211 protein-coding genes, 1 tRNA gene, 2 pseudogenes and 1 riboswitch (2 of these 215 cut by a window edge) are annotated in these 226,869 nt (G+C 63.4%); of the genes and pseudogenes, 121 read left to right on the top strand and 93 right to left on the bottom strand.

Features of this window, described 5'->3' with window-relative positions; all coding sequences use genetic code 11:
• Both SJY18_RS08555 and SJY18_RS08550 read right to left on the bottom strand, forming a co-directional pair.
• Positions 1-82, bottom strand: partial view of a biliverdin-producing heme oxygenase gene (locus tag SJY18_RS08555; RefSeq protein WP_337336628.1) — the 5' portion only. It extends 572 nt beyond the left edge of the window; the window shows 82 of its 654 coding nt (coding positions 1-82); its start codon is at positions 80-82; its stop codon lies off the left edge, out of view.
• Positions 83-126: 44 nt separating this feature from the next.
• The gene (locus SJY18_RS08550; protein ID WP_337336627.1) at positions 127-438 is read right to left on the bottom strand and encodes a DUF2470 domain-containing protein; all 312 of its coding nucleotides are present in this window, start codon (positions 436-438) and stop codon (positions 127-129) included.
• A gap of 79 nt (positions 439-517) precedes the next feature.
• On the opposite strand from SJY18_RS08550, the gene SJY18_RS08545 reads away from it, so the two are divergent.
• Positions 518-1,780 (top strand): serine hydrolase domain-containing protein, encoded by a 1,263-nt coding sequence (locus tag SJY18_RS08545; protein ID WP_396667251.1) that lies wholly within the window; start codon positions 518-520, stop codon positions 1,778-1,780.
• Between the two features lie 38 nt (positions 1,781-1,818).
• The gene (locus tag SJY18_RS08540; RefSeq protein ID WP_396667250.1) at positions 1,819-2,691 is read left to right on the top strand and encodes an EamA family transporter; all 873 of its coding nucleotides are present in this window, start codon (positions 1,819-1,821) and stop codon (positions 2,689-2,691) included.
• Between the two features lie 9 nt (positions 2,692-2,700).
• Here the strand turns inward: SJY18_RS08540 and SJY18_RS08535 are convergent, their stop codons facing one another.
• From SJY18_RS08535 to SJY18_RS08525, 3 genes are read right to left on the bottom strand one after another with little or no spacing between them, the layout of a single operon-like run.
• Positions 2,701-4,068, bottom strand: coding sequence for an aminotransferase class V-fold PLP-dependent enzyme (locus SJY18_RS08535; protein WP_337336624.1), 1,368 nt, complete (start codon positions 4,066-4,068; stop codon positions 2,701-2,703).
• Entirely contained in the window at positions 4,065-5,783 is a 1,719-nt protein-coding gene (locus tag SJY18_RS08530) for an amidase (protein ID WP_396667249.1), read from the bottom strand. The genes SJY18_RS08535 and SJY18_RS08530 overlap by 4 nt, the downstream gene beginning before the upstream one ends.
• A complete protein-coding gene (locus tag SJY18_RS08525) occupies positions 5,780-6,823 on the bottom strand; it encodes an agmatine/peptidylarginine deiminase (protein WP_396667248.1) in 1,044 nt (347 codons plus the stop codon). Before SJY18_RS08525 ends, SJY18_RS08530 begins: the two co-directional genes overlap by 4 nt.
• A 146-nt stretch (positions 6,824-6,969) precedes the next feature.
• Between SJY18_RS08525 and SJY18_RS08520 the strand changes: the two genes are divergently transcribed.
• Positions 6,970-7,641, top strand: a complete 672-nt coding sequence (locus tag SJY18_RS08520) for a GAP family protein (RefSeq protein ID WP_337336621.1) — start codon at positions 6,970-6,972, stop codon at positions 7,639-7,641.
• Between the two features lie 58 nt (positions 7,642-7,699).
• Positions 7,700-8,314 (top strand): TetR/AcrR family transcriptional regulator, encoded by a 615-nt coding sequence (locus SJY18_RS08515; RefSeq protein ID WP_396667247.1) that lies wholly within the window; start codon positions 7,700-7,702, stop codon positions 8,312-8,314.
• Here SJY18_RS08515 and SJY18_RS08510 read toward each other — a convergent pair whose 3' ends face one another.
• Entirely contained in the window at positions 8,315-8,758 is a 444-nt protein-coding gene (locus SJY18_RS08510; protein ID WP_396667246.1) for a MarR family winged helix-turn-helix transcriptional regulator, read from the bottom strand.
• A gap of 53 nt (positions 8,759-8,811) precedes the next feature.
• On the opposite strand from SJY18_RS08510, the gene SJY18_RS08505 reads away from it, so the two are divergent.
• The 3 genes from SJY18_RS08505 to add all read left to right on the top strand — a co-directional run bounded on the left by SJY18_RS08505 (position 8,812) and on the right by add (position 12,469).
• Positions 8,812-10,032 (top strand): multidrug effflux MFS transporter, encoded by a 1,221-nt coding sequence (locus SJY18_RS08505; protein WP_396667245.1) that lies wholly within the window; start codon positions 8,812-8,814, stop codon positions 10,030-10,032.
• A 99-nt stretch (positions 10,033-10,131) separates the two neighbouring features.
• A complete protein-coding gene (locus SJY18_RS08500) occupies positions 10,132-11,319 on the top strand; it encodes a serine hydrolase domain-containing protein (protein WP_396667244.1) in 1,188 nt (395 codons plus the stop codon).
• Positions 11,320-11,416: 97 nt separating this feature from the next.
• Positions 11,417-12,469 carry an adenosine deaminase gene (add, locus tag SJY18_RS08495; RefSeq protein ID WP_396667243.1) on the top strand — a complete coding sequence of 351 codons (1,053 nt, stop codon included), beginning with the start codon at positions 11,417-11,419 and terminating at the stop codon, positions 12,467-12,469.
• A gap of 109 nt (positions 12,470-12,578) precedes the next feature.
• On the opposite strand, the gene SJY18_RS08490 is transcribed toward add, so the two are convergent.
• The 3 genes and pseudogenes from SJY18_RS08490 to SJY18_RS08480 form a co-directional block, all read right to left on the bottom strand.
• Positions 12,579-13,097 (bottom strand): DUF1269 domain-containing protein, encoded by a 519-nt coding sequence (locus tag SJY18_RS08490; protein WP_337336615.1) that lies wholly within the window; start codon positions 13,095-13,097, stop codon positions 12,579-12,581.
• Between the two features lie 526 nt (positions 13,098-13,623).
• A pseudogene (locus SJY18_RS08485) lies at positions 13,624-13,896 on the bottom strand (recombinase family protein); the annotation flags it as partial.
• Between the two features lie 56 nt (positions 13,897-13,952).
• The gene (locus SJY18_RS08480; protein ID WP_396667242.1) at positions 13,953-14,837 is read right to left on the bottom strand and encodes a dihydrodipicolinate synthase family protein; all 885 of its coding nucleotides are present in this window, start codon (positions 14,835-14,837) and stop codon (positions 13,953-13,955) included.
• Positions 14,838-14,968: 131 nt separating this feature from the next.
• Here SJY18_RS08480 and SJY18_RS08475 point away from each other — a divergent pair, with 131 nt between their 5' ends.
• Positions 14,969-15,127: a hypothetical protein gene (locus tag SJY18_RS08475; RefSeq protein ID WP_396667241.1), complete on the top strand. Its 159-nt coding sequence runs from the start codon at positions 14,969-14,971 to the stop codon at positions 15,125-15,127.
• A gap of 53 nt (positions 15,128-15,180) precedes the next feature.
• Here SJY18_RS08475 and SJY18_RS08470 read toward each other — a convergent pair whose 3' ends face one another.
• Positions 15,181-15,666: a tetratricopeptide repeat protein gene (locus SJY18_RS08470; protein ID WP_396667240.1), complete on the bottom strand. Its 486-nt coding sequence runs from the start codon at positions 15,664-15,666 to the stop codon at positions 15,181-15,183.
• A 135-nt stretch (positions 15,667-15,801) separates the two neighbouring features.
• On the opposite strand from SJY18_RS08470, the gene SJY18_RS08465 reads away from it, so the two are divergent.
• Positions 15,802-15,969: a hypothetical protein gene (locus SJY18_RS08465; protein ID WP_396667239.1), complete on the top strand. Its 168-nt coding sequence runs from the start codon at positions 15,802-15,804 to the stop codon at positions 15,967-15,969.
• Positions 15,970-15,988: 19 nt separating this feature from the next.
• Positions 15,989-16,090 (top strand): annotated as a pseudogene (locus SJY18_RS08460) (VOC family protein); the annotation flags it as partial.
• 407 nt (positions 16,091-16,497) lie between these two features.
• Here the strand turns inward: SJY18_RS08460 and SJY18_RS08455 are convergent.
• A tRNA-Gly gene (locus SJY18_RS08455) sits at positions 16,498-16,571 on the bottom strand.
• A 67-nt stretch (positions 16,572-16,638) separates the two neighbouring features.
• Between SJY18_RS08455 and dcd the strand changes: the two genes are divergently transcribed.
• Entirely contained in the window at positions 16,639-17,244 is a 606-nt protein-coding gene (gene dcd, locus SJY18_RS08450) for a dCTP deaminase (RefSeq protein ID WP_363583404.1), read from the top strand.
• A gap of 105 nt (positions 17,245-17,349) precedes the next feature.
• On the opposite strand, the gene SJY18_RS08445 is transcribed toward dcd, so the two are convergent.
• Both SJY18_RS08445 and SJY18_RS08440 read right to left on the bottom strand, forming a co-directional pair.
• Entirely contained in the window at positions 17,350-18,108 is a 759-nt protein-coding gene (locus tag SJY18_RS08445; protein ID WP_396667238.1) for an SDR family NAD(P)-dependent oxidoreductase, read from the bottom strand.
• Positions 18,105-18,956 carry a fumarylacetoacetate hydrolase family protein gene (locus SJY18_RS08440; protein ID WP_396667237.1) on the bottom strand — a complete coding sequence of 284 codons (852 nt, stop codon included), beginning with the start codon at positions 18,954-18,956 and terminating at the stop codon, positions 18,105-18,107. The genes SJY18_RS08445 and SJY18_RS08440 overlap by 4 nt, the downstream gene beginning before the upstream one ends.
• A gap of 196 nt (positions 18,957-19,152) precedes the next feature.
• Here SJY18_RS08440 and SJY18_RS08435 point away from each other — a divergent pair, with 196 nt between their 5' ends.
• From SJY18_RS08435 to SJY18_RS08425, 3 genes are all read left to right on the top strand, one after another.
• Positions 19,153-20,130 carry an aldo/keto reductase gene (locus SJY18_RS08435; protein ID WP_396667236.1) on the top strand — a complete coding sequence of 326 codons (978 nt, stop codon included), beginning with the start codon at positions 19,153-19,155 and terminating at the stop codon, positions 20,128-20,130.
• A gap of 186 nt (positions 20,131-20,316) precedes the next feature.
• On the top strand, positions 20,317-21,210 hold the full coding sequence (locus tag SJY18_RS08430) for an amidohydrolase family protein (RefSeq protein ID WP_396667235.1): 894 nt from the start codon (positions 20,317-20,319) through the stop codon (positions 21,208-21,210).
• Positions 21,207-21,530 (top strand): L-rhamnose mutarotase, encoded by a 324-nt coding sequence (locus SJY18_RS08425; RefSeq protein WP_396667234.1) that lies wholly within the window; start codon positions 21,207-21,209, stop codon positions 21,528-21,530. Before SJY18_RS08430 ends, SJY18_RS08425 begins: the two co-directional genes overlap by 4 nt.
• Positions 21,531-21,532: 2 nt before the next feature.
• Here SJY18_RS08425 and SJY18_RS08420 read toward each other — a convergent pair whose 3' ends face one another.
• From SJY18_RS08420 to SJY18_RS08385, 8 genes are all read right to left on the bottom strand, one after another.
• Positions 21,533-22,951: an FAD-dependent oxidoreductase gene (locus SJY18_RS08420; protein ID WP_396667233.1), complete on the bottom strand. Its 1,419-nt coding sequence runs from the start codon at positions 22,949-22,951 to the stop codon at positions 21,533-21,535.
• Positions 22,948-23,763, bottom strand: coding sequence for a uroporphyrinogen-III C-methyltransferase (gene cobA, locus SJY18_RS08415; RefSeq protein WP_396667232.1), 816 nt, complete (start codon positions 23,761-23,763; stop codon positions 22,948-22,950). Before cobA ends, SJY18_RS08420 begins: the two co-directional genes overlap by 4 nt.
• Positions 23,764-23,793: 30 nt before the next feature.
• On the bottom strand, positions 23,794-25,107 hold the full coding sequence (locus SJY18_RS08410) for a GTP-binding protein (RefSeq protein ID WP_337336600.1): 1,314 nt from the start codon (positions 25,105-25,107) through the stop codon (positions 23,794-23,796).
• Positions 25,107-26,030: a sulfate adenylyltransferase subunit CysD gene (cysD, locus tag SJY18_RS08405; protein WP_396667231.1), complete on the bottom strand. Its 924-nt coding sequence runs from the start codon at positions 26,028-26,030 to the stop codon at positions 25,107-25,109. Before cysD ends, SJY18_RS08410 begins: the two co-directional genes overlap by 1 nt.
• The gene (locus SJY18_RS08400) at positions 26,027-26,770 is read right to left on the bottom strand and encodes a phosphoadenylyl-sulfate reductase (protein ID WP_396667230.1); all 744 of its coding nucleotides are present in this window, start codon (positions 26,768-26,770) and stop codon (positions 26,027-26,029) included. The genes cysD and SJY18_RS08400 overlap by 4 nt, the downstream gene beginning before the upstream one ends.
• Positions 26,767-28,470, bottom strand: coding sequence for a nitrite/sulfite reductase (locus tag SJY18_RS08395; protein ID WP_396667229.1), 1,704 nt, complete (start codon positions 28,468-28,470; stop codon positions 26,767-26,769). The genes SJY18_RS08400 and SJY18_RS08395 overlap by 4 nt, the downstream gene beginning before the upstream one ends.
• A gap of 135 nt (positions 28,471-28,605) precedes the next feature.
• On the bottom strand, positions 28,606-29,307 hold the full coding sequence (locus tag SJY18_RS08390) for a sirohydrochlorin chelatase (protein WP_396667228.1): 702 nt from the start codon (positions 29,305-29,307) through the stop codon (positions 28,606-28,608).
• A 300-nt stretch (positions 29,308-29,607) separates the two neighbouring features.
• Complete coding sequence (locus SJY18_RS08385) at positions 29,608-30,342, bottom strand: MarR family winged helix-turn-helix transcriptional regulator (protein ID WP_396667227.1); 735 nt, start codon at positions 30,340-30,342, stop codon at positions 29,608-29,610.
• A gap of 113 nt (positions 30,343-30,455) precedes the next feature.
• Here SJY18_RS08385 and SJY18_RS08380 point away from each other — a divergent pair, with 113 nt between their 5' ends.
• Together SJY18_RS08380 and SJY18_RS08375 are read left to right on the top strand one after the other, a co-directional pair.
• The gene (locus SJY18_RS08380; protein WP_396667226.1) at positions 30,456-31,004 is read left to right on the top strand and encodes a MarR family winged helix-turn-helix transcriptional regulator; all 549 of its coding nucleotides are present in this window, start codon (positions 30,456-30,458) and stop codon (positions 31,002-31,004) included.
• A 133-nt stretch (positions 31,005-31,137) separates the two neighbouring features.
• Entirely contained in the window at positions 31,138-32,928 is a 1,791-nt protein-coding gene (locus SJY18_RS08375) for a BCCT family transporter (RefSeq protein WP_396667225.1), read from the top strand.
• A gap of 5 nt (positions 32,929-32,933) precedes the next feature.
• Here the strand turns inward: SJY18_RS08375 and SJY18_RS08370 are convergent, their stop codons facing one another.
• Positions 32,934-34,310 (bottom strand): MFS transporter, encoded by a 1,377-nt coding sequence (locus SJY18_RS08370; protein ID WP_396667224.1) that lies wholly within the window; start codon positions 34,308-34,310, stop codon positions 32,934-32,936.
• A gap of 222 nt (positions 34,311-34,532) precedes the next feature.
• Here SJY18_RS08370 and dnaK point away from each other — a divergent pair, with 222 nt between their 5' ends.
• The 8 genes from dnaK (at position 34,533) to cls (ending at position 43,177) form a co-directional block, all read left to right on the top strand.
• Positions 34,533-36,404: a molecular chaperone DnaK gene (gene dnaK / locus SJY18_RS08365; RefSeq protein ID WP_396667223.1), complete on the top strand. Its 1,872-nt coding sequence runs from the start codon at positions 34,533-34,535 to the stop codon at positions 36,402-36,404.
• Between the two features lie 2 nt (positions 36,405-36,406).
• Positions 36,407-37,006 (top strand): nucleotide exchange factor GrpE, encoded by a 600-nt coding sequence (locus SJY18_RS08360; protein WP_396667222.1) that lies wholly within the window; start codon positions 36,407-36,409, stop codon positions 37,004-37,006.
• Positions 37,007-37,024: 18 nt separating this feature from the next.
• A complete protein-coding gene (locus tag SJY18_RS08355) occupies positions 37,025-38,020 on the top strand; it encodes a DnaJ C-terminal domain-containing protein (RefSeq protein ID WP_337336589.1) in 996 nt (331 codons plus the stop codon).
• A 37-nt stretch (positions 38,021-38,057) separates the two neighbouring features.
• Positions 38,058-38,504, top strand: a complete 447-nt coding sequence (locus SJY18_RS08350; protein ID WP_337336588.1) for a heat shock protein transcriptional repressor HspR — start codon at positions 38,058-38,060, stop codon at positions 38,502-38,504.
• A gap of 84 nt (positions 38,505-38,588) precedes the next feature.
• A complete protein-coding gene (locus tag SJY18_RS08345) occupies positions 38,589-39,656 on the top strand; it encodes a hypothetical protein (RefSeq protein WP_396667221.1) in 1,068 nt (355 codons plus the stop codon).
• Between the two features lie 3 nt (positions 39,657-39,659).
• The gene (locus tag SJY18_RS08340; RefSeq protein WP_396667220.1) at positions 39,660-40,451 is read left to right on the top strand and encodes a potassium channel family protein; all 792 of its coding nucleotides are present in this window, start codon (positions 39,660-39,662) and stop codon (positions 40,449-40,451) included.
• An 84-nt stretch (positions 40,452-40,535) separates the two neighbouring features.
• The gene (locus SJY18_RS08335) at positions 40,536-41,621 is read left to right on the top strand and encodes an AI-2E family transporter (protein WP_337336585.1); all 1,086 of its coding nucleotides are present in this window, start codon (positions 40,536-40,538) and stop codon (positions 41,619-41,621) included.
• Positions 41,622-41,707: 86 nt separating this feature from the next.
• A complete protein-coding gene (gene cls, locus SJY18_RS08330; protein ID WP_396667219.1) occupies positions 41,708-43,177 on the top strand; it encodes a cardiolipin synthase in 1,470 nt (489 codons plus the stop codon).
• A gap of 120 nt (positions 43,178-43,297) precedes the next feature.
• Here the strand turns inward: cls and SJY18_RS08325 are convergent, their stop codons facing one another.
• The 3 genes from SJY18_RS08325 to SJY18_RS08315 all read right to left on the bottom strand — a co-directional run bounded on the left by SJY18_RS08325 (position 43,298) and on the right by SJY18_RS08315 (position 44,790).
• Positions 43,298-43,657, bottom strand: coding sequence for an SHOCT domain-containing protein (locus tag SJY18_RS08325; RefSeq protein WP_396667218.1), 360 nt, complete (start codon positions 43,655-43,657; stop codon positions 43,298-43,300).
• Between the two features lie 2 nt (positions 43,658-43,659).
• On the bottom strand, positions 43,660-44,091 hold the full coding sequence (locus tag SJY18_RS08320; RefSeq protein ID WP_396667217.1) for a DUF6325 family protein: 432 nt from the start codon (positions 44,089-44,091) through the stop codon (positions 43,660-43,662).
• Between the two features lie 105 nt (positions 44,092-44,196).
• On the bottom strand, positions 44,197-44,790 hold the full coding sequence (locus tag SJY18_RS08315; RefSeq protein ID WP_337336581.1) for a hypothetical protein: 594 nt from the start codon (positions 44,788-44,790) through the stop codon (positions 44,197-44,199).
• Positions 44,791-44,908: 118 nt separating this feature from the next.
• Between SJY18_RS08315 and SJY18_RS08310 the strand changes: the two genes are divergently transcribed.
• The 4 genes from SJY18_RS08310 to SJY18_RS08295 all read left to right on the top strand — a co-directional run bounded on the left by SJY18_RS08310 (position 44,909) and on the right by SJY18_RS08295 (position 50,666).
• On the top strand, positions 44,909-46,126 hold the full coding sequence (locus SJY18_RS08310; protein ID WP_396667216.1) for a glycosyltransferase: 1,218 nt from the start codon (positions 44,909-44,911) through the stop codon (positions 46,124-46,126).
• 3 nt (positions 46,127-46,129) lie between these two features.
• Positions 46,130-47,383, top strand: a complete 1,254-nt coding sequence (locus SJY18_RS08305) for a glycosyltransferase (RefSeq protein ID WP_396667215.1) — start codon at positions 46,130-46,132, stop codon at positions 47,381-47,383.
• Between the two features lie 452 nt (positions 47,384-47,835).
• Positions 47,836-48,810, top strand: a complete 975-nt coding sequence (locus SJY18_RS08300; RefSeq protein ID WP_337336578.1) for a helix-turn-helix domain-containing protein — start codon at positions 47,836-47,838, stop codon at positions 48,808-48,810.
• Positions 48,811-49,001: 191 nt separating this feature from the next.
• Positions 49,002-50,666, top strand: a complete 1,665-nt coding sequence (locus SJY18_RS08295; protein WP_337336577.1) for a SulP family inorganic anion transporter — start codon at positions 49,002-49,004, stop codon at positions 50,664-50,666.
• Between the two features lie 11 nt (positions 50,667-50,677).
• Here the strand turns inward: SJY18_RS08295 and SJY18_RS08290 are convergent, their stop codons facing one another.
• Positions 50,678-51,910: a DUF2254 domain-containing protein gene (locus SJY18_RS08290; RefSeq protein WP_337337629.1), complete on the bottom strand. Its 1,233-nt coding sequence runs from the start codon at positions 51,908-51,910 to the stop codon at positions 50,678-50,680.
• Between the two features lie 131 nt (positions 51,911-52,041).
• Here SJY18_RS08290 and SJY18_RS08285 point away from each other — a divergent pair, with 131 nt between their 5' ends.
• Positions 52,042-54,192 (top strand): ATP-dependent Clp protease ATP-binding subunit, encoded by a 2,151-nt coding sequence (locus SJY18_RS08285; RefSeq protein WP_396667214.1) that lies wholly within the window; start codon positions 52,042-52,044, stop codon positions 54,190-54,192.
• A gap of 3 nt (positions 54,193-54,195) precedes the next feature.
• Here the strand turns inward: SJY18_RS08285 and SJY18_RS08280 are convergent, their stop codons facing one another.
• Positions 54,196-55,026, bottom strand: a complete 831-nt coding sequence (locus SJY18_RS08280) for an LLM class F420-dependent oxidoreductase (RefSeq protein WP_396667213.1) — start codon at positions 55,024-55,026, stop codon at positions 54,196-54,198.
• Positions 55,027-55,070: 44 nt separating this feature from the next.
• Between SJY18_RS08280 and SJY18_RS08275 the strand changes: the two genes are divergently transcribed.
• Positions 55,071-55,922, top strand: coding sequence for a UbiA family prenyltransferase (locus tag SJY18_RS08275; RefSeq protein WP_396667212.1), 852 nt, complete (start codon positions 55,071-55,073; stop codon positions 55,920-55,922).
• A 53-nt stretch (positions 55,923-55,975) separates the two neighbouring features.
• On the opposite strand, the gene SJY18_RS08270 is transcribed toward SJY18_RS08275, so the two are convergent.
• Genes SJY18_RS08270 through SJY18_RS08260 form a run of 3 tightly spaced genes read right to left on the bottom strand, consistent with a single transcriptional unit; the run spans position 55,976 to position 58,942 of the window.
• Entirely contained in the window at positions 55,976-57,112 is a 1,137-nt protein-coding gene (locus SJY18_RS08270) for an NAD(P)/FAD-dependent oxidoreductase (protein ID WP_363583499.1), read from the bottom strand.
• Positions 57,105-57,818 (bottom strand): methyltransferase domain-containing protein, encoded by a 714-nt coding sequence (locus SJY18_RS08265; protein WP_363583501.1) that lies wholly within the window; start codon positions 57,816-57,818, stop codon positions 57,105-57,107. The genes SJY18_RS08270 and SJY18_RS08265 overlap by 8 nt, the downstream gene beginning before the upstream one ends.
• On the bottom strand, positions 57,815-58,942 hold the full coding sequence (locus SJY18_RS08260) for a type III polyketide synthase (RefSeq protein ID WP_396667211.1): 1,128 nt from the start codon (positions 58,940-58,942) through the stop codon (positions 57,815-57,817). The genes SJY18_RS08265 and SJY18_RS08260 overlap by 4 nt, the downstream gene beginning before the upstream one ends.
• A 149-nt stretch (positions 58,943-59,091) precedes the next feature.
• Between SJY18_RS08260 and rraA the strand changes: the two genes are divergently transcribed.
• A complete protein-coding gene (gene rraA, locus SJY18_RS08255) occupies positions 59,092-59,559 on the top strand; it encodes a ribonuclease E activity regulator RraA (protein WP_363583505.1) in 468 nt (155 codons plus the stop codon).
• On the opposite strand, the gene SJY18_RS08250 is transcribed toward rraA, so the two are convergent.
• Positions 59,556-60,149 (bottom strand): nitroreductase family protein, encoded by a 594-nt coding sequence (locus SJY18_RS08250; protein WP_396667210.1) that lies wholly within the window; start codon positions 60,147-60,149, stop codon positions 59,556-59,558. The two genes, rraA and SJY18_RS08250, sit on opposite strands and share 4 nt — an antisense overlap.
• Before the next feature lie 171 nt (positions 60,150-60,320).
• Between SJY18_RS08250 and SJY18_RS08245 the strand changes: the two genes are divergently transcribed.
• Entirely contained in the window at positions 60,321-60,716 is a 396-nt protein-coding gene (locus SJY18_RS08245) for a VOC family protein (RefSeq protein WP_337336569.1), read from the top strand.
• Here the strand turns inward: SJY18_RS08245 and SJY18_RS08240 are convergent.
• On the bottom strand, positions 60,713-62,086 hold the full coding sequence (locus SJY18_RS08240; RefSeq protein WP_396667209.1) for a glucose-6-phosphate dehydrogenase: 1,374 nt from the start codon (positions 62,084-62,086) through the stop codon (positions 60,713-60,715). The two genes, SJY18_RS08245 and SJY18_RS08240, sit on opposite strands and share 4 nt — an antisense overlap.
• A 77-nt stretch (positions 62,087-62,163) precedes the next feature.
• Here SJY18_RS08240 and SJY18_RS08235 point away from each other — a divergent pair, with 77 nt between their 5' ends.
• Complete coding sequence (locus SJY18_RS08235) at positions 62,164-63,963, top strand: glycoside hydrolase family 15 protein (RefSeq protein ID WP_396667208.1); 1,800 nt, start codon at positions 62,164-62,166, stop codon at positions 63,961-63,963.
• 61 nt (positions 63,964-64,024) lie between these two features.
• Here the strand turns inward: SJY18_RS08235 and dhaM are convergent, their stop codons facing one another.
• Genes dhaM through SJY18_RS08215 form a run of 4 tightly spaced genes read right to left on the bottom strand, consistent with a single transcriptional unit; the run spans position 64,025 to position 67,234 of the window.
• The gene (gene dhaM / locus SJY18_RS08230; protein ID WP_396667207.1) at positions 64,025-64,783 is read right to left on the bottom strand and encodes a dihydroxyacetone kinase phosphoryl donor subunit DhaM; all 759 of its coding nucleotides are present in this window, start codon (positions 64,781-64,783) and stop codon (positions 64,025-64,027) included.
• A gap of 1 nt (position 64,784) precedes the next feature.
• On the bottom strand, positions 64,785-65,420 hold the full coding sequence (gene dhaL, locus SJY18_RS08225; RefSeq protein ID WP_337336565.1) for a dihydroxyacetone kinase subunit DhaL: 636 nt from the start codon (positions 65,418-65,420) through the stop codon (positions 64,785-64,787).
• Positions 65,421-65,448: 28 nt separating this feature from the next.
• On the bottom strand, positions 65,449-66,441 hold the full coding sequence (gene dhaK / locus SJY18_RS08220; RefSeq protein WP_337336564.1) for a dihydroxyacetone kinase subunit DhaK: 993 nt from the start codon (positions 66,439-66,441) through the stop codon (positions 65,449-65,451).
• A 28-nt stretch (positions 66,442-66,469) separates the two neighbouring features.
• The gene (locus SJY18_RS08215) at positions 66,470-67,234 is read right to left on the bottom strand and encodes an MIP/aquaporin family protein (protein WP_337336563.1); all 765 of its coding nucleotides are present in this window, start codon (positions 67,232-67,234) and stop codon (positions 66,470-66,472) included.
• A gap of 139 nt (positions 67,235-67,373) precedes the next feature.
• Between SJY18_RS08215 and SJY18_RS08210 the strand changes: the two genes are divergently transcribed.
• On the top strand, positions 67,374-68,147 hold the full coding sequence (locus SJY18_RS08210; RefSeq protein WP_337336562.1) for an IclR family transcriptional regulator: 774 nt from the start codon (positions 67,374-67,376) through the stop codon (positions 68,145-68,147).
• Positions 68,148-68,165: 18 nt separating this feature from the next.
• Here the strand turns inward: SJY18_RS08210 and SJY18_RS08205 are convergent, their stop codons facing one another.
• The 4 genes from SJY18_RS08205 to SJY18_RS08190 all read right to left on the bottom strand — a co-directional run bounded on the left by SJY18_RS08205 (position 68,166) and on the right by SJY18_RS08190 (position 72,172).
• Entirely contained in the window at positions 68,166-69,266 is a 1,101-nt protein-coding gene (locus tag SJY18_RS08205) for an ABC transporter permease (RefSeq protein ID WP_396667206.1), read from the bottom strand.
• Positions 69,263-70,147 (bottom strand): ATP-binding cassette domain-containing protein, encoded by an 885-nt coding sequence (locus SJY18_RS08200; RefSeq protein WP_337336560.1) that lies wholly within the window; start codon positions 70,145-70,147, stop codon positions 69,263-69,265. Before SJY18_RS08200 ends, SJY18_RS08205 begins: the two co-directional genes overlap by 4 nt.
• Positions 70,148-70,241: 94 nt before the next feature.
• Entirely contained in the window at positions 70,242-70,910 is a 669-nt protein-coding gene (locus SJY18_RS08195; protein ID WP_396667205.1) for a response regulator, read from the bottom strand.
• Positions 70,907-72,172, bottom strand: coding sequence for a sensor histidine kinase (locus SJY18_RS08190; RefSeq protein WP_396667204.1), 1,266 nt, complete (start codon positions 72,170-72,172; stop codon positions 70,907-70,909). The genes SJY18_RS08195 and SJY18_RS08190 overlap by 4 nt, the downstream gene beginning before the upstream one ends.
• A gap of 86 nt (positions 72,173-72,258) precedes the next feature.
• On the opposite strand from SJY18_RS08190, the gene SJY18_RS08185 reads away from it, so the two are divergent.
• Positions 72,259-72,825, top strand: a complete 567-nt coding sequence (locus SJY18_RS08185; RefSeq protein WP_337336557.1) for a hypothetical protein — start codon at positions 72,259-72,261, stop codon at positions 72,823-72,825.
• 3 nt (positions 72,826-72,828) lie between these two features.
• On the opposite strand, the gene SJY18_RS08180 is transcribed toward SJY18_RS08185, so the two are convergent.
• Positions 72,829-73,668: an exodeoxyribonuclease III gene (locus SJY18_RS08180; RefSeq protein ID WP_396667203.1), complete on the bottom strand. Its 840-nt coding sequence runs from the start codon at positions 73,666-73,668 to the stop codon at positions 72,829-72,831.
• A gap of 77 nt (positions 73,669-73,745) precedes the next feature.
• On the opposite strand from SJY18_RS08180, the gene pyrE reads away from it, so the two are divergent.
• Entirely contained in the window at positions 73,746-74,324 is a 579-nt protein-coding gene (pyrE, locus tag SJY18_RS08175) for an orotate phosphoribosyltransferase (protein WP_337336555.1), read from the top strand.
• 135 nt (positions 74,325-74,459) lie between these two features.
• On the opposite strand, the gene SJY18_RS08170 is transcribed toward pyrE, so the two are convergent.
• Both SJY18_RS08170 and SJY18_RS08165 read right to left on the bottom strand, forming a co-directional pair.
• Positions 74,460-75,035: a YdeI family protein gene (locus SJY18_RS08170; RefSeq protein ID WP_396667202.1), complete on the bottom strand. Its 576-nt coding sequence runs from the start codon at positions 75,033-75,035 to the stop codon at positions 74,460-74,462.
• Between the two features lie 32 nt (positions 75,036-75,067).
• Entirely contained in the window at positions 75,068-75,877 is an 810-nt protein-coding gene (locus SJY18_RS08165) for an HAD-IIA family hydrolase (RefSeq protein ID WP_337336553.1), read from the bottom strand.
• A gap of 41 nt (positions 75,878-75,918) precedes the next feature.
• Between SJY18_RS08165 and SJY18_RS08160 the strand changes: the two genes are divergently transcribed.
• Complete coding sequence (locus tag SJY18_RS08160) at positions 75,919-76,872, top strand: SDR family NAD(P)-dependent oxidoreductase (protein WP_396667201.1); 954 nt, start codon at positions 75,919-75,921, stop codon at positions 76,870-76,872.
• A 52-nt stretch (positions 76,873-76,924) separates the two neighbouring features.
• On the opposite strand, the gene SJY18_RS08155 is transcribed toward SJY18_RS08160, so the two are convergent.
• The 3 genes from SJY18_RS08155 to SJY18_RS08145 all read right to left on the bottom strand — a co-directional run bounded on the left by SJY18_RS08155 (position 76,925) and on the right by SJY18_RS08145 (position 80,022).
• Positions 76,925-77,566, bottom strand: a complete 642-nt coding sequence (locus tag SJY18_RS08155; protein WP_337336551.1) for a metal-dependent transcriptional regulator — start codon at positions 77,564-77,566, stop codon at positions 76,925-76,927.
• A 4-nt stretch (positions 77,567-77,570) separates the two neighbouring features.
• Entirely contained in the window at positions 77,571-78,638 is a 1,068-nt protein-coding gene (locus SJY18_RS08150) for a hypothetical protein (RefSeq protein ID WP_396667200.1), read from the bottom strand.
• Between the two features lie 121 nt (positions 78,639-78,759).
• Positions 78,760-80,022 carry an Nramp family divalent metal transporter gene (locus tag SJY18_RS08145; RefSeq protein WP_396668898.1) on the bottom strand — a complete coding sequence of 421 codons (1,263 nt, stop codon included), beginning with the start codon at positions 80,020-80,022 and terminating at the stop codon, positions 78,760-78,762.
• A 322-nt stretch (positions 80,023-80,344) separates the two neighbouring features.
• Between SJY18_RS08145 and SJY18_RS08140 the strand changes: the two genes are divergently transcribed.
• Positions 80,345-80,947 (top strand): RNA methyltransferase, encoded by a 603-nt coding sequence (locus SJY18_RS08140; RefSeq protein WP_337337627.1) that lies wholly within the window; start codon positions 80,345-80,347, stop codon positions 80,945-80,947.
• An 18-nt stretch (positions 80,948-80,965) separates the two neighbouring features.
• On the opposite strand, the gene SJY18_RS08135 is transcribed toward SJY18_RS08140, so the two are convergent.
• The gene (locus SJY18_RS08135; RefSeq protein WP_396667199.1) at positions 80,966-82,291 is read right to left on the bottom strand and encodes an MATE family efflux transporter; all 1,326 of its coding nucleotides are present in this window, start codon (positions 82,289-82,291) and stop codon (positions 80,966-80,968) included.
• 158 nt (positions 82,292-82,449) lie between these two features.
• Between SJY18_RS08135 and SJY18_RS08130 the strand changes: the two genes are divergently transcribed.
• Together SJY18_RS08130 and SJY18_RS08125 are read left to right on the top strand one after the other, a co-directional pair.
• Positions 82,450-84,414, top strand: a complete 1,965-nt coding sequence (locus SJY18_RS08130) for a M13 family metallopeptidase (RefSeq protein WP_396667198.1) — start codon at positions 82,450-82,452, stop codon at positions 84,412-84,414.
• Between the two features lie 47 nt (positions 84,415-84,461).
• Positions 84,462-85,415 carry a serine hydrolase gene (locus SJY18_RS08125; protein ID WP_396667197.1) on the top strand — a complete coding sequence of 318 codons (954 nt, stop codon included), beginning with the start codon at positions 84,462-84,464 and terminating at the stop codon, positions 85,413-85,415.
• Positions 85,416-85,445: 30 nt separating this feature from the next.
• Here the strand turns inward: SJY18_RS08125 and SJY18_RS08120 are convergent, their stop codons facing one another.
• Entirely contained in the window at positions 85,446-86,108 is a 663-nt protein-coding gene (locus tag SJY18_RS08120) for a hypothetical protein (RefSeq protein WP_396667196.1), read from the bottom strand.
• Between the two features lie 68 nt (positions 86,109-86,176).
• Entirely contained in the window at positions 86,177-87,058 is an 882-nt protein-coding gene (gene purU, locus SJY18_RS08115; protein ID WP_396667195.1) for a formyltetrahydrofolate deformylase, read from the bottom strand.
• A 158-nt stretch (positions 87,059-87,216) separates the two neighbouring features.
• Between purU and SJY18_RS08110 the strand changes: the two genes are divergently transcribed.
• The 11 genes from SJY18_RS08110 to SJY18_RS08060 all read left to right on the top strand — a co-directional run bounded on the left by SJY18_RS08110 (position 87,217) and on the right by SJY18_RS08060 (position 99,072).
• On the top strand, positions 87,217-88,722 hold the full coding sequence (locus SJY18_RS08110) for a xylulokinase (protein ID WP_396667194.1): 1,506 nt from the start codon (positions 87,217-87,219) through the stop codon (positions 88,720-88,722).
• Positions 88,723-88,860: 138 nt separating this feature from the next.
• Positions 88,861-90,336, top strand: coding sequence for an FAD-binding oxidoreductase (locus SJY18_RS08105; protein WP_396667193.1), 1,476 nt, complete (start codon positions 88,861-88,863; stop codon positions 90,334-90,336).
• 51 nt (positions 90,337-90,387) lie between these two features.
• Positions 90,388-91,281, top strand: a complete 894-nt coding sequence (locus SJY18_RS08100) for a sugar phosphate isomerase/epimerase family protein (protein ID WP_396667192.1) — start codon at positions 90,388-90,390, stop codon at positions 91,279-91,281.
• A 35-nt stretch (positions 91,282-91,316) separates the two neighbouring features.
• On the top strand, positions 91,317-92,549 hold the full coding sequence (locus SJY18_RS08095; RefSeq protein WP_396667191.1) for a Tm-1-like ATP-binding domain-containing protein: 1,233 nt from the start codon (positions 91,317-91,319) through the stop codon (positions 92,547-92,549).
• Positions 92,546-93,463 (top strand): creatininase family protein, encoded by a 918-nt coding sequence (locus SJY18_RS08090; protein ID WP_396667190.1) that lies wholly within the window; start codon positions 92,546-92,548, stop codon positions 93,461-93,463. Before SJY18_RS08095 ends, SJY18_RS08090 begins: the two co-directional genes overlap by 4 nt.
• Before the next feature lie 37 nt (positions 93,464-93,500).
• Positions 93,501-94,172, top strand: a complete 672-nt coding sequence (locus tag SJY18_RS08085; protein ID WP_396667189.1) for a GntR family transcriptional regulator — start codon at positions 93,501-93,503, stop codon at positions 94,170-94,172.
• Between the two features lie 109 nt (positions 94,173-94,281).
• Positions 94,282-95,145, top strand: a complete 864-nt coding sequence (locus tag SJY18_RS08080) for a branched-chain amino acid ABC transporter permease (protein ID WP_396667188.1) — start codon at positions 94,282-94,284, stop codon at positions 95,143-95,145.
• Positions 95,142-96,275, top strand: coding sequence for a branched-chain amino acid ABC transporter permease (locus SJY18_RS08075; RefSeq protein WP_396667187.1), 1,134 nt, complete (start codon positions 95,142-95,144; stop codon positions 96,273-96,275). Before SJY18_RS08080 ends, SJY18_RS08075 begins: the two co-directional genes overlap by 4 nt.
• Entirely contained in the window at positions 96,253-97,527 is a 1,275-nt protein-coding gene (locus tag SJY18_RS08070) for an ABC transporter substrate-binding protein (RefSeq protein WP_396667186.1), read from the top strand. Before SJY18_RS08075 ends, SJY18_RS08070 begins: the two co-directional genes overlap by 23 nt.
• A 68-nt stretch (positions 97,528-97,595) precedes the next feature.
• Positions 97,596-98,360: an ABC transporter ATP-binding protein gene (locus tag SJY18_RS08065; protein WP_396667185.1), complete on the top strand. Its 765-nt coding sequence runs from the start codon at positions 97,596-97,598 to the stop codon at positions 98,358-98,360.
• Positions 98,347-99,072: an ABC transporter ATP-binding protein gene (locus SJY18_RS08060; protein ID WP_396667184.1), complete on the top strand. Its 726-nt coding sequence runs from the start codon at positions 98,347-98,349 to the stop codon at positions 99,070-99,072. Before SJY18_RS08065 ends, SJY18_RS08060 begins: the two co-directional genes overlap by 14 nt.
• A gap of 32 nt (positions 99,073-99,104) precedes the next feature.
• On the opposite strand, the gene glsA is transcribed toward SJY18_RS08060, so the two are convergent.
• Positions 99,105-100,403, bottom strand: coding sequence for a glutaminase A (gene glsA / locus SJY18_RS08055; RefSeq protein ID WP_396667183.1), 1,299 nt, complete (start codon positions 100,401-100,403; stop codon positions 99,105-99,107).
• A gap of 49 nt (positions 100,404-100,452) precedes the next feature.
• Here glsA and SJY18_RS08050 point away from each other — a divergent pair, with 49 nt between their 5' ends.
• Positions 100,453-101,451, top strand: coding sequence for a mechanosensitive ion channel domain-containing protein (locus SJY18_RS08050; protein ID WP_337336543.1), 999 nt, complete (start codon positions 100,453-100,455; stop codon positions 101,449-101,451).
• Positions 101,452-101,525: 74 nt separating this feature from the next.
• On the opposite strand, the gene SJY18_RS08045 is transcribed toward SJY18_RS08050, so the two are convergent.
• Positions 101,526-102,035, bottom strand: a complete 510-nt coding sequence (locus tag SJY18_RS08045; protein WP_396667182.1) for a MarR family winged helix-turn-helix transcriptional regulator — start codon at positions 102,033-102,035, stop codon at positions 101,526-101,528.
• Between the two features lie 95 nt (positions 102,036-102,130).
• Between SJY18_RS08045 and SJY18_RS08040 the strand changes: the two genes are divergently transcribed.
• Together SJY18_RS08040 and SJY18_RS08035 are read left to right on the top strand one after the other, a co-directional pair.
• Entirely contained in the window at positions 102,131-102,478 is a 348-nt protein-coding gene (locus SJY18_RS08040) for a hypothetical protein (protein ID WP_396667181.1), read from the top strand.
• A gap of 34 nt (positions 102,479-102,512) precedes the next feature.
• Positions 102,513-103,124: a GyrI-like domain-containing protein gene (locus SJY18_RS08035; RefSeq protein ID WP_396667180.1), complete on the top strand. Its 612-nt coding sequence runs from the start codon at positions 102,513-102,515 to the stop codon at positions 103,122-103,124.
• 27 nt (positions 103,125-103,151) lie between these two features.
• Here SJY18_RS08035 and SJY18_RS08030 read toward each other — a convergent pair whose 3' ends face one another.
• Both SJY18_RS08030 and SJY18_RS08025 read right to left on the bottom strand, forming a co-directional pair.
• On the bottom strand, positions 103,152-104,552 hold the full coding sequence (locus tag SJY18_RS08030) for an MFS transporter (protein ID WP_396668897.1): 1,401 nt from the start codon (positions 104,550-104,552) through the stop codon (positions 103,152-103,154).
• A 58-nt stretch (positions 104,553-104,610) separates the two neighbouring features.
• Positions 104,611-105,915, bottom strand: a complete 1,305-nt coding sequence (locus SJY18_RS08025) for a peptide synthetase (RefSeq protein WP_396667179.1) — start codon at positions 105,913-105,915, stop codon at positions 104,611-104,613.
• A gap of 61 nt (positions 105,916-105,976) precedes the next feature.
• On the opposite strand from SJY18_RS08025, the gene SJY18_RS08020 reads away from it, so the two are divergent.
• From SJY18_RS08020 to SJY18_RS08000, 5 genes are all read left to right on the top strand, one after another.
• The gene (locus SJY18_RS08020) at positions 105,977-106,771 is read left to right on the top strand and encodes an alpha/beta fold hydrolase (protein ID WP_396667178.1); all 795 of its coding nucleotides are present in this window, start codon (positions 105,977-105,979) and stop codon (positions 106,769-106,771) included.
• Between the two features lie 15 nt (positions 106,772-106,786).
• The gene (locus SJY18_RS08015; protein ID WP_396667177.1) at positions 106,787-107,479 is read left to right on the top strand and encodes a GNAT family N-acetyltransferase; all 693 of its coding nucleotides are present in this window, start codon (positions 106,787-106,789) and stop codon (positions 107,477-107,479) included.
• A gap of 366 nt (positions 107,480-107,845) precedes the next feature.
• Positions 107,846-108,979, top strand: a complete 1,134-nt coding sequence (gene menC / locus SJY18_RS08010) for an o-succinylbenzoate synthase (protein ID WP_396667176.1) — start codon at positions 107,846-107,848, stop codon at positions 108,977-108,979.
• Positions 108,980-109,030: 51 nt separating this feature from the next.
• Positions 109,031-109,495 (top strand): DUF4870 domain-containing protein, encoded by a 465-nt coding sequence (locus tag SJY18_RS08005; protein ID WP_337336535.1) that lies wholly within the window; start codon positions 109,031-109,033, stop codon positions 109,493-109,495.
• Between the two features lie 108 nt (positions 109,496-109,603).
• Positions 109,604-110,074, top strand: coding sequence for a hypothetical protein (locus SJY18_RS08000; protein ID WP_337336534.1), 471 nt, complete (start codon positions 109,604-109,606; stop codon positions 110,072-110,074).
• Positions 110,075-110,084: 10 nt separating this feature from the next.
• Here SJY18_RS08000 and SJY18_RS07995 read toward each other — a convergent pair whose 3' ends face one another.
• Entirely contained in the window at positions 110,085-112,781 is a 2,697-nt protein-coding gene (locus SJY18_RS07995; protein WP_396667175.1) for an MMPL family transporter, read from the bottom strand.
• Between the two features lie 167 nt (positions 112,782-112,948).
• Between SJY18_RS07995 and SJY18_RS07990 the strand changes: the two genes are divergently transcribed.
• Positions 112,949-114,337 carry a glycine--tRNA ligase gene (locus SJY18_RS07990; RefSeq protein WP_337336532.1) on the top strand — a complete coding sequence of 463 codons (1,389 nt, stop codon included), beginning with the start codon at positions 112,949-112,951 and terminating at the stop codon, positions 114,335-114,337.
• Positions 114,338-114,434: 97 nt separating this feature from the next.
• Here the strand turns inward: SJY18_RS07990 and SJY18_RS07985 are convergent, their stop codons facing one another.
• From SJY18_RS07985 to SJY18_RS07970, 4 genes are all read right to left on the bottom strand, one after another.
• Positions 114,435-115,856 carry an SPFH domain-containing protein gene (locus SJY18_RS07985; RefSeq protein WP_396667174.1) on the bottom strand — a complete coding sequence of 474 codons (1,422 nt, stop codon included), beginning with the start codon at positions 115,854-115,856 and terminating at the stop codon, positions 114,435-114,437.
• A 151-nt stretch (positions 115,857-116,007) separates the two neighbouring features.
• Positions 116,008-118,884 carry an amidase gene (locus SJY18_RS07980; RefSeq protein WP_396667173.1) on the bottom strand — a complete coding sequence of 959 codons (2,877 nt, stop codon included), beginning with the start codon at positions 118,882-118,884 and terminating at the stop codon, positions 116,008-116,010.
• A 245-nt stretch (positions 118,885-119,129) separates the two neighbouring features.
• Positions 119,130-119,552 (bottom strand): DUF1801 domain-containing protein, encoded by a 423-nt coding sequence (locus SJY18_RS07975; RefSeq protein ID WP_396667172.1) that lies wholly within the window; start codon positions 119,550-119,552, stop codon positions 119,130-119,132.
• A gap of 1 nt (position 119,553) precedes the next feature.
• Entirely contained in the window at positions 119,554-120,147 is a 594-nt protein-coding gene (locus SJY18_RS07970) for an HhH-GPD-type base excision DNA repair protein (RefSeq protein ID WP_396667171.1), read from the bottom strand.
• A gap of 37 nt (positions 120,148-120,184) precedes the next feature.
• On the opposite strand from SJY18_RS07970, the gene SJY18_RS07965 reads away from it, so the two are divergent.
• From SJY18_RS07965 to SJY18_RS07935, 7 genes are all read left to right on the top strand, one after another.
• Positions 120,185-121,663: a protoporphyrinogen/coproporphyrinogen oxidase gene (locus tag SJY18_RS07965; RefSeq protein ID WP_396667170.1), complete on the top strand. Its 1,479-nt coding sequence runs from the start codon at positions 120,185-120,187 to the stop codon at positions 121,661-121,663.
• A 100-nt stretch (positions 121,664-121,763) separates the two neighbouring features.
• Positions 121,764-122,192 (top strand): hypothetical protein, encoded by a 429-nt coding sequence (locus SJY18_RS07960; RefSeq protein WP_396667169.1) that lies wholly within the window; start codon positions 121,764-121,766, stop codon positions 122,190-122,192.
• A gap of 1 nt (position 122,193) precedes the next feature.
• Complete coding sequence (locus tag SJY18_RS07955; RefSeq protein WP_396667168.1) at positions 122,194-122,595, top strand: phage holin family protein; 402 nt, start codon at positions 122,194-122,196, stop codon at positions 122,593-122,595.
• Complete coding sequence (locus SJY18_RS07950; protein WP_337336524.1) at positions 122,585-122,863, top strand: hypothetical protein; 279 nt, start codon at positions 122,585-122,587, stop codon at positions 122,861-122,863. The genes SJY18_RS07955 and SJY18_RS07950 overlap by 11 nt, the downstream gene beginning before the upstream one ends.
• A gap of 183 nt (positions 122,864-123,046) precedes the next feature.
• Complete coding sequence (locus tag SJY18_RS07945) at positions 123,047-123,847, top strand: uroporphyrinogen-III synthase (protein ID WP_337336523.1); 801 nt, start codon at positions 123,047-123,049, stop codon at positions 123,845-123,847.
• A complete protein-coding gene (gene cofD, locus SJY18_RS07940; protein ID WP_396667167.1) occupies positions 123,844-124,827 on the top strand; it encodes a 2-phospho-L-lactate transferase in 984 nt (327 codons plus the stop codon). Before SJY18_RS07945 ends, cofD begins: the two co-directional genes overlap by 4 nt.
• Position 124,828: 1 nt before the next feature.
• Complete coding sequence (locus SJY18_RS07935) at positions 124,829-125,575, top strand: sulfite exporter TauE/SafE family protein (RefSeq protein ID WP_396667166.1); 747 nt, start codon at positions 124,829-124,831, stop codon at positions 125,573-125,575.
• On the opposite strand, the gene cofC is transcribed toward SJY18_RS07935, so the two are convergent.
• From cofC to cofG, 4 genes are read right to left on the bottom strand one after another with little or no spacing between them, the layout of a single operon-like run.
• Positions 125,554-126,210, bottom strand: coding sequence for a 2-phospho-L-lactate guanylyltransferase (cofC, locus tag SJY18_RS07930; RefSeq protein ID WP_396667165.1), 657 nt, complete (start codon positions 126,208-126,210; stop codon positions 125,554-125,556). The genes SJY18_RS07935 and cofC overlap by 22 nt on opposite strands.
• Positions 126,207-127,226 (bottom strand): glucose-6-phosphate dehydrogenase (coenzyme-F420), encoded by a 1,020-nt coding sequence (gene fgd / locus SJY18_RS07925; RefSeq protein WP_396667164.1) that lies wholly within the window; start codon positions 127,224-127,226, stop codon positions 126,207-126,209. The genes cofC and fgd overlap by 4 nt, the downstream gene beginning before the upstream one ends.
• Positions 127,223-128,710 carry a flavin-containing monooxygenase gene (locus SJY18_RS07920; RefSeq protein ID WP_396667163.1) on the bottom strand — a complete coding sequence of 496 codons (1,488 nt, stop codon included), beginning with the start codon at positions 128,708-128,710 and terminating at the stop codon, positions 127,223-127,225. Before SJY18_RS07920 ends, fgd begins: the two co-directional genes overlap by 4 nt.
• The gene (gene cofG / locus SJY18_RS07915) at positions 128,707-131,082 is read right to left on the bottom strand and encodes a 7,8-didemethyl-8-hydroxy-5-deazariboflavin synthase CofG (RefSeq protein ID WP_396667162.1); all 2,376 of its coding nucleotides are present in this window, start codon (positions 131,080-131,082) and stop codon (positions 128,707-128,709) included. The genes SJY18_RS07920 and cofG overlap by 4 nt, the downstream gene beginning before the upstream one ends.
• Before the next feature lie 104 nt (positions 131,083-131,186).
• On the opposite strand from cofG, the gene SJY18_RS07910 reads away from it, so the two are divergent.
• Positions 131,187-131,657: a hypothetical protein gene (locus SJY18_RS07910; RefSeq protein ID WP_396667161.1), complete on the top strand. Its 471-nt coding sequence runs from the start codon at positions 131,187-131,189 to the stop codon at positions 131,655-131,657.
• A gap of 33 nt (positions 131,658-131,690) precedes the next feature.
• Here SJY18_RS07910 and SJY18_RS07905 read toward each other — a convergent pair whose 3' ends face one another.
• Together SJY18_RS07905 and SJY18_RS07900 are read right to left on the bottom strand one after the other, a co-directional pair.
• Positions 131,691-132,509, bottom strand: coding sequence for an ABC transporter permease (locus SJY18_RS07905; protein ID WP_396667160.1), 819 nt, complete (start codon positions 132,507-132,509; stop codon positions 131,691-131,693).
• Complete coding sequence (locus SJY18_RS07900) at positions 132,506-133,846, bottom strand: ABC transporter ATP-binding protein (RefSeq protein WP_396667159.1); 1,341 nt, start codon at positions 133,844-133,846, stop codon at positions 132,506-132,508. The genes SJY18_RS07905 and SJY18_RS07900 overlap by 4 nt, the downstream gene beginning before the upstream one ends.
• Before the next feature lie 160 nt (positions 133,847-134,006).
• Between SJY18_RS07900 and SJY18_RS07895 the strand changes: the two genes are divergently transcribed.
• The gene (locus tag SJY18_RS07895; RefSeq protein ID WP_396667158.1) at positions 134,007-135,068 is read left to right on the top strand and encodes an enoyl-CoA hydratase/isomerase family protein; all 1,062 of its coding nucleotides are present in this window, start codon (positions 134,007-134,009) and stop codon (positions 135,066-135,068) included.
• Position 135,069: 1 nt separating this feature from the next.
• Positions 135,070-135,999: a DnaJ domain-containing protein gene (locus SJY18_RS07890; protein WP_337336512.1), complete on the top strand. Its 930-nt coding sequence runs from the start codon at positions 135,070-135,072 to the stop codon at positions 135,997-135,999.
• A gap of 5 nt (positions 136,000-136,004) precedes the next feature.
• On the opposite strand, the gene SJY18_RS07885 is transcribed toward SJY18_RS07890, so the two are convergent.
• The gene (locus SJY18_RS07885) at positions 136,005-137,564 is read right to left on the bottom strand and encodes a D-alanyl-D-alanine carboxypeptidase family protein (RefSeq protein WP_396667157.1); all 1,560 of its coding nucleotides are present in this window, start codon (positions 137,562-137,564) and stop codon (positions 136,005-136,007) included.
• A 38-nt stretch (positions 137,565-137,602) separates the two neighbouring features.
• Positions 137,603-137,712, top strand: a riboswitch (TPP riboswitch).
• Here SJY18_RS07885 and SJY18_RS07880 point away from each other — a divergent pair.
• From SJY18_RS07880 to SJY18_RS07860, 5 genes are all read left to right on the top strand, one after another.
• Positions 137,706-138,362: an ECF transporter S component gene (locus tag SJY18_RS07880; RefSeq protein WP_337336510.1), complete on the top strand. Its 657-nt coding sequence runs from the start codon at positions 137,706-137,708 to the stop codon at positions 138,360-138,362. It overlaps the preceding riboswitch by 7 nt.
• A 4-nt stretch (positions 138,363-138,366) precedes the next feature.
• Positions 138,367-139,833 (top strand): ABC transporter ATP-binding protein, encoded by a 1,467-nt coding sequence (locus SJY18_RS07875; protein WP_396667156.1) that lies wholly within the window; start codon positions 138,367-138,369, stop codon positions 139,831-139,833.
• On the top strand, positions 139,830-140,618 hold the full coding sequence (locus SJY18_RS07870) for an energy-coupling factor transporter transmembrane component T (RefSeq protein ID WP_337336508.1): 789 nt from the start codon (positions 139,830-139,832) through the stop codon (positions 140,616-140,618). Before SJY18_RS07875 ends, SJY18_RS07870 begins: the two co-directional genes overlap by 4 nt.
• Positions 140,619-140,784: 166 nt before the next feature.
• On the top strand, positions 140,785-141,546 hold the full coding sequence (locus SJY18_RS07865) for an SDR family NAD(P)-dependent oxidoreductase (protein ID WP_396668896.1): 762 nt from the start codon (positions 140,785-140,787) through the stop codon (positions 141,544-141,546).
• A gap of 8 nt (positions 141,547-141,554) precedes the next feature.
• Positions 141,555-142,352 (top strand): enoyl-CoA hydratase/isomerase family protein, encoded by a 798-nt coding sequence (locus SJY18_RS07860; RefSeq protein ID WP_396667155.1) that lies wholly within the window; start codon positions 141,555-141,557, stop codon positions 142,350-142,352.
• A 28-nt stretch (positions 142,353-142,380) separates the two neighbouring features.
• Here the strand turns inward: SJY18_RS07860 and SJY18_RS07855 are convergent, their stop codons facing one another.
• Positions 142,381-143,013: a LysE family translocator gene (locus SJY18_RS07855; RefSeq protein ID WP_396667154.1), complete on the bottom strand. Its 633-nt coding sequence runs from the start codon at positions 143,011-143,013 to the stop codon at positions 142,381-142,383.
• Between the two features lie 187 nt (positions 143,014-143,200).
• Here SJY18_RS07855 and rlmN point away from each other — a divergent pair, with 187 nt between their 5' ends.
• Entirely contained in the window at positions 143,201-144,463 is a 1,263-nt protein-coding gene (gene rlmN / locus SJY18_RS07850) for a 23S rRNA (adenine(2503)-C(2))-methyltransferase RlmN (protein ID WP_396667153.1), read from the top strand.
• Positions 144,464-144,465: 2 nt separating this feature from the next.
• Here the strand turns inward: rlmN and SJY18_RS07845 are convergent, their stop codons facing one another.
• Positions 144,466-146,100, bottom strand: coding sequence for an L-lactate permease (locus tag SJY18_RS07845; protein WP_396667152.1), 1,635 nt, complete (start codon positions 146,098-146,100; stop codon positions 144,466-144,468).
• 90 nt (positions 146,101-146,190) lie between these two features.
• Here SJY18_RS07845 and SJY18_RS07840 point away from each other — a divergent pair, with 90 nt between their 5' ends.
• The gene (locus tag SJY18_RS07840; protein ID WP_337336502.1) at positions 146,191-147,201 is read left to right on the top strand and encodes an aldo/keto reductase family protein; all 1,011 of its coding nucleotides are present in this window, start codon (positions 146,191-146,193) and stop codon (positions 147,199-147,201) included.
• Positions 147,202-147,229: 28 nt separating this feature from the next.
• On the opposite strand, the gene SJY18_RS07835 is transcribed toward SJY18_RS07840, so the two are convergent.
• The 3 genes from SJY18_RS07835 to SJY18_RS07825 form a co-directional block, all read right to left on the bottom strand.
• Positions 147,230-148,207 (bottom strand): zinc-binding dehydrogenase, encoded by a 978-nt coding sequence (locus tag SJY18_RS07835; RefSeq protein WP_337336501.1) that lies wholly within the window; start codon positions 148,205-148,207, stop codon positions 147,230-147,232.
• A gap of 85 nt (positions 148,208-148,292) precedes the next feature.
• On the bottom strand, positions 148,293-149,903 hold the full coding sequence (locus tag SJY18_RS07830; protein WP_396667151.1) for an ABC transporter permease: 1,611 nt from the start codon (positions 149,901-149,903) through the stop codon (positions 148,293-148,295).
• Positions 149,903-150,838, bottom strand: a complete 936-nt coding sequence (locus tag SJY18_RS07825; RefSeq protein ID WP_396667150.1) for an ATP-binding cassette domain-containing protein — start codon at positions 150,836-150,838, stop codon at positions 149,903-149,905. Before SJY18_RS07825 ends, SJY18_RS07830 begins: the two co-directional genes overlap by 1 nt.
• Positions 150,839-150,995: 157 nt before the next feature.
• Between SJY18_RS07825 and SJY18_RS07820 the strand changes: the two genes are divergently transcribed.
• Genes SJY18_RS07820 through SJY18_RS07805 form a run of 4 tightly spaced genes read left to right on the top strand, consistent with a single transcriptional unit; the run spans position 150,996 to position 155,281 of the window.
• The gene (locus SJY18_RS07820) at positions 150,996-151,673 is read left to right on the top strand and encodes a GntR family transcriptional regulator (RefSeq protein ID WP_396667149.1); all 678 of its coding nucleotides are present in this window, start codon (positions 150,996-150,998) and stop codon (positions 151,671-151,673) included.
• Entirely contained in the window at positions 151,670-153,196 is a 1,527-nt protein-coding gene (locus SJY18_RS07815; protein ID WP_337336497.1) for an MmgE/PrpD family protein, read from the top strand. The genes SJY18_RS07820 and SJY18_RS07815 overlap by 4 nt, the downstream gene beginning before the upstream one ends.
• Entirely contained in the window at positions 153,196-154,098 is a 903-nt protein-coding gene (prpB, locus tag SJY18_RS07810) for a methylisocitrate lyase (RefSeq protein ID WP_337336496.1), read from the top strand. The genes SJY18_RS07815 and prpB overlap by 1 nt, the downstream gene beginning before the upstream one ends.
• Position 154,099: 1 nt before the next feature.
• A complete protein-coding gene (locus SJY18_RS07805) occupies positions 154,100-155,281 on the top strand; it encodes a bifunctional 2-methylcitrate synthase/citrate synthase (RefSeq protein WP_396667148.1) in 1,182 nt (393 codons plus the stop codon).
• Positions 155,282-155,459: 178 nt separating this feature from the next.
• Here SJY18_RS07805 and SJY18_RS07800 read toward each other — a convergent pair whose 3' ends face one another.
• The gene (locus SJY18_RS07800; protein WP_396667147.1) at positions 155,460-156,938 is read right to left on the bottom strand and encodes a DUF222 domain-containing protein; all 1,479 of its coding nucleotides are present in this window, start codon (positions 156,936-156,938) and stop codon (positions 155,460-155,462) included.
• 302 nt (positions 156,939-157,240) lie between these two features.
• Complete coding sequence (gene map / locus SJY18_RS07795) at positions 157,241-158,017, bottom strand: type I methionyl aminopeptidase (protein ID WP_396667146.1); 777 nt, start codon at positions 158,015-158,017, stop codon at positions 157,241-157,243.
• Between the two features lie 70 nt (positions 158,018-158,087).
• Here map and SJY18_RS07790 point away from each other — a divergent pair, with 70 nt between their 5' ends.
• The 9 genes from SJY18_RS07790 (at position 158,088) to SJY18_RS07750 (ending at position 167,481) form a co-directional block, all read left to right on the top strand.
• Positions 158,088-158,342: a helix-turn-helix domain-containing protein gene (locus tag SJY18_RS07790; protein WP_396668895.1), complete on the top strand. Its 255-nt coding sequence runs from the start codon at positions 158,088-158,090 to the stop codon at positions 158,340-158,342.
• A 298-nt stretch (positions 158,343-158,640) separates the two neighbouring features.
• Positions 158,641-159,210 carry a dihydrofolate reductase family protein gene (locus SJY18_RS07785; protein WP_396667145.1) on the top strand — a complete coding sequence of 190 codons (570 nt, stop codon included), beginning with the start codon at positions 158,641-158,643 and terminating at the stop codon, positions 159,208-159,210.
• A gap of 74 nt (positions 159,211-159,284) precedes the next feature.
• The gene (locus SJY18_RS07780; protein WP_396667144.1) at positions 159,285-159,689 is read left to right on the top strand and encodes a hypothetical protein; all 405 of its coding nucleotides are present in this window, start codon (positions 159,285-159,287) and stop codon (positions 159,687-159,689) included.
• A gap of 41 nt (positions 159,690-159,730) precedes the next feature.
• Positions 159,731-160,285, top strand: coding sequence for an AAA family ATPase (locus SJY18_RS07775; RefSeq protein ID WP_396667143.1), 555 nt, complete (start codon positions 159,731-159,733; stop codon positions 160,283-160,285).
• A gap of 30 nt (positions 160,286-160,315) precedes the next feature.
• Complete coding sequence (locus tag SJY18_RS07770; RefSeq protein WP_396667142.1) at positions 160,316-160,453, top strand: hypothetical protein; 138 nt, start codon at positions 160,316-160,318, stop codon at positions 160,451-160,453.
• Positions 160,454-160,496: 43 nt separating this feature from the next.
• Positions 160,497-161,660 (top strand): thiolase family protein, encoded by a 1,164-nt coding sequence (locus SJY18_RS07765; RefSeq protein ID WP_396667141.1) that lies wholly within the window; start codon positions 160,497-160,499, stop codon positions 161,658-161,660.
• A 217-nt stretch (positions 161,661-161,877) separates the two neighbouring features.
• The gene (locus SJY18_RS07760) at positions 161,878-164,049 is read left to right on the top strand and encodes a YhgE/Pip domain-containing protein (protein WP_396667140.1); all 2,172 of its coding nucleotides are present in this window, start codon (positions 161,878-161,880) and stop codon (positions 164,047-164,049) included.
• Positions 164,046-166,292 (top strand): YhgE/Pip domain-containing protein, encoded by a 2,247-nt coding sequence (locus tag SJY18_RS07755; RefSeq protein WP_396667139.1) that lies wholly within the window; start codon positions 164,046-164,048, stop codon positions 166,290-166,292. The genes SJY18_RS07760 and SJY18_RS07755 overlap by 4 nt, the downstream gene beginning before the upstream one ends.
• A 100-nt stretch (positions 166,293-166,392) precedes the next feature.
• On the top strand, positions 166,393-167,481 hold the full coding sequence (locus SJY18_RS07750) for an FUSC family protein (RefSeq protein WP_396667138.1): 1,089 nt from the start codon (positions 166,393-166,395) through the stop codon (positions 167,479-167,481).
• A gap of 68 nt (positions 167,482-167,549) precedes the next feature.
• On the opposite strand, the gene SJY18_RS07745 is transcribed toward SJY18_RS07750, so the two are convergent.
• Positions 167,550-171,245, bottom strand: coding sequence for a choice-of-anchor I family protein (locus tag SJY18_RS07745; RefSeq protein ID WP_396667137.1), 3,696 nt, complete (start codon positions 171,243-171,245; stop codon positions 167,550-167,552).
• 157 nt (positions 171,246-171,402) lie between these two features.
• On the opposite strand from SJY18_RS07745, the gene SJY18_RS07740 reads away from it, so the two are divergent.
• From SJY18_RS07740 to SJY18_RS07725, 4 genes are all read left to right on the top strand, one after another.
• Positions 171,403-172,182: an enoyl-CoA hydratase gene (locus tag SJY18_RS07740; RefSeq protein ID WP_396667136.1), complete on the top strand. Its 780-nt coding sequence runs from the start codon at positions 171,403-171,405 to the stop codon at positions 172,180-172,182.
• Positions 172,183-172,287: 105 nt separating this feature from the next.
• Positions 172,288-173,064 carry an electron transfer flavoprotein subunit beta/FixA family protein gene (locus SJY18_RS07735; RefSeq protein ID WP_337336488.1) on the top strand — a complete coding sequence of 259 codons (777 nt, stop codon included), beginning with the start codon at positions 172,288-172,290 and terminating at the stop codon, positions 173,062-173,064.
• A 9-nt stretch (positions 173,065-173,073) separates the two neighbouring features.
• A complete protein-coding gene (locus tag SJY18_RS07730) occupies positions 173,074-174,042 on the top strand; it encodes an electron transfer flavoprotein subunit alpha/FixB family protein (RefSeq protein WP_396667135.1) in 969 nt (322 codons plus the stop codon).
• A gap of 6 nt (positions 174,043-174,048) precedes the next feature.
• Positions 174,049-175,758, top strand: coding sequence for a cytochrome b/b6 domain-containing protein (locus SJY18_RS07725; protein WP_396667134.1), 1,710 nt, complete (start codon positions 174,049-174,051; stop codon positions 175,756-175,758).
• Between the two features lie 71 nt (positions 175,759-175,829).
• Here the strand turns inward: SJY18_RS07725 and cofE are convergent, their stop codons facing one another.
• Positions 175,830-176,639 carry a coenzyme F420-0:L-glutamate ligase gene (gene cofE, locus SJY18_RS07720; RefSeq protein WP_396667133.1) on the bottom strand — a complete coding sequence of 270 codons (810 nt, stop codon included), beginning with the start codon at positions 176,637-176,639 and terminating at the stop codon, positions 175,830-175,832.
• Between the two features lie 6 nt (positions 176,640-176,645).
• A complete protein-coding gene (locus SJY18_RS07715) occupies positions 176,646-177,152 on the bottom strand; it encodes a GNAT family N-acetyltransferase (RefSeq protein ID WP_337336484.1) in 507 nt (168 codons plus the stop codon).
• Positions 177,153-177,361: 209 nt separating this feature from the next.
• Here SJY18_RS07715 and SJY18_RS07710 point away from each other — a divergent pair, with 209 nt between their 5' ends.
• From SJY18_RS07710 to SJY18_RS07690, 5 genes are read left to right on the top strand one after another with little or no spacing between them, the layout of a single operon-like run.
• The gene (locus SJY18_RS07710; RefSeq protein WP_396667132.1) at positions 177,362-177,922 is read left to right on the top strand and encodes a thioesterase family protein; all 561 of its coding nucleotides are present in this window, start codon (positions 177,362-177,364) and stop codon (positions 177,920-177,922) included.
• Between the two features lie 57 nt (positions 177,923-177,979).
• On the top strand, positions 177,980-181,798 hold the full coding sequence (locus SJY18_RS07705; RefSeq protein ID WP_396667131.1) for a proline dehydrogenase family protein: 3,819 nt from the start codon (positions 177,980-177,982) through the stop codon (positions 181,796-181,798).
• A 55-nt stretch (positions 181,799-181,853) separates the two neighbouring features.
• A complete protein-coding gene (locus SJY18_RS07700; protein WP_396667130.1) occupies positions 181,854-182,321 on the top strand; it encodes a hypothetical protein in 468 nt (155 codons plus the stop codon).
• Positions 182,321-182,545: a helix-turn-helix transcriptional regulator gene (locus SJY18_RS07695; protein ID WP_396667129.1), complete on the top strand. Its 225-nt coding sequence runs from the start codon at positions 182,321-182,323 to the stop codon at positions 182,543-182,545. Before SJY18_RS07700 ends, SJY18_RS07695 begins: the two co-directional genes overlap by 1 nt.
• On the top strand, positions 182,542-183,543 hold the full coding sequence (locus SJY18_RS07690; RefSeq protein WP_396667128.1) for an NAD(P)-dependent alcohol dehydrogenase: 1,002 nt from the start codon (positions 182,542-182,544) through the stop codon (positions 183,541-183,543). The genes SJY18_RS07695 and SJY18_RS07690 overlap by 4 nt, the downstream gene beginning before the upstream one ends.
• Here SJY18_RS07690 and SJY18_RS07685 read toward each other — a convergent pair whose 3' ends face one another.
• Genes SJY18_RS07685 through SJY18_RS07665 form a run of 5 tightly spaced genes read right to left on the bottom strand, consistent with a single transcriptional unit; the run spans position 183,544 to position 187,843 of the window.
• The gene (locus SJY18_RS07685; protein WP_396667127.1) at positions 183,544-184,878 is read right to left on the bottom strand and encodes a DUF6716 putative glycosyltransferase; all 1,335 of its coding nucleotides are present in this window, start codon (positions 184,876-184,878) and stop codon (positions 183,544-183,546) included. It lies immediately after the preceding gene.
• Positions 184,875-185,747 (bottom strand): N-acetylneuraminate synthase family protein, encoded by an 873-nt coding sequence (locus SJY18_RS07680; protein ID WP_337336477.1) that lies wholly within the window; start codon positions 185,745-185,747, stop codon positions 184,875-184,877. The genes SJY18_RS07685 and SJY18_RS07680 overlap by 4 nt, the downstream gene beginning before the upstream one ends.
• Entirely contained in the window at positions 185,744-186,397 is a 654-nt protein-coding gene (locus SJY18_RS07675) for an HAD hydrolase family protein (protein ID WP_396667126.1), read from the bottom strand. The genes SJY18_RS07680 and SJY18_RS07675 overlap by 4 nt, the downstream gene beginning before the upstream one ends.
• A complete protein-coding gene (locus SJY18_RS07670) occupies positions 186,327-186,935 on the bottom strand; it encodes a cytidylyltransferase domain-containing protein (RefSeq protein ID WP_396667125.1) in 609 nt (202 codons plus the stop codon). Before SJY18_RS07670 ends, SJY18_RS07675 begins: the two co-directional genes overlap by 71 nt.
• On the bottom strand, positions 186,932-187,843 hold the full coding sequence (locus tag SJY18_RS07665; protein ID WP_396667124.1) for a hypothetical protein: 912 nt from the start codon (positions 187,841-187,843) through the stop codon (positions 186,932-186,934). The genes SJY18_RS07670 and SJY18_RS07665 overlap by 4 nt, the downstream gene beginning before the upstream one ends.
• 267 nt (positions 187,844-188,110) lie before the next feature.
• Here SJY18_RS07665 and ddaH point away from each other — a divergent pair, with 267 nt between their 5' ends.
• Together ddaH and rocD are read left to right on the top strand one after the other, a co-directional pair.
• Complete coding sequence (gene ddaH / locus SJY18_RS07660; RefSeq protein ID WP_337336474.1) at positions 188,111-188,989, top strand: dimethylargininase; 879 nt, start codon at positions 188,111-188,113, stop codon at positions 188,987-188,989.
• 11 nt (positions 188,990-189,000) lie between these two features.
• Positions 189,001-190,221, top strand: coding sequence for an ornithine--oxo-acid transaminase (gene rocD / locus SJY18_RS07655; protein WP_396667123.1), 1,221 nt, complete (start codon positions 189,001-189,003; stop codon positions 190,219-190,221).
• A 20-nt stretch (positions 190,222-190,241) separates the two neighbouring features.
• On the opposite strand, the gene SJY18_RS07650 is transcribed toward rocD, so the two are convergent.
• The gene (locus SJY18_RS07650; protein WP_396667122.1) at positions 190,242-191,861 is read right to left on the bottom strand and encodes a molybdopterin-dependent oxidoreductase; all 1,620 of its coding nucleotides are present in this window, start codon (positions 191,859-191,861) and stop codon (positions 190,242-190,244) included.
• Between the two features lie 138 nt (positions 191,862-191,999).
• Between SJY18_RS07650 and SJY18_RS07645 the strand changes: the two genes are divergently transcribed.
• The 3 genes from SJY18_RS07645 to SJY18_RS07635 are packed head-to-tail and all read left to right on the top strand — an operon-like array spanning position 192,000 to position 195,516.
• A complete protein-coding gene (locus SJY18_RS07645) occupies positions 192,000-193,748 on the top strand; it encodes a circularly permuted type 2 ATP-grasp protein (protein WP_396667121.1) in 1,749 nt (582 codons plus the stop codon).
• A complete protein-coding gene (locus SJY18_RS07640) occupies positions 193,742-194,674 on the top strand; it encodes an alpha-E domain-containing protein (protein ID WP_363583741.1) in 933 nt (310 codons plus the stop codon). Before SJY18_RS07645 ends, SJY18_RS07640 begins: the two co-directional genes overlap by 7 nt.
• Positions 194,671-195,516, top strand: coding sequence for a transglutaminase family protein (locus tag SJY18_RS07635; protein ID WP_337336469.1), 846 nt, complete (start codon positions 194,671-194,673; stop codon positions 195,514-195,516). The genes SJY18_RS07640 and SJY18_RS07635 overlap by 4 nt, the downstream gene beginning before the upstream one ends.
• Before the next feature lie 14 nt (positions 195,517-195,530).
• Here the strand turns inward: SJY18_RS07635 and SJY18_RS07630 are convergent, their stop codons facing one another.
• Positions 195,531-195,677, bottom strand: coding sequence for a hypothetical protein (locus SJY18_RS07630; RefSeq protein ID WP_396667120.1), 147 nt, complete (start codon positions 195,675-195,677; stop codon positions 195,531-195,533).
• A gap of 50 nt (positions 195,678-195,727) precedes the next feature.
• On the bottom strand, positions 195,728-196,291 hold the full coding sequence (locus tag SJY18_RS07625; protein ID WP_396667119.1) for a TetR/AcrR family transcriptional regulator: 564 nt from the start codon (positions 196,289-196,291) through the stop codon (positions 195,728-195,730).
• 81 nt (positions 196,292-196,372) lie between these two features.
• On the opposite strand from SJY18_RS07625, the gene SJY18_RS07620 reads away from it, so the two are divergent.
• The gene (locus tag SJY18_RS07620) at positions 196,373-196,732 is read left to right on the top strand and encodes a DsrE family protein (protein ID WP_337336466.1); all 360 of its coding nucleotides are present in this window, start codon (positions 196,373-196,375) and stop codon (positions 196,730-196,732) included.
• A 129-nt stretch (positions 196,733-196,861) separates the two neighbouring features.
• On the opposite strand, the gene SJY18_RS07615 is transcribed toward SJY18_RS07620, so the two are convergent.
• Positions 196,862-197,734, bottom strand: a complete 873-nt coding sequence (locus tag SJY18_RS07615) for an aldo/keto reductase (RefSeq protein WP_396667118.1) — start codon at positions 197,732-197,734, stop codon at positions 196,862-196,864.
• 32 nt (positions 197,735-197,766) lie between these two features.
• Positions 197,767-199,269 (bottom strand): sulfatase, encoded by a 1,503-nt coding sequence (locus SJY18_RS07610; RefSeq protein WP_396667117.1) that lies wholly within the window; start codon positions 199,267-199,269, stop codon positions 197,767-197,769.
• Positions 199,270-199,453: 184 nt separating this feature from the next.
• Here SJY18_RS07610 and SJY18_RS07605 point away from each other — a divergent pair, with 184 nt between their 5' ends.
• From SJY18_RS07605 to SJY18_RS07585, 5 genes are all read left to right on the top strand, one after another.
• Positions 199,454-200,785, top strand: a complete 1,332-nt coding sequence (locus tag SJY18_RS07605) for an ABC transporter substrate-binding protein (RefSeq protein ID WP_396667116.1) — start codon at positions 199,454-199,456, stop codon at positions 200,783-200,785.
• Positions 200,785-201,729, top strand: a complete 945-nt coding sequence (locus SJY18_RS07600; RefSeq protein WP_337336462.1) for a sugar ABC transporter permease — start codon at positions 200,785-200,787, stop codon at positions 201,727-201,729. Before SJY18_RS07605 ends, SJY18_RS07600 begins: the two co-directional genes overlap by 1 nt.
• A complete protein-coding gene (locus tag SJY18_RS07595) occupies positions 201,726-202,550 on the top strand; it encodes a carbohydrate ABC transporter permease (RefSeq protein WP_337336461.1) in 825 nt (274 codons plus the stop codon). Before SJY18_RS07600 ends, SJY18_RS07595 begins: the two co-directional genes overlap by 4 nt.
• Before the next feature lie 63 nt (positions 202,551-202,613).
• Positions 202,614-204,131, top strand: a complete 1,518-nt coding sequence (locus SJY18_RS07590) for a sulfatase (RefSeq protein WP_396667115.1) — start codon at positions 202,614-202,616, stop codon at positions 204,129-204,131.
• Positions 204,106-206,508: a family 78 glycoside hydrolase catalytic domain gene (locus SJY18_RS07585; RefSeq protein ID WP_396667114.1), complete on the top strand. Its 2,403-nt coding sequence runs from the start codon at positions 204,106-204,108 to the stop codon at positions 206,506-206,508. The genes SJY18_RS07590 and SJY18_RS07585 overlap by 26 nt, the downstream gene beginning before the upstream one ends.
• On the opposite strand, the gene SJY18_RS07580 is transcribed toward SJY18_RS07585, so the two are convergent.
• Positions 206,499-207,530: a LacI family DNA-binding transcriptional regulator gene (locus SJY18_RS07580; protein ID WP_337336458.1), complete on the bottom strand. Its 1,032-nt coding sequence runs from the start codon at positions 207,528-207,530 to the stop codon at positions 206,499-206,501. The two genes, SJY18_RS07585 and SJY18_RS07580, sit on opposite strands and share 10 nt — an antisense overlap.
• Positions 207,531-207,695: 165 nt before the next feature.
• Between SJY18_RS07580 and SJY18_RS07575 the strand changes: the two genes are divergently transcribed.
• The 3 genes from SJY18_RS07575 to SJY18_RS07565 are packed head-to-tail and all read left to right on the top strand — an operon-like array spanning position 207,696 to position 210,337.
• Positions 207,696-209,138, top strand: a complete 1,443-nt coding sequence (locus SJY18_RS07575; RefSeq protein WP_396667113.1) for an arabinose isomerase — start codon at positions 207,696-207,698, stop codon at positions 209,136-209,138.
• A gap of 3 nt (positions 209,139-209,141) precedes the next feature.
• A complete protein-coding gene (locus SJY18_RS07570) occupies positions 209,142-209,285 on the top strand; it encodes a hypothetical protein (protein WP_396667112.1) in 144 nt (47 codons plus the stop codon).
• Positions 209,282-210,337: a Gfo/Idh/MocA family protein gene (locus tag SJY18_RS07565; protein ID WP_396667111.1), complete on the top strand. Its 1,056-nt coding sequence runs from the start codon at positions 209,282-209,284 to the stop codon at positions 210,335-210,337. The genes SJY18_RS07570 and SJY18_RS07565 overlap by 4 nt, the downstream gene beginning before the upstream one ends.
• Positions 210,338-210,358: 21 nt before the next feature.
• Here the strand turns inward: SJY18_RS07565 and SJY18_RS07560 are convergent, their stop codons facing one another.
• The 4 genes from SJY18_RS07560 to SJY18_RS07545 form a co-directional block, all read right to left on the bottom strand.
• Positions 210,359-211,789 carry a rhamnulokinase family protein gene (locus SJY18_RS07560; protein ID WP_396667110.1) on the bottom strand — a complete coding sequence of 477 codons (1,431 nt, stop codon included), beginning with the start codon at positions 211,787-211,789 and terminating at the stop codon, positions 210,359-210,361.
• Entirely contained in the window at positions 211,786-213,822 is a 2,037-nt protein-coding gene (locus tag SJY18_RS07555; protein WP_396667109.1) for a bifunctional aldolase/short-chain dehydrogenase, read from the bottom strand. Before SJY18_RS07555 ends, SJY18_RS07560 begins: the two co-directional genes overlap by 4 nt.
• An 84-nt stretch (positions 213,823-213,906) precedes the next feature.
• Complete coding sequence (gene rhaI / locus SJY18_RS07550) at positions 213,907-215,073, bottom strand: L-rhamnose isomerase (RefSeq protein WP_337336452.1); 1,167 nt, start codon at positions 215,071-215,073, stop codon at positions 213,907-213,909.
• A complete protein-coding gene (locus tag SJY18_RS07545; protein WP_396667108.1) occupies positions 215,070-215,468 on the bottom strand; it encodes an L-rhamnose mutarotase in 399 nt (132 codons plus the stop codon). Before SJY18_RS07545 ends, rhaI begins: the two co-directional genes overlap by 4 nt.
• Before the next feature lie 103 nt (positions 215,469-215,571).
• On the opposite strand from SJY18_RS07545, the gene SJY18_RS07540 reads away from it, so the two are divergent.
• The 4 genes from SJY18_RS07540 to SJY18_RS07525 are packed head-to-tail and all read left to right on the top strand — an operon-like array spanning position 215,572 to position 219,648.
• A complete protein-coding gene (locus SJY18_RS07540) occupies positions 215,572-216,579 on the top strand; it encodes a LacI family DNA-binding transcriptional regulator (protein WP_396667107.1) in 1,008 nt (335 codons plus the stop codon).
• A gap of 29 nt (positions 216,580-216,608) precedes the next feature.
• Complete coding sequence (locus SJY18_RS07535) at positions 216,609-217,313, top strand: ThuA domain-containing protein (RefSeq protein ID WP_396667106.1); 705 nt, start codon at positions 216,609-216,611, stop codon at positions 217,311-217,313.
• On the top strand, positions 217,292-218,410 hold the full coding sequence (locus SJY18_RS07530; protein WP_337336448.1) for a Gfo/Idh/MocA family oxidoreductase: 1,119 nt from the start codon (positions 217,292-217,294) through the stop codon (positions 218,408-218,410). The genes SJY18_RS07535 and SJY18_RS07530 overlap by 22 nt, the downstream gene beginning before the upstream one ends.
• A gap of 2 nt (positions 218,411-218,412) precedes the next feature.
• Complete coding sequence (locus SJY18_RS07525; RefSeq protein ID WP_396667105.1) at positions 218,413-219,648, top strand: D-arabinono-1,4-lactone oxidase; 1,236 nt, start codon at positions 218,413-218,415, stop codon at positions 219,646-219,648.
• On the opposite strand, the gene SJY18_RS07520 is transcribed toward SJY18_RS07525, so the two are convergent.
• Genes SJY18_RS07520 through SJY18_RS07510 form a run of 3 tightly spaced genes read right to left on the bottom strand, consistent with a single transcriptional unit; the run spans position 219,645 to position 223,151 of the window.
• Complete coding sequence (locus tag SJY18_RS07520; protein WP_396668894.1) at positions 219,645-220,988, bottom strand: MFS transporter; 1,344 nt, start codon at positions 220,986-220,988, stop codon at positions 219,645-219,647. The two genes, SJY18_RS07525 and SJY18_RS07520, sit on opposite strands and share 4 nt — an antisense overlap.
• A gap of 44 nt (positions 220,989-221,032) precedes the next feature.
• Positions 221,033-221,488 carry a MarR family winged helix-turn-helix transcriptional regulator gene (locus SJY18_RS07515; protein ID WP_396667104.1) on the bottom strand — a complete coding sequence of 152 codons (456 nt, stop codon included), beginning with the start codon at positions 221,486-221,488 and terminating at the stop codon, positions 221,033-221,035.
• A 40-nt stretch (positions 221,489-221,528) separates the two neighbouring features.
• Positions 221,529-223,151, bottom strand: a complete 1,623-nt coding sequence (locus SJY18_RS07510; RefSeq protein ID WP_396667103.1) for a DHA2 family efflux MFS transporter permease subunit — start codon at positions 223,149-223,151, stop codon at positions 221,529-221,531.
• A gap of 67 nt (positions 223,152-223,218) precedes the next feature.
• On the opposite strand from SJY18_RS07510, the gene SJY18_RS07505 reads away from it, so the two are divergent.
• The 4 genes in view from SJY18_RS07505 to SJY18_RS07490 are tightly spaced (at most 46 nt apart) and all read left to right on the top strand, a layout consistent with a single transcriptional unit that may run on beyond the window.
• On the top strand, positions 223,219-224,070 hold the full coding sequence (locus SJY18_RS07505; RefSeq protein ID WP_396667102.1) for an alpha/beta hydrolase: 852 nt from the start codon (positions 223,219-223,221) through the stop codon (positions 224,068-224,070).
• A gap of 46 nt (positions 224,071-224,116) precedes the next feature.
• The gene (locus SJY18_RS07500) at positions 224,117-225,166 is read left to right on the top strand and encodes a biotin/lipoate A/B protein ligase family protein (RefSeq protein ID WP_396667101.1); all 1,050 of its coding nucleotides are present in this window, start codon (positions 224,117-224,119) and stop codon (positions 225,164-225,166) included.
• Complete coding sequence (locus tag SJY18_RS07495) at positions 225,145-226,116, top strand: DNA-methyltransferase (RefSeq protein WP_396667100.1); 972 nt, start codon at positions 225,145-225,147, stop codon at positions 226,114-226,116. The genes SJY18_RS07500 and SJY18_RS07495 overlap by 22 nt, the downstream gene beginning before the upstream one ends.
• On the top strand, positions 226,077-226,869 hold the 5' portion of the coding sequence (locus tag SJY18_RS07490; RefSeq protein WP_396667099.1) for an LLM class F420-dependent oxidoreductase. 194 nt of this gene lie beyond the right edge of the window; only the first 793 of its 987 coding nucleotides appear in the window; it begins with the start codon at positions 226,077-226,079; its stop codon lies beyond the right edge, outside the window. The genes SJY18_RS07495 and SJY18_RS07490 overlap by 40 nt, the downstream gene beginning before the upstream one ends.

Here is a 226,869-nt window from a genome sequence, read left to right as displayed (position 1 = left end):
TGAAACCCGCGTGCTCGCTTGATGAGTGTGCCTTGCTCGAGCGGTCGCGTAGCGCAGCGGAGAACGGGATCGGGTCGGTCATGAGTCCCATAGTAGGGGTTTAGGGTCGCCTAACCCAGACCTGTTTCAGTCGTGAGGTCGCGGCACAACATCGAGCCTGCGGCACGCCTCGTCATACAGCGCCACGATCTCTCGTCTCACTTCGGGCCGCTCAGAGATGGGACCTGATGGCCACGCTGCGCTGACCGCCAGCTGCTCGCCGCTCGCCAGTTGCGCCATCCAGCGGCCGCCGTTGCCGTCGAAGCCCACCATGGACGCTGAAACGATGTCCGAATCGGGGGCGAACGCACGACTGATGAGCAGATTGTCGTCGGCGTGGTCGCCATTCATATGAGCCAGCACGCCCGCGACAGTGGAATCGTCGAAAAGAAGGGTCATGCAATGAGACTACGCATGGGGCGCCCAACAATCGCGGTTAGGCTGGAGGGTAAAAGTCCCAGGGGTGTATTCAGTGAGCATGACCAAAGCTCGACGTCGAGTCGCAGGTGCGACGGCTGCTGCTTTCGCACTGTCGGCCGCTCTCGTGGGATGCTCGGGTGGCGCGCAGACGACCATCGATGTTCCTGAGCAGGTAGACCAGTCACTGCCGGCTGAAACCATCGCCAGCCTCGAAGAAGCTGTCACCTCGGCCATGATCGGTTCCGGTTCACCCGGCGCCATTGCTGGCGTGTGGGCGCCGTGGAGTGGCAGTTGGGTCGCAGGACTCGGCACCCAAGAGGTGGGTGGCGGGGCAGCTGTAACCACCGATATGCAGTTTCGGGCGGGACTTGTCACGCGTGAGATGACCTGTGATGCGCTGTTTGTTGCGCAGGCTGAGGGCAAGCTCGATGTCGACGACAGCGTTGTGGACTATGTCGCCGGTGTGCCAGATCTTGAAGATGTGACGCTTCGCCAGCTCTGCGACAGCACTTCGGGGATCGGCTCGCATGAAAGCACGCTGTTCGAGATGTGGTTGCAGAACCCGGAGCGGGTGTGGAACGCCCAAGAGTTGGCTAGCTTCGGCCTCGGCCAGGAGCGTGCAACCGATCCTGGTGAGGTCTACTCCAGTTCGGATTCCGGCTACGTGCTGTTGGGAATGGCGCTGGAACGTGCCACCCAACTGAGCGCCGCCGACTACTTCGCGCAGTACATCACGCAGCCTCTTGACCTCCCGGCGACCGGGCTGGGCAGCGCGTTTTACGGCGATGCGGTGCTAGAGGGTCATCTCTCACGCAAAGTCGACGGCGCGTACGACTGCGTAGAGCCCGTCAACGTCACCTCGCTTTCGACAAGTTCAGGCTTCACCGATTCGGGTGCTGTGACCGATATCAATGATCTGGGCCGGTATGCGCAGGCGTTGGCGGCAGAGTCGCTCATGCCGGACGACACGGATCGCTTCGATGATCCCAAACCGCCTTCGCCACAGTCTCCGTCTTGGCACACGACAATCGGAGGGGCGTTTCAGGCAGGGTCTCTCGTGGGTCAGAACGGCGCTGTCCCGGGGTATCTCACCGCGGCGTTCGCCGACCCTGACACTGGCTTGACAGTTGCGGTCGTGCTGAACAACTCGGCGGCCGGATCGAGCTTCATTCGCAACCTCGCATGGCAGCTGGCCGCGATCGCTTCGAAGGCCCCTGCGGCTGCAGACCAGACGACTCCAGAAGCCGGTCTGCCCTGGACAGCCGAACAGTACCAAACCGATCTCGCAAAGCGTGCGATCTGTGCTGCTCCCGCTGAATGACCGCCGGTGACTGACCGCGCGGCCTTTCGAGCACCTCGGTGACCGGACGGGCGCAGACCACCGCGATTGTGTTCGTGGTGGTCGGGCTGGCCTGCCAAGAGGTTGGCGCCTCGCTCGCGGTGCTGCTCTTCCCCGAAGTAGGGCCGCTCGGCATGGTGATGCTGCGGCTGGTCTTCTCGGCGGTCGTTCTGCTGTTGATCGCTCGACCAAAGCTCACCGGACACGCCCGCGCAGACTGGACGGCCGTGTTGTGGTTCGGTGTCGTGCTTGCAGTCATGAACGGCCTGTTCTACCTGGCACTTGAGCGGCTCCCTCTCGGGGTGACGGTCACCATCGAAGTGCTCGGGCCGCTGGTGTTGTCCATCGTCGCCAGCAGACGTGCTTCGGCATGGCTGTGGGCGCTGCTCGCCTTCGCGGGGGTGCTGGCCCTCGGCAGCGGCGGCTGGGATCGACTCGACCCGCTCGGGGTGCTTTTCGCGCTCGGGGCTGCGGCGAGTTGGGCGTTCTACATTCTCGCGTCGGCCAAGGTCGGTCAAGCGTTCCCCAAGCTCGACGGACTCGCGCTCGCGATGGCTGTGGGCGCGATCATCGCGCTGCCGTTCGGGATTGTCGATGCAGGCCCCGCGCTGATGCGACCCGAGCTCATCGCCATGGGTGCCGCGGTGGCCATGCTCTCGTCAACGATCCCCTACGCGCTCGAGCTCGTCGCGCTGCGTCGATTGCCCGCCGCGGTGTTTGCCATCCTGATGGCGTCGTCACCGGCAACGGCGACGCTGGCGGGCTTTGTTCTTCTTGGGCAGCACCTGACATGGCTTGAACTGCTCGGCATCGCACTGGTTGTGGTCGCGAGCATCGGCGCCGTGCGCTCTTCGAATCGCGCCGCGCGAGAGACGGCCGAACCCCTCGCGTGACGATGGCGCTCACATCGTGTCGAGAATCGCGGTCAGATGCTCAAGCGTGGTGCGCGGGTTGAGAATCGCGAAACGCGCGTTCGTGCGCCCGCGGTGGCTGCTTGGTGTCACGAACGCATGCTGCTGGTCGAGCAGCCGGCTCGACCACACGCTGTAGTCGGATTTCTGCCAGCCGTTGCGTTCGAATACGACCGCAGACAGCTGCGGGCGCCTCACGAGGGTGAACTCGTCGCGCTCGTCGATCTCGTCGGCGATCCGTTGAGCAAGTTCCAGTGAGGCTGTGATGGCGTCGCGGTAGGCGGCTGCCCCGTATGTCGCGAGCGAGAACCAGAGGGGCAGACCGCGCGGCCGTCGAGTGAGATGCACGGCGTAGTCGGACGGACTCCAGTCACCGGTCTCGGTGAGCGTGTCGAGGTACTCGGCGTGTTGGGTGTGCGCACGCTTGCCCTGTTCGGGGTTGCGATAGATCAGCGCGCACGCGTCGAAAGGGGCGAAGAGCCACTTGTGCGGATCGACTACCAGCGAATCGGCGCTCTCGACACCGGCAAAGCGGTGCCGGGCGAGGGGCGAGAGCATGGCGGCAAGGCCGTAGGCACCGTCAACGTGCAACCAGACGCCGAACTCGGCCGTGACCTCGGCGATCGAAGCGATGTCATCGACGATGCCGAAGTTCGTTGAGCCAGCGGTCGCGACCACCGCAAAAACGCTGTCGCCGTGGGTAGAGAGCGCGTCGCGCACGGCGGTGCCGCGCAGCATCCCATCGTCTCCTGAGGGCACACTGACGATCTCGACATCCATTACGCGAGCCGCCGACGCAATCGACGAGTGTGCTTCGACACTGCACACGATGCGCCAGCGGTCGGGGCGAACGCCCCGTTCACGTGCGGCTTCGCGGGCAGCGACCAGTGCCGATAGGTTGCCGAGAGTTCCGCCCTGCACGAACACGCCACCGGCGGTTGCGGGCAGACCGAACTCGCCGGCAAGCCAGCGAAGCACTTCGTTCTCGGCGTGCACTGCGCCGGCGCCCTCGAGCCACGAACCGCCGTAGAGGGCGCTTGCCGAGACGACCACGTCGAAGGCCGCAGACGCTTTCGTCGGCGCAGATGGAATGAACGACAGGTACTGCGGGTCATCGGTGGTGATGCACGAGGGTGCGAGCACATGCTCGAACGTCGACAGGGCTTTGCGCGCGCCGATGCCGTGCTCGCTGATCGTGCGCCCGGCCAGGCGTGCGAGCTCAGCGGGGGGTAGGGGCTTGTCGAGCGGGTTCTCGGTGGCGAGCAGTCGCTCGCGCGAGTACGCGAGAACGAGGTCGACGATCGCGGTCGTCTCGTCGCTGATCTCGTGCATGCGGGCGGGGTTTGCGCCGTGGGTCATGACGGATCTCCAGACAGGGGTGGGGTGCGGGGTGGTGCCATTCGGCGGCTGCCGGTAGCTTCGAACGCCGCCGCGATGCTCAGCAAAGCGGAGTCGTCGTAGGCGCGACCCGCAAAAGTGAGACCGACCGGCATTCCGATATCTCCCATGATGCCCATCGGCACGGTCACCGTGGGGATTCCCAGGTGACGAATTGTCAGATTGCCATTGGCGATCCACACTCCGTTGCGCCACCCTGCCTCGGCTGAGACGGGGTTGACGTCCATATCGGCGCGGCCGACATCAGCGACCGCCGGAAAGACGACGGCATCGAGACGGTGTGAATCCATCCACTGTTCGAGATCTAGTCGACGTGTTTCTTCGAGCCCCCGCAGACCGTCTGCGAGCTCGGGCATGTCTTCGAATCGGGCACCTGGGTGCTCGCGAACCCAGTCGGGATACTCGGCGATGTCGTCGTCGAAGCCGGTATAGCGGTCGGCAAGCGCGCCTTCGGGGTGGGGGAAGATGGTGGCGCCATCGATGTGGGCCAGGGTATTCACGGTCGGGTCGTTGTTCGCGCTGAGAAAGTCTTCCCACCCCCACGCCGAAAGATCGACGATCTCGCGCTGCAGAAACTGCGCACTCACGAGTCCGCGAGTTGCGATCGTCGGCGCCCCTGGGCGATCACCCTCGTAGTTCGAAACGACGGGAAAGTCGACCTCAATGACTGTCGCCCCCGCGGCTTCGAGGCTTCGTCGGGCTGACTGCCACAGCGCGACAACAGATTCTCGCGTGTGGATGGCCTGCCCCGTGGGTCCGCCGATTCCCGGGGCCTTGGCCGTCCCAGCGAGCGGGTCGGCGTTGATGTAGAGGCGTGGGATGCCGAAGCGTGCGCCGGCCAGCATCCCCCGTTCCGCGGCAAGAGCGGGGTAGGAATCGGGGCGAATAGTGGATGCTGCGGGTAGCGAAACCCACGGCTGCGCGCGCCAGAAGTCGCCGCGTGTGTCTGCGTCGTCAGCGACGATCACGTCGAGTACTTCGAGGAGGTCAGCCATTGTTCGCGTCTGGGGCACTACGACATCCATCGTGGGAACGAGCGGCCAGTTGCCTCGGGTGGAGATCACGCCGCGCGACGGTGTGTACGCACACAGCGCGTTGTGTGAGGCCGGGCCTCGCCCGCTCGACCACGTCTCTTCGCCCAGCCCGAATGCGGCAAAGCTCGCGGCGGTCGCTGTTCCCGAGCCGTTCGACGAGCCTGAGGCGAACGGAGCAGTCAAGTATTCGCCGTTGTAAGGGCTCTCTGCGCGTCCGTACAGGCCGCGCTGCATGCCGCCGTTCGCCATCGGGGGCATGTTCGTCAGACCGAGGCAGATCGCGCCGCCCGCCCGCAATCGCGCGATTGTGAACGCATCGTGTTGAGCGACGAGCTCAGCGAATGCCGGGCTGCCAGCTGCCGCGGTGAGCCCCGCGACCAGGTAGCTGTCTTTCGCGGTGTAGGGAATGCCGTCAAGCGCACCGCGCGTCTCGCCCGCTGCTCGCCGTGCGTCAGAGGCGGCAGCTTCGGTGCGCGCGTCGGGGTTTCGCACCACGACGGCGTTGAGGGCTGTGGTCGTATCTGGTGCGTCGTAGGCGTCGATGCGTGCCAGGTAGGCGTCAACGAGTTGCACTGCCGTCGTGTTGCCAGACTCAAGCGCAGCCCGTAGGTCAGCGATGGATGCTTCGACGACGTCGATCATGCGGCACCTTCCGTGAGCGCGGGTTCTTGCTGGGTGATGCAGTGAATGCCGCCGCCCCGCGCGAAGATGTCGCGTGCGTCAACGGTGACGACCTCGCGCCCAGGGTAGACCGCTTCGAGCGTGGCGCGCGCCGCAGCATCCGCCCGGTCTTCCTCGAATCCGCAGGCGATCACGCCGTCGTTGACGACAAGATGATTGACGTAGCTCCAGTCGACGAAATCTTCGTCGTCGCGCAGAGTTTCGGGTGCGACGATGTTGACGATCTCAAGACGTCGACCTGCGGCATCTGTCTGCTCGCTGAGTGCGGCGCGGATCTCTTGCATGACCGCGTGGTCGGGGTGGCCGGGGTTCGGCTGATCATGGAGCAACAGCGTTCCCGGAGAGGTGAGCGTGGCGACGATATCGACGTGGCCGTTGGTGCCGAAGTCGTCGTAGTCACGAGTAAGGCCGCGAGGAAGCCAGACCGCGCGCGTCGCGCCGAGGGCGCGCAGCATCTCTGCTTCGACGCGAGCGCGATCGGCGAAGGGGTTTCGGCGAGGGTCGAGTTGCACGGTTTCTGTCAGCAGCACGGTGCCTTCACCATCAACGTGAATGCCGCCGCCCTCGTTGACGAGCAAAGAGCTCACAAGCTCTGCGCCGCGGGCCGCGGCCACGAAGCGGCCGATCTCGGCAGAGAGCCGCCACTCCGCCCATTCCGGAGCACCCCAGCCGTTGAAAGTCCAGTCCACAGCGCCGAGCACTCCGGGGCGGTCATCGTCGACCACGAAGGTGGGCCCCATGTCGCGCATCCAGAATTCGTCGAGGGGCGCTTCGAGGATTGTGATGTCTTCGCTCAGCATGCGTCGGGCGCGAACCAACTCGGTCGGATCGACGACCATGGTGACGGGTTCGAACTGGGCGGTGGCGTGGGCCACGGCAGCCCATGCGGCGTAGCCTGCCTCGCGCTCTGCAGCAGACTCGCCGAGGGTGACACCCTCACGAGGAAACGCCATCCAGGTGCGGGCGTGGGGTGCGGTTTCTGCGGGCATGCGCCAGTTCATAGCATCCTCTTCTTGTATTGATCGCCTGATCAATTAGCCCCGAGAATACTCAGATCGTGCCGCGGCGTCAATGCTCGTGCGCGCCGCGAAGTGAGCGACCACGCGGTGGCCCTAGGCTGGCGGTGATCGACGAATGGGGTTTCGGCATGAACAGTGTCATTGGCGACGTTTTACCGCTCGCGCTGGGGGTGGCGATCAGCGTTGTGCCCATCATTGCGGCAATCCTGATGCTGCTCTCACCCAAAGCGAAAGTGACGAGTGTCGGGTTTCTGCTGGGGTGGATCGTCGGCATCGTGGTGGCGGTGACCGCGTTCACGCTGTTGTCGTCGGTGGTTCCTACCGACAGTTCCAGCGGATCGAGCCCGGTGGTAGGCACGATTCAGCTGGTGCTGGGTCTGCTGCTGTTGGTGGTGGCGGTTCGTCAGTGGAAGAGCCGGCCAAAGGCCGGCGAGACGCCGAAGCTGCCGAAGTGGATGAAGGCGATCGACAACGTGACCTTCTTCAGCGCTTTTGGCCTCGCCTTCTTGCTTTCGGCCGTCAACCCGAAGAACCTGCTGTTGGCGGTGTCGGCCGGCGTCAGCATCGGCACGGCGGGCCTCGACGCGGGGTCAACGGTCATCGTGATCGTCATCTTCGTCGTGATCGCTGCCTCGACGGTCGCGGTTCCTGTGATCGCCTACTTGATCGCACCGACCAAGCTGCGCGCACCCCTCGACAAGATGCGGGAGTGGCTCGCTCACGAGAACGCGCTCATCATGGCGCTGCTCATGCTCGTAATCGGAGTCAATCTCATCGGAAAGGGCATCGGCAGCTTCTAATCGCCTCGTGCATGTTGATCACTTGATCAATCGCATCTGACGCGACAGAATCGCTGTCATGCCCGCACCACGCACTCGCCGATCGGCCGATCAGCGCCGAGCCGAGATCACCGATGCGGCCCGCGAACTTGCGCTCGCCGAGGGTCTCTCGGCCGTCACCCTGCGCGCAGTCGCCGCGCGAGTGGGTGTCGCTTCTGGGTTGGTTGCGCACTATGCGCCCAGCATGGACGAGTTGGTGGCATCGACTTTCGGCGACATTGTCGGTGGCGAGCTCGCTGAGCTGGCGATGCTACTTAGCGGGATCGCCGACCCTGCAGCGCAAGTAGCGACGTTGTTGGCGACCGTGCTCGACGGATCGAGAACCGATGTGACGTTGGTCTGGGTGCAGTCGTGGGGGATGGGAGAGCGCAACGAAGCGCTCGCCGCCGAGGTGCGCAGACGCATGGATGAGTGGCAGCAGTTCATCGCGGCATTGCTGCACACCGGCGCCGCTTCGGGGGACTTTCGAGTCGAAGACACTCAGGGCGTCGCTTGGTTGCTCCTGGGCATGATCGATGGCCTCAGCGCTCACACGCTGGTGCGGTGGGGCGAGCCCGAGGGGCGACGCGAGCTGCTCGAGCGAGCCGTTGAGCCGCTGCTCGGGTTGGAGTCGGGCCGGCTCAGGTCTCGTTGATCAGCGGTGGCGGTGGCGGTGGCGCTCGACAAGTGCGTGCTCGATGCGTTCCAGGCCCGCGATCATAGTGTCGCGCATGTTGTCATCGACGATGCCCTGAAGCATTGCTGTCCAGGTGGCATCGAGTATCTCGAGGTTCTTCGCAGCGAGATCGGTGGGGTGCAGGCGAACCGCTCGGGCATCCTGAGTGTCTTGCTCTCGGCGGACATAGCCCTTGGTCTCAAGGCTGCGTAGGGCGCGGCTGAAGTTGCTCGGCTGGAGCGACACTGCTTTCGCGGCCGCGCCGGCTGCGGTGCCGGGGTGGCGGTCTACATAGCGCAGCACGGTGGTCTCGAGAGGCGTGAGAACCGGCTTTCCGCTGTCGTCGTTGAAGTTCATCTGCCTCGAGACGGCATGGATCAGATCGGCGAGAGCGAACAGCGATGGTGAGCGGGGCTGATCCATGAAGCAATGCTATATCCTTATCTGTGGATAGTTAACCTTTGATAAGGAGTTTCATGACTCGCACCTCGCGATCGACCGGCCTGGGGCCGCTGCTCCTGGTCACTTTGGCCCTGTTGGCAAGTGTGGCGCCGTTCTCGACCGACTTGTATCTTTCGGCGTTTCCGGTCATGGCGGAGGAACTGAACACCTCGGCGGCAACGATTCAGCTGACCCTGACGAGCTTCTTGATCGGGCTCGCGATCGGTCAGCTTGTCTTCGGACCCATTTCTGATCGAGTGGGCAGGCGCGGGCCGCTTCTCATTGGCTCTACGGTGTTTGTACTCGCGAGCATTGCGGTGATGCTCGCACCGTCGGTCGAGTTGCTGATCGCCGCGCGACTGTTGCAGGGCGTCAGCGGGGCGGCAGGCATGGTGCTCGGCCGCGCCGTGGTTGCGGACCGCGAGAAGGGCGACGCGGCGGCGAGAGCCTTCAGCCTGATGATGATCGTGGGCGGGATCGCCCCCGTGATCGCGCCGCTTGCCGGAAGCCTCGTGCTCGATCAGTTGGGCTGGCGAGGCGTGCTCGGAGTGCTCGTCGCGCTCTCAGTCGTGATGCTTTTGGGCTCGTGGTTTGTCGTGAAAGAGACCTTGCCCCGCGAGCAGCGTTCGCCGGCAGGGACCGGCCGTTTTCGCCTGTTGCTTTCTGCGCAGTATCTGACACCGGCGGCAACTTTCGTGTTCGGGTTCTCGGTGATGATGGCTTACATCTCAGCATCCCCTTTTCTCTATCAAGACGTGATTGGGCTGGAGCCGACGGTCTACGGACTGTTCTTCGGGCTCAACGCCCTCGGGCTGGCGGGGTGCAGTTTCATCGGCAGTCGGATGCTGCGTCGCTTCACTTCGCGCACAGTGCTCGGCTGGGGTGTGATCGGGCTTGTCGGCTCGACGACCGCAGTGTTGGCGCTCGCGCTCTCGGCTCTTCCCGCGGCGTGGATGATGGTTCCCATCTTCGTGTCGGTTGCGTCGCTTGGATTTGTCATGGGGCCGGCGACGGCTCTCGCGCTTTCAGCGGTTCCCGGTGCATCTGGCACGGGCTCTGCGGTGCTGGGGGCATCGCAATTCGGGTTTGCTGCGATTGTTTCGCCGCTTGTCGGGCTGGGGGGCAGCGAAGCGACTCTTCCGCTCGCGGTGGTCATGTTCACGATGGCGCTTCTGGCCGCGGTGGCCCACGTCAGCGGTCGGTTCACCGCAGTGGTGCAGAAGCCGAGCAATCCTGTCGAGTTCACGAAACAGTGACGCCCCAGAGTCAAGCGTGACCTGGGTCTATGGCCGCGCGCACCTGGCGCTGAGATTATGGGAACCGCAGCCCCGTGTACAACAGCAGGAGAGACGAGCATGCCGACGAGTTTTAGCAGTTCACGCCGCCAGCGAGCACTTGCTCTTTCCGTCATCGCGCTGACGGGCGTTTCCCTCGGTGCTTGCACGTCTGCTGGCGGTGGTGAAGCCGAAGAGACCTCCGCGGCCGAAGCCGTCTTGCGCCCGGCCGCGCCGGAGGGACAGTTGCCGGAGTTGCTTCAGTCAGAACTGCAGGCAACACTCGACGAGAAGATGGCGGAGTATGACGTGCCGGGGGCTGTAGCCGGCGTGTGGATACCGGGCGAAGGGTCATGGATGACCGCGGCGGGGCTTGCTGACGTCGAAGGCGGCGTCGATGCGACCACCGACATGGTGTGGCCGATCCGCAGCATCACCAAGTCGTACACGGTCACCCTGCTGCTGCAACTGGCAGACGAGGGCACGTTGAGTCTCGACGACACTCTGGATCAGTACGTTGATGGCGTGCCGAACGGCGACGAGATCACCCTGCTCGAACTGGCGAACATGTCGAGCGGCAATGCTGACTATGTGAATGAGGGGTTCATCGAGGAGTTTGTCGCCGATCCCACGCGAGTCTTCACGCTCGATGAACTGAATGCGGCTGCGATCGGGCAGCCAGCGCGGTTCGCGCCGGGTAGTGAGTACCTATACACGAACTCGAATATCAACTTTCTGGGTTCGGTGATCGAAGAGGCCACCGGGCAGCGGTTCACCGAGGTGCTCACCGAGCGCATTCTTGAGCCACTCGAGCAAACCGGAACGAGCTACATCACCGACGTTGATGACTGGTCTGAGCCGCATGCGGTGGGCTACATCGTCGAAGACGGTGTTCCGATTGCACAGCAAGAGAACGCTTCGATCTTCGGCCCGGCGGGTTCGATGTTCTCGACCCTTGATGACGGTCGCGTGTGGGCTGAGATGCTCGGAACCGGAGCGCTCGTGACGCCCGAGATGCAGGAGATCCGCGAGGTCGGCCACGAGATTCCCAGCCCGCCGTACGATCTCTACGCGGTGGGCATTGGCACCACCGACGGGTGGTGGGGACACAACGGCGAGGGCATCGGGTTCACCGCCGCCACCTTCTATGAGCCCGAGACTGGCGCGAGCATCGTCGTCTACATGAACGAGTCGAACGTGGCAGATGGAGCGCACCCCGCAGACCAAACCTTCCGTGCGATGGCAGCCGCTATTGAAGCGAGCATGTGACGTCTGCTCGCCGCCGTGGCTCAGTGCGGTGCGCCGGGTTGGCTAGGCTTTAGGCTCCGCGCCAGCGTGCAGCACATCAATCTCCGGGAGACACACCATGTTGAGCCTCACTGACTACCTGCGGCTCTTGCCCAAGGCGGAGTTGCACTGCCACTTCGTTTCTGTGATGCGGCTCACTACGTTGCGCGAGCTCGCAACGGCCCATGACGTGCCTTTGAAGACCGATGATCTTGATGCGCTGCTTGACTACGACGGCCTTCCGGACTTTCTGGATGTGTTCAACGCCGCGCATAACGTTCTCACCACGGGTGATGAGATCGCACGCGTCGCCTACGAAGGTGTTCACGATGCCGTGCGCGATGGCAATCTGCGCTATCGCGAGTACTTCGTGAACCCCGACAACTTCACCTCGCTGGGGTTCAAATACCCGTCGCTCATCGACGCGATGACGGATGGGCTCACACAGGCCAAACGCGACTTCGGCGTCGGATTTCGGATCGTGGCCGCCATCAACCGCTCGTTGCCCCCGGCGACCGCCGTCGAAATGGTGCGGACCGTCATTGCCCATCCGCGCGACGCTGTGGTCGGTATCGGACAAGACGACCTCACGCCCGAGCTGACCGAAGACCCGCTGCGGTTTCGTGAGGCGTACGCTTTGGCCGAACGGCATGGCTTGCGTCGCAGCGCCCATGCGGGCGAAACCATGAACGCATCCGCGCAGAACGTCGTCGACGCCGTTGAAGTTCTCAACGTCGATCGCGTCGATCATGGGTACCGCGTCGTGGATGATGCCGTGGCGCTCGAGAAGGTCGCAGCCAGCGGAGTCGCGTTCACGTGCACTCCCCATTCGACAGACATGCTCTCGAGCTGGCAGTTCACGCCCGATCACCGCATTGCACAGATGATTCGTGCTGGCCTGCCGGTGACGTTTGCCACCGACGATGCGGTCTTCTTCAAGACCGATATCGGCAAGGAATACACCGTGGCATTGCCGGCCATGGGCTTTGGTGGAGACGAAGGTGCTCGAATCGCGCGTGCGGGATTCGAAGCGGCATGGTGCAACGACGATGAGAAGCACGAACTTCTCGGCGAGGTGGATGGCGCCATCGCTGCTCTCAACGCCGCCTGGAAGGGCGACGAGGCGCGATAGTGGAATTGCACGAGAAGGGCCTCCTTCGAGGAATGCAGTCGATGAAGACTGTGCTCGACGAAGAAGGCCCCTTCACAACACGGCGTGGTTTCGCGCGCGTGAGGTGCTGCTAGGAAGCGATCGCCTCGGCGATCTTCTCGTCTCCCTTTTCGACTTCTTTCACCACGGCATCGAAGTCGCCCTTGTCGATGGCCTTGTTGGTCTTCTTAGTCGACTTCTCGACGGCGGCATCGATGCGGTCCAGGTACTTGTCATCGATCACCGCGACGATCGCTGAAGAGCCGGCGGGCAGCCACTCTTTGGCGTCTACGCCGATCTTCTTCTGCTCGTGGTGCTTCACGATGCCCGCGACTGCGGCTCCGATACCGGCGCCGACTGCTCCCGAAAGCAGAAGCGGCGGCGCGAACAGGCCCACGACGAGCCCGGCGACCGCACCGATTCCGGTGCCCTTGCCGACGACCTTGCCGCCGTGCTCCTTTGCCGAGACTTTACCCTCTTCGTCGCGCGACAGCACGATTGCGGCCACGACTGAGACGTCGTCGAGAGCCTTGACTGTAGCGAAGTCTTCTTGCGCTGCTGTCTCGTCGTCGTATGCTCCGATGAAAAGTGAGTAGTTGGGATCGGTCATGAGGATTCTCCTTGGTGCTCGTCTTACTCGACTTCGCTCATCGATAGTGGGCGAAGAGCTCGTGCGGGTTGTCGGCACTCGAGCGGCTCCATATCGCAGGCACTCGCGGTGCTGACAGTCCGAAATCTACTCCCGGCAGATAGCGCATTCATCATGCGAATCGTGTGAGTGCGCTATGGATGCTTCGATGCGTTCCTGCGCGGGCACGAGTGACTTGACCGACAGCAAAGAAGGCGGGCCGCAGGCCTGAGGAGTCCCTCGGAACGGACACCGCGAGGTCGGTGGTTTAGTGGGGTGGAGGGGACGGCGGAAATCGGCCCCACCTCCCCTCCACCCGAACGTTTCTGCGCGACGAACTGTCGTGGGCCTGCCGGCGTTTGATCGGCGTGGATCGGATCGTGGGCATGCACGCACTCAACCCGCGGCAGGCTAGTAGATGTGTGCCTCGCATGAGGCAAGGAATGCCTGACGCCGATGCTGAAGCTCGCGGTAGACGGTCGCACGCGAGATGCCGAAGAGTTCGGCGACTCAGCGCGACGCCTTTCGCCGTGAGCTCGTCGGCGATTTCGCGCGCATCACGCAGGGAGCGCGCAAGCCGATCCAACTTGGTGACCACCAATGTGTCCCCGCTTCGTGTCGCGGCGAGCGCTTCCCTGAGACCTGGGCGGCTACGGTTCGTGCTAGTCATTCCGTGGTCGACATAGATGTCCGCATCGCGAACGCCCAGCCGCAACAATCCGTCGCGTTGAGCAGTGAGGTCTTGATCTGTTGTTGAGACCCTGGCGTATCCAATCTGCATTGCATCCATGCGCCCAGCATTGCGCTGTCAATATCAGCTCGCACGGCTCGGATCGGTCAGCGTGCAGCGAGCTGCGGCAGTATCGCTTCAAGTTCGGTGGCCGCCGCGCCGGGGAGCGGCCGCACCGGGCGAGGGAGGGTCACGGCATCGGTCAGTCCAAGGATCACGCCGAGCTGCGTCACGACGCGATAGCCGCCGTAGCGAGACATGAGGTCCCAGAGCGGAGCGAACCGGGCTTCGAGACCGTCCACAGTTGAGCGGTCGCCGCGTTGCGCCGCACGTGTGAGCTCCAGCGCCGGCACTGGCAGAACTCCGCCGATGACGGAGTACCAGACGTCCGCGCCGTCGAGCAGAGCGTCGGCCGCGAAGGCGTCGCCGCTGACTCCAAAGGTGGTCGTGTCGGGAAGCGCAGTGCGTAGCGCGTCGACCCGGTCGGTGAACTCTGGCACTGGGGTACCCGGCAGCTTGATTGAGCGCACTCTCGGCAGACCAGAGAGCCGGATGAACATCTCGTCGGTGAATGTCACGTGTGTGGTGCGCGGGTTGTCGTAGATGCAGATGGATGTCGAGGAGTGTGCCGCGACGTCTTCGATGAAACCGATCACTTCTTCGTCGGTGAGCGGCTGGTACGTCATCACCGACAACAGCAGGCCGGCTGCGCCTGCTTTCTGAGCCGACTCCACGTTGCGCAACACGTCGGACAGTGTCAGCGCCCCGACCCCGACCATGATCGGGACCTCGCCCGCTGCGGCGACAGCCGCCCTAGCTGCTCGGGCCCGCTCAGCGGTGGAGAGGTACGGGTACGAACCGGTCGAGCCAAGAGCGCCAATCGAGTCGACGTGTGCGTCGGCGAGCCGCTCGACGATGCGTCCGTATGCCGCGACATCGACCGATTCACCTGAAAGAGGGGTGATCGGAAAAGCACTCAGCCCGTAGAACATACGGCTAAAACTACCCGGTCGCTCCTCCACGACCGGCGAATCTGCAGCCATCGCCCGCTGAGGGATCGGCGTCAGCCTCACTCGATGCGATCCACAGAGTTCTGGCTGGGGCCTCGCGGTAACCTCGGCACATGAGCATCATTCCGAAGTCGCGCGACGGCCGCACAGCGTTGCTGATAGTCGTGGGGTCCTTCGTCACTGCGATCACTTTGTGGGTCGGGTTCTTCGCGTTTACTGGCTACCTGGTTGATGCCGGCGACCGAGCCGTCAGCCAAACCCAGACTGACTAGGCCGACGTCGACCGCGACGGACACGCCGCTGAGGGATCTTCGACGGCCACGGACTATACGTCGGGCGCCAGTTCCGCGGCATAGTCGCTAGCAGCGCGACCATACATCGGCAGATGCGGGGCAAGGGCTGTCAGCGCGGTCCGCAACGCCTCGTTGGGTTGACCCGCGCTGTGAAGCGCGAGAGCGAGGAATGCGGCAGGTGCATCACCGAGCTCGGGAGCATCGAGCTGCTCGAGCAGGCCGATCGACTCGTCGACGAAGCCGAGGTTTCGCAGCGTGCTCGCGAGTTGGAGCGTGACTTGATGTTGTTCCTCAAGGCCCAAACCAGCCTCCAGCGCACGGCGATAGGGCTCGACAGCTTGGGCGCCGAGATCGAGTGCATCGTGAACGCCGCCCCACTCGGCCAGCGCTCGCGCGTCTCCCTCGGGGCGCTCTTCAACGAGCGCGCGCATGCCGGTCAGCATGTCCTGAGGCTTGCTGTCATCGAAAGACTCCCAGAACGCCGCAACCCGGGACTCCCACTCAGCCTTCTCGCCCATGCGGCAACGATAGTTGACCGCACTCACTCAGGCCGGCGCGTGATTGCAGTGTTCACGCGCACAATGCCGCCCCACCGCCACTGCCCCTACGCGGATCGGCATACGCTATCGGTGATACCGACCGAAGGATTCGCCGTGTCCCACGAGAACACTCCCGACCACCACATCCCGGCTACGGATGAGCCGAGCGTTCCTGAGCTCGAGGCTGACGAGACCGTCCCGCCGCGGCCGGAGGAGGAGATCGCCGACGTGCTGCGCACCCAGCCCGACCTCGAGGACCACAGCCGACATCCTGAGGCCTGAGCCGCGTTCAGAAGAGGGTGGCCACACGATCGTCTCAGCTCCGCTTGATGGCCCGTTCGGTCGCACCTTCACCTTCGCCGATCCCGACGGCTACCAGATCACCCTCCACGACCGGGTCTAAGGCGCAGACGCCCCCGCCCGCAGGGCGGTCCCGGCCGCGCAACGGGGCCGAAATCGTTCGACGCAGCTGCTGGGACTCGTGTGACCACGGTGACTTCTCACAAGACCGGCCCGAAATTCTGCGCGATGGAGCCACCCTAAACGGTGTGTAAATGGGTTCATCCGCGGAAGGATCAGTCCGACATAGATCTGGAAGGTCCAGAATAGCTCTGGAAGTGACAACGACCTTCGGCCGCACGTGAGGACATTGGAGGGGATGACGGGAATCGTCCCCACCGCCTCTCCACACGCTGGCTTCGCCGTCGCGCGGAGCCTCTGGCGGCGTGGGCCCACCCGCGGGCAGGTCGATCCCTACGGCATCCAACACAAATGTCCTCCCGCACGACCTTCGGCCGCACGTGAGGACATTGGAGGGGATGACGGGAATCGAACCCGCGCTATCAGCTTGGGAAGCTGAAGTTCTGCCATTGAACTACATCCCCGTAGGCCGGGTAAAAGGCGTTTCGCCAGCATAACAAACCCCACCGGTCACGCCGATAGGCTGAACCCGTGCTGCTCTCAGACCGCGACATCCGACTCGAGCTCGACGCTGGCCGCATCGGCCTTGACCCGTGGGATCCCGCCATGGTGCAACCCTCGAGCGTTGACGTTCGCCTCGACCGCTACTTTCGGCTGTTCGACAACCACAAGTACCCCTTCATCGACCCGGCAGTCGACCAGCCTGAACTGACCCACTTGATCGAGACGGCGCCGAACGAGCCGTTCATTCTGCACCCCGGTGAGTTCGTGCTCGGCAGCACCTTTGAACAGATCACCCTGCCCGATGACATCGCCGCACGCCTCGAGGGCAAATCTTCGCTCGGCCGGCTTGGCTTGCTAACCCACTCGACGGCCGGCTTCATCGACCCGGGCTTCTCGGGTCACGTGACGCTCGAACTGTCAAACGTTGCGACGCTTCCGATCAAGCTCTGGCCCGGCATGAAGATCGGACAGGTCTGCTACTTCCGGCTGTCGTCGCCGACCGAGACACCATACGGCTCGGGTCCGTACGGCAATCGATACCAGGGCCAACGCGGACCGACAGCATCCCGATCGTTCCAGAACTTCCACATCACCAACGTCGGAACGACTGACGCGGGTTCGCTCGGCGGTTAGTCTGCGAGCGCGCACGGCACCGCGACCCACCGGGCCCAACGACATCAGGCCCAGAGCAAACCCAGCGATTGCCGGTTGCTCTGAGCCTGACAGCCTTCGTTGGCGCTACGACTTGGGGCGCACGCGAAGGTGCGTCACGCCACCATCAACGTCAAGCGCGATGCCGGTAGTCGAGCCCGACAGCGGGCTTGCGAGGTAGACGACGCCACCGGCGACTTCTTCGGGTGTGACCATGCGACCGGTAGCCTGGCGGGCGTCGAGCGCGGCGCGCTCTTTCACCGGGTCGTCGAACTTCTGCAGCATTCGGTCGACAAACGGAGTCGACACGGTGCCGGGGCTCACGCAGTTGACGCGCACACCCTCGGCGACATGGTCGGTCGCCATCGCAAACGTCAGCGCGAGAATCGCGCCCTTCGAAGCAGAGTAGACCGCACGCTGCGGAAGGCCGTTGAGCGCCGCGATCGAGCAGATGTTGACGATGACCGCGTGATCTGACTTGCGCAGCCACGGCAACGCCGACGCGCTGACGCGAGCGGTGCCGGTGACGTTGATGTCGAGCACGCGACTCCAGTCGCTTTCGGTTGCTTCTTCGACGGTGCCGACCGAGCTGATACCCGCGCTATTGACGACAATGTCGATGCCGCCAAACTTGTCAGCGATGGCAGCCATCGCAGCATCCACTGACTCGCGATCGGTAACGTTTCCGGCGAACCCCGTGAGGTTCTCAGGCAGGTCTGCCGGGTTCAGGTCAAGTACGGCAACTTGCGCGCCCCGCTCAGCGAGCGCCAGCGCCGATGCCAGGCCGATTCCTGACGCGCCGCCCGTGACGACAGCAACGAGGCCGTCGAACTCGCCGGCGCTCATGCCTGCACCATCGTCTGACGTGAGCGGCCGAGGCCGTCGATCTCGAGCTCGACCACATCGCCTTCTCGCAGATACGGCTGGCCTTCGATTCCGAGCGCGACACCAGCGGGGGTGCCGGTGTTGATGACATCGCCGGGGCGAAGCACCATGTACTGCGAGAGGTACCAAATGACATGCGCGATCGAGAAGATCTGCGCCGAGGTGTTGCCGTTCTGGTGCTGCACACCGTTCACCCAGAGGCGCAGACCGAGATTCTGCGGGTCTTCGACCATGTCAGCCGGCACCAGGTCGGGCCCGAGGGGGTTGAAGGTCTCGCAGCTCTTGCCGAGATCCCACTGGCCGCTCTTCTCGAGCTGAAACTCGCGCTCCGAGACGTCGTGAGAAAGCAGATAGCCAGCAACGTGGGCGAGGGCTGACTCGGGTGAATCGACGTAGCGTGCCTCAGTGCCGATAACGACGCCCAGCTCAACCTCCCAGTCGGTCTTGAGTGACTTGCGAGGAATAAGTACGTCGTCGAAAGGGCCGCTGACGGTCGAAGCATCTTTCATGAAGACGACGGGCTCGGCAGGAATGGCTGCGCCGGTCTCTTCTGCGTGGTCGTGGTAGTTCAGGCCGATGCAGACAACTTTGCCGGGGCGGGCGATCGGTGTGCCCACGCGCATGTCTGCTGCGCCAGCCAGCTCTGCGAGCTCGCCCGCAGCCGCGGCCGCGCGAGCACGGGCGATGCCGTCGCTGGCGAGGAAAGCACCGTCGATGTCGGTGGTCAACGAACGCAGGTCGAGCACGCGTCCTTCGTGGCGGATGACGGGAATCTCTTCACCGACGTCTCCGAGGCGTCCTAGTGTCACGGGTGTCTCCTTTGGATCAGGGTGTTTAACGGTGGGCCGCTTAGCAACCCGCATTCTGCGCTGACGCATCCGCTAAAGATCGGATGATTCTACCCTAGTTGCACTGGCTTCGCGGAAGTGGGCCAGCCAGCTCCTGCCGGCGATGACATTCAACGCACGAACCACTTAGAGTGGTGTGACTGACGGAGGGATCACCATGCGTACTCGCGCAACGCCGCGCGGCTTACAGCTCACCGAGCTGGGTCTTGGCGCCGCACAACTGGGCAATTTGTTCCGAGTTACCACCGAGCAAGAGACTGTTGAGACCGTTGATACCGCGTGGAACGCCGGCATACGCTACTTCGACACGGCCCCGCACTACGGCCTGGGTCTGTCTGAGCGACGACTCGGCGAACAGCTGCGCTCGCGACCGCGAGATGAATACGTCGTCTCCACAAAAGTCGGACGGCTGCTGGTGCCGACACCCGAGACTGCGCATCTGCGCGACACAGAGGGCTATGACGTTCCTGCCGACCCGACGCGGGTGTGGGACTTCAGCCGAGACGGCATTCTGCGCTCGGTCGAAGCGTCGCTCGAGCGCACGGGGCTTGACCGCTTCGACATCCTTTATCTTCACGATCCAGAAAACCATTTCGAGCAGGCTTCTACCGAAGGCATCGGCGCGCTCATCGAATTGCGCGAGCAGGGCGTCGTTTCGGCGGTGGGTGCCGGAATGAACTTCGCCGAACCGCTGGCTGAGCTGATTCGGCGCGCTGACATTGATCTGGTGATGTGCGCGGGCCGGTTCACCCTGCTTGATGACACCGCAGTGTCAGACCTGTTGCCGCTGGCACAGGAACGCGGAGTCGGCATTGTCGTTGCGGGCGTTTACAACTCGGGGCTGTTGAGCAAGCCGCGCCCCGCCGCCGATGCCATGTTCGACTACGAGCCCGCCCCCGAGCCTCTCTTGGCTCGAACGAATGCAGTTGCCGACATCTGTGAACGCCACGGGGTGACGTTGCCCGAAGCGGCGATCGCCTATGTGTTCCGTCATCCCACCGTCGTCAGCGTGGTGCTCGGCGCTCGTGGTGAGCGCCAGGTGCAGTCGAACATCGAGCGCGCCGCGACTGAGATTCCTGACGCGGTCTGGCGTGAGCTCGCTGACGCCGGCCTTATTCCCGCGGCGTTCGCGTGAGCGCGCACCGCGTGTCTGTTTAGGACGCCTCAGGGCCGTGTTCGGCACCCGCAGCGAGGAACTCTTCTACGCGAGCGGGCACTCCCACGGCGTCGTCTGTCAGTGTACGGTTTTCCCGAAGTCATCCGATGTTCCCCCATGCTCGAGGGTCGAAGTCGACCGTGAGCCCCCCCATCAAGGAGAAGCATGACCTTTCCGGTGATCGATGCCCACCAGCACGTCTGGGATCCTGCCCGCGCCGAGTACGCGTGGCTGGGCCCCGAACTCGCCCCAATCAACACGGCGATGAGCTTCGAAGGCGTCGCTCCCGAACTTCAGGCGTGTGGCGTCGGCTACACGGTGCAGGTGCAGTCCGCCGATAACGCACAAGACACCGCGCTCATGCGGGCGTCGGCGGCTGCCCACCCCGAAGTCGTTGGAGTGGTGGGCTACGCGCCACTCGACGATGCCGCGGCGGCAGAGGCCACGCTGAACTCCTGGGCAGATGACTCGCTCATGGTGGGGGTGCGCATCTTGATCCACAACAAACCAGACCCGGACTGGCTGTTGCGAAGCGACGTGGCAGACGGGCTGGCAATGCTGCAGGAGCGCAACCTCACCTTCGACGTGGTGGCTGAACTGCCGCGTCACCTCGAAATCGTGCCGATTCTCGCCGAGCGTTTTCCCGACTTGCGAATGGTGATCGACCACCTGGGCAAGCCGCCCGTCGGGCTCGATGGCAGTGAGCCCTGGCACACCCTCATTGCTGAAGCCGCCGCCTGCCCGAACGTATACGGCAAGGTCAGCGGCCTCTACTCTGCGACGGGTGAACTCAGCTCATGGACGACCGATACGATACGCCCGTCGTTCGAGCGTGCTGTCGAAGTCTTCGGCGCTCGGCGACTGATGTACGGCGGCGATTGGCCGGTGTCGATTCTCGCCGGCGGATACACCCGGGTGTGGAACGGGCTCAAGCCGCTGTTCGACTCGGTAAGCGAACAAGAGCGTGAATGGATGCTGGGACGCACCGCCGCGCACTTCTACCGGCTCGACCCGCAGCGATTCGCTGCTGGCCAAGATGCGACGAAGGAGAACCGATGAAGCGTGTCGCTTCGGTGATTGGCCTGCCCGCCGAAAACCGCGAAGAGTATGAGCGCTACCACGCTGCGGTGTGGCCGACGATTCTGGCCCGGCTGACGGCGAGCAACGTGCACAACTACTCGATTTACCGGCATGGCGAGCTGCTGTTCTCGTACTTCGAGTACACCGGCGATGACTATGAAGCCGACATGGCCGCCGTTGCCGCCGACCCCGAGACCCAACGCTGGTGGGCAGTGCAAGAGCCGTTGCAGCAGCCGCTCGATGATCGCGCTGAGGGCGAATGGTGGAAGGAGCTACCCGAGGTGTTCCACCACGACTGACGTCAGGAGTCGATCAGGGCGCCGTTGCGCGAGATGGCAACCTGCTCTTCGCGCGGAACGACCTTGACGCGCTCGCGCGAGTGCTGGTGGTTCTCGCCGAGGGCACGCTCGTGGGCGTCAAGCGCGCGCCAGCCGTCCCACGTGGTGAACGCGACGTCGCGCGAGGCGAGCAGATCGAGCACGTCTTCGCTCTGGGCGGGCGACTCGAGCAGACCCGCCTGAGCGTCAGATACCAGGTGTGCGATGGTCTCCATCGCGTCTGACTTGGTGTGGCCGATGAGCCCGACGGGACCGCGCTTGATCCAGCCGGTGGCGTAGAGGCCGCGCACCGCGGTGCCGCCGTCTTCAGCATCCAGTGCCGATGCGATATCGGTCACTCGTCCCTCAACGTTTGGAATGACGCCACGCACCTCGTCGAACGGAACTCCCAAGACGGGCGAGCCGAAGTAGCCGACGGCGCGATAGACCTGATCGATGTCGAAGTCGCGGAACTCGCCGGTGCCGACCACGCTGCCATCGCCAGTCGGTGTGGTGCGCTCAAAGCGCAGGCCCTCAACCTTGGTCTCTCCGACGACTTCGACGGGGGCGTGATAGAAGTGCAGGTGCAGGCGGCGTGACGCTCCGGTTGATTCGCGGGTGCGCCAGCTGTTGAGCACGCGCAGCATGACCTTCATCTGGTTGTTGGCGGGCACAACGCCTTCGAGATGAGCGAAGTCTTCGTCAGAGACGATGATGTCGACGTTGGGCACTTCGCCGAGTTCGCGTAGCTCGATGGGAGTGAACTTGATGTCGGCCGGGCCACGACGGCCGAACACGTGCACGTCGGTGACCTTCGATGCTTCGAGACCAGCGAGCACGTTGTCGGCGATCTCGGTGGAACGCAGATCTTCGGCGTGCTTGGCAAGCACACGCGCAACGTCGAGCGCGACGTTGCCGTTGCCGATGACCGCCACCTGGGCTCCATCGAGAGTCCAGTTGCGGGGTACGTCGGGGTGTCCGTCGAACCACGCCACGAAGTCGGCGGCGCCGAAGGAGCCTGGCAGGTCGATTCCGGGAATGTTGAGCGCAGCATCCCGAATCGCGCCGGTGGCGAAGACCACAGCGTCGTAGCGCTGCTGCAGTTCTTCGAGTGACACATCGCGACCGACTTCAACGTTGCCGATGAAGCGGATGGTGCGACCCGAGCCTGACTCGTGCTGTGCGTCGAGCATCTCGTGCAGTGAATTGACGATGCCCTTGATGCGGGGGTGATCTGGGGCGACACCGTAACGGATGAGCCCGTAGGGGGCAGGAAGGGATTCGAGCAGGTCGATCGCGACGGTGCCGCCGGCATCGCGCACGGCGTTCGAGAGAATGTTGCCCGCATAGATGCCGGCGGGCCCGGCGCCGATGATCGCGACGCGCAGATTGAGATCAGTCACTGCTTGATGCCTTTCAGGGAGTGCTCCGCGGTGAGACGCGCGGAAAAGTCTTGTGACACCTCGAGTGAGCTGACTGCCCACTCGGCAGGAGCAAGAGGACTCACCCGAACGACGTCGCCGACAACGACGACCGCGGGTGAGCGAATACCTCGCTCGGCGGCTTGTGCCGCGATGGTGCCTAGGGTTCCAATGGTAATCCGCTCGCGCGGACCGTGCGCGTCTTCGATTACCGCAACCGGGCAATCGCTGCCGCGCTCGCCGCGAGCGAGCGTAAGGGCCGAGTGTGCGAGAGTGCCCACGCCCATCAGCAGCAGCACGGTGTGATCGCGTCCGCCAGAGAGCTGTGCGATCTGGTCGTGGCCCGTGATCACGGTGAAGGCAGTGGCAAGGCCACGGTGAGTCACAGGGATGCTGGCCACTGCGGGCGCTGCAATGGCAGAGGTGATTCCCGGAACGACTTCTACCTCGATGCCGGCCCGGCGGCACGCGTCGATCTCTTCACTGCCGCGCCCGAACACGTAGGGATCGCCGCCCTTGAGGCGAACCACGTTCTTGCCCTGCACGGCAAGCGTGACGAGCAGCTCGTTGATGTTGTCTTGCGGCACCACGTGGTTGCCGGGGCTCTTGCCCACGTCGATGATCTCGGCGGCGATGACGGTGCCCAGCGCCACGATGCCCTCGAGTACGCTGCGTGCGCCAAGGCGATCGGCAACGATCACGTCGGCTCGCTGCAGTGCGCGCAGACCCTTGAGCGTGAGCAGTTCCGGGTCGCCAGGGCCTGCGCCAACGAGCGATACCTTTCCGTGCGACATGGTGGCTCCTTAGATAAGCGGTGAGCAGAACTAGTTGCGGGTGATGCCAGCGGCGAGCGTCGCGCCCGATGACGGGTGAATCACGAGGAACGATCCGCCATGGCGGCTCGTTGCGTACGGCTCGAGCGGCAGCTCAGCGGCGAGCCGCAACGTCACCCGTCCGATGTCGTTCGTCTGCAGTGATTCGGTGGGCTGATGGGTGAGCGCGTCCAGGTCGTAGCGGGAGTCAATCTGCGCTACGAGTGCCTGCACGGTCGCGGTGCCGTGCTTGACCAACACACGGGATCCGACGGTGAGCGCGCGTGAATCTAGTTGAAAGAGCTCGGCTTCTACCTCGCGACGGCCCGCGGGCAATGATCCGGATGCTGCGATCAGCGCGCCGCGCGCGCTGTCAACGTCGTCGGCGAGCTCGATCGACACCGACTGTGGCGCTGCGGCGTGATCAACCGAGACTCCCGCGACGCGAATACCGGTGACTGTCGTCTTCGCCCCGGCCGGAAAGACTTCAACCTCATCGCCGACGTGCACTTCACCCGAGGCGATGCGACCGGCTGACGCGCGGTAGTCGCGCAACCGCTCAGCTTCGGCAGCATCCGTCACGAGATTCGGTGCGAGCCCGCCCTGTGGTCGCAACACCATCTGCACCGGAAGGCGAAAAGAGTCCTTCTTCTGGTTGGTGGTGTCAGCCGCCGGCAGGCTCTCTAGCAACTCGAGTAGCGCTGGCCCGGTGTACCAGGGGGTGCGCTCGGAACGATCGACGATGTTGTCGCCCTCAAGTGCAGACACCGGAAGCACATGCAGGTTCAAAATACCCAGCTCGAAGGCGACGCGCTCCGCTTGCGCGGCAACCAGTTCGAAACGCTGCTGCGAGTACTCAACGAGGTCGATCTTGTTGACCGCGATGATCACGTTCGGCACGCGCAGCAACGCGACGACTGCGAGGTGGCGAATCGTCTGTTCGAGCACTCCCTTGCGGCCATCGACAAGCACAATCACGGCGTCAGCGGTGGTGGCGCCGGTGACCATGTTGCGGGTGTACTGCACGTGACCGGGGCAGTCCGCGAGGATGAAGCTGCGATTGCCGGTGGAGAAGTAGCGGTACGCCACGTCGATCGTGATGCCCTGCTCGCGCTCGGCACGGAGGCCATCGGTGAGCAGGGCGAAGTCGAACTCGCCATGAGCGAAGCCTCGGTCGCTCGACGTGCGCGCAACCTGCTCGAGCTGGTCGGCGAGGATCGCCTTCGAGTCGTGCAGCAACCGTCCGACGAGCGTCGATTTGCCGTCGTCGACTGAGCCTGCCGTCGCGAAACGAAACAGCGTTGAGTCTGCGAGTGCGTCAGCCATCAGAAGTACCCATCCTTTTTGCGATCCTCCATGGCGGCCTCGCTGAGGCGGTCATCGGCACGAGTGGCCCCGCGCTCGGTGATGGTCGAGCGCGCGACCTCACCCACGATGGCCGCGAGGTCGGCAGCATCCGATTCCACTGCCCCAGTGCAACTCATATCGCCCACGGTGCGGTAGCGAACCGTGCGCAGCTCGACCCGCTCGTCGGCGCGCGGCGGTGAGAATTCTCCGACCGGGCGCCACATGCCGTCGCGCTGGTAAACCTCGCGAGCGTGGGCGAAGTACAGCGGCGGCAGCTCGATGTTCTCGCGTTCGATATAGCGCCAGATGTCGAGTTCGGTCCAGTTCGAAATGGGAAACGCGCGCACGTGTTGGCCAGGGGTGTGGCGCCCGTTGTAGAGGCTCCACAGTTCGGGTCGCTGGTTGCGAGGATCCCACTGCCCGAACTCATCGCGCAGCGAGATGATGCGCTCCTTGGCCCGCGCCTTGTCTTCGTCGCGTCGCGCTCCGCCGAAGACAGCGTCGTGTCGGCCAGCGGCGATCGCGTCGAGCAGCGGAACCGTCTGCAAGGGGTTGCGGGTGCCGTCGGAACGCTCGTGCAAGCGGCCGTCGTCGATGTAGTCCTGCACGCGGGCGACCTCGAGCTTGACGCCGAGCCGCTCGACCGTGCGATCGCGAAACGCGAGCACCTCGGGAAAGTTGTGCCCGGTGTCTACGTGCAGCACCGGAAAAGGCACGCGGCCCGGGGCGAACGCTTTGGCAGCCAGGTGAAGCACGACCACGGAATCTTTGCCGCCCGAGAACAGCAGTACGGGTCGCTCGAATTCGGCGACGACCTCGCGGATGATGTGGATGGCCTCGGCTTCGAGCAGGTCGAGCGTCGACAGGTGAACGGACCCGGGGGCCAGAGTGTCAATAGTCATACGTGCAACCCGCATTCCGTTTTCGAAAGGCCAGCCCAGCGGCCAGACCGAGGATCTTCACCAGGGGCAACCGCCTTGGTGCATGGCGCGCAGCCGATGGAGGGATAGCCGTTGGTCACCAGCAGATTCACCGGCACCTTGTGCCCGCCGGCGTAATCGAGCAGGTCGTCAAACGTCCACGAGGCAACCGGGTTGATCTTCACAAGGCCGTTGCGCTCATCCCACTGCACGAGAGGGGTGTTCGCTCGGGTGGGGGCTTCGTCACGGCGCACGCCCGTGAACCAGACTTCGTAGCCGCGCAGCGCATCTTTCAGCGGGGCGACTTTGCGTCGATCGCAGCACAGCGCCGGGTCACGGTCGTGCAGTTTCTCGCCGAACTCAGCATCTTGCTCGGCGACCGTCTGCTCGGGCAGCACATCCACGATGCGCACATCGAGCTCACGACCGACTTCGTCACGGGTGAAGCGCGTTTCGGCGAAGTGGTAGCCGGTGTCCAAGAACAGCACGTCGACGCCGGGGAGGTGCTCTGCAACGAGATGGGGGAGCGCGGCGTCAGCCATCGAGCACGCGACGGCGGCAGCATCCGTGCCGAAATTCTCGGCTACCCACTGCACGACCTGTGCTGGCGTCGCTTCGTCGTCGGCACCGCTGCGGAGTTCTTCGGCGCCTCGCTCGGCGATGGCCTTGAGCTCTTCGCGCGAACGTTTCGCCTCGATGCGTGGCGCGAGTGAGACGGTCATTGCAGTGCCTCTTCTTCGGCGCGGTGAGCCCACTGTGCGAACGTTTCGTCGCTGTCGGCGTCGCGGTCTTGAAGGAAGCGCTTGACGACACGGTCGACGTAGTCAGCGATGCCGTCTGCGGCAACCTTGAGTCCGCGCACGGTGCGGCCAAGGCCAGCCTCGTCGCGGTTGTCAGAGGCGAGACCGCCACCGAGGTGCACCTGGTAGCCGGGAACCTGCTCGCCGTCGATCGTGACGAGCTGGCCCTTCAGCCCGATGTCGGCGGTCTGAATGCGGGCGCATGAGTTGGGGCAGCCGTTGACGTGCAGGCTGATGGGATGGGGCAGGTCGAAAGCGTCGAGGCGCTCTTCAAGGTCGAGCACCGCTGCCGTCGCGAACGCCTTGGTCTCGACGATCGCGAGCTTGCAGAACTCGATTCCGGTGCACGCGATCGTGCCGCGGCGAATCAGACTCGGGCGCGCCTGCAGGCCGAGGTCGTCGAGGCCCTTGATCAGCGACTCCACACGGTCCTCAGGAATGTCGAGAATGACGATCTTCTGGTGAGGAGTGGTGCGGATGCGGCTTGAGCCGTGGCCTTCGACCAGCTCAGCGAGCTGCGTGAGCATGGGCCCAGAAATACGACCCACGATGGGGGTAGCGCCGACATAGAAGCGGCCGTCTTTCTGGCGGTGCACACCGACATGGTCGCCCGCGGTCAGGGGCTTGGGAGCGGCCGGTCCATCGGGAAGCGCGTAGCCGAGGTATTCGTCTTGCAGAATCTGCCGGAACTTCTCGGGACCCCACTCCGCGAGCAGGAACTTGAGGCGGGCCTTGTTGCGAAGTCGGCGGTAGCCATAGTCGCGAAAGATCTGTGCCACGCCGTGCCATACCTCGGTGACCTCGTTGGGGGTGACGAAGGCGCCGAGGCGCTCGCCGAGACGGGGCGACGCAGAGAGCCCGCCGCCGACCCACAGGTCGTAGCCGATGCCGAGGGTGGGGTGCTCGACCGCCACGAATGCTACGTCGTTGATCTCGTGCACCACGTCTTGGCTGGGGTGGCCGGTGATCGCGGTTTTGAACTTGCGGGGCAGGTTGGCGAGCGTCTCATCGCCGATGAAACGTGAGGTGATGTCGTTGATCTGCGGGGTGGGGTCGATCAGCTCGTCGGCAGCGATGCCGGCAACAGGAGAACCCAGCACCACGCGCGGAACGTCTCCGCACGCCTCGGTGGTGCCCAAGCCGATGGCTTCGAGGCGGCGCCAGATCTCTGGCATCGACTCGACTTCAACCCAGTGCAGCTGCACGTTCTGGCGGTCAGTGAGATCTGCAGTGCCACGCCCGAACTCGGTGGATATCTCACCGATGACCCGCACTTGTTCAGTAGTGAGCTGGCCGCCGTCGATGCGCACGCGCAACATGAAGTACTCGTCTTCGAGCTCGTGCGGTTCAAGAGTCGCGGTGCGGCCACCATCGATGCCCGGCTTGCGTTGAGTGTAAAGACCCCACACGCGAAAGCGCCCGTGAAGATCGGTGGGGTCGATCGATTTGAACCCGCCTTTGGAATAGACGTTCTCGATGCGCTCGCGAACGGCGAGCCCGTTGTCGACCTGCTTCCACTCTTCGTTGGCGTTGAGTGGTGCTTTGCCGTCGATGTTCCACTGACCGTTCGGCTTCGACGAGGGGCGTCGCGGGGTGCGGGTCTCGGTGTTGCTGGTAGTCATGATGGCCTCCGATGTCCGGGCGTCCCCGGGCGTGAGCATCGATCTGCCCACTCACCGAGAGTAAGAGCGGCCGGGCGAGGTCGTCACAAGTGACGTCAAGCAGCGTTAAGCGGCGTAATGCGGAGACACAGAAGGTCAGTCGAGAGGCAGCATGCTTCGGTAGCGATCCGCGACAACGGCCACGATCTGGTGAGCGGGCTCGTCGTCGTCGAGCAGCGGCCGAGCGACGGGTGCGCCTTTGGCGAGGCGGGTTGCGAGATCGTGAAAGTACCCGGGCGCGAGCAGATAGTTGGCCACCACGATGCGTGCGGCGCCCGCCTCGCGTGCGGCTTCGATTGCTGTACCGAGACGTGGCTCGGTGGCGGCCAAGAAGCCGACCGTCACATCTTGGTCGAGTCGCTCGCTCAGCATCCGCCCGATGGTTCTGCAGTCATCGTTGGCGCGCTCATCGCTCGAGCCCGCGACGGCAAGCACGATTGCGTCTGCGTGCTGGGGGTTCAGGGGTGCGAGGCGCGCGATAAGAGCGTCGACGAGGCGCTCGTCTGGTCCGAGCGCTGCAGAGATGGTGACGTTGTCGCGATGCGCCGACTGTTCTTTCAGGTCGATTCGCACGTGGTAGCCAGCCGAGAGCAACAGGGGAACGATGACGATCGGCTGCTTCTCGTCAAGCCCGGCGAGGGATGCAGCCACGTCGGGCTGCTGCACATCGACGTGCCCCAAGCGCACCGTGACGTCAGGCAGCTGTGCAACAACGGCAGCAGCGAGGGCCTCAACTGCGGCTTGGCCGGCAGCCGACGCGGTGCCGTGCGAGATCGCAACCAGTGCAGGGGTCGTCACTCCTCCATTGTGCCGTGTGTGGTGTGTGGTGCGTGCGGTGTGCGGTGTGCGGTGCGTGCGGGAGGAGCGTGGGTGTGCGTGCGTGCGTGCGGGCGTGCGCTTCGTGGCGCATGGTGCGGAGGCGGGTGCGAAACGGCCGGGGGTTTGCGCGACGCGCCGTGTTTCGGGTGCCCTGGGTGGGTTGTCGGGGAAGTCCCCGGCCGTTTGGGTGGCCTGCATGACGGCATGACGGCGTGGCCTGCATGGCTGCGTGGCCTGCATGGCTGTGTGGCGGCGTGGCTGGGTGGGGAACTGCTCGTTCTAGACCTCGCCGGTGCCGGGTTTGAACCCGCGGTGCATGTTCGGGCCGTGGTCGTGGTGGATGTTGTGATCGAGCGGCTCGGGGCCGTGGTGGTGGCATGGGCGGTCATCGTGCGACTGCTCACCTTCGCGGTCGGCCTGGTCGCTCGGCGAGTCTGCGCCCTGGGGGCCGGCTTGTCCGCAGCCTGCGCCACCGTGTCCGTGATGGTGCTCACCGTGCCAGCCGTGTCCGTGTTGCCCGTGGCGGCCGTGTCCACGACGGTGTCCGCGGCGTCGCCCGAATCCTCGGCCTCGGAAACCGCGCGATGAGTTTTCGTCCCACCCGAGTTCGCGGGCGATGGATTCCAGCGATGTCAGGGTGGTGGCGAAGTCTTCGGGCGAGACTGAGCCCGCGACGCGGGCGCGGACGCCGCGAACGAGTTCGTCGAGTCGTGCCTTCGTGGCAAGCCCTTCGTCGGTGAGCGACCAGGTGCCGTCACCGCTTTCGTCGGCCCATCCGCGCTTGCGGAGCCGTTGCAGATGCTTGCCCTTTCGAGCGAGGCGCTCTGCAAGTCCGGGCATGTCAATGTCACCAGAGAGGGCATTGAGCAGCATCCACTCACGGCGTGAAACGCCCTCGGCATCAAGGGTGCTCGCGAACTCATCAGTGATGAGACGGTCGACGATGCGCAGCCAGAAGCCGAGGGGTCGAGGGGCCGGTACTGCCCCTTTGGTCGTGTCGTTTTCGGTATTCATGGGGAGTCCTTTCGGGGGCGGCCGTACCGCCGAATATTTACATGTCAGAACGCATGTATATGTACAGTGACATACGAATGTAAAGTATGTCAAGTTGCATGTAAATTAGACGGATGCCGAACAGTCCCGCCGAATCCGCGCAGCACGCCGACGAAATCGCCGCCGCGCTGGCCCGCGTGCGTGGTCGTCGGATGCCACGGCCGCCGTGGGCCAAAGAAGGGCCCGCGCGACACGCAGAGCACGATCACACCGGCCGCGGTCACCCGCATTCACACGGACGCGGCCACGGCGGACCCCCATGGGCAGAGGGGGCCGGGCGATTCGGCGGACCGGCTCGGATGCGCCTGCTCGAGGCGCTCGCCGCAGCATCCCACCCCCTCACTATCGGCGAGATCGCCGAAGCCGTCAGCGTGGATCAGCCCCGCGCATCCCGATTGGTGCAGCAGGGCGTCGAGCATGAACTTGTGCGTCGAGAGATAGACCCTCACGACGCACGGCGCAGCCGCGTTGCACTCACCGAACGTGGACGCCGCATCGTGCAGGACTTCACCGGAAACCGGCGAGAGGCGATCGACTCGGCGCTTTCGACCTTCACCGACGCTGAGCGCGCTGACCTCGCCCGGTTGCTGACCAAGCTGGCCGACGGATGGCCGCAGTCTTAGCCACACGCGGGGCGCACGTCCTCACCTGCAGGACAACCCGCAATCGCAGCGCACTCTCAACCACAGTGCACGCCACAACACAAGTTTTCACCTACACCTCCCGCTGGTGAGCGCCAGTCGATAGCGTGTCACCGTGACGGATACCCACACTGATACTGCTCCACCCAGAAATACGACCAGTTCCAGCGGCATTCTGCGCTGGGTGTTCTGGCCCGCGGCCGCCGTCGTATTCGCCTTCAGCGCCTTCGCCTTGATCGCACCCTCGGCCGCGGAAGCGATGTTCGGCGCAATCCAGTCGTCAATCGTCAATGCGTTCAACTGGTACTACGTTGTGCTCGCGGCGTTTTTCGTTGTGTTCGCCCTGACCATGGGTTTCTCTCGCTTCGGCGACATCAAGCTCGGCAAGGATGACGACAAGCCGGAGTTCTCGGTGGGGGCGTGGTTCTCACTGCTCTTCGCCGCCGGAATGGGTATCGGGCTGGTCTTTTACGGAGTGAGCGAGCCACTCAGTCACTATGTGAACCCGCGCCCGGGCGTCTCGGGTCCACCCGACGTGCTCGCGCAGTCTGCGCTCACCCAGACTTACCTGCACTGGGGGGTTCAAGCCTGGTCGATCTATGTTGTCGTCGGCCTTGCTCTTGCCTACGCGATTCATCGCCGTGGTCGGCCGATCTCGATTCGCTGGACGCTCGAGCCGATTCTCGGCGAGAAGCGAGTGCTCGGGGGCTGGGGTCACGCGATCGATGTGATCGCGCTCGTCGGCACGCTCTTCGGTGTTGCCACCTCGCTTGGACTCGGCGTGATGCAGATCAGCGCCGGCCTTGAGTCCGCCGGCCTTGCTGAGCCATCGACGGGACTGCAAGTCGCGATCATTGGCGTGATCACCTTCTTCGTGCTCATGTCGGTGCTGTCGGGCGTCACAAAGGGCATGAAATGGCTTTCGTCGACCAACCTCATCTTGGCTGGGCTGCTGCTTGCCTACATTCTGATCTTCGGTCAGACCGAGTTCTTGTTGCGCGAGTGGGTGCAGTCGATCGGCGGATACATTCAGAACTTCGTCGGCTTGTCGTTCAATACGAGCGCCTTCCAGGGCGAAGAGGGCGAAGCGTGGCAAGCCGCGTGGACCTCGTTCTACTGGGGTTGGTGGATCTCGTGGGCGCCCTTCGTCGGAATCTTCATCGCCCGCATCTCAAAGGGCCGCTCGGTGCGAGAGTTCGTGCTCGGCGTGATCATCGTTCCCACCTTGCTGGGAATTTTGTGGTTCGCCGTGCTTGGCGGCTCGGCGCTCTACCTGGAAATGAACGACCCAGGCTCGATGACCTTGCCCGACGGATCGGTCGATCTTGAGGGCTCGATCTTTCAGCTGCTGACATTCTTCCCCGGCGCCTCGGTGCTCACCATCGGTGTGATTCTGCTGATCTCGATCTTCTTCATCACTTCGTCAGACTCTGGAGCGCTCGTGATGGGAATGATCGCCACCGGTGGCAATCAAGAACCAGCCAAGTGGGTGCGCACATTCTTCACGCTGGTCACCGCCATCCTCGCGGTGTCGCTGCTGATCACGGGAGGTCTGACCGCCATCCAGACGGCGGCAATCACGATTGCGCTGCCATTCAGCGTGGTCATGCTGCTGATCTGCTGGGCGACGGTGGTTGCCTTCCGCCGTGAGCGGCATGCGTACGACCTCGCCAAACGCGCGGCCTTCGTTGAACGCATCGGCGACTACTACGGGCTCGAGGTCGAAGAGGCCGACCGGCAGGGCATTCGCTTTCCGAAGTGGCTCGGCCGGCGCCCGCTCAGGCCCCGAGACCTCGAGGTTGACGAGGCGTCGAAGGTAGTCGCTGCCACCGATTCCAATGAGGCAGTTCCCGGCTCAGCGCCCGAGCCCACGGCCTCTTCGAAGGATCAACCCGGCGACCTCTGAGTGGGCTAGGCGCGCAGTTTGTTCTGTGTTGCCTTGACCGGCAGCAGCATGAGCAGGCCCGCCAAGAGCACCAGCATGATGCCCAAGATGCCGAAGTAGGCCTCTCCTGAGATGCCCACGAACAGCGCAAACATGGCGGGCGCGAGGAACGACACCGCGCGGCCCGTGGTCGCGTAGAGGCCGAACACTTCTCCCTCGCGCCCCGGCGGAATGAGTCGCGCAAGAAAGGTTCGGGATGCTGACTGTGCCGGCCCGACGAAGAGAGTGAGCGCCAAGCCGGCGGTCCAGAACACGATGGCTCCACCGTCGTGCAGGAAGAACACGAGCGATCCCGACACGATCAGACCGATGAGTGCGGCAACGATGACCGGTTTCGCGCCGAGGCGATCGTCGAGCGCGCCAACGGCAATGGTGGAGATGCCCGCGACGACGTTGGCAGCAATGGCGAAGATGATTACTTCACCGGGAGAGAATCCGAAGACAGATGCCGCGAGCACACCGCCGAAGGTGAACACGCCGGCGAGCCCGTCGCGAAATACTGCGCTCGCGAGCAGGAACCACACCGTCTGGCGGCTCTCACGCCAAAGGCGCGCGATGTCTCGACCTAGTCGCGCGTATGAAGCGAAGAAGCTTACTTTCTCGCGCTTGACGCCCACGCCCTTGTACTCGGGAACGAACAGGAGCACGGGAATCGCGAAGATGCCGAACCAGATCGCAGAGGTCAGCACGGTTGCGCGAACGTCCATGCCGTTCTCGCTTGTGATGCCCAACAGGCCCACCTCAGGCGAGATGAAGCCGAAGTAGACGATGAGAAGCAGGACGATGCCGCCGACGTAGCCCAGGCCCCAACCGAACCCGCTCACTCGTCCGATCGACCGCGGGGTCGAAACCTGTAGGAGCATCGCGTTGTAGTTGACGCCCGCGAATTCGAAGAAGACGTTGCCGACGGCCAACAGCGCGAGACCGAGCCAGAGGAAAGAGGGATCGGGCTGAACGAAGAACATTGCCGCGGTCAGTGCCACCACTATGTACGTATTGACGGCGAGCCAGAGCTTGCGACGCCCGGAAGTGTCGGAGCGTTGCCCGGTGACCGGCGCGAGCACGGCAATCAGCAGACCGGCGCCCGCGAGCGCCCAGCCGAGCTGCGCTTCGATTGTTCCGGCCGGCCCGAAGCTCGAGCTTGTCAGATAGACGGTGAAGACGAACGAGGTGACGACGGCGTTGAAAGCGGCCGAGCCCCAGTCCCACAGGCCCCAGGAGAACACCATCTTCTTGCTCGTTCGAGCCGGCCCCTCGGTGGCGACGGCCGCGGCCATTGCGTCAGTAGGGGTCACGCCCTTGAAATCGGGCAGTGACGAATTGGGGCGTTCGGGCGCACTCATGTGCACACGCTATTGCTCCGTGGTGAACAAGCGGTAGCCTGCGGAACACTTTCGTGACCATTTCTGAAAAGTTGATATGAGTCGTATCAAGTTCATTTGACACCTTGGGGTACCCCGGCTAGCCTTGAGCCATCACGACTCAACTATTTACAGAGTCGCCCAATACTTCCCGTATACGCACGGTCGCAGCATCCGCTCGGCCAAAATGAAGGAGAAACACACATGGCACGTGCTGTAGGAATCGACCTCGGAACGACCAACTCGGTCGTCAGCGTCCTCGAGGGTGGCGAGCCCAAGGTCATCGCCAACGCAGAGGGCTTCCGCACCACCCCTTCGGTGGTCGCCTACACGAAAGACGGCGAGGTGCTCGTCGGTGAGACCGCGAAGCGCCAGGCTGTCACCAACGTCGACCGCACCGTCGCCAGCGTCAAGCGCCACATCGGCACCGATTGGAGCTTCGAGGTTGACGGAAAGAAGTGGACGCCGCAGGAGATCTCGGCTCGCATTCTGATGAAGCTGAAGCGCGACGCCGAGGAGTACCTCGGTGACACCGTGACCGACGCAGTTATCACCGTTCCCGCCTACTTCAACGACGCTGAGCGTCAGGCAACGAAAGAAGCTGGCGAAGTTGCAGGCCTCAACGTTCTTCGCATCATCAACGAGCCCACGGCCGCGGCTCTCGCGTACGGCCTAGACAAGGGCAAAGAAGACGAACTGATTCTCGTGTTCGACCTCGGTGGCGGAACGTTCGACGTCTCGCTGCTCGAAGTGGGCAAGGACGACGACTTCTCGACCATCCAGGTTCGGGCAACTTCTGGTGACAACCGCCTCGGTGGTGACGACTGGGATCAACGCGTCGTCGAGTACCTGATCAAGCAGTTCAAGGAGACCACCGGAGTGGACGTCTCGGGCGACAAGATCGCTCTGCAGCGTCTCAAGGAGGCGGCGGAGCAGGCGAAGAAGGAGCTGTCGAGCTCGAACTCGACCAGCATCAACCTGCCTTACCTGTCGCTGACTGACTCGGGCCCCGTATCGCTGAGCGAGACGCTCTCGCGGGCGAAGTTCGAAGATCTCACCAAGGACCTTCTGGACCGCACCAAGAAGCCCTTCGAAGACGTCATTCGCGAAGCGGGCATCAAGGTTGCCGACATCGATCACGTTGTGCTCGTCGGTGGCTCCACGCGTATGCCTGCCGTAGCTGAGCTCGTCAAGAAAGAGGCGGGCAAGGAAGCGAACAAGGGCGTCAACCCTGATGAGGTCGTCGCCGTCGGCGCTGCCCTGCAGGCTGGCGTTCTCAAGGGCGAGCGCAAGGATGTGCTGCTCATCGATGTCACCCCCCTGAGCCTCGGCATCGAGACCAAGGGCGGCATTATGACCAAGCTCATCGAGCGCAACACGGCCATCCCGACCAAGCGCAGCGAGACCTTCACCACGGCTGACGACAACCAGCCGTCAGTGGCGATCCAGGTGTTCCAGGGTGAGCGTGACTTCACTCGCGACAACAAGCCGCTCGGAACCTTCGAGCTCACGGGTATTGCTCCCGCGCCTCGGGGCATTCCGCAGGTCGAGGTTACTTTCGACATCGACGCCAACGGCATCGTGCACGTGTCTGCCAAGGACAAGGGCACGGGCAAGGAGCAGTCGATGACGATCACCGGTGGTTCGTCCTTGCCGAAGGAAGACATCGAGCGCATGGTCAAGGAAGCGGAAGAGAACGCTGCCGAAGACAAGAAGCGCCGTGAGTCGGCTGAAATTCGCAACCAGGCTGAGACGCTCTCGTACTCGATCGAGAAGCTCATCAAGGAGAACGAAGACAAGCTGCCCGAAGAGGTCAAGACCGAAGTTCAGGCTGACGTCGATGCCCTCAAAGCCGCCCTCGCTGGTGACGATGACGAAGCCGTGAAGACTGCGTTCGAGAAGCTCAACGAGAGCCAGGGCAAGCTCGGCGAAGCAATCTATGCTTCGAGCCAGGCTGACGCCGCTGCCGCACCCGACGCTGAGGCCCCGACCGATGAGGCCGGTGCGACGTCTGATGAAGACGTCGTAGATGCCGAGGTCGTCGACGACGAAGACGAAAAGGACAACAACAAGTAATCATGGCTGACAAGGACTTCGAAGAGCCAAACGCTGAAGAGCACGGCGAAGACGAGGTCCTCGGCGACGAGGGGTCGGAGACGCAGGTCTCCGACCCCGACCCGCAGGAGGAGCTCACCGTCGATGACATCTTGGGTGCTGAGCAGAATACCGATGCTGCGGCAGAAGATACCGTGCTCGCCGATCTAGAGTCGGCGTTGCTGAACGACCTGAAGCGCCTGCAGGCTGAGTACGCCAACTATCGTCGCCGCACAGAAGACCAGCGCGAGGTCGAGATCGAGCGTGCCAAGGGATCCGTGGCCAAGGGCCTGCTGCCCGTCCTCGACGATCTTGACCGCGCTGAGAAGCACGGTGATCTCGAAGAGGGCACCGCGTTCTTCCCGATCGCCGAGAAACTGCGCGCCGTTGCTGAGCGCATGGGGCTGACAACCTACGGCGTAGCGGGCGAAGCATTCGATCCGCAACAGCACGAGGCGATTTTTCAGGCACCCACGCCCGGTGCAACCGAGGCGACGATCCTTGAAGTGGTCGAAATCGGCTACCGACTGGGTTCGGTGGAGCTGCGTCCGGCCAAGGTTGTCGTCGCTGTTCCCGCTGAATAGACCGGTCAAGGAGGAACCATGGCCAGTCAGGACTGGTTCGATAAGGACTTTTACAAGACGCTCGGCGTCTCGAAAGACGTCGCCGACGCTGATCTGAAGAAGACCTATCGCAAGCTCGCCCGCAAGTATCATCCCGACTCCAACCAGGGGGATGCTTCGGCCGAAGCGAAGTTCAAAGAGGTCAGCGAGGCGTACTCGGTGCTTTCTGACCCTGAGCAGCGCACGGAGTATGACCAGATTCGCGCGATGGGTTCCGGTGCCCGCTTCACTTCTGGCGGTGGCGGCGCCACGGGCGGCTTCGAAGACGTGTTCAGCATGTTTTCGCAGGGTCGTGGTGCCCGGCCCGGGGCCAGTGGTCCCGAGTACGAAGACATCTTCTCGATGTTCAATCAGCAGGGCGGTGGATTCGGCAACGGGCGCTTCGGTCAATCGACCGGCGGCTTCCGCGGCTACGGCGGTCCGACACGCGGCGCAGATGTCACAGCTCGCACGACCGTCGACTTCATCACCGCTACCAAGGGTGAGACGATCACGCTGCAGGGTGAAGACGGCAAGCCGTTCAAGGTCAAGATTCCCGCTGGCATCGCTGACGGTCAGAAAGTGCGCCTGCGCGGTCGCGGGCGTCCGTCGCCCGACGGCGGCGAGAACGGAGATGTAGTTGTGGCGGTAACTGTGCGGCCGCACCCGGTGTTCGCCCGTGACGGACTGAACCTTCGGGTGACCGTTCCGGTGACATTCACCGAGGCGGCATTAGGAGCAACGATCGAAGTGCCCACACTCGGCGGTGACCCCGTCAAACTGCGGGTTGCTCCCGGCACACCCTCGGGCAGGGTGCTTCGGGTCAAGGGTCGCGGCGTGCAGAGTCCGAAGGGGCTCGGCGACCTGTTGGCTGAAGTTCAGGTCGCGGTGCCGTCGCACCTCGACGACGCTGCTCGTGAAGCGCTCGAGAAGTTCCAGGCGCTCGAGCCACACGAGAACCCGCGCGCAGAGCTCATGTCGAAAGCACGCGGCTAATAGGCTCATTTCAACATGATCGCGAGGAGGATGGCAGATGGCTGAGCAAGATCGGCTTGACGAAGACGCCCCCCTCCTCGCGATCGCTGTTGCCGCGGACCTCGCGGGCATGCACCCTCAGACGTTGCGGCAGTACGACCGCATCGGGCTTGTCGTTCCCGCGCGCACCCAGGGCGGTTCACGCCGCTACTCGTTGCGCCACGTCGAGCAGTTGCGTGAGGTCGCTCGCCTTTCGGCCGAGGGACTGAGCTTGCCCGGCATCGCGCGCATTCTCGATCTAGAAGATGAGGTGCGAGGCCTTCGCCGCCGCGTCGCAGACCTCGAGAAGCAGATGCGCACTGAGATCGGCAACCGGCCGGGAGCCCGCGTTTTTGCGGCGGGCGCAACCGGGGCTGTGGTTACCCTGCGGCAGGGGTCACGCGTGCGTCGCGCAACCGAAGTGGTGCTGTGGAGTCCGCCTCGCCCCGAAACAAACCAGCGTTGAGAGTCGTGACGTAAGGCAAGCCGTCTCGCCGGGGACGGGCGAGTGCGCTGGATGCTGGCCAATCGGCGGCGCTAAAGTCGTGGCGTGACTACAGAGCATTCGGCAACCAGGCGCGAACTGCGTCTGCGCGTTTCGGCCGCGCCGCACGATGACAGGGAACGCTCGCTCGAGACTCTCGCGCTCGGGGTCGGCGCCGTCGCATTCGTCGTTGTCGGAGTGCTCGCGATCATCGTCTTCCAACTTCGCGAGGCGCCAATCGCTGGCCCCGGATCTGTGGGTCAGTTCTCAGCCGTCACGTCTGGGGCCGCAGCGTTCTTGTCGTTCATCGCCGGGCGCTATGTGGTGCATGACCGCGCCGCCGGACACACGATGAGCGTGCTTGACATGCTCGATGTTGTGGCACTGGCGTTCGCGCACGCCGTGATCGCGTTGCTTTCGATGACCCTTTTCGCGGTCATCTTGGAAGACGGGTTCATCGACGCTGAGGTGTTCGCACTGTTCGTGGTGATCATCTCGGGCGCCGCAGCCTCGATCACCGCCTATCTCACGTTCTTCTCAGCGACACATATCGATCTGCAGCTGCTGGCGATCATTCTCGCGGTGTTCCTGCTCGAGGGCGTCCTTGCCGCCATGTTGACAGCCAGCGATCCGCACTGGTGGATGGACAACCTGAGCGCACTCGGGATGACCAACGATCTGTCGTCGCTCACATTCAATCTGACGCTGATCGTCGCGGGTTTCATCGTGACGACTCTCGCCCGCTATGCCACCCGTGCGATTCCAACCCCTAACCTGCACGGTTTGCGCAATGTGCGCACAGCGCTCATCATCGTCGGCGTCTTCCTGGCGCTCGTCGGCGTGTTCACCGTCGATGAGTTCTTCGGAATCCATACCGCTGTCGCTTCAGGAATGGTCGTCGCCTTCGCGACGCTCGTCTTCCGTCTGCATCGCTGGATTCCCGGTCTGCCGAAGGCCTTCATCGTGGTCGGCTACGTGTTCGTTGGCGTGATCGCGATCCTCGCGGTGAACTTCGCTGTGGGGTATTACACGCTGACCGCCGTGGAACTGGTGGCGGGCATTCTCGTGTTCACGTGGGTCGTGCTCTTCATCCGAAACGCAGCGGCTCTCCAACAAGACGTGCAGCGAGGCTGACTCATGGCAAAACTGACCGAAGAACGATGGCGCCGGCTCACGCGCGTGCCGCTCATCGTTGCATCCGTTGTGTTCATCGTCGTTTACTCGTGGCAGGTGATCGCCGACTTTCAGGGAACCGCCTTCATGACCGCCCGGATCATCATGGGGTTCACCTGGGTGATCTTCGCCGTCGACTACGTCGTGCGACTGGGTTTGGCAGCCGACAAACGACACTGGTTCGTCAGGCACCTGTTTGACTTCACCGTTGTGATTCTTCCCGCCTTGCGCCCCTTGCGATTGTTGAAGGCGCTCACGCTGGTGGGTGGGGTTGAGCACACCCAGGGAACTGCCATTCGCAGCCGGCTCGCGGTGTACGGCGCTGGCGCCGTGGTCATTCTGATCTGGATCGGTTCACTCTCGGTGCTTGATGCCGAGCGCAACGCGCCTGGCGCGAACATCGTCAACTTCGGCGACTCGATTTGGTGGGCGGCGGTGACGATGAGCACGGTGGGCTACGGCGATTACTACCCCGTGACGTTGATGGGTCGACTGGTCGCCGTGTTGCTCATGGGCGCGGCTGTGGCGCTTGTAGGTGTGGTCACCGCGACGCTGGCGTCGTGGGTCATCGAGTTCGCTTCGCGCGGTCACGACGATGACGAGGCATCCACTCGCGGTCAAGTTCGTGAGCTCGCACGGCAGATCAACGGCATTGCGGCCCGACTCGGTGAGATGCCCGAACCTGGGACGAAGCTCGCGTCTGAGCCTGAGGTGCCGCCTCGCCCGCCGCTGCCCCCGAACGCTGCATCGACATGATGGTGTGATCGAATGCTCCCGACTCGGACGCCCGGGAGTGGGTCTTAACCTGCTGTATCCCTTCGGTTCAGATACGCTTGCGCCGTGAGACGTCAGCCCCCGCAACCCACTTCAGCACCCGAGCGCGCTCAGCCGATGCTTTCACCGACGCTGTCTGTGCTAATCGGGCTGGCGGCTACCGTCGTAGCGCTCGCAGGCCTGTTTCTGGCACGCGATCTCGTCGGTCCGCTGGTGCTCGGTGCGGTGCTCGTGATCATCTGTCATCCGATTCGGTTCCCCCTTGAGCGCAAAGGGTGGCCGCGCTGGGCGGCTACGACCGCCGTGATTGTCGTCGCATATTTGATCCTCGCTGTGCTGGTCGCGCTGTTGTTCTTCGCGGGCACCCAATTCGCCCAGTTGGTCGTCGACTACTCAGGCGAACTGCAGAAGACCATTCAGACCATCGTCGCGTCGCTACAGGATCTGGGCCTTGACTCCACGACTGCAGACGCCGCGGCAAGCTTGCTCTCACCGTCGACGATTCTGTCTTTCGCATCGTCGCTGGGCAGCACCGTGCTTGCGGTGCTCACCGCATTCTTCTTCGTTGTCGCGTACATCATCTTCATGGCGGCTGACGGAGCTCGGTACACGCGCGCCGAAACCGCTTTCGGCCCGTCGATTCGACCAACCGCAGATCGTGTGCGCGCCTACAACGGCGGCGTGCGAAAGTACTACGTCGTCAATGCGAGCTTCGGCGCAATCGTGGCGATTATCGATGGCCTCGCGCTGTGGGCTCTCGACATTCCGGCGCCGGCAGTGTGGGCGATTCTTGCTTTTGTCACGAACTTCGTGCCGAACATCGGTTTCGTGCTCGGGCTGGTGCCGCCCGCTCTGCTCGCGCTCGTCGTAGGGGGATGGCCTCTCTTCTTCGCGGTGGTGGCGATCTATTGCGTCGTCAATGTGACCCTGCAGGTCTTGGTGCAGCCGAAGTTCGTGAGCGATGCAGTGAACCTATCGCTCACCCTGAGCTTTTTCTCGGTGATCTTCTGGACGTTCATCATTGGTCCGCTGGGCGCAATTCTGTCCATCCCGCTGACACTTCTTGTGCGCGCTCTGGTGCTCGATTCAGACCCGTCTCAGCGATGGCTACGGTGGCTTTCGGGTGATATTGACGCGACCAGCATCAAATAGCGCATCGCGTGCGAACGGATCACGATAACGTGTGCAGTCATGGCGGTCACCCGGCCACGTGACTCTTTTACGCGATATGGATCTTCATGGACGCTGTACTCGGTAGCAATCTGATCTGGTTGGGCGCGGTGCTGCTGCATGTCGCCATCAGCGTCACCGCTCTGATCGTGCTTCCCAAGCACCGCAAACCTACCGCCGCGATGGCGTGGTTGCTCGCAATCATCTTGGTGCCGTATTTGGGCATCTTGCTGTATCTGCTTATCGGAAGCATCAAGCTGCCGAAGTCTCGGCGTGACAAGCAGACGCAGATCGACTCCATCATCGCGGAGCGCGTTGCTGCGGCTGGCGTGGAAGTCGACGACACCACGTGGCCGGCTCACTTTCGCACGATCGTCGCGCAGAACCAGCAGCTGACCAAGCTGCCGCCGCAAGAGAACAACAGCGCCCAGCTCTTCGGCGACTACGAGCAGTCCATTATCGAGATGGCCAAGGCGATGGATGCTGCAGAGCGCTACATTCACGTCGAATTCTTCATCGTCTCGAACGACAAGACCACTGCACCGTTCTTCGCCGCGATGGAGGCTGCGGTAGCCCGAGGCGTCACAGTGCGCCTGCTGGCGGACCACGTCTCCTCACGTCGTGCCGTCAACTCCAAGGCGACCTTTGCCGAGCTTGACCGCATTGGAGTGAAGTGGGAGTGGCTCTTGCCGGTAATGCCGCTGAAGGGCAAGTATCAGCGGCCTGACCTGCGCAATCACCGCAAGCTGGTCGTGATCGACGGCAAAGTCGCGTTCATGGGTTCGCAGAACCTCATCGACCGCACCTACAACACCCCCAAGAACATTGCACGCGGACTCAAGTGGCAAGAACTTGTCTCGCGCTTCGAGGGCCCGGTCGTCGCATCCATCGATGCGATCTTCATCACCGACTGGTTCATCGAAACGGGCGACCTGCTCGATGACGAGCAGGTCGCCGCTATCGATGTGCCCCGACCCACTGACGGCGAGCTTGTCTGCCAGCTGGTGCCCAGCGGCCCGGGCTACGCCACCGAGAACAACCTGCGCCTGTTCCTGTCGCTCATCCATTCCGCCAGTGAACGGGTCATAATCACCAGCCCCTACTTCGTGCCCGACGAGGCCATGGTCTACGCCATCACCACGGCGTGCGAGCGAGGCATCGAAGTGCAGCTGTTCGTTTCAGAGGTAGGTGACCAAGGCCTGGTCTACCACGCGCAACGGTCGTACTACGAGACGCTACTCGAGGCGGGGGTGCGTATCTTCCTGTACCCGGGGCCGTTCATCCTTCACTCGAAGCACTTCTCAATTGATGACGATGTCGCGGTAATCGGCTCAAGCAACATGGACATCCGGTCGTTCAGCTTGAACATGGAGATCTCCATGATGGTGCGCGGACGATCGTTCGTAGACGGCATGCGTGCAGTCGAGCAGGGCTATCGCGATATCAGTCGGGAACTGACCCTTGAGCAGTGGCGGGCCGAGCCGAGCAAAGCGACCTTCCTCGATGGCGTCGCCCGCCTCACCTCGGCACTGAACTGAGTTGTCAGAGACGCGCTGAGTTGTCACGAATGCGCTGAGTCGTCAGAAACGCGCTGAGTCGTCAGCAATACAGAACGCGGGTGCCCGAAAGGATCGTTCGGGCACCCGCGTTTTGTCGATCTAGCCGAGGAGTTTGGCCTTCGCGGCTGCGAACTCAGCGTCGTTCAAGATGCCTGCCTCTTTGAGGCCGGCAAGTTTTTGCAGTTCGGCGACAACGTCGACGCCAGCTGCCGGTGCTGCCGGTGCGGGCGGGGCCGCGTATGCCGCGGCAGCTTGCTGCTGAGCGACAGCATCTGCAGCGGCCTGCTGCATCGCCGCTTGCTGTTGGGCCGCCTGATACTGCTCCTGCTCAGCCTGCTGCTGCGCTTTGCGCTGTGAGGAACCCGCGACTGCGCCGCTGACGGCAGTGGCCGTTCCAGCAACGACGGCGGTGCGGGCAGCGAGTCCGATGAGGCCGGGACGGCCCATACGACGACGCATAATTACTCTCCTTCGTCTTCTACTGCATCAGCGATCGCGTTCACGATCGGGGCTGGAATGCGCTCAGCGCTGAGGACGACGCCTCCAGACGCGGCGACCTTAAAGGCCAGCTCTCGCTGAAAAGCGAGTTCGAACGCGACGAGCATGGCGTTGGCTCCCGGGGGAACGAGCTCTGCAAGTTCTGCAACATCTTCTTCGCCGGTGATGCCGGCTGCGCCGAGGGCGATCTCGCCGAGCCCAAAGTCGTCACCATCTTCGATCTCGATGATTGTGACGTCACCGTCATCTGACTTGGAGATGAGCATGAGGTCGAGCAAGTTGACCTTATCGGTCGACACCAGCTCGATCAGAGCCTCCATGACACCGGGGTCTGGACGTTCTCCTTCGAATCCGACGAGGTAGAGCTCGACGGGTCCGTACCGAAACTCGGTCATGGGGTTCCCTTCCTATAGTCGCAACTGACGAGTCGAGCGTAGCGCGATCTGCGGTCGCGTTCCTATGCCGATCACCGCAAGAAACGGCGGCTATCGCGCGACGCGTCAGGAGGGATCGATACGCAGTACCGTTGGGGATTCGCCGACCTCGACGTCGTCAACCGTGCGCAAAGTGCGGGCGAGGTCGTCGATCGAGCCGATCACCGTGCCGAAGCGTTCGCGGTCGCCGCACACCGCTGTGATCGTGATGATGTGCGTGCCGGTGTCCCACGTGTAGGTGGCGAACGGGGGCGTCTTGCCATCGCCGGGCAGCGGCACGACGAGCTTTTCGCCAACCCCCAGATAGGCATTGCGAAAGTTCTCGGTGTCGTCATACTCCATCGGCATCATCGCGCGTGCAGTGCGCAGCTGCGGCGTCGCCTCTTGCACCTGTGCCATCGCGACGACAAGTTCAGCATCCGCTTTCCATACCCACACGAGCACTCGGCCGGCAGCTTTCTTCATCAGCATCGGAGCCGCCTGGCTGATTGCCCAGGCAGCGAAGCCGCTGGCAGGGCGGGCCGTCGACCCGGCAGTAGTGCTCGCCTGCGTGAGCAGCATCTTGATTGCGGCCTTGCGATGACGACGGCCGCGAAAGCCAATCGAATCGGTTACGGGCACCCAAAGGTGGGGATCGGCGTCGGCCTGCAAACGGGGCATGTCAACCAGCGTACGCACGGCCGCGCATAACTGGCTGAGAGAGCGCCTCGGGTAGGGTGGATGCCGCGCCTCAGCGACCCCCAGAGCCGCACCGCCGCACAGACAGGCCTACACACCCGTGACCGATCCCGCGACGCCCGACGAGCAGAACGCTGCCGCCGCGAGTGCCCGTCCTTTGACGATTCTGATCGGCGCCGACACGTTCCTGCCACACGTGAACGGAGCCGCACGTTTCGCGGAGCGTTTGGCGGCCGGATTGGTGGAGCGCGGGCACGAGGTGCACGTCGAGGCGCCCAGTGCGACTCACGCGGAACACGGCACGTTCGTGGAGGTCATCGAGGGTCAGAAGATGACGGTGCACCGCATTCCATCGCGCCGCTACCTGCCGCACGACTGGCTCACGTTCGTATGGCCTTGGATGTCGAAGCACTATGCGCGCAAGGTGCTCAATGAGGTCAACCCCGACGTCGTGCACATCCAGTCCCACATCTTGATCGGCCGCGGTCTCTCGCGTGAGGCGGCAAAGCGCGGCATCCCGATCATTGCGACCAACCACGTGATGCCCGAGAACGTGCTCGACTTCACCGTTCTGCCGACCGCGTGGAACGACTACATTCTCAAGCTCGCGTGGGAAGACGCCCAGCGCACCTTCGCCCTCACCGAGGCCGTCACGACGCCCACAAGGCGCGCCGCCGATTTTCTGGAATCGACGGTCAACGTCGAGAACGTGATTCCCATCAGTTGCGGAATTCAAGCCAGCAACTACACCGCGGATTTTGAGCCGCGTGATGCCAATCGCATGGTGTTCGTCGGGCGCCTCACCACCGAAAAGCAGATCGACGTCGTGCTGCACGCCATGACGCTTCTCGCTCCAGAACTCGACGTCACCTTCGACATCGTGGGCAAGGGGGACCAACGGCGCAATCTCGAGCAGCTCGTCGCGCAGTTGGGCCTGAGCGAGCGCGTGCGCTTTCACGGCCACACCACCGACGAGGAACTTCGCGGTCTGCTCACCAACGCGAGCCTGTTCGTTATCGCCTCGATTGCCGAACTGCAGTCGATCGCAACCATGGAGGCGATGGCTTCGGGGTTGCCTATTGTCGCGGCGAACGCGGTCGCGCTGCCGCACCTCGTGCACGACGGTGAGAACGGCTACCTCTTCGAGCCCGGCAACGCCGACGATCTCGCTGACAAGATCACCATGGTTCTCGCTCAGCCCGCTGAAGAGCGCTTGCGCATGCAACGTGCGTCTCTCGAAGGAGTGAAGGTGCACGACATGAAACGCACGCTCGACACCTTTGAGGCGCTGTACCGCGGCGAGCCCCTGCCGGAGTAGCCAGTGCACATCGTGATGTTCGGCGATCAGCACCTCGAGTCACTCGGGGGCGCTCAGGTATCGATGCGTCTGCAACGTCGCTTTCTTGAGAAAGCGGGCCACACCGTCACAGTCGTTGCCCCGGCGATGCACGGAGCACGCGCTCGCCTCGTCGTTGATGGCGCCTATGTCGATATGCCGTCAGTGCCGATCACTCCCGACCGGGAGTACTCGCTCACGTGGCCGTCGCGAAGGAACGACCGATGGGTGGATGCTGCGCTCGCCCGCCGCCCAGCCGTAGACGTCGTGCACATTCAAGCTGACTTCTGGGGCGCGTTCATCGGGCACCGATTTGCCGCACGGCATCAGCTGCCGGTGGTGCACACCATGCACAACAGGGTCGACGTCGGAATAGAAGCGACCGCACCGTTCCCTGCTCTGGTGTTGCGGGCGCTCAACGTCTGGCAGCGACGCGTGCTGCGACTCACGGAGCCGAAGCCTCAAGGCCACGACGGTTGGGCATTACTACGGCGTTTCGCGTTGCACTCTGACGCGGTTACCGCTCCGTCGGCGCACTTCGCCGAGCGGCTTGAAGCGCACGGGGTCGTGCCGGGCGGCAGCGTGGGCGCGCCGCGTCGGGGGGCGCTGAATGCACCTCATGTCGATGTGGTCTGGAACGGGATCGATGACGAGATGCTCGCCGATGTGCTGGCCGAGGCATCGACAGTGCGCGAGAGCGGCCGCCCCCGGTTCGTGTGGCTTGGCCGCATGAGTCCCGAGAAGCGGCTGTTGCCGTTCTTGACCGCGCTTGCTGCATCGGGAGCAGATGCTGAGGTCGAGATCATCGGTGGCGGGGCCGAACGGCGTGCGGCCGAGAGGCTCGTCGCAAAGCATGGTCTTGAGGATGCGGTGGCGTTCTGCGGAAAGTTGCCGTACGCCCAGGTGCTGCGCCGGATTGCGGCGGCCGATGCCGTGGTGCAGACATCGATCGGATTTGAGACACAGGGAATGACGGTGTTCGAGGCAGCATCCCTCGGCACACCGGCAATCGTGTGTGACCCCGACATCGCGCGCGAACTCGGTTCGGGCTACTGGGCCGTCGCCGAAACAGCGCGAGCCGCACGCACGGTGTCTGCACTCGCAGGCGCGCTCCGCGTCGCGGCCGCCGAAATCGCTGCCGGCACTCCGGTCAAGGTTGACCCTGGCGTTCGAGCGAAATTCCGCCAATCGTCGCGCACCGCCGCGATGGTCGAGGTGTACGAGCGCGTCACCGGCTGACGCGCTGCGACGCAGCATCCATCGCGCGTTTGGTGCGTGAGGCGGGGTTTGGTGCGTGAGGCGGGGTTTGGTGCGTGAGGCGGGGTTTGGTGCGTGAGACGGGGCGTGGTGCGCGAGACAGGTTCGCGGGTGGCGTGTTTCGCGCACGAGGTCTTGTTTCGGCGCCTGCGGTGGCGGATGCCGGGGTGGGTGGCAGGGCCTGCGTTCGGTCGCGGCGGGCAGCGCCGACGAAGGCGCGGGTTGCGTCACGGTAGACGGGTACGGTCGGTGGGCACGGCGCGATAGCCATCGTGGGCGACGGTGATGAGCGAACCTGCAACGCCGGCGATGGACAGAGCGAGAACGACGATGAGCGTGAGCATGGCAGAAACGCTACGCTTGCGCTGTACCTGCCACGAGTGGCAGAATTGCCACTGTTCGCATGAAACCTGCCACAAGCGCAAGGAGCCACGATGCACACCGTCGCCGTGATCGTCCAAGACGGGTTCGCCCCGTTCGAGTTTGGCGTGGCATGCGAGGCGTTCGGCCTCGATCGTTCCGACGAGGGCATCCCCAACTTCGACTTCAGGGTGGTCACTCCCGAGCCAGGCGTCGTCAACTCGCGCATGGGCTTCTCGCTCAACGTCGACAGCGACCTCTCGTTCGCCGGCGAGGCCGACCTGGTCGTGGTGTCGCCGGTGCCGAGCGAGTTCTGGGCAGCCCCAGACCCTCGAGTGCTCGACGTCGTGCGTGCCGCGGTCGCTCGAGGCGCTTGGGTGCTCAGCGTCTGCAGCGGATCGTTCATCATCGCCGCGTCAGGAGTGCTCGACGGGCGAAAGGCGACAACCCACTGGCGGTATGCCGCCAAGATGGCCGCGATGCATCCGCAGATCGACGTCGACCCCGACGCGCTGTACGTGCAAGATGGCCGCATCATCACCAGCGCCGGCACGGCGGCCGGACTTGACGCGTGTCTTCATCTGCTGCGACAAGAGCTTGGTGCTGAGCTCACGAACAAGATCGCCCGACGCATGGTGGTGCCGCCGCAACGTGATGGCGGGCAGGCGCAGTTCATCAACACTCCGATTCCAGAGGTCGAGTCGCTCTCGCTGTCGCGCGTCGCCGATTGGATGCTGAACAATCTGCGCTTCGACCTCACCGTTGACCAACTCGCGGCGAAAGCCCACATGTCTCCGCGCACTTTCGCTCGCAGATTCAAGGCCGACTTCGGCGCGACGCCTGCCGCGTGGGTCGCTCGACAGCGAATCATCCACGCGCAGCGGCTGCTGGAACAGACCGATCTCGCGCTCGAGCGCATCGCTGATGAATCAGGCTTCGGCTCGGCGGCGGTTCTGCGGCAGAACTTTGCGCGCGTGCTCGGCACGACGCCGACTGCGTATCGCGCGCGGTTCACCTGCATGCCCGATGCCCCGGTGTCCGTCGCCTAGCACGACGGGTTCAGCCCCGGGGGCTACGCCGCCGCACCGTGCATCCCTGCCGAATCCATGCCGCAGGTGCTTTTTCATCCCCCGGGGGCGACGCCGCCGCGCCACCGCCGTGGGTGAACGTTAGAACACGACCGCCACGACTGAGTCGTCCCGTGTCGTCGAGTGGGCGGTGACCCCGATAGCGTGGCATCGTGCGCTCGAAGCTACGGCGGTTGTTCTCGCGTAGAACGCTACGCAAAGACGTTGTCGCGGGCGTCACGCTCGGAGTCGAGAGTGTGCCCGATGGGCTGGCTCAAGGGCTGCTCGCCGGAGTGAATCCGCTTGCCGGCTTGTATGGACACCTGTTCGGCATGGTCGGCGCCGCGATGTTCACGAGCAGCGCGTTCATGACAGTTCAGGTCACCGGCGCCATGGCGTTGATCGTGGCGGATGCTGGTCTCGAGTCTCGACCGAATCCCGACCAGGCGCTCTACACGCTGACGATGTTGAGCGGTCTGGTGTTGATCATTGCGGGTCTGCTTGGCGGCGGAAGGCTCGTACGTTTTGTGCCGACACCCGTCATGACCGGGTTCGTGACTGCGGTCGGCGTGAACATCGTGCTCGGGCAGCTCGCCAACTTCACGGGCTATGGCGCGCAAGGCGCGAATCGGCTCACCAAGACCATCGATACTGCTCTCAACATGTTTCAGTGGAGCATCGCTGCCGTGCTGGTGGGATCTCTCACGATTCTGGTCATCGCACTGTTGCAGCACACCCGAATCGGCCCGCTCGGGCTCGTGGTTGCCGTCGTGCTCGGCTCACTCAGTGCGGTTTTGCTGAATCTCTGGGGCTCACGGCCGGTCGTCGTGCTGAATGACCTCGTCGAGGTGCCGGCGGCACTTCCACTGCCCGTGCTCCCGAGCATCGACGATCTGTTCTTCGTCGCGTTGCCAGCCGTCTCGCTGGCGTTCGTAGCGATGGTTCAAGGTGCTGCGGTGTCGGCTGGTGTGCCGACGCCTGACGGTAAACCGGCCAATGCCTCGCGCGACTTCATCGCTCAGGGAGCCGGCAACATTCTGTCGGGACTCTTCAGGGGCATGCCGGTCGGCGGGTCGATGTCTGGTTCGTCGCTCGTCGTGCAGGCCGGCGCACGCACGCGGCTGGTGTACTTCGTCGCGGGTACTGTGACGGCCCTGGTGATTCTGTTCGCCTCAGACCTTGTCGCCTACATCGCGATGCCTGCGCTCGCCGGTCTGCTGATCTATGTCGGCGTGACAGCGGTAAAGCCCAGTCGTATCTATTCGGTGTTCAAGACCGGGCCGCTTCCTGCCGCCATCATGGTGGTGACTTTCTTGCTCACGCTGGTGGTGCCGTTGCAGTTTGCGGTGCTAGCCGGCGTCGGCCTGGGCATCATTCTGTTTGTCGCGCAGCAGTCCAACCGCGTTCGCGTGCGGCAGGTGCACCTTGGTGGCGATGGCCGCATGCGCGAGTCGGAACCGCCACGCGTGATCCCCGCCGACGATGTTGTCGTGCTTCAGCCCTACGGCAGCTTGTTCTTCGCCAGCGCCCCCACCGTTGAAAACCAGCTTCCGGTTGTCAACGCAGATTCACGAAACTCCGTGGTGATCGTTCGCTTGAGAGGCACCGACCAGATCGGCCTCGCCCTGGTCGAGGTGTTGCTGCGGTACGCGGCGGCGCTGCGCGTCGCCGACTCTTCGATGAAGATCGTCGTGAGCGAAGAGCTCGTGATGACTCAGATGGCAGCGGGTGGTCTATTGGCCGAGATCGGTGAGAGAAACATCTATCGCGGCACGGAGTGGGTCGGCGAAACGTTGCGTCAGGCATACAACGACGCGCGTGAAGAGCTCGAACGCTGAAGGCGCGCGCGTCACCGCCAGAGGCTTCGGCACGCGTCGCGCAGGGCGCGGGCATCTTCGCGGTTGAGGGATGCCGCACCGCGGCGCTCTGCGCTGGCAGCGGCGCGGCGAAACAGGCGGTAGTTCTGCGGCGACATCGCAGCAAGAGATGCGAGCACCTTCTGCACGCGCAGGCCGACCTCGATCATTGCGGCGCCATCGCGAGCGATAGGGCGAAACCCATCGTCAATCAGGTCTTCAAGCGAGACCGGCGAGAGCCACAGGTGTGGATAGAGCAGTTCCTCATCACGCTCTTGCTCAGCCATCAGCGTGAACACTCGCTCGAGTGCAGCCAGCGCATCGATCGCCGTGCCGGGGTCATTCGTCGCTGGCGAGAGGGCCCTGCTGCCAATCTCTGAGAGGGCGATCACGCCGAGACGCGGATCCTGGTCGTAGCTGCGATGTGCCTCGACGTGGAAGGCGTCTCGAAGCGCGTCGGCCGTGTCGTCGTTGAGCGTGCCGACTACGTGCGCGAGCGGCGTGCGCGAGTTCGCCGTCCGGCCTGCCGTGGCGATGATGTGCACCTCGATCGACGCCGATTCGGCGACGCGTTCAAGGGTGCCGAGGTCGATATTGGTGACGAACCCAGGTGAGGCGGCATACACCGGCAGGGCCGAAGGTGGCGTTGCTCGCAGGGGGCGAGCGCCGAGAGCAGGTCGACGAGCGTACTGCGCGAGCGTGTCGCCGGCCGCTTTCTCAACCCGGCTGATGATGTCAGACATTCGCCCGAAGTTAGCCAGGTGCGCAATCCATCGAAGCAGAGTCACGATGATGATGACGACGACCACGAGTGTGCCGAGGAACAGCAGCGTGCGCGATTGTTCTGGGTAATAGCCCGTGGAAAGAGCGACGATGCCGACCAGCGAGTAGGCGAAGCTGCCGACGAACGTTGACAGGACGTTCTGCGAGGTGCGGTCTTCGACCAGCAGTTGGGTCGCTCGCGGTGTGGCGATTCTGGCGGCAGACGAATAGGCGGTCACCATCGCTGTCAGTGAGAACGTGGTCACCGCCAGCATCGACGTGGCAAGAATCTGAAGGATCGAATCGATAGCGCCCTGGCCGAGATCAAGCGTCGGCGAGAACGGCAGCAACGGACCGATCCATCCGATCAGCAGGGCATACGCGATCGCCACCAGCGTGAACAGCGCGGCGCGGAACCATACGCGCCTAGCTAGGCGACTGAGAAATACTTTCGCTGCGCTGATGATCGCACCTCCGAACTTTCACCCTATGGCTTCAACGCGTTTCGATTGCCGCGGTTGCCGTCGAATCCTCTGCCGAGGTAAACTTGAGTCATGGCGGCTCAAGTTTGGAGCCTCGCGACTTTAGGAGAACCATGAACGCCACGCAGAACCCGGGGCAGGAGGACGCGCGCAGCGCCCTCGAACAGTTCGGAATCGACCTCACCGAACGAGCCCGCCAAGGAAAACTCGACCCCGTGATTGGTCGAGACAGCGAGATTCGCCGCGTCAGCCAGGTCTTGACGCGGCGCACGAAGAACAACCCCGTGCTCATCGGTGAACCCGGCGTCGGCAAGACGGCGGTGGTCGAAGGGCTTGCGCAGCGCATCGTCGCGGGTGACGTCGCAGAGTCGCTCAAAGACAAACAACTCGTCACCCTTGACATCTCGGCGCTCGTCGCCGGTGCGATGTACCGCGGCCAGTTCGAAGAGCGGTTGAAGAGCGTGCTCAAAGAGATCACCGAATCTGACGGTCAGATCATCACCTTCATCGACGAACTGCACGTGCTCATGGGCGCCGGCGGTGGTGAGGGCTCGGTCGCAGCATCCAACATGCTCAAGCCAATGCTGGCTCGTGGTGAACTGCGCCTGATTGGCGCGACCACCTTGAATGAGTATCGCGAATTTATTGAGAAGGATGCTGCTCTCGAGCGTCGCTTTCAGCAGGTCTACGTCGGTGAACCCACGGTCGAAGACACGGTCGCAATTCTGCGCGGACTCAAAGAGCGCTATGAAGCGCACCACAAGGTCGCTATCGCTGACGCCGCACTTGTTGCAGCCGCGGCGCTTTCACACCGCTATATTCCCTCGCGCCAACTGCCCGACAAGGCCATCGACCTGATTGACGAAGCAGCCTCCCGCCTACGCATGGAGATCGACTCGGCACCGCTTGAGATCGATGAACTGCGCCGTCACGTTGACCGGCTCAAGCTTGAAGAGCTCGCCCTGAAGAAGGAGAAAGACGACGCCTCGAAAGAGCGACTCGCCACGCTGCGCGAAACACTGCGCGTAGAAGAGGAACGCCTGGGCGAGCTGCAGGGCCGCTGGGAACGTGAACGTGCTTCGCTCAACCGTGTCGGCGATTTGAAGACCAAGTTGGATGCTGCTCGCATGGACGCTGAGCGCGCACAGCGTGAGGGCAACCTCGAGAAGGCGTCGAAGCTGTTGTACGGCGAGATTCCGGGCCTTGAGCGCCAACTGATCGACGCGGAACGTGATGAACCAGCCGGCGACCGGATGGTCGGCGACCAGGTGACCGAAGAAGACATCGCATCGGTGATCGCCGCGTGGACGGGCATTCCCGTCGGCCGGTTGTTGCAAGGTGAGAGCGAGAAGCTGCTGCATCTCGAGGCCGAACTCGGCAAACGCCTGGTCGGCCAAAAAGATGCCGTCACGGCCGTCTCTGACGCAGTGCGGCGTTCGCGCGCAGGCATCAGCGATCCGGGCCGACCCACAGGCTCATTCTTGTTCCTTGGCCCGACGGGTGTCGGCAAAACCGAGCTGGCGAAAGCGCTCGCCGAGTTCCTGTTCGACGATGAGCACGCCATGGTGCGCATCGACATGTCGGAGTATGGCGAGAAGCACTCGGTCTCACGACTGGTCGGTGCTCCTCCGGGTTACGTCGGCTACGAGCAGGGTGGGCAGCTGACCGAGGCTGTGCGACGCCGGCCATACTCGGTGGTGCTCCTCGACGAAGTCGAGAAGGCGCATCCCGAGGTGTTCGATGTATTGCTGCAGGTGATGGATGACGGCCGCTTGACGGACGGTCAGGGCCGTACCGTTGACTTCACGAACGTGATCCTGGTGTTGACGTCAAACCTTGGTTCGCCGCTGCTTATCGATCCGACGCTTTCGATTGAACAGAAGCGCGAAGGCGTCCAGGCGATGGTGCGCCAGGCGTTCAAGCCTGAGTTCATCAACCGTCTTGACGACATCGTGATCTTCCAGGCGCTGACAGAAGACGACCTCGCGCAGATCGTTGAGCTCTCGGTTGACGCCTTGCAGCGCCGGTTGTCCGAACGCAGATTGACGCTTGCTGTCACGCCGGATGCGCGGGCATGGCTCGCGGAGCGCGGCTACGACCCCATGTTCGGCGCGCGGCCGCTGCGGCGATTGATCCAGACAGAGATCCAGAACCGCCTTGCTACCGCGCTGCTCTCGGGCGGTGTGCGTGACGGTGACACCGTTCGCGTCGACGTGGCCGTGGACGGCAGCGGGCTGGCCTTGACCAGCGCCGCGGGCGAGTAGCTACTAGCCGGCGTTCACCTCGTCGCGCCAGCGCAGCAGGGGAGTGAGCTGGGCGAAGTCGAAGTCGGGACCATCAAGTGCCGGAATGAAGAAACGAAATCCGTGGTCGTGGAGCTTTGACACACCGCCGTCTTCGCGCATCGGACCAAAACCGCGAATCGTGAACCCGGTCGACAGTTCAATGTCGGCCGGGTTTCGGCCTTCCGTGCGGCACCATTCGTGCAACACGTCGATCTTGTGGGGCAGTTTGTCGAGCGGCGTGAATGTGTGCCAGATGTCGGCGTGCTGTGCCACCATGCGCAGCGTCTTCTGCTCGCCTTGGCCGCCAATGAGAATCGGGATGTGACGCGTCGGCGCCGGGTTGAGCTTCGCCCACCGTGCTCGTACGCGAGGCAAGTCGGCAGCGAGATCGTTGAGTCGGCTTCCGACGGTGCCGAACTCGTAGCCGTACTCTCGGTAGTCCTGCTCGGCCCATCCTGAGCCGGTGCCGAAGATCAATCGACCTACGCCGTCAGCGCCCGCACTGATGTGGTCTACGGTTCGTGCCATGTCAGCTTGAAGATCCGCGTTGCGGTAAGAGTTGCAGTTGACCAGCGGACCAAGCTCCACCTTCTCGGTGAGCTCCGCGATGGACGCGAGCATCGTCCACGCCTCGTAGTGTTCCGCGTCGAACGGCTCGGTCAGCGGAAAGAAGTGGTCCCAGTTGAAGATGGCGTCGACGCCAGCGTCTTCAGCGCGGCGCACGGCGTCGCGGATGGTGGCATAGCTTGCATGCTGAGGTGCGAGCTGCACCCCGATGCGAACAGGACGATGATCAGCGGGGTGAACGGTCATGATTTCAGCGTAGGCCGGTGAGCAGAGTCTCAGGGTGCCTCACAATGGGAAAGATGATCGTCTTGCGGGCGCTCTGGGGATCGACGCACCCCGGCCCAACCCTGGTAGTCACCGCACTCGCCGTTGCGCTCGGCATCGCCTCAGGACTCGATCCCTGGCGAGTGTGGGTGTTGGCGGCCGCTGTTTTCGCCGGTCAGGTGTCTGTGGGTATATCCAACGACGCCCTAGATGTCGTGCGCGACCGCATAGTGTCGCGCCCAGACAAGCCCATCGCGCGGGGAGATATTTCAGAGCGCGGAGCCTGGGCCGCTGCCTTCATCGCGCTAGGTGTGGCGCTCTTGCTGTCTGCACTCCTGGGCGTAGGCATGTTGGCAGCGCACGCCCTGGCCCTCGCTTCCGCGTGGGCGTACAACGCCGGCATGAAGGCAACTCGCGCATCGATTCTCCCGTTCTTGGTGAGTTTCGGATTGTTGCCCTCGCTTGCCACGCTTTCAGCGGTGTCGCCGTCCTTCGCCCCGGCATGGGCAACGTTCGCTGGCGCGGCACTTGGCGCGGCCGTGCACCTGACAAATGTGCTGCCTGACCTTGACGATGACGAGCGCACCGGAGTGCGCGGGTTGCCGCACCAGCTTGGATCGCGCCTATCGACGGTGCTCGCGGTTGTGGCTGTCATCGCTGGCGCGATCGCGGTGCTCATCGGACCCGCACACAGCGACCTCGCCGCGGTGCCCGCGGTGTCGTGGCCGTTGTTCACTGCGGCGGTCTCGGTTGCGATCATCACCCTGCTTCAGGCGTTTCGTCGAACACCGTCTCGCACGCTCTTTCGCCTTGTGATGCTCGCTTCGTTGCTGCTTGCCACGCAACTGATTGCATCAGGTGCGGCCCTAGCGTCTTAGCTGGTGCCGTCTCTTCCCTGATGCCGTCCGTCGCCGAGGCTGCACCGCGGACCTCATGCGTCTTTGTCGAGGCCCATTGAGTACGCATGGGCGAACAGGTTGCCTGTTCTCGAAAGCATGGTGCTGACCGCCGCTCTTCGCACTTGATCGGCCGCGGGATGGAGGGGTCGACCCAGCCGCGTGTTCATCGAGGCGAGAGCTGCGGCACGTCGGGCTGATGTCACGCGCCGGCGTTCCCAGCGCTCGAGTTCGTCTTCGGGGGCTGCGCCAGAACGAACCCATTGTGTGAGCAGGGGTGCCAGCGTTGCGGCATCGAGTAGGCCGAGGTTCATGCCCTGCCCGCCAATTGGGCTCACCTCGTGGGCGGCATCTCCGATGACGAACAGTCGGCCGTGACGCAAATGAGAAGCGACGAACCGGCGCACGCCGAACGACGTGGCTGTCTCGACCGCCGAGGCTGATTCTGCTCCCTCGCGTGATGCCACTACCTGCCGCAACCTGCTCACCCGCGCGGTTGCGTCGTCAGGGAGTTCGTCATCCCAAGCCACGTATCGCCGGAACCCATCGGGCAGCGGAAATGACTCCAGTACACCCGAGGAATCGAGGTGGACGACTGCGGTCTGCGGGTCGGCGAACGGGCCTGCGACTGCATCCGTCATCACGTAGCGATCGCGATAGATACGAGTCGAAATCGCGCGGCGTCGGAATACGAGATCGCGACCGGAGCTTCCAGAAGCGACCACTACGAGAGGAGAACGCGATTCAGTGATCCGGCCCTCGATGCGGGACCGCACGCGCACCCCCGATTCGTCGGGTTTCAGGCCAACGACGTGCGCACCGCGCAACGGGGTTGGTGCGCGCGATGCAAGCACCTGCTCAGTAGCGGCTTGCGGCAATGTGGCCACGAACCCGAAGCGACTGCGCGAGCGGTCGAAGTTCACGAGGCCTAGCCTCTTTCCGCGTGAGCGCGCTTCACCGCGCCAGACCCGCTGTGCATTTTCGAGCAGTTCGTCGGTGATACCAGAGCTCTCAAGCGCTGTCAGCACGGGGGCATGGATCCCAATCGCGCGACTGCCGGCTCCGGCTTCTGTGCGACGCTCAAGCACCAACACTTCAACTCCCGAACGCGACAGTTCGGCGGCGAGGAGCATGCCTACCGGCCCCGCGCCGACAATGACGACGTCAGGCATGGCCTAATCGCGAGGCGAGCAGTCGAAATGCGCTAGGAGTGTCGACAGCCCATTCTTTGCCGAGCACGCGTGAGAGCTCGGCGCGACGAAAGCTTCGACGGATCGAGCGGAGGCCATCAGTGCGCAGAAACGTTCCCGGGGCGAGTGGAGTGATCCCGACGGCGTACAGCGCGTAGGCGGCGCGACTGCGGGCGATATCAGAGTGCAGCACGATACCAGTCGACAACTGCGCTGACGCGTCGGCGAAGTCTCGGATCTGAACAGAGTCGAGGTGATGAAGCACGTGGTTCGACAACACGGCGTCAAACCTTTCGCCACCGCGCAGCAAGTCGTCGGCGTCAGCGGCGCGGAAGGTCACCCCTGGTGGGTGAGGTCGCTCGTTCGCAGCACGCAACGCGCGGGGGTCAGGGTCGGCGCCAACCCACTCGACGTCAAGCCCGTCCGTTTCGGCCAGCGCGGCCAGACGGAGCACGATATCCCCTCCGCCCGAGCCGAGGTCGAGTACCCTCGCTGGACGACGAAGCCCGACGAGGAAGGGTGCGAGATTGCTGCGGTAAACCGTGCCCCAGCCGGAGATGAGTCGGTTGACGGTGTGGAATCGACGCAGTGTTGCGCGAAGTCGTTCAGGGTCACACTCCGGGTCGTCCATCAGTTCACGCAGTTGTTCGTCGCGGATGCTGAGGGTGGTGCGGGTGCGGGCAGTCATGCTGTGGCTGACCGCTTCGTGAGAAGCGCCGACTCAACAGTCAGCCCTGGGCCGAATGCGAGTGCACACACGCTGTCACCGTCGCCGAGCTCTTCGTTGTGGAGCATCTCGCGCAAGATGAAGAGGAGCGTTGCGCTCGACATGTTTCCGTACTGTCGCAATACGGCGCGTGAGGAGTCAATCGCGCGCGGTGCGAGATCCAGCCCGGTTTCGACGCGGTCAAGAACGCTCCGTCCACCGGGGTGCACTGCCCAGGCATCCGGTTGTGCGTCCACGCCGAGAAAGGCATCGACTGCACCGCGGATCTCGCGGCCGATGATGCGCGGCACCTCTGCCGAAAGTGTCATCTCGAAGCCGGCGTCGCCGATCGTCCAGACCATGTCGCTTTCGCCTTGCCCGGTGAGGGTGGTCGCGAAGCGCTCCATATCTAGTCCGCCGTGGTGCCCCAGCTCCGCGCGTGCCGATACGATCGCGGCACCCGCCCCGTCTGCGAACACCGATGCCGCGACGATCTGCTGGGGGTCGTTCGAAGCCCGCACGTGCAAGGTGCATAGTTCTGCACACACCACCAGCACCACGGCATCGGGCTGAGCCGAGGTGATCCGCGCGGCAAGGCGAAGTGCAGGGATAGCAGCGGCGCAGCCGATGAATCCCAAGTGATAGCGCTCGACAGTGGGGGCGAGCCCAAGATCACGAACGAGCCGATAGTCGGGGCCCGGCGCGAAGAATCCCGTGCATGACACCGTGACGACATGGGTGATGTCTTCGGCATTGATATGTGCTTCTGCAATGGCGTGCGAAGCCGCGCGCGCAGAGAGCTCGGGCGCCACGGCGGTATACACGTCATTTCTGGTTCCGGTGCTCGGAACCAACAGTTGTTCGTCGTCGATGAAATCAGGGCCGCGGTCTGTAGATCCCCCGCCGGCGGGTTCGGCGTCGGCATCGCCTAACTGGGTCAGCACCGTATGGCGATAGTCGATGTCGGCAGCGTCAAATGAGGCCTGGATGAGCCGTTGAGTGAGTCGGTCAGCGCCCGGCTGAGAAGCCAAGAAGTCGCGTATCCGCGTCTGCGCCACACGAGTAGGGGGCACCGCCGTAGCGAGGGAGAGGATGCGCGCCGTCATACTCCCCACCTAAGCACGCACAGTCGGTGCGTGGGTCGCGCTTGCGACGTGGGCCCCCACCGGCTAGGCATTCACTGGGCGTGAAACTCTGCGATTTTTCACCGCAGAGCCCCACCGGCGCAGCATCCACTCGCCCTTAGCCTGAGGGAATGACCATCGCGACGGCTGACCTCTATGACGAACGTGGTGAAGCGCTCGACTCGCTCTCGCTACCCATGCTTGACCTTGGCGGGCACGTCAGTTTTGATGGCCCGATTCGTACCGTGCGTTGTCACCGCGACAACGCATTGGTCAAGGCGATGCTCGCGACACCGGGCGAAGGCGCGGTGCTCGTCATTGACGGCGGCGGCTCGCTGGAGTCTGCGCTTGTGGGAGACCTGATCGGTGCATCAGCCGTCAAGAACGGCTGGGCGGGTGTGATTGTCAACGGTGTCATTCGAGACCGTGAAGCGCTGGGGATGCTGCCGCTCGGCGTCAAAGCACTCGGCAGCAACCCGCGCAAGAGCGCAAAAGACGGGGTGGGTGAAGCCGACACGGATGTCGTCATCGCGGGGGTGCTGTTCACACCCGGCAAGCACGTGTGGGCAGATGCCGACGGAGTGCTCGTCGAGCGCTAGGCCCCGAGAATCAATTCGCTGACCGGACGCCGCACCCGAGGAGCGACTTCGCGCTCAGCAAGTGCCTCGGGAAGGCTGCCAGCCTCACCAATCTCGCCGATCGCAATTGCCGTCATCGGAGTGAATCGCTCTGAAAGATCGAATGCGCTGCGCACCGCATCGCGGTCGAAGCCGCCCATCTGGTGCACGTGAAGTCCGTCGTGATGCGCTTGCACGCTGAGGTGTGCCACTGCCTGGCCAAGGTCGTAGGCCGCAAACGCAATGTCGGTGCCGTCTTCGGCGGTGGTCTCGGCAACAGCGATGATGAGTGCTCCGGCGTTGGCCGCCCACATCCGGTTGAAGCCCATGAGCGACGCAACCAGCGTGTCGTGCGCTGTGGTGCCACGGCGGGCGACGATGAACCGCCACGGCTGCAGGTTATGAGCCGAGGGCGCCCAGCGCGCAGCTTCGAGCGCGCTGGCGAGCTTGGTCTCATCGATGTGTGCGGCGGCGTCGAAAGCGCGAGGGCTCCAACGACCGGCCAATACGTCCAAGACTGGACTATCGGTCTTAGCGAGGCGGTCAGAAGTGAGCACAGTTGCGTTGGTCATCGGAGTTCCTTCAATCAATGGATGCTGCTCGGGCGCCGGTGACCGCACTTTCGATAACAACATACGCACGCAGGAATTCCCTGCATGCGGCATCCACAATTACCGAACGGCTCTAGACAACGACAACGAAGCAGAGAATGCTGGCGAGCGAAGCGATGTCAGGAGGAAGAGATGTTCACAAAAGAGGGTGCATTCAGCGGGTTCTCGGTCGATGACATCGACGCGGCGCGCGAGTTCTACGGCAACGTACTCGGGCTCGACGTCGAAAGAAACCCGATGGGTTTCCTCAACCTGACTCTCGCCTCAGGAGGCAGCATCCTGATCTACGCGAAGCCCAACCACACGCCCGCGAGTTTCACGATCTTGAACTTTCCGGTCGCCGATATCGATGCCGCGGTCGACGACCTCAACGCGCGGGGCGTGACCACGAAGATCTACGGCAACGAAGAATTCGAGTCCGATGACCGAGGCATCGTGCGGGGAAACGGGCAGGGCCCCGATATCGCATGGTTTCGCGATCCCGCTGGCAACGTGCTCGCTGTCATGCAGGAAGAGGAACCCGCCTAGAGCTCGGGCCACGCCTTCGGCCCTGACGAACCGGCGGGATAGTCCTCGAGCGGCACCTGATCGGCGGCCCATGCCTCCAGCACCGGCTGCACGATGTGCCAGCAGCGCTCAGCGGTATCGCCTCGCACCGACAGCGACGGGTCGCCGTCGATGATGCCCGCGAGCACTTCACTGTAGGCACGGCGTTCGCCTTCGCTGAAGTCTGCTTCGAGCGTTGCGCGATCGAGGTGAAACGGCGCACCGGGGCCGTTGAGGTTGAGTTCGAGCGCCATCTTGTCGGCACCGAGCGAGAGGCGAAGCACCGATGGTTCGGTAGAGCCGTCGAAGCCCGCTGGCAGCAGTGACACCTGGCGGAAGCGAATGACGATCTCGCTGCACTTCTCGCCGAGTCCTTTACCCGAGCGCAGCGTGAACGGCACCCCGGCCCAACGATGCGTGGCTACTGCGAAGGTCACCTCGGCGAGTGTTTCGGTATTGCGCGTGACGTCGACACCGCCCTCATCGACATAGTTCGGCAGTTCGCGACCGTTGATGGAGCCGGCGGTGTACCGGGCGCGGCGCGAGTTGGCCGCAGGATCGTGGTTCCACACGCTGGTGGCGCGCAGCGCGGTCGCTTTCGCTTCACGGAAGTCTGCAGCATCCAATGTGGCCGGCGGGTCCATCGCGACGATCGCGAGCACCTGCAGCAGGTGGCTTTGGATCATGTCGACCATTGCACCCGCTTTGTCGTAGTAGCCGGCGCGGTTTTCTAGCCCCAACGTCTCGTCGTAGCGAATGGCGACAGATTCAATGTGCTCACTCGACCACACCGGCTCGAACACTCGGTTCGCGAAGCGAAGACCGAGCACGTTGAGCACGGTCGAGCGACCGAGAAAGTGGTCGATGCGGTGCACCTGCTCTTCGGGTACCACCCGCGTCAGCTGCTTATTGAGCAGCTGTGCGCTTGCTTCGTCGGTGCCGAAAGGCTTCTCCAGCGCGAGAATGAGGCCGTCGGGCAGATCGACCGACTCAAGGGCGGTGCACGCCTTCGCGGCGACGGCCGGGGGCACAGCGAAATAGAGGGCCACAGTCCCCGAGCACGTGTCCAGCAGGGCGGCGAAGTCTTCTGAGTCGGTGATGTCGCTTTTGCGATAGCGGGCGCCTGCGAGCACTGCCTCAACGGTTGCGCCCGAGGCATCCGCGGTCGCGAATGAGTCCGCGACGACCGAGCGCCACTTCTCGTCTGTCCAGTCATCCATCCCGGCGCCGACGAGGTGCACCGTGCGGTCTGGCTCTTCGGTGAGAAGCTGACCGAGGGCAGGCAGCAGCAGCCTGAAGGTGAGGTCGCCAGAGGCACCGAGAATACACAGGGTCGTTTCGGAGTCCGTCATGCCGCCCACCCTAGCGGGCAGGTCTTTCGCAGACGTGCCGGCCCGGCGCCACCGACGAGGCTGACACAATCGAACACATGGCTTCACCGATCGAGGACTACGCAATTCTCAGCGACTGCCACACGGCGGCACTCGTCTCGCGCGAGGGCAGCATCGATTGGCTGTGCTTGCCCCGCTATGACTCTCCGTCGACGTTTGGCGCGTTGCTGGGTGACGACACTCACGGCAAATGGATGCTGCGCCCCACCGATCCCGACGCTGAAACGGCCAGGCACTATGACGGCGATGGCTTCATCTTGGTCACACGCTGGCAGACCGCGTCGGGCGTCGCGGAAGTCGTCGACGTGATGCCGCACGGCGATCGTCGTGCCGACGTGCTGCGTCGTGTGCGGGGCATCGAAGGAACCGTCGAGTTCGAACAAGAACTGCGGGTGCGCTTCGACTACGCGCGGGCTATGCCCTGGATGCGACAGGCTGGCACCGACGATGCGCCCGCGTTGATTGCGACGGCGGGGCCTGATGCACTCGTTGTGCGTGGCGCTCGCCTCACCGCGTCGGATCACGCGCACCGCGGCACGGTCACTGTCGCCGCAGGCGAGCAGGTGGACCTGACACTCACATGGTTCTCTTCACACAAGGATGTTCCCGCCCCGATTGATGTCGATGCGGCGCTCGCCAGCACGGTCGCGTGGTGGTCGAAGTGGGCAGAGGGCATCGAGCACGCGGGTCCGCATCACCGCGAGGTCGTGCGGTCGCTGCTCGTTCTTCGTGCGCTCACCCACGAAGACACCGGCGGAATCGTTGCGGCAGCGACGACTTCGCTGCCCGAAGACTTCGGTGGCGTGCGCAACTGGGATTACCGCTATGTCTGGCTTCGCGATGCTTCTCTGACGCTTGAAGCGTTGCTTGATCATGGTTTCGTCGAAGAAGCGCAATCGTGGCGGCGTTGGCTGCTCCGAGCGATTGCGGGCAGCCCAGAAGACCTGCAGATCATGTATGGGCTCTCGGGTGAGCGCGACCTCACAGAGCGCACGCTGGATCATCTTCCTGGGTATGACGGAGCATCTCCGGTGCGCATCGGCAACGGAGCGGTCGACCAGTACCAGGCCGACGTGATCGGCGAGGTCATGGTCGCGCTCGAGGCGGCGCGCATGGCCGGGGTTGATGAGACCGAGTTTTCGTGGCCGCTGCAGCGGGCACTGCTCGATTTCGTCGAGCGGAACGTCGACCGTGCCGATAACGGCATCTGGGAGATTCGCGGCGAACCTCGCTACTTCACCCACTCACGCGTGATGATCTGGGCGGCGTTTGACCGCGGTGCGCGGGCGGTGCGCGAGTTTGGGCTTGATGGCGACGCGGCGCGTTGGGAGGAGCTTCGCGATCGGATGAAGGCCGAGATCGACGATCGAGGCGTCGACCCCGAAGGCGGGCACTTCGTGCAGACCTACGGATCAACCGACGTGGATGCCGCGCTTCTGCTGTTGCCATCAGTGGGCTTCTGCAAGGCCGATGACCCGCGCATGCTGGCGACGGTTGCCGAGATGGAGCGCACCCTGCTTCACGACGGCCTGTTGCACCGCTATCGCACTCAGACGGGAGTCGATGGTCTGCCGGGCGACGAGCATCCGTTCTTGGCATGCTCGTTCTGGCTCGTCGAGCAGTATGCAGCGAGCGGCCGGCTGAACGATGCACGCCTGCTCATGGACAAAGTCTGCGGGCTATCGAATGATCTCGGATTGCTGTCGGAGGAGTACGACGTGACGCTCCGGCGGCACGCGGGGAACACTCCCCAAGCGCTTTCGCACCTCGCGCTGGTGCGCGCGGCTGATGCACTGGTCGGTCACAGCGGTCGCGCGGCTCACAAGCAGAACGCGTAAACGACGGATGCCTCACCCACGCTGAGCGCCGGGTGAGGCATCCAATCTGGTGTGCTCGCGCCTAGAGTTCACCGAAGCCCTGCGCTACGAGGCTCTCCAGCTCGCCGATCACTTCTTGGGCCTGGGGCCCGCTAGCGTCGATGCGAACTTTGGCGCCCTGCGTCACGCCCAACGACATCAGCGAGATCAGCGAAGCGCCTGAGGCCGGGGCCTTGTCGCTGCCGAGGTCGGTGATGGTCACCTTGGCGTCATAGCGACCCACAGTCTTGACGAAAACCGCTGCCGGGCGCGCATGCAAGCCTGACGGATTGCGAATCACGCCCGTGAACACTGCGACACCGCTGGTTGCGGGTGCGGGGTCTGTCGCGGTTTCGGCTGGCGCTGCTGCGGGCGGTTCAGCCGCAGCTTTCCTGCCGGGCGCACCCTCAAGCTGTGCGATCTTGCCATCGAGCGCTCGGCGCACTTCAGCATCCACCTCGTCCAGTGAGGCGCCGCTTGCCGCGACGACGACGGCCGCGATCAGTCCCTCGACGAAGGGAGCATCGCTGAGGCGAACAGCGGCATCGCTGCTGACGAACTCCAGAGCCATGCCGGCGCTCAGGATCGCTGAACCCAGGTCCATCAGCACGAGCACGCCATCGGGCGTTGCAACTTCATCGATTGCCGCGGCGATTGCCACCGCGTCGGTTCCGGTTGAGCCGTCAGAAGTACCTGCGGCGATGCGCACTGTGGGTGGGGCGTCTCCGCCCATTTCGAGAGCAAGATCCACCGCTGCCTGTGCGAGCGCGGGGGAGTGCGAGACGACAACAATCGAGATCATGTCATTCCCCCAGCGCGTCGCTGAGCGCGCGGAACAGCAACGTTGTCGACGCGGCGCCCGGGTCGAGATGTCCGGCGCTGCGGTCACCGAGGTAGCTTGCGCGACCCTTGCGGGCCACCAACGGAATCGTGGCGTCGCGACCCACTTCGGCAGCCGCCAATGCCGCTGCCGAAGCCTGGGCAGCTGACTCACCTGCGGCGACAGCAGCATCCCACGCGTCGATCGCCGGAGACATCGCGTCAAACATCGTCTTGTCGCCCTGCTCAGCTTTTCCGCGCGCAACGATTCCACCGAGTCCGGCGCGCAAAGATGCTGCGGTGCCCGCCGCATCGAGCGTTGTCACCGCGCCTGCATTCATCCCGAACCGCAGAAAGAAGGTGCCGTAGAGCGGTCCGCTCGCCCCGCCAACGCTGGTCACGAGCGTCATGCCGACCGCTTTGAATAGCTCTGCGACTGACTCGAACTCTTCGGAGTCGAGCTTGGCAGCCACGGCATTCATGCCGCGCGTCATATTGGCGCCGTGGTCGGCGTCGCCGATCACCGAGTCGAGCTCGGTGAGCTCGGTCTGGTGCTCGGTGACGAGCACCTGGAAGCGTCGGAGCCAATCGGTCAGCTGGTCGATCGTGACATCAGTCATGGTGGATCTTCTCTCTTCGCTTTGTTTCTCAGGCTCCCCAGCGCAAGCCGGGAGTGACAACGGGAGCGTCCCACAGGCGCAGCAACTCGTCATCGGCCTTCAGCACGGTGAGCGAGCAACCTGCCATATCAAGGCTCGTGATGTAGTTGCCGACCAGGCAGCGGGCTGCATTCACGCCAGCTTCTTCGAGCAGTGCGGCCACTTCTCCGTACATCAGGTAGAGCTCGATGAGCGGGGTGCCGCCGAGTCCATTCAGCATGACGATGGCGTCGCCGCTGGCATCGATGTCGTGCAGAATCGGCTCCACCAGCATGGCGGCGACCTGTTTCGCGCTTGCCAGGGGAACGCGGTGGCGGCCGGGTTCGCCGTGAATGCCGACGCCCACCTCCATCTCGTCATCGGGCAGGTCGAAGGTCGGCTTTCCGGCGGCAGGGACGGTACAGCTGGTGAGCGCGACGCCCATCGAGCGCCCGCTTTGGTTCACGCGCTCAGCGAGCGCGACGATGGCGTCGAGGTCGTAGCCCTCTTCAGCAGCAGCCCCGACGATCTTTTCGAGAAGAACGGTCGTTCCCACACCGCGACGCCCGGCCGTGAACGTGGAGTCCTCAACGGCGACGTCGTCGTTGACGATGATGGACTCGACGCGCACGCCTTCGGCTGCGGCGAGCTCTGCAGCCATCTCGAAGTTCAGCACGTCGCCGGTGTAGTTCTTGACGATGTGAAGCACGCCCGCACCCGAATCGACGGCTTGGGTCGCAGCGAGCATTTGATCAGGTGTGGGCGAGGTGAACACTTCGCCCGCGCACGCGGCGTCGAGCATTCCGGTGCCAACGAATCCGCCGTGCAGCGGCTCGTGTCCGGTTCCTCCGCCGGACAGCAACGCAACTTTGCCTGGGCGAGTGGGGGTACCGCGATAGATCACGCGGTTCTCGTGATCAACGCGCAGATCGGGGTGAGCGGCTTCGACGCCCTTGAGTGAGTCGGCGAGCACGGCTGCGGGCTCATTGATGAACTTCTTCATTTTGGGTTCCTTTATCGAAGACTGAAAATTAGGCGCTGGCGACGGGCTCAGCGGGTTCTGACTCGACTGCGGCGGCCTTGTCAGCCGCGGTGTGAGCCACTATGCCAAACAGCACACCGGCTGCAACACCCCCGAGTAGCTCAGCGATGAGATAGACGGGCAGTTGCTCCCAGGCGATCGTGCCGCCGGCGATCTGCTGGACGAGCATCGGTCCGATGGTGCGGGCCGGGTTGATCGATGCGCCGGTGATCGGGGCGACGGGAATGATGGCAGCGAACACGACGAATCCGATGACCAGTCCCGCCCACCCCAGAGCCGCCTTGCGGTAGATCACTCCGAAAACACCGAAGACGAGAAGAAAGGTGCCGACGAATTCGGCGAAGAAGGCTTGGGTCCATGGGATGTCAGCGCCATAGGCGGCAACGCCCAGCCCAAGGTCGCTGGCTGCCTGACCCATCACACCGAGTATGACGACGGCACCGACGATCGCGCCCAGTACCTGAGCGATCATGTAGGGCGCGACGAGCTTCCACGGGTGCTTTCCGGTCACGGCGAGGGCGAGAGTGACAGCCGGGTTGATGTGGTTGCCCGAGATGTAGCCGAAGATATAGACCGTCACGACGACAATCAGCGCGAAAGACAATGAGATGAAGCCGAGTTCGGCGCCAGTGAATGGCTCACCGCCTCGGGCAAGAGCCAGGGCGGGCACCGAGCCGACGCCGACAAACACGAGCATTGCCGTACCGATGAGCTCTACGGCGAGTTTCTGCCAGAGCTTATTTTCATCATCCATGAGGTCTCCTTTGATCCGGATGCGTCGAACTGCTTTCGACATTATCGAATAATGGCCGGAAACCGGGAGGGTGTCAAGGGGTCGATACGAATGCGCTATCGTTCACCACGTGCTCTTCCGCGGCATAGGAGGTGCGGGCATGATCCAGTCAATTGACCGAGCAGCGAAGATTCTGTCGAGTCTTCAGGGCGCTCGCCACCTAGGTATCACCGACTTGGCGGCAATCCTGGAGCTTCCGCCCTCGACCGTTCACGGACTCGTCAAGTCGTTGCAAGAGCATGGCCTCGTGGCAAAAGAGCCGGGCACTACCCGCTACATGCTGGGCCCGGCATTGCTGAAGCTGTCGAACGTGTATCTCGACACTCTCGACGTGCGTGCACGCGCGATGCGCTGGACAGCCGAGCTTGCCCGCCGCACGGGCTGCGCCACCCGGCTCGGCGTGGCGCTGTTTGACGAGGTGATTGTGATCCACCACAATCGTCGACCCGACGGCTCGGAACAGATGCCCGAGATCGGGGTGACGATTCCTGCGCATGCGACAGCGCTGGGCAAGGTGCTGCTGGCCTACGACCCCAACGTTGCAGATCCACTCATTGCCGGCGAGCTGCGAAGCCTCACCGGCGCTACGACCACCGATCCCGCTGATCTCGCCGTGCAACTCGCGCAGGTAGTCGAGCGGGGCGCCGCACACGATGAGGATGAAGCAGTTCTCGGCGAATCGTCTATTGCGGCACCGATCGCTGACCGCTCCGGTCAGGTCGTCGCAGCGATCTCGGTCGTCATGCCCACGAGCGAATACCCGCCTGGCGACACCGTACTCAACGACCTACGCGAGGCCGCCCGCAACATCTCACGTGAACTCGGTGCTCCGAGCTGGCCGCCCGCAGTCGCACCGCGCAGAGCAGACGACTGAACAGCCAGCATCCACTCGCTATGAGCTGAGCGCCTCGCGAAGCTTGACGCGCGCGCCCATGCGCAGCAACGAGTTCTGATAGATGCGGGCGCCAATGACGATGGCACCGGCGCACGTGACGATGAGAATCGCCAGCGACAGCAGCGGCTCCCACCACTGCGCTTCGCCGAGAAAGAGCCGCAGCGGCATTCCAACGGGAGCCGAGAACGGCACGTACGACATGATCGTGAGCACCAGCGGATTGTCGAAGAAGAAGATCACCAAGAAGTAAGGAGCCATGACCAGCAGAGTCAGCGGGGTCGTGGTCGAACCGACATCTTCTTGGCGCGACACCATCGCGGCCGCGGCGGCGAACAGCGACGCAAGCAAGATGAAGCCAAACAAGAAGAACACCGCGAACCATGCGATCGGTCCGCCCAGTCCTTGCAGCAGTGCGGTTTGTCCAGCGACGGTGAGACCGACGATGGCGATGGAAGACAGAATCAAGACCTGACCCATCGCCAGCACCGTGTTACCGGCGACCTTGCCCGCCAGCAGCGCCCTGACCGGAATTGCTGAGATCAGCAACTCAACCACGCGCGTCTGCTTCTCTTCGACCACGCTCTGCGCGATCGTTCCGCCGAAGAGTGACGCCGCCATCAGGAAGACGATTCCGAAGCCGATCGCGGCAAGGTAGGCAAGCGCGCCATTGGTATCGCTGGGATTCAGCAGCTCCACCGGTGGTACCTGGGCGAAAGTCAGCAGCAGGGTGTTGCCCGCGCTCTCATCGGCGAGCAGAGTGAATCCCACCGGTGACGCGGGGTCGGCAACGACGGCAGCATCCACTTCACCGCTCGTGACCAACGACTCAGCCTCAGACCGATCAGCGACTTCGGTGACATCGAGCCCGGGTACACCCTGCACATACTGCGTCGCGCCTGCGGTGACCGCGACGGGGGTGCCCGTCGAGCTGCCGCCGGCGAATCCCAGCCAGATGACCCCGATAAGCGCGGCGACGAAAAGGATTGCCGTCGAGATCACAAACGCCTTGCTGCGCAGTTTTGAGCCGATCTCGCGCTCGGCCACAAGGACCACACTCTGCACGAATGGCGGCGCGGTGACACTGATGGTGTTGCTCACTGGATGACCTCCTTGAAGATCTGGGCAAGTGAAGGATGCTGCGGTGCAAAGCTCGCCACTGCGCCGAGCTCGACAGCGCGGCGCAGTACGCGCTGGGCAACCTCGTCGGAATCGGCGTCGAACAAGGCGTAGCCACCGTCAAATTCGAGCACGGTGACCCCAGGATCATCGCGCAGCCAACCAGTGTCGCCCTCCGAGATCAGCTCGAAGCGACGAGTCGAATGCTGGGCGCGCAAGTGCTCGCGTGAGCCGGCGGCACGAATCTGGCCATTCGCGATGATGATCAAGTCGTCGCACAGCCGCTCAACCACGTCGAGCTGGTGTGACGAGAACAGCACTGCGGCGCCAGCTTGGGCACGCTCGTGCAACACCCCTGCGACGACGTCGACAGCGAGGGGATCGAGACCAGAGAACGGCTCGTCGAGGATCAATACCTCGGGGTCGTGCACGAGTGCTGCTGCGATCTGTGCGCGCTGCTGGTTGCCGAGCGAGAGCGTCTCAACATCGTCGTTGAGGCGCTCGCCCAGACCGAGCTGATCGAGGAGGGCGGTCGCGCGAGAAGACGCGTCAGCTTTCGAGAAGCCATGCAGCCTCGCGAGGTAGGTGATGTGCTCTTGCACCTTCATCTTCGGGTACAGGCCGCGCTCTTCGGGCATGTAGCCGAAACGCCGCCGATCAGCCTCACTCAGCTCAGTGTTGTCGAGGGTGATCGCGCCGCTGTCTTTTGCGAGCACGCCCAGCACGATTCGCATGGTCGTGGTCTTGCCAGCACCGTTGCCCCCGACGAAGCCGGTGAGGCGTCCTGGTTTGACGTCGAACGACACGTCGTCGAGGGCGAGGCGTTCACCATAGGCCTTCGTGATTCCTGTCAATTGCAGCATGTCTTCAACGCTACGGCTGCGGTGTTGAGCCGGGCATCCCCCGTGAGGGGGAGATTATCCGCGATGCCGCGATGCCGCGATGCCGCGATGGGCGCTAAGCGAGACCGTGGCGGTGCGCGTAGACCACGGCGGCGACCCGATCGCGCGCGCCGAGCTTCTGCAGCACCTTCGAGACGTGGGTCTTCACCGTGGCCTCGCCGATGAAAAGCGAAGCGGCGATCTCAGCATTGCTCTGCGCTTGCGCAAGCAACTGCAGCACTTCGGTTTCGCGCTCAGTGAGTGGCACCGTGATTGCGGGCGTCGGCTGCTCAGCCGATGACGAAACGTGCGCCGTGGCGAACCGTTCGATGACCCGTCTGGTCACCTCGGGCGCGAGCAATGCATCACCGGCTGCGGCGACGCGGACGGCCGCAATGAGCTCTTCGGGTCCCGCGTTCTTGAGAAGAAAGCCGCTGGCGCCGGCATCGAGAGCTGCATAGAGATAGTCATCGCGATCAAACGTGGTGATGATGACAATCGCCGCATCCATCCCTTCGATCTCGGTGATCTTGCGGGTGGCCTCGATGCCGTCCATTTCGGGCATCTGTACGTCCATGCAGATCACCTGCGGCTGCAGCTCACGCGCTGACGCGATAGCTTCAGCACCGTTCGCCGCTTCGCCGACGATGGTGATGTCACTGGCGGTTTCGAGGATCATGCGAAAACCGGCGCGCATGATCGCGTGATCGTCGACGAGCAGCACGCGGATTGCAGCGCGGGTCATACGGGCACCACGACGGACACAGGAATGCGCACTCGCACCAGAAAACCGCCCCGCGGGCGCGGTCCGATCTCGATTGTTCCGCCCGATGCCGCGGCACGCTCACGCATGCCGAGCGTTCCGAGGCCGGCGCGTGCTGTCGCGACTGTACGACCTGAGTTGGCGACTTCGAGCTCGACCGCACCTTCGTCATATCGCAAGCGCACGTCTGCGGTGGCACCTGCTCCGCTGTGGCGGCGCGCGTTCGTGAGTGCCTCTTGCGCAATGCGATAGATGTTGACCTGCACAAGTTCGGGCATCTGCGTGGGGGTGCCGATGACAGTCAGCGTTGTCGGCATGCCGTTCTCGCGCGCGTGCGCAACCAAAGTTTCGAGGTCGTGCACGGTGAGGGTGGAGCCATCGGGTGTGTCGTCGAGCGGGGAGCGCAGCGTCTCGAGCAGCTGCCGAAGCTCGTCGAGCGCCGCTCGCGCGGATGACTCGACCGCGAGCAGCGCGGTGCGTGCTTTCGCGGGATCAGCGTCTAACACCGTGCGCGCAGCGCCCGCCTGCACCCCCATCGACGAGACATGGTGCGCGACCACATCGTGCAGCTCTCGAGCGATGCCTACACGGTCGAGGGCCACAGCCTGAGCGGCCGTGAGTTCACGCTCATCTTCGAGTTCGCGCGTGCGTTGCTCGAGGGCCTTTAGATCGAGAGCCGAGGCATATGCACGATCGCCCATATAGTACGCCCCACCGAAGAACGCGATGTTCGTCAGAAACTGAATCAGCATGTAGGCGACGAACGGGGAGAAGAGCCCCTCGCGAGACAGCCCACCGTCATCGTCAGTAGTGGCGGCTTGGAAAGTAGTGACCATCAGCCAGAGGAACATGCCGACGATGATGCCGACGCGCACCCAGAATGCGCGGCGGCGGTTGTCGACCCACGCGCCCACCGAGTAGACCACGATGAACAGCGAGATGTTGCTCACATAGAACTCGGGGATGCGGGCCGTCACCCCGATGAAGAATGCGAGCGTCACCACAATCGCGGCGATCTCGGGCGCGCGCCGGCGGAAGGCGAGCGGTACCGCTAGCCCCGCCCCGTAGAGAATCGCCCAGCCGATGCTTGGGGACTCATCGCCGAACAGCCCCGCTGTCGCGCCGAGGGCTGCGCTGATGACCGCTCCGACGAGCAGCGCGGCAGCGAGCCACACGTCGGAGCGCAACTCCGCGGGGGTTGCGGGCTTGCGCCGCGGAGTCACGGCTTGTGGATGAGAGGGCATGCTTTCACGCTAGGCGCAATGGATGACCCGGGCATCCCCCTTGCGGCGGAGACAGTGAGCGGGCCTCGTCCGATAGCGTTCCTTGCATGGGCAAATCGGCGGAGGATTTGGATGCGGCGCAGAAGCAGCGACGCGATGTGCCGATCGGGGTGGTGATGGTTGCCATGTCGGTGGCCGTATGGTGGCCCTCTTTCACACTGGGTGCGTACGGTGAGATCTTCTTCGATCAGCTGATGGCTATTTGGGCTGCAGCGACGGCGGCATTCGTCTTCGTGCTGGTCGAGCGCAGACCGGTCGGCGGTCGGCTCGTGCGCGCGTTCTTGCTGTTGTTGCCGTCACTGTGGCTCTTGCTGATGTTCACGTTGAATGACGAAGAGCAAGACTTCTTCGTGATCATCGTCGATTTGGGGGCGATCCTGGCCGTACTGATTGGCTTGCCCTTTACGCTCTGGGTTCTCGTGCGCATCGTCTGGCCTGACTTCGCGCACAACACCCGGGGTGCTGACAGGTGGCTGATCACGGTGGTGGTGCTAGGCATCGCCATGGCATCGTTCATGCTGGGTCTTGCCCAAGACCGCTTTCTCACGTGTGAGGATTTCGTGATCAGCGGCAACACGGCGCCCACTGATTGCACGCCCGCGCCGCCCGATTAAGCGCTAGAAGATCATTGGCCGATCGTCATCGTCGGGCTCATCAAGGTCGACGTCGACCACCACGGGTACGTGGTCGCTCGGGATGTCGCCTTTGCGCTCGTCTCGATGAATCGCCGCCCCGGTCACGCCGTCGGCGAACGAGCGTGAGCCCAGAATGAAGTCGATGCGCAGCCCCTGGTTGCGGGGAAAGCGCAACTGCTTGTAGTCCCAGTACGTGTAGCCGGAGGGAACCAGAGGGCGCACCACGTCGGTGAGCCCCGCGGTCTGGAGGGCAGCAAAGGCTTCGCGCTCGGGTGGTGACACGTGGGTAGCAAATCCCGGCACGATCGTCGGGTCGCCGTTGTCGGCGTCGGTCGGCGCGATGTTGAAGTCGCCAACGAGTGCGAGCGGAAGGTCGGGATCACCGGCCAGCGAGGTGCGCGTGTACTCCTCGAGCGCCTTGAGCCAGCGCAGCTTGTAGTCGTAGTGCGGGTCGCCGAGCGCTCTGCCGTTGGGCACGTAAAGACTCCACACCTTCACGCCGCCAATGGTGGCGCCGATGGCGCGGGCCTCAAGCGGAGCATCCGGACCCTCATGGCCCTTTGCGAACCCGGGCATGTTCGCAAAGGCGGTCTCGACGTCTTCGATCGGCTCGCGACTCGCGATGGCGACGCCGTTCCACTGCGAGAGCCCATGTGCCTCGACGTGGTACCCAGCCTCTTCGAACTTGGCGAACGGAAACTGATCGACCTTGCATTTGATCTCTTGCATCGCGAGCACATCGATCGACTCGCGCACCGCGAACTCAACGGTTCGCTCAACGCGCGCGCGGATGGAGTTGACGTTCCAGGTGGCAAGACGCATGCGTTCAAGATTACGGTCGAGCGGCGACCCCGCGGTACACGGCGGCGACGTTCGCGGCAGTCAATAGACTCGTCACCATGACCGTCTCCTCCGTGCCCTCTGTCGAAGCTGACCGCCAAGCCCTCATCGGGCTGATCAAGGCCGAAGCCGTGTTTCACGGCGACTTCACGCTCTCGAGCGGCAAGAAGGCGACGTACTACGTCGACATGCGCAAGCTCACGCTCGATCACCGCGCTGCGCCCGCCATTGGCCGCATCATGCTCGATCTGATTCGCGACATCGATGGCATCGTCGCCGTCGGTGGACTGACGCTCGGCGCCGACCCGATCGCCAACTCGGTGATGCACGAATCTGCGCGCACCGATGAGCCGCTTGACGCGTTCGTGGTGCGCAAAGAGCCGAAGGATCACGGTCGTGGTCGTCAGCTCGAAGGTGCCGACGTTGTCGGCAAGCGCGTGGTAGTGGTCGAAGACACCTCGACGACCGGTCAGTCTGCACTCAAGGCCGTAGAGGCGTTGCGCCGGGAGGGTGCGGAGCCGGTGGCCGTTGCGGTGATCGTCGACCGCAAGACCGGCGCCCAGGCGGCAATCGAGGCCGCCGGTCTGCAGTGGCTTGCCGCGATTGACCTCGACGATCTGGGGCTGGCGCCGCAGTAAAGCCCGCAGCTAACACTGCGCCGGCGCGCGCTCAGTCGCGATCGCGGCCGCGCCACCATTGCCAGATGAACACGGTCAGCGTACCCAGCAAGACGATGGCGCTGGTGGCAAAGATCAGATTCTGTTCAAGCTCGGTCATGATGGTCGCTTTCCTTGCGCGGCGTCCGCCACGATCTTGGTGATGCGGGCAGACTTCGTCTCTTCGCGCTTCGCGAGCGCGATCTGGCTGAGTCCTAGTTTCTTGATGGACTGGGGGAAGGCATCCCAGTTGGCGCGCGCGGCGGGAGCAGCATCCAATGCCCGCGCGAATGCCTCTGGTTCGATTCCCGCTTCAGGGCCGTCGAGCACCTCCCATGAACCATTCGCCTTGGCGACCGCGATCGCTTTCCAACCGGCTTCCGTCATGAGACCTTGTTCTTCGAGCACGATCAGCCGCGCCTTGTTTGTTGCTGCCCACCCGCCGTTAGGTCGTCGCGGTGAGAACCACAGGCCTCCGCTTCGTTCGTCGAAGGAGCGCGTCGGGCCGTCGATCCAGCCGAAGCAGAGGGCCTGGCGCACGGCGTCCTCATAGCCGACCGCTTCAAGAGCGAATCCCGCACGGGCGCGCACCAACCACACACCTTTCGACGCGCGATGGTGTGCTTCCAGCCACGACCGCCAGGAATCGGCATCCGGAACGAGAATGCGTTCGCCCTCGTCTAGTGCGCCCATGCCAACGAGCCTATCCGGGCGCGGGCAGTCGTTCAGAGAATGCTGACGTCTTCGCTCTCGACAGGCTCATCTGAGAGCAGGTCGGCCACGGAGTGGAGCACCTCGTCGGGACGGAAAGGGTAGCGGTTGATCTCGGCATCGTTCGAGATGCCCGTCAACACCAGCACCGTGTGAAGGCCTGCCTCGATGCCCGCGACGATGTCGGTGTCCATACGATCACCGATCATGCCTGTGTTCTCGGAGTGCGCTCCGATGCGGTTGAGTGCGGAGCGAAACATCATCGGATTCGGCTTGCCAACAACGTAGGGATCCATGCCCGTCGCCTTGGTGACCAGCGCAGAAATCGCTCCGGTGGCGGGCAACACGCCGTCAGCAGACGGACCCGTCGCATCTGGATTGGTAGCGATGAATCGGGCACCAGCGCCGATCAATCTGATCGCCTTGGTAATCGCTTCGAATGAATAGTTGCGAGTTTCGCCGACCACGACATAGTCGGGTTCCGTCTCAGTCATGATGAAACCCGCCTCGTGCAGAGCCGTCGTCAGGCCAGCTTCGCCGATCACGAACGCTGTGCCGCCGGGCGTCTGCGACTTGAGAAAGTCAGCTGTGGCCAGGGCAGAAGTCCAGATCGCCTCTTCAGGAACGATCAACCCCGATGCGCGCAGCCGAGCGCTGAGATCGCGCGGGGTGAAGATCGAGTTGTTTGTGAGCACAAGAAACGGGGTGCCCTGTGTGCTCCACTCTTCAAGCAACTCGGCAGCGCCGGGGATGGGACGGTTTTCGTGCACAAGCACGCCGTCCATGTCGGTCAACCAGCATTCAATATCGGCTCGGGTCCGCATATGGGCCAGCCTAGGCCCGAAAGGGGCCTATCGTCGTACTGATGGCGAGTACGACCTGGAACCCAGAGCACCTCCCTGATCTGACAGGCAAGGTGTATCTCGTCACGGGCGCGAACGCCGGACTCGGATACTTCTCCTCTGAGCAGCTGGTTCGAGCCGGGGCCAGAGTGATCATGTCGGGCCGAAATCCGAAGCGCATCTCAGCTGCCCGCGCGGCGATCCGTCGAAGAGTTCCGAATGCTGAGCCAGACGCGACCGAAACCTTGATTCTTGACACTTCGAACTTCGGTTCGGTGCGTTCCGCTGCTGCCAGTGTGCGCGGGCGCGGCCCCCTAGACGGACTGCTGCTGAACGCCGGCATGGTGCACCCCCCGAAAAAGCGCGAGGTGACGCTCGACGGCAACGAGATGGTGTTCGCCACGAACGCACTCGGACACTACGCGCTCGCCGGCTCGCTGTTGCTGCCGCTGGCTGCGGCGTCAGGTCGCATGGTCTGGCTCGGCAGTATGTCGACGTCGATCTCACAGTACGACCCTGTCGATCCCCAGCTGGTGAGCAATTACTCCGGCTGGCGCGCCTACGTGCAGTCGAAGATCGCAACAACGGTGCTTGGCTACGAGGCCGATCGCCGACTTCGTGCGGCGGACGTCGACGTGACCAGCGTTATCGCTCATCCCGGCTATTCGGTGAGTGGCCGCACACCGGGCATCACCGGAGTGAACGAACCTTCGCGAAGCGCTCGATTCTTCGACAACCTGCAGGCTCCGATGACCCAGTCAAAAGAGCACGGTGCCTGGCCACTGGTGAGGGCTCTCGTCGACCCTGACATCAGCGGTGGCGAGTACTGGGGTCCGAAGTCCACGATGCGGGGCGTGCCCAAGCTGCAGAAGTCCTCCAAGATCACGCGATCGCTCGACGTTGCCGAACGCATCTGGCAGGTCAGCGAAGAGGTGACCGGCGTGCAGTGGCCGTTCGCGCAGGCAGCAGGGGCCTGAACGTCGCGCTGCGGGCTGGCGATGCAACCGCTGCCGTCGCGCTGAACAGCTGCTAGGCCGAGGCGCTCAACCAGACGGCTTCGATCGTCTCGGCAGGCATCGCGATCGTCGTGTTGTCGATCACGAGAGTGTCAGCATCCATCACCAAGACTTCGGCACCCACCGTCAGACCGGCCTCCTCGGCGACGCGCAAGATATCGGCATCGCGGTCGCTGACCCGCAAGACGCGACCGCTGTGCCCGGGCGCTGCGAGCGCAAGAAGCACAAACGGTTCGCGCTCGACATGGCCGTCGGCATCGGGGATCGCGTCGCCGTGAGGATCGAACCGGGGTCGCCCGAGGCGTTCGTCGATGCCCTCTAGCAGCCGATCACTGATTGTGTGTTCCAGCTCTTCGGCTTCTTCATGCACTTCGTCCCACCCGTAGCCGAACTCCTGCACGAGCCAGGACTCAATCAGGCGATGCCGGCGCACCATTGTCGCGGCGCGCTCATTGCCCGCATCGGTGAGCGCGATCGGACCATAGGGCCGATGGGTGACGAGCCCTTGTGCAGCGAGCTTCAACACCATCTCGGTGACGCTTGAGGGCGCAAGGCCGAGCACGTTTGCAAGCTGGGAGGGCGTGATGCGGGCGTCCTGCCACTCAGTGTGGTGATAGATCGCCTTCAGATAGTCATCGATCGCAGCAGAGGGCACGCAATCAGGGTACCGGCGCCATTGACCGGGGTTGCGCTGAGAAGTAGCGCCGAATCAACGCGGGGGCGACGACCAACGCGATGAAACCCGCAACCAGCTTGTCTAGTACTGAGGTGATGATGTTTGACGAGAACACCGTGCCCACCGCCTGAGCGCCAACTATGGCGATGTTCTCTGCGATTGCTTGAGCGCCGACGTTGGTGGATGCTCCACCGAAAACGAACACGATCACGGGTGTCGCCACGAGGGTGCAGGCCAGCGCTACCGCAAGCGTCAGGCCAAAGAAGTGAAGTGGCGTGCGATCCAGGCGCCACGCGCGCACACCGTACCCCCACAGCAGTGCGCCAGTCATGTTGACGAGCATGAACGGCAGGCCATCGGCAGACGCGTCAATCACCGCGAACAGTCCATGGGTAGAAACGGCGACGAGCACGCCCCACCACGGTCCGAGGGTGATGGCTGCGACGGCGGTGCCGATCATGTCGAGATATATCGGCAACGAGAGCGCAACGGCAGTTTCGGAGCCAGCCATATTGGCGGCCACGCTCAGCATGACGATGAGCAGCGTCGCGATGATGCGGCGGCGGTCGGCGGCGCCGCGAGCGGGCTTGCCGCCACGAGCTGCCACGGGCGCAGCGGCGGCGGCGGGCGCAGCAGCGGCGGCGAGCGAGGTGGACGGTGTCAGTTGCGGCGAGAGCTGCGCGCCGTCATCGGAAGCCGCCACCACGGCCTGCTCAGGCGCGGCCGCTTTCAGTGAAGGGTCGCCATTTCGAGCTTGGATGCAGTAGCGGCGCCACCATTCGGCGCGCTCGGGGCTTTCGCCCAGCACTGTCGCAATGTCGGCGACGAGCGCGGGGTTGATGCGCCTGCGCCCCCGCCGAAAGGCGTCGTACACGGTAGAACGGCCGACGTATGCGGTGGCAGGGCTCACGCCGCGGCTCTCGCGCAGCTTGCACACCTGGTCTGCGATCTGCGTGTAGCTGAGCTCGCCAGATTCAAGGCGCAGCAACTGAAAGTCTGAGACGAAGCTGTCCAAGATGCTGTCGACTGAGAGCGATTCGTCGGACTGCATCGGCCCCCCGATCTATGCGCCTTCGATGTCAGGATCATAGCGGTGCGCGACGACATACCGACCTCATCTGCCAGGTCGGTATGCCGACAATCGTTCGAGAGGTGTCTCGCTTGGCCGCGCCCTACGCCCCGGTGAACAGCAACCAGAGCAGCACCGCATTGAGCGCGATGAGAAAGAGGGATGCTGCGATCCCGGCGATCGTCGTGATGATGCGGTTGCGAAATGCGCCGAGCAGATTGCGCTGGGCGGTGAGCGCGACAAGCGGCACGAGCGCGAACGGAATTCCGAACGAGAGCACCACCTGGCTGAGCACGAGCGCCAGGGTCGGGTCTACGCCTATGGCCAGAATGGCGAGGGCCGGAATGAGGGTGACCAGTCGTCGGGCGATGAGCGGTATGCGTATCTTCAGCAGGCCGTTCATGATTTCGGCACCGGCATATGCGCCGACGGACGTGCTTGCCAGCCCGCTAGCTAGCAGTCCCACCGCGAACAGGGTGGCAACAACTGGGCCGATGCCGGTGTAGAGCGCCGCGTAGGCACCTTCGAGCGTGTCGGTGCCGGGAACGCCGGCGAGATTTGCGGCGGCGAGCAGCAGGATGCAGAGGTTGACGGTTCCTGCTATCGCCATGGCGATGGTGACGTCCCATCGTGTCGCGCTCAGGAGGCGCGCGGTTGAGATGCCACGAAGGGTCGCAAGCGAGGTGGACGTGCCGTGGGCGCCGTCGTTCGCGAGTGGTTCGGGCGAGTTCGGGTGCGGTTTCGGCGGCGCGAAGCGGTCACGAGAAAGAGCGGAGTGCGCATAGATCGCGTGCGGCATGATCGTCGCCCCGAGGATGGACGCTGCTAGCAGCACACTGCCGGTGTCTTCGAAGCGCGGCACCAGGCCCGCGGCAACTCCGGCCGCATCGGGTGGGGCGACGAACACGCCAAAGGTGAATCCGATAGCGATGATCGCGATGAGACCGATCACCACGAACTCGAAACTGCGCGCGCCTCGGCGAGTTTGCACCATGAGCAGCACGATCGACACGGCGCCCGTGATGACGCCACCCCACACCAGCGGAATGTTGAACAGCAGGTTCAATGCGACTGCGCCGCCGATCACTTCGGCAATATCGGTCGCCATGGCGACCAGTTCGGCCTGCAACCAGTAGGCGCGCCGAGCCCAGCGGTTCTTCATGCGGTGGCCGAGCGCTTCGGGCAGGCTCTGCCCTGTGACGATGCCGAGCTTGGCCGACAGGTACTGAATCAGCCACGCCATGACGTTGCCCAGAACGACCACCCAGACCAGCAGGTAGCCATATTTCGCACCAGCGGTCATGTTGCTGGCGACGTTGCCAGGGTCGAGGTACGCGACACCTGCTACGAGCGCTGGCCCGATCAGCCAGGCAGTGCGAGGAGTCTTCGCAGTGCGAGGAGGCTTGGCAGCGCGAGCACGAGGGGCGCCCCCGGCGTACGAGACGTTCTTCGGCAGATCTTTCGGCACACCGAAACTGTACGCCATGTTTCGGGTCGCCGAAAAGTGCAACTCAACGCCGTGCGCTCATACCGTGGTCGATGGGTCCCCGCCCCAACACGGGTAGCCTGAGCCGGTGACAGAACCCGCAGATCCCACCGGTCCGGCAGAGCGCGATGCCTCCGCGGAACAGGATGCCTCCGCAGAGCACGATTCCTCCGCGGTACACGTTGTTGCCGCCGAGCCGCAGCTGCCACACGGCGTCGGGCCTTGGCCCGGCGGCCAAGATGAGTGGCCAGACGACCCGCGCTTTGACCGCGACCTGCTCGCTCAAGGCGACTCGCGGAACGTGATCGACCGGTACCGCTACTGGAGCATGGACGCGATCGTCGCTGACCTTGACCAGCATCGCCACCCGTTCCACGTGGCGATCGAGAACTGGCAGCACGACATGAACATCGGCTCGATCGTGCGCAGTGCCAACGCTTTTCTCGCGAATGAAGTGCACATCATCGGCAGGCGGCGCTGGAACCGCCGCGGCGCGATGGTCACCGACCGCTACCAACACGTGCGCCACCACGAAGACATCGCCTCATTCAAACGGTGGGCAGATGCTGAAGCCCTCCCGATACTCGCGATCGACAACGTCGAAGGCTCAGTCCCGGTTGACAAAGCAGAACTGCCCGAGCAGTGCGTGCTGCTCTTCGGCCAGGAAGGACCGGGGCTCTCTGCCGAGGCTATCGCCGCAGCATCCGGAGTCATTGAAATCACTCAATACGGCTCCACCCGCTCGATCAACGCGAGTGCGGCTGGCGCGGTCGTGATGTATGAATGGTGCCGTCGCTGGGCCTAGGTCGCTGGGCTCAGGTCGCTATGCGCCAGCGGTCATCCACTCAGAGCCCCGAACGCGCCAGCCGAGCGTGACCAGCCGTGCCAGCATGTACACCCCGAAGAAGGCCGCCGACAGCCAGGCGAGACCCGCCGCTCCCGTCGGCGCCAGCGCCGCTACCAACACGAGTGCGGGCAAGAACGGTGCGAGATTCAGCACACCCACCCACGCAAGGTACCTCGCGTCTCCGGCGCCGATGAGCACCCCGTCAAGCACGAAGACGATGCCGCAGACGGGCTGGGCGACCGCGAGCACGATCAACGCCGGTTGCACGAGAGCGGCGACCTCGGCTGAGCCCGTGAACAGCAGCCCGATCACACCGGAGCAGGCGCCAATGATTGCGCCCACGATCACGCCGAACCACGCGCCCCACGCAACTGTGCGGCCGAGCACTCTCTTGACGGTTGCGGAGTCTTCGGCCCCCAAGCTCTTGCCGATCAGCGCTTGAGCGGCAATCGCTAGGGCATCGAGCGCGAAGGCAGCGGTCGAGAAGATGGTGAACGCTACCTGCCAACCCGCCAGTTCGGCGGTGCCGAGTCCCGCGGCAACCCCAACGGTCGCTAGCAGTGCAAAGCGCAGCGACACCGTGCGAAGGAACAGCCATCCGCCGATTCGAGCCGAGCTGCTCACGCCGTCGCGTCCAGGACGAATGGATGCTGCGTGTCGCCGCGCCATGCGCCCGATGACGATCACATAGGCGCCGACCATGCCCCACTGCGCCACGACAGTGCCCACGGCCGCGCCAGCAATTCCCCACCCGAATCCATAGATGAACAGCCAGTTCAACAGCGCGTTCGCGCCGAATCCGATGCCAGCGATCCACAGCGGGGTAACGGTGTCTTGCATGCCGCGCAGCAGACCCGTTGCGGCGAAGACGATGAGCATCGCCGGTAGCCCCCACATCGACAGACCCAGATAGGTCGCGGCCTGCGCGGCCACCGCGTCGCTCGCGCCGAAGAGGCTGACGAGCCACGGGGTGAGAAGGTAGCCGGCGACTGCGAGCACCGCGCCCATGCCGAGCGCCAGCCACATGCCATCGATGCCGACCGACACCGCCTTTGACGAGTTGCCGGCACCGAGGCGTCGGGCGACGGCCGGGGTTGTCGAGTAGGCGAGAAACACCATCAACCCGACGATCGTCTGAAGCACAGCCGAGGCGATGCCCAAGCCCGCGAGCGGAACTACCCCCAAGTGGCCGACAAGTGCCGAATCCACGATCAGGAAGAGCGGTTCGGCGATCAGTGCCCCCAGCGCGGGAACAGCGAGTCGCAGAATATCGCGGTTCAGCGTGTTGGGGGGCGTAGTCACGTTCACAGCCTACGGTCGCCGGCAGACGCAGCATCCGGATTCAAATGCCGAGAACCTGCTGCCGGCAACGGCACGAGCTGATGAAGACTCGCCTAACGATCACGTCGTTGTTGCCTACGCTGACCTAATCCAAAGGTTCGGGTCTTATTGTTGTTGCCATGACCGACGCCCCCCAATCTGGTCTCGTGCTCGAAGAGCTGAGCGCTGAGATTCGCCCACAAGATGACCTGTTCCGTCACGTCAACGGTGCCTGGCTAGACCGCACGGAAATTCCCGAAGACAAGGCGCGCTGGGGCTCTTTCCACCTCATCGCTGAGCAGGCAGAGAAGCATGTTCACGCCATCATCGAAGAGTCGCAGCAGGCTGAGCCCGGTACTGAGACGCGCAAGATCGGTGATCTCTACTCCAGCTTCATGGACACCGCCCGCATTGCCGAACTCGGGGCCGCGCCGCTGGCCGACTCGCTCGCGCGCGTAGAGAAAATCGATTCTGTGCCGTCGCTGCTGCGCACTGTCGGCGAACTCGAGCGCGATGGTGTCGGCGGCATGATCTCGCTCTACATCGAGCCAGACCCAGGAAACCCCGAGCGCTATGTGCCGTTCTTCGTGCAGTCGGGTCTGTCGCTTCCCGACGAGAGCTACTACCGGCTTGAGAACTTCGGCGAAGCGCGCATCGCGTTCCGCGCGCACGTAGAGAAGCTGCTTGATCTTGCTGGAGTCGCGGATGCCGCCGCCAACGCCGACCGCATCGTCGCTCTAGAAACCGAGATCGCGACCCACCACTGGGACAACGTCAAGAGCCGTGATGCCATGGCAACCTACAACCTCATGCCCTGGGCCGAAGTGCAAGCGCTTATCGGGGTAGACCTCACACCCTGGCTTGAGGGGATCGCCCGCGATCACGCCCGCGCGTTCGACGAGGTCAACATCTATCAGCCGAGCTTCATCGAGGGACTTGGCACCTTGCTCACCGAGGAACGGCTCGAAGACTGGAAGGCGTGGCTGCGCTTCTCGATCGTTCACGGTGCCGCCGCGTTCCTGTCAGACGAATTCGTCGCCGAGAACTTCTCGTTCTATGGAACTCAGCTCACCGGAGTGCCGGTCAACCGCGAGCGCTGGAAGCGCGGCGTCAGCCTCACCGAGGCGGCCCTGGGTGAGGCCATCGGCAAGGTGTACGTGCAGCGCCACTTTCCACCAGCGGCGAAAACAGCGATGGACGGGCTCGTCGAGAACCTAGTCGCGGCGTATCGCCAGTCGATAAGCGAGCTCGAATGGATGACGCCTGAAACGCGCGAGCGTGCGCTCGCCAAGCTCGAGGCGTTTACACCGAAGATCGGGTTCCCCACCAAGTGGAAGGACTACTCGAGCCTCGAGATCGACGCGACCGACCTGGTCGGCAACGTGCGACGTTCGCACATCTGGGAGCATGACCGCCAACTCGAGAAAGTTGGCCAGCCGATCGATCGTGACGAGTGGTTCATGACCCCGCAGACGGTCAATGCGTACTACAACCCGCTGATGAACGAGATCGTTTTTCCGGCGGCCATTCTGCAGTACCCGTTCTTCGACGTGGACCGCGACGATGCCGCCAACTACGGCGGAATCGGAGCAGTCATCGGGCATGAGATCGGGCACGGTTTTGACGACCAGGGCAGCCGCTTTGACGGCGACGGTTCGCTGCGCGACTGGTGGACCGACGATGATCGTGCCGCGTTCGAAGTGCGCACCAAGAATCTCATCGCCCAGTACGACGAGCTCACCCCGGCGGGCCTTCCCGAAGAGAACAAGGTCAACGGGTCGCTCACGATCGGTGAGAACATCGGTGATCTCGGCGGTTTGGGCATCGCGTTGAAGGCCTATGAGCTCTCACTCGATGGCGCCGAAGCGCCCGTTATCGATGGATACACGGGTGTGCAGCGACTGCTGCTGAGCTGGGGCCAAGTATGGCAACAGAAGGGTCGGGATGCTGAGACAATCAGACTGCTGACCATTGACCCGCATTCGCCCAATGAATTCCGCTGCAACCAGATTGTTCGCAACATCGACGCGTTCTACGACGCATTCGATGTGACCGAAACCGACGCACTTTGGCTCGACAAGGATGAGCGCGTCACGATTTGGTGATCGTGTGCGGCACCCGCCCGCACAGCTGCACCCAGGTAGCCCCACTCATGTTCCGCCAAAATCGGAAGGAAGCCCAGTTGGGCACGTCCCCAGAACACCAACGGGACGCTGACTCGCTACGGGGGTCGCGCCGAAGCAGCAATCTGCGCGTGCCGCGTCGAGCGGCCATCGGTCGACGTTCATTCACGTCGACGCTCAAAGCGCTCGACGACCTCGCCACCTCTGGTGCGCAGGTCTCGGTGCGCATCACCGATCTCGATCGCGGCACCACGGTGCTCGCGGGAGACGACTTTCTCACCCTGCCCGTCGCCGGGCTCGGTGTCGTGCCACTACTGATTGAGGTGGCGACTGCGTTCGAGGCGGGCACCCTCGACCCGCTCGAAATCGTTGATCGTTCGGCAGTAGCGCCGGTAGCGGTTTCTGGTGTGTGGCAGCACCTCAAAGCACCGGCACTGCCACTGATCGACCTTGCCGTGTTGACCGCTGCCACGGGCGACGCTCTCGCCGCGAACGTGCTTCTTGAGCGAGTGGGTCTACCCGCGGTGCGTGCTCGCATTGAGCAATTGGGAATGGAGCGCTCAGCACTGCTTGATCAGTTCCGCGATCAGCGAGGTCCAGATGACGCGCCCCACTTCGCCCTTGCGTCTTCGCGCGAACTGTCGGAGATGTTCGCCGCGCTGGTGAACTCGAAGGCGGTTTCGCCCGGCGTCAGCGCGCAGGTCGCTGAATGGTTGAGCTTGAATCACGATCTTTCACTCGTTGCGTCCTCCACCGGCCTTGACCCCTTCTCTCACGAAAACGACGAGCACGGGTTGCTCTTCATCAACAAAACCGGGCGGGATTCGGGCATCCGTGCTGAAGCGGGAGTGCTCGCCGGTCCGCGCGCCGGGGTGTCATACGCCATGATTGTGTGCTTCGACGATCTCTCGATTCTGCACCGCATGCGGGCACACGACGCGTTTCGTGCGCTCGGCGTCGAGCTGATGGAGTATGTGCACTAGGCGGGTGCCGGTGCTAGCCGGGTGCCGGTGCTAGGCGGATTCGCCCGCCGGTGCGGGTTCGGGCTCGTATCGAAACAGGTAGGCGAATGCGGGTCGGGTGTAGGCGATGCCGCGGCCGGCTGCCCGAATCGCTTCGGCGGTGGCAGCCGCAGGCTTCTTGGGCACCAGGTATCTGTCGAGATCGTGAGTGTTCCACCGGTAGACGCCGTCGCGATGGGTTGCTGCCGCAACGAGCGTCAGCCGGGCATCGAGTGCTGCGAGGCTGGCATCGCCATGGCTCGCATTCGCCAGAAACAGACCGCCCGCGCGCAGGTAGCGTTCGCACTCGTCCCAGCATGGACCTGTGAAAAGCGAAATGATCAGGTCGACACTTCGCGCCGCAACGGCGAGCGGAGCCGTGAAGTCTGCGTCGAGGAATTTCACCTCTGTGGCTGCTCCAGGGCGCGCTCGCCCTTGCAGGTCGGCAGCGACGCGTTGCGCGTCCGCGAAGAAGCGGGCAGCACGACGATCAACATCGACATAGGTCACGGCTGCGATAGCGACCGACGGTGACAGGTCGACGTAGCTGCCCAGATAGAGGGCGCAATCAACCGGCCACCGATCGACGAGTCCCTCGAACAGTCCGGAGCGATCGCCGATTGAGTCGCGATAGCTCGACCATGACACATCCGATGCGCGACGTTGCGAGGGCATGAGCCCACCCTATTCGACGGCGCAGCGGCCGCAGCTTCGCGGGTGCGGCCGCTGCGTCCGCTACGGCCTCAGAAGACGATCGTGTGATTGCCGTGGCGAATCACGCGGTCTTGGGCGTGCCACAGCACCGCTCGCGAAAGCACCTGCCGCTCGACGTCGGCGCCGCGTCGGGCGAGTTCAGAAGCGGTATCGCCATGCGCGACTCGAACCGTGTCTTGCTCGATGATCGGCCCTTCATCGAGCTCACTGGTGACGTAGTGCGAGGTTGCGCCGATGAGTTTCACGCCCCGCTCTTTCGCCTTCTTATAAGGCTCGGCGCCAATGAAAGCGGGCAGGAACGAATGATGGATGTTGATCACCGGCACGCCGACCTGTTCCAGGAAACTCGGCGAGAGAATCTGCATGTAACGCGCGAGGACGATGAAATCGACGTTGCCACGCAGCAGTTCGACAATTTTGGCTTCGGACTCTGACTTATCGGGTCCCGGCACCGACGGTACGTGAAAGAACGGCACGCCAAACGAATGCACGTCGTCGGCGGCATTCGGGTGATTCGAGATCACCATGGGGATGCTTACCGGCAGATCGCCCCGGCGATGGCGCCACAGCAGGTCGAGTAGACAGTGGTCTTGTTTTGAAGCCAGAATCGCCATGCGTTTCGGTGATGCTTGGTCGGTGATCGTCCATTCGAGGCCGAACTCGCCACCGATGGTGCGTTCAAGATCGGCTTCGATTGCTCCCAGTGCCGCTGACAAGCCCGCACGGTGAAAAACCACGCGCTGAAAGTACGCCCCTCCGACCGGGTCATCGGAGTACTGGTCGAACGCCACGATGTTGCCCTGGTTTCGCGTGATCAGCGCAGAAACCGCGGCTACGATCCCCGGGCGATCCGCGCCATGAACGATCAGGCAGGCGTGGTCGGTCAACGAGGAATCAGGCACGACAGTCATGCATCGATTCTGCCCTGTCTTCGGGGGCGTCGCGGGCATCGGCGGTGAGAGGACCAGATGAGATCGACGAATGCGAAGCGTGAACGGTGCTCGGTCATCGCCTACCTTGGGAGACCGGACGGTAGTGCTCAACGATCACAGGGACTGAGTGGATGCAGATGGCAGGTGAATCGCAGCTCTACGTGGGCATCGATATCGGCACGAGTGGTTGCAAAGTCTCGGTCATCGACGCCGCCGCGCGTGTTGTCGCCGAAGGGCACGCGACGTATCGCAGCTATCACCCGCACCCAGGGTGGGTCGAGCAACATCCCGCCGATTGGGTAGCGGCGGCTTTCGCCGCGTGTGACGACGTCTTCGGATTGCTTACAGAGCCGCAACGGGCAGTGGTGGCGGCCATCTCTTTCTCGGCGCCGACGCACGTTGCCGTGCTGGTGGGTGGGGATGGGGCGCCGGTGCGCCCCGCCATCATGTGGAATGACCAGCGAAGCGCAGCGCAGGCCGAAGAACTTCGGCGCACCGAGGGTGCGCACATCGCAGCTGTCACCGACAGTACGCCCACGCCTACGTGGACGCTCGCGCAGTTGCGATGGGTCGCAGAGAACGAACCCGAGGCGATCGACGCAACCCAGCAGCTTTGGTTCATGAAGGACTGGGTGCGTTCCCATTTCTCTGCCGCATCGCCTTTTTGCACCGACCGTGTCGATGCTCAAGGCGCATTGCTCTTCGACGTACACACTCATGAGTGGGACCCCACACTGGTTGCGCGGGCGGGTCTGCCCATGAGCGCCATGCCAGAGGTGCGGGAGTCGACCGCAGTGACGGGTACGCTCGCGCCGGAACTTGCCACCCGCTGGGGTCTTCAGAGCGTCTCGATCACCGTTGGCACGACAGACACTGCCGCCGAGCTACTGGCAGCTGGCCTCGCCGAGCATGGCGACGTGGCGATCAAGATTGCCACGGCTGGCAACGTCGCGATCGTGGCCGATAGCCGCCCGACAGACAAGCGCGTTCTTTGCTACGAGCACGTCGTTCCCGGCGTCTTCTATTGGAACAGTGCGACCAGCGCTGCGGCGGCGTCATTGCGGTGGCTGGGCGAGAGCATGTTGGTAGCCGAAGGTGCGGTTGATTTCGCAGAAATCGACCGCAAGGTTGCCGAGACGGCACCCGGTGCTGACGGCTTGCTGTTCACGCCATACCTCAACGGCGAGCGCTCGCCACGGTTTGATCCCGCGCTTCGAGCCACGTTTGCAGGCATCAGCGCGCATCATTCATGGCCACACTTTGCGCGTGCGGTGATGGAGGGCGTCGCTTTCTCGCTTCGGGATGCAGCGGGGCTGTACTCAGCGCCGTTGCCGCCCGCAGTTGCGCTGATCGGTGGGGGTGCGCGCAGTGCGGTCTGGCCGCGGATCGTAGCTGACGTGCTCGATCGGGATGTTTCAGTGCTTTCGGAATGCGATTCCTCGGTGGGTGCGGCATTGGTCGCCGCTGTCGGCGCGGGTGGGCTGCCTACGTTGATCGATGCTGCGCACGTGGCACGAGGTCGAGCGTCGCGCACTGTGAAACCTGATCCTGAACAGCGGGAACTTTATGGATCTCGGTTTGAAGACTATCTAAGCCTCGCAGAAACGACGGCCCAGATCAGCCATCGCTTAGGACGCTCCTAACCAGTTCCTCACCGGTACTCACGTCGATCTTCGCTTCGAGGGTTGCGCTATACATCGCTGTGTTCTACGTTGTATACAAGTAGGGATACAAGGTAGATTCATTGAAGAATCACCGACACGTCAGACGAAGGAGTTGAGGTGACGGATCAGTCAGCCGCCGCACGAGTGAGCGGAAGCGCGTTCCTGCAGGGACACATTGTGCGCGAGCTAGAAGCAGCAATCGGGCGCGATCGAGTAACGACGGACGCAGGTGAACTCCAGGCGCAAGCAGCCGACTGGTCGTGGACCTCGAAGTACATTCAGTACTCCGATCTACAGCTTCCCTCAGCCGACATTGCCGTTCGACCCACGACGCAAGCGCAGGTCGAAGAGGTTGTGCGCATCGCCTCTGAGTATCGGCTGCCGGTGGTGCCACGCGGTGGTGGCTCCGGCACGCAGGGTGGGACCCTCGCCGTTTACGGGGGCATCTCATTGGATCTCACGGCGCTCGACGAGATCATCGATGTCGACGAAGAGAGCCTTCTGGTGACGGTCGGTGCCGGCATCGACGGCCCCACGCTCGAGGACGAACTCAACAAGCGCAACCTCACGCTCGCGCACTACCCGGGGTCGTACCACCTCGGGGCGACGATCGGCGGGTTCATCGCCGCCCGTGGATCGGGTGTTGTGTCGACCAAGTACGGCAAGGCCGAAGACCAGGTCGTTCAGGTGAAGGCTGTTGTCCCACCAGGCAAGACCGTCACGACTCTTCGCGTACCCAGCCATGCGGCAGGCCCTGACCTGCTGCAGAGTTTCGTCGGTTCTGAAGGAACGCTCGGCGTCATCACGGAAGCAACCCTTCGCGTCGACCCGCTTCCTGAAGCTCGCGGCTTCTTGTCATTTAGCTTTCCCGACATCTTCGCCGGCATCGAGGCCGGTCGTCGCATCATGACAAACCGCCTCCGGCCGGCCGTCATCCGCCTGTATGACGAGGCAGACAGCGTGAAGCTCAAGGACTGGGTCGGCACGCCCTTCACGGGCACGCTTATGGTCATCATGTGCGACGGCGCCCAAGAGCTGGTCGATTATGAGACCAAGGCGATCACGGCCCTCGTCGAGAGCGCTGGTGGCACTTCGCAGGGCCCCGACGTCGGTCGAATCTGGTGGGAAGGCAAGTACGAGCCCTATGCAAAGGGCAAGCTGCCGCAGCCGCCGCTGATGTATGGCACCTTCGACCAGGTCGCACGCTTCGCGGACATCCCCAACATCTACCGGGCCAAGAAGAAGGTCATCGAAGAGGAGTTCGCCGAGTATGGCGCTCGCTATACCGCCCACCTCTCGCACTGGTACGACTGGGGTGCGATGCTCTACGACCGGTTCTACGTCGACGAGCCGCCGACCGATCCAGCAGAAGCGATGAGCTTGCACGACCGGCTGTGGGACGCTGGCATTCTCACCGGCATTGAGCACGGTGCCGTGTTGAACGACCACCACGGTGTCGGCATCAAGCTCGGACGCTTTATGCACAAGCAGTACGGAGAAGGATTCCGATTGCTGAAGGCGCAAAAAGACGCCTGGGATCCTGACGGAATCATGAATCCCGGAAAACTAGGATTCGGACCCCCTCGACGCTGAGACCCGACCAGCAGACCAGCATCAACACCAACACACTCAAAGGAGAGATAGATGCACCTGTCAATGCACAACTGGATGCGCCAAGAGCCGATCGAAACCACGATTGCTCGCCTGGCCAAGTACGGCTACAAGAGCATCGAGATCAGTGGTGAGCCCGAAAAGTACGATGCAAAGCACGTGCGCGGGCTGCTGGACCACTATGGTCTCGAGTGCTGGGGCGCCGTGACTCTCATGGTCGACAAGCGCAACATGCAGTCAGCTGATGAAGCCATGCGGGCCTCGAGCGTGCAGTACGTCAAGGACTGCATTCAGATGGTTCACGACATGGATGGCCAGATTCTCACCTATGTGCCGGGGACCGTCGGCAAGGTGGTGCCCGACTCGACGCCCGAGAACGAATGGCAGTGGCTGGTTGAGGGCACAAAGGAGATCTACGAATTCGCGGAGTCAAAGGGCGTGAAGGTGGGCGTCGAGCCGCTGAACCGCTTCGAGTCGTACCTCATTACTCGCGCTGAGCAGGCGCTTGCGTTGTGCGATGCGGTCGGTCCCAACCTCGGTGTCGTGCTGGATGCTTTCCACATCAACATCGAAGAAGAGAATCTCTACGACGCGATCCGTCTGGTCGGTGACAAGCTCGTAGACGTCCACGTCGCTGAGAACAACCGCATGCCCGCTGGCTATGGCGACTACGACTGGAACCAGTTCGTCAGCGTGCTGCGTGAGGTGGGCTACGACGGTGCCCTCACCGCCGAGTTCGTTGCACCGGTTGACCGCACGCCTGCCAACAAATATCCGAACGCACTGGAGACCAACTTCGAAGGTCTCGAGATCGATGAAGAGCAGCTCAAGTTCATCATCGATCACGGATCCTCGATCCTCACCGAGGAGTACTACGACTGGCTCGTGAAGGTCAACTCCGAAACCCTGTTGCCTCTCACGCAGTAATCCCCTGTTCGTTCACCCTGCAACGGAGCATCCCTGTGAACCTCCCCGTCGCCTTGATCGCGACCCTCGATACGAAGGGTCCCGAGGTCGCCTATCTGCGCGACCGCCTCGCTGACCTTGATGTGCCGTCCGTCGTTATCGACACTGGCATTCTGGGCGAACCTGTGGGGATCACTCCCGATGTGTCGCACAGCGACCTCGCCCGGTTCGGCGGCATCACCCTCGAGCAACTGCAGCACGCGGGTACTCGGGGCGATGCTGTCGGACTGATGCGTCAGTTTGTAATCGACTATGTGGCGCAGCTTTGGGCGCGGGGAGAGATCGCCGGCGGCATCGCGGTGGGGGGTGTGGGGGTCGTCATGGGGGCCGCGGCCCTGCACACGCTGCCGATTGGCGTTCCGAAAATCGTGATAGCTCCGACGGCCTCAGGAAGACACGAATTCGGTCCCTACGTCGGCACGACCGATGTGCTCGTTATGCACTCCGTCATTGACATCCTCGGCCTCAACGCAATTGCGACCACCGTGTTCGACAACGCGGCCGCCGCTATGGCCGGCATGCTTCAGCACGGGCATGCGCTGCCGGCGCCGAAGTCTGCATCGAAGTGCGTCGGAATGACGATGCTCGGCAACACCACGACGGCGGTGGGCGCGGCCAAGGATCGGCTCGCCGAGCTGGGCTACGAAGGTGTTGTGTTTCACTCCAGCGGCGTCGGGGGGCGCTCGATGGAGCAGCTCGCTGAAGCTGGCCATCTGATCGGAGTGATCGATTACACGACAAATGAGATCGTCGACCATCTCACCGGCGGTATTCACGATGCGGGTCCGGATCGGCTGCGCCGCGTCGGACGCGCGGGCGTGCCCCAGGTGGTCTTGCCCGCGTGCGTTGACTTCTCGGTGTTCGCCGCAGACGCGATCCCCGAGCGGCACCGCGATCGCCCCCTCTACGAGCACAATCCCGAGTACACGTTGATGCGCACGTCGGCTGACGAGATGGCCCAAGTGGGTGCCATCTTCGCCGAGCGCCTCAACGAGTCCACCGCAGCCGTGCGAGTGATAGTGCCCACTGAAGGCCTGTCGATTCCCAGCACACCCGACGGGGTCTTCTGGGATCCAGACGCCGACGCGCGCTTCCTCGACGCCGTGCGCAATGACCTCCGCCCCGACATCGAGGTAGAAACTGTGCCTCTTCACTCCAACGACCCCGCGCTTGGCCGCCTGGCGGCAGATGCGTTTCACGCCCTCTATACAAAGGAGCAGCAGTCATGACCGAACGTCCAGAACGTCGCGTTCCGCACCTCACGGAAGGTGACCAGGACTTCCGCGACAAGTTCCGCTCGTGGAACCTGGCAGACCTGTCTTACGTCGACATCGAGGAGTACCTCAAGACGAAAGACACGATCCTGGTGCCGATGGCGAGCACTGAGCAGCACGGCCCCCACCTTCCGCTCTATACCGACACGATCACTGCGGTTGAGATCACCAACCGCATCTCGGAGCAGATCGGTGTGCTTCACACGCCCCCGCTCTGGGCAGGCTATTCGCCACAGCACATGTACGGGGTGGGCCAAGGCCGCGGCACGATCACGCTTCGTGCGAGCACGTTACTCAACCTCATGAATGACGTGGCCCGCAGCCTGATTCATCACGGCTTCAGCCGCATCATCTTCATCAATGGCCATGGTTCGAACACCAAGGTCGTAGACCCGGTGCTGCGCAAGCTTCGCTATGAGACCGGCGCGCTGATTTCATTCGTGAAGCCCTTTATGGAGCGCTATGAAGGCATTCTCGCGGGTCTGATGGAGAACCCACCCGAGGAAACCCCCGGTTGGCACTCCAGCGAACTGGAAACCTCACAAGATCTTGCGTGGAATCCGGATTTGGTCCGTATGGAGCGCGCGGTCGACACTCGAGCTCACACGCCGGCATTCTTGCCGGAGGCATTCAAGAAGAACGACGGTATGCCCGACACGGAGTTTGAGGGTTATCAGTACTTCACCTTCCCGATGGATCACCATGAATTCGTCGAGAACGGCATCATCGGAAACCCGATGCGAGCCACTGCTGAGAAGGGCGAAGAGGCTTTCCGCCGGTACAGCGAGCACGTCGCGCGGGGCATCATCGAGCTGCAGAAGGTCGATGTCAACGTGCACACGCGCGAATTTATCGACCGTACGATGTGATCAGAGAATGTTGAACAGTGGGAAGGCGGTGGACGCGATGTCGATAGCAGATTCTGCGTCACGAGTGAATGTGGCCTATGACTGGCTGCTCGCGGAAATCACCGCCTTCCGGCTGGCCTCTGGTGCGCCACTGTCAGAGAATCGCATTGCGACCCATCTCGGCCTCTCTCGCACCCCGGTGCGTGAAGCGCTGCAACGGCTTGAAACCGAGGGATTGGTCAAGCGCACCGACAACGCTCGCTTCTCGGTGTCGACTTTGACGCCGCGCGAGGTTAACGATGCGTGTGACCTCTTGCAGGTGCTGGACACCTACATCTTCATGAAGGCTGCGCAGGAGCACGACGCTGAGGTATCAGCGCTCATCATCGAAACTGTCGAAGCCATGATCGAGGCTGCCGCGGCGGGAGATAAGCAGGCATGGTCAGATGCTGACTTGCGCTTTCACCGGGTCGTCAACCAGGTGGCCGGAAACCAGCTCGTCTCTGAGACGGTGAAGCACACCCGGCGGCGGATTCAAAGATTCTGGACCCGTGCTGCGTCCGCTCAGGATCGCCTTGTGGGCTGCTCCGCTGAACACATGGAGCTCGCCGAGGCGATCGTGGCGCGAGACACCGATGCGATCCCGCCCGCGGTGGCGAAGCACATTGGGCACATGCGGGTGAGCATTCTCGAAAAGCTCGAGGCCGCATCGGTCTTCTTCGGCGAATAGCAATCTAAACGTTGCCATTTCGCTATTGGAAAGACATATCTATAGTTGTATACAAGAAGGAATACGAAGACGTGTCCTCTATTGAACACACACGAAGAAGTGAGGTGAGATGGATCAGTTCTTGCAAGTCGCATTGAACGGCTTGACCTTGGCTGCCGTATATTTTCTGGTCGCGAGTGGGCTGTCGCTCATCTTCGGCCTGATGCGCGTGATCACAATGGCGCACGGAACGAGCTATCTGCTCGGTGGCTACATCGGCTACGTTGTGGTCCGCGCGACCGGCAACTGGCTGTTCGGCGCGATCGTTGCCGCTGCTGCCGTGGGTCTGGTGGGGCTGTTTATCCACCAGGTGCTGATCAAGCGCTTTCAAGACGACGACATGCGCGTCGCCTTGATCACCCTGGGCGTGTCGATCGTGGGGGCGGACTTGATGTTCGCTGTCTTCGGTGGCACAGCAACTCAGGTTCCCGTGCCGGCATGGCTCTCGGTCGGCGTTGACCTGCCGTTCCTATCCAGCCCATATCCGTTGCTGCGCCTGGTGATCCTCGGCCTTGCCATCATCATTGGCATCGCCATCTGGCTGGTTATTCAAAAGACTCGATTCGGTTCGATTGTGCGGGCTGGTGTCGATGACAGCGCGATGACCGCAGCAACAGGCGTGTCGATTGGCAAGGTCTTCGCGATCATCTTCGTCGTCGGCTCAGCACTGGCCGGGTTCGCCGGAACTGTGGGCGGGTCGCTGTTTCCCCTGCTCCCTGGTCAAGACGGCACCTACCTGCTGTTCTCGCTTGTCGTAGTGATTGTCGGCGGTATGGGATCGATTGTCGGTGCGGCAATCGGATCAGTTCTGGTCGGCTTGGTGTCGCAGTTTGCGCTGGTCTACATACCGACCTACTCGCTCGTAGTCACCTTCGCGCTCATGGTGGTTGTGCTCGCCGTGCGGCCTCAGGGTCTGATGGGGAGGAAGGTATGACCGCCATCGATCAGCAAAACGACACGTTCACCGGCGCGTCAAAGTCTCGCCGGCGCTCATACATGTGGATCTTCTGGGTTGTTGTCATCGCTCTGGCGATCGCCTTCCCATTCTTGGTAGATCGCCCGCGATTCTGGGTCTCGAACATCGGTATCAAGAGTCTGTGGCTGGGCATCATCGCGATGAGTCTGGTCTTTCTCAACAAGTATGTTGGGCTGCTTTCTCTTGCTCAGATGACCATGGCCGGAGTTGCGGCCTATGGTGTGGGCTACGCAGCGGTGACGCTGGGTTGGTCCGACACTGCATCAATCGCGATCGGGTTGCTGGCGGGCACGCTTGCTGGACTCGTGACCGCCCTTGTCGCTGCCCGCACGAAGGCGATCTACTTCTTGATGATCACGCTCGCTCTCGGGCAAGTGTTCTACTCGTGGGCGTCGCAAGCGATCGAAGTGACGAATGCTCGCCGCGGCCTCGCTCCCATTCCACGCAGCGACTGGGGCTTCATCGATTTCCGCGATCTGAACGTGTTCTACTACACGGTCTTGGCGGCGGCGATTGGCTGCTATTTGCTGTGCCGGTATGTGGCATCGACGCCGTTCGGCTACGCGCTGCAAGGCATTCGAGACAGCCCGGAGCGCATGAGCGCTCTCGGCTACAGCGTGGTTCGCTACCGAGTCGCCGCGGTGACCTTTGCGGGATTCATTGCATCGGTGGGCGGTGTGGTTCTGGCCTTTGATCGCTCGCAGGTCGACCCAGACATCGTGAGCCTGGGTGCAACGCTCGACATCCTGGTCGTGGCAGTGATCGGCGGCATCGGCTCGCTTGGCGGAGTATTCCTCGGCGGAATCTTCCTGACCTTGCTCGACAACTTCGCCGGCGACGTCACCGAGCGCTACCTCACGCTCACCGGACTCATCTTCATCATCGTTCTCTACTTCGCTCCGGCAGGGCTGGCGGGCATCGCCGAACAGGTGAGAAACCGCCTGTCGAAGCGAAAGAAAACCCACGGTTCCAGTACAGGAGCCGACAGTGTCGCAGACGAACCCTCGTCTGCAGCAGAGACCTTTGCTCCCACAGAAGGTCATGCAATCAAGAAAGGAAACAGCAATGAGGCTGACAAACAGTCCTAACAAGAAGTTTCTCGGAGCCATGGCCGTTGCGGCGTCCTCGGCGCTCGTTCTCACGGGGTGCTCCGGCGGCAGCGACGACTCGTCGGGCGGCGGAGACGCCGGAGACGGCACGCTAACGATCGGTGTTCTCGGCATCACCGAGGGCTCGCTCGCCTTCGCAATGGACGAGACCGAGCGCGCGATTGAAATCGCCATGCAGGCATATGGTGGCGACTCCAGCGGCGGCACCGTCGGCGACGTCGAAGTTGAGTTCATCTACGAAGGAACCGACGGAACCAGCGGCACAGCGCAGACCAAGGCCAAAAAGCTTGTCGAGAACGACGACGTCGACATCGTCTTCGGCCCGGTTTCGGGTGACGAGGGTGAAGCCGTCGTTCAGTACGCGCTCACGGTGCCCGACAAGACCTTCGTGATCTCCGCCGCAAGCCCGGTTGGCCTCACGCTCGAAGGCGCGACCAACGTCTACCGATTCTTTGGCGACTCGGCCATGTGGATGGGCGGCGTGGGCACGTACGCGCACGATGACAAGGGCTACGAGAACATCTACTTGATCGCGGAGGACTACTCGTTCCCGTACGACAACGCGGGTGGCTTCTTCTCAGAGTTCTGTGACGCGGGTGGCGAGATCACTGGAACCAGCTGGGTGCCGGTAGGAACGACCGACTACGCCACGATCATCTCGACGATTCCCGACGAGACTGACGCTGTGTACGTGGGACTCGGTGGTGCAGACGCGGCCAGCTTCCTCTCGCAGGCAGTGACTGCAGGAGTTGCGAAGCCGCTGGTCGGTGGAACGATCGCCGTCGACACGACCGCGCTGTCGGGCGACTCGAACCTTGCCGGTGCTGCAGCGGGAATGATCGCGGGTGGCCCTGTACCCGGTGCTGGGTACGACAACCCGAACTGGGTTGAATTCTCAGACGCCTACACGGCTCTCACGGATGAATTCCCGAGCCCCGGCATCTTCGCGATTCTGCCGTACAACTCGATCGTTCCGTTGCTCATGGGCATCGAAGCGACGGGTGCTGATCTTGGTGCAGACCAGGCCGACCTGCAGTCCGCGCTGTCGGCAACCGACTGGGACAGCCCGACGGGCAATATCACGGTTGACGAGAACAACCAGGGCATCATTGACAACTTCATCGTTGAGGTAACCGCCGACGGCGACGCCTTGGGATTGAACACGATCAGCGAGGCTACCGGTGTCAGCCAGGGAACGGTCACATACGACCGATTCGACACCTGCCCCTAGCAGGTAGAGCCGGGCGGGGTCGCTGGCCCCGCCCGGCTTCTCACACCCACACGAAGAAAGGAGCGGCGATGACGGATCAGACCCCCGCGCTGCGGGTGACCGGATTGTCCAAGAGCTACGGCGGGCTCAAGGCAATGCGACCGATCGACTTGGTAGTGGGAGACGGTGAGCGAGTCAGCGTGATCGGCACCAACGGTGCTGGCAAGTCGACTCTGTTCAACTGCATTGCCGGTACGGTTCCCGCCACGACAGGCACGGTGAGCTACTTCGGCCGTGACATTTCAAAGATGTCTGCCGCGCACCGTGCCCGGCTGGGGATCGCGCGCACATTTCAAACCTCGCAGTTGTTCGACCAAATGACGGCAGCACAGAACGTCTACGTCGCGCTCGGCGGGCGCGAGTTCACCGGCGGAATGCTCTGGCATGTCACCCGAGACACTCTTCGCTGGGAACGGGTCGATCGGCTGCTGGCGCGAGTGGGCCTCGCCGAGGTACACGACGCGATTGTGGCCGACCTGTCTCACGGGGAGCAACGCCAACTCGAGTTGGCGATGGCATTCGCCTTGCAGCCCAAGGTGCTGATGCTCGATGAACCCGCCGCGGGCTTCTCACCCGCAGAGCGCAGTCGGCTGATTCAGATTCTTCGTGAGCTGCCTTCAGAGGTCAGCCTCATTCTTATAGAGCACGATATGGACATCGCCCTGGCTGTCGCGCATCGCGTAGTGGTGATGCACGACGGGGAAAAGATTCTCGAGGGCACGCCCGACGAGATTCGCAGCAGCGAACGAGTTCGCGAGATCTACCTCGGAGGTTCCCTCGATGACGTCGCATGAGCAGCTCCTGGCTGTGTCAGGACTCAATGTGTCCTATGGACGCGTTCATATTCTTCAAGATGTGGCCTTCGAGATGGGCGCAGAACCGCTCGGCATGGTCGGCCGCAATGGCATGGGAAAGTCGACGCTCGCTCAAGCGCTCACGGGCATGTTGCCGCTCGATTCGGGCAAAGTCGAGTTCGCTGGAGTTGACCTCGCGGGTCGAAAGCCCGCCCAGGTCAACCGAGCAGGCATCGGCTATGTGCCGCAAGGCCGTCGTATCTTTCCATCGCTGACTGTTCACGAACACCTCACGATGGTGGGTGGCGCCCGTTCCCGACGGTGGAGCGTTTCAGACGTCTATGAGCTCTTCCCTCGTCTCGCCGAGCGCAAGCGCAACGGCGGTGCCGAGCTCTCTGGTGGCGAGCAGCAGATGCTTGCGATCGGGCGCGCGCTGCTGACCGATCCGAAGCTGCTGGTGATGGACGAGCCCAGTGAGGGACTCGCGCCTGCGATCGTCGATCACCTCGCCGCTACTCTGCGTATGCTCGTCGCTGAAGGACAGGCGGTGCTGCTGATTGAGCAGAACCTGCGGTTCACGGTTGAACTGTGCCCGCGCGTTCTCGTGATGGTCAACGGACGCATCGCAGCAGACCTTGCCTCTGATGTGCTCGCGCATGATGCAGATGCGCAAGCACGATATCTCGGCGTCGCAGCATCGGACGCTGCCTAGAAGCAGCAGTAGAGCTACGGGACGCTCTGGGGCTAGTCGCCCAATACGTGCTCTGGGTCGTGAAGTACGAGACGTGGCTCGCCGGTGTCTGTGGGGCGAGCACCAGCCTCAGCCCAGCGGAAGAGTCGGGCGGCAGGGGCAGCAACGCGCGTGACGCCACCGAAGTCAAGGGTTAGAACTCCGCCCGTTTCAAGCTCGGGGAGCAGTTCGCTTAGAACGTGCTCAGCGTCACCGAACTTGAGGTCACCGCGCAATCGCGCTGAGACATCAGCGTCCGCAGCCTCGCTTGCGCGAGAGACCTCGCCGATCGGTGAGAGCGGCTCTGCGCGATGCTCGAGCATGTGCAACCCGAAACGCTCGCTGAGTTCTTCGAGCATGGCAACGCCGCGAACGCTGTTGCCGCGGTCGTTCAGTCGCGGACTGAAGGTGCCGATGCCGAAACGCTCGGGCTGCAACGCCACGATGCCGCCGCCTACGCCGCTCTTCGCGGGCAAGCCCACACGAACGAGCCATTCGCCCGAGGCGTCGTACATGCCGCAACTGGTCATCACCGCGCTCGTCCAGCGAGCAACGCTTTCGCTGACGACTCTTTGGCGTGTGATCGGATTGACTCCGCCCGCAGCCAGGGTCGCAGCCATGATGGCAAGATCGCGTGCGTTGACGCGCATCGCGCACTGTCGAAAGTAGGCCCGAGTTGCGACTTCGGCGGTTGAGGCCAGCGTTCCCGCCGATCTCGCGAGGTAGGCGAGGGCCCGATTGCGATCGCCGGTTGCTGCTTCAGACTCGAACACCGCCTCATCGACGGCGAGATCCCGCCCGGCAAAGGCCGCCAGTCCGGCGCTGATGACGTCGAACTTCTCGTCCGCGGTATTCCCGGTGATGAGCGAGGTGGTGACGATCGCCCCTGCGTTGATCATGGGGTTCAGGGGGCGGCCAGAGGCTTCTTCGAGGCTGATCGCATTGAATGGTTCGCCGCTGGGCTCGAGACCGACATGCGTCGACACCGCGGCAAGCCCGAGCTGTTCAAGAGCGAGCGCGAACACGAAGGGCTTTGACACCGACTGAATGGTGAACTCGGCGGCACTGTCACCCATCTCGTGCGTCGTGCCGCGCACGCTGGCGAGCGCGATGCCAAGTTGGTCGGGGTCTTCGCGTGCGAGTTCGGGGATGTACGAGGCGACTTCGCCGTCGGTGAGCGCGCGCACGCGCTCGAAGACTGAGTCGAGCGCGGTGTGCAACGGCCGCGGGCGGTCTGCCGCTTGAGTTGATCCGGGTGGATGCTGCGCCTCGCGCCGTTGGTCGGTGTCGGTGGCTTCTTCGCTCGCGGGCATGTGGTCAGCCTATGGTGCAGCAGGCATCGTTTCGTGATTGGCTCTACCCATGCTCGGCCGCCGCCAATCACCCACGTTCGACGTTCTCGAAACATCCATGAGCGTTTCGGGTCTGCTGAGCGCCCTCGGCGTCTTGGTTGTCACCGTCGTGCTGGCGCTGGTGCTTCGCCACCTGATTCTGCGGCACTCTCGTCGTCAGAACACGGTTCATTCGTCAACCTGGTACACGTTGTCGCGGCTGGTGATGTACACCGTGCTGGTCATCGGGGTGCTCGTTGCAGTCTCATTCTTGGGCGTATCGCTCAGTGAGTTCTCGCTGATAGCGGGCGCGGTCGGCGTGGGACTTGGCTTCGGCCTGCAAACCCTCTTTGCCAACTTCATCTCGGGTGTTGTTCTGCTGCTCGACAAGTCGTTGACCGTGGGCGACTTCGTCGAGCTCGAGTCGGGAGTCACCGGAGAGGTGCGTGACATAAAAATGCGGGCGACCGCAATCGTCACGAACGACAACATCGACATTCTTGTGCCGAACTCCGAGTTTGTCAACGGACGCGTCGTCAACTGGACCCACCGTGATGCGAAGAGGCGCCTGCACGTGCCGTTCGGCGTCGCATACGGCACAGACAAAGAGGTCGCGAAGAAGGCAGCGCTCGAAGCTGCCGAGGCGGTGCCATTCACTCTCGATCTCGACGGGCCCTTGAGTCCGCAGGTGTGGCTGACCGAGTTCGGTGACAGTTCGCTCAACTTCGAACTTGTGGTCTGGCTCAATCCCGAGGCAACCAAGCGGACTGCGGGAGTCGCTGCCGCATACAACTGGGCCCTGCACGATGCGCTCATTTCGAACGGCATTGAGATTCCGTTCCCGCAGCGAGATCTCAATCTGCGTGGGTTGTTTGGCTTGCACGATGACCAGGCCCGTCGATCTGCAGGATTCGGCGCAGCGGATGCGTCGGGTGGCGACGTCGATTTGTCGCAGTCAGGCGCCGAGGCGCACGCGAGTCGCAACGATGCGATAGACGAGGTCGCCGCCGAGCCGGGGGCGACCGCATAGCGGCCGGCTCAAGAGTCTTCGCCGCTCAGCGTGGGTGCTGATGTTCGAGACGATGCTCGATGTCGTGCCAGCGCTTAGGCATGGCGGTCAATCTGATCGACCGCGTGCGTCATGGCATCAAGAAAGCGCACGATGGCGACTGCATCGTCATCAGACAGATCATGGGTGGCATCCATCATTCGCTTGTGCATGTCGCCGAGTGTCTTGCGCACCTCATCGTTCGTGCGTTCAGTAGGAAGAAGCACCACCCGGCGGCGGTCGGTCGGGTGAGGACGGCGCTCGACGTGGCCGGATCGTTCGAGCCGGTCGAGGAGACTCGTCGTCGACGCGGTAGTGATCCCTAAGTAGCTGGCGACTTCTGAAGGAGTCGTGCGGGTGCCCTTGCCGTCTTGACGCAGAATCAGCCGCAGCGCGAGAAGCTCGTTGTCGCCCATGGCCATCTCGTTGCGCGTGCGTCGGCGCATCGCAACATCGGCCGCACGATACACACGCATCGCCTCGAGCACGCGGCGTCCGCGCTCGACCTGTCGATCGATACCAGCGTCATACCAGTAGCCCCGACTCGCCGAATCGTCATTCACCATAAATTAAACATATCTCATTAGGCTTATTGCTAGCCTGTCTAGTAACTTAAACAACGAGACAAAACCGCTTTCTCACCACCCCCGAGGAGTTTCACATGGGCGCTCTCTTTTATGGCAACGACGCCGAGCCGATCACGATCCCCGATCACGCTCTCAGTCACCTGAAGATTCTCTTCGCATCAAAGCTGCGACGTGGAGAGAGCTTCTCATTCACCTGGAAGCACGGGGCTGACCAAGTGCGTGGCCGCTCTACGATCTGGATTCATCCGGCGATCCCCATGCGATTCGTTTTCGAAGAAGAGGTGGCGGCGCCGTTGGATCAAGAGCTGTTGCAGGACTTTGCGAGGCGAGCCAACTCGTCGACCGGTCTCGCGATCGACTTCAACGAGTTCGACTCCCCATCTGCCGTCGAGCGTCGCGCTGATCTTAGGCGCGTGGCCTAGAGCACTTCGCCGCTGAGTCGGTAGTGTCTGCCGTGTGAAAGTTGACCTCAAGAAGAGTCTCGACTCGTACCGGGCGAGGGCGAACGAGTTTCGCGTTCTCGACGTGCCGGCGATGCAGTATCTCGCGATCGATGGTCACGGAGCTCCGCTGAGCGGTGACTTTTCGGCGGCGATCGGAGCTCTGTACCCATTGGCCTACAAGCTGAAGTTCGCTAGCAAGCAAGATCTCGATCGCGACTATGTCGTTATGCCGCTTGAGGGATTGTGGTGGGCTGATGACATGTCGTCGTTCACCACAGCTCGCGATAAGACGCAGTGGGATTGGACGCTCATGATCATGACACCCGAGTGGATCACCCGAGAGATGTTCGACGCGGCAGTCGCGAAAGTTGCCAGCAAAGACCGGCCAGCCAAGCTCGACGAGGTGCGGCTCGAGACGCTCGCAGAGTCCCGTTGTGTGCAGACGCTGCATGTGGGGTCATTCGACGACGAGGCGAGCGTGCTCGCTGAGATGCACGATCGGTTCATCCCCGAACAGGGCTTCGCGATGACCGGAAAGCATCACGAGATCTATCTCAGCGACTTCCGTCGCGTCGAGTCGGCCAAGCTGCGCACGATCCTGCGTCAGCCCGTGCGTGCCGCCTAGCTCGCTGACGCTGCTCACGCCCCGGTGCTAATCGGGTAGCGAGGGATGCTGCTCGGAGGCGGCGCGGTGGCGCGGAATGAAGAGGGTCACCACCAGCGCGATCAGCGCTGCGGCAAGGCCGAGCCAGAATGACAGGTTGAATCCCATGGGTGTTGGCACGGGGATTCCGTCGATATCGACAGAGTAGGTGGCCAGCACTGCCCCCACCACCGCGGCCGCGATGCTTGTGCCGAGCGAGCGGAAGAGCGCGTTCAGGCCGTTCGATGCGCCTGTTTCAGATTGAGGCACCGACCGCATGATGAGCATGGGCATGGCGGCATAGCCGAAACCGATTCCGACACCGATGAGCAGGTTCGCCACGAGCAACTGCCACACCTCGGTTGCCCACAACAGAGTGAAGCCATACGCCGCCATGAGCGCGATCGCGCCCATGGCGAGCAGCAGTTTCGGCCCGATCGTGCTGGCCAGATGTCCCGAGAACGGCGACACGATCATCATCACTATGCCGGCAGGCATCACGACGAGACTTGCCGCGACGAGCGAGAGGCCGAATCCGCCTGCCTCGACGGGCAGAGCGAGGATCTGCGGGTACGAAACGTTCGAAGCGAACAGGGCGAAGCCCATCGCTATCGACGCGATATTCGTCAAGAGCACGGGGCGGCGTGCTGCCACCCGAAGGTCGAGCAGCGGCTCATCGGTTCGCAACTCGTACCACGCCCACAGCAGCGGCACGACAAGACCGCCAGCTCCGCACGCGAGCGTGAGCGGAGCACCCCAGCCCCACTCGTTGCCTCGCGAGACTGCGAGCAGAATTCCGATCAGCCCAATCGCCAGACCTGCTGTGCCGACATAGTCGTATTTGCCCGCTGTTCGCAGCACGCTCTCGGGCACGATTGCAGCAACCAGCACGAACACGGTCACGCCCAGCGCTGCCGCTAGCCAGAACACCAAATGCCAGTCGGCGCGCTCGGTGATGAGCGCGCTGAGGGGAAGACCAAGGGCGCCACCGACCCCGAGGGTCGCGCTGATCAGAGCGATTGCGGAGTTCACTCGGCTCTCGTGAAGAACATCGCGCAAGATCGAAATTCCCAGCGGCACCACTCCGGTGACGGCGCCCTGCAAGGTGCGCCCGATGATCAGCCACACGATGCCGGGTGACAGTGCCGCGATCACCGATCCGAGCACGAGCAGACCGACCAGAATCAACACGACGCGGCGCTTGCCATACATGTCGCCGAGCCGGCCCGAGATCGGCGTCATCACTGCGGCGGCCAGCAAAGTGGATGTCACAACCCACGCAGTGTCTTCGCGGCTCGCGTTCAGCAGTTCGGGCAGTTCTGACTGAATCGGCACAACCAGCGTGAACATGAACGACGTTGACATGCCGGCTATCGCCAGCACCGCAATGATCGCGCCCTGTCGGGGCATTCGGGTCAAGCGCTTGCGTGCGTCTTCGTCCCGGTTGCCCATCGTCACAGGCTATCTGTCACCTCGGCGTCGCCAGGGCAACAAGGCTGGCCTCGTGAATGCTCGACTGAACGGCATCGATCCAGGCGCCCACGTTCGCGCGTGCTTCGGGAGTATCGGGATAGCGACAACGCAAGTGGAGCCCGGTGTCGTTGACGATGAACCAGATCATCACGCCATCGGTGGGCACCACCGCCGACACGTACTGCACTTCGTACTCGGGCGATACCTGCACAGGCAGCCGACGTGTGTCGAGCCACGAGAACGCGAACATACCGGGTGTTGCAGGCATGCCGCCGTATGGCTCGAGGATCGGCGCAAGTGGGTACGAACCGAGCGTGATGGCCTCTTTCACCGCCGCCGTTGCAGAGTCGGGGTCGTGGCACTCAAGGATGGCATTGGTGATGAACCAGCCCACTGAGTCATGCCATCGAACGTCGTGTCTGCTGTGCACGGGAAACACCGCCCGCAGTGGTTCACCCGTCATCTCGCGAGTCACTGTCGTGATAAGGCTGACAGCGAGCGAGATCAGTCGAACTCTGTTCGCATCGGCACGCGCGGTGAAACGCCGCACTCCCGCACTGTCAAGCACATCTCGTACTTCAACGACCTCGTGCCGTGCGGTCGATACATCCCCGAGAGATAGCGGAAAGACGGGCATCAGGTCATCCCCGGCTGCCAGAAGCTCATGCCAACGTTCCGTGACGACCGTGGGCGCCGCCGGCATCTGTGCGAGTGCTGCGGTGTGCTCGGCGAACGGCGACGCAGCATCCATCGGCTCAGAATCGGGATCGAGCTCGATCGTAAGATCGCGCAGCAGCACCAGCAACGACCACATGTCGACGTGTGAATGGTCACTGGCGATGACGAGAGCAGGGCGAGGGTCGAGTGCTGATGCTTCGGGTTCGACGAGGCAGATGCGATGCGACGGCGCTGCGAACGGGCGACAGTTCGCGTCGAGTATGCCGCGAACGACGTCGCGGGTGGGCGCGCCTTCGGGCACGTCGTGCTCATGCCACACACCACTGTCGATGGTGATCTGGTTCAAAGCGAGGGTGCCGCCTTCGAGCGAGAAGGCCGTGCGCAGCGTGTGGTGGCGCGCGACCACTGCCATCCACGCGTCGCCGATGGATTCGCGCGTCACATCGGCAGGAAGCCGCGCAGCGAGTGCCATCCACGACCCTGCGCGGTCGCCTTCGCCGACGTGGCGGCCCTGGTCGAACGACACCGGAAGGGCGCCATTGACCGCGCCGTTCGTGGTGACGGCGTAGCTGTGCACCCGGCCATGGGGGAGCACCATTTGGGCGATATTTGTCAAGCGCATTGCGCCGTAGTCTAGGTGCACCGCATTACACAGCATTTCGCAGAGCGCTCGCTGGAGGATCATGCCCACATTCGACGTCTCAAACGCGCGAATCGACTACGACATCACCGGCGATGCGGGCCCGCTTGTCGTACAACTGCACGGACTGACATCTTCACGTGCTCGCGACGCGCATATGGGCCTCGACCTCGGGCGAGCTCTTCGCGAACATCGGGTGTTGCGCTATGACGCGCGCGGCCACGGTGGCTCCACCGGGTTGACCGCCGAAGCAGACTACGGCTGGGACGCGCTCGCCGATGACCTGTTGCACTTGCTGGATCACGTTGCCCCTGGCGAGCCTGTGCACGGCGTCGGACCGTCGATGGGAACCGGCACATTGCTTCACGCGGCGGTGCGTGACCCTGAGCGGTTCCGCACGCTGACCCTCGTCGTGCCGCCGACCGCCTACAAATCGCGCGTCGCACAGGCCGAACACTATCGGCTAGGCGCGTCGCTGATCGAGAGCCATGGCCTCTCAGCGTTTCTCGAACTCGGTGATACCGCTCCGGTGCCCCCGGCCCTCGCCGATGCGCCGCAGAGTGGTCCCGAGATCTCAGACGCGCTGCTGCCCACCGTGCTGCGCGGGGCGGCGGCGACAGATTTTCCAGCCCGCGACGCCGTCGCCCGCATCGCCACGCCGACGCTGATTCTCGCGTGGAGCGGCGACCCTGCGCACCCGGTGCGCACTGCAACGCGCCTTCACGAACTGATCGACGGCAGTCGCATTGTGGTCGCCCGCACGCCCTACGGCGTTATGGCTTGGCCGGGCCTATTCGCCGAGCACGTCATCATGGGTGGCGTAGCCGCGCACGCGTAGGTGCACACTGGTTTCATGGGCATCCAGATTCTTCCGCTCGAAGCCGTCGACGAAGTGCACACCGCTTCTCAGGTACTTGCCGACGTCTGGGGCGGCGACCGAGGTGGAATGCCGCCGAACCTGCTGCGCGCGCTCGCGCATTCGGGCAACTATGCGGTGGGTCTCTATGACGAAGGCCGCATGATCGGCGCCTCGGTGGCATTTTTCGCAGCGCCCGGTGAACGCTCGATGCACTCGCACATAACCGGGGTCCTCCCCGGTCTGCAGGGTCTCGGACTCGGCCGGGCGCTCAAACAGCATCAGCGCGAGTGGGCGCTTGCCAGGCAGGTCGGTCAGATCACATGGACCTTCGACCCGCTCGTGGCGCGCAATGCGCACTTCAACCTGCGCACTCTCGGGGCACGTGTCACTGAATATCTTGTGGATCACTACGGCGCTATGGACGACGGCGTCAATCGTGGTGATGAAACCGATCGAATCATGGTGTCGTGGGCATTGGCATCGCCGCCGGTGCCGACGCCCGCCGATGATCGCGTCGTGACGACGATCCCGATCCCACGCGACATCGAAAGGCTCCGTCGCGAAGATCCTGTTGCGGCAGCGGATTGGCGATTTCGGGTGCGCGAGGAGTTCGTCGGTTTGCTCCAGGACGGCCTCGTGATCGGCGGATTCGACGACGAGCGCGGTTACCTCGTGGTGCGTCGCTGACGCCACCCAAAATTGTTTGACGGTTCGCCGCGTGAGAGGTTTCACGACTAAGGGCGGCTCTTCAGCATGATTGGTATCACCCAGCTGGCAACGGCCTCTTAGCCTGTGCCGACCGCCACCGCGTTCGGTCCACCGCGAAGGGACTGCCACCATGCGCGAAGTCATCGATCTGATTCGCAAATCACTGCCTACAGCGACCCGTCAAGAGGCTCGTGCGCGTCGAAATGCTCGCCCACGCAAACTAGGCCGGCACCCCCGCCGTGCGACGTACATTTCGCCCGGTTTGTTCCCGCAACCGCCGCGGTTCGACCGCTTGGCGCACTGATCAAAGCAGTTCGTGCACACGGTGGGGCGTAGCCTGGCGCTATGCCGATCGCTCGCCCGTCCGTGCCCATCTGCCTCGAATCTGTCGAATTACGAGTGCTTCACTTGCCGCTCGTGTCACCGTTCACGACGTCCTTCGGCACCGAACACGTGCGCGAGGTGATCGTCGCTCGCGCCGTTACGGCAGACGGCGAGGGGTGGGGCGAGATCGTCACCAGCGAGGCGCCGCTGTACTCGAGTGAGTACACGCACAGCGCCTGGGATGTCGCCCGTCGCTGGCTCATTCCGGCGTTGCTCGCCAAGCGCACTTTCGCTCCAGAAGAAGTCCCCACCATTCTCGAACCCTTCAAAGGGCATCGGATGGTCAAGGCAGGGCTCGAGCTTTCAATACTGGATGCTGCGCTTCGCACCGAGGGCCGGTCATTCGGCGAGTACATCGGTGCAGAGCGCGAGCTGGTTCCGTCCGGAGTCTCGGTGGGAATCCAGCGTGACCCGCAGGCCCTCGTCGATGCCGTCGCCGGCTACCTCGACGAAGGCTACGTGCGCATCAAGATCAAGATCAAACCGGGCCGAGACATCGCCGATACGGCTGCCGTTCGCGAAGCATTCGGAACCATTCCGTTCCAAGTCGATGCGAACTCCGCGTACACCCTCGCTGACGTTGAGACTCTTGCTCAGCTCGATCAGTTCGACCTGCTGCTCGTGGAGCAGCCGCTGCAAGAAGACGACATCGTCGATCACGCCACCCTCGCGCGTCAGTTGAAGACACCGGTCTGTCTTGACGAATCCATCGTGTCGCACAAGGCGGCGATGGACGCCCTGGCGCTTGGCGCAGCATCCATCATCAACATCAAAGCAGGCCGAGTCGGTGGCTATCTCGAAGCGGTGAAGATTCATGACCTCTGTCGAAGTGCCGGCATTCCGGTCTGGTGTGGCGGAATGCTAGAAACCGGAATCGGCCGCGCCGCAAACGCTGCGCTCGCCGCCCTACCCGGATTCGAGTTGCCGGGAGACATCTCTGCGTCTGATCGCTTCTACACGCGCGACATCGTGACCGAGCCCGTCGTGCTTGAGGACGGCCACGTTCGCGTACCGACCGGACATGGTCTTGGCGTGCACATCGATCACGCTGCCCTCGAAGACTTCACGGTGGCGCGTGAGGTCGTCACGGCCTGAGAATCCGGATGCGGCGCTGTGCATCGCGCTGGTGCGAAGTAGGCTGGGCGAATGTCGACACCATCGCCGTATGTGCCGCCGCAGCCCCCAACTGGCTCTCCGCACGCGGGCTATTCGCAGCCCGCCTACTCACCGCCAGCGCAGCCTGCAGACGCGCAGCAGCAGCCTGGCTATGCAGCAGCGCAACCGTCGATGAGCCCCGATGACGAGAAAATGTGGTCGACACTCACCCACATCGGAGCCTTGTTCTTCGGTTGGATTGTTCCGCTCATCACTTATCTGATGATGAAAGACCGCGGCCCCTTTGTGCGTGAGCACACCGCGGCGGCACTCAACTTTCAGCTCACGATGGTGATCGGCTACATCGTCGGCGCGCTTCTGATCATCGCGCTCGTCGGGTTCGTCATATTGATCGCGCTGCCGATTCTCAATCTGGTGTTCTGCATCATTGCCGCAGTCAAGGCAAACAAGGGTGAGTGGTACACCTATCCGCTCACCATTCGTTTTGTGAGCTGACGTTCAGCTGCTGCCACGGATTGCGGTGCCCCCCTTGCGGGCGGCGGCCTGGTGCGTGAGACTGCTCGTGTAAACACTCGGGGGGAGTGTCTGACATGGGGGAAAACGATGAGAGTTCGTCTATTTGTGGCCGCATCGGTGCTGGGGGCATCGGCGCTGGTGATCACCGGGTGCGCCAACCCGCTCGAGCAGCTGGTGCAGGGTGGGATTCAAGACGGAATCGAACAGGTTGTTGAAGAAGCGGCGGGCGGCGACGTCGACTTCGACGTTGATGCTGGCGCAGGCGCGAGCGTTCCCGATAGCTTCCCCTCTGACGTGCCGCTCCCACCGGGGGAGCTGATGGCGTCTTTCGCCGCTGCGGGCTCGTACCAACTGACCTACGCCATCGACAGTCTCGACCAGGTTTCCGCCTTCGCCGACTCGCTGATCGGGGACGGCTACGAGGTCGTGTCAGAGAGCGACATGGGCGAGATGAAGATCTGGGCGTTGCAGAACGACAAGTGGCTCGTCACTCTGGGGTCGTTCGATGCAGAAGGCGAATCGGGTCTGTCATACACGGTGTCGCCCGTCGAGGGGTGACGACCGACCGCTACGACCCACCGCGTTCTCGAAGCTGACGGCGGGTGAGCGGAGCGGCCGGCTCGACAGCGATCGTCGCGCGTACTGACTCGCTTTCGGCCAGGATCAGTCCCTCGCCAGCGTGGCCGCTGCCCGCGGCGGTGCCGTCTTCAGCGTCGCTGGCGTCTTCGTCAACCCAGGGCGCGTGGTGGGCGCGCTCGAGCGCTGCACCTTCGACGTCGACGTTCGGAATGATGTGGTCGAGCCACTTCGGCAGCCACCATGCCGAGCGGCCGAGCAGATGCATCAGCGCCGGCATCAGCAGCATCCGAACCACAAAAGCGTCGATCAGAATGCCGAACGCGAGCCCGAACCCAATCGAGCGAATCATGGTCGAGTCGGCGAAGATGAATCCGCCGAACACCGCCACCATGATGAGCCCGGCTGCCGTGACCACAGCGCGCCCCGCACGCAGCCCACGCATCACTGCCAGGCGAGCAGGGGCTCCGTGCACGTAAGCCTCACGCATGCCCGTCGAGAGGAACAGCTGGTAGTCCATTGCGAGGCCGAAGAGAATTCCGACCAGAATGACCGGCAAGAAGCTCAGAATCGGGCCGGTGCTGTGCACGCCGATCAGCTCGGCGCCCCAGCCCCACTGGAACACCGCAACCGTCGCGCCATAGGTGGCGAACAGCGACAGGATGAAGCCGCCGGTCGCGATGATCGGCACCAGCAGAGACCGGAAGACCACGATCATGATGAGGAGCGACAGACCAACGACCACAGAGATATACAGCGGCAGCACGCTTGAGAGATTCTCAGAGATGTCGATATCGATAGCTGCTTGACCGGCGACGCCCAGCGGATATTCGTCATCGACGGGAGGCAGCTCACGAAGATCTCGCACGAGCCGTTCGGTTGACTCTGAGTTCGGTCCTTCAGCGGGCAGCACCTGGAACGCGGCGAGCGTGCCGTCATCTGACACCGCGATCGGCGCGACGGCGACAACCGAGTCCACCTCTGAGATCGTGGTGGCGATGTCGAGCTGCGCCTGCAGCTGCTCTTCTTCATCCTGACCACCGGGAAGTTCTGCGGTAACCAGCAATGGGCCGGTTGCGCCTTCGCCGAACGCTTCTACAGTCAGGGTGTGTGCGCGATAAGCGGAGGAGTCCTCGGGCTCGCTCGAACCGTCGGGCAGTCCAACCCGCATTGACAGTGAAGGAATCGCGATCACCACGAGCAAGACGATCGCCCCCGCGGCAGTCAGCAACGCTCGCCAGGTTTTCATCGGCTTTGCGTTCGTGTCTTCGTGGTGCACGCGTCCCACGCGAGCGCGTGCCCTGCGGGTGAGCACGCGCATGCCCGCCAGGCTGAGCAGCGCTGGCGTGAGCGTGACGGCGATCACGACCGCGACTAGCACAGCGAACGCTCCGACGGTGCCCATCAGACCGAGGAACGGAATGCCGGTGATGTTCAGCGCGAGCAGGGCGATGATGACGGTTGAGCCAGCAAATGTGACCGCGTTGCCTGCGGTGCCATTGGCCAGTCCGATCGACTCACTCACCTCGGCGCCCTCAAGCAGCTGCTTGCGATGGCGGTTGATGATGAACAGCGAATAGTCGATGCCGACCGCGAGCCCCAGCATGATGCCGAGCACCGGGGTCACCGATGACATGTCGACGACGCCCGAGAACGACAGAGCCGCGAGCACTGAGATCGCAACGCCAACCAGGGCGGTGACGAGCGGCATCGCGGCGGCGATCACCGTGCCGAGCATGATCAGCAGAATGACGCCGGCAACGACCACACCGGCGATCTCGCCGGGACCGACGAGCGAGGGGACCGACTGGGCGAGAGTGGCAGAAAACGCCACTTCGACGCCCTCAATGGGCGTGGCCTCAAAATAGTCGATGACGCTGGTCTTCGTTTCGGGCGATAGCTCGAGCTGGGGATCGTCGAACGCGACCGTGACGAGTGCGGTTGCGCCGTCATCTGAGACAACGCTGATGGCCGAGGCGAGATCAACAAGCGCGGCGCCGGTTTCGAGCTGTTCTGAGCCATCGGTGAGCGCGTCTTGCTGCCCGTCGAGGGCCAACTGCTGCGCGGCGATTTCGGCGCGCGTGGCATCGATCTCAGCCTGCTCGGCGTCGAGCTGCGCCTGCTCGGCATCGAGCGCCGCGATTTCGGCCTCTGACGCGTCGTCAGATTCAGCCTCTTCTCGGGCCGCAGTCAGCTCTGCCTGACCTGCGTTGAGTTGCGCCTGTGCGTCGTCGAGTTGGGAGATTCCGGCATCGAGCTGAGCTTGTCCGTCGTCGATCCGGGCCTGGCCATCTGCGATCTCAGCGCGGCTGTCATCGATGGCTTGCTCGCGGTCTGCTCGTTCTTGTTCTGACAGGAACGGGTCGTTGACTTCAGCGACGCCTGCCAGATCTGCTGCGCCGGCCGCCAGTTCACTGATCTCAGCTTGCTGTTCTGCGGTGAATTCCTCGCCGCTTTCACTGTGAAAAACCACGGTCGCGCTCGCACCAGCAAAGTCAGGAAGCTGCTCGCTGAGCTGATCAATGACCTCACCCGAAGCGGTGTCAGGCACATCGAAGCTCGTGGCGAGGCTGCTATAGCCGACCGCAAAGGCCACGCCCGCGAGCGCGAGAACGGCCACCCAGCTGACGATTACCAGCCACGCGCGCCGGGCCGAAACTTTGCCGAGCCGGTAGAGCAGTTCTGCCATGTGTATTCGGTCCCCCCGTCGACCGCTGTCGCGGCCGTGGGCCAGCCTACGATATGCCGATGCTTGCTGACTGGTCACTCAGCCGCTCTCACCTAGAATTGGTGGATGCTGATGCTCATCAGCATCCTGCGATTTCGCACTCTCCTCTCCCGACCATTGGAGCCACCATGGCCGAACAGTCCCGCCTCGACAAAGTCATTGCCCTAGCCCGACACCGCGGTTTCGTGTTTCAAGCCGGTGAGATCTATGGAGGTTCGCGCTCCGCGTGGGACTACGGTCCACTCGGTACCGAACTGAAAGAGAACATCCGCCGACAGTGGTGGCAGACGTTTGTGCGCGGGCGCGGTGACATGGTCGGCCTCGACTCATCGATCATTCTTCCCAAGCGGGTCTGGGAGGCCTCCGGCCACGTCGCGACCTTCACCGATCCGCTCGTTGAATGCTTGCAGTGCCACAAGCGCTTTCGCGCTGACAACCTGATCGAAGATTTCGAAGCGCGCAAGGGTCGCAAGGCTGAGAACGGACTCGCTGACATTCCGTGCCCCAACTGCGGCAACAAAGGCCAGTACACCGAGCCGAAGGCGTTCTCAGGCTTGGTCAAGAGCTACCTCGGTGTCGTCGACGACGAGTCGGGGCTGCACTACCTTCGCCCCGAGACCGCGCAGGGCATCTTCGTCAACTTCTCAAACGTGCTCACCGCGTCGCGGAAGAAGCCGCCATTCGGCATCGGCCAGGTAGGAAAGGCGTTCCGAAACGAGATCACCCCAGGAAACTTCATTTTTCGCACCCGCGAGTTCGAGCAGATGGAGATCGAGTTCTTCACTCCTCCTGCCGAAGCAGATGAGTGGTTTGATCACTGGGTCGAAGCCTGCTGGAACTGGTTCGTTGACCTCGGCGTGAACCCCGACAATATGCGCCGCTTCGACGTTCCAGAAGACGACCGGGCACACTACTCAACGGGCACGATCGACGTGGAATACCGTTTCGGATTCACGGGCAAAGAGTGGGGCGAACTTATGGGCGTCGCCAATCGCACCGATTACGACCTCGGCAGTCACACCGAAGCGTCGGGGCAGAGCCTCACCTACTTCGACCAGGCATCGGGCGAGAAGTACATTCCCTATGTCATCGAGCCATCGTTCGGCCTCACCCGAGCGATGATGGCGTTCTTGGTTGACGCATACGACGAGGAATCAGTGCCGAACGCAAAGGGCGGTGCCGACACCCGCACAGTGTTACGCCTTGACCCGCGCCTCGCACCGGTGAAGGTCGCCGTGCTGCCACTGAGTCGCAACGAACGCCTGTCACCGCTCGCGCGTGAGGTCGCCGATACACTCCGCAACCGCGGGTGGAACATCGACTTCGACGATGCTGGCGCAATCGGTCGCCGCTACCGCCGCCAAGACGAGGTTGGCACGCCATTGTGCGTGACGGTCGACTTCGACTCGCTTGACGACAATGCCGTCACCGTGCGCGACCGCGACACGATGGCTCAGGAGCGCATTCCGCTCGACGCGCTCGAGGCGTACCTCGCCGATCGACTCAAGGGCGCCTAACGCCGCAGCATACAAGAACCGCCTACCGCCAGCTCGATGAGCTGCGGTAGGCGGTTCTTGTATGACCGGGTCGCGGGAGGTAGTCGCGGTGTGCGTCTTACGTCTGCGGTGGTGCCTCGGTTGCGGGGGTTGCACCCATGTCAGCCGCTGAAGCTGGCACTTTGGACGAAGCATCGTCGTCGCGCAAGCCCTGCGCAACGCCACGACCGGTGGCTTGCCCTTGAATGATGTCGCGCAGGTTGATTCCCGTCGCGGCTTCAACGGCATCGAAGGTTGCGCGCATTCCGGCGGCAGACTCACCTGCGATGTGCTGTGATGCTCCGGCTCCGCCAAGCACCGTGATCGAGCCGACTTTGTCGAAGCCACGAGCAAACTCGGTCATCATCGGCACGAGCGCCTCGAGTGCGCGCTGCGCGAGCAGCGCCTCTTGGTTGCGTGAGAGCGCTTCGGCTTCAGCCTCGATTGCTTTCGCGCGCGCCTCACCGGTGACGCGGACCGCGTCTGCCTCAGCCTCGGCGCGAAGACGTGTCGCGGCAGCTTCTTGAGCCGCGATCTCAGCGCGGGCTTCGGCTGCCTTCACCTCGCCATAGGCGTCGGCGTCGGCGGAGCGCTGCCGTTGGTAGAGGTCGGCATCGGCGACCTTCTTGATGTCTGCGTCGAGCTGTGCCTGCTTGTTCTCGGCGCCCTGCAGCAGCACGGCCTGCTCGCGCTCGGCGCGTTCCAGTGCTTCAGCCTGGTCTGCCTCGGCGCGTGCGCGGCCGACTTGGGCGGCTGCGGCGGCGGTATTGCGGTCGTAGGCGGTCTGCTCGATGAGGTTCGCCTCGTCGGTGGCGAGCTGGCGAGCCTTGACTTCACGTGCGGCGTTGATGCGAGCAACATCGGCTTCACGGCGCACGCGTTCGACTTCGCTGGCTCCCAACGCGTCGATGTAGCCGTTCTTGTCGGTGATTCCCTGAATCTGGAACGAGTCGAGAATCAAGCCCTGCGACAGCAGATCGTGCTTGATGCCCTCGGCGATCTGGTCTGACAGCTTCTGGCGGTCCATCATGAGCTGCTCGACGGTAAGCGTCGCCACCACGCCGCGCAGTGCGCCTTCGAGTTGCTCGGTGGTGAACTGCTCGATGGCGGCATCCTGCGAGAGAAAGCGCTCAGCAGCCCGGCGCACAAGCTCGGGTTCCGAGCCGATCTTGACCAACGCGACGCCGTTCACGTTCACCGTGACGCCAGTGGATGACTGCGCAGTCGGTTCGATCTTGATCTGGCGTGCGCGAAGCGAGATCATCTCGGCGCGTTGCGTGAGCGGATTCACCAGGGCGCCACCGCCGGTGATTACGGCGATGCGCGACGACGAGCCGCCGACGCCCTTCTGCGTGCGACCAACTACTACGAGGGCTTGGTCTGCCTTTGCAACCTTGTACCACGAGCGCACGAAAATGAGCAGGATGGCCAAGAGGATGAGCACCGCAACGACGATGCTGGCGATGAGCACAATGAGGCCCCCGCTACCGATGAGATCCACTACGTTCCTTCCAGGTTGAAGCGTCGTTCTCGACGGTACCCGTTAGAACACAGCGCAGGGCGAATGTATCGAGATCTGTGGATGAAGGGTGGGCAACGCAAAGGGCGCCGGGTGCAGAGCGGATGCTCTGCGCCCGGCGCCCCGCATTCTGCTACTGCGAGTTGTGCTGACCGCGGCGGCGAATGGCCAGAGCAAGTGCTCCCGAGAGCAGCAGCCCGCCAGCGAGCGGAAGCAGCCAGCCTCCGTCGAAGCCAGTTGCCGGAAGCGCGGCAACCTGAGACGCATCGGTTACCTCAAGATCAGCGAAGACGCTGATGCCATCGGCTCGCACCTCGATCTCGTGCGATCCTGCGACCGTCGAGACAGGGATGGTGACTGACACGCTGAGGGCATCATCATCCGCAACGACCGACGCGAGAAGCACGGGATCTGAGTGGAGCCAGATCTCTACTGTCTCGCCGGCGGCGACTCCCTTCGCGGTGACAGTGATCGAGCCTCCGGCCACCACCTCGCTGCTTGAGAGGGTGACGCTTGCCTCTGTCGTCGGATCCACTGGTTCCGGTGACGTCGTCGGGTCCGGGGTTGGCGTCGGTGACGTCGTCGGGTCCGGGGTCGGCGTAGGCGTAGGCGTAGGCGTCGGTGTGGGCACGGGTGTGCCGTCATACGTCAGCGCAGGGGCCGTGGTCACGACGTGCCGGGCCAGGGTCTCTTGCTCGAGCGCGTAGCCCATCGCAAGCACCTCCGCGTCAGTCCAGGCTGTGCCGACGATCTGCATCGCAACTGAGTAGCCGTGCTCGTTCGTTGCCACCGGGACGACGACCGTAGGCAGACCCACGTTGGAGGTGAGAACGCCAGTTGAACGGTCAGCGCTGTGCTGGTTGCTGTTGCCGTCGTTGTTGTAGATGTCGCTCAAGAATCCGGCGTACACCAGCACGTCGACTCCCTCCGCGTCCATCCACTCCTCGATGATCTCTTTGTACTCGGCGCGATAGTCGAGCCACGCGTCAACCTCTTCATCTGTCATGCGAGGTGTGTCGTTCAGTTCTTGCTGGCGGTACAGGATCACGTTGGGATCAGCCCGCAGTTCGTTGCCGTCAGCGAAGGGGAACAGACCGTTCTGCTTCTCGATGTATCGTGCCCATCCTTCGATGCTTCGACTTCCGCTCGGCGATGACGGACGATCGGGCGTAGCATCCAGTTCGACCATCGTCGCGCCAGCGGATTCGAGAGCGGCGAACTGCGACTGCACCGTAGCCCCGGTGTCGTCGTCTGCATATGCCGAGACGAACGAATCAGGCAGGTAGCCCACACGCACACCCTGAAGTGCCGACGTGTCGAGTGCTGCCGTCCAGTCCTCGGGACGGTGCTCATCAGCTTCGGCCGTCAGGATGTCGTCGGGGTCTGTTCCGGTGGTGGCGTTCAGCAGGTAGGCAAGGTCGGTGACTGTCCGGGCGATGGGGCCCGCGTAGTCCTGAGCCCACGTCAACGGCATAACGCCCGTGTCGCTGGCCATTCCGTCTGTGCCGCGGAAGGTCGTAAGGCTTGACCCTACGGTCGGCGCGTACAGTGACACGCCCGTCTGGGTTCCCAACGAACCGGCTGCCAAGCTCGCGGCCACCGAAACGGCAGATCCGCCACTGGAGCCGAACGATGTCTTCGACGGGTAGAGCGCGTTCCACACTTGCCCGAAGTAGCTCTCGCTACGGCTGCCCGAGTTGGCGAACTCCGAGAGATTCGCCTTGCCGATGATCACGGCGCCCGCTTCGCGCAACTGCGCAACCTGGAAGGCATCATGGTCGGGCTGGTAGTCAGCGAGAGCAGCGGTGCCGCCAGAAGTGGGCATATCGAAGGTATCGAACAGGTCTTTCACCGCGATGGGAATGCCGAGCAGTTCGCCCGTTGCGCCGCCTGCGCGCGCCGTATCAGCCGCACGTGCCTGCTCGAGCGCGGTGTCTGCAATGGTGATGAAGGAGTGGTAGCCGAACTGGCCCTCGTCATACACATTGATGCGGTCCAGATAAGCCTGGACGATCTGCTCTGACGTGGTCACGCCAGACTCCATGTCGGCTTGCAGCTGCTCGATCGTCTTGTTCACGACGTCGTACGCAGAACTAGTCACAGCGTCAGCGGTTGCTGGAACGGCTGGCATTGTCAAAGTCACGGCGTCCGCGCATTCAAGGCTTGGATCGAGCGCTCCGATATCCCAGTTCGCCACCGAGCAGATCTCATCGGTCGAGAGCCCGGTGAGGTCGGGCGCGATGGCAAGAGCCTCGAGATCCATCGCCGCGTCAGCTTGCGAACCCGCCTCATCCGAGCCGGCGATGATGAATCGAGCCAGCGACTGCGTCTCTCCGGGAGCGATTTCGAGGGTGTTGATATAGCCGACGAAGTTGGCTTCGTGTCCCTCGGTCGCCATCGCAGTCGTGAACGGATCACGTTCTTGGTTGCCCGTGCCCGAGAGGGCGCCCTCAAACGGTGCGGGCGTTCCCAGCACCACTCCGATCGGGCGATTTTCATCGTCGGTGGTTGCCGAGAGAGTCCACGCGTCCTCTGCCGTTACAAGGTCGTCACCACTGGACGTCGACCTAATCAAGCTCTGGGCACTTCCCGACCCATAGCCGAGAGCTCCACCGAAAGACACCTCGACCGTGAGGGGGGCGCTCGTCGTGTTGGTGAACGAATCGAAGTAGCGGGCGGTGTCGCTATCGATGTCGATCGAAATGTCGCGCGTCATGCTGATGCCAGCAAGCGGGACTGCTGCGGTGCTCTCGTACTCACTTGTGCCGTCGAAGCTGAGGCCGAACCCGCGCATCATCTCGCCGTTGAACCGAACAACGTCATCGGTGGCGACGCGCACAAAGATATTGCCGAATCCATCAACGCCTGATTCGCTGATCGCGCGGATGCTGCCGGTGTCGAGCCCGGGTCGAGCGGAGTCGTGGAACTGCCACTCCGCTTCGTTGCCCGTCGTGACGGCGGTGACGGCCTGGGCACCGACCGTGGGCACTACGCAGGCAGTTGCGACCATCAGGGCGGCACCGCCAATCGCGACGCGCCTTGTGTGTTTTCTTCGCTGGTATGGCGTGGCCATAGGGAAGTACTCCAATGGGGAGGGGGCGTGGTGGTTGCATCCGAGAGGACCGCTGGCGACGTTAGTGACGTCATATGTCCGACTTGTTTCGAACAAGCCAGACTCCTGTTTCCGGTCTCATCAGGCAATCAACCGACGCGAACCGGGCCGCGAAACGGCCATCGCGCATGATGGGCTCGTATCTAGCCCGTCACCTCGAGCGACTCGTATGAGGTGTTTCCACTCACCACGTGGTCGTACGCGCGCATGAGCATGCCGCGTAGAACGGATTCGTCGACTTTCTCAAGATCCTTCACGTAGAGACACGCGACGCTCGAGGTGTGCGGACCGAGGTCAGTCATTGTGGCAGCGTGTTGTTCGAGTGCGTCGAAATAGATCGTGGATGCGGTCTTGCGGGGCGCAAACGCAAGGATGGGCATATCGCCCTGGTTGCCGGTCGCGTAGCGGTAATGGCAACTTCCGAAGCCGATGATCGTGCCCCACAATTCGGGCTCGCGCCCGCTGATCTCGCTCATGAGCGCGACGAGAACCTCGGCGTCGCGGCGCCGAACTGCTGGCGTTACTTCTGCAATGAATGCCGCGACGCTGCCGCCTGTCTTGTCCACTTCAACCCTTTGCCGTCTTCGCCGCTGCCTTCATGGCCCGTTTATGCTCTCGCACCTTTGTCAGTGACTCTGCAGAGACGATATCGGCGACACTGCGAAAAGAGCCTTCCTCGCCATATGGAGTGGATGCTTCGCGCCATCCGGCGCCCTCATAGCCGTACTGCTTGCCAATCAACGCGAGAAAGATCTTTGCCTTCTGCTCGCCGAATCCGGGCAAGGCCTTCAACCGCTTGAGAACGGTGGCGCCATCGGGCGGTGAATCGGAGCCAGATGCCGGACGACTCCAGATAGCGGCGGCATCGCCGTTCCACTCTTCGGTGATGGCCGTGCACAGCGACTGCACACGCTGCGCCATCGACCCGGGAAAGCGGTGCACGGCGGGAGTCTTCTTGAATTGCTCCACGAAGGCTTGTGGCTCATATCCAGCAATGCTGGCGGCGTCGATCGACCCGATGCGCTGCGCGATCTTGAGCGGGCCAGCGAACGCAGTTTCCATCGCGATCTGCTGGTCGAGCAGCATGCCGATGAGCAACGCGAGCGGATCTTCGGTGAGGAGTCGATCTGCGGCATCGTCGCCTGTGATGTGAAGGCTCATGCGCTCTAGTCTTTCACTGCGGTGGGAGGATGGGCAGGTGGCAGATTCTGATGGTGCCTTCAACAACCTGGTTGCGCACGCGCACGACGCGCATTTCGTGATCGTCGGCGGCGGCATCGCAGGGCTGACTTTCGCCTACGAGTGCGCAAAAGTGGGCATCGCCGTAACGCTGTTCGAGAAAGACGACGAACTCGGCGGCACGATCGCGTCCGTCGAGCTTGATGGTGTGCGCATCGACACGGGCGCCACCTCGTGGCAAGCGAAGAGCCCCGCAATGAGTGCTCTGATCGCCGAGCTCGGGTTGCAAGATCGCGTTGTCACGCCCGCCAGAGACCAGGTGTGGATTGCTGACCCCGCTCGCGGGTGGGCAGCCCCGCTTCCCGCTGACACCGTGCTGGGCATTCCCGCGAACACGTGGGATGAGTCGGTGCGTCGCGTCATCGGCTGGGGCGGTACGTGGCGCGCGTACCTTGATCGGTTGCGGCCACCACTCACCATTGGGGTTTCACGAAATCTCGGTGCCCTCGTGCGCTCGCGCATGGGAGAGAAAGTACGGGATCGCCTTGTGGCGCCGCTGACATTCGGGCGCTTCGGCATCGCACCCGAAGACGTCGACGTCGATATCGCCGCTCCGGGTCTGAACACCGCGCTGACACGCACCGGTTCACTGGGTGGCGCCGTCTCAGACCTGCTGGTCGACCGCAATCGGGAAGCTTCGATTCACAGCCTTGACGGGGGAATGCCGCAACTCGTCGAGGCCCTGCGAGCACGGCTGGTTGAGCTCGGGGTCGTGATGCGCACGGGCGCGACGGTGACGGCTGTCGAACGCTCCCAAGACGCTCACTGGCAGGTGCATGTCGAAGCGGCCGAGGGTGACGTTCACGAATCGTCTGAAGTCGTGCACAACGCCACCGTCGTGGTGCTTGCGACTCCCGAGGCGATCAGCCGTGACCTGGCGGCGCAGGCGCTTGGCCGGCCGCTCGCGACCGCGCCGGCGAACGTGCACAGCCGCGAGATTGTGACCCTGGTTCTGGCTGCGCCAGCGCTCGATGCAGCAGCGCAGGGCACCGAGGTGTACGCGGTGCCCGGGTCGTCTCGAGCGTCGGGAATCGTGCACCAGACTGCACGCTGGCAGTGGCTCGAACGCGAGACCGACGCCGGGCGCCACGTGGTGAGTGTGGCGTTTGACACCGACGGAGATCCTGCAGGGGTGACCGACGCTGAGTTTCGCACGAGCGCGGTGGAGGCGGCATCAGCTCTATTGGGTGTCGCGCTCAATGAGGCGCACGTGCGCGGGATGCACCGTGCGCGTTTTGTGCTTGACCAACCGAAATCGACCCGTGATCACGCCGAGAGGCGCGCCGGTGTGCGGTCAGAGCTAGCCGAGGCGGGCGACCTCGTTGCGGTAGGCGCGTGGCTGTCGGGAAGCGGGCTCGCGCAGGTGGTCGCAGACGCCGTGAGTGAAGCGGATCGAATCCGAAGCGCGGTGTTGTGGGGTGAGGCCGGTGGTGACTAGTCGATGATCCGTTGTTCGCGCAACCCCGAATACCTGGATTGGCATATAGGGCTACTCTGGACACACCAATAGGCGCATCACCGAGCTTAAGGAGGCCCCCATGAGAGGCAAATCAGGACTCGTAGTCGGCCTGGCCGTCGGATATGTACTCGGCACACGTGCCGGGCGCGAGCGTTACGACCAGATCAAGACTCAGTGGAACAAGCTCTGGCAGCTCGACGTTGTTCAGGATCAGGTCACAAAGGCAACAGACTTCGCCAAGTCTTCGGCGATGGCGTTGCCGAGCACGCTGTGGGATTCGGCCGTCAAGGTGGCCAAGGCGGCGTCATCGAATGGCTCCGCTGGCTCGAAGATTGATGCCGTCATCAAGGCGAACAAAGATTCCGCCGCAGACGTCGCCCAGGCCGCTGAGACGACGGCCGCCGCGGTGAAAGATGCAGCGGAAGACGCAGCGGATGACGTCTCAGACGCTGCCGACGAAGTAAACGAAGCAGCCAAGAAGTCAACTCGCAAGCGCACCGGAGCCTGATATGCCCACGCCTCGTGGATACCGCGACCGCGCAGACGACAGTTTTCTGTCACTGCTCGGCGACCTGCCCGAACTGATTCGAAACCTGGTCATCGCCGAGGTCGATGCAGCGAAAACGTGGGCAACGCGAGCCGCGCAGGATGGCAAGTGGGGTGCGATCTGGGTATTTATCGCGCTGTTCTTCCTTTTCTGGTCGATCCCCGTCTTCGGCACTTATCTCATCGCCGGCCTGTCGTCGTGGTGGCCGGTGTGGCTGTCAGCTCTGACCATTTTCTTAGTGATGATCGTCGCCACCGTGGTGTTCGCACTGCTCGGGTTCATGCGATTCCGCAACATGGTCAAACGACAGAACCCCGTTCAGTCGATCACCAAAGACATCAAGGAGATGAGCGATGAGCTCTGACGCGCCACAGATCCTGCCGCGCACAGCGGTGCCCAATGGGCTGGTCGATCCCGTCGAGAAAGCCCGAGCTGAGCTCAAAGCGGCGCTGGCTGCGATCGAGATCAAGGGGAATGTTCCCCGCCGACTCGCGGACCGCCTCGACGAGGCGACACTGAAAATCAAGAAGGCTCAGCAACGCAATCCTGAACGCGCAATGGCGGTCGCTGTTGCCGGTGCGGTGACCGTAGGGGTCGCCGTGTGGGCCCTGGTGAACTCGATCACTCGCTGACGTATCAGCTCGATCACGTTGTCGGGCTTTTCTGAGATGAACCGTGCATTCACGGGGTATGCTCAGGAAAGGCAGTGCAATGGTGCGAAATGCTGCCGATAGTGCGCAATCCCGATTCAGATGCGCGCGTCGGCTGCTCGAACTTATCGTGGGCGGTCGACTGCACCACGAGAGTCAAACCCCATGAAACCAGTGACACAACCGATTCATACCAAGCCCCTGGCCGGCTGGCGCGTTCTCGTGCCTCGCGGTGGCCCGTGGGGCGACGGTGTTGCCGCGAACTTGCGCAAGCAGGGGGCTGTGCCCGTCATCGCTCCGCTGATCAACTTCGCTCCGGCTGACGATCAGGCAGCGCTCGAGAAATCACTTGCCGACCTTGCGGCCGGTCAGTTCGAGTGGCTCACGGTCACGAGTGCGACGACAGTTGACGTTCTCTACGCATATCGCGCGAAGATTCCCGCAACGACCAAGATCGCCGCGGTGGGCGAAACGACCGCGGCGGCGCTGATTGCGGTCGGTTACGACGTCACGTTGGTTCCCGCCGAAGACAACTCCGCCGCTGGCATGGCCGAGCAGATCCTGGCTCTTGAGACGGAGCCACGAGAGATCCTCACGCTGCGCAGTGAAATCGCAAAGCCGGTGCTCACTCGAATGCTCAAGGCAGCCGGGCACAACGTGCGAAGCGTCGTCGCCTACCGCACGGTCGGCGTGCCGGTGACTGATCGAATCGCCGAAGACGTGCGCTCGGGCAGAATCAACGCGATTCTGATTACGAGCGGGTCGGTAGCCACGCAGGTCTACGAGCAGTTTCCGCATGTTCCCGACTCAACCGTGATTGCCGCGATCGGGCCGCGCACTGCAAAGGATGCGCGCAAGGCAGGGCTGGGAGTCGACGTCATCGCGCAGACGCAGACCGTTGATGCGCTTATCGAAGCCGTAGGCAGATTTCCGCTTCCCCACGCGGCAGACGAATTCGCCCCGTGACCGCTCCAGCGCGAGTCGTTGTGCTCGCGGGCGGAGTAGGCGGCTCGAAGTTCGTGCTCGGTGTCAGAGACGCACTTCGTGCGCGTGGCATCGCAGACACAACCGCTGCGCTGACCGTCGTCGTCAACACCGGTGACGACCTGTGGCTGTCTGGTGTGCGCCTGCAACCTGACGTCGACTCGATCACCTATGCCCTCGCTGGAGTCAACAACTCTGAACAAGGCTGGGGTCGCGCGGGCGATACCGAAAGAGTGAACGAAGAGCTTCAACAATGGGGGGCTGGTTGGCCTTGGTTCACCCTGGGTGATCTCGACCTGGGCACCCACCTCGCTCGCACCGGGTGGCTGCGTGCGGGGCTCACCCCGACACAAGTGCTCGAACGGATGTCAGTGCGATGGCAGCTTGGCGCACGTCTGCTGCCCATGACTGACGCTGAGGTCGACACGATTGTCGAGCTGAACGATGCCAGCCGCATGCATTTTCAAGAGTGGTGGACGCGTCATCGAGCCGGGCTCGCCCCGGCACGCTTCGACAACCCCGGTATCGATCAGTCTGCACCAGCACCGGGAGTCGAAGCAGCGATCACCGAGGCCGACATTGTGCTGCTTGCTCCCTCAAACCCGGTGGTGTCGATAGGCCCCATTTTGGCTGTGCCCGGCATGAGCGAAGCGCTGCGTCAGACGTCAGCCGCGGTCGTCGGTGTCTCGCCGATCATCGGCGGTCGGGTGGTTCGCGGTATGGCCGACGTCTGCCTCGGCGCGATCGGCGTTCAAACGTCTGCCGCCGCTGTCGCCGCGCACTACGGATCTCGTGCTGACGGCGGTGTGCTGGACGCGTGGTTGATCGGTGAGGAAGACTCGGCCGAGAGCGCAGCCATCGACGACACCGGCATTCGTTCGGTCGTTGTGCCGCTTTGGATGAAGGATGCTGCGAGCTCCGCCGCGCTCGCTGAAGCGGCACTGTCGGCCGTGAGTATCTGACGTGCCCGAGCTGTCGAGCATCGCGTGGATTCTGCTGGCAGTTGCAGCGGTGACGGTGGGCGTCTCTAAGACCGCGGTTCCAGGAGCGAACACCATCTCCATTGCAATCTTCGCGGCAGTCTTGCCCGCGAAGGAGTCCACGGGCGCCCTGCTCATCTTGCTGATCGTGGCCGATGTCTTTGCGGTTCTGATGTATCGGCGTTCCGCGAATTGGGCGGCATTGCTTCGCCTTGCGCCCGCGGTGGGCGTGGGCCTGCTGCTCGGCGTGGGGTTCTTGTATCTCGCAAACGACCTGTGGGTGAAGCGAACCATCGGCATCATTCTGCTCGCGGTGATCGCCATCACGTTGCTGCGCCGGCGAATGCAGTCCACGGTCGCAGACGCGGCCCCTCACCGTGTTGCGGCTGCGACATATGGCACTCTCGGCGGCTTCACCACTACGGTCGCCGATGCTGGCGGTCCGGTGATGTCGATGTACTTCCTCGCGGCACGGTTTTCGGTGAAGGAGTTCCTGGGCACGGCCGCTTGGTTCTTTGCTCTGGTGAACCTCGCGAAACTGCCGTTTTCGATCAGTCTGGGGCTGGTAACACCCTCGGGACTGCTGCTTGACCTCGTGCTGGTGCCGTTGGTGGTTGTCGGAGCCCTAGGCGGCCGCTGGCTCGCCAGCCGACTGAACCAGCAGGTCTTCGAACGCCTGGTGATCGGTTTCACGATCGCGGGCGCGCTTTACTTGCTGTTGTCTCCCTGAACACTCCCCCGGGCCAGTACCGCCGCGGTGCGAGGCCCAAGTCCTAGGCGCTGCGCGAGGGCAAGATGCTCGGCCGTGTCGACATCGCGGCGAAGAGATGATTCGCCGGGCACATCGAGCGGGGCGTGGCGCATTGCAAGGTGCTTGGCGAATGAACCCTCACCAAAAGCTGTCTTCCACGTCGCCCCTGCTTGCATCGTCACCAGCGTCGAACCGGTGCCATCCGCATCCGCGACTACGCCTTTATCAGCGGATGCTGCGCTGTTGAGCGCTCGCTCTAGATCACGCGGTTGCAGCGCCGGTAGATCTGCGAGCAGCGCTGCCCGCAGCATCCCTTCGGGCACGGTTTGGATACCGAGATCGATCGCCTCATTGAGCCCGTCGGCATCGCCCTCGTCAACGAATCGCAGCCGCGGGATATCGGCAGCGTGTATGGCCAGGGTGGGGTCGTCGGTGACCACGACGATGCGCGTGACCACAGTGCAGGCGGCAACGGCCGCGATCGTATCGAGCGCGATCGCGCGAGCGAGCGCAACGCGGTCGGCGCCCGACACATCAAGGCGCGATTTGCCGTGCGTCGCAGCCTTCACCGGAATGACGACCGCCCACCCCTCGGGTGAGTGGTCGTGGGTCACGAGGCGAACCGGGCGCGCAATCTCGGCAGAATCTCAGCGCCGTACATGCGCAAGAACTCTTCTTGGTCGTGCCCAGGGTCGTGGAAGACGAGGTGACGGAATCCGAGGTCGACGTACTGGGCAATGCGCTCGACGTGCTCGTCGGGATCGGTCGAGACGATGAAGCGGGACGCGGCGCGTTCGACGGGCAATTCTGAGGCGAGCCGCTGCATCTCGATCGGGTCGTGCACGCCCATCTTCTCTTCTGGCGACAGGGCGAGCGGGGCCCAGAACCGCGTCTTCTCGAGCGCGGTGGCGTGATCGGGGTGGTATGACACCTTGACTTCCATCAGCGTGTCGATCGACCCAGCGTCGCGGTCAGCTTTCGAGAGACCGTCTTTGAGTGCGGGCAGAAGCGTCTCGGAGTAGAGGGCAGGGTCTTTGCCGCTGGTGGTGATGAACCCATCGGCGATACGACCCGCTAGGCGCGTAGCGGCCGGGCCCGCTGCGCCGATGTAGATCGGCACTTTGTTCTCAGGAGAAGGACGGTCGTAAACCGTGGCATCTTTCACCGAGTAGTACGTGCCGTCAAAGGTGACGCGCTCGTCGTCCCAAAGCTTCTCGATCAGTGTGATGGCCTCTTTCAGCCGCTGAAAGCGCTCTGGTGGCTCGGGCCACTCAAGCCCCAGCGTCACTTCGTTGAGCGCTTCGCCCGTGCCAACGCCGAGCACGATGCGACCCGGGTACATCACACCGAGAGTTGCGAAGGCCTGCGCGATGACGGCCGGGTGATAGCGGAACGTCGGGGTGAGCACCGAGGTGCCCAGCACCACTCGCGAGGTGCGCGCGCCGGCGGCGCCGAGCCAGGGGAGCGCGGCGGGCGCGTGGCCGCCGTCGTGCATCCACGGCTGAAAGTGGTCAGAGAGAAATACGGAGTCAAACCCCATCTCTTCCGCGAGAACGGTGAAGTCAACCAGCTCGCTCGGGCCGAACTGCTCGGCAGACGCTTTGTACCCGAAGCGCAGGGGAATGGTCATGATGGTCCCTTCTCTGTGCGCACATCGGCGCGTGTGTTTACATCGACGAACTCTGAGCCATCTGCGCGGGCGAGTCGCGCGCGGAACGCGTCGACCGTGCCGGGCCAAAGCAGCGTAAGCCGCCCTGAGCGTTCGTCAACGTACCAGTTGCGGCAGCCGCCGACCATCCAGGGGGTGGATGCTGCGGCCTCGGAGATCTCTTCGCTATAGGCCCGCTCGGCATCCGGATCGACTCGCAAGACCCCGGAACGAGAGCGCACCAGCCCGCGCACCGCGTAGGCGGCCTGCTCTTCGATCATGAGCACTGACGACGAGTGACCAAGAGCGGCGTTGGGGCCGTCGAGCACGAACATGTTGGGAAAACCTGCGACGACAGTCGACCCGAACGACGTCATGCCCATCGACCAGTGCTCGTCGAGGGTTTCGCCCTCTTCTCCCGTAACCAATTCCGCGTACGGCTGACTGGTCGTGGCGAAACCCGTAGCGAGCACCAGCGCGTCAGCCTCATATGACTCGCCGCTGGCTGAGACCAGAATGTTGCCGCGGATCGATGTGAGCGCGGACGCTTCGAGGGCGACCGCGTCTGAGGCGACGGCGGGATAGAACTCATCTGAGAGCAACACGCGTTTGCAGCCGAAGTCGTAGCCGGGGGTGAGCGCCTCCCGCAGTGCGGGGTCTGGCACCTGTGCTGCGAGGTGGGCCGTCGCAGTGGCCTGGGCGGCCGCGGCAGCTTCAGCATCCCCTGAGCGGGAGGCGAACCGGGCCTCGCCCTCGGCATACAGTTCCGCGCGCAGGCGAGCCAATTCTGCCGGACGAGATGCGAAGCGTGCGCGCTGATCGTCGGAGTAGGGTACCGCTCCGCGTGGCACGATCCACGCCGGCGAACGCTGAAACAGAGTGACGTGCGCCGCTGTGCGCGCGAGTTCTGGCACGAGTTGAATCGCGCTGGCTCCAGTGCCGACAACGGCGACGCGAAGGCCAGCGAGATCGGCGGAATGATCCCACCGTGAAGAGTGGAAGATCGGGCCCGCGAACGAGTCGAGGCCGTCGAGCTCGGGGATGGACGGCTCTGTCAGCCGACCGCAGGCTAGAACGAGGGCTCGCGCTGTGATTTCAGACGATTGAGTGGTGATGCGCCAAAGCTCTGCTTCAGCATCCCAGTTCGCCTGAAGCATGGCGGTGCGCAGGTGCAGACGCTCGCCGAGACCCTCGTTGAGGGCGACTGATTCGAGGTAGGCGCGAATCTCGCTGCCCTGAGCGTAAAGGCCCGACCAGTCGGGGTTGGGGTGGCTGGCGAAGCCGTAGAGATGCGCGGGCACGTCGCAGGCAACACCGGGGTAGGTGTTGTCACGCCAGGTGCCTCCGACCGAGGCGGCACGCTCGAGCATGACGAAATCGTCGATCCCCGCGCGTCGAAGCGCAATCGCCATGCCCAGCCCCGCGAAGCCAGCGCCGATGATCGCCACGTCGTGGGTGCGCGTCATCGCCCCACCTCGCGGTAGTCGGTGGTGCGTTGCCGGAACGGCCGAAACAGGCGCGCGGTCATCGCCCTCGCGTCGTGCACCGGAAGCTCTTGACCGCACTCGATGCCAGCTTCGGGCTTCACCCGGCCATCGAGCAATGTGCCGCCCAGATCGTCGCCACCCGAGCGCAACAAGACGGCAGCGATGTCGCGGCCCACTCGGGTCCATGGAATCTGAATATGGGGGATGCTGCCAGAGAGCATCAGACGAGATACGGCGACCATCGCTCGATGCTCGTCAACAGGCGCACGGCCCGTGACCAGAGAAACTCCCCCGGTGGGCCCGGGCAGAGGGATCGGCACGAACTCGTTGAAGCCTCTCGTAGCGCCTTGAATCTCACGAAGCCCGCGCAGGTGTTCGACGCGCTCGACCGCCGTTTCGACGTGGCCGTAGAACAGCACCGATGTCGATTGGAATCCGGCGCGGTGTGCAGCGGTGATTCCTTCGATCCACCGGTCGATCTCGAGGTCGCCGGGTGCCACCAGAGCACGCACGCGCTCGCTCATGACCTTCACCCCGGTGCCCGGGACCGTGTTGACCCCGGCATCCCTCAGCGCGGCGAGCGCACCGTCAAGACCCAGACCCCCGCGGTCAGCCAGGTCGAAGACGTCTTGGGGGCGATAGGCGTGCAGATGAACTTCGGGGGCCGCGTGTCGCAGCGATCGCACGAGAGCGAGGTAGTCGGCAGGGTCACTTTCGGCCGGCAGCAGACCCTGCACGCAGATTTCGGTGGCGCCGAGTTGCACGGCATCGAGGGCGATTGCTGCGGCGTCGTCAAGAGTGAAGGTTGCCGGGTCGTTCGACGCCACCGCGCGCAGTCCGCTCGAGGTGAGGTTGCGGTTGACCACGAGGCTCACCGCCTCACCCACGGTGTAGCGACGTACATCATCGGCGGTGGCCGTCAGCGCATCAAGGTCGGAGCCGGTGGCGCAAAGCAGCGTCTGCCACTCGGTGTTGTCAAGGGTCAGCGGCTCTGACGCCGCGGCCTCGGCGAGTTGGCGCACCGAGTTGCCTGACCGGGCCCGTCTCGGCTCTTGCGGCGCGGTCGCCCGAACTCCCTGCTGGGCCGCCGGGTTTTGCGCAAGCCCGGTTCGAGGATCAGCCAGCGCCGCCACCGGCTCGCGCATGGCCGGGTCGAGCCAGGTGTCGCCTTCTCGAATGAACTCGGGGTGAGCGGTCAAGCGTTCATGCAGCGCGAACCCCAACTCGGCCGTGCGCGCCGCGAGATCGTCAAGGTGCGGCCACGGGCGCTCGGGATTGACGTGATCCGCTGTGAGCGGCGACACCCCGCCCCAATCGTCAGCCCCCGCCCGCACGAGCAGGTCGAATTCCGCCGTGTCAGAGAGGTTGGGCGGCACTTGGATGCGCATGTTCGGCCCCATCACGACGCGCGCTGTCGCCACGGCAGCGACGTACTCAACAAGCGCTGCATCGGGTGCAGCCTGCATGGCGGTGCGGGGTTTGGCGCGGAAGTTCTGCACGATCACTTCTTGCACGTGGCCCTGGCGACTCCCATCGTCACGAGTGACCATATGAGCCTCGTGTGCATCGCGGATCGCAATCAACGACTCCGCCCGATCGTGCAGCGTCTCGCCGATGCCGACAAGGATGCCGGTGGTGAACGGAACCCGCTCGCGCCCCGCGTCTGCGATGACCGCCAACCGCACGGCCGGGTCTTTATCCGGAGAGCCGTAATGCACCTGCCCCGGCTCCTCGAAGAGGCGGCGCGAGGTGGTCTCGAGCATCATGCCCATCGATGGCGCGGTGGAACGCAGCTTCTTGATCTCGTCCGCGGTCATCACGCCCGGATTCAGGTGCGCGAGCATTCCGGTTTCGGCAGTGATCAGGCGAGCGATGTGACCGACGTAGTCGATGGTCGAGGCGAAACCGTGTTCGTCGAGCCAGGCACGCGCCTCAGGCCAGCGGTCTTCTGGACGATCGCCGAGCGTGAGGAGTGCTTCTTTGCAGCCGAGGGCCTGCCCCTGCCGCACAACGGCGAGAACCTGTTCCGAAGACATGAACGCTGGTTTGCTCTTCTTCAGCAGTTGGCCCGGCGTGTCGACGAAGACACAGTAGTGGCAGCGGTCACGGCACAGAGTGGTGAGCGGAACGAAGACCTTGCGTGAATAGGTGATCACTGCGGCTCTGCCCGCGTCGCGCAGCCCCTGGTCGCGAAGTGAGCTCGCGAGCTCGAGCAGCGCGTCAAGGCTGTCGCCAGTAGCGGCGAGGAGAAGTTCAGTCTCGGCGGTGCTCAGGCGCTCGCCGTTGCGCGCGCGTTTGATCGCGTTATGGAACGACGCGGGTAGCGCCTGCGGTGGTTCGAGCAGGGTCACCGAACCAGTCTTGCACCGCCTGAGGCCATCGGGTTCGCACGATCGTTGTCTTCCTGAGAGCAAAATGCCTCAAATCTTTCGCGCGACGCTGGCAGGATAGGTGCATGGTGACTCTGTTCCTTGACTCAACGCGACTCGAAGTCGTGCTGAGCGGCGCGGAGCGCCTCATGGCCTTTTACAAAGGAAACGTGGCGATCGAGCGGTCGACGATCGTTAAAGTGCAGCTGATCGACGACGCCTGGATGTGGCTTCGCGGAGTACCCAGCCCTGGAACGCATCTGCGCGGGGTGGTTGCCATGGGCACCTGGCATTCGACTGCAGCCGATGACTTTGTGGTTGTGCGTCGGCACCGCCCGGGAGTGGTCATCGACCTCGAGGGGCACCCCGAGTTTCAGCGCGTCATTCTCACCACTCGGCACGGGCTAGAGCTCGTTCAGTCGCTTCGCGTCGACGCCGGTGATGAGCGCACGGAGGTCACGGTGATCGCGGCTGAGACGGGAACAATACCGACCGTCGTCGAGAAGAAGCCCCGCGCTCGTCAACCCAAAGCGCCGATCGCTGATTCCGAGGCCTAGCCTGCAGCTCAGCTCAGCTCAGCTCAGCTCAGCTCAGCTCACGTCACGACGCCAGCTGACTAGTGCGCCGAGCGCGAGCAGCGCGGCCGCGTACCCGAGCAGAACGAGCCCGCCAGCCCACCACTCGAGGCTTTCGCCCGTGCCGCCGGGGGCTGCCATTGTCAAGATGCTGGCCCCGACGAGAGCATCGCTGGCGGCTCCCGGCAGATACTGCGTAACCGCCGTCATGCCCTCGACGAAAGCGGCCGCGGTACGCGCGATCGGCTCGATGAACTGGGTGAACACCAAAACTCCCACGATCGCACCCACCTGATTGCGCACAAGCGAGCCGACACCGATTCCCACGAACACCCACAACAGGGTGGCGATCATCATGCGGCCGATCATCGCCCACGTGTCGATCGAATCGAGCTCAGTGTCGAGGCCGTACGCGGCAAGAAGCGCGGCCGAGGGCCCCACGGTGGCGACTACTCCCAACGCTCCGTACAACACGCCCAGCGGAACACTCGCGATCAGTTTCGCCCAGAGCACGCGGCCGCGGCGCGGCACCGCGAGGAAAGTGGGGGTGAGTGTTCTGTGGCGAAACTCACCGGTGACCAGCAGCGTTCCGATCAGCAGCGGAAAGACATAGCCCAAAGAGGTCGCGGCGCTGTAGAGAACGGGCGCGATCTCGGATGCGGGCAGCTGCGGCGCTTCACCGGGGAGCGAGCCCGACGCAGATGCCGCGAAAACGAATCCGAGTGCCCCCGCGCTCGAGCCGACATAGAGCACGAACACGATCGCGAGCACCCACCACATTGAGGTGGAGAACTGCTTTGTGGTTTCGGAGCGGGTGGCCGCGATGAGACTCATCGGGTGGCCTCACCCTCGTCGTCGCGCGAGAGACGGCCCGCGTCGTCGAACGATGAGAAGAAGGCGTCAGCTTCTTCATCAGCATCGGTGCGAACGTAGTCTTCCCACGGGCGATCGTCGTCGGACGGTTCGGGTGGGTCGAGATCTGACTCGGGTTCGAGTTCAGGCTCGGGTTCGGGCGCTGACTCCCGTTCGGGTTCAGGCTCTGCCTCCCGTTCGGGTTCGGGTTCGGGGTCTGTTTCGGGCTCTGACTCCCGTTCGGTTCCGGTTCCGGTTCCGGTTCCGGGTTCGGGGTCTGCTTCGGCTTCGGCTTCGGCTTCTGGTTCGGCTTCTGGTTCTGGTTCTGGCGCTACTTCGCCTTCGGGCGCTGGTGGCGGCTCTGTGCCAGCCGAACGCTCTTCGGCTTCACCCGTCGCGACGGTTCCGTCAGCGCTCGGGTGCGTGCGAGTGCCGTTTGCCAGCTCGAGGAACACCTCTTCTAGCGCCGGGCCGCGCCGGTGCAGCGACGATAGAGCGATGCCCGCATTCGCGGCAACTTGGCCGACCTGAGAGCCATCGAGTCCAGAGACAGTCAAGCCGCTGCGCAACACGTCGAAACTCACATTCGCCGAACGCAGCGCATCTGTCAGTGCGGCACGATCGGGCGCGTCGACGACGGTCGTGTATTCCGCCGGGTCGGTGAGTTCGTCCAGTCGGCCCTGGAACACGAGCCTTCCCTGCGAGATCATCACCAGTGCATCGACGGTCTGCTGCACTTCGGCCAGCAGGTGTGACGAGACGAGCACCGTGCGCCCTTCGCGCGCGAGCTGTCGCAGAAATCCCCTGATCCACTTGATGCCCTCGGGGTCGAGGCCGTTGGTCGGCTCGTCCAATACCAGCACACCCGGATCTCCCAGCAGCGCGGTCGCCAGCCCCAGCCGCTGCCTCATACCAAGGGAATACCCTCCCGCGCTGCGCCCTGCAGCATCCGAAAGTCCGACAAGGCCGAGCACCTCATCGACACGTTTCTTGGGTAGGCCAGCCGCGCGGGCATAGACCAGCAGATGGTTTGCGCCCGAGCGTCCAGGGTGAAAACTCGATGCTTCGAGCACAGCGCCCACGGTCTGCAACGGATTCGCCAGCGACCGGTACGCACTGCCCCCGATTGTGGCGGTGCCTTCACTGGCGCGCACCAGGCCGAGCAGAATGCGCAAACTGGTGGTCTTTCCAGCCCCGTTCGGCCCGAGAAATCCGGTGACTTGTCCGGGCTCGACGCGAGCAGTCAGCCGCGAGACTGCGGCGATGGTTCCGAAACGCTTGGTGAGCCTCGAGAATTCGAGCACCTGTCCATCCGGCATGCGAACCCCCTCTTCGTCGCGAGTGCTTCACCATATCTTTGCGGAAAGTTCGCCATTCGTGCGCGAAAATGTTGTTCGACGCGTCTTCACTGTGCCATCGGCAGTCGATCCTGAACGTGCTCGCGCAAGCGACCAAGCTCCCGCGGGTAGGGTGGCGCTCGTGAGCGAAGCGTCCGAATCCACTGTGATCACCCAGACTCGAGCCGGCGTGGGGCGTCTTACCCTCAATAGGCCAAGAGCCATCAACGCCGTCGATATCGGCATGGTTCGGGCCTTGGCGAAGGTTCTCGATGACTGGGAGAGTGACACCGACGTCGAACTGATCGTGATCGACGGCGCAGGTGATCGCGGCCTGTGTGCGGGTGGTGATATTCGCGATCTGTCCGCGCGGGTGAGCTCCGGAGCGATCGACGATGCGGCCGAGTTCTTTCGCGCTGAGTACGCGCTGAACGCGCGTATTGCCGAGTACCCGAAGCCCATCGTCGCTTTCGCCGATGGAATCACGATGGGTGGAGGCGTGGGGTTGGCGGGCCATGCTCGCTTGCGCATCGTCACCGAGCGTTCGAAGCTGGCAATGCCTGAGACTCGCATCGGCTTCACTCCTGACGTAGGCGGCACGTGGCTGTTGTCTAAGGCTCCTGGGCGAATCGGCGAGTTCTTGGCCCTGACGAGTGGGGTAATGGATGCTGCTGACGCGCTGTATGCCGGGTTCGCTGACCAGCTGGTGCCCGCAGATCACTTGCACGCGCTCTACGACGCATTCGAAACCCGCGCCGATCCCGCGAGCCCCGCCGAACTGGTGTTGCTCTTTGACGAGACGGCTCCCCCCTCGAAGCTTGAAGCTGCGCGCGAGTGGATCGACGACACGTTCTCGGCTGACACCGTCGATGAGATCATCGAGCGACTGCGCGAGCGCACCGAAGATCAGGCGGCAACGACTGCCGACCTTCTGGAAGAGCTCTCGCCGACTGCGCTCACCGTGACGCTGGCGTCTGTGAGGCGAGCCCGCCAACTCGGCAGCCTGCGTGAGGCACTCGAAGCCGAATACGGACTTGTGCTCTGGTTCGCGTCGACCCAGCCAGACTTGGTCGAAGGAATCCGTGCGCAGGTCATCGACAAAGACCGCACCCCACGCTGGCAACCGGCTTCGCTCGGCGAGATTCACCCTGACATGCTCGAATCCGCCCTCAACTATCGCCCGGCCGTGGCGCTGTGGAGCTGACGTGTTCGACAGTCCCCTTTCGGCTTCCGCCTATGAAGTTCTGCAAGTACCGCCCGACTGCGACGAAGAGACGCTGCGCAAGGCCTACCGTCTGAGGCTTCGCCAAACGCATCCAGACACCGGCGGCGACTCGGCGCAGTTCATTCAGGTGCAGCGCGCCTGGGAACTGGTGGGAACTGCCGCGGCACGCCAAAGCTACGATCGGGGCCACGGTTTCGGCGAGACACCCGCCCCGGAGTGGTCGGGATGGCGCCCAACGCAGACCGAAACGCGCGATACCAGACCTCGCGCCCGTTCCTTCGGCCAGCCGGGCGGATGGCGTCGCGAGCGATACCTCACGCTGATCCGCGAGTGGGCGGGCAGAGGGGTCACTCTTACCGATCCCTACGACCCGGCTCTCGTGCGCTCGGCGCCGCACCACATCAGACGACTGCTCGCTGACGCGCTCGCCGAAGAAGCGACCGCGCGCATCGTTGGCGACCTCGGGATGGGATACACCGTCTGGCACGACGTCGACGCGTCGGGGCGTGACGCGAGACCCGACGTCAAGATCGACCACATCGTTCTCGGACCCAGCGGCCTGTACGGACTGCTGTCAGAGGACTTCGGCGGGGCGATCAAGATGCGGCGCGGCGAGATCATCGGCGACGCGGTGTCGGGAGCGCCGATCGGCGATCTGCTGGCACGTATGCGCACGGCCGCCCGCGCGGCCCGAGTGAAGTTCAGCGGTGCGATCGTTGTGCTGCCCGATGACGACGTGGTGCAGGTGATCGACGAGATAGGAAAGGTGCGGGGGCTGCCGGTGGCCGTCGTCGCCCAGTCAGGACTCTCGGCGGTGTTGCGCCGCGGAATCACCGGTGCTCGTTCGATGGGCGGCAACGAGGTTTTCGACGTGCGAACCCGACTGCAGCAGACCGTTCGGTTCGCCTGAGCTGATCAGTCAGCGAGGCCGAAGAGCTCGAGCGGGTGGGTGATTCTCCACCACGCTGTGGGCTCTTCGACGTCAGACTGCAAGACGAGCTCGACCGATGCGGAATCCAAGGGGCCGTCGACGCTTAGAGTGCCGACCGGCTCGCCCTCGATGCGCGAGTCGTCGAGCGCGTAGGTCGTGTTGACAGTGCCTGAATCCCCGTTCCACAAGATCACGGCGGCATCGTCGTTTGTGATGATGTTGACCGGCTCAGCCCAGAGCGTGTGAACCTGCCCAGCGACGGTGCCCGCGGTGACCGACGGGACGAGCTGCAGTTCTGCCTCGGTTTGGTCGTATAGCGCGCGGGAGACGTCAAGTCGCTCGTCGTTGTCAGGCTGTCCGAGAACAGCGGCGTACATCGTCACCGGTGTTTCGCCAACTGTGACGGTCTTGGCTGAGAGCAGGTTCCACGCGGTGAGCGTTCCGGTTTTGATGCCCAGCACCCCGGGATCTGAGAGTAGATCGTTGGTGTTCTCGACCAATCCGGCTCCGGGCAGTTCGACCGATTGCTTGGCGACGATTTCAGCGATGACCGGGTCGGCAAGGGCCTTCTGCGCGAGGGCGATGAGGGCCGCAGGTGTGGCGACGTTGCCCTCGTCGATTCCGGTCGGCTCGACGATTGTGATGTCTTCGAGGCCATGAAGACTGAGCCAACTGTTCGCAGCGCTCGCAAACACTGCGTCAGACGGCCATAGGTTGCTGGCGAGAATGTCTGCGTAGTTGTTCGCTGAGCCAATGAGCATGCCTTCGAGCAGCTGATACTCGGTCAGGCTGCCGTCTACGGGCACATCAAGCGCTGATTCGCCCCGGTAGCGATACTGCCAATAGTCCGCACTGTCTGCGTAGCTGAACGAGAACGAAGGCCCCTCTTCGCCGACGTTCAAGGGCATCTCGTCAAGAACAACCAGCGCGGTGACGACTTTGGTGATGCTGGCGATCGAATCGAGCTCTCCCGTTGACTCGAGCACGCCGGGGATCCCCGCGACAGCGATCGACGCGCTGCCCTCGTTCGGCCATGTCGGCGCAGCGTCGGGTGCACCGGCCGGCTGAACCTCGCTTGCGGTGATCGTCGGGGTCACGGCGTACAGCGGCCAAAGCAAGGTTGTTGCGAGGTACCCGCCGACTACCAGAAACACCGCGAGGATCGGCACGAGAACGCTCGCCCGCAGGGGTGAGCGGCGCGGCGCATCAGCCAGCAGGTCGGCGCCCACCGGAAGGTAACCAGAATTGGTTCCCGCGAGGTCAGCGGGTGGGTTGCCAGTGGCAATCGAGGACTCATCGACCCATGTGAGTGCCAGAGTCGTTGCGGCGGGCTCGGTGATTGGCGTCGATTCCACTCTGTCGAGCGCTTCGTTGGAGTGCACATCTGCGACGTCGGGCGAATCGTCGACAGCGCTTGACTCGTCGCTGGACGTCGGATCATCGAGGGGCGCCGCCAGCACATCGTCGCGGTCGAATGACAGATTCTCGAACTCGGCGGTGCGACGGGAACGCCGCGTCGGGGCCGGAGCGTCATCCACAGTCACCCGATCAAGATACCTCGCCGCTGGACGCGTATACTCATCGACACAACCACGGGAGTCCACCGAGCTGGGCTGAGAGGGAGCGAATCGCGCTTCGACCGTCGAACCTGATCTGGGTAATGCCAGCGCAGGGAGGAGAGATAGATGGCTACGTCCACGTCCACATCAGCATCCAATTCTGCATCTCGCGGAACACCGAACGCACCCGAGCGGGTCTTGAAATGGCGCGTCGTCGATATCGTCGTCGCCAGCGTGATCGGTGTCGCATCCGGCCTGATCTTCTTGGCCTGGAATGTGCTCTACCAGGGACCTTCCGCGCTGCTTGAGCCGCTGTTGCCAGGGTTGCAGGGGCTCTTGGATGGCCCCTGGCTGTTCGCCGGAGTGCTCGGCGCGCTCATCATCCGCAAACCCGGTGCCGCGCTTTACACCGAGCTTCTCGCAGCAGCGGTGTCAGCACTCACACTCGTGGGCAACACGTGGGGTGCGTTCCTCACGCTCGAGGCGGGCCTCATTCAGGGTCTGGGTGCCGAACTGATCTTCTTGGCATTCTTCTACCGGCGCTGGTCGCTGCCGGTGGCCATACTCGCAGGCATGGGCGCGGCTCTTGCTGGCGGCATCAACAATCTTGTGCTTTGGTACGCCGGTGCCGATCTGCAATTCGTTGTGGTGTACCTGATCAGCACTCTGATCTCGGGTGCAGTGATCGCGGGAGCGCTGTCGTGGGTTCTGGCCCGCGGTATCGCCGCGACCGGTGCGCTCGATCGATTCGCCTCGGGCCGCGAGACCCGCGAACGCGTCTAGCCGCATGAACGGGTCGGAGATTCGACCCGCCGCGGTGAGCGCACGCGGCTGGGGATGGCGTCATGCCAGTCGCGCCGCGTGGGCACTGCGTGATGTCTCGTTTCGCATCGAACCTGGTGAGCGCGTGCTGCTGCTCGGAGCGTCGGGTGCTGGAAAATCCACACTCATGCACGCGCTCGCCGGAGTTCTCGGTGGTGACGACGAGGGAGAGGCCGAGGGCGACCTGCTCATCGACGGCGTGCCCGCGGCGGCAGCTCGCGGTCGAGCGGGGCTCGTGTTGCAAGACCCTGACTCTCAGGTGATCTTGGCGCGGGTGGGTGACGATGTCGCCTTCGGCTGCGAGAACCTGGGTGTACCGCGTGACGAGATCTGGCAGCGCGTGGGCAGCGCCCTTGATCAGGTGGGCTTGAATGGATCGCTTGATCGCTCGACCGCGGCGCTGTCAGGCGGACAGAAGCAGCGATTGGCTCTCGCCGGAGTCCTCGCGATGCGCCCTGGGCTCGTGCTACTGGACGAACCCACAGCCAATCTCGATCCCGCTGGCGTTGCCGAGGTGCAACGCTCGGTCGCCTCGATGCTAGAGAGCTCAGACGCCACCCTCGTGGTGGTCGAGCATCGCCTCGACGTGTGGCTGCCGCTGGTGACCCGCGTGATCGTGCTGGGCGAAGCGGGGGTTGTCGCCGACGGAACCCCGGGAGAGGTGCTCAGCGCGCGTGGGCGAGAACTGGCCGCGAGCGGCGTGTGGGTTCCCGGAATCCCCCCGGCTTTTCCGCCGGCGCCCACGCATGCACCCGGACCCGCTCTGCTGTCGGCTCACGATATGACCGTCGCGCGAGTGAAAGGGCGGGCGGTCGCGTCTGACATCTCGCTCGACCTTCGCGAGGGTGAGGCCCTGGCGATCACGGGACCCAACGGCGTGGGAAAGTCGACCCTGGGGCTCACTGTCGCTGGTCTGCTTGCTCCGAGTGCAGGTCGCTTAACAGCAGGTGCACTCCTTCGGCGCGAGGCTGCCCCCTCACCCATCAAGTGGTCATCGAAGCAACTGCTCACGCGTATCGGCACCGTGTTTCAGCATCCTGAACATCAGCTTCTCGAAAAAACCGTGCGAGCAGAACTCGAAGTCGGTCCGCGCGCGCTCGGCCTGCCAGAGGGCGAGATCGCCGTGCGCGTTGACGAAGTGCTGGCCCGGTTGCGCCTCGAACAGCTCGCGCGCGCCAATCCGTACACGCTCTCGGGTGGTGAGAAGCGTCGCCTCACGGTCGCTGCAGCACTGGTGACCCGCCCCCGCGTGCTGGTGTTGGATGAACCCACATTCGGCCAGGACGCGAGAACGTGGGCCGAGCTGATCGCTCTGCTTGCGCGATTGCGCGACGAAGGCTCTGCGATCGTCACGATCACCCATGATGCCGACGTCGTCGCCGCGCTCGCGGCAACACGATTCGAGATGGCAACGGCGGTGAAGGCGCTGTGACCCTGCTCGACGCCCGCGCGCGCACGAGCGCCGTCGCTCGCATAAACCCGGTGGCAAAGCTCGGCGCCGCAATGCTCATCACGGTGCCACTCGTGCTCACCCTCGACGTTGTCTCGGCCACAGTCGCGCTGGTTCTCGAGCTGATGCTTGCGCCGTTCGCCGGGCTCGGCTGGCGCGAGTTCTGGGCACGCACATGGTTGCTGTGGGTGCTTGCACCACTGACTGGCCTCACGATTGCGCTGTATGGCCGAACCGCCGGCGAGGTGTACTTCGAGTGGTTTGCCATCACCGTGAGTGATGGATCGCTCTACCTGGCGCTGGCGACCACCCTTCGCGTGCTCGCCATCGCGCTGCCGTCAGTCGTGCTGTTCGCGAGCGTCGATCCGACCGATCTAGCTGACGGCCTCGCCCAGATACTGAAGCTTCCATCGCGGTTTGTGCTGGGCGCCCTGGCTGGCCTGCGCATGGTGGGGCTGTTCATCGACGACTGGCGGTCGCTCGAACTCGCTCGACGGGCACGCGGGGTGGCCGATCGCGGAAGGTTGCGACGGTTCTTCGGCATGGCCTTCGCTCTGCTGGTGCTGTCTATTCGCCGTGGCGCCAAACTCGCCACCGCCATGGAGGCGCGCGGCTTCGGCTCGGATATCCCCCGAACCTGGGCGCGCACATCGACGTTCGGCGGGCGTGAGTGGGCGCTGATGGCGGTAGGCCTGGCGATTGCGGTCATCGCGGTGACGGCGGCGATTGCCACCGGCGCGTGGAACTTCATTCTCGGGCCAGAGTAGACGGCGCGACACGTGCAGAGGTCGCGGTGGCGGGCGAGAGTGATGGCTGCCCGCTCCGCCTTAGGCTGCTGAATGACACCCGAGGCTCGCCGTGAAACGCAGTGCCGCGTATGGTGGGATGCAGTCGCGGCTTGCCCTCAGGGCCGCGCAGTTCGAAGGAGAACGTATGCAGCTTTCGGGTGCTTCTGCCCTCATCACCGGTGGCGCGAGTGGGCTTGGCTTTGCCACCGCGACGCGGCTCGCAGCCGCTGGCGTTGCCGTCACGATCGTTGACCTCGCCTCATCTGCGGGTGACGAAGCCGCCGCGCAGATCGGCGGTATCTTCGCCCCCGCAGATGTGACCGACGTCGAGCAGGTCGCCGCCGCGGTTGCCACCGCCTCGTCAGACGTGCCGCTTCGCATTGTCGTGAACTGCGCGGGTATCGCGCCGCCAGCGAAGGTGCTCGATCGCGAGGGAAACCCGACATCGTTGGCGGACTTCGAGCGCATCATCCGCATCAACCTGGTGGGCACCTTCAACGTCATCTCGCAGGCGTCCGCTGTCATGGCCCGCACCGAGCCGACCGCCAGCGGCGACCGCGGTGTGATTATCAACACCGCGAGCGTTGCTGCGTTCGACGGGCAGATCGGCCAGCCCGCCTACTCAGCGAGCAAGGGCGGGGTGCACGCGATGACCCTGCCGATCGCACGCGAGCTTGCGCGCTATGGCATCCGCGTGAACACGATTGCCCCCGGCATCATGGAGACCCCGATGCTGATGGGCTTGCCGCAGGCCGCTCAAGACTCGCTCGGTCAGCAGGTGCCGTACCCGCAGCGGCTTGGCCGACCTGATGAATACGCGCGCTTGGCAGCATCCATCATCGACAACGACTATCTCAACGGCGAAACGATCCGTCTCGACGGCGCAATTCGCATGGCACCGAAGTAAGGGAACTCATGAGCGATTCGATCATTGTCCACATCGCCGACGGGCTTGCCCGCGTGACGTTCAATCGCCCCGCGTACCTCAATGCCATGGGGTTCGAGATGGGCACTCGGTGGCGTGAGGTTGCACACGAGATCACGACTGACTCTTCGGTCGGCGCCGTGATCCTCGACGCTGCGGGTCCGGCGTTCTGCGCCGGCGGTGACGTGTTCGAGATGGGCACCTCGGGAGCGACTGGCGCCGACGTCACCAAGATGGCGCACACCATTCATGACGGCATTCGCACGTTCGTCGAATCTGACAAACCCATCGTCGCCGCCGTGCAGGGCGCTGTCGCTGGTGGCGGTCTCGGCCTGATGCTCACTGCCGACTACATCGTCGCCGCAGACTCGTCGAAGTTCGTGTGCAAGTACGCCAACATCGGCCTTTCGCCCGACCTCGGTGTTTCGACGTTGCTCACCCAGGCTGTCGGGCAGCGCCGTGCGCTGCAACTGGTGTTGCAAGATCGTGCGCTGAGTGCGCAAGAGGCACTCGAGTGGGGACTCGTAGCCGAGGTGCTGCCTCAAGGCGAGATCGCGTCACGCGCTGAGGCGGTTGCGCAGTTCTGGCTCGGCAACGCCACCGCAGCATTCGGCCAAGCCAAGCGTCTGGTGCGCACGAGCAGCCAACGCACATTCCGCGAGAACCTCGATGACGAAGCAGCATCGATCGGCGCGAGCTTCGACACCGAGGAATCGAAGGTGCGTGTCGCCGGTTTCGTCGCAGCGACCGCCAAGAGCGCGGCAGGAGCAACGAAGGCGAGCTCTTGATGATGGATGCTGCGGCGCCGCAGCATCGCTAGTGGGCACCGAAGAGCAGAATCACGCCGAGCACGACCATGAGGCAGCCGCCGACTGCGGTGAGAGTTTCGATTCGCTTCGGTGACTTTCCAAACCACTCGCGCGCTGCCGCGGCGGTGAGCGCCCACGCGCCATCCGAGATCAACGCGATCATGAAGAAGACCATGCCGAGTTGCGCCATTTGCCAGGGCACTGAGCCCGCGTCAACGTCGACGAACTGGGGCAACACCGCGACGAAGAACGCGAGCGACTTCGGGTTCGTGATTCCCACGACGAAACCTTCCCCCAGCTGCCGCCAGGCGGAGCGAGGGATCGTGCCGCTGATAGTCGCAGACGCAGCCCGGGTGCGGTGTCGAAACGCCTGCACCCCGAGAAAGATCAAATAGCCAGCGCCGGCCAGTTTCACAATCGTGAAGAGAACCTCTGAACGCGCGACCACGCCACCCACGCCCAAAGCCACGAGCGCGATGATCGGGAGCAGGCCGAGCAGGGTACCGAGAACGCTCAGCAGGCCGCCCCGTCTGCCGAGCGCAAGGGCACGCCCGATGGTGAACAAAACGCTGGGCCCCGGAATGACGATCAGCACGACCGACGCGAGCATAAACGCGAAGAGGCTATCGAGGGGGACCACCTAGCCACGATAGAGGCTACGGGGGAAGAAACGGCCCCACCAGCACCTCGACGACGCCGTTCTCACGCCACCAGAGACGCACCCGCTGATCATGATGACCGGTGAGGCTCGGTGGAATCGAGGCGGTCCTGCGCCACGCGTGCCGCCTACACGAGTTCCTGCCAGCCGCGTCGCCTACCCTGAAGGTATGACTGAGACCCGTCCGCCCAATCGCGGCATCCGCTCAACCGGCGCTTCCACACCCCAGGTGCGACCCGCGACCGAGGGCTGGACTCAGAAGAAGGATGCTGACGGCAAGCCGCTTCTGCAGTTCGCCTCGCCCAAGCGCGGCAAACCGCCCGTGCACCTAGCCGACCTCTCACCTGAAGATCGGGTCGCCAAAGTCAAAGAGCTCGGTCTTCCCGGCTTTCGCGCTGGCCAGCTTGAGAAGCACTATTTCACTCACTACACCTCTGACGCGTCGAAGATGAGCGACCTGCCTGCCGACAGTCGCGAGGAACTCGTTCACGGCATGTTGCCGCCGCTCCTCACCGAGGTGAAACGGCTTGAAACTGACCGAGGCGACACGATCAAATTCTTGTGGAAGCTGCACGACGGTGCCCTCGTAGAGTCCGTGCTCATGCGCTACCCCGGGCGAATCACTCTCTGTGTGTCGTCGCAGGCCGGCTGCGGCATGAACTGCCCGTTCTGTGCGACAGGGCAAGCCGGCCTTACCCGCAACATGTCAGCTGCCGAGATCGTTGAACAGATCGTGCGCGCCAATCGTCTTATCGCAGACGGTGGCCTGGGTGGCAAGAAGAGCACCGACCACAGCCTCGACCGAGTCTCGAACATCGTGTTCATGGGCATGGGAGAGCCGCTGGCCAACTACGCGCGGGTGATGCAGGCAATCCGCGTGATGACCGACAAGAAGCATGGGCTAGGGATGAGCGCGCGCGGCATCACGGTCTCGACAGTCGGCCTCGTTCCTGCCATCAACAAGCTCGCGGCCGAAGAGATTCCGGTCACGTTCGCGCTGTCACTTCACGCGCCTGACGACACCCTTCGAGACGAGCTGATCCCGGTGAACTCGAAGTGGAAAGTGGATGAGGCGCTCGACGCCGCTCGTGCCTACTTCGACAAAACCGGCCGACGCGTGTCGATCGAGTACGCGCTCATCAAAGACATGAACGATCATGCCTGGCGCGCTGACCTGCTGGCGAAGAAACTCAACGACCGAGGGCGCGGGTGGGTTCACGTGAACCCGATTCCGTTGAACCCGACCCCTGGCTCAATCTGGACGGCATCTGAGGTGCCGGTGCAGAACGAGTTCGTTCGACGGCTGAACGAAGCCGGTATTCCGACCACGCTGCGCGACACGCGGGGCAAAGAGATCGATGGCGCCTGCGGTCAGCTCGTAGCCACCGAAGACGATCAGGCCGACGCCGAGGCAACGCCCGTGTCGGTCTAGCGCTAGCCGATCGCTACGCTGGCGCCCGCGGGCAACACGAGTGACAACAGCATGACCCACACGCAGATGAAGGCCAAGATGCCGAGACTGTACTTGATCGTCGAGCGCAGAATCTCACCCTCGCGACCGATGAGCCCCACCGCGCCCGCGGCGATGGCAATCGACTGAGGCGAGACCAGCTTCGCAGCCGTGCCGCCGGCGGTGTTCGCCGCGACGAGCAGGGTCGGATCGACCCCGATCTGCTGGGCCGTGACAGCCTGCAGATGTGCGAAGAGCGTGTTGTTGTTGACCACCGAGCCGGTGATGAACACACCGAACCAACCAATGATCGGTGCGAACAGCGGGAAGATGAGGCCGACTCCGGCGAGCGCGTTGCCGATGCTGGCTGACCCGCCTGAGTAGTTGGCGATATTGGCGACGACGAGAATCAGAGCGATCAGCACGATCGGCTTCCACAGTTCACGGATCGTGCCGATGAACTGCTGACCAAGATCCTTCACGCTCAACTGCGGCGTGGTGAAGAAGGTGATCAAAATGGCGATCAGAATCGCCGTTCCCGTCGCATTGACGGGAGTGAACGCCCACGCCGCCGTCGTTGCCTCATCAGAGCCAGCGGGAACGATCACGCCGGTCACACCGGGGATCGGAACGGAGTACACGAGCCAAGCGAGCGGACCGTCTGCTGCGAACAGTGACTTGAACCACGGGATGCTCCACACGAAGATCACCGCGGTGAGAATGTAGAACGGGCTCCACGCGACAACGACATCGCCGAAGTCTTGCTTCACCGGCGTCGGGATCTCGCCGCCACCCTCGCGGTAGATGTTGCGGGGCTTCCACGAGCGGCACACCACAAAGACGATGACCATGGCGATCAAGCCAGGCAAGATGTCGGCAAGCTCAGGGCCGAGCGTCAACAGAATGCCCGCCTGCACGGCGCTGTAGCCGGCACTCACTGCAAGAGTGATCGGCCAGGTCTCACGAACACCGCGCCAGCCGTCGAGGATCATCACGAGCAAGAACGGCGTCGCCAAAGCAACCAGCTGCAACACGAGCACCATCTGGGCCGACAGCGCCATCAGCTCGACATCGCCCACCTGAGCGCCGACGATCACGGGAATACCGATGGCGCCGTAAGCGCCTGCAGCCACGTTGGCAACGAGTGACAGCATGGCCGCCTTGACCGGCTTGAAGCCGAGTTGCACCAGCAGAGCAGCACAGATCGCGATCGGCACGCCGAACCCTGCGGCGCCCTCAAGGAACGCCCCGAAGCCGAAGCTGATCAGCAGCACTTGAACGCGTTGATCGGGCGAAACCCCCGAGATGCTTGTGCGAATGATGTCGAAGCGCCCGCTGGCGACGGTGAGCTTGTAGAGCCACACCGCCATCACGATGATGTACGCGATAGGCCAGATCGCCGTGAGAATGCCGAGCAGCCCTGCGCCCGCAACAGAGGGGAGGGGCATGCCGAATGGCCAGATCGCAACGATGATCTCTAGGCCAACGGCAATGAGGGCAGCCGTGATGCCCTTCATCTTCAGCACGACGAGGCACAGCAGAAAAACCATGATCGGAATGACAGCGATCAGGGCCGACAGCCACAGTTGGCCTACCGGATCAATGGTCTGGCTCCACACCGCATCTCCCCGTTCGTTCGCCTGTGCGCAGGATCAGGGTAGTGGTTGCAAGGAACAGATTGCGAGGGCAGTGCCGGATACGCTGGAGCAATGGTCAACTATCGCTATCTCGGCAACAGCGGCTTCAAAGTCACAGAGATCACCTATGGCAACTGGGTGACGCACGCATCACAGGTCGAGAACGACGCTGCCATCGCCACGGTGCACAAGGCGCTCGATCTCGGAATCACCAGCTTTGACACTGCCGACACCTATGCGAACACGGCGGCGGAATCTATTCTCGGCGAAGCGCTCAAAGGACAGCGGCGTGAGTCGCTTGAGATCTTCACGAAGGTCTATTGGCCGACCGGGCCCAAGGGCGCGAACGACACCGGCCTGTCGCGCAAGCACATCTTCGAGAGCATCAACGGCTCACTCAACCGCCTCGGATTGGACTACGTCGACCTCTATCAGGCGCACCGATACGACTACGAGACACCGATCGAAGAGACGATGCAGGCATTCGCCGATATTGTCCGTCAGGGCAAGGCGCTCTACATCGGGGTGTCGGAGTGGACAGCTGAGCAGTTGCGCGAAGGCCACGCACTCGCGAAGCAGATGAACTTTCAGCTGGTGTCGAACCAGCCGCAGTACTCGGCGCTATGGCGCGTCATCGAGAACAAGGTCGTGCCCACGTCAGAGGGCCTTGGCATGTCGCAAATCGTGTGGTCGCCGATGGCGCAGGGAGTGCTCAGCGGCAAGTACCTTCCCGGTCAGCCTCTTCCTGCAGGGTCACGTGCTACCGACGACAAAAGCGGCGCACAGTTCATCAAGAGTTTTCTGCGCGATGAAGTGCTTGAGGCGGTGCAGAAACTCAAGCCGCTCGCCGAGCAAGCGGGTCTCACCATGCCGCAGCTCGCGATCGCTTGGGTATTGCAGAACAAGAACGTCGCGGCAGCGCTCGTGGGTGCCTCACGCCCGGAGCAACTCGAAGACTCGGTCAAGGCATCGGGCGTGACCCTCGACGCTGACCTCCTCGAAGCGATGGATGCTGCGCTTGCGCCTGTCGCCATCACCGACCCCGAAGAAACCTACTCGGTGTCGCCCAAGACCCGCGTCTGAGCCAGTGACCATCGCTGCGGCCTGAGCGTCAGGGGCGCAGCAGCACCTTGCCCGCGCGGCCCGCTTCGCCATTTGCGGTGACAGCTTTCGCGATCTCGTCGAGCGAATAGATCGCCTCGACGGGCAACGTGAGCACACCCGATGCGATGCGCTCGTTGAGCTCGCCGAACAGCGCCTGACGCTTGTCTGCCGACAGCTTCGTGATGACCGTCGAGCCCCAGAATCCTCGCACGGTGAGATCGCGGAAGATGATGGGCCCTGAAGGCAGTTTCATCAGCGACGAGTCCATCGCCCCGAAGACCACCAGCGTGCCGCCTTCGCCGAGCAGCGTGAGCATCTTGCCGCTGGCTGAGCCGCCTACTGAGTCGACGGCCGCGATGATTGGCGCACCGCCGGTCACTTCGCGTGCCTGGTCAACCCAGTCGTCGGTGTCGGTAGCCACGACGCGGTGAATTCCCTGGGCGGCGAGTTCTGCGATGCCCGCTTCTCGGCGGACCAGGCCCAATACATTGATGCCGCGCGCGGAGGCGAGCTGAGCAACAAGACGCCCGACCGCTCCGTTCGCTGCATTCTGAACGAGCCAATCGCCTTCATTGAGGTTGAGGCTGTCGATGAGGCTGATGGCGCTGAAGGGCATCGCCACCAACTGCGCGGCCATTTCGTCGGGTACGCCATCGGGCACCGGAATGAGGCCGCTTGCGCGCGCGATCACGTATTCCGCCCACACTCCGAACGTGCCGGCGACCGCCACGCGCTGCCCGACTTCGAGGCTGTGCACACCCTCACCGATCGCATCGACGATTCCGACCGCTTCGGTGCCAGCCCGTGCTGGAAGGTCGGGAACGAAACCGTATTCCCCGCGTACAGTCCACAGATCATGGTTGTGAATAGGTGAGAGCACTACGCGCAGTCGCACTTCGCCCGATCCGGGTTCGATCTGCGGCACCTCCTCGACGGCGAGGACGTCTGCCGGGTTGCCGAACTGCTGCTGGACGATTGCGCGCATATGGAGCTCCTTAATTCGTTCTCCCGCCACTCTTTCACGCGCGCAGGCCCCGGGGCGCGAAAAAGGCGTTGTGAGCCGCCACTGGCTATTCCGACGGGGCGAGCTCCCGCCGACGCATCAATGACAGCGCCGCGAGTACTCCGATGGCGATGGCCGCCACGAGCCACCAGAGTCCTCGTACGTCAACGCCGTCGCCACTGACGATGGGGGCGACGCCGACCGGGGAGAGGTGCACCAACCATTCGGGCAAGCCGAAGATTGGCCCGAATAGGCCCAAGACAGCAGCAAGTGCAATGAAACTCCACCCGAGGGGAATCGTAAGGCGAGGCGCGAGCGTGAAGACAAGAGCAGTCGCCACGACGAACACCGACGCCGCAACTGCTTGTCCGCTTCCGGTCACCACAGCATCGCGCATCGCATTCCACGACGAGCCCTGCGAAGCGATGCCGACAGCAGCGCCCGCGAACGCGGCCCCCACAACGATCAGCACGACGGCAACCCCGACGGCCAGATACCCGGCGAGCCAGCGCACGCGAGCGACGGGCGAGGCGAGCACGATCTCGGCGGTGCCGCGAGTTTCTTCTTGTCGTGCCCGACACATCACCTGAACGCCGGCGCACGCCGCAAGCACGCCGAGCATGGTGAAGAAAGTGGTCAAAGTCGCCTGCTCGATATCGCCTGCACCAGCAATCTGGTTGATCATCTCTTGCACCGACGGATTGTCGGCGCCGATCTCTTCGACGACGGTCGCGAGTGTTGTTGCCAGAACTCCCACCAGCAATCCGCCGACTGCCCAGCCGAGCGCGCCGCCGCGCGCGAGCCGCCAGGCGAGCCCGGTCGGCGTGGCAAGCGCCGCGGTGGCTGAGGCAGGGCCGAGCCGTTCAGCGACGAAGCTCTCGCCGAGATCGCGTCTTGATGCCAGCAGGATCGCAGCCGCTGAGAGGGCGCCCCCGAGCGCAAGGCACAGCAGCAAGGGCCAAAGGAGGTCGTCAGAGAACGGGCGCACATTCTCGCCCCAGCCGAATGGTGAAAGCCAGGTGAGCCACGAGCTTTCCATGCGGGTGAGGTCGTCACTCGGGGTTCCAATGGCGTTGCCGACCCCGCAGAGCATAAAGGTCGTCAGCATTGCCCACACTGCGACCGCATTGGCGCCGCGTGATGTGCGCATCAATTGAGCGGCCATCAGCCCGACTCCGAGAAAGCTGATGCCCACGGCGCCGGCCGCTGCGCCAGCGATCAAAGATCCCAGGGCGTCCAACCCCACGGCGATGAAGGCGACCGCGGTCAGCAACGCGAGCGCGATGTTGGCGAAGAAGCCGTGAATAGCGGTCGCGAGCACCGGCCGGGTGCGGCCAGCGGGCGTAGCAGAAACCAGTTCGGCGCGCCCTTCCTCTTCATCGCCGCGGGTGTGCCGCACGGCGAGGAACAAGCTCATCATCGACGCGAGAATGGCCAGCCACGGAAAGATGAGAAAGACGATGAATGCCGCTTCGTCGGCGCCCGACGGCAATCCGCGAAATAGCAGTATGACCGGATTGGCAATGGCGGCAGCCAACAGCGCGGCGCGTTCTTGCTCGGTTGCAAACGAGCTGACAACCCCGACGTAGCCAAGGCCTGCCATCGCGGCGGTGCCAACGACCCACATCGACAGCTGTCTAGCGTCACGTCTGGCTCGCTGCGCGAGCAGTGCACCCATCATCGGGAGGCTGCTCGCACGTCGCCGGGGTGCGTGTCGGCTGTCGAACCGTAGTGACGTAGGAACAGCTCTTCCAGCGAGGGCGGAGTCACTCTGAGCCCGGCGACCTGCCACGAGGCCAAAGTGGGCAGCAGAGCGGTGATGCGATCGCTGTCGACGGTGAATGTGACGCGACCCTGGTCGGTGATCACGTTGTGCGCGTCAGCGAGAGCTGCTGCAGGTGCAGCATCCGAGCCTTCGAAAGAGACCTCGGTGCGGGTGAGATGACGCAGATCTGCGAGAGTGCCGCTTTCGACGATCCGCCCGGCGCGAATGATGCTCACCTGATCGCACAGCAGTTCGACTTCCGAGAGGATATGGCTCGACAACAGCACCGTGGCGCCTTCGGCTTTCACCCGAGCGATCTCTTGGCGAAAGACCACTTCCATCAGAGGGTCGAGGCCGCTCGTGGGCTCGTCGAGAATGTACAAATCGGCTGGTACCGCGAAAGCGGCGATCAGCGCGACCTTCTGCCGGTTTCCCTTGGAATAGGCTCGTCCCTTCTTGCGGGGGTCGAACTCGAGCATGTTCATGAGTCGTTCTTTGCTCGCGAGGTAGCGGGTGCCTTTTCGGTCGGCTCCTCGCAGTCGTGCCAGGAAGTCGATCGCTTCACCACCCGAGAGGTTCGGCCACACGCTGACGTCTCCGGGAACGTAGGCGATGCGCGTGTGCAGAGATGCTGCTTGCCGCCACGGGTCGGCGCCGAAAACGTGCACTTCGCCGCCGCTTGCGCGGGCAAGCCCGAGCAGCACGCGGATGGCGGTCGACTTGCCAGCGCCGTTCGGGCCGAGAAAGCCATGAACCTGTCCTTCGCGCACCGCGAGGTCGAGACCGTCGAGAGCACGGACCTTGCCGTAGTGCTTGGTGAGTGCGTGCGTGCGGATGAGATCGCTCATGGTCGCTGACTTTACGCCGACCGCCGAGGTTTGTGAATACATGCCCTACCACGGCGCTACAAGTATGTATACGTTAAAGCGAAAAGCATGGAAGTCTGTGGCGCGCGGTGGTACTTGTGTATACACTAAATACCAGAGTCGTCCAGCGGAGGTGAGCATGCGGGCAAGTGATCGCGCCTACGCCATTCTGCTTGACGAGATTCAGTCCGGAGTGCTTGCTCCCGGCGCAGTTCTCGCAGAAGTTGAGCAGTCCACCCGCCTCGGTGTGAGTCGAACCCCGCTGCGAGAAGCGCTCAGCCGGCTGACCACTGACGGACTCGCCGTTCAGCAGTCGCCGCGAGTCACCGTGGTGAGCGATGTGGATACCAGCGACATTCGCGAACTCTTCGAACTGCGACGTGCGCTCGAAGAGACTGCAGCTCGCTTGGCGGCCGAGCGGGGCGATGCGTCCGCTTTCGCAGAGCTTGCTCGCGCTTTCGGGCAGGCGACTCTCACTCACGGTGACGACCTCGATGCCTACTACTCGCTGATTGCGCAGTTCGACGCGCAACTCGATGCGGCCGTAGTGAACGACTACCTCACTTCAGCGCTGCGCAACGTGCGCACTCATCTGGTTCGCGTGCGCCGGCTCGCGCGCGACAACCCCGACCGGCTTGCGGCATCCGTCGCCGAGCACCGCCTGATCGCGTCTGCAATCGCGGCGCGCGACGCCGACCTGGCTGCCCACGCAACCCACGTGCACCTGCACAACGCGCTGAGCAGCATCCTGACCGCTCTCGACTCGCCAACCGGCGGGTCGCCAGCAGCATCGCCATCTACCCAAGGAGCAGCATGACCGTCAACCACCATCTTCGCGCCCACCGCAGTGACGAGAATCTCGCGCGCGAGGGTCAGCTCGCCTGGCGCATCGCCGAGATCGCCGTCGACCCCGTAGAGGTTGAGCAAGCAGTGGTCGACATGATCATCAACCGCGTGATCGACAACGCCGCGGTCGCTGCCGCTTCGATCACACGTGCCCCGGTGAGCGCTGCCCGTCAGCAAGCGCTTGATCACCCGGTGTCGGTGGGGGGCAAGGGTGCGAGCATCTTCGGCTGCAACGTGGAACGTCGTACCTCTCCCGAATGGGCGGCATGGGCAAATGGCGTGGCAGTGCGCGAGCTCGACTACCACGACACCTTCTTGGCGGCGGAGTACTCTCACCCGGGTGACAACATTCCGCCGATCGTGGCAGTAGCTCAGCACGTCGGCGCCGACGGTCATGCGCTCGTGCGAGGTCTCGCGACCGGCTATGAGATCCAGGTTGACCTGGTGAGGGCGATCTCGCTGCACAAGCACAAGATCGACCACGTCGCACACCTCGGACCATCAGCGGCCGCGGGTATCGGAACTCTGCTGGGCCTCGACACAGAGACGATCTACCAGGCCGTCGGTCAGGCGCTGCACACCACGACCGCCACGCGTCAATCGCGCAAGGGCGAGATCTCGACATGGAAGGCGCACGCCCCCGCCTTCGCCGGAAAGATGGCCGTTGAGGCTGTCGACCGCGCGATGCGCGGCGAGACTTCACCGTCGCCCATCTACGAGGGTGAAGACGGGGTCATCGCCTGGATGCTCGACGGACCCGACGCCTCGTACGAGGTGCCGTTGCCGACCGCAGGGGAGCCCAAGCGGGGCATTCTCGATACCTACACAAAAGAGCACTCTGCGGAGTACCAGGCGCAGGCGTGGATTGACCTTGCACGCAAGCTGCACAGCGAATCGCCCGCGGCGATGGACCCTGCCAACGTTGAGTCGATCGTGCTGCACACTTCGCACCACACGCACTACGTCATCGGCTCTGGCGCAAACGACCCGCAGAAGTACGACCCCACGGCATCGCGTGAGACCCTCGACCACTCGATTCCCTATATCTTCGCCGTCGCCCTTCAAGACGGCGGGTGGCACCACGTCGACTCGTATGCACCCTCGCGTGCGGGCCGCGAAGACACGGTGGCGCTGTGGCACAAGATCACCACCGCCGAAGACGCCGAATGGACACGTCGATACCACTCCGAAGACCCCAACGAGAAGGCATTCGGCGGACGCGTGGTGATCACGATGACCGACGGCACGGTGCTCGAAGACGAGATCGCGGTGGCCGACGCCCATCCGCTCGGCGCGCGGCCCTTCGTCCGCGAGGACTACATCCGCAAGTTCCGTCTGCTCGCAGAGCCGGTGCTCGAAGAAGCGGAGATCGAGCGGTTCCTCGATTTGGCCGAACGGTTGCCGGAACTCACCGTAGAAGAGGTGCGTGAACTGACCATCGTCGCAAAGCCCGGGGTGTTGGCGGCGGCCCCCGCGCCCAAGGGCCTGTTCTGATGCTGCATTCGACTGTTCCCGCGCACGAGAAGCGTCGCCTGTTCCGTGAGCGGCTGGCCTCTGGCGAGCTGCTGCGTTTTCCGGGCGCCTTCAACCCGCTGAGCGCCCGCATGATCGAACGCAAGGGTTTCGAGGGCGTCTACATCTCAGGCGCGGTGCTCTCAGCAGATCTTGGGTTGCCCGACATCGGGCTCACTACGCTGACCGAGGTCGCGGGCCGCGGGCAGCAGATCGCTCGCATGACTGATCTGCCTGCGATCATCGATGCCGACACCGGCTTCGGTGAGCCGATGAATGTCGCTCGCACGATTCAGACACTCGAAGACGCGGGGCTTGCGGGAACGCACATCGAAGACCAGATCAACCCCAAACGCTGCGGGCACCTTGACGGCAAAGCGGTGGTTGACGAAGGCACCGCCGTCAAGCGCATCCGTGCGGCGGTAGATGCGCGGCGAGACCCGAATTTCTTGATCATGGCTCGCACCGACATCGCGGCGGTCGACGGTATCGATGCCGCTATTGATCGGGCCAAGGCACTGGTGGATGCTGGCGCTGACGCGATCTTCCCCGAGGCGATGCGCAGCCTTGCCGAGTTCGAGGCGATGCGCACCGCACTTGACGTGCCGATCCTCGCCAATATGACCGAGTTCGGCAAGAGTGAGCTGTTCTCAAGCGAGCAGCTTCGCAGCGCCGGAGTCAACATCGTCATCTGGCCGGTGTCGCTGTTGCGGATCGCTATGGGCGCAGCATCCCGAGCGCTCGATACTCTGCTTGATGAGGGGCATCTCACGAACAAGCTCGACGAGATGCAGCACCGGGCCGACCTTTACGAGCTGATCGACTACGAGCAGTACAACCACTTTGACCAAGACATCTTCAACTTTGAGATTGTGAAGGACTGAGATGACCGACATTAAGAAGGGACTCGCCGGGGTCGTCGTCGACTACACGGCAGTCTCGAAAGTGAATCCCGAGACGAACTCGCTGCTTTACCGCGGGTACCCGGTGCACGAGCTGGCGGCAACGCAACCGTTCGAAGCGGTGGCCTATCTGCTGTGGAACGGTGAGTTGCCCACGGATGCTGCGCTCGCCGACCTTCGCGCGACTGAGCGCGAGAACCGCGCGCTCCCCGCCGATGTGAAGGCAGCGATCGATCTCGTTCCCCTCGACGCGCACCCGATGGACGAGGTGCGCACCGCGGCGAGCCTCATCGGCGCACGTGACCTCGCCGGCAACGGCTCGGTGCTTGAAGCCGGCGGCAGCGCCGAAGACAATCTTGAGCGCAGCGTTCGGCTGTTCGCGGTGCTTCCGGCAATCGTCGCGTACGGCCAGCGTCGTCGCCGCGGCGAAGAAATCGTCGCCCCGCGCGATGACCTCGACTACGCGGCGAACTTCTTGTGGATGACGTTTGGCGAAGAAGCCGACGAACTTGTGGTCGACGCGTTCAACCAGTCGATGATCTTGTACGCAGAGCACTCGTTCAACGCCTCGACGTTCACAGCTCGGGTGATCACCTCGACCACGAGCGATCTCTACTCGGCCGTCGTCGGCGCCATCGGCGCCCTCAAGGGCGCACTGCACGGTGGTGCCAACGAAGCCGTGCTGCACATCTTCGACGAGATCGGCTCCGCCGACAACGTCGTGGAGTGGCTGGATGCCGCGCTCGTCGAGAAGCGCAAGATCATGGGATTCGGTCACCGTGTCTACAAGCGCGGGGATTCACGTGTGCCGACGATGAAGGCCGCGCTCGACACGCTTGTGGCGCATTACGACCGCCCGGACGTCGCCGCGCTATACGACACACTCGAGAGCGAGTTTGTCTCGCGCAAGGGCATCTACCCGAACCTCGACTACCCGTCAGGCCCCGCCTACAACCTGATCGGCTTCGACACATTGACCTTCACGCCGCTGTTCGTCGCAGCGCGGGTGACGGGTTGGACCGCCCACATCATGGAGCAGGGTGCTTCGAACGCGCTGATCCGCCCATTGTCGGAGTACAACGGGCCGGACGAGCGTCACATCGAGGGGTATGTGCCGGATGCCGCGGTGGTCGAGGCTGCGGAGCGCCCGCCCGAGGCGGAGTAGCTGAGTTGGCTCCGCTGGGGGAGATAGCTGAGTTGGCCGCGTGGGGGTGAGGTAGCTGAGTTGGCCCCGCTGGGGTGAGATAGCTGAGCTGCGCGGGTGGTGGCGGCACAGCTGAGGTGGCTTCGCTGTGGCACGCACGAGCGGAGTTGCTTGGGCCGAGCTTGACTAGCTGAGTTGCCTACGCCGCGGCGAATCGCCGAGGGGACTTGGTGCGCAGGTCTATCGGATCACCGATCACGCCCGTCGCAGGGTCGGGTGGCGGATGGAGCCAATAGGTATCGCGATGCGACAGCGGATTTCGTTGTCGGGTGATTCGCCAGCGCTGGTTGTGGAGCCTGAGGTGGCAGTTTCGGCAGAGAGGGACGCCATCGTCGACGTCGGTTCGACCCCGTTCTTCCGCCCAATGGTCGATGTGGTGGTACTCCGACTGTGAAACCGGAGCGATGCAGGACGGCCACATGCATCCGCCGTCACGCTCGGCGATCGCCATGCGCTGCTTCCGTGTGAACAGTCGGCTTTCACGTCCCACGTCGAGGGGGCGACCGCACTCGTCGTGGAGGATCGACACCGAACCGGCGTCGCACAGAAGCTTCTCGATCACCCCTCCCGGCAATGCCGCGCCGCCGTCTTCGACATGTCCCACGCCTTTGACGCGGGTCGGTTCGCCATCGTGCGCAGCCGTGATCGCCGAGGCTTCGACGATCACGCGGACGCCGGGCTGGCGGTCGCCGAACGACTGCGTCGGGTCGGCTGCTGCTCCCGTGCGGAGGACGGCCATTATCGTGTCGTACTGCAGCTGTTCGTTGGAGCGCTCTTCGGCGGTGACGTCGGCCGGATCGGGTGCGGCGTCAGATTCCACGAAGCGTGGGCCACGGCGGGGACGCAGTGCTGCCTGAATCATCGCCTGCACGAAGGCGGCGGCTTCGTCGTCGAACGTGATGCGCCCGTGGTGCTGGCCGTGCTCGTCGATCCATGTGCGAAATGAGCGCGCTTCGAATCGCTCCTCGAACCGGAGCGTGACTCCAATGGGGTCGAGCCGGTCGCGCGCTGTGCGTGCGGCGTTGCGTAGCTCTTCCACCGGAAGATCGCTGGCTTCGTCGAGCAGCGTGTCGACGGCAGAAGCCCACGCGGCGGGTAGGAAGTCAGGGTCGAGGTTGGGGTATCGCTCGATGGGCGGTTCGCCGAGGCCGGTGCGGATTGCTTGGAACTGAGCCGAACTGACTCGACCTGACGCCAGTGCTTCGCGAAGGCTCGCCCGCCACGTCGAAACCTCGGGTGCGGGGGGAGTGGGGACGTCTGCGGTCGGGGCTGGTGCGGGCGGCACGAGCTCTTCGCCGGTTCGGAGGGCCTTTAATACATCGCCGCGGCTCTGTCCGGTGATCTGTTGCACGAGCGAGGTGGCGTTGCGGTGGCCCTTGCGTTGCGCGAGGCCGTCGTAGCCGTTCTCGCGGACCGAACGGCGGGCCGCTTCTGCGGTGGCTGCGGCGACGATGACGTCGAGCGCATTGCGGCTCTCTGCGGCATCCGCCAGAAGTGTAAGAAGGGCGTCGTCGTCCAGCCCGATGATCGTGATGGCGGCGTTGCCAGGCGCCGCATTCGCAACTCGCGCCGCAGCGGCAGCGAGCCGCTCGGCGGGGTTAGTTGCGGATGTCGTCATACCCACACAATATTCGGGGGGTCAGACACTGAAAGCCCTGTATGAGCGGGTTTTTCACCGGCTAGGGTAACGGGATCATAACGACTGGCGGGTATGCAATCGGCGTCGCTGTCATTCAGTTGCCGCGCCCCCATCGGGCATCTCAGCGTGCTGGCCTTGCGAGCTTCGACAGCGGGAACGCCTGTTCTCGCTTGCGCGAGCCGTCGACTCGTTCGATCGCAGCGTTTTGGTATCTCGCCGCCTCACCGCGGCGCCGCACGGTAGCCGACCCCGCTGCGAGCACGCCCGGGCGCGGGGCTGCCTCAGCGGGAAGACGGGAGGGTGAGGATCTCAGCGCCGCTGTCGGTGATCGCGATGGTGTGCTCGGTGTGGGCGGTGCGGCTGCCGGTTGCGCTGCGGAGCGTCCAGCCGTCTTCGTCGACGATGAGCTTGTCGGTATCGGCCATGATCCAGGGCTCGAGAGCGAGGAGGAGTCCGGGCCGAAGCGGGTAGCCACGGCCGGGACGCCCGGTGTTGGGTACGTGAGGATCGCCGTGCATCGTGGTTCCGATGCCGTGTCCGCCGAACTCGGTGTTGACCAGGTATCCGTCACCCTTGAGGACGGTGCCGATGGCACGTGAGATGTCGCCAACCTTCGCGCCGGGGCGGGCAGCGGCGATGCCGGCGGCGAGTGCACGCTCGGTCGCGTCGATCATCGCGAGGTCTTCCGGGCGTTGCGTCTCACCGACAGTGAAGCTGATCGCGGCGTCCGCGGCGATGCCTCCCGTCAGCACAGCGAGATCGAGCGTGAGCAGGTCGCCGTCTGCGAGGGCGTAGTCGTGCGGCATGCCGTGCAGTACCGCATCGTTGACGGCGGTGCAGATGTAGTGACCGAAGGGTCCGTTCCCGAAAGACGGGGCGTAGTCGACGTAGCACGAGACGCCGCCAGCATCCAGGATCATCTCCTTCGCCCAGGCATCGATCTCCAGCAGGTTCGTGCCGACAGTTGCGCGCGACTTCATGGCCTGCAGAACGTCGGCGACGAGCGCACCACTCACGCGGGCTTGCTCGACCTGGGCAGGGCTCAGGATCTCGATCATCGTGTTCTCCTTCAAGTGTTGGGATAACTATACCGGTCTGGAGAGTTCCGGCAGTAGTATCGGCAACGTGATGGTGCGACTTCCCCTCAGTGCTGCCGAACTCGACCGCGGCCGCAGGCTCGGAGCGGTGCTGCGCGAGACGCGGGGCGCGCGAACGATGCTCGACGTCGCGCTCGCGGCGGGAATATCACCGGAAACGCTCCGCAAGATCGAGTCGGGCCGCATCGCCACGCCGTCGTTCCAGACGGTCGCTGCGATCGCCGGCGCGGTTGGCCTCTCGCTCGACAAGTTGTGGGCCGAGGTCGAGGCGTCGACCTTGGCATGACGTTCGCCGGCGCCAGCGGCGCTACCGAGCCGGCCCGATGATATGACTTTCGACGCCATTCGAGCCAGGTGTGTAACTCAGCGGGTGTTGATGGTGACCTGGACGACGTCGCCGATCTCTTTGCCGAGCTGCTTTCGCGCTTTGGCCGGGCCATTCGTCTGCCTCTCGGGCCGGATCGCTGGGGACCCTTCGACTCAGGCCTGCCGGCGCCACCGGCCAAAACTGAACCCCCGCTCGAAGCTCTGCGGTGGGAAGATCTCAGTGAACCCTGTCGACGCCGACCTCCGGGAGCAGTGAGATGAGACCGCTCAGATACTCGATCAATGTCACGCTCGATGGCTGTTGCCATCATGAAGCAGGGCTCCCGCCGGATGCAGAGTCGATGGCGTATTGGACCGCAGAGATGGAGCGCGTCGATGCCCTGCTGTTCGGCCGCCTGACCTACGAGATGATGGAGTCCGCCTGGCGGAAGCCCTCGGCAGGCACATGGCCCGACTGGATGAGCGAGTCGGACGTGCCGTTCGCGACCGCCATCGACAAGGCCAAGAAATACGTGTTCTCTAGCAGGCTGGCCGAGGTCGACTGGAACTCCGAGCTGGTGCGCGGCGATCTGGCGCACGCGGTGCAGCAGTTGAAGCAAGAACCCGGTGAAGGGCTATGGGTGGGCGGCGTGATGCTTCCGACAGCCTTGGCGGATCTGGGCGTGATCGACGAATACGAGTTCGTCGTGCACCCCACCGTCGCCGGGCACGGGCCGACGCTGCTGGCCGGTCTGCGCGACCGCATTCAGCTGGAACTCGTGGATCGTCGGGAGTTCCGGTCAGGGGCCACCGTTTTGCGATACCGTCCCGTGCCGGGCGCAGCCTGACGCGCCGCGCGTCGGTGCCCATCTGACACCGCGCGTCGGTACCAACCTGCTGTTGCCCTCGACCGGGCGGTACGGTGAGACTCAGGATCTTCGCGCTCGCGCTGACCGTCATCCTGCTGCTCCTCGCCATCTTTCAGCTGGCACTCGCCCTCGGCGCTCCGCTCGGTCGTTTCGCCTGGGGCGGCCAGCATCGCGTGCTGCCCCCGCGGCTTCGCGTCGGGAGCGTGATCGCCATCGTGATCTACGGCGTCATCGACCTCATCGCGTGGGACCGGGTGGGTGCCGTGGACCTCTTTCCCGAGCTGTTCTCCGAGATCGCGATGTGGGTGGTGTTCGCCTACTTCGCCCTCGGCGTGGTGATGAACGCGATCTCGCGGAGCAAACCGGAGCGCTACACGATGGTTCCGATAACGCTGGTGCTCGCCGTGCTCTCGCTGTTCATCGCCATGGGGATGGGCGAACTGGCCATGTCCGCTTGACGATTCACGCAAGCGGGCATTGTTCGTTCTAGAGTCGCGGCATGCGCATCGTCATCTCGGGGACTCATGCCAGCGGAAAGAGCACCGTCGTATCTGATTTCGCGGATCGTCATCCCGAATACGCGGTGCTGCCGGATCCTTTCGAGTTGGTGGACGAGTTCTGGGATGCCACGAGTGCCGCGTCATTCGTCGCTCAGCTTGGCGTCTCGGCGGCGCGACTGCACCCGGACGAGACCGAGGGAAGCCTGATCGCCGAGCGCGGTCCCCTCGATTTCCTCGCGTATCTCCGGGCGCTGGACGACCTCGACGGCTCGACCGGCTCGCGCGAGCTCATGGAACGTCTGACCGAAGTGACACGGGAGGCGATGCAGCATGTCGATCTGCTCGTTGTCCTGCCCCTCACCCCGTGCGACGAGATCTTCGTCTCTGACGACGAGAACCTTCCGCTTCGCGAGACGATGAACGATGCTCTGCTCGATCTCATCGCCGATGAGGACGTCATCGGCCACGACCTGAACACCGTCGAGATCGTGGGCACTCGCGCCCAGCGGCTCACCGCGCTCGAGCGAACCGTGGACGTTTTCCGCTCCGCGTGACGCGGCCCACCTGCCCGGTACCCTGAAGGCATGGCCGACGACGCGACGATCATCACCACCGGCCTGCTGACCGGTGTGCTGCTGCTGGCGGCCGGCGGGCTTCTGCTCTGGGTCATCGTCGGCGCCGCCCGTGGGCAGCGCGCCGCGCGCGAAGCTGCAGCCCCATAACCTCACCCGCCCGCAGCCCGCTCCCGCGTGCGAGGATCGAACCATGCACACCGCGGTGATCGTCGACGTCGTCCGTACCCCCGCCGGTCGGGGCAAACCCGGCGGCGCGCTGAGTTCCTGGCATCCGGTCGACCTCGCGGCCACCACCTTGCGGGCACTCCTCGAGCGAAACGGACTCGAATCCACGCAGATCGACGATGTGCTGTTTGGCTGTGTCAGCCAGATCGGCGATCAGTCGATGAACGTCGGCAGGCAGGCCGTGCTCGCGGCAGGCTTTGATGAATCCGTTCCTGCCACCACCATCGACCGGCAGTGCGGGTCGAGCCAGCAGGCTGCTCACTTCGCCGCGCAGGGCGTCATTTCCGGTGCGTATGACGTCGCGATCGCGGGTGGGGTCGAGTCGATGTCGCGCGTGCCGCTCGGGTCTGCATGGGCTGACGCTTCACCGTCTCGCCTCATGCAAGAGCGCTACCCCGACGGGCTGGTGAACCAGGGGGTGTCGGCCGAGCTGATCGCGACGAAGTGGGGGTTCTCGCGCACCCAGCTCGACGAGTTCTCGGTCGAGTCTCACCGGCGCGCCGCATCCGCATGGGCCGATGGGCACTTCGCCTCGCAGGTTATACCGGTGGGTGATGTCACGATCGACGAGACGGTCCGCGCCACCACAACGGCAGACAAGCTCGCTGGCCTGCCCACAGTGTTTCGAACCGACGAGCTCGCCGCGCGCTTTCCCGAGATCGACTGGGCCATCACGCCCGGCAACTCGTCGCCACTGACTGACGCAGCATCCGCTTCGTTGATCATGAGCGAAGCGAAGGCGAAAGAACTGGGCCTCACACCACGCGCGCGCTTCCATTCATTCGCGGTTGTCGGCGACGACCCGCTGTTCATGCTCACCGGGCCGATCCCCGCGACAAAGCGGATTCTTGAGCGCAGTGGTCTCAGCATCGACGATATTGACGCCTACGAGGTCAATGAGGCGTTCGCGTCGGTGCCGCTCGCGTGGCTGCAGGAGCTTCACGCAGACCCGGCAAGGCTCAATCCCTGGGGTGGTGCGATCGCGCTGGGTCACGCCGTCGGCGCGTCGGGAACAAGACTGCTCGGCACGCTCGTTGCGCATCTTGAGGCCACTGGTGGGCGCTTCGGGCTTCAAACCATGTGCGAGGGCGGCGGCATGGCCAACGCCACCATCATCGAGCGCCTCTAGCCCCGATCTCTCGCGACGCCAACCGCCCCGGGTGACGAGGTGGGTACCCGAGTGTGACCCGATCTGGCGACGCCGGGTGAACTGGGGGTGAGATTTGGTCTCTGGCGGTCGATGACTGATTCTTCCGTGCCAGCATGCATTGAAAGTGTGAGGCAGGGTGCGGCGATGCCGACCGCGCAGAGTCACAAATCTGGATGATCGTCGGAGGGGCGAACGAATGCGCAACGTCTGGCGAATTCTCAAACGTGATGCGAGGCGACTTCTGCACGTGCCGCTGGCGATGGTGATCATCGGTGGCGCACTCATCACCCCGTCGCTGTACGCATGGTTCAACATTGCGGCGTTTTGGAATCCGTTCGACAACACAAAGAACCTCAGCGTCGCAGTCGTCAACCTCGATGAGGGGGCGTACAACGAGCTCGCCGGAGAAGTGAATGTCGGTGATCAACTCGTCGCCCAGCTCAAGGAAAATGACGACCTGGGCTGGCATTTCCTCTCGGAAGACGAGGGCATGGAATCCGTGCTCAGCGGTGAAAGCTACGCGATGTTCGTCGTTCCCGAAACGTTCTCAGCCGATCTGTTGAGCATCACATCTGGTGACTTCACGCAGCCCAAGCTGATCTACTACGTCAACGAGAAAGAGAACGGGGTCGCCCCCGAGATCACCGATACCGCGGCGACAACCCTGCAGACGCAGATCACTGACTCGTTCAACGAACAAGTGGCGCAGGCCGTCGTAACGGCGATTCAGGAGGGCGGGTCAACCGCAGAAGCCGACGCCGAGGCGGCGCAGGGCGAGATCATCGGCGACTTGCAGCAAGTCGCCGAGGTGATCGCGCAGACGCGCACCGACCTCGACGCGCTCGACGGTGAGATCGCAGACGCCAGGACAGGGATTCAAAGCAGTGTGACCGTCATCGGGGGAATCGACGGGACGCTCGCTGAGGCAAGGACGACGCTCGTCGACGTCAATAACCTCGCAGCTGAGGCGCAGGCTGAGTTGCTCCGGCTCGCCGGTGAGGCGGCGACCGGCCAAGTGATCGGGTCTACCGCAGTGGGTGAGGCGGTCGCAGGCACGCTGGAGGCCGTAGGTCGTGTGAGCGCCGCGAGCAGTTCGCTCTTGGCCGCGGTAGAGGCGCAGCAGACGATTCTCGGACAGTCCGAGGTGCTGCTGGAAGGTCTCGACTATCAACTCGAGCAGACCTCGGCCGCGCTGAGCAGCCTCGACGACAGCCTCGCCTTGCTTGAAGACGATCTGAATGTCGCGATCATCGATCTGCAGACCATTGGCAGCGCAGCGCTGTTCCAAGATCTCGCGGAGCTCACCGGGTTGAACGCTGACCAGATCGCGCAGTTCATGGCGACGCCCGTTGAAGTCGACCAGCACACAATCTTTCCGACCGCATCGTACGGCTCGCTGATGGGTGCGCTGTTCATCAACCTGTCGATGTGGATCGGCGCGTTCGTGCTCGTCGTCATCTTGAAGCTCGACGTAGACGATGAGGGCATTCCAGACGCCACCGAACGGCAGAAGTACCTGGGGCGGTTCTCGCTCTTCGCGTGCATCGTCTTGCTGCAGACGATCACGCTGAGCATCGGCAACCTGATCATCGGTGTTCAACACGTCAACGTGTTTGCGTTCGTCGTCACTCCGATGCTGATCGGGCTGGCATACCTCAGCGTGATCTACGCTCTCTCAGTCACGTTCGGATACATCGGAAAAGGACTCGCGATCATCCTCGTGATTCTGCAGATTCCAGGCGCATCCGGCATCTACCCGATCCAGCTCATGCCGGAGTTCTTCCAGTCGATGTATCCGTTCTTTCCCTTCACCTATGGCATCGACGCCATGCGCGAGGTGATCAGCGGGTTTGCCGGGTTCGCCTATTGGCGCTACCTCGGCATGTTGGCGGTGTTCGCTGCGCTGTCGTTCTTCCTCGGACTCGTGCTTCGCCCCCATGTGTCGAACGTCACGCGGCTGTTCACGAGTGAAGTACGCGACACCGAGCTCTTCGCGAGCGAGGATGGCGAACCCGCCGGCCGCGGATACCGCCTCAACCATGTGCTGCGCGCGCTCGCCGATCGCTCGGGCTACAACCAAAAGCTCAGGGAACGCTCGGTGCCGTTTGCACGGTCATACCGTGGCTATCGTCGAGCGATCGTCATCGTGGGGGTAGCGGGAATGCTCGCGCTGACAGCACTCGGATTCATCTTCCCCGACGCGAAGCTCGAGTTCATCGGCCTCTGGGTTGTGTGGCTCTTCGTCGTCTTCATCGCGCTGATCACGCTGGAGTACATCCGTTTCAGCCTTCGTCTCTCCACTGAGGTCGGCGAGATGCCCGAAGCGGGATTGCGTGAGCAACTCGCAGAACTGGAGTCGAAGCGATGAAGGGAATCTTGCTGCAGTTTCGCTCGGATGTGCGCCGCGCGACGAGTAGCGTCATGGCGGTTGTCGTGCTGTGCGGACTGATTGCCATCCCCTCGGTGTTCACGTGGTTCAACGTGGTCGGCAGCTGGGAGCCGTTCGACAACACCAAGAACCTCAAGGTTGCCGTTGCGAGCGTCGATGAGGGTTACACCAGCCCGCTGATCCCCATCCACTTGAACGTCGGAAGCCTGGTCGAATCGGCACTTCGTGAGAACGACCAGATGGACTGGATCATCACCACAGAAGAAGATGCGATTGCTGGTACCGAATCGGGTGACTACTACGCCGCGATGGTGCTGCCAAAAGACTTCAGTGAGCGGATGCTGACGTTCTACCGAGACGGCTCGGAGCAGACCCACATCGACTACTACACGAACGACAAGTCGAACCCGCTTGCGCCGCTGATCACCAGCGAGGGCGCCGACGACCTCTCTGCCAAGATCAATTCCGAGTTCACCAAGGAACTCAGCAACATTGCACTGAGCCTGGTCTCTTCGATTGTGAAGAACTTGGACAGCGCCGATTCCCAGGCCGCGTTCCTGCGCGTAGAGGCTCATCTGAGTGATGTGGCCACGCAGTTGCGGGCGGCTTCAGGCACGGCGACGATGTTCACGGGGATTCTCGAGGCGAGTATTCCGTTGGTTGAAGGTGGGGCCAGTCTTCTTCAGAAGGTCGAGTCGGAGTTCTCGGTCGCGACTGGCAAGGTGCAAGAAGGGCTCGGCGCCGCTCAGGATGCAGATGCTGCCATCACCCAGGCGACGGCCGTGCTCGCCGAGGCTTTTGCGACGGGTTCGTCTCGTCTCGGCGTCTTCTCGTCTGAGCTCGATGAAGTGTTCTCTGGGCGTGCAAGCGACGCGGCGGCCAACATCGAACTGATCGACGACATGATTTCTGAGCTCGACGATCTCATCGCTCAGCAAGTTGAGTTGCGCGACCGCCTGATCGAAGAGATCGAGTCGCCCTCGCCCGAGGAAGAGCCCCAAGCGCCCGCAGATGATGACTCGGCTGAGGAGCAATCTCAGGCTGTGGATTCAGACTCCGCCGATCTGCGCGCCGCACTGCAACTGGTCGTCGACAGCCTCAACGCCGCAATCGAGCGCGAGCAAGCTCTGCAGCTCAGTCTCGGCGAAGCAGCGGACGGCATCGCCGAGGGAAGCAGCGACATGCAGGAGTTTCACTCCGACATCGATCAACGAATCACTGCGGCGCAGTCCTCGCTCGACAATGCCAGCGCCGTCTTCGAGAACGACCTCAAGCCTGTTCTCGATGAGCTTGCCGCAACGCTCGGCGGTCTGAGCGCTGGGCTCGGGGGTATCGCCGAAGACGTCGCTGGCCTCAGCACCTCGACGAGCGGCATTTCGGGCGTGATTGAGGACGCCGCGGTGCTCAACAGCGAACTTGCGACGACAATGGACGAGACTGCGACGGAGCTTGAGCGCGTGGTGGGTCTGCTTTCTTCAGCGATCGACACGGGCGATTTCGCCGAAGTCAGCAAAGTCATCGGCTCAGACCCTGAGCTGTTGGCCAACGCGCTGTCAGACCCTGTAGGCGTCGATCGTCGGCCCCTCTACCCGATCGTGAGCTTCGGAGCCGGCATGGCGCCGCTGTACTCGACGCTCGCGCTCTGGGTCGGCGCGTTGCTGCTCAGCGTGACCTTGCGTGTTGACCCGCCGTCACGGCCTTTCGGCAGCGGTGAAGAGCTCAAGCTGCATGAGCGCTTCCTTGGTCGATACGGCCTGTTTGCTGTGCTCGGCCTGGCGCAGAGCACACTCGTGTTCTTGGGGAACATCTTGATCGTGGGCCTGCAACCCGCACATCCGTTCCTGTTCATCCTGGTCGGATGGGTGACGTCGACTGTATTCACGTTCATCATCTATACGCTCGTGGTGTCTTTCAGCGATGCCGGAAAAGCGCTGGCGGTGTTCCTGCTCGTCATTCAGGTTGCCGGCGCGGGCGGCGCTTACCCGCTCGTGCTTCTTCCTGAGTGGTTCCAGAACGTCAGTCCGTTCCTGCCAGCCACGCATGCGATCGATGCCTTCCGTGCCGCCATGGCAGGTATCTATCACGCCGACTATTGGATCTCGCTCGCTTGGCTGCTCGCATTTTTGCTCCCCATGCTGCTGCTCGGCTTGGTGTTGCGTAAGCCCCTGATCGGGGTCAACGAGAAGATGGAGAGCATGCTGCACTCGACAAAGCTCATGTAGCACGGCTGCCTCTCGGGTGCGCTAGTCGCACTTGCGTGGGTGCGTCAAGTCGCTGTGCGAAACCGCGATGACCAACAGAATGGGTTGGGGTGGTGATCGCATGATTCAACCGACGTCGAGTGTTGCGAGCTGGTGGCGGCAGCTGACCGATCGAGCGCGCCTTCTGCTTGCGGGTAAGGCGGCGCTCGCGGCGGCGATCGCCTGGGTGAGCGCGCCGTACGTGCCGTTCGCCGACGAGCAGTACTCCTACTATGCGCCACTGGGAGTGCTCGTCACCATGTACCCCACCGTGGCAGCCTCAGCAAAGTCGGGGGTGCAGGCGATTCTCGGGCTCGCACTGGGAATTGCGCTGGGCGTTTCGGGAGTGACGCTGGTGTTGTGGGGCGTGCCGGCGGTGATCGCCATGGCGCTGATCATCGGAGTCGGTGTTGCGCTGGGCGGTGTGCGCGCCCTCGGAGCTGGGCGCGAGTGGGTAGCGGTCGCAGCGCTGTTTGTGATGTTGCTCAGTGGGCGTGACGTCGATGGGTATTCGCTGTCGTACCTGATCACTATGGCGTGGGGGGTGCTCGTAGGCGTAGTCGTCAATGTCGTCATCGTTCCGCCGTTGTATCTCAAACGTGCCGACGCACAGCTTTCGGTTTTGCGTGACGCCTTGCGTGGCGCGCTGGTAGAAGTGGCTGATGAGATCGAGCAACGCTCGGTGGATGCTGCCGTGCTCGTCGCCTCTGCGGAGCGGTTGAGCGGGTTGTTGCGTGAGGTTGACTCCGAAGTGCGCAGCGCTCAGGAGAGCAGTCGGGCCAACCCGCGGGCCCGTCGGCATCGAGGCGAGCAGCGCAGCAACGACCGCCGACTCAGATCGCTCGAACGCATGGCCTTCCATGCGCAGAACCTCATCGACGTGTTGGCGCGACTGGCCGAGTCGGGGGTGGTCTTCACCGACGCAGACACCCGTCGCTACTGTGCGGCGTCAGTTCGGTCTTGCGCCGACCTGATCGCGTCGTTTGACGGGACGGAAGCTGCTGAAGAACAGCGGCAGACCGCAGAGCAGATGCTGACCGAGTATCTCGACGCCCTCGCACGCGAGGAGGGTGGGCACATCACCTACCGCTCTGACAGATGGACGGCGGGATTGTCGCTGCGACGCATCATCGACGCCTCGATGCCTTTCAGCGGTGCCGAACAGACCTGACCTTGACGGCACACGCAAAGCGGCCTCGACCCGAAGGTCGAGGCCGCAAGGCGATCAATCAGTGGATGCTACGCAACCGGCCGACGACGTGCCATCAGTGCCATCGCACCCAAGGCCAGCATCAGGGCTGCCACCAACGCGATTCCCAGCGGTAGCTGCGAACCGGTCACGGCGAGAGCGCCCGGTGCCACCACGGTGACGGCGACTTCGATGTCTTCGAAGCCGTCGGACTCGATCACCAGCGTGTGTGCGCCGAGTTCGAGGTCGGTGGGAATGCTGACAACGAACGACACGGTGCCGTCGGTGCCTGCGGCGGGAATGCCGTCCACCACGATCGGGTCGCTGTAGAGGGTGGCGCCAACCTGCTGCCCAGCCTCGAGTCCCGAGATGTCAACCATCAGCGAGCCGCCCTGTTCGACCGAGCCCGATCCGATGTCGATCGTTGCCCAGTCGGTGCCGGTCGCCGGCAGCTCCGGGTCGGTCGGGTCGGTCGGGTCGGTCGGGTCGGTCGGGTCGGTCGGATCCACCGGCTCGGTCGAGTCGGCGAGTACCGCGCGGCCCAGCGGGGCGGGGTCAACCACATCGAATTCTTCGAAGTAGGCGATTGTCGCCTGCAGGTTGACCTGACCGGTGTCGGTGCGGTCAGTTCCCTCAGCAAAGGTGAAGAAGCTGTCGCCGCCACCCGCGAGGAACGAGTTGGTCACCACGGTGAACTCGTCATCGGCCATGATCGCGACTCCGTTGAGTGACATCGAAACGATGTGCTCACCGGCGGCCGCGTCTTCGATGTATTCATAGCTGAAGCCCTCAGAGATACCCAGATGCAGCTTGGGGCGCTCGGCGCCTGGCTGCCACTGCTCTTCGAGGATCTGCTCGAGCTGCGCACCCGTGAGAGTGACGGTGACGAGTGTGTTGGCGAACGGCTGCACGTTGGCGATCTGGCGGTAGGTCAGGGTGCCGTCTTCACCGTAGAGCAGGTCATCGCGAAGCCCACCGGGGTTCATGATGCTGATCTGTGCAGGTGTGCCCGCATAGTCGTCGTTCGAGGTCGCCCAGAGGTACACATCGGCGACGGTGTTGCCGAGGGTTGACTCGACACCGCGGTCGCTACCCGATGGTGTTCCACCGCGCAGGATGTCAGCGCTGATCACGCCAGACTCAACATTCCCGAGCACGTCGGCTTCTTCTTTTGCCTCGGCCACGATTGCCGCAACGACTTCGTCTGCCGGGTAGGCGGCCGCGCCGTCAACGACGAGGGGAACCAGCGCAGTCTCGATCGAGACGAGCTCCTTGGTGTCGTTGTCAACAGTGAAGTCGAGCTTGCCCAGCGTCGTACCGTACTGGTGTGCCTGAATGACTGGGCGCTCGGCGCCTTCGCTGTCAGCAACCTCACACGTGTAGGTCTGGTGAGTGTGTCCCGAGACGATGGCGTCGATTTCGGGGGAAGCCCCGCGAATCAGCTCGCCGTACGCCGAGGCGTCAGCGGCAACCTCTGCGCATTCGCTGGTGGCTGAGCCGCTGTGGGTCAGAAGCACAATCACGTCGGCCATGTCGCCTTCGGTCAGTTCGTCTGCCACGCGGTTCGCGGCCTCGAGCTGGTCGCCGAACTCGATCGTCGCGATGCCCGTCGGGCTCACGATGTTCGCGGTGTCTTCGGTCACGGTGCCGATGAACGCTACGCGCACGCCGTCGATCGTCTCGATGGCGTACTCGTCGAGCGCGGGTTCGTTGGTTCCGATGTTGTAGACGTTTGCGCCCAAGCCCTGCGCCGTCGAGCCGAAGCGCGGCAGCACACGGTCGGTGATGTCGGCGTAGCCCTGGTCGAACTCGTGGTTACCCACGGCGCCGAGATCAAGTCCAGCGGCAACGAGTGCGTCGATGGTCGGGTTGTCTTGCGCCACGTTCGAGGTGAACGTGGACGCACCGATGTTGTCGCCGGCCGAGACGAACAGCGTGTTCGGGTTCTCGTCTTCGAAGGAGTCAACGGCACCGGCGAGCACAGCAGCACCGGCCTCGCCGCCAAAGAGGTTCTGCTCGATGCGGCCGTGGAAGTCGTTGATCGTCAACACCGTGACCTCGGTGGTCGTTGGTGCGAGCATGTCGGTGATCTCGAACAGCGTGGTCGTTCCCGACACCTCGTTGCCGACGGCGAGCAACGGTGTGCCCGTGGTCGACTCGGCAGCGGGGATGAACGCGATGCCCTCTGGGCCGAGGTCGCCAGCGGCTGCCAGATCGCCGCCATCTTCGACCGACTCCGCGAAGTCGCGGTTGTTGATGTAAGTGACGAACGTGGATGCTGCCGGGTCGGTGATGTCGTACGCGGCGATGCCGCCGACACGCTCGAAGCCGACGAACGCGTAGGTGCGGCCGCTCAGCTCGCCGATCGTGACGCTCTCAGCTTCGGGGCCCTTGTCTTCACTGCGTCCCTCGAGGTTCGACTCGGAGTGGTTCGAGTTGAAGAAATCGGGTGCGGCGGCGTAGGTGACTTCTTCAAACGAGCTACCGGAGTCCCAGACGAGGTCACCTGCGGTGGTCCAGATCGAAAATGAACGTGCTCCGAAGGCATACAGCGAGTCGTAGCATTCTGCGTCCGAGTCGAATCCGTTTTCAATCGTGACGTTCAAACGACCGAGGTCTTCGTCTTCGAGGTAGTCCGCAACGGCGCTGTCTTCACAGACCGGGCCGAACCCGTCTTCTTCGAGATCCTTGACGCGAACCGGCTCTTCGTAGTTGCCCCACTCGCGTGCGTCACCCTCGTTGGCTGTCACGAGGTAGGTCGTGTCGCCAGCGGTGTACGACGAGATCGCGTCGGGCATGTACATGCCGTACAGACCCGCGTAGGTGTCGATGTTGAACTCGGGGTTGTCTTCCGGATCGCGATCGCTCGCGTCAAGGCCGACAACGCCGTGGTCTTTGAAGCCCAAAGCCTCGACCGCGGTCACAGTGGCGGAAGCCAGGTCGACGACAGCGATCGCGTTTGCCTCTTGCAGGGTCACGTAGGCGGTGCCACCGACGACCGTTGCGTACTCGGGCTCGAGGTTGCGGCTGACGGGATAGTCATCGCCCACAGTGGGCCCGAAGACGCGCACGTCTTCGTCGAGTGCGCCGTCAGCCTCAAAAGCGTGGAAATCCGCGGTTTGCACGTCGCTCTGGGTGGGGGCAGTGAGCGTGGCCGGTACGGCAACGACGCTGACGCTTCCCTCAGGGTCAACCGCGAAGTCGTCGTCGGGTTCGCCCTCGTTCGCCGACACGACGTACGCGCCATCGGGTGAGAAGGTCACCATGTCGGGCAGAGCGCCCACGGTGACGATGCCGAGCGCGGCCGCTCCTGCATCGTCGGCGTTGGCGTCGAAGAAGAAGAGGTGGCCGGCGTCCGTCTTGGTCGGCGCCTCCATGGCGATGACGCCGAGGCCGTCTTCGCGAATAGCGACCGAGTTGGCGACTCCGGCAGAGCTGAGCGAGAAGAGCAGCTCCATCGCCTCAGGATCGGTGTAGTTGAGAACGTCGACCGAGCCAGCCTGTGCATTCACGACAAAGAGCCGGTCGCCGTAGGCCTGAACGATCTCAGCCGCCGATTCGTCGAAGATGCCCGTCTCGTAGCTGCCGATCGGAGCGAGGGAGAGTGCCGCGCCGTCCGCTGAGTCCGTGGGCGGAGTGGCAACGATTGCCGCCGAAGCAGCGGAAGCGGTCGCGACCGCGAGCGAGCAGGTGAGCGCCGCCACAGCTGTCATCGCGACAGTGCGGCGGAAGGAATACAGGGGCATCGTGATCCTCGAGTTTGATGACGGAGGCGCGCGACTGCGCCCCTGAGTAATACCTGTGCATGGTGACCAGGGGGTGAACACCGAGCAACACCCGCGTGTTGTGCGCTGCGCTTGCCGCGTCCTGGCGCATTGGGCGAACGAGAGGCAAGATCGAGGAATGACGAGCAACTACGAAACCATCCTCACCGAAACCCGTGGGCGCGTCGGATGGATCACACTCAACCGCCCCGAGGCTCTGAACGCGCTGAACGCGCAGCTGATGCACGATGTGGTTCATGCCGCCACTACGTTCGACGCGAACCCCGCAATCGGCGCGATCGTTGTGACCGGATCAGAGCGAGCCTTTGCCGCAGGCGCAGACATCAAAGAGATGGAGTCGAAGTCTGGCCTCGACATGATCATGGACGATCATTTCGGACCATGGGCGCGGTTCGCTGCGGTGCGCACCCCCGTGATCGCTGCCGTGTCTGGCTATGCGCTCGGTGGTGGTTGTGAGCTCGCGATGATGTGCGACATCGTTCTGGCAGCTGACACTGCCAAGTTCGGTCAACCCGAGATCAATCTCGGGGTCATCCCCGGTATGGGCGGCACCCAAAGACTCCTTCGCGCCGTTGGGTATGCGAAGGCGGCGGAGCTCGTCTTGACGGGAAGAATGATGGATGCCGAAGAAGCCGAACGCTGCGGCTTGGTGTCGCGGGTCGTTGCCGCATCCGATCTTCTTGAAGAAGCTGGCAAGGTCGCGGACACGATCGCCTCGAAGTCGCTGCCCTCGGTCTATGCGGCTAAGGCAGCGCTCGATGCGGCAATGGAAACCAGCCTCGCGGAAGGACTGCGGTTTGAGCGTCACGCTTTCGCACCGCTGTTTGACACTGTTGACCAGAAGGAAGGCATGGCCGCTTTCCGTGAGAAACGCGCACCCAATTTCGGAAACGCATAACCGAAGCGGCCACAACCTTCAGGTTCATGACCTGAAGTAACAACGCGTTTCGATCGAAAATTGTTGCGCGGTTAGTATCGACAGGACGAACGGAAGCGGAGCGCCATGAAGATTGTCGTCTTGGTCAAAGAGGTCCCGGATACGTATGGTGATCGCAAGCTCAGCCTTGAGACCGGCATTGCCGATCGTGAGGCGAGTGAGCGCGTCATTGACGAGATCGGCGAGCGTGCCCTTGAGGTGGCGTTGAGCTATGCCGACGCGAACGCGGGCACTGAGGTGGTTGTGTTGTCGATGACTTCTGAGGCGTCGGTGGCGACGGTGCGCAAGGGTCTCGCGATGGGTGCGGGCTCGGCAGTGCAGGTTGTTGATGAGGCGTTGCTGGGTGCTGATTTGGGGCTTACTGCTGAGGTGCTGGCTGCCGCGTTGACGCGCACGGGGTTTGATCTGGTGATTGCGGGCAATCAGTCGACGGATGGTTCGGGCGGGGTGTTGCCGGCGATGATCGCCGAGCTGCTTGATGTTCCGAACGCGACGTATCTGAGTTCGGTTCAGATTGCCGAGGGTTCGGTGACGGGTGAGCGTGCTGGTGATGGCGCGACGGCGCAGCTGAGTGCAGACTTTCCTGCGGTGATTTCGATCACCGAGGCGCTTCCTGACGCACGGTTCCCGAATTTCAAGGGCATCATGGCGGCGAAGAAGAAGCCGTTTGAGACGCTGTCGCTCGCGGATCTCGATCTCGACGCGAACGATCCTGAGGCGTCGCGGTCGATCATGACCGCTGTGAGCGAGAAGCCGCCGCGTGAAGCTGGCGTGAAGATTGTCGACGAGGGTGACGCGGGCACACAGCTCGCGGAGTTCCTCATTCAGAACCGGCTTGCATAGGTGGATGCCATGACTTTCGCTGAAGACTCAATTCTTGTTTTGCTTGACGTGACGCCCTCGGGCGAGCTCGCCAAGTCGGCTGCCGGTCTGTTGGGTGCGGCAGCCTCGGTGGGCACTCCGGTCGCGTTGGTGGTGTCGGATGCTGATGGTGTGGCCGCTGCGGCGGCTGAGCTGGGTGCCGAAGCGGTGCTTGTTGGCGCGCCGGGCGAGGGGCTGACGGTTCCGGTCGCAGACGCGCTGGCCGCAGCCGCTGACCTGGTGAAGCCTGACGCCGTGCTGGTGTCGCACTCGATCGAGGGTCGCGAGGCGGCCGGTCGGTTTGCGGCGCGCACGCGTTCGGGTATCGCGGTTGACGCGGTTGGTGTCTCGCGCGATGACATCGGTGTGGTCGCGCATCACTCGGTGTATGGCGGCGCGTACAACGTGGAGTCGGCTGTCACGTGGGGTGCCCCGGTGATCACGATTCGTCAGGGCGCTGTCGACGCACGTGCAGAAGCGGTTTCTGGCGCGGATGTTCAGAAGCTCGAGGTGACTGCTTCGGGTCGCCGCGTTGCGTCGGTGAGCAACGTTGAAGAAGCCGTGGTGTCGTCGACTCGACCCGAGCTGCGTGGTGCGGTCAAGGTTGTGTCGGGCGGGCGTGGACTCGGCTCGGGTGACAAGTTCGAACTCGTCGAGCAACTCGCTGACGCCCTCGGAGCCGCTGTCGGCGCTTCGCGCGCCGCGGTTGATGCGGGCTACGTGCCCTACGCCGCGCAGGTCGGTCAGACCGGTGTCTCGGTTTCACCGCAACTGTATGTGGCTCTTGGAATCTCTGGTGCGATTCAGCACAAGGCCGGTATGCAGACGGCGAAGACGATCGTTGCGATCAACAAAGATGGCGACGCGCCGATCTTCGAGATCGCTGACTTCGGTGTGGTGGGCGATCTGTTCACTGTTGTGCCGCAGCTGATCGACGCGCTCAACGCGAAGAAGGCGTAACGGCGCATGGCGACGTACGGTCAACAGTTGCGGCGAGGACTGCCGCGCGTGGTGGGCGGCGAACCATGGCCTGCCGCCTCTGACGCACCCGCCGCAGCCGCGGTTGCCGAGCCTGTGGCGCCGAGCGCGGCAACTGACGCACCCGCCGCCCCGGCGGCGACAAGCGTGGCGACCGAAGCACCTTCGACTGCCGCAACAGCGCCCGTTGCCGCCGCGACTGCCCCGACCGCCACGGGGGCTAGCGCAGCAGCGCCGACTGCGGGCCGCAGCGTGCGTCGTGGCCTGCCGCGCACGCCGGGCGGCGAGCCGTGGCCCCCCGCTTCGCTTGCCGCCCCTGCATCCGCCACTCTTGCAGAGCCCGCCGCGCCGAGCGGGTCTGCGCCCGGTCCCGCTGCGGGTACTGCCCAGGTGGAGCCCCCGGCTGCTGCCGCCCCCGACGCACCCGCCGCTGAGACACCCGCCCCGGCGCAACCGACCGCACCCGTCGCAGCTGCTCCTGCAGCCGCCGGCGTGGCAATCCGTCGGGGCCTGCCCCGTGTGGCTGGGGGAGAGCCGTGGCCGCCGGCGGGCTTCGCGCCGTCGGTGGCTGAGGCCGACGACGTGGCCGGTGCGCCTCGCGAAGATGCGGTCGTGGCTGCATCCGACCCGCAGCCGGGCGACGCGAAAGCCGCTGTTGCCGAGCAACCGCGCACCGCAACCGGATACGACCTCGCAGCGCCGCTTCCGTTCACCCGCACGGTGTGGGAGGGGCGCTACGCCCGCACGCGCACCGCACCGAAGCCCGAAGCGGAGCGCGTCGGACCTTTCACGAAGATTCAGTGGGCCGGTTCGGTCATCGTCGGTGGCTTCGCACTGCTGTTCGCCGCCGCAATGGCCGTGTTTGCCGTCCGGTGGCTGCTCAGCCTCGAGGGCATGCAGAGCTTCATGGCGACTTACCCGGGCGAGTACCACCTTCCCGAAGGTGCGCCGGTTGGCTTTCCGGCATGGCTGGGCTGGCAGCACTTCTTCAACGTCTTCTTGATGGTGCTGATCATCCGATCAGGTCTCACCGTTCGCACCGAGAAACGCCCGACCGCGTTCTGGACGCCGAGAAACAACTCCAAAGGCAAGATCTCTCTCACCCTCTGGTTCCACCAGTCTCTCGATATTCTGTGGCTCGTCAACGGCGTGATCTTCATCGTTCTGCTGTTCGTTTCTGGGCAGTGGATGCGCGTCATACCCACCAGCTGGGAAGTGTTCCCCAACGCCCTGTCAGCTGCACTGCAGTACGTCTCACTGGACTGGCCGACAGAGAACGGGTGGGTCAACTACAACAGCCTGCAGCAGATCGCCTACTTCGCAACGATCTTCATCGCAGCACCGCTCGCTGCAATCTCCGGCGCCCGCATGTCGAAGCTCTGGCCCGCTGATGCAAAGGGCCTCAACAAGGCGTACCCGATCGAGTGGGCACGCGCGGTGCATTTTCCGGTGATGCTCTACTTTGTCGCGTTCATCTTCGTGCACGTCGCTCTGGTGCTCTCCACCGGCGCGCTTCGCAACCTGAACCATATGTACGCCGCGCAAGGCTCGGTCGATCCGAACGCGTACGCCGACAACTGGCTCGGGTTCTGGCTCTTCGTCGCGTCACTCGTGGTGATTGCCGCAGCATGGGTCGCAGCACGCCCGCTGGTGCTCGCACCGATCGCGCGCGTGTTCGGCAAGGTCAGCGGCCGCTAGAAGCGGGTTGGCGTCGAGGTTCACCCCGGCGTGAAGCGACTTCGAGAGTCGAAGGCAACGCCCGGGGTCCGCTAGCTGTCGCGCTCGGCAACACCCGCGGCGTAGCCATCGGCGTATGCTTCGTCAGCGCCGCGGCGAAACATATCCAACTCGGCGGGGCGCACGATTGACCGAGCCCCGGGCAGATCGAGTGGGCCCACGAGGTCACTGCGCCCGCGCACGATCGCCACGGGCAACCCCGACGCCTTGCCTTTCACGAGCTCGGCTGCCGCGGCGATCTCGTCGGCGACGCACGGCTTGGTCACCACAAGAGGGCGCCCTTCGGCATCGGTCTGACCTCGAAGATCTTCAAATACGTGCACCCCTGCCGCGCCGATCGCGTGATCGGTCTGTCCGTCGCGCCAGGCGCGACCGAGCGTGTCTGTGATCAGCACGCCCACCTCGACGCCGAATCTCTCGCGCAGCTGTTGCGCGATTGCGCGCGCTGAAGCGTCGGGATCAACCGGCAACAGCAGAATCGTGCCCTCAGGGGTGTTCGACGCGTCTACGCCGGCGGCCGCCGACACGATGCCGAGCTTGTTCTCGACGATGCGCGTGATGCCAGCTGGCCCCGTGCGCCACGCCACCAGCCTGACAGTCTCTGCCGTGATCGCATCTTCGCGATCGGCGGCGACGACGAAGCGCCCCTCAGCTTTCGAGACGATCTTCGAGGTGATGACGACGATGTCGCCGTTTTCGAGCGACTCGCCGTCGGGAATCGATCCAGAACCGCTGACATCGCCCGAACCGGCGACCGCGCCGATAGCGTCGCCGATCAGCGCAGCCAGATTGGCGCCCGCATCAACTTCGGGCAGGCCAGAGAGCGCCCAAACCTGCAGCATGAAGAATCAGCGAACGAAGCGAACTTCGGTCAGCGTCTCGCCGAGGAACGGTTCGGTATGGGTGGCGCCATCGAGAGCGAAGCCGTTGCGGCTATAGAAGGTGTGCGCGCGTGGGTTGTCTTCGGCGACCCACAGGTACATCTCTTCTTCGTCACCTGCCACAGCATCGAAGAGCTTCTTGCCGGTGCCGGTGCCGTGAAACGCATCGAGCAGATAGATGAAATACAGCTCACGGAATCGCGGAGCATCCTTATCGCGCGCGGGTCCCGAGCCGGCAAAGCCGACAATCTCGCCGTCAGCGAGAGCCGCGACCATCTTGAAATCGGGTCCCTGAGCAGCCCAGTGCGTCCAGAGCTCTGCGAGGCGCTTCGGTGATACAGCCTCAAGCGCCGCCTTGCTGATGAGGTGATCGTAGGTCTCGTGCCAGCATGTTGCGTGCACTCGTCCGAGCGCTTCAGCGTCGACGTCCCGCACAGGACGGACGACGATGTCGGTCTGCGTTTCAGCTTCCATGGCCAGACTCTACGCCGGGGTGGGCAAGAGCGGAAATCGAGTGGATGCAACGTGAATATCGTGTAACGAACGGGGTGAGAACCCTGAGTTTTCAGCCGCATCCAATCGACTTCCCGCCACGCTCAGCCCAGACTCCGAGCCGAGTCACGGCTGTCGAAACCCCACAACCGAATCGCGAATTCGCGCAAGCATCACTACGATCGCTCCTCGTGAACGTGATCTGGCGAACAATGCTGACCATCTTGCGCGCGAAGACGCTGCTGCGCCGTCGCGGTCCGCTTGACCCCACGGTTGTGGGCCGCGTGAAGTTGCGCGTTCTGCCCACCGACATCGACCTGTTGCGGCACATGAACAATGGTCGGTACGCGTCATTGTTCGACCTCGGTCGCTTTGATCTGCTCATCCGCACCGGCGTCTGGGATGTCGTGAACTCTCACGCCTGGTACGCGGTAGTCGCCAGCGAGACAATTACGTTCCGCAAGTCCCTCCAACTGTGGCAGCGCTTCACCGTTGAGACGCGACTGCTCGCCCATGATGAGAAGTCGGTCTACATGGTGCATCGCGCGGTGGTGAAGGGTGAAATCTACGCAGAGATGATCGTGCGCGCACGATTCTTGCGGCGCTCAGGAGGCCTCGTGCCTCACGAGGAGCTGTTCGACGCGCTGCACCGGCCCGACACCCTGCCTCCCCTTGAGCCGTGGATGCTCGAGTGGGCCGCAGCCTCAGCGTTGCCCTCGACTCGCGCCGCGGCGCCCAGCGTCTGGAGCTAGCAAGACTCTCGCTGCGATGACCCGCACCCCGCGCAGCGGCGGACGTAGGCTGTCGACATGGCGAATGATCCTGACCGGCAAGATCCTGATCGGTCCGAACATGGCGACCAAGACGCCGACGCTCTAGAGCCGGCGGGTGCCACTGTTGACAGCGCGGTCGCGCTTGCGCGCCGATGGGTCGACGAAGCGGCAACTGCCGATGTCGACCCCGCCGCACAGCGGCTCGCCGGGGTGCTGAAAGACCCTAAAGGTCTGCCTTTCACACTCGGCTTCGTGGACGGCGTGATGCGACCGGAGTCACACTTCGCGGCAGCATCCCAACTGAACCGGATCGCGCCTTTGGTGCCCGACTTTCTGCCGTGGTATCTGCGAGGCGCCGTTCGTGCTGGCGGGGCAGTTGCCCCCGTGATCGCTACGCCGACGGTGCCAATAGCGCGGCGCGTGCTGCGCGAGATGGTCGGCCATCTCATCGTCGACGCGCGGCCCGAAAAGCTGGCCCCCGCACTCGCGCGAATTCGCGAATCGGGCGCGAGCGTCAACTTGAACCTGCTCGGTGAGGCCGTGCTGGGTGAGTCTGAAGCGAAACGTCGACTCGACGGAATTCACGAGCTTATTCGCCGTGATGATGTCGACTACGTCTCGGTGAAGGTCTCGGCGATCGTCAGCCATGTATCGATGTGGGCCTTCGACGAAGTCGTCAGCACCGTCATTGAGCGGCTGCTGCCGCTGTACCTCACCGCAGTCGACAACGGCACCTTCATCAATCTCGACATGGAGGAGTACCGCGACCTCGACCTGACCGTGGCTGTCTTCACCAGGCTGCTCGCTCATCCGCGGCTTCGGGCGATGGAAGCCGGCATCGTGCTGCAGGCATATCTGCCCGACGCGCAACCAGCCCTCGCCGCCCTCACTGAGTGGGCACGCGTGCGCGTCGACGCGGGCGGAGCACGTATCAAGGTGCGACTAGTCGAGGGCGCGAATCTCGCAATGGAGCGAGTGGATGCCGCTGTTCACGGCTGGCCACTGGCGACGTTCGATTCGAAACTCGACACCGACGCGAATTATGTGCGCTGCCTTGACTTCGCGCTGCGGCCGGAGAACACCAGCGCAGTGCGAGTCGGGGTTGCCGGCCACAACCTGTTCGACATCGCATATGCCTGGCTGCTCGCCGGCGGCCGAGAAGTGCGAGAGGCTGTCGAGTTCGAGATGCTGCTCGGTATGGCGCAGGGGCAAGTCGCTGCGATCTCACGTGACGTCGGAGCGGTGCGACTGTATGTGCCCGTAGTGAAGCCCGATGAGTTCGATGTCGCGATCAGCTACCTCGTTCGCCGCCTCGAAGAGAACGCCTCGAGCGACAACTTTCTCTCGGCAGCGTTCGACCTCGCCGATGATTCGGCCCTCTTCGATCGCGAGCGCGAGCGGTTTATCGCCTCCGTGGCGCGCGCGAACGATGAGAGCCTGCCAGTCGGAGCGCGCCGCATGCAGGATCGAGCGCGCGCTACACGTCTCACCGACACGTCAAAGCACGACAGCCCCAGTCTCTTTCGCGACACGCTCGCCGTTGATTCCGAAGCGGTGGGCGACGCGACGGTCGGTGCTGGCCTGACACAGGCAGTGCTGGGCATCGCACGATCTGCGGCCACAAATGCCGATGAAACCGTTCCCGTGGTGCCGCTCGCGGCCGAACAGCGCTTTGGCGCAGACAACTACGTCGAGACAGCGGTGTTCGCGTCCCGCCAGGGCAGCCAGACGGCAGCGGGCGCTCCGGGCTTTGTCAACACCGCCGACACCGATCCCGCGTTGCCGGCAAACCGAGCGTGGGGTCGCGAGATCATTGCCCGCATCGGCGACTCCACCGCCGGAGACGCGACGATCGCCGCCGCGCACGTCGCCGAAGCCGAGCAACTTGATCAAATCGTCGCGCACGTCAGAGAAGCCGCCGAGCAGTGGGGTTCGCTTCCCGCCGCCGACCGCGGCGCCGTGCTGCTTGCCGCCGCAAGCGCACTTGAGAGCCGCCGTGCAGAGCTCATTGAAGTGGCCGCGTCTGAAACCGGCAAGGTGCTGGCCGAAGCGGACGTCGAGATCAGCGAGGCCATCGACTTCGCTCGCTACTACGCCGCAAATGCTCGCGAGCTCGACAGCATGGGCGGCGCAGTGTTCGTGCCTGATCGGGTCACCGTTGTGACCCCGCCGTGGAACTTTCCCATCGCGATTCCCGCCGGCGGTGTGCTCGCATCACTCGCAGCCGGATCGGGAGTGGTCTTCAAACCAGCGCCGCAAGCGCGCCGCTGCGCAGCTGTCGTCGCCGAAGCGCTTTGGGAAGCGGGAGTGCCGCGAGACGTGCTGGCACTCGTCGACCTCGACGAAGACTCGCTCGGAAAGCAGCTGCTGTCGCACGCGGATGTTGATCGAGTCATTCTCACTGGGGGGTGGGAAACCGCGGCGCTATTCCGCTCCTGGCGGCGCGATCTGCCGATGCTGGCCGAAACCAGCGGCAAGAACGCGATGATCATCATGCCCAGCGCAGATATCGATCTCGCCGTGTCGGATGTGGTCAAGAGCGCTTTCGGCCACGCAGGGCAGAAATGTTCGGCGGCCTCGCTCGTGATCGTGGTCGGTTCCGTCGGTCGCTCCAAGAGATTTGCGCGCCAACTGGTGGATGCCACAAATTCCCTTCGCGTCGGGGTGCCCTCTGACCCGCGCACCGAGGTCGGGCCGCTTGTAGAGCCGCCTCACGGCAAGCTCAAGTGGGCACTGACCACCCTTGGCGCCGGAGAGAAGTGGCTTGTGGAGCCGCGAGAAGTGGCGACGAAAGACGATGCTGGTGACTATGAGGGTCGGGTCTGGTCTCCCGGCATCCGCACCGGCGTGCAACCGGGGTCGCGCTTTCACATGGAAGAGTTCTTCGGCCCGGTGCTCGGCATCATGCGTGTTTCGTCGCTCACTCGGGCCCTCGAACTGCAGAACGCCGTTGACTACGGACTGACGGCGGGCCTTCACACTCAAGACCCCGAAGATCTCGCGATGTGGTTGCGAGAGGTCGAGGCGGGCAACCTCTACGTCAACCGCGGCATCACGGGAGCGATCGTGCAACGCCAGCCATTTGGCGGGTGGAAACGTTCTTCGGTCGGTGCGGGCGCCAAAGCTGGTGGTCCAAACTATCTGCTCGGGCTCGGGTCATGGCGGGCGACATCGGGCGCGGCGACCTCGGCAACCCTGCACTTGCGCGGGCTGGACTCGCGGATTACCTCGGTGATCGAAGCAGCCCAGGCCACGCTCGACTACGAGGCTTTCGAATGGTTGCGGCGCGCTGCGCTGTCTGATGCGATCGCATGGGACCGCGAGTTCGGCCGAGTGAAAGATGTCTCGAACTTGGGTGTTGAGCGCAATCTCTTTCGCTACCGGCCGGTTCACTACGTCGATGTGCGCGCTACCGCGGATGCATCGTGGCAGGCGCTGCTGCGCATTGCGCTGGCGGGAATTCGAGCGGGCACGCGACTGACAATCAGTGCTCCGGTCGGCCTGCCAGCTGCGGTGCGCCGCGCGCTCAGCGACGAGGATGTTGTCGTTTTCGTTGAGACCCAGGAGCAGTGGCTCGAACGGATGATCGCCAAGCCGAGCAGCGACACTGACGCGTTGAGCGGCATAGCGCCGCGACCGTCCCGCGTGCGCCTGGTCGGAGCCCGAGAGACCGTTTCGGTGTTGCGGCGTGCATTGGCAGACGCAATCGAGGGTGACCCTGATGTTGCGATCTACGACAATGAGGTCACGACCGCAGGGCGCCTTGAGCTACTCACTTTTCTGCGAGAACAGTCGATCACCATCACAGCGCATCGCTTCGGCAATCCCGACGACTGGTCCGCTGACGTGATCTGATCTGCTCGGTGTCAAGAATTCTTGACACCGAGCAGATTGCCCGGTAGTTTTCTTAATGTCAAACATTCCTGACATCAAGGAGTCACTCGTGGTTTACGAAGAACGCAACGTCTGGGCGGGTCTCGGCGTCACTGCCATCGCTATGACGGTCTACGTATTCGTCGTCTTTCAGCAGGCTGCCGGCGGTCCGCTCGTCGAGGTCGACTGGTGGCCGATCATGGCGTGGACGATCGGTGCGAGCATCGCAGCATCCATTGTCGTCAGCGTCGTGTGGGGCATCTTCGCCGGAATGCGCGACCCAGACGGCGTCGGCAAGTCCGACCAGCGCGACCGCGACATCGCGCACATGGGCGGCAGAGTCGGCCAAGCGTTCATGGTCGTCGCGGGTCTCGGTGTCATCGTGCTGAGCGCGTTCGAAGCTGACTGGTTTTGGATCGCGAACACCATGTTCTTCGGCTTCGCGCTCTCGGCCTTCGTCGGCGGGGTCGCGCAAGTCATTGCGTACCGCCGGGGACTCATCTGATGGTCAAGCCCACCAAGGTCACAAATTCCATTCGCGCGCTTCGCGAGCAATCGAGTATGACTCAGGCAGACCTCGCACGCCAGATCGGGGTGACGCGCCAAACCCTGATCGCGATTGAGCAGGGCAAATACTCACCGACACTCGAGCTTGCATTCCAAATCTCGCGCGTGTTCGGCGTGGGGCTCGACGATCTGTTTCAGTACCCCGAGGCGGAGGAACAATGAACCCGTTGCCCACGACCATGTCGGCATGGTGTCAAGAGCGGTACGGCGGCCCGGAAGTTGTCGTCCAAGCCCAGATCGACGTTCCGCAGGTGGGGCGTGACGACGTGCTTGTTCGCACGCACGCCACATCGCTGAACGCGGGTGACATCTATGTCATGCGCGGTGAGCCGCTGGTCTTGCGTGTCGCCTTTGGACTTCGTCGACCGAAACAGCGTGTGCGAGGAATGGATGCTGCCGCGACAGTGGTGGCCGTCGGTGAGCGAGTGACCCAATTCAAGGTCGGTGATGAGGTGGTCGGCGAACTCGCGGGAGGGGCGCTCGCGGAGTATGCCGTGTCAACAGCCTCGCGGCTCGTGCACCGCCCGTCTGAACTCGATGTCACCGTCGCGGCGGCGTTGCCGGTCGCTGGGGGTACCGCGCTGCAGGCTGTCGATCGCGCCGGTGTCGCGACGGGGCAGCGGGTGCTGGTGATCGGGGCCTCAGGCGGGGTCGGAACCTTTGCCGTGCAACTGTGTGCCCAGCGCGGCGCGGAGGTCTGGGCGCTTTGTGGTGAGCGCAATCGCCCTCTGGTCGAGTCCCTCGGCGCGGCCGCCACCTTCGACTACAAGAAGGTGCAACCGGGGGCCACCGAGCTCGGCGAGGCTGAGTTCGACGTGGTTATCGATATCGCGGGCACAGCCAGGTTGCGCGCGCTTCAGCGTCTCGTGCGAGAGGGCGGCAAAGTCGTGCTGGTGTCGGGTCAGGGAGGACGTGTGCTGGGGCCGCTCGCGCGGTTGACAGCAGCATCCATCATCTCGGTGGGGTCAAAGCGCAAGCTGCTTCCCCTGGCAGCGACTGGAAACCAAGACACGTTGAACAGCCTGGTTGCACTAGCGACGGCGGGCTCGCTCGCACCCGTGATCGAGCACGTGTCGTCGTTCGATGAAGCCGATGCTGCGCTGGCGCGCGCCGCTGACGGTCATGTGGTCGGCAAGATCGTGGTCACCGTCACGGGTTGACTACCGTGACCCCATACGCGAGTGCTTCTTGGCATCGGGAGTTTCACGACTGTGCGACTCGGCAGCCACGGCCGGCGCGATTGCTCGCTGCACCCGTTGGCCGGTGCGCACAATAGCCCGCAACGGCACACCGATCACCAGGGCGAAGAAGCCGGCAGCCGACCTGTCGAAACTGCCCAGTACGAGCTTTCGCTCCCAGGCATCGCGAATGACGCCACCTCGGCGACGCAGCGGTGGTTTCGACGCCAGCACACCCTGGTGTCGCAGTGCAACGAGTTCGACGACGCGCGCGGCCCAGTTGTCGTCACGGGCATCATGGAGGTAGTTCTCACGGGTCCAAAGCCGATTCGGCTGCCGAAAGCGCCGGTGCACGACGTCATCATCACTCCCGTAGAGCCCGCTTCCGTCGAAGACCTCGTTGATGAGTTCGGGTGAGACGCCAAACGAGTCAAGCGCGATCACCGGAACCCCGAGCGCAATCGCCTCGATCGCCGCGGTCGAGCTGACCGTCACCAGCCCCTCTGCAGTCGAGAGGGCGCGACGCATCGGGCCAGTCGAGATGACCAGGTTCTCGGGCGCCCCACCCAGCTCGTCAATGAGGTCAGCCAGCGGCAGAGATTCCGAGTGCGTCTGGTGTTCCCCCTTCGCGCCACGGAGCTTGAGCACCACCTGTCGCGAGGGGTCCGCTTTCGCCGCCCGGATGAGCAGTGCGGCGACCTCAAGACGGTCGTGGCGCTCGAGCGGAACGATTGCCTGCGCGGCAAAGACCAGATCCGTTCCGCGCGGGTGCGGCGTGTCATCAACTCGCGCTCGTGCCGCGAACGGCAATGAGGCGAGAGCGAATCTGGAATCGAAGTTCTGGGACGACGCCAAGTGAGTGAAGCTGGCGATCTCGCGGTGGGAGTGCAACACGAACAGATCGCATTGTGCGCGAAACAGCAAGGCCTTTCGCGTCGCGGGAATCGAGATGCCGGGAAGCCCCGTGACGATCACCGGGCGCGGCTCGATGGTCGCTACCAACCGTGCGATGACCCGCGCAAGGGGCCCACGCGCCGCAACGAGCACGGCGTCGGGGGGATCACCGGTGAGCTGCTGGTGAAACGCGTCGAGCGTGAGGCGAGACACCGCGTGTGCCGGCAGACCACTGCCGGCAAGGGCGGCATGTTGTTGCCCGGCGCTGACCGCGAGAGGTGTTTCGAGCACGACGAAGCTGCTCGAGAACTGAGCGGGCGCGCCGCCTAGGAGCGCCGCGCCCCACTTGACGTATGAGTCGGTGTCGCCGACGCCGACGACCCGCATTTCAGCCTTGGTGGCGGACGCAGCCCACGTGCTCACGCCGGAACGCGGCGGAGTTTTGCCATGGGAGCAAGTTCGCCGGGGTAGACCCGCTTCACACCATCACCCAGCGCCTCTTCAATGACACGAATGTCGCGCACCAGGTGCTCAAGACCGGTCGGTTCAAGCGAGGCAGCGTGATCTGATCCCCACATCGTGCGGTCGAGTGTGATGTGGCGCTCGACGGCGACAGCACCCAGTGCCACGGCCGCCAGGGAGATCTGCAGGCCGCGCTCATGACCCGAATAGCCCACCGGAACACCGGCAAACCGATCATGCAGAGCCGGAATCATGCGCAGGTTCGCCTCGTTCGGCTCCATCGGATACGTGGACGTGGCGTGCATGAGGAGCAGGCGACCGGTTCCGAGCACATCGACTGCCGCATCGATCTCGCGGATCGTTGACATTCCGGTCGATAGGATCACCGTCTTGCCCGTGTCTCGCAGCGCACTCAACAGGGCGTGATCGGTCAGGCTGGCCGAGGCGACCTTGTGCGCGGTGACGCCTAGGTCTTCAAGAAAAGCGACGCTCGGTTCGTCCCAGGGAGATGCGAACCACTCGAGGCCGCGCAGCATGGCGTAGTCCGAGATCTCGATGTATTCGTCGCGGCCGAACTCGACGCGGCGGCGATAGTCGAGGTACGACATTGTTCCCCACGGCGTCTCCCGCGGAATGGTTCGCATGTGCTCGGGGGTCGCGAGCTCGGGCGTGCGCTTTTGGAACTTCACGGCGTCAGCGCCGGCGTTCGCGGCAACGTCGATGAGCTGCTTGGCGATCTCGACATCGCCGTTGTGGTTGAGGCCGATCTCGGCGATGACATAGACGGGGCGGCCGCTGCCGACGACACGGTTTCCGATGGTGACAGTCACGAGGTGGACCTTTCGCTGTGGATGGATGCTGACGCTTCGCGCCCGCTCAGTGTGAGATCGGCCAGCTCGCGAACCGCGCCGGATCCTCCCGTGCTCGCAAGAGTGACGCGAGCTGCCGCCAAGACCGCGGGGTGAGCGTCGCGCACGGCAACAGGCCACCCCACGATCTCAAGACAGCCGAGATCGTTGACGTCATTGCCGAGGTAGGCAACGCGAGACAAGGCGACACCCGTGGACTCTGCCCACGAGCGCAATGCCGCCGCTTTGTCATCAAGTGCCTGACGCACATCGACGTTCAGCTTGGCCGCGCGAGCCGACACGACCGGATTCTTCTCGGTCGACAGAATCACCATCGGCACGTTCGCGCGGCGCAGCAACGCCACGCCCATCCCGTCAGAGCGACTGACGCGCACCGATTCTTCGCCGCGGTCATTCACCACGACGGTGTCGTCGGTGTGCACGCCATCGAAATCGGTAGCGACGGCATCGACATCCATCGGTTCGTTTGCGTCGATGCGCGCGGCGAGCAGGCAAGCCATCTCGAGCTCAGCGAGGGTGTCGATCTCGATCGCGGTCTGCTCAGGCACTTCGATGATGCCGATGCTGCCGTAGAAGCGATGGCCTACCGCGACGAATGCGCGCGCGCGCATGACGTAGAACGCTCCGGTCTCGCGGTAGTGCGCCTCCCGATCCTGTCGCCTCGGGCGTGAGTCGACGTCGTGGCCCAGGGCCACAGCGCAGCCGCCATCGCCGCGGTGCCAGCATGAAGGCGAAACTCTCAACCGCAGAGAAGGCGACGTCGCGCCGGCGTGAGCTCACCACCCGCACAGCCTCGGCAAGCGAGGTCGAGTCGATGAATGGCGACGTGGCCTGCAGAAAGGCCAGAATCTGAACTCCGATACCGCGCGCCTCGAGTTCCGCGAGCGCGTGCAGAAGTGCACTCTCACTCGATGCCTCGTCGCCGGCGATATCGGCGGGGCGCATAACGACGTCCGCGCCCCATTCCCGTGCCACGTCAGCGATCTCGTCGTTGTCAGTAGACACGACAACACGATCGATCTCTGTGCATCGCTGCGCGGCGAGGATTGCGCGCGCGACGAGCGGGATTCCCCCGACTCGGCGAAGGTTCTTTCGCTCGATGCCCTTTGATCCGCCTCGCGCCGGAATGACTGCGACTGTTTCGCTCACGTGTTTATGCCAATCTCGGGGCCCGGGGCGCTGCTGTGCACCCTTGATCCGCTGCCGCGCAGAACGAGCGGCAGGGTCGTGTTGGTGCTGGAAGGCTGACTGAACACATCGAGAGCAGTCGGATGCCCTGCCAGGATGAGCTCGATCGGCAGCGATGTCTGCACGACTGTTACACCCGAGATGGCTCTGACAGCGTCGAGCTGGCTGGGAGTCTCACGGCGGTGGGGAAAGTACTCCACAGCGCCTGCCGCGGCGATGTGGTGGACCCAGCGGATGTAGTGCTCAATGGGCATGCGTCCGTCTACCGGGCGGGCGCTTCCGAGCACGATGCGGTTCTCACGGCGCTGTGCCGAACCCGCGCTCGAGCGCGTCCATTCGAATGAGTGATGACAAACCGAAAAGCCCAAGTTCGTGAGGGCATTCTCGCGGGCGGGCCCCAGATCGAACGCGGTGAAGATCGACGCTCGGCGATCGCGCGCGACTCGTCGCACCGTTTCAAGCGCGAAGGGACGCAGTCGAGTGGTGAGCCCGCGTTCTGCGATACCCGGGCGCGCATAGGGACGTGAGCCGGTGAGACTGTCGGCGAGCGACGTCGTGTTGGCACCGTCGTCGAGAAACGTGATCTGTCGCGGACGCAATACTGACGCGGCAAGGCGAAACTGACCGGAGAAGCCATCGCCGATGAGCCAGTGCCCATGCTGTGACAGCAGCTTCCAAGGAATTCCGAGGTACGGCGCCATCTCTCCGAACCAGGCGCGACGCGCGAGCAGCTCGTCCGCTGTCTCTGACATCTGCGCGGTGAGGCGACCAGCTACGGTCACCGCTCTGCGGTGAGCGGCACCCCACTCGGCGGCGCCGACGAGTTGCAGGGGTGACTCGACCCAAGCCAGCACTGCGTTGGTATCCATTTGTTCCTCCGGTCTCTCGACGATGCGCGATGACGGTGGCCTAGGAGAACCGATGAGGTGTCTTGTCGGCAACGAAACAGTGAACTGCTGACTTTCCCCACGTTCGTTGCCCGCTGCCGATAGAACGAGACAGGCCAACTTCCCGTGGCAGAATGATCACGGCGTGCCCGAATCGTTCCCTTCGCTGTTGCCTTGTTACTGAGTGCAATGCGTCGAAGGCCGTCGGGCCCCAGGACAGCGTCCGCCGCCCTTTCGCAAGGAGCACTCATGTCTACGCAGAACGCAGTGTCAGCGCCCGCTGTCGATACCCACGCTTCTCGAGTTCAGCAGCGTCGTACCTATCTGATGTGTCGTCCCGATCACTTCACCGTGAGCTACTCGATCAATCCGTGGATGGAACCGGCTAATCCCACTGACACTGCGCTCGCCGTCAGCCAGTGGCAGAAGCTTCACGACACGTACATCGCTCTCGGTCATGAGGTTCACCTGATTGACCCAATCGCGTCGCTGCCCGACATGGTCTACACCGCCAACGGCGGTTTCATCATCGACGGTGTTGCGTACGGGGCGAAGTTTCGTTTCGCTGAGCGGCAGCCCGAAGGCCCCGCCTTCATGGAGTGGTTCGCTGCCAATGGGTTCGCCGTTGCCGACCCGGTTGAGGTGAACGAGGGTGAGGGTGACTTCCTGCTCGTCGGTGATGTGATCCTTGCCGGAACCGGCTTTCGTTCGACCGGCGACAGCCACGGCGAGCTTGGGCGAGTCTTCGGCAAAGAGGTCATCTCACTCAACCTGGTCGACCCGCGGTTCTATCACCTCGACACCGCCATCTCGGTGCTCGACCCCGTTGAAGGGCCGAACGGTGTTGAGAAGGCGAACATCGCCTATCTGCCCGGTGCATTCGATGCCGAAGGGCAGCGCATTCTCGCCGAGCGCTTTCCCGATGCGATCAAGGTGTCAGACGACGACGGTGCGGTGTTCGGCCTGAACTCATCGAGCGACGGTCTCAATGTCATCATCTCGCCACGCGCGAAGGGCTTTGAGAAGCAGCTTCGTGAGCGCGGCTACAACCCGGTGCTCGTCGATCTGTCAGAACTCCTGCTCGGTGGGGGCGGCATCAAATGCTGCACCCTGGAACTGCGACGCTGAACGGAAACGCCATGACTACTCCCTCATTTCACACCGAGGCCCTCCGTGTGATCGACACCGCAGAGACTCACCTCGCCAACAACTACAACCCCCTCGAGGTTGTCGTTTCACGCGGCGAAGGTTCCTGGGTCACCGACATCGAGGGCAAGCGCTACCTTGATCTGCTCTCGGCCTATTCGGCGTTGAACTTCGGACATGGTCACCCGGCAATTCTTGCCGTCGCACAAGAGCAGCTGAATCGACTCACGCTCACGAGCCGAGCTTTTCACAACGACAAGCTCGGCATCTTCGCCCAGGCGCTCGCCGCTTTGTGCGGCAAAGATCTGGTGCTGCCGATGAACACCGGCGCCGAGGCTGTCGAGTCGGGCATCAAGGTTGCACGCGCGTGGGGGTATCGGGTCAAGGGCATCGCTGCGGATGCTGCAACGATTGTCGTCGCGCACGGAAACTTTCATGGCCGCACGACGACGATCGTCGGGTTCAGCGATGACGCGAGTGCGCGCGATGACTTCGGCCCGTTCGCGCCCGGTTTCGTGCAGGTTCCGTTCGCAGATGCCGCCGCCATCGAAGCCGCGATCGACGACAACACCGCGGCGGTGCTCATCGAGCCGATTCAAGGCGAGGCGGGAGTCATCATTCCTCCCGAGGGCTATCTGCGCGCGGTGCGCGAGATCTGCACCCGTCGCGGCGTGCTCATGATCGCCGATGAGATTCAGGCCGGCCTCGGCCGCGTCGGCACCACCTTCGCGTGCGATCGCGAGCAGGTCGTTCCTGACATGTATCTGCTCGGCAAGGCGCTGGGCGGCGGCATCGTTCCGCTCTCGGCCGTGGTCGCTAACCGGGATGTGCTGGGAGTGATTCAGCCGGGCCAACATGGCTCAACGTTCGGCGGGAATCCGCTTGCGGCGGCCGTTGGGCTGCGCGTGGTCGAGATGCTTGAGTCGGGCGAGTTCCAGACCCGTGCGGCCGCACTCGGCGAACATCTCGAAGCCGGCTTGAACGCCCTGATCGGCCAAGGCGTCACCGATGTACGAGTTGCGGGCCTGTGGGCGGGCATCGACATCGACCCCGCGCTGGGCACCGGTCGCGAGATCGCTGAGAAGATGCTTGCTCGCGGCGTGCTGGTCAAAGACACGCACGGCCAGACGATTCGCATTGCGCCGCCGCTGGTGATTCGCGCGACCGAGATCGACTGGGCTATCGAGCAGCTGAGAGTCGTGCTCGCAGGCTGATCAGGTGTGGTTGCCGAATGCTAGGCGACGTTGATGCTGATCTGCTGCCAACCCGTGGCTCCATCGGGCGCGGGCGGCGCGATCGCATCGGTCTGTGTCTCGCCATTGACGTTCGTGGCGCGGCAGCTGATCGTGTGGGAACCGCTCGTGGCCGTCCACGGCATGCTCCACTGCACCCAGGTGTCATCCGAGATCGCGGTAGCGAGTTTCGTTTCGACCCACTCGCCGCCATCGATTTGCACCTCGACCTTTGAGACCCCCACGTGAGGCTGCCAGGCGACACCTGCAATGACGGTCTCGCCCGCGGGCACACTCTGGTTGCGGCTCGGAACGTCGATGCGCGACTGCAGCTTGATCGGTCCTCGCTCTGTCCACCCGCGGGTAGACCAGTAGGCCTCGTCTTGTTCGAATGTGGTGACCTTCAGCTCGGTCACCCATTTGGTGGCCGAGACATAGCCGTAGAGGCCAGGAACCACCATGCGCACGGGAAATCCGTGTTCTATCGGCAACGGCTCATCGTTCATGCCGATGGCGAGAATCGAGTCGCGGTCATCGGTGAGAACGCTCAACGGGGTGGATGCGGTGAAGCCATCGATGGATTGAGAAAGCACCATGTCGGCATCCGCTGTTGGTTCTGCTCGCGCGAGCAGTTCTCGAATCGGGTAACCGAGCCATTTGGCGTTGCCGATCAGGTCGCCGCCCACCGAATTCGAGACGCACGACAGCGTCGTGTAGCTCTCTTCGAGGGGGAGCGCGATGAGCTCGTCCCAGGTGATGGTGACTTCTTGATTCACCATTCCATGGATGCGCAGACTCCACTCGGAGGTGTCGACCTGCGGAACGATCAGCGCGGTATCGATGCGGTAGAACTCTGAGTTGGGTGTGATGACCGGGGCCAGTCCGCTGATGCCGAGCTCTGCGCTCGCCGGAACCGCTGCGGCAGGAACCGCTGCGGCGGGAAGCCCAATGGCTTGGCGCACGGCAGTGACGGTGCGCGAACCTGCGCGCACTGCGGAGCCCGCGATGGTTGCGATCACGCCACCTGCGGTGGCCGCACCCGCCCAGATGAAGAAGGTGCGGCGATCGGGGTGCTGATCCGCCGTTGCCGTTGCCGTTGCCGTTGTCGGCGCCGTTGCAGGGGTGCCTTGCGAAACCCCCGACGGCGCACCGACGCGTGACGTACGTGCAGCAGGGCTGAGCAGGCGAGTGAGCAGGTGCAGCGCGAGCGCCGCGACCACGCCTGCCACCAGCGACGGCACCCAGGCAAACGGGCCAGCGTCTGCGCGGGTCATCGCTGCGACGACGCCCGTGGCGCCGAAGGCCCCTACCACCACGAGGCCCCACGGCGGAGTGCGTGACTGCAGCCAGCCCGCGAGAGCCGCGAGGGCGACGGCGACGATCGCGATTCCCGCGAACAGCGCGATCTTGTCAGCGGTGCCGAACAGAGCGATGGCCGCGTCTTTCGCCCACGAAGGCGCAGCATCCACCAGAGCATCGCCGACCACCGCGAAAGGCGACGACTCTGGGGCGATCACCCCGGCAGTCAATTCGCCGAGGCCCGCTCCGAGAGTGATCGACGCGATACCCGCGACCCAGGTCAGCGGGTAGGCGGGGCGATCCGCCGGTTGCTTGATTGCCACGTTCACAGCGTAGGTCGGCCAGTAGCGGCTCGCGGCGTGATCGGCCGATTCGTAAGGGTTTCACAAGGTTGCCTACCAGGTCAGATCGATACGTCAAGTGGAAACACATCGGCAACACCTTCGGACTAGGCTCGGCCCATGGGTGATCTCTTCGACGGTTACGGCTCGACTCTCGCGCCGCGCAAGACGCCCTCGGGTGTTCCCGCGTTCGATGAAATGTTTGGCGGTCCGGCGCAGCCGGGCGGCCCAGATCAATCACGCGAGGCCTACCGAGAGCTACATCAAGCGCTCGCGCAGATGACACAGGAAGAACTTCGAGGGCGAACTGATTCGCTCGCAAGTTCGTATCTTGCGCAGGGGGTGACGTTCGACTTCGCTGGTGAAGAGCGCCCGTTCCCCCTCGATGCGGTGCCAAGGGTTATCGCGTACGACGAGTGGAAGCGAGTCGAAGCAGGCGTGAAACAGCGCGTGCAGGCACTCGAGGCTTTTCTCGACGACGCCTATGGCCGCCAGCACTGCGTTCGCGACGACGTGTTGCCCGCCGCTCTGATCGCGTCGTCGCAGTATTTCTACCGCCAGGCCGCGGGCATCCAATCCGCCAACGGTGTGCGCATTCACGTCTCGGGTATTGATCTGATTCGAGACGAGAACGGCGAGATGCGCGTTCTCGAAGACAACGTTCGCGTTCCCTCGGGTGTCAGCTATGTCATCTCGAACCGGCGCGTGATGGCCCAGACGCTGCCCGAGTTGTTCGTCTCGATGCGGGTGCAGCCCGTGGGCGACTACCCCAACAAGCTGCTCGCCGCACTTCGTGCCTCCGCTCCCGCAGGCATCGAAGACCCGAACGTTGTCGTTCTCACCCCTGGTGTGTACAACTCGGCGTACTTCGAGCACACGCTGCTCGCCCGCTTGATGGGTGTCGAACTCGTCGAAGGCCGTGACCTGATGTGCATCGGCGGCAAGGTCTTCATGCGCACCACTCGTGGGCCCAAGCGTGTTGACGTGATCTATCGTCGCGTCGACGATGACTTCATCGACCCGTTGCAGTTCCGCGCGGATTCGATGCTCGGTGCTCCGGGCATCATGCTTGCCGCCCGCCTCGGCAATGTGACGATTGCGAACGCCGTGGGCAACGGAGTCGCTGACGACAAGCTCCTCTACACCTACGTGCCCGACCTCATTCGCTACTACCTCTCAGAAGAGCCGATTCTCAAGAACGTTGATACCTGGCGTCTTGAAGACCCGCTTGCGCTCGAAGAGGTGCTGGATCGCCTGCCTGAACTCGTCGTCAAGCCTGTGGATGGCTCGGGTGGCAAGGGGCTCGTGGTCGGGCCCGATGCGTCGCCGAAAGAGCTCGATGAGTTGCGCAAACGTTTGATCGCCGACCCGCGTGGTTGGATCGCCCAGCCAGTTGTCATGCTCTCGACCATCCCGACCCTCGTCGAAGATGGGATGCGCCCGCGTCACGCCGACCTCCGACCGTTCGCCGTCAACGACGGAGATGACGTCTGGGTTCTACCCGGTGGTCTTACCCGTGTGGCATTGCCCGAGGGGCAGTTGGTCGTCAACTCGAGCCAGGGTGGTGGCTCGAAAGACACCTGGATCGTCGGCGGCTCAGCCCCCGGAAGCGTGCAGTACGGGCAGGAAACCACTGCCCCTGACGAGGGTGCGGAACCTGCAGCAGCGACATCTGCGATTTCGATCATCTACCCGGAAGATGTGGCACAGCACACATCATCGATCCCCGTTATCTATGACGACCAGCCTGCGGTGAGTCACTCGCCCCAGGACCCGTCGCCCTCTACTTCGCATCAGCAAGAGCAGCAGCAGGAGCAGCAGCAGCAACAGCGGCTTGATGCTCCGGCAGAGAGTGGTGAATCATGCTGAGTCGCATCGCCGAAAGCCTGTTCTGGATCGGGCGCTACATTGAGCGCAGTGACGGAACAGCGCGCATCCTCGACGTGCATCTGCAGCTTCTCTTGGAAGACCCGTGGATTGACGAAGACACTGCGTGCAGGTCTCTGCTCAATGTGATGGGGTCGGCACCGCCGGAAGGTGTGCAGAAGGTGAACCGCAACGACGTGCTGCAGCGCCTCGCCGTCGACGCAGGAAATCCGGCCAGCATCGCCTACGCCCTCACTGCCTCGCGTGAGAACGCTCGCCGGGCGCGTGAGATCGTTTCGACCGACCTCTGGGAGACACTCAACACCACGAACGCACGCATGCCGCGCCGCCTTCAGATCGACCAGGTGCACGACTTCTTCAAGTGGGTACGTGAGCGCTCGGCGCTCTCGGTGGGACTCGTGGATGCGTCAACCAGCCGCGACGAATCGTGGCAGTTCTTTACGCTCGGCCGAGCCATTGAGCGCACCGACATGACCGCGCGCATGCTGTCGACTCGGTCGCTGACAGAGGTGTCGGGGCCATCGTGGACGACGATTCTTCGCTCGTGCGGTGCATACGAGGCGTATTTGCGCACGTACCGGGGAATTCCGAGCGCGCGCAACGCGGCCGAGTTCTTGTTGCTTGACCGGTTGTTCCCTCGTTCGATCATCTACTCGATTCAGCAAGCCGAGCAGTGCATGCACGCGATCGACCCTCGCAATGATCGAGTCGGGCACTCCAACACGGTGTTGCGTGCACTCGGGCAGATCCGCAATGAGCTGGAGTACCGGCCCATTTCTGAGATCCTCGACGAGGTGCCGCATCACATGCAGCGAGTGCAGACGGTCACCCGCGAAGCATCCGAAGCTGTTCGCGATCGGTTCTTCCCCACGCAAGCTCAGCCGAGCTGGATCGGAGAAATCTCATGAAACGCCTCCGCATCGAGCACGAGACCGGTTTCACCTATCAAGGTGACGTGTCAGCGTCGTACAACGAGGCGCGCATGTTGCCAAGTTCAACCGACAGCCAGTTCGTGCTCACGTCTGCGCTCGATATCGAGCCGTCGACGTCGGTCAACCAGTATGTCGACTACTTCGGCACCCGTGTGGCGTCGTTCGACGTGCTGAACCCGCACAACACGCTCACGCTCACCGCGCGTTCTCTCGTAGAGGTGCGACCCCGACCTCTCGAAGAGCCGGAGATGACGTGGGATGAGCTCAAGCGCGAAGCGTCGCGCCTGATCGAATCGGTCGAACAGCTGGATCAGACGCCGCGCACGAAGCCTCACCCTGAGGTCGCTGAAATTGCACGCTCGATCGCGTCGCAGCACGAGCGCCCGGGCGATGCCGCTCGTGCGATCGCTGTCGCAATTGGCAACGCAATGAAGTACGTGGGCGGCATCACGGGTGTGCACTCGACTGCAGTCGAAGCATGGGACGCGCGCAAGGGCGTGTGCCAAGACATCGCGCACATCACGCTCGGAGCGCTTCGCGAAGTGGGTATTCCCGCTCGCTACGTGTCTGGCTATCTGCACTCGCGACCCGAAGCGGAGATCGGTGTTCCGGTGGCGGGTGAATCCCATGCGTGGATCGAGTGGTTCGCGGGGGACTGGCAGGGTTTCGACCCGACCAACAACCTCGAGATCACTGACAGTCACGTGCTCGTCGGCCGTGGCCGCGACTACGGTGATGTGCCGCCGTTGCGCGGCGTATACGCTGGCCCCTTCAAGGGCACTCTTCACGTGAAGGTGACCATCACCCGCGAGGCGTGAAGGTGCGCGGCGGGCTAGGCGGGGGAGTCGTCAGGGTCTAGTGCCGCGACGGTGGCTTCTTCCGCCGCGTTGTCGGCGTCGAGCTGTTCTTCGGTAGTGTCGTCGCCACCCTTGGGGGAATCGTTCTCGGGGGTTCGGTTCTCATCGCGACGCTCGTCCATGCCCCCACCGTAGATTGCATTGAGTCGATGCGACAGGGGCTTGCGCGAGATCAACGAGGCGTATCTAGGAGTTGGATGCTGGCATCGCGGGCACGGCCAATCGTGTCTGCGCCAGCGCCTGACTTCATCGCGATCATTGCGCCGTCATAAAGAGCGAGGATCAGCTCGGCCTTCGACTCTTCACCGCCGACCATCTGGCTGATCTGTTCGAGCTGCATTGCGCGGTGCTTGCGCACCTGCACCATCGCAGCCTTACTCTGCGGCACCTCGACCGCAGCGCTCGCAAACGGGCAGCCATGGAAGCGTCCGAGCCGCACGTCGTCGGCGAGCTGTTCGAACATTGCGCTCAACCGACGTTGTGGAGTGGGTTCGTCTCGGTTGATCTGCTCCATCCACGCGGTGGCGGCCGTCAGGCCCAACGAAAGATACTCCGCGATGAGCTCGTCTTTGCTGCGGAAGTTGTTGTACAGCGTGGCCTTCGTCACTTGGGCTTGCGATGCCACCCGCTCGACTCCGGTGGCGTTGATGCCGTCTTCGTAGAAAAGCTCGCTCGCGGCTCGAAGCAGACGGTCGCGGGCGGGAACGCGAGGCGCTGTTGCTGTTGGCGAAGTCATGGATTTGATTGTACCGATCGGTTCAGTTATCGTCTAGCTATACCGACCGGTATGGCAAATACTTTTGGGAAATGAGTCTTCATGTCTGAGCAGAACAAGATCGCCGTTGTCATCTACGAACCCGCCTCAGGAGACATCTCCCGCGTTTACCGCGGTCTGAAAACGGCCGCTGAGTTCGTCGAGGCCGGCGACGATGTCGCCATCGTCTTCGATGGATCTGGTGTCGAGGCGCTCGCTGCCCTTACCGACACCTCCAACCCGCTGCACGCCTTGCTCACCTCGCTCAAAGACGACGTTCGCGGTGCGTGCGCCTACTGCGCTACCGGACACAAGGTCAAGGACCAGCTCGTTGCGGGTGGATGGCCGCTGCTCGATCAGGCCGCCGGCGAGGCCAGCATTCGTGACCTCGTCAACGAGGGTCGCCAGGTTCTCAACTACTGAGGCGCGTACCTGCTGTCAGGGTGAAGTGACTGAGGGGTGGATGCTGCGGCATCCACCCCTCAGTCTTTGGGTACCTCGGCGTCGTGCGAGCGGGCCAGATTGGCTGTTTGGTCTGCGCCCTGTCGCGGGCTATCGAGTTGTACCGCCTCCAACTACTCGCCCCAGTTTTTGCACATCTGCTTCCCACGCCGCTTGGCATGTTCCGTCCCACGGTTCGCTTGATGCCTTGGCGTTTTCTCTTGCGCGCTCCGGGCTCCCCATGCCGACAATGACCGAGAGTGCGCTGTACTGCGCCAGCATCCCACGCAGTATGAGTCTCTGCGCGGTGGCACCTCGTGCCGTCGCGAGTGCGGAGAGAGCGGGAAAACGAGACGGTATTGCACCTGCTTGGGATGGGCCGCCGAGGGGTGAGTAGGCAAAGAAGACCAAGCCGAGGTCTTCGGCACGGCGCACCTCGTTTGCAGAGTCGCCCGCGACGAAGCGGTTCTGAACAGCAGTCAGCCGGCAAACAGCCGACGCGTCGTCGACCTGCGTCATCGACGCGTTGGATATCCCGATCGAACCAATTTTGCCCTCGACGCGGAGCTCTTCGAGTGTGCCGAATGCGTCGACGAGATCGAGCGGCCCATCTGCGCGGTGAAGAAAATAGAGGTCGAGCCGCTCTCGACCTAGCGCGCGAAGACTGCCGTCAACATCTTTACGGAGTCGCGCTGAGGAGTTGTCGACGCCCCAGCTGTTGTCGCCGGTGCGGAAGTGCCCTCCCTTAGTCATGATGAAAGCGTCCTCGCGTCCGCGTAGCGCCGACGCGATCAGCGACTCATTGTGAAAAGGATCGTTGACTGTAGCGTAGGCGCGAGCGGAATCGAACACTCGAATGCCCGCCTCGTACGCTGCGCTCACAGTCGCGCTCGCGTTGGCGCCATCTCGAACGGCTGCGGTCGAGAATCTACCGCAGCCTTCTGCCACTTGCTGTCGAAGTTCAGGGGCGTATGTCGTTGCCATTCTTGAATTCCATTCCAGTCATTCGGGCCCGACTACCGGGGGAGTGCACCACGAGTGACGCCGCTCTTCTCGCGCATCAGAGTGATAGGCGGCTCTGTGTCGGATCCAACGAACGACCACAGCTCGTGTTGGTTGGGAAAGGGATCTTCGAAGTAGGCCAGCCACTCCTCGAGCTTCGAGTGCAGCTTGTCTTGGATTTCACCGGTCCCAGGCCGCCCTGGAAGCGAGGTGTGGCCAAAGAGGTTGTCTAGTTGATTGGGGTCATCGACTCGATGGAAGAGCGTGTCCATCCGGCGAAGAAGAACGGTGCGGCCGACGTCGGACTCGGGGTGCGGTTCGGTGCCGTCGGATCTATCGATGTTCTCAGTCGAGTAGGTCCACTCTTTCGTGTAGACGCCGCGCCAAGGTGTGGTGAAGTAAAACAGTGGAGCAGATTCCACGGCGTCATCATCGCCCTCAAGAATCTCCGCCGAGAGGTTCTTGCCGTGCACGTGCTCTGGAACCTCAAGACCCATCAGGCCCAGGAGGGTGGGCATGAGGTCGATTGTTCCGACGATCAAGTCGGAGCGCCGCGGTTCGACGCGTCCGGACGGCAGCGTAACGATCAACGGCACTCGCGCCGAGACATCTTCGGGACTCGACTTGTGCCAATGGTTGTTGAAGGCGCCAAAGGTCTCGCCGTGGTCACTCGTGTAGACCAGGATGGTGTTTTCGCGTAGCCCCTGCTCATCGAGAGCTGCCAGGATGCGGCCGACGTTAGCGTCAACTTCGCTACACAGAGCGAGGTAACCCTGCGTCATCAGACGAGTGCGCTCATTTACGGGCACTGTTGGGCGCAGCGTCAGCGCGTCGCGATCATAGATGTCCTTAAACTCTTCCGGCGCGTCGAACGACGTGTACTTCGCATCGTCTCCGCCGTTGTGGTTGTGGGGCGCGTGAAACGATACGAAGAGTGTGAAGCGTTCATCAGGTGTCTGCTCATGAATGAACTGCACGGCCTGATCGGTCTGGCCTTCAACCTCCCAGCCGCCGAAGAGGACCTTCTCATCGCCGTCCCAATAGAACGCGTTGTCGGGGTCGTAGTTGACCGCGCAGTTGTTGGACAGGAACGTGTCGTCGAATCCGTGGCGATCAGGCCCCGCGGGGATGGGGCGGTTTCTGTCGCCGCCGTACAGATGCCACTTGCCGACGTAGCCGTTTCGGTACCCAGCGTCACGAGTGACTTCGGCGAATGAGTCACCGAGGTTGGTCGCAAGACGACGATCGTTCGTGAAGCAGTTGTTCCAGAGCGGATGCTGCCCCGAGATCAGCATGCTGCGGGCGGGGGTGCATACGGGTGAGTTCGACACTGCGTGATCGAATAGCAGACCTTCTGCAGCGAGCTGATCGAGATGGGGCGTCTTCACGTCGCTGAGGCCGTACGCGCCGAGCATGTCGCGCGATTGTTGATCGGAGAAGATGAACACGAGGTTCGGTCGTTGCGGAGATGCCGCACTGGATGTGGGTGCTTGTTGTTCAGCAGTGAACCGGTTCATATGCTTGATTCTGGCATAGGAAAACCTGCGGAGACAAGCAAAGTTGTTGGTATTGCTGGAAGATACTGATCAAAATGGAAGCGAACACTCTTGGGGCTACCGCGAGAACGGGTGAGCCTGATACGCTCTCGTGAATCGGTTCATTCCGATGGATTCCCTGTCCCAAGCAAAGAAGGTTGTCACAGTGGCTACTTCACCAAAATTCCCTCGTCGGCTTCTCGCCGGCAGCGGCGCGGTTATCCTCGCCGTCTCGCTCGCCGCCTGCTCGTCCGGAGAAGAGTCGTCGGGCGACGACACCACGGACTCGTCAACGGCAAGCGGCGACATTCGTGTCGGCATGATCGCATCTCTCGTTCCTCAGTTCGAGGAATATGCTGCCGTGTTCGAAGAATCGAACCCCGATATCAACGTCACAGTTCAAGCCGTGGCTGAGTCGCCGGCTGACTACACCCAGCAACTCGCGACCGAGAACCTTAGCGGCTCCGTGCCGGACGTGCTTTTCAACACGGGTGGACTCAACCAGACCCTCGACGCCAACGGGCTGCTCTGGGACATGTCCGAGTGGCTCGATGAAGGACGCTCCGGACTGGATTCTGCGGAGTTCTCACCGAACTTCCTAGGGTTGTTCGAGGGCGAAGACGGCCGCATCACTGGTCTTCCTGTGTCTGCTGACAGCGGTGTCATTGTCTACAACATCGAGCAGTTCGAAGAATACGGCGCTGAACTCCCGTCTGAAGACTGGACGTATGACGAGATGTATGACGCTGCACGCACCATCTACGAAGGCTCGGGCGGCGACGTTTTCGGTATTGTCACACCCCTCGGTGTCGCGGAGACTCCTTTCCAGTGGTACCCAGTGATTCGTGCGTACGGAAGCGACATGTATGACACGAACGCCGGGGAGTTCGTGTTCGCGAACCCCGCCGGGCTCGAAGCGTGGACGACTTTGCTCGAGCCGTACACAGATGATTTCGGCGTCCCTTACTCGACGCTGGCAAACGACCCGGGCAAGAATCTCTTTCCGAGCGAGCAAGCCGCGATGGAAGTCGCGTCGACGGCTCGCATCGCCGCATTGCGCGAGCAGATGCAAAGCGAGTGGGATGTCGTTGCGATGCCTGTCATCGACGGCACTCGCACGACCGGTGGTGGCGCATACTCGCTGTCGATCGGCGACAAATCTGAGAACAAGAGCGCAGCATGGGAGTTCCTCGCCTGGTTCTACTCGGTTGACGGCGGTCTTGAGGTCGCGAAGGACGACGGCGTGATCCCCGCGACAACCGACGGAATTGAGAATGGCACCTGGCAGCAGAACCCGCCAGCTGTTCCGGCGAACTTCGTACCTGCTGTGCAAACCTCCATCGAGGACGCGATTCTTCAGCAGCCGTATCCCGCCGACGTCGCACCCGAGGTGTTGCCGGCGCTTCAAGAGGCGATTCAGCTGGTGATGTTGCGCGATGAATCGATTGAGTCCGCGTTCACTGCAGCTCAGGACTCGCTCAACGCGCTTCTGAAGTAATGACTGATACACGCGCTACACAGCGCATCGTCACCGGTTCGGGCGCGGGGAAATCCCCGCGCCCGGCGGGTGGCCGAGCGCGCCGACTGGACCTTCTCGCAGGCTGGGGCATGCTCACCCCCGCCGTCGTGATGTTCACCGTCTTTGTCATCATTCCGGCGATCGTAGGCATCGCCTTGAGCTTCATGCAGTGGGACTTCTTTCGTCCTCCGACTTTCGTCGGATTCGACAACTACGCCCGACTGATCGCTGATCCTGACGTATGGCAAGCGCTGGGCGTAACTATTCAGTACGTCGTGCTCGGTGTGATCCCTACGGTGCTACTCGGCTTCATGATCGCAGTGCTGATCAACGTGAACATGCCTGGTGTGCCCGTCTGGCGTGTGCTGTACTTCATTCCAGTCGTCCTGTCGGTGGCTGTTTCCGCCGTCCTTTGGTCGTTCATGTACGACCCTCGACAGGGTCCGATCGCAGCCTTGTTGCGCGCGTTTGGGCTACCGCCAGTCGATTTCCTCAACAGCGAAGCACTCGCGCTGCCGTCACTGGTGTTGATGATGGTCTGGCTCGCTCTGCCGATCGTGATCATTTTCTACCTGGCCGGGTTGCAACGAGTGCCCGAAGATATCTACTCCGCAGCAGCCTTGGACGGCGCGGGTGCATGGCGCACGCTCTGGTCAATGACCTGGCCGAATGTGATGCCGACGACTCTTGTGGTAGTCGTTCTTCAAATCATTAACTTCGTCGCCAACTCGCTCGACGTGGCGCTCATTATGACCGGTGGCGGGCCCCTTGGGGCGACCCGCAGCCTGGCACTGTACGCGTACGAACAGGCATTCAGCTTTCAGGACGTCGGTTACGCCAGCGCGCTGTCGATCTTCCAACTTCTACTCATCGTCGGAATCGTTGCTCTCGGGCGCGTTCTGGGATCGAGGGCAAACCGATGAACTCCACGAAAACCCGTTTCGGGCGCTACACGACCATTGTCGTGCTCGGCCTCATCACGGCATTCCCACTGTTGTACTTGCTGTCTGGTTCCCTCATGTCGTTCCAGGAAATTTCGCAGTATCCGCCCAAGTTGGTGCCCACTGAGCTTGTTTGGGAGAACTACGCCGAGGCGTGGCGGTATCTCACTCCACGCACGGTGCTGAACACTTTCATCTTCGTCGTGTCGGTCCTTGTCCTTCAATTGGCCATCTGCCTTCCGGCAGGATTCGCCCTCGCCAAGATGCCACTCAAATGGACCGGATTCCTTCTGGCGATGTTCGTAGTTCCGATCTTCCTGCCCGCAAACCTGACTCTTATTCCGACCTTCATCGTCACGCTCGAATTGGGTCTCATCGGCTCATTCGCAGGTCTGATTCTTCCTGTCGTCGGCCATGCCTCTCTTGGTATTTTGCTGTTTCGCCAGTTCTTCGTGACCTTCCCCGGAGGACTCATCGAGGCGGCACGGCTGGACGGCGCGGGTTGGTTCCGCACTTTCTTCTCCATTGCGTTGCCTCTGGCGAAGCCGGTGATCGCGTCTTACTCGGTCGTGACATTTCTCACCGCGTGGAATATGTACATTTGGCCCCTTGTGGCCGCTCCGGGACCCGATACCAGAGTTCTCACGCTTGCTCTCGCGCCGCTAGCGCAGGGCGAATTCAGCAATATCTCGCCATCGGTTGGATTCGCTGCGGCCGTGGTTGCCATGGTGCCAGTCCTGCTCGTCTTCGTGCTCTTCCAGCGCTGGTTCACCCGCGGAATCGTGGGCTCCGGCCTCGAGTGATCTGCGCCGCGATCGACGCGCAGGCTCGTGCAAGCGCACCGTCTTTTTTGAAAGGTATCCACGATGACCGCGGATGACAGACCCAACATCATCTTCCTGATGACCGACCAACAGCGTTGGGACGCCCTTGGCGCACACAATCCCCTCATCAAGACCCCGAACCTCGATCGTTTGATCCAGAGCGGGATTCGCTTTCCGCAGGCAACGTGCCAAGCACCAATGTGTGTGCCCAGCCGTCACTCGCTCATGACGGGGATGTACCCGTCACAGAACGGTGTGCGCTCGAACGAAGCGGCTACTCCGGGCGACGACGCGATCGCGGCGCCGGTGATCGCTGAAGCTATGCGCGACGCCGGCTATTTGACCGCAGGGTTCGGCAAGACCCACTGGGGGCGCACCCCCGACACCCCCTCGACGCGGGGATTTGAGGTGCGGGTCGTTGGCACCCGAGACCTCGGGCTGGAGGTCGGCGCTGCCGGTTGGCAAGAAGAAGAAGATCCTGACGGTCGTGCCGCGTATTTGCAGATGACGCGCGACTACGGGCCAGGGGAGGAAGAGCCCGTGGGCTACTTTGGTGCCACCTCGCCTATTCCCATGCGCAATCATCCAGACGGTTGGATCGCGGAGAAGGCTCTTGAGTGGCTCGACGGACCGGATCTCGATACTGACAAGCCGCTCTTCTTCTATCTCAGTTTCGTCAAGCCGCACGCTGGGCACAACCCGTCCGCAGAGTTCGAGGATCTGTATGACATAGACGAGATTCCCGATCTGGAGGTCCCGCCCTGGGACGAATCGCGTTACGACCATATCCGCGTGCGGGACGAGAACTCTCCGTTCCTCGGGGCCCGCAGTAAACGATGGCGTGACGCGTGGCGTGCGATGCCCCTCCGCGAACGACGCCGGGCAACACTGCGCTACTGGGCGAACTGCAGTTGGTTGGATTCGCTTTTCGGTCAGGCGCTCGACAGGCTCGCAGCGCGTGGGCGGCTCGCCAACGCACTTGTTGTTTTTGCGAGCGACCACGGTGAACTGCTCGGCGAGCGTAACTTTCAGTTCTCCAAGTATTGCCTCTACGACAGCAGCGTGCGCGTGCCGCTGGTGCTGTCGGGCTCAGCGATCGCGCCGCACCTGCGCGGGACCATCGACGAGAGGCCCGCCGCATTGGTAGACGTGTATCCCACCATCACCGAAACCGCTGGATTCGACATCCATGCTCGCGCTGTCGGAACGTCGCTGTTAAAGCGGGCTCGCCGGTCCGGTTCGTTCGCCGAAATGCACGAGCCAGCGCCCGCGTGGATGTGGCGTACCCCTCGCTACAAGCTCATCATGTTCGTCGATCCGAAAAGGGCCGGCGCGCAAGGCGAGCTGTACGATCTCGAGGCCGACCCTCGCGAGTGGCGCAACGTATTCGAGGACCCGGCCCACTTGGCCGTGCGAGCGGAACTCATGGCGGAGCTCATTGCTCATACCGCGACGAGTTTCGCAACCTTCACCCATGGTGCGCCCGGCAGCCCGCCCGTCCTTGAGCAGTCGGGTGCTCCTGTAGACCCCCAGAATGACAGCGAGATCAGCCATGAGTGACGTCGAAACGCGACAGATCATCCGTCCCCAAGACAGCCCTCGCAGCATCCACGCACTTGTCGAAGGTGTTCAGATCGAGCCGCACGGCTATTCAGGCCTCGACGGACGGCCCGCCGGTGCCGTGCGCCGTGCTCTTGAGCCGACCTTTCCTGGCGCCTTTTGGCTTAAAGACGCGCGCCCCGACCAACACGTGGGGTTCGTCGCTGACGTGGTTGTGCCTGCGGACGGCACGTATCGACTTGCTGTGCAGGCATCAGGAGCATTCCGGCTTCGTATTGACGCCGAGACCATCGTTCACGGTCCGCTACGCTACGCGCCGGCGCTCCCGGAGTATCACGAACAACAGATCGATCTGCCTGCGGGGCGTCATCGGTTCGCGCTGCACGCGCAGGCCGAGCTTCTCACGACCCGCATGTCGGCCGCGCTGCCGCCTTTCGGCTGGGTGCGCCTGATAGCCAGCGATGACGTTGAGGTGCCACTCGTGTGGCGGGGCAGGGAGTTGGAGGAGTATCACGCCACAGGCTTGCGCGTCAGCCCGCTGCTCGGCTGGGTTGAGTGGCAGGCGGTTCCTTTCACCGGCGCCTGGTGGGATGACGACCTGCACGCCGGATGGTCAGAGCCGACGGTAGTCGATCTATCGGTGCTTGGATCCGAAGCCACACGCGCGGACATTGCTCTTCCCGCTTGGCGCTCGCGCCCTCTTACACCGCACGCATCAGGAACGTATCGCGACACGTACGTGGGGTACGAGTTTGATGACATCGCCACCCAGTTTCTGCTCGCGGACGACAATCCCGATCCGCTAGATGACTTAGACGGACAGTGGTTTCGCTACGACCTGGGGCGCGTTCGAGTGGGGTCAGTCGCATTGAAGGTCGCCTCCTCCGCGAGGGCGGAGGTCACGGTAGGTTTCGCCGAAAGACTGACACCCGACGGCCGCCCCTCGCCAGTCGTCGCGCTCTCTGCAGGCCCCACGCGCATGCTCCAACACTTCACCGTCGACTCGGGCGAGACCACTATTGAACCGTTGCAGTCCTTGGGTGGCCGATACGTCGAAGTAAGGGTGAGAGGTGGTCTCGATTGTGAAGTCACCGACGCCCGCTTCATCGAAAGAGATTTTCTCGGAGTACCCACCGGCCGATTCGAGTCCGGTGACCCACTCCTTGATCGCATTTGGATGACGGGGCTCGAGACACTGCGAGCAACCGCAGAAGATAGCCTGATCGACTCGGTCCGCGAGCGCGGCGAGTGGGTCGGTGACGTGGTCTCGAGTGCGCTGCATTTGCTGAGCGCGGGGTGGGGTGATGTGCGTCTCGTGCGTCGCGCACTGCTGCATTCTGCCGCGGGGGCTCGTGACGATGGCCTGGTCTCGGGGTGCGGACCAGGGGAAGTGCTGTATCTCGGGACGTACGCTGCCCAGTGGGTCACCGCCTGCATCAACGTGGCTCGGGTTGAAGGTGACCTCTCGATTCTTCGCGAACTCGAGGAGAGCGCGAAAGCGAACATCGGCGCTCTTCTCGCGTGCGTTGATGTCGACGGAAAACATCATCTTCCTTGGTCGTTCGTCGACTGGGGCTACGGCGTCCCGAAAGACCAACCGAACCTCGCCGTTATCGCTCATGTGCATCAGGCAGTGCGCAGCTGGCGGCGCTGGCTGGAACTGCTGGACAAGCCCGAGCAGGCGGCGCGATACGCGGCAGAAGAAGAGCGACTCGCGCAAGTGCTGACGCGATGGATGGTCAACCCGGCAAACCCCTACCACTCATGGACGCTCGGCGTGCACAGCGGCATCGTTGACCCGGAAGGCGCCGCGCAGTATATCCAGGAGCACGTCTCAAGGGCTTTTCCCTTCGACTCCAAAGCGGCCCGACTTCGAGATGGGACTCAGGTGCGCCCAGGTGCTGCCACGCCGTACTTCACGAACTACTCCTTCCCCATTTTGCTTGACACCGGCCGAGGCCAAGAAGTCGCAGATATGTGGCGCACGGGCTGGGGATGGATGCTGGACCGCGGTGCCACGACGTGGTGGGAGGTCTTCGACGAGCGCTGGAGCCAATGCCACTATTGGGGTGGCGCACCGACGTGGCAGATGTCGCGTTGGGGGCTCGGTCTGCACCTTGATATCGATGACCGCGGGCCCGTCGCGGACCTGAGGGTCAACGACCTTGGACGAGAAAGGATCTCAGGACTGGCGAATCTCGCCGGAGCCGCTACCGCAGAGGTCGAGTGGGAGAAGGCCGGAGATGAGTTCATTCGTTATCGGGTGAACCTGTCGGATGCCGCTCGTGTGCGTGTGCGCGGAGAGATTCACGAACTCTCCCGCGGCGGGCACGAATTCGAGCTCCGACGCCAGGGCGGCGGCGCGCTCTACCGATGAACACCCACGGACGTGGGCAACGACGTGTGGCGCACCACGAGCTCGGGCGAATAGACGCGTCGAGCATGCTCCTCTGCGGTGCCTGCTGCGATCTCGGAGACGGTGATGTCGACGGCGGCCTGCGCCATCAGCTCGACGGGCTGTCGCACGGTGGTCAACGGCACTTGAGCGGTGGCGGCGAACTCGATGTCATCGTGACCAATGAGGCTCAGGTCGTCGGGGATTCGGATTGCGCCTGCTCTGGTGATCTCATGCATCAAGCCGATGGCCAACAGGTCGTTGGCGGCGAAGATCCCATCCGGGCGTCGCTCGGGCGGGGTCTCGAGAATCCGTGCGCCCACGCGGCGACCCTCGTCAATGGTGAGGGTGACCGTGGAAAGGTAGTCCATCCGCACTCCGGGGGATTCGGCGACGGCGCGAGTCGCACCATCCACACGCCCGCGCACCTGATGCATCGGACCACCGGCCACGAGAATGCGGTTGCGTCCCTGTTCGATAAGGTGGCGCACGGCGAGGTAACCGCCACGTTCGGCGTCCGACTGAACGACGCTGAAGTTCGGTTCGGCTTCCGAAACGCCGAGCAGGACGATCGGGGTGCCCCCAGCTTGTATGGACCGCATACGAGGTGTCACTCCGTCGATCGGCGCAAGCATGATCCCGCCGACTCGCTGCGATTCGAACAGATCGAGATAGCGGGTTTCGCGCTCAGCTCGCTGCGAACTGCCTCCGAGAAGCACCGAGAAACCTGCCTTCTCAGCGGCGTCCTCTGCGACTTCGGCGAGCGTATTGAAGAACGAGTCGTAGCTACTGAGAACGAGCAAGCCGAGCGTCCTGCTGGCGCCCGACGAAAGTTGCCGCGCGTGACTGTTCGGCACGTAGTCGAGGTCTCGCATCGCCGTATGCACACGAGCGACAAGTTCGGGCTTCACGCTCGTGCGTCCATTGAGCACGTTCGACACAGTGCCGACCGATACGCCGGCGATGCGGGCAACGTCTCTGATGTGAACTCGCCCCCGCGACATCGACCACTACCTCCCGTGATGCCCGCTACTGCATCGCTCTACGCGGGCGCACCTAATTATGTCGCGTTCGACGGCGGCTGTGCGTCTCGACAGGCCCGCTTGGCTGCAGGTTAGACACCAGACAGAGCGACCCGCCCGGCCTCGTCTATAGGAAAGAAGGAATACATGTCTTCGACAACAACCCAAATGAGCACCTTGCTCCCTCCCGCCTCGCGCCGCAAGCCGCGGATCGGGCTGGTCGCTGGGGGACTCGGAACCTATTGGCCACAGTTCCCGAACTTGTTGCCGCAGCTGCAGGAATCTGCCCGGTATGTGTCAGAACGCTTCGCGGAGATGGACGCCGAAGTCACAGACGTGGGATTCATCTCGGACGCGCAGGAGGGTGCGACCGCAGCTGAAGCCCTTCGCAGGGCCGACTGCGACCTTATCGTGCTCTTCCTCACCACATATCTGACCAGTTCGATGGTGCTACCGATCGCGCAGCGCTCGGGCGCACCCGTGCTCGTCATCGACTTGCAGCCGACCGAGAAGATGGACCACGCCTCGTTCGACACCGGTAATTGGCTGGCATATTGCGGTCAGTGCCCGGTTCCCGAGGTGGGGAATGTTTTCATGCGCGCGGGCATCCCTTTCCGGTCTGTGTCGGGATACCTGCGCCAGGAGTCTGCGTGGCGGCGCATTGAGCAGTGGATCGCGGCTGCACATGTGCGCGCGGCGCTCAGGCACGCACGTCACGGCTTGATGGGACACGTGTACCCGGGAATGCTTGATGTCTCGACCGATCTGACCTTGCTTCCGGCGACCTTCGGATCCCACGTTGAGGTGCTTGAGTTTGACGACCTACGGGTGCGTGTTGACGCGGTCACCGAGCAAGAGGTAGCCGAGCGGATGGCGCTTGCTCGTAGCATCTTCACTCTCGACGAGACTGTGGTCGAAGAAGACTTCGCCTGGGGCGCGCGAGTGTCGGTGGGGCTGGACCGGCTAGTCGAAGACTTCGATCTTGACTCACTTGCTTACTACCATCGCGGGCTCGACGGCGAACAGCACGAGCGCCTTGGCGCGGGGATGATTCTCGGCGCGTCTCTTCTCACCGCCCGTGGCATCCCGACGACCGGAGAGTATGAACTACGGACGACGCTGGCGCAGCTTGCCACCCAGGTCGTCGGCGCGGGCGGGTCATTCTGTGAGATTCAGTCGCTGAACTTCGAAGACGATGTTGTCGAGATGGGCCATGACGGACCGGCGCACCTCGCGGTGTCGGCCCGTGATCCGCTTCTTCGCGGCCTCGGTGTTTACCACGGCAAGCGTGGATGGGGTGTCTCGGTGGAATTCGACGTGCAACATGGTCCGGTGACTCTTCTTGGCCTGGGTCAGGACCGCGATGGCTCGTTGTCGTTCATCGCCTCAGAGGGCAAAGTCGTTCCGGGCCCGCTGTTGGAGATCGGAAACACCACGAGTCGCGTGGACTTCGGTCGAGACCCGGGTGAGTGGGTCGATGCGTGGTCGGCGACCGGTGTCGGGCACCACTGGAGCCTGTCGACAGGACACCGCGCCGCGACATATCGTGCAGCGGCATCCGTTCTCGGGATCGACTTTCGGCTGGTCTGACTGATGTCAGTCACTGTTGTCGCCGTGCTCACTCCGAAACACGGCAACGGCCCGGCTCCGATCGAGGCCTTTCGCGAAGTGTCGCCACCCGTTCCGCTCGGTGATGCCACGAAGGGCATCATTCGAGACGGGATCGATCGGAGATGAGTCGACTTCCATCCCGTCTTCCTGACGCAAAGACCTTCTCACGTGACAGCGCTCCGTCGTTGCGATGGGGCGTGCTTGCTCCTGGCGGAATTGCCTCCGCGTTCGTCGAGGCGTTGCATCGCTTCACCGTCCAGAGGATGGTGGCCGTCGGCTCGCGTTCTTTTCAGCGGGCTCTGGAGTTCGCGGCACGCTTTGACATTCCACACGCGGCAAGGTCTTACGAGGAGCTGGTCTCGCGCGGCGACATCGACGTGGTGTACGTAGCTTCCCCGGCGTCAGAGCACGTGAGACTCGGGTTGCTGGCGATCGCGGCGGGCAAACACGTGCTCATCGAAAAGCCGCTCGCGACCAACGCCGAGGACGCGACAACTCTTCTCGCCGCTGCGCGCAAAGCGGGCGTGCTCGCAATGGAGGCGATGTGGACCCGCTATTTGCCGCAGTCAAGCGTCATCCGCGGCCTTGTCGCCGAGGGAGTGCTCGGCGATGTCGAGATGGTCCTCGCCGATCACGGACAGGCTGTCCCACGCGACCCTTCGCGCCGACTTTGGAGGCCCGAACTCGGCGGTGGTGCCCTCGGCGACATGGGCATCTATCCGATCGCGTTCGCTTCTGAAGTCTTGGGGGCCCCGACCGAGGTCGTGGCACAGGGTTTTCTGACTTCCACCGGAGTGGATGCGTATGCGACGCTTGCTTGCACCTACGAGGGCGCGCGGCGCTCGGTACTCAGCGCCGGAATGTTGACTCGTACACCGATCACCGCGGTCGTCGCCGGCAGCGAGGCCCGTGTCGAACTTTCCGCACCTTTCTTCGCGCCCAGCTCTTTCAGGCTCTTGGACACTGCCGTCTTCGGCAGCGAGTCACGTGCGTGGAGAGACCAGACCGGACTGGCCGGCTTCGACGGACTCTCCTGGGAGGCGACAGCATTGGCTCGCTTTGTAGATGAGGGGCGGGTGGAATCGCCGCTGCACACCCACGCGGAAACAGTTTCGATTCTGGAGACAATCGACGAGGCACGCCGACAGATCCACGCGGCAAGCAAGGTCTTCGACTGAAGCGTGCGAACTTTGTGAAAGCTAAGCGTCACCGCGCGGCTCGTAACGCACCGGCGAGAACTCGCTCGCTACCGCCGCGCGAAGTGTCTCGAGCGTTGCATCTGGGCCGAACCAGCCATGAGCGCGTGCCTGCACCAGAACGTTGCCAATTGCCGTCGCTTCGACAGGTCCTGCCAGAACCGGCATTCCCGCACGGTCGGCCGTCGTCTGACACAGCAGGCGGTTGAGTGAACCACCACCCACGATGTGCACGACGTCGATGGCGCGGTCGGTGAGCGCAGCTGCGGTGTGCACTGCGTCGGCGAAGGCCTTGGCGATGCTCTCGACGATCGTGCGGGTGAAGGCCTCGCGAGTTTTCGGCACTGTCTGGCCACCCTCGCGCAATAGCTCGGCGATACGTGCGGGCATGTCGCCGGGCGCAGCGAGCCGCGGATCGTTCGCGTCGAAAGTGGGCACGTCTGTGGTCGCGAATGAGGCAGCATCCAAGAGTTCAGGAAGGTGGATGCTGCTGCCGTCCTCCTGCTCCCAGGTGCGCACGGCTTCGCTCAAGAGCCAGAGACCGGTGACGTTGTGCAGAAATCGTACGCGGCCATCGACACCGCCCTCGTTGGTGAAATTGGCGGCGCGAGCGGCGTCACTGATGACCGGGTGATCTAATTCGACACCAACCAGCCCCCAGGTGCCGCAAGAGATATACGCGGCGTTGGGCGAGGTCATCGGCACGGCAACGATCGCCGAGGCAGTGTCGTGCGAGCCCACAGCGATGACCTCGAGTGGCGCGCCGACTCGCTCTTCGGCATCGCCGCGCAACCTGCCCACGCTCGCTCCCGGTTCGACGAGAGCGGGCAGCAGCTCGGCGGAGATGTTCAGCCGTTCGAGCAGATCAGCATCCCACTCGCCGATGCGAACATTCACGAGACCCGTCGTTGACGCATTGGTGCGTTCGGCGATCTGAGCACCAGTGAGCAGGTAGGCCACAAGATCAGGAATCAGCAATGCTCGGTCAGCGCCTGCAACTTTGCTATCCGCGGCGAACTGGTACAGCGTGTTGAACGGCAGAAACTGCAGTCCGTTGCGGCGGTAGAGGTCAGCGAACGGCAGCTCGTCGTGCACTCTTTCGACCCCGACCGCGGTGCGGTCGTCGCGATAGTGGAAAGGCTCGGTCACCATTTCGCCATCGCGGAGCAGGCCGTAATCGACCGCCCATGAATCGATGCCGATGCTGGCGATGCTCGGCTCGCGACGCAACGCCTCGGTGAGGCCTGCGACGATGTGCTCGTAAAGCGCAGTGAAATCCCAGTGCAGGCCGTCAGCGCGTTGCACCGGTCCATTCGGAAAACGTGCCACTTGTTCCAGTTCGAGCGCCCCCGCACTGACGCGACCGATCATCACGCGTCCGCTGGTCGCACCAAGATCGACGGCAGCGACCGCGCCCCCCGCTGTGTGTGTCATCGCAGGAATGCCGCCGCGACACCAGAGTCGACCGGAATGTGCAGACCGGTGGTGCGGCTGAGCTCCGGACCGGTTAGCACATAGACCGCGTCGGCGACGTTCTCAGGAACGACCTCGCGCTTGAGGATCGTGCGGTTCGCGTAGTACTGGCCGAGGTCTTCTTCTTTGACACCGTAGGTTGCAGCCCGGTTGGCGCCCCATCCGGCGGCGAAGATGCCCGAGCCGCGCACCACACCGTCGGGGTTGATGCCGTTCACACGCACACCGTGCTCACCCAGTTCGACGGCAAGCAGTCGCACCTGGTGAGCCTGGTCTGCCTTCGTCGCGGAGTACGCGATGTTGTTGGGGCCGGCGAACACTGAGTTCTTCGACGAGATGTAGATGACGTCCCCGCCCATTCCCTGTTCGACGAGCGACTTGGCGGCGGCCTTGGTTACGAGGAAGGAACCCTTCGCCATCACGTCGTGCTGCAGATCCCAATCCTTCTCCGTGGTTTCGAGCAGCGGCTTTGACAGGGACAGGCCCGCATTGTTGACGACGAGGTCGATACCGCCGAACGCAAGCAATGTCTCATCGATCGCGGACTGCACACCGTCGGCGTCGGCGACATTCGCGGCGACGCCGATGGCGACATCGGTGCTGCCGAGCTCAGCAGCAGCCGCACGAGCCTTTTCGAGGTCAAGGTCTGCAATAACAACGCAAGCCCCTTCTGCGGCAAGACGGGTCGCGATCGCCTTGCCGATGCCGGATGCAGCGCCGGTGACGAAAGCAATGCGTCCCTGGTGGGTTTTCGGCTTCGGTGCGCGCAGCAGCTTGGCCTCTTCGAGAGCCCAGTACTCGATGTTGAACTTCTCAGCGTCTGAGATCGGGGTATAGGTCGACAGCGCCTCGGCGCCGCGCATGACGTTGATCGCATTCAAGTAGAACTCGCCGGCGACGCGTGCGGTCTGCTTGTTTGCTCCATACGAAAACATCCCCACCCCGGGGACGAGCACGATCAGCGGGTCGGCGCCGCGGATCGCCGGGCTCGAGTCGGTGGCGTGCGCCTCGTAGTAGGCCGTGTAGTCGGCACGGTAGGCCTCGTGCAGTTCTCTCAGGCGCGCGACGGACTCCTCGACTGACGCGTGTGCTGGCAGGTCGAGCAGCATCGGCTTCACTTTGGTGCGCAAGAAGTGGTCGGGGCAACTCGTGCCGAGTTCGGCGAGCTCGGGCGCTTTGGCTGAGGCAAGAAACTCCAGCACGCGCTCGTCGTCGGTGAAGTGTCCGACCATCGGCTTGTCGCGGCTGGCGAGCCCGCGAATCGTCGCTGCAAGGGCAGCCGCCTTAGTCAGGCGCTCAGCATCAGCGAGCGCGCCAAAACCTTCGCGGGCTGCGCCGAAGGGGTGCGACTCGCCGTGACTGTCGATGTAGGTTTGCGCGGTCTTGATGATCCACAGCGAGTTCTGCTCAGACTCCGCTGAGGTGTCGCCCCACGCCGTAATGCCGTGCCCACCGAGAATGCACCCGATCGCCTGGGGATTCTTCGCCTTGATCTCAGCGATGTCGAGGCCGAGCTGAAAGCCAGGCCGACGCCACGGCACCCAGACGACCTTGTCGCCGAAGATCTTCGATGTCAGTGCTTCGCCGTCGGCGGCGGTTGCAATGGCGATGCCCGAGTCGGGGTGCAGGTGGTCAACGTGCGCGGCATCCACGAGGCCGTGCATCGCGGTGTCGATCGAGGGAGCTGCACCACCTTTCCCATGCAGGCAGTAGTCGAACGCCGCGACCATTTCATCTTCACGATCAAGCCCGGGGTACACCTTCACCAGTGCGCGCATGCGGTCGAGGCGCAGCACGGCGAGGCCCTTCTCCTGCAGGGTGCCGAGGTCTCCGCCGGAGCCCTTCACCCACATTAGTTCGACCGGCTCGCCCGTGACCGGGTCGACGTCGGTGCCCTTGGCGGAGGTGTTGCCGCCGGCGTAGTTCGTGTTCTTGGGGTCGGAGCCGAGGCTGTTGGAACGGGCGATCAGATCAGCAGCAGTGGGGTTCGTCATTGCGATTCCTTGGATTGGCGATTGAATTTGGGGCCGAGCGGCAGGTGCGGTGGCGGTGATGAGCGCGACGCGACGCGACGCGGGCTAGGCGCCCCAGCCCGCCTGTGTTCCGCCGACGCGGTCGGCAGCGATCTGCTGCTGGTAGCCCGATGCCGCATAGGCAGCCATCGGATCGGCGGCGAGCCCCCGAGACTCACGCCACTCGGCAAGAGCTGGGCGAACATCAGTGTAGAACGCGTCCATAAGCAGCGCGTTGGCTGCCAACACGTCGTTCGACTGCTGAGCGGCGTCGAGCGCCGTGCGATCGACGAGCAATGCGCGCGCCGTCATTTCTTGCACGTTCAGCACCGAGCGGATCTGGCCGGGGATCTTGTCTTCGACGTTGTGGCACTGGTCGAGCATGAATGCCACATCGGGGTTGTTGAGTCCACCGCCGCGCACGACCTCGAGAATGATGCGGAACAGCTGGAACGGGTCGGCCGCGCCGACGATGAGGTCATCGTCGGCGTAGAAGCGGGAGTTGAAGTCGAACGAACCGAGCTTGCCGAGGCGCAACAGTTGCATGACGATGAACTCGATGTTGGTGCCGGGGGCATGGTGGCCGGTGTCGAGGCAGACCGATGCCTTCTCGCCCAAGCTGGCAACGTGCGCGTACGACGTACCCCAGTCGGGAACATCCGTGTGGTAGAAGGACGGCTCGAAGAATTTGTATTCGAGCACGAGGCGCTGTTCGTCTCCGAGGCGCGCGTAGATTTGCTGCAACGAGTTCTGCAGTCGATCCTGACGTGAGCGCATGTCGTTCTGGCCGGGGTAGTTCGAACCCTCGGCCAACCAGATCTTCAGGTCGCGTGAGCCCGTCGCATCCATGATGTCGATGCACTCGAGGTGGTGATCGATCGCCTTCTGGCGAATGCGGGGGTCATGGTGCGTCAGCGCACCCCATTTGTAGTCCTCGTCCTGAAAGGTATTCGAGTTGACGGTGCCCAGCTGTACACCGAGGTCTTCGGCATAGCTGCGCAACGACGCGTAGTCGTCGACCTTGTCCCAAGGAATGTGCAGGGCAACGCTCGGCGCCAGCGCCGTGTATTTGTTCACCTGCGCTGCATCGGCGATCTTCTCGCGGGGGTCGCGCGGGGTTCCCTCCGTGGTCCACACGCGAAAGCGGGTGCCCGAGTTGCCGAATGCCCACGAGGGCAGCTCGATGCCCTGCTTTTCAAGGGTGGAAAGGATTTCAGGGGTGAGAATGCTCACGATGCATCGCTCTCTTTCGTGGCGGCGGTTAGTTGGGTGTCAAGATTGAAGACTTCGGTGAGAGGTTGCGCTGCCTGGTCAGGGCGGCCGTCGAGGGCGACGAAGAAGTGGCCCATTTGCGATTCCCATCGGGCGGCCACGGCTGAAGCGGCGAGATACGCCTGCGCGGCTGCATCGTCGTCGGTCTCGTAGTAGCCGATGAGTCGGCCAGACTCACCGACAAAGAGTGAATAGTTTCTTCGGCCGGATGCCGCGATCTCAGCGAGCATCTCGGGCCAGACCGGAGTATGGCGGGCGATGTATTCGTCAAGCAGTTCCGGCTTCACCTGTAATTCGAAGCAGTGCCGCGTTGCGCTCGATCGCGCGAAGTTCGACGGTGTGACGGGGCTCGTCATCGAGGCATCCTTAGCTGGGAGATAATGAATCGTTTCAAGGATACGTCACACCGGGATCGTTTGACAAGATGAAGATGCTCACCTCTTGATCAGGGAGAAAAACATGGCAGTCAGCGTCAAAGACGTCGCAGCGCTGGCACGCGTCTCGGTGGGAACGGTGTCGAACGTTCTCAATCAGCCTGACAAGGTGGCCCCGGCGACGGTCAGCCGGGTGCAGGCGGCGATTGACGAACTCGGTTTCGTGCGCAATGACGCCGCTCGACAACTGCGCGCCGGTCGCAGCCGCAGCATCGGCCTTGTTGTGCTCGACGTGCGCAACCCCTTCTTCACTGACATCGCGCGCGGTGCAGAACAGCGAGCGGCCGAGAACAATCTGTCGGTGCTGCTTGGCAACAGTGACGATGATGCTTCACGTGAGGCCAGCTACCTCGACCTGTTCGAGCAGCAGCGCGTTCACGGAGTGCTCATCAGCCCGGTGGACGACCCGACCGAGCGACTGGAACGCCTGCGCGAGCACGGCATCACCGCCGTGCTCGTCGACCGGCCCAGTGACGGCAGCGGCTTCTCATCGGTATCGGTAGACGACGTTTCGGGCGGCTACATGGCAGTGCGACACTTGCTCGACACCGGGCGACGACGGATCGCGTTCATCGGTGGTCCCGACAGCGTGCGTCAGGTGGCCGACCGACTCACCGGCGCAAAGCGGGCGATTGCGGAACAGCCCGATGCTTCTCTTGAACTGGTGCCCACCACGGCGCTCACCGTGCTCGCGGGGCGGGCGGCCGGCGAGTCTCTGCGCGAGCGTGCTTCAGATGAACGGCCCGATGCCGTCTTCGCCGCGAATGACCTTCTTGCCGTGGGCGTGCTGCAGGCGCTGGTCATGCTGGGTGAAGTCAGCGTTCCCGAAGACATTGCCATCATCGGATACGACGATATTGATTTCTCATCAGCAGCGGTCGTGCCGCTATCGTCGATTCGACAGCCAAGTGAGCTCATCGGCCTGCGAGCTGTCGAGCTGCTCATCGCCGAAGTCAGCGGCGCCGGCGTCACCGAGCAGATTGTCTTTCAGCCAGAACTCGTCGTGCGTGACTCCACACGGCCGCGAGCCTGAACCCTTCGATCGATCCGAGGTACCGCAACATGTCAACGCGCTCAGCACTTATCGTCCGTGGTGGATGGGAGGGACACCATCCCGTCGAAGCAACGAATCTTTTCATCCCGTTTCTCGAGAGCAATGGGTTTGAGGTCAGCATCGAAGACTCCACCGCCGTCTATGCCGATGACGAGGTGATGGCAGACACGGACCTTATTGTGCAGTCGGTCACGATGTCTGAGATCAGCGCAGACGAGTCCGCGGGTCTGCGCAAAGCCGTTGCTGCCGGCACCGGCATGGCCGGCTGGCATGGCGGCATCGCCGACTCGTTCCGAGCGGACACCGGCTATCTGCAGCTCATCGGAGGGCAGTTCGCCGCCCACCCGAGCAAGCACCCTGACGATGTCGTCGGCGGCTTAGAAGAAGATGCATATCTGCCGCACGTCATTGAGATCAGCGACCTCGGGCGTCAGCATCCGATCACCGCAGGCCTCGATGACTTCTCGCTCACCACCGAGCAGTACTGGGTGCTGAGCGACGACCTCAATGACGTGCTGGCGACCACCACCCACCCGGCGCAACCGTGGCAGGAGTGGCATCGCCCCCACGTGTCGCCGGCGGTGTGGACGCGACAGTGGGGTTCAGGTCGCATCATGGTGGCGACACCGGGCCACAACGTCGAGGTTCTCGAGAACCCGAACGTACGAACCATCATTGAACGGGGGATGCTGTGGGCCAGCCGCACCGCATAGGAATCATCGGACTAGGGGTCATCTCGGCTGCATATCTCGATACACTGCGTGATGCTCCGGCCATCGTGATCACCGCGGTCGCCGACCTCAACGAAGAGCGCGCCGCAGACGTGGCGGCGACGCTGCCGACGGCGACAGCGATGAAGGTCGCTGAACTGCTCGCCAGTGATCAGGTCGATACGGTGCTCAACTTGACGATCCCCGCCGCGCACGCCGAGATTGCGCTCGGCGCTATCGCAGCGGGCAAGAACGTCTTCACAGAGAAGCCTCTCGCCGTCACCATGGATGAAGCCCGCGCGATCATCGATGCCGCGCAGGCCGCCGGTGTGCATGTGGGATCGGCGCCCGACACCGTGCTCGGCACAGGAACCCAGACCGCGCGTGCGGCAATCGACGCCGGACTCATCGGTCGCCCGATGGCGGCAACCGCCACGATGGTCACGCCAGGTCACGAGGCATGGCATCCACATCCCGATTTCTACTACCTGCCCGGCGGCGGGCCGTTGCTTGATATGGGCCCCTACTATGTGGCGGCGCTCATTCACCTGCTGGGCCCCGTGCAATCGGTGATCGGTGCCGCGAGCAAGCTGCGTGATCAACGCACGATCGCCACCGGTCCCCGCGCCGGCGAGACTGTTGCCGTCTCGGTCTACACCCACGTCTCGGGAGTGCTGGAGCACCAGAGCGGAGTGCTCACGACGATTACGACCAGCTTCGATTCGCGCGCGACGACGGCCGCCCACCTCGAGGTGCACGGTGATGTCGTCTCTCTTGTGGCGCCCGACCCCAATCAGTTCTCAGGCGAAGTGCTCGTCAATGACCCCGAGACGCAACGGTGGAATCCGCTCGCCGCCTCGGCGGGCTACGTGGATGCGGCGCGCGGCGCCGGTCTGCTCGACTTCGTAGCCGCGATCGCCGAGGGGCGCGAGCCTCGCGCGAACGGCGCCGTTGCGCTGCATTCGCTCGACGTGATGACAGCGCTGCTGCGATCCGCTGATATTGGTGCGCGCGTCGAGGTGTCGTCGAGCGTCGAGCGACCAGAAGTTGTGCCGCTGACTGAGAAGTCGGAGTGGAGAGGCGACACCAGTAGCGTGTGAGCATGACACGCAACTGGGCGGGAACGCACGACTACGCCGCCGCTCACATCATCTCGACCTCAACCGAAGCTGAGGTGCGCCGGGTTTTGGCGGCGACGACAGGGCCGGTGCACGCCCTCGGCACCCGCCATTCCTTCACCGACCTACCCGACACCACGGGGACTCTGCTTGACCTGTCCGGGCTGAGCGGAGACTTCTCGCTGAGGGCCGGCGCCGTTCGTGTCGCTGCGGGGACCCGCTATGGTGTGCTCGCTTCCTGGCTCGATGAGCAGGGCTTGGCGCTGCACAACCTCGGTTCGCTGCCGCATATCTCAGTGGCTGGTGCAACAGCCACGGGAACGCACGGCTCAGGTGACGGCAACGGCGTTCTGACGACTGCTGTGCGCAGCATCCGTTTCATCACCTTCGACGGCGACGTGCGCGAAGTGCGTCGGGGTGAACCGGAGTTCGCAGCTCTTGCTGTCGGTGTCGGCGCGTTCGGAGTCGTCGTATCGCTGGAGCTCGAGACCCAGGCGAACTATCGCATGCGCCAAGACATCTACACCGGGGTCTCTTGGGGCGCCGCTCTCGACGCCCTCGACGACCTGACCGGCGCCGGCTACAGCGTTTCGGTGTTTACCCGGTGGCTCGGCAAGTCAGTCGGCGCGGTTTGGGTGAAGACTCGACTCGCCACCGACGGCGACCCTGTCGCGGGCGCTTTGCTCGACGGGGTGCTGGATGCTGAGGCTGCGCCACTCGGCGAGCTGGCCGACGTTACCGAGATCGGGGGCGTTCCAGGGCCATGGATGCTGCGTCTGCCCCACTTTCGGCTCGATGGCACTCCCTCGTTCGGCGATGAGATTCAGAGCGAGTACTTCGTCGCTCGCGAGGATGCTGCCGCGGCGCTCGCCGCAGTTCGTGAGCTAGGACCGCTCATCGAGCCGCTGCTGTTCGTGAGCGAACTGCGCACCATGTCGGCCGACGAGTTGTGGCTGAGCCCCGCGTTCGGCAGGGACAGCCTCGCGATTCATTTCACGTGGCGCAACGAGCCACGAGCCGTGCACGAAGTCTTGACGAAGATCGAAGCGGCGCTCGCTCCATTTGGCGCGCGCCCGCACTGGGGCAAACTGCACGGGCTCACTCGAGCAGATGTCGAAAGAGTGCATCCGCGCCTCGCTGACGCGCGCGCAGTCTTTCAGCGTTGCGATCCTGAAGAGCGTTTCGTCAACGATCATCTTGTTCGCGTCGGTGTGCGCTAGCTTCGCTCGCGCTCCGCGCGCAGGTCTGCTTCGGTGGGCAGGGGGATCGGTGTCGTCTGCGCCATCTGGTCGCTGAATTGCTCGGGAGTCACGACACTCAGCGGACGAGTCTCATCGATCGTGAGACGGAATCGCTTCTTGTCATGGCGGTGAAGCCTGCCCGACACCAGCAGCCAGGTCGCGCCGATCACGAAGGCGCCCAGCGCCGACCCTGCGCCCAGCAGGATGGCCATGCGGGGGCCGAAGGTGTCGGCGACCCAGCCCACGACCGGCGCGCCGACCGGCGTGCCACCCAGCAGGATGGCCATGTACAGCGCCAGCACCCGACCGCGAAGAGCAGGGTCGGTGGTGGTCTGCACATAGCCGTTCGCGGTGGTGAGCATGGTGACGACCGCGAAGCCGGTGAACATCAGCGTGACCGCATACAGCCAATACGAGGGCATGAAAGCTGACACGGTGGCGGCCGTCGCAAACAGCAGCGTCGCCCCGATCACCACTCTGATGCGTGCCTTGTCGCGGCGGGCCGCAAGAAGCGCGCCGAAGAGAGAGCCGATCGCGAGAATCGAGCTGAGCAGACCATAGCCGTCAGCGTCTTGGCCGAACTCGATCGCCATCGTCGACGCGAAGATCGGAAAGTTCATGCCGAAGGCGCCGATGAGAAACACCATCGAGAAGGTCACGATCAAGTCGGGACGATGTGCCACATAGCGAAAGCCGTCGGCTAGGCGCCCAGCGCCGTTGGCTCTCGAGCGTGGGATCAGCTCGTCGGAGCGAATCAACAGCAAGGCGCCGAGCATCGCGAGGAAGGTCACCGCATTGACCACAAACACCCAACCTGTGCCCACCGCGACGATGACGACACCCGCGACCGCCGGGCCGATCATGCGCGCGCCGTTGAATGAGGCAGCGTTGAGGGCTACCGCGTTCGATGCGTTCTCGCGCGTCACAAGATCCGACACGAACGCCTGACGCGCTGGGTTGTCGAACGCAGCAATGACGCCAAGACCGAGCGCGAACGCGTACATCATGGGCAAGGTCATCGCGTCGTTCAGCAGCAAGATGCCGATCGCGAGTCCGAGCAGCAGCAAGAGGCCTTGCGTCACGAACAGCAGATGGCGGCGGTCAAAGCGGTCAGCCACGAAGCCGGTGACGCCGACGAGCACGAGGGGTGGGGCGAACTGCAAGCCCATCGTTATGCCCATCGCGCCGGCATCGTTTGCAGTCAATTCAGTCAGCACTACCCAGCTGATCGCGGTCGCTTGCATCCATGCACCGGTATTCGATACCAGTGCGCCGATGAACCAGACGCGGTAGTTGAAGACGGAGAACGAGCGGAACATCGCCGGAGCCTTGCGGGGGATGACGCCGGTAGTCGGCGGGCGCGTCACCGATCCACCATCCGCTGCATCAGCACCGCGGCCGCGGCGAGCACATCGCGCTGGGTCGCGTCTAGATCATCGAGCGCCTCTTCGACCCAGGCATCTCGGCGGCGTGCGGTCTCTTTGACAACAGCACGGCCTTCATCAGTGAGCGAGATGACCACCTTGCGGCCGTCAGACTCGTCAGCGTTGCGTGAGAGGTACCCAGACGTCTCGAGGCAGTTCACTGTGCGATTCATTGCGGGTGGCGAGATTCGTTCGCGCTCGGCGAGCTCGCTGAGCGCGTGATCGCCAAAGGTCCACAAGACCGCCAGCACGGCAAACTGCCCGTCACTCATCGAGTCGACTGCCCGCTGGGTGCGCATGCGCCTTGCAAGTCGGAATGTCGCGATACGCAGGTTCGACGCTTCGGACGTGAGGTCGCCGGAGGCAGGGGCGTCAGGAGGAGATTCGTTTGTCATCGGTTTACTTAACATAGGTCATTACCCATGTTAAGTAAACTCACTCGTTGCTCTGGCTCTCGGTCGTCTCGGTGGTTTTCACCTCATCGTCTTCGGGGCGCTTGGTTGAACCGAGCGAGATTGTCGCTAGCAGGCCGACGGTGAGAAATCCGGCGGCGGTGAACGCGCTCAACTGGGTGCCCAAGGAAAATGCGGCTGCCGCATCTTCGCCGATCTCTTCGGTGTCAGGATCTTCTTCGAGACCGGCTATCGCTGCGCCAGCGCTTTCGACGACCGTAGATACCACCGCATCGCTCTGCTCGTTTGAGATGCCGCGATCGTCGAGCTTGGCCGCAAGCGAGTTCGCGGTGGTGGTGAACAGCACGGTACCCAAGATCGCGATGCCGAGCGCTGCGCCGACCTGGCGCGCGGTGGACTGTGTGCCCGAGCCCTGACCTGACAGTTCTAGAGGCACGTCTTGCAACACCACACCCGTGAGCTGTGCGGTCGCCAGCCCGACGCCGAAGCCATAGACGAAGAGCGCGGGCACAAGCCAGCCCCACGCGGCATCCGGTGCGACAATCAGCCCGATCCAGACAATGCCGAGGATCTCGGCGAGAATTCCGCCACGCACGACGATCACCGGGCGCACGCGTCCACTCAGCGCGCCGGCAAAGCCGCTCGCCACGAACGAGCCGCCGGCCAGCGCGAGCAGGATGAAGCCCGTCTGCAGCGCGTCGAAGCCGAGCACGAACTGCAGCCAAAGTGGCAGTGAGAGAATGATGCCGAACTCGCCAAGCGACACTACGAGGGCGGCTATATTCCCGTTTCGGAATGATCCGATCGAGAAGAGCGACAGTTCGAGGAGCGTCGAGCGGCCAGCGCGTGCTCGGCGCACCTCCCATGCGAGAAAGCCGACGAGCGAGAATGCTGCGATCGCGAACGCGATTGGCACCGGTGAGAGCTCGAACGGCCATTCCACATCGCCGAAGCTGATCGTTTCGCTGGTCGTCCACCAGCCGTAGGTGCGACCTTCGATAAGCCCGAACACGAGGGTTCCGAACAGCAGTACCGAGAGAGCTGCGCCAACGACGTCGAGTTTCACCTTGGTCGCCGAGCGCGACTCGATGACCGTGATCAGCACCCCGATGATGATCACGATTCCGAGCGGAATGTTGATGCCGAATGCCCACCGCCACGAGAAATAGGTCGTGAGCCAGCCGCCGAGCAGTGGCCCGACGGCAGCCATGCCGCCGATCGTCGAACCCCACACGGCAAAGGCGATGCCACGCTCTTTGCCTCTGAAGGTGGCGTTGATGAGTGAGAGTGTGGTGGGCAGAATCATCGCCCCGCCGACACCCTGGATCAGCCGCGCGAAGATCAGCAGCTCTCCCGTAGGGGCGAGGGCCGCCAGCACCGACGAAGCGGCAAAGATCACCACGCCGATGATCAGCATCCGTCTGCGCCCAATGCGATCGGCGAGGCTGCCGAACAAGAGAAGGAGCGCGGCGAACACGAGGGTGTAGGCCTCTTGCACCCACTGCACCTGTGTCGAGGTGATGTCGAGGTCTTCGACGATCGACGGGATCGCGACGTTCACGATCGTCGAATCAACGATGATCAGCGAAACGGCGATGCTGATGAAGACGAGGCCGTACCAGCGGCGAGGATTTGCGTGCGTCACAATTCGCTAGCTTATCTAGCAATATTTGCTCACGCTAGTCAGAGCAATGGTGTTTAGACTTCTCGTCATGCCTGAGTTCATTGATGCGCACGGCATCGCGATCGTTTACGACGTCTACCCCGCCGCGACCGAACCGCGCGCTGTTGTGCAGCTTCTTCATGGCGTCGGCGAGCATGCCGGGCGCTATCACGGGGTGATCAACGATCTCGTGGCCAACGGCTACACCGTGTATGTCAATGATCACCGCGGTCACGGGCGCACTGGCATGAAGCAGCATGGCGGCGATGCATCCAAGCTCGGCCGCCTCGGTGTCGGCGGACTGCCCGCGACACTCGCCAGTGTGTGGCAGTTCACTCAGCTCATTCGCGATGAGAACCCTTCGCTTCCGCTCGTGATCCTTGGTCACTCGTGGGGGTCGTTCATGGCGCAGATGCTCATCAATCAGCATCCGGAGGCATACGACGCTCTCGTGCTCAGTGGTTCTGCGCTGCGCACTCCCACCGCGCTCAACGGCGGCGACCTGAACGCTCGGTGGAAGGCCAGAGATGCCCTGGGCACCGAATGGCTGTCTGCCGACCTGCGTGTGGGCCAGGACTTCATCGACGACCCGCTCACCACCAGCACACCGCTGCTCAAACTGTTCGGTGTTGTGGATGCCGCCCGACTGTATGGGCGCCCGCGCAAAGACCTGGGATACGACATTCCCGCGCTGCTGATGGTGGGCCGCGAAGATTCGGTCGGCGGGCCCAAGAGCGTGCATAAACTCGCCGCGGAATACCGCGAACGTTCGGGACTCACTGACGTCACCACCCTGGTCTACCCCGATGCGCGCCACGAGATCTTCAATGACTTCGCCAAGGGAGACGTGAACGCTGACCTGATCGCGTGGCTCAACAAGCGATTCGTTTCACGCGACTGATGTCCGCGTAGCGGCTGAGCCGCCCGGGCATCGTTAAGCTGAATTCATGCACGGTGAATATAAAGTCCCGGGCGGCAAACTCGTCGTCGTCGATCTGGAAGTGCGCGACGGCCGCATCGTTGACTTTCGGCTGGCCGGCGACTTCTTTCTCGAACCCGATGACGCTCTTGCAGACATCGATGCTGCAGTCAGCGGGCTGAGCTCGGAATCCGACGTGACGACCATCGCGGCCGCGGTGCGTGCCGCCTTGCCCGAAGGGGCGCAACTGCTGGGCTTCACGCCCGAATCTGTGGGAACGGCGGTACGTCGCGCGCTGGTCACGGCGCCGGGCTGGAGCGACTTCGACTGGGAAGTTGTGCATGACAAGCCGGTATCGCCGCGAATGAACCTCGCGCTTGACGAGGTGCTCACCACTCGCGTGGGTGCGGGCCTGCGCAAACCAACGCTGCGCATCTGGGAATGGAACGAGAACGCGGTGGTGATCGGATCGTTCCAGTCGTTGCGCAACGAGGTCGACCCCGAAGGCGCAACGCGGCACGGATTCGATGTGGTTCGCCGCATCTCTGGCGGTGGGGCGATGCTCATGGCGGCAAACGCCATCGTCACCTACTCGCTGTATGTGCCCGCCGCCCTCGTACAGGGCCTGACCTTCGCCGACTCCTACGCCTTTCTCGACGACTGGGTGTTGCAAGCACTGCGATCGCTCGGCATCGAAGCCACATACCAGCCCCTCAACGACATCGCCTCGCCCCAGGGCAAGATCGGCGGTGCCGCGCAGAAACGCCTCGCCAACGGGGGAGTGCTGCACCACGCCACGCTCAGCTACGACATGGATGGTCAGATGATGACCGAAGTGCTGCGCATCGGTCGCGAGAAGCTGAGCGACAAGGGAACCACTTCAGCAGCGAAGCGGGTTGACCCGCTTCGCCGACAGAGTGGATTGCCGCGCGTCGCCATCATCGAGCGCTTCATCGAAACGTTCACTCGCCTCTATGCTGCTGCGCCGGGATCGATCACCGACGAGGAGTACGCCGAAGCCGAAGCGCTGGTTGAGTCGAAGTTCTCAACCGACGCATGGCTGCGACGGGTGCCGTGAGCGAGTCGACGTCACCCCCCGAGCGTGGCGCGGTCAAGATCTATCACGGTGAGAACCTCGCGGTGATCCGTGAGCTACCCGATGCAGCTTTCACGCTGATCTACCTCGACCCTCCGTTCAACACCGGCCGGCAGCAGTCGCGAGCGGTCGAGACGGCGCGCTCAGCCCTCGCGGCTGCCGAGCACACTCCGCCGCGAGACGAGCCCGCCATCGTGCGCAGAGGATTCCACGGTCGTGAGTACGAGCGACTGCGCGGCGACCTTCGCACCTACGACGACACCTTCGACGACTACTGGAGCTTTCTCGAGCCGCGCCTGATCGAAGCATGGCGGTTGCTCGCCGACGACGGCACCCTTTACGTGCACCTTGACTACCGCGAGGTGCATTACGCGAAGGTGATGCTCGACGCGCTCTTCGGCCGCGAGAGATTTCTCAACGAGCTCATTTGGGCGTACGACTACGGGGCGAAAACCCGCAAGCGCTGGCCAACGAAGCACGACACGATCTTGGTGTACGTCAAAGACCGGTCGCGCTACTGGTTCAATTCCGACGAAGTTGACCGCGAGCCGTATATGGCGCCTGGACTGGTCACGGCCGAGAAAGCGGCACGAGGAAAGCTCCCCACCGACGTGTGGTGGCACACCATCGTTCCCACCACTGGGCGTGAGAAAACCGGCTATCCAACGCAGAAACCCGAGGGTATCCTGCGGCGAATCGTGCAGGCATCGACCAGGCCCGGCGACAGCGTGCTCGACTTTTTCGCAGGTAGCGGTACGACCGGAGCGGTCGCGTCGGCGCTGGGGCGAGACGCCGTGCTCGTCGATGAGAACCCTGACGCGGTTGAGGTGATGCGTCGTCGAATGCCGCATGCAGTCGTCACAGATGAGAGCGCTCCCGATATGCTGGCGCGATGCGATTCGGAACCTTCATCCCCCAGGGCTGGCGCCTAGATCTCGTCGATATTGAACCTGCTGACCAATGGCGGGTTATGGCGACCGTCGCGGCTCGCGCCGATGAAGGACCATGGGAATCCCTCTGGGTCTACGACCATTTCCACACCGTTCCGGTAGCGACCGAGCAAGCCACGCACGAGGCGTGGACGCTGATGGCAGCATTCGCGGCGTCAACCCGACGCATCCGACTGGGGCAGATGTGCACCTGCATGGCGTATCGGAATCCCGCATACCTCGCGAAGGTTGCGGCAACCGTTGACATCATCTCGGGCGGCCGCACCGAGATGGGCATTGGTGCGGGGTGGTACGAGCACGAGTGGAAAGCCTACGGCTATGGATTTCCGCCGATTTCTGAACGGCTGGGGATGCTGCGCGAAGGCGTTGACATCATGTCGCAGGCGTGGGCAACAGGTCGGGCATCGCTCGATGGCAAGTACTACCAGGTGAAAGATGCAATCGTGCAGCCGACGCCGCTGCAGGCGAACGGTGTGCCTCTGTGGATCGCGGGCGGCGGCGAGAAAGTGACGCTCAAGATCGCCGCGCAGTACGCCCAGTACACGAACTTCACGGGCACGCTTGAGGAGTTCGATCACAAGAGCGAAGTTCTGCGCGGCCATTGTGAGGCGATCGGCCGGGACTTTTCGACGATCACGCGCTCCTCGAACTTCAACACCATCGTCGGCGCCACCGAGGCCGATGCGTTGGAACGTCTCGCCGCTGTGAAAGAACGCATGCTGCCGCACGTTGGCG

This window comes from Microbacterium sp. R86528 (genome assembly GCF_044596335.1).
GTDB lineage: Bacteria > Actinomycetota > Actinomycetes > Actinomycetales > Microbacteriaceae > Microbacterium > Microbacterium marmarense.
The sequence above is the reverse complement of the archived record's forward strand: the minus strand, read 5'-3'. Positions and strand labels throughout refer to the sequence as shown.

Bases quoted from the DNA above. Each gene is read 5' to 3' on its own strand.
- SJY18_RS08550 (WP_337336627.1), bottom strand. From the start codon at position 438: ATGACCCTTCTTTTCGACGATTCCACTGTCGCGGGCGTGCTGGCTCAT.
- SJY18_RS08545 (WP_396667251.1), top strand. From the start codon at position 518: ATGACCAAAGCTCGACGTCGAGTCGCAGGTGCGACGGCTGCTGCTTTC.
- SJY18_RS08535 (WP_337336624.1), bottom strand. From the start codon at position 4,068: ATGACCCACGGCGCAAACCCCGCCCGCATGCACGAGATCAGCGACGAG.
- SJY18_RS08530 (WP_396667249.1), bottom strand. From the start codon at position 5,783: ATGATCGACGTCGTCGAAGCATCCATCGCTGACCTACGGGCTGCGCTT.
- SJY18_RS08525 (WP_396667248.1), bottom strand. From the start codon at position 6,823: ATGAACTGGCGCATGCCCGCAGAAACCGCACCCCACGCCCGCACCTGG.
- SJY18_RS08520 (WP_337336621.1), top strand. From the start codon at position 6,970: ATGAACAGTGTCATTGGCGACGTTTTACCGCTCGCGCTGGGGGTGGCG.
- SJY18_RS08515 (WP_396667247.1), top strand. From the start codon at position 7,700: ATGCCCGCACCACGCACTCGCCGATCGGCCGATCAGCGCCGAGCCGAG.
- SJY18_RS08510 (WP_396667246.1), bottom strand. From the start codon at position 8,758: ATGGATCAGCCCCGCTCACCATCGCTGTTCGCTCTCGCCGATCTGATC.
- SJY18_RS08505 (WP_396667245.1), top strand. From the start codon at position 8,812: ATGACTCGCACCTCGCGATCGACCGGCCTGGGGCCGCTGCTCCTGGTC.
- SJY18_RS08500 (WP_396667244.1), top strand. From the start codon at position 10,132: ATGCCGACGAGTTTTAGCAGTTCACGCCGCCAGCGAGCACTTGCTCTT.
- add (WP_396667243.1), top strand. From the start codon at position 11,417: ATGTTGAGCCTCACTGACTACCTGCGGCTCTTGCCCAAGGCGGAGTTG.
- SJY18_RS08490 (WP_337336615.1), bottom strand. From the start codon at position 13,097: ATGACCGATCCCAACTACTCACTTTTCATCGGAGCATACGACGACGAG.
- SJY18_RS08480 (WP_396667242.1), bottom strand. From the start codon at position 14,837: ATGTTCTACGGGCTGAGTGCTTTTCCGATCACCCCTCTTTCAGGTGAA.
- SJY18_RS08475 (WP_396667241.1), top strand. From the start codon at position 14,969: ATGAGCATCATTCCGAAGTCGCGCGACGGCCGCACAGCGTTGCTGATA.
- SJY18_RS08470 (WP_396667240.1), bottom strand. From the start codon at position 15,666: ATGGGCGAGAAGGCTGAGTGGGAGTCCCGGGTTGCGGCGTTCTGGGAG.
- SJY18_RS08445 (WP_396667238.1), bottom strand. From the start codon at position 18,108: ATGAGCGCCGGCGAGTTCGACGGCCTCGTTGCTGTCGTCACGGGCGGC.
- SJY18_RS08435 (WP_396667236.1), top strand. From the start codon at position 19,153: ATGCGTACTCGCGCAACGCCGCGCGGCTTACAGCTCACCGAGCTGGGT.
- SJY18_RS08430 (WP_396667235.1), top strand. From the start codon at position 20,317: ATGACCTTTCCGGTGATCGATGCCCACCAGCACGTCTGGGATCCTGCC.
- SJY18_RS08425 (WP_396667234.1), top strand. From the start codon at position 21,207: ATGAAGCGTGTCGCTTCGGTGATTGGCCTGCCCGCCGAAAACCGCGAA.
- cobA (WP_396667232.1), bottom strand. From the start codon at position 23,763: ATGTCGCACGGAAAGGTATCGCTCGTTGGCGCAGGCCCTGGCGACCCG.
- SJY18_RS08410 (WP_337336600.1), bottom strand. From the start codon at position 25,107: ATGGCTGACGCACTCGCAGACTCAACGCTGTTTCGTTTCGCGACGGCA.
- cysD (WP_396667231.1), bottom strand. From the start codon at position 26,030: ATGACTATTGACACTCTGGCCCCCGGGTCCGTTCACCTGTCGACGCTC.
- SJY18_RS08400 (WP_396667230.1), bottom strand. From the start codon at position 26,770: ATGACCGTCTCACTCGCGCCACGCATCGAGGCGAAACGTTCGCGCGAA.
- SJY18_RS08395 (WP_396667229.1), bottom strand. From the start codon at position 28,470: ATGACTACCAGCAACACCGAGACCCGCACCCCGCGACGCCCCTCGTCG.
- SJY18_RS08385 (WP_396667227.1), bottom strand. From the start codon at position 30,342: ATGAATACCGAAAACGACACGACCAAAGGGGCAGTACCGGCCCCTCGA.
- SJY18_RS08380 (WP_396667226.1), top strand. From the start codon at position 30,456: ATGCCGAACAGTCCCGCCGAATCCGCGCAGCACGCCGACGAAATCGCC.
- SJY18_RS08370 (WP_396667224.1), bottom strand. From the start codon at position 34,310: ATGAGTGCGCCCGAACGCCCCAATTCGTCACTGCCCGATTTCAAGGGC.
- dnaK (WP_396667223.1), top strand. From the start codon at position 34,533: ATGGCACGTGCTGTAGGAATCGACCTCGGAACGACCAACTCGGTCGTC.
- SJY18_RS08360 (WP_396667222.1), top strand. From the start codon at position 36,407: ATGGCTGACAAGGACTTCGAAGAGCCAAACGCTGAAGAGCACGGCGAA.
- SJY18_RS08355 (WP_337336589.1), top strand. From the start codon at position 37,025: ATGGCCAGTCAGGACTGGTTCGATAAGGACTTTTACAAGACGCTCGGC.
- SJY18_RS08350 (WP_337336588.1), top strand. From the start codon at position 38,058: ATGGCTGAGCAAGATCGGCTTGACGAAGACGCCCCCCTCCTCGCGATC.
- SJY18_RS08340 (WP_396667220.1), top strand. From the start codon at position 39,660: ATGGCAAAACTGACCGAAGAACGATGGCGCCGGCTCACGCGCGTGCCG.
- cls (WP_396667219.1), top strand. From the start codon at position 41,708: ATGGACGCTGTACTCGGTAGCAATCTGATCTGGTTGGGCGCGGTGCTG.
- SJY18_RS08325 (WP_396667218.1), bottom strand. From the start codon at position 43,657: ATGCGTCGTCGTATGGGCCGTCCCGGCCTCATCGGACTCGCTGCCCGC.
- SJY18_RS08320 (WP_396667217.1), bottom strand. From the start codon at position 44,091: ATGACCGAGTTTCGGTACGGACCCGTCGAGCTCTACCTCGTCGGATTC.
- SJY18_RS08315 (WP_337336581.1), bottom strand. From the start codon at position 44,790: ATGCCCCGTTTGCAGGCCGACGCCGATCCCCACCTTTGGGTGCCCGTA.
- SJY18_RS08300 (WP_337336578.1), top strand. From the start codon at position 47,836: ATGCACACCGTCGCCGTGATCGTCCAAGACGGGTTCGCCCCGTTCGAG.
- SJY18_RS08285 (WP_396667214.1), top strand. From the start codon at position 52,042: ATGAACGCCACGCAGAACCCGGGGCAGGAGGACGCGCGCAGCGCCCTC.
- SJY18_RS08280 (WP_396667213.1), bottom strand. From the start codon at position 55,026: ATGACCGTTCACCCCGCTGATCATCGTCCTGTTCGCATCGGGGTGCAG.
- SJY18_RS08275 (WP_396667212.1), top strand. From the start codon at position 55,071: ATGGGAAAGATGATCGTCTTGCGGGCGCTCTGGGGATCGACGCACCCC.
- SJY18_RS08270 (WP_363583499.1), bottom strand. From the start codon at position 57,112: ATGCCTGACGTCGTCATTGTCGGCGCGGGGCCGGTAGGCATGCTCCTC.
- SJY18_RS08265 (WP_363583501.1), bottom strand. From the start codon at position 57,818: ATGACTGCCCGCACCCGCACCACCCTCAGCATCCGCGACGAACAACTG.
- SJY18_RS08260 (WP_396667211.1), bottom strand. From the start codon at position 58,942: ATGACGGCGCGCATCCTCTCCCTCGCTACGGCGGTGCCCCCTACTCGT.
- rraA (WP_363583505.1), top strand. From the start codon at position 59,092: ATGACCATCGCGACGGCTGACCTCTATGACGAACGTGGTGAAGCGCTC.
- SJY18_RS08250 (WP_396667210.1), bottom strand. From the start codon at position 60,149: ATGACCAACGCAACTGTGCTCACTTCTGACCGCCTCGCTAAGACCGAT.
- SJY18_RS08245 (WP_337336569.1), top strand. From the start codon at position 60,321: ATGTTCACAAAAGAGGGTGCATTCAGCGGGTTCTCGGTCGATGACATC.
- SJY18_RS08240 (WP_396667209.1), bottom strand. From the start codon at position 62,086: ATGACGGACTCCGAAACGACCCTGTGTATTCTCGGTGCCTCTGGCGAC.
- SJY18_RS08235 (WP_396667208.1), top strand. From the start codon at position 62,164: ATGGCTTCACCGATCGAGGACTACGCAATTCTCAGCGACTGCCACACG.
- dhaM (WP_396667207.1), bottom strand. From the start codon at position 64,783: ATGATCTCGATTGTTGTCGTCTCGCACTCCCCCGCGCTCGCACAGGCA.
- dhaL (WP_337336565.1), bottom strand. From the start codon at position 65,420: ATGACTGATGTCACGATCGACCAGCTGACCGATTGGCTCCGACGCTTC.
- dhaK (WP_337336564.1), bottom strand. From the start codon at position 66,441: ATGAAGAAGTTCATCAATGAGCCCGCAGCCGTGCTCGCCGACTCACTC.
- SJY18_RS08215 (WP_337336563.1), bottom strand. From the start codon at position 67,234: ATGGATGATGAAAATAAGCTCTGGCAGAAACTCGCCGTAGAGCTCATC.
- SJY18_RS08210 (WP_337336562.1), top strand. From the start codon at position 67,374: ATGATCCAGTCAATTGACCGAGCAGCGAAGATTCTGTCGAGTCTTCAG.
- SJY18_RS08200 (WP_337336560.1), bottom strand. From the start codon at position 70,147: ATGCTGCAATTGACAGGAATCACGAAGGCCTATGGTGAACGCCTCGCC.
- SJY18_RS08195 (WP_396667205.1), bottom strand. From the start codon at position 70,910: ATGACCCGCGCTGCAATCCGCGTGCTGCTCGTCGACGATCACGCGATC.
- SJY18_RS08190 (WP_396667204.1), bottom strand. From the start codon at position 72,172: ATGCCCTCTCATCCACAAGCCGTGACTCCGCGGCGCAAGCCCGCAACC.
- SJY18_RS08185 (WP_337336557.1), top strand. From the start codon at position 72,259: ATGGGCAAATCGGCGGAGGATTTGGATGCGGCGCAGAAGCAGCGACGC.
- SJY18_RS08180 (WP_396667203.1), bottom strand. From the start codon at position 73,668: ATGCGTCTTGCCACCTGGAACGTCAACTCCATCCGCGCGCGCGTTGAG.
- pyrE (WP_337336555.1), top strand. From the start codon at position 73,746: ATGACCGTCTCCTCCGTGCCCTCTGTCGAAGCTGACCGCCAAGCCCTC.
- SJY18_RS08170 (WP_396667202.1), bottom strand. From the start codon at position 75,035: ATGGGCGCACTAGACGAGGGCGAACGCATTCTCGTTCCGGATGCCGAT.
- SJY18_RS08165 (WP_337336553.1), bottom strand. From the start codon at position 75,877: ATGCGGACCCGAGCCGATATTGAATGCTGGTTGACCGACATGGACGGC.
- SJY18_RS08160 (WP_396667201.1), top strand. From the start codon at position 75,919: ATGGCGAGTACGACCTGGAACCCAGAGCACCTCCCTGATCTGACAGGC.
- SJY18_RS08150 (WP_396667200.1), bottom strand. From the start codon at position 78,638: ATGCAGTCCGACGAATCGCTCTCAGTCGACAGCATCTTGGACAGCTTC.
- SJY18_RS08130 (WP_396667198.1), top strand. From the start codon at position 82,450: ATGACCGACGCCCCCCAATCTGGTCTCGTGCTCGAAGAGCTGAGCGCT.
- SJY18_RS08125 (WP_396667197.1), top strand. From the start codon at position 84,462: ATGTTCCGCCAAAATCGGAAGGAAGCCCAGTTGGGCACGTCCCCAGAA.
- SJY18_RS08120 (WP_396667196.1), bottom strand. From the start codon at position 86,108: ATGCCCTCGCAACGTCGCGCATCGGATGTGTCATGGTCGAGCTATCGC.
- purU (WP_396667195.1), bottom strand. From the start codon at position 87,058: ATGACTGTCGTGCCTGATTCCTCGTTGACCGACCACGCCTGCCTGATC.
- SJY18_RS08110 (WP_396667194.1), top strand. From the start codon at position 87,217: ATGGCAGGTGAATCGCAGCTCTACGTGGGCATCGATATCGGCACGAGT.
- SJY18_RS08100 (WP_396667192.1), top strand. From the start codon at position 90,388: ATGCACCTGTCAATGCACAACTGGATGCGCCAAGAGCCGATCGAAACC.
- SJY18_RS08090 (WP_396667190.1), top strand. From the start codon at position 92,546: ATGACCGAACGTCCAGAACGTCGCGTTCCGCACCTCACGGAAGGTGAC.
- SJY18_RS08085 (WP_396667189.1), top strand. From the start codon at position 93,501: ATGTCGATAGCAGATTCTGCGTCACGAGTGAATGTGGCCTATGACTGG.
- SJY18_RS08080 (WP_396667188.1), top strand. From the start codon at position 94,282: ATGGATCAGTTCTTGCAAGTCGCATTGAACGGCTTGACCTTGGCTGCC.
- SJY18_RS08075 (WP_396667187.1), top strand. From the start codon at position 95,142: ATGACCGCCATCGATCAGCAAAACGACACGTTCACCGGCGCGTCAAAG.
- SJY18_RS08070 (WP_396667186.1), top strand. From the start codon at position 96,253: ATGAGGCTGACAAACAGTCCTAACAAGAAGTTTCTCGGAGCCATGGCC.
- SJY18_RS08065 (WP_396667185.1), top strand. From the start codon at position 97,596: ATGACGGATCAGACCCCCGCGCTGCGGGTGACCGGATTGTCCAAGAGC.
- SJY18_RS08060 (WP_396667184.1), top strand. From the start codon at position 98,347: ATGACGTCGCATGAGCAGCTCCTGGCTGTGTCAGGACTCAATGTGTCC.
- glsA (WP_396667183.1), bottom strand. From the start codon at position 100,403: ATGCCCGCGAGCGAAGAAGCCACCGACACCGACCAACGGCGCGAGGCG.
- SJY18_RS08050 (WP_337336543.1), top strand. From the start codon at position 100,453: ATGCTCGGCCGCCGCCAATCACCCACGTTCGACGTTCTCGAAACATCC.
- SJY18_RS08045 (WP_396667182.1), bottom strand. From the start codon at position 102,035: ATGGTGAATGACGATTCGGCGAGTCGGGGCTACTGGTATGACGCTGGT.
- SJY18_RS08040 (WP_396667181.1), top strand. From the start codon at position 102,131: ATGGGCGCTCTCTTTTATGGCAACGACGCCGAGCCGATCACGATCCCC.
- SJY18_RS08030 (WP_396668897.1), bottom strand. From the start codon at position 104,552: ATGCCCCGACAGGGCGCGATCATTGCGGTGCTGGCGATAGCCGGCATG.
- SJY18_RS08025 (WP_396667179.1), bottom strand. From the start codon at position 105,915: ATGCGCTTGACAAATATCGCCCAAATGGTGCTCCCCCATGGCCGGGTG.
- SJY18_RS08020 (WP_396667178.1), top strand. From the start codon at position 105,977: ATGCCCACATTCGACGTCTCAAACGCGCGAATCGACTACGACATCACC.
- SJY18_RS08015 (WP_396667177.1), top strand. From the start codon at position 106,787: ATGGGCATCCAGATTCTTCCGCTCGAAGCCGTCGACGAAGTGCACACC.
- menC (WP_396667176.1), top strand. From the start codon at position 107,846: ATGCCGATCGCTCGCCCGTCCGTGCCCATCTGCCTCGAATCTGTCGAA.
- SJY18_RS08005 (WP_337336535.1), top strand. From the start codon at position 109,031: ATGTCGACACCATCGCCGTATGTGCCGCCGCAGCCCCCAACTGGCTCT.
- SJY18_RS08000 (WP_337336534.1), top strand. From the start codon at position 109,604: ATGAGAGTTCGTCTATTTGTGGCCGCATCGGTGCTGGGGGCATCGGCG.
- SJY18_RS07995 (WP_396667175.1), bottom strand. From the start codon at position 112,781: ATGGCAGAACTGCTCTACCGGCTCGGCAAAGTTTCGGCCCGGCGCGCG.
- SJY18_RS07990 (WP_337336532.1), top strand. From the start codon at position 112,949: ATGGCCGAACAGTCCCGCCTCGACAAAGTCATTGCCCTAGCCCGACAC.
- SJY18_RS07980 (WP_396667173.1), bottom strand. From the start codon at position 118,884: ATGGTCGCAACTGCCTGCGTAGTGCCCACGGTCGGTGCCCAGGCCGTC.
- SJY18_RS07970 (WP_396667171.1), bottom strand. From the start codon at position 120,147: ATGAGCCTTCACATCACAGGCGACGATGCCGCAGATCGACTCCTCACC.
- SJY18_RS07960 (WP_396667169.1), top strand. From the start codon at position 121,764: ATGAGAGGCAAATCAGGACTCGTAGTCGGCCTGGCCGTCGGATATGTA.
- SJY18_RS07955 (WP_396667168.1), top strand. From the start codon at position 122,194: ATGCCCACGCCTCGTGGATACCGCGACCGCGCAGACGACAGTTTTCTG.
- SJY18_RS07950 (WP_337336524.1), top strand. From the start codon at position 122,585: ATGAGCTCTGACGCGCCACAGATCCTGCCGCGCACAGCGGTGCCCAAT.
- SJY18_RS07945 (WP_337336523.1), top strand. From the start codon at position 123,047: ATGAAACCAGTGACACAACCGATTCATACCAAGCCCCTGGCCGGCTGG.
- fgd (WP_396667164.1), bottom strand. From the start codon at position 127,226: ATGACCATTCCCCTGCGCTTCGGGTACAAAGCGTCTGCCGAGCAGTTC.
- SJY18_RS07920 (WP_396667163.1), bottom strand. From the start codon at position 128,710: ATGACGCGCACCCACGACGTGGCGATCATCGGCGCTGGCTTCGCGGGG.
- SJY18_RS07910 (WP_396667161.1), top strand. From the start codon at position 131,187: ATGGTGACTCTGTTCCTTGACTCAACGCGACTCGAAGTCGTGCTGAGC.
- SJY18_RS07905 (WP_396667160.1), bottom strand. From the start codon at position 132,509: ATGAGTCTCATCGCGGCCACCCGCTCCGAAACCACAAAGCAGTTCTCC.
- SJY18_RS07900 (WP_396667159.1), bottom strand. From the start codon at position 133,846: ATGCCGGATGGACAGGTGCTCGAATTCTCGAGGCTCACCAAGCGTTTC.
- SJY18_RS07880 (WP_337336510.1), top strand. From the start codon at position 137,706: ATGGCTACGTCCACGTCCACATCAGCATCCAATTCTGCATCTCGCGGA.
- SJY18_RS07875 (WP_396667156.1), top strand. From the start codon at position 138,367: ATGAACGGGTCGGAGATTCGACCCGCCGCGGTGAGCGCACGCGGCTGG.
- SJY18_RS07865 (WP_396668896.1), top strand. From the start codon at position 140,785: ATGCAGCTTTCGGGTGCTTCTGCCCTCATCACCGGTGGCGCGAGTGGG.
- SJY18_RS07860 (WP_396667155.1), top strand. From the start codon at position 141,555: ATGAGCGATTCGATCATTGTCCACATCGCCGACGGGCTTGCCCGCGTG.
- rlmN (WP_396667153.1), top strand. From the start codon at position 143,201: ATGACTGAGACCCGTCCGCCCAATCGCGGCATCCGCTCAACCGGCGCT.
- SJY18_RS07840 (WP_337336502.1), top strand. From the start codon at position 146,191: ATGGTCAACTATCGCTATCTCGGCAACAGCGGCTTCAAAGTCACAGAG.
- SJY18_RS07835 (WP_337336501.1), bottom strand. From the start codon at position 148,207: ATGCGCGCAATCGTCCAGCAGCAGTTCGGCAACCCGGCAGACGTCCTC.
- SJY18_RS07830 (WP_396667151.1), bottom strand. From the start codon at position 149,903: ATGGGTGCACTGCTCGCGCAGCGAGCCAGACGTGACGCTAGACAGCTG.
- SJY18_RS07825 (WP_396667150.1), bottom strand. From the start codon at position 150,838: ATGAGCGATCTCATCCGCACGCACGCACTCACCAAGCACTACGGCAAG.
- SJY18_RS07820 (WP_396667149.1), top strand. From the start codon at position 150,996: ATGCGGGCAAGTGATCGCGCCTACGCCATTCTGCTTGACGAGATTCAG.
- SJY18_RS07815 (WP_337336497.1), top strand. From the start codon at position 151,670: ATGACCGTCAACCACCATCTTCGCGCCCACCGCAGTGACGAGAATCTC.
- prpB (WP_337336496.1), top strand. From the start codon at position 153,196: ATGCTGCATTCGACTGTTCCCGCGCACGAGAAGCGTCGCCTGTTCCGT.
- SJY18_RS07805 (WP_396667148.1), top strand. From the start codon at position 154,100: ATGACCGACATTAAGAAGGGACTCGCCGGGGTCGTCGTCGACTACACG.
- SJY18_RS07800 (WP_396667147.1), bottom strand. From the start codon at position 156,938: ATGACGACATCCGCAACTAACCCCGCCGAGCGGCTCGCTGCCGCTGCG.
- map (WP_396667146.1), bottom strand. From the start codon at position 158,017: ATGATCGAGATCCTGAGCCCTGCCCAGGTCGAGCAAGCCCGCGTGAGT.
- SJY18_RS07790 (WP_396668895.1), top strand. From the start codon at position 158,088: ATGGTGCGACTTCCCCTCAGTGCTGCCGAACTCGACCGCGGCCGCAGG.
- SJY18_RS07785 (WP_396667145.1), top strand. From the start codon at position 158,641: ATGAGACCGCTCAGATACTCGATCAATGTCACGCTCGATGGCTGTTGC.
- SJY18_RS07775 (WP_396667143.1), top strand. From the start codon at position 159,731: ATGCGCATCGTCATCTCGGGGACTCATGCCAGCGGAAAGAGCACCGTC.
- SJY18_RS07770 (WP_396667142.1), top strand. From the start codon at position 160,316: ATGGCCGACGACGCGACGATCATCACCACCGGCCTGCTGACCGGTGTG.
- SJY18_RS07765 (WP_396667141.1), top strand. From the start codon at position 160,497: ATGCACACCGCGGTGATCGTCGACGTCGTCCGTACCCCCGCCGGTCGG.
- SJY18_RS07760 (WP_396667140.1), top strand. From the start codon at position 161,878: ATGCGCAACGTCTGGCGAATTCTCAAACGTGATGCGAGGCGACTTCTG.
- SJY18_RS07755 (WP_396667139.1), top strand. From the start codon at position 164,046: ATGAAGGGAATCTTGCTGCAGTTTCGCTCGGATGTGCGCCGCGCGACG.
- SJY18_RS07750 (WP_396667138.1), top strand. From the start codon at position 166,393: ATGATTCAACCGACGTCGAGTGTTGCGAGCTGGTGGCGGCAGCTGACC.
- SJY18_RS07745 (WP_396667137.1), bottom strand. From the start codon at position 171,245: ATGCCCCTGTATTCCTTCCGCCGCACTGTCGCGATGACAGCTGTGGCG.
- SJY18_RS07740 (WP_396667136.1), top strand. From the start codon at position 171,403: ATGACGAGCAACTACGAAACCATCCTCACCGAAACCCGTGGGCGCGTC.
- SJY18_RS07735 (WP_337336488.1), top strand. From the start codon at position 172,288: ATGAAGATTGTCGTCTTGGTCAAAGAGGTCCCGGATACGTATGGTGAT.
- SJY18_RS07730 (WP_396667135.1), top strand. From the start codon at position 173,074: ATGACTTTCGCTGAAGACTCAATTCTTGTTTTGCTTGACGTGACGCCC.
- SJY18_RS07725 (WP_396667134.1), top strand. From the start codon at position 174,049: ATGGCGACGTACGGTCAACAGTTGCGGCGAGGACTGCCGCGCGTGGTG.
- cofE (WP_396667133.1), bottom strand. From the start codon at position 176,639: ATGCTGCAGGTTTGGGCGCTCTCTGGCCTGCCCGAAGTTGATGCGGGC.
- SJY18_RS07715 (WP_337336484.1), bottom strand. From the start codon at position 177,152: ATGGAAGCTGAAACGCAGACCGACATCGTCGTCCGTCCTGTGCGGGAC.
- SJY18_RS07705 (WP_396667131.1), top strand. From the start codon at position 177,980: ATGGCGAATGATCCTGACCGGCAAGATCCTGATCGGTCCGAACATGGC.
- SJY18_RS07700 (WP_396667130.1), top strand. From the start codon at position 181,854: ATGTCAAACATTCCTGACATCAAGGAGTCACTCGTGGTTTACGAAGAA.
- SJY18_RS07695 (WP_396667129.1), top strand. From the start codon at position 182,321: ATGGTCAAGCCCACCAAGGTCACAAATTCCATTCGCGCGCTTCGCGAG.
- SJY18_RS07690 (WP_396667128.1), top strand. From the start codon at position 182,542: ATGAACCCGTTGCCCACGACCATGTCGGCATGGTGTCAAGAGCGGTAC.
- SJY18_RS07675 (WP_396667126.1), bottom strand. From the start codon at position 186,397: ATGCGCGCGCGCGCATTCGTCGCGGTAGGCCATCGCTTCTACGGCAGC.
- SJY18_RS07665 (WP_396667124.1), bottom strand. From the start codon at position 187,843: ATGGATACCAACGCAGTGCTGGCTTGGGTCGAGTCACCCCTGCAACTC.
- ddaH (WP_337336474.1), top strand. From the start codon at position 188,111: ATGTCTACGCAGAACGCAGTGTCAGCGCCCGCTGTCGATACCCACGCT.
- rocD (WP_396667123.1), top strand. From the start codon at position 189,001: ATGACTACTCCCTCATTTCACACCGAGGCCCTCCGTGTGATCGACACC.
- SJY18_RS07645 (WP_396667121.1), top strand. From the start codon at position 192,000: ATGGGTGATCTCTTCGACGGTTACGGCTCGACTCTCGCGCCGCGCAAG.
- SJY18_RS07640 (WP_363583741.1), top strand. From the start codon at position 193,742: ATGCTGAGTCGCATCGCCGAAAGCCTGTTCTGGATCGGGCGCTACATT.
- SJY18_RS07635 (WP_337336469.1), top strand. From the start codon at position 194,671: ATGAAACGCCTCCGCATCGAGCACGAGACCGGTTTCACCTATCAAGGT.
- SJY18_RS07630 (WP_396667120.1), bottom strand. From the start codon at position 195,677: ATGGACGAGCGTCGCGATGAGAACCGAACCCCCGAGAACGATTCCCCC.
- SJY18_RS07625 (WP_396667119.1), bottom strand. From the start codon at position 196,291: ATGACTTCGCCAACAGCAACAGCGCCTCGCGTTCCCGCCCGCGACCGT.
- SJY18_RS07620 (WP_337336466.1), top strand. From the start codon at position 196,373: ATGTCTGAGCAGAACAAGATCGCCGTTGTCATCTACGAACCCGCCTCA.
- SJY18_RS07615 (WP_396667118.1), bottom strand. From the start codon at position 197,734: ATGGCAACGACATACGCCCCTGAACTTCGACAGCAAGTGGCAGAAGGC.
- SJY18_RS07610 (WP_396667117.1), bottom strand. From the start codon at position 199,269: ATGAACCGGTTCACTGCTGAACAACAAGCACCCACATCCAGTGCGGCA.
- SJY18_RS07600 (WP_337336462.1), top strand. From the start codon at position 200,785: ATGACTGATACACGCGCTACACAGCGCATCGTCACCGGTTCGGGCGCG.
- SJY18_RS07595 (WP_337336461.1), top strand. From the start codon at position 201,726: ATGAACTCCACGAAAACCCGTTTCGGGCGCTACACGACCATTGTCGTG.
- SJY18_RS07590 (WP_396667115.1), top strand. From the start codon at position 202,614: ATGACCGCGGATGACAGACCCAACATCATCTTCCTGATGACCGACCAA.
- SJY18_RS07585 (WP_396667114.1), top strand. From the start codon at position 204,106: ATGACAGCGAGATCAGCCATGAGTGACGTCGAAACGCGACAGATCATC.
- SJY18_RS07580 (WP_337336458.1), bottom strand. From the start codon at position 207,530: ATGTCGCGGGGGCGAGTTCACATCAGAGACGTTGCCCGCATCGCCGGC.
- SJY18_RS07575 (WP_396667113.1), top strand. From the start codon at position 207,696: ATGTCTTCGACAACAACCCAAATGAGCACCTTGCTCCCTCCCGCCTCG.
- SJY18_RS07570 (WP_396667112.1), top strand. From the start codon at position 209,142: ATGTCAGTCACTGTTGTCGCCGTGCTCACTCCGAAACACGGCAACGGC.
- SJY18_RS07565 (WP_396667111.1), top strand. From the start codon at position 209,282: ATGAGTCGACTTCCATCCCGTCTTCCTGACGCAAAGACCTTCTCACGT.
- SJY18_RS07560 (WP_396667110.1), bottom strand. From the start codon at position 211,789: ATGACACACACAGCGGGGGGCGCGGTCGCTGCCGTCGATCTTGGTGCG.
- SJY18_RS07555 (WP_396667109.1), bottom strand. From the start codon at position 213,822: ATGACGAACCCCACTGCTGCTGATCTGATCGCCCGTTCCAACAGCCTC.
- SJY18_RS07545 (WP_396667108.1), bottom strand. From the start codon at position 215,468: ATGACGAGCCCCGTCACACCGTCGAACTTCGCGCGATCGAGCGCAACG.
- SJY18_RS07540 (WP_396667107.1), top strand. From the start codon at position 215,572: ATGGCAGTCAGCGTCAAAGACGTCGCAGCGCTGGCACGCGTCTCGGTG.
- SJY18_RS07535 (WP_396667106.1), top strand. From the start codon at position 216,609: ATGTCAACGCGCTCAGCACTTATCGTCCGTGGTGGATGGGAGGGACAC.
- SJY18_RS07525 (WP_396667105.1), top strand. From the start codon at position 218,413: ATGACACGCAACTGGGCGGGAACGCACGACTACGCCGCCGCTCACATC.
- SJY18_RS07520 (WP_396668894.1), bottom strand. From the start codon at position 220,988: ATGTTCCGCTCGTTCTCCGTCTTCAACTACCGCGTCTGGTTCATCGGC.
- SJY18_RS07515 (WP_396667104.1), bottom strand. From the start codon at position 221,488: ATGACAAACGAATCTCCTCCTGACGCCCCTGCCTCCGGCGACCTCACG.
- SJY18_RS07505 (WP_396667102.1), top strand. From the start codon at position 223,219: ATGCCTGAGTTCATTGATGCGCACGGCATCGCGATCGTTTACGACGTC.
- SJY18_RS07500 (WP_396667101.1), top strand. From the start codon at position 224,117: ATGCACGGTGAATATAAAGTCCCGGGCGGCAAACTCGTCGTCGTCGAT.
- SJY18_RS07495 (WP_396667100.1), top strand. From the start codon at position 225,145: ATGGCTGCGACGGGTGCCGTGAGCGAGTCGACGTCACCCCCCGAGCGT.